201 protein-coding genes, 1 tRNA gene and 4 pseudogenes (1 of these 206 cut by a window edge) are annotated in these 227,993 nt (G+C 71.0%); 122 read left to right on the forward strand and 84 right to left on the reverse strand.

Features of this window, described 5'->3' with window-relative positions:
- Positions 1-213: 213 nt before the first annotated feature.
- The 3 genes from B5557_RS33085 to B5557_RS33095 are packed head-to-tail and all read right to left on the reverse strand — an operon-like array spanning position 214 to position 3,726.
- Positions 214-840 (reverse strand): TetR/AcrR family transcriptional regulator, encoded by a 627-nt coding sequence (locus tag B5557_RS33085; protein ID WP_079662899.1) that lies wholly within the window; start codon positions 838-840, stop codon positions 214-216.
- A 44-nt stretch (positions 841-884) separates the two neighbouring features.
- A complete protein-coding gene (locus B5557_RS33090) occupies positions 885-2,969 on the reverse strand; it encodes a YhgE/Pip family protein (protein ID WP_079662900.1) in 2,085 nt (694 codons plus the stop codon).
- Complete coding sequence (locus tag B5557_RS33095; protein ID WP_231976114.1) at positions 2,941-3,726, reverse strand: ATP-binding cassette domain-containing protein; 786 nt, start codon at positions 3,724-3,726, stop codon at positions 2,941-2,943. The genes B5557_RS33090 and B5557_RS33095 overlap by 29 nt, the downstream gene beginning before the upstream one ends.
- A 176-nt stretch (positions 3,727-3,902) precedes the next feature.
- Between B5557_RS33095 and B5557_RS33100 the strand changes: the two genes are divergently transcribed.
- From B5557_RS33100 to B5557_RS33110, 3 genes are all read left to right on the forward strand, one after another.
- A complete protein-coding gene (locus tag B5557_RS33100) occupies positions 3,903-4,514 on the forward strand; it encodes an SAV_6107 family HEPN domain-containing protein (RefSeq protein ID WP_079662902.1) in 612 nt (203 codons plus the stop codon).
- A 211-nt stretch (positions 4,515-4,725) separates the two neighbouring features.
- Positions 4,726-5,517: a methyltransferase gene (locus B5557_RS33105; protein ID WP_079662903.1), complete on the forward strand. Its 792-nt coding sequence runs from the start codon at positions 4,726-4,728 to the stop codon at positions 5,515-5,517.
- Positions 5,518-5,793: 276 nt separating this feature from the next.
- Entirely contained in the window at positions 5,794-6,198 is a 405-nt protein-coding gene (locus tag B5557_RS33110; RefSeq protein WP_079662904.1) for a DUF3040 domain-containing protein, read from the forward strand.
- 86 nt (positions 6,199-6,284) lie between these two features.
- On the opposite strand, the gene B5557_RS33115 is transcribed toward B5557_RS33110, so the two are convergent.
- From B5557_RS33115 to B5557_RS33130, 4 genes are all read right to left on the reverse strand, one after another.
- Positions 6,285-8,783, reverse strand: a complete 2,499-nt coding sequence (locus tag B5557_RS33115) for a transglutaminase TgpA family protein (RefSeq protein ID WP_079665139.1) — start codon at positions 8,781-8,783, stop codon at positions 6,285-6,287.
- On the reverse strand, positions 8,780-10,159 hold the full coding sequence (locus B5557_RS33120; RefSeq protein ID WP_079662905.1) for a DUF58 domain-containing protein: 1,380 nt from the start codon (positions 10,157-10,159) through the stop codon (positions 8,780-8,782). Before B5557_RS33120 ends, B5557_RS33115 begins: the two co-directional genes overlap by 4 nt.
- On the reverse strand, positions 10,159-11,193 hold the full coding sequence (locus B5557_RS33125; RefSeq protein WP_079662906.1) for an AAA family ATPase: 1,035 nt from the start codon (positions 11,191-11,193) through the stop codon (positions 10,159-10,161). Before B5557_RS33125 ends, B5557_RS33120 begins: the two co-directional genes overlap by 1 nt.
- 229 nt (positions 11,194-11,422) lie before the next feature.
- Positions 11,423-12,031, reverse strand: coding sequence for a beta-class carbonic anhydrase (locus B5557_RS33130; protein ID WP_079662907.1), 609 nt, complete (start codon positions 12,029-12,031; stop codon positions 11,423-11,425).
- Between the two features lie 213 nt (positions 12,032-12,244).
- Here B5557_RS33130 and rsmH point away from each other — a divergent pair, with 213 nt between their 5' ends.
- From rsmH to B5557_RS33210, 16 genes are all read left to right on the forward strand, one after another.
- Positions 12,245-13,201: a 16S rRNA (cytosine(1402)-N(4))-methyltransferase RsmH gene (rsmH, locus tag B5557_RS33135; RefSeq protein WP_079662908.1), complete on the forward strand. Its 957-nt coding sequence runs from the start codon at positions 12,245-12,247 to the stop codon at positions 13,199-13,201.
- Positions 13,202-13,245: 44 nt separating this feature from the next.
- Positions 13,246-13,779, forward strand: a complete 534-nt coding sequence (locus B5557_RS33140) for a septum formation initiator family protein (protein ID WP_079662909.1) — start codon at positions 13,246-13,248, stop codon at positions 13,777-13,779.
- A 5-nt stretch (positions 13,780-13,784) separates the two neighbouring features.
- Positions 13,785-15,752, forward strand: coding sequence for a peptidoglycan D,D-transpeptidase FtsI family protein (locus tag B5557_RS33145; protein ID WP_269460190.1), 1,968 nt, complete (start codon positions 13,785-13,787; stop codon positions 15,750-15,752).
- Between the two features lie 80 nt (positions 15,753-15,832).
- On the forward strand, positions 15,833-17,503 hold the full coding sequence (locus B5557_RS33150; RefSeq protein WP_443031294.1) for a UDP-N-acetylmuramoyl-L-alanyl-D-glutamate--2,6-diaminopimelate ligase: 1,671 nt from the start codon (positions 15,833-15,835) through the stop codon (positions 17,501-17,503).
- 4 nt (positions 17,504-17,507) lie between these two features.
- The gene (locus B5557_RS33155) at positions 17,508-18,923 is read left to right on the forward strand and encodes a UDP-N-acetylmuramoyl-tripeptide--D-alanyl-D-alanine ligase (protein WP_079662912.1); all 1,416 of its coding nucleotides are present in this window, start codon (positions 17,508-17,510) and stop codon (positions 18,921-18,923) included.
- Positions 18,920-19,993 (forward strand): phospho-N-acetylmuramoyl-pentapeptide-transferase, encoded by a 1,074-nt coding sequence (mraY, locus tag B5557_RS33160; RefSeq protein ID WP_079662913.1) that lies wholly within the window; start codon positions 18,920-18,922, stop codon positions 19,991-19,993. The genes B5557_RS33155 and mraY overlap by 4 nt, the downstream gene beginning before the upstream one ends.
- Positions 19,975-21,393, forward strand: a complete 1,419-nt coding sequence (gene murD / locus B5557_RS33165) for a UDP-N-acetylmuramoyl-L-alanine--D-glutamate ligase (protein ID WP_079662914.1) — start codon at positions 19,975-19,977, stop codon at positions 21,391-21,393. Before mraY ends, murD begins: the two co-directional genes overlap by 19 nt.
- Positions 21,394-21,501: 108 nt before the next feature.
- Positions 21,502-22,875 (forward strand): putative lipid II flippase FtsW, encoded by a 1,374-nt coding sequence (gene ftsW / locus B5557_RS33170; RefSeq protein ID WP_079662915.1) that lies wholly within the window; start codon positions 21,502-21,504, stop codon positions 22,873-22,875.
- 6 nt (positions 22,876-22,881) lie between these two features.
- The gene (gene murG / locus B5557_RS33175) at positions 22,882-23,979 is read left to right on the forward strand and encodes an undecaprenyldiphospho-muramoylpentapeptide beta-N-acetylglucosaminyltransferase (protein WP_079662916.1); all 1,098 of its coding nucleotides are present in this window, start codon (positions 22,882-22,884) and stop codon (positions 23,977-23,979) included.
- Positions 23,980-24,005: 26 nt separating this feature from the next.
- Entirely contained in the window at positions 24,006-24,800 is a 795-nt protein-coding gene (locus B5557_RS33180; RefSeq protein ID WP_079662917.1) for a cell division protein FtsQ/DivIB, read from the forward strand.
- 277 nt (positions 24,801-25,077) lie between these two features.
- The gene (gene ftsZ, locus B5557_RS33185; protein ID WP_079662918.1) at positions 25,078-26,274 is read left to right on the forward strand and encodes a cell division protein FtsZ; all 1,197 of its coding nucleotides are present in this window, start codon (positions 25,078-25,080) and stop codon (positions 26,272-26,274) included.
- On the forward strand, positions 26,271-26,999 hold the full coding sequence (gene pgeF, locus B5557_RS33190; protein WP_079662919.1) for a peptidoglycan editing factor PgeF: 729 nt from the start codon (positions 26,271-26,273) through the stop codon (positions 26,997-26,999). Before ftsZ ends, pgeF begins: the two co-directional genes overlap by 4 nt.
- Positions 27,000-27,005: 6 nt before the next feature.
- On the forward strand, positions 27,006-27,725 hold the full coding sequence (locus B5557_RS33195) for a YggS family pyridoxal phosphate-dependent enzyme (protein ID WP_079662920.1): 720 nt from the start codon (positions 27,006-27,008) through the stop codon (positions 27,723-27,725).
- Between the two features lie 128 nt (positions 27,726-27,853).
- Positions 27,854-28,495 carry a cell division protein SepF gene (locus tag B5557_RS33200; RefSeq protein WP_079662921.1) on the forward strand — a complete coding sequence of 214 codons (642 nt, stop codon included), beginning with the start codon at positions 27,854-27,856 and terminating at the stop codon, positions 28,493-28,495.
- 74 nt (positions 28,496-28,569) lie between these two features.
- The gene (locus B5557_RS33205) at positions 28,570-28,854 is read left to right on the forward strand and encodes a YggT family protein (protein ID WP_020129925.1); all 285 of its coding nucleotides are present in this window, start codon (positions 28,570-28,572) and stop codon (positions 28,852-28,854) included.
- Positions 28,855-28,906: 52 nt separating this feature from the next.
- Positions 28,907-30,169, forward strand: a complete 1,263-nt coding sequence (locus B5557_RS33210) for a DivIVA domain-containing protein (RefSeq protein ID WP_079662922.1) — start codon at positions 28,907-28,909, stop codon at positions 30,167-30,169.
- A 207-nt stretch (positions 30,170-30,376) separates the two neighbouring features.
- On the opposite strand, the gene ileS is transcribed toward B5557_RS33210, so the two are convergent.
- Positions 30,377-33,523, reverse strand: a complete 3,147-nt coding sequence (gene ileS / locus B5557_RS33215; RefSeq protein WP_079662923.1) for an isoleucine--tRNA ligase — start codon at positions 33,521-33,523, stop codon at positions 30,377-30,379.
- Between the two features lie 603 nt (positions 33,524-34,126).
- Here ileS and B5557_RS33225 point away from each other — a divergent pair.
- From B5557_RS33225 to B5557_RS33245, 5 genes are all read left to right on the forward strand, one after another.
- On the forward strand, positions 34,127-35,128 hold the full coding sequence (locus tag B5557_RS33225; protein WP_079662924.1) for a TraR/DksA family transcriptional regulator: 1,002 nt from the start codon (positions 34,127-34,129) through the stop codon (positions 35,126-35,128).
- 67 nt (positions 35,129-35,195) lie between these two features.
- Positions 35,196-35,792 (forward strand): signal peptidase II, encoded by a 597-nt coding sequence (gene lspA, locus B5557_RS33230; protein ID WP_079662925.1) that lies wholly within the window; start codon positions 35,196-35,198, stop codon positions 35,790-35,792.
- Between the two features lie 43 nt (positions 35,793-35,835).
- Positions 35,836-36,780: an RluA family pseudouridine synthase gene (locus B5557_RS33235; RefSeq protein WP_079662926.1), complete on the forward strand. Its 945-nt coding sequence runs from the start codon at positions 35,836-35,838 to the stop codon at positions 36,778-36,780.
- Entirely contained in the window at positions 36,777-37,250 is a 474-nt protein-coding gene (locus tag B5557_RS33240; RefSeq protein ID WP_079662927.1) for a GNAT family N-acetyltransferase, read from the forward strand. Before B5557_RS33235 ends, B5557_RS33240 begins: the two co-directional genes overlap by 4 nt.
- Positions 37,251-37,316: 66 nt before the next feature.
- Complete coding sequence (locus B5557_RS33245; RefSeq protein WP_079662928.1) at positions 37,317-38,903, forward strand: Na+/H+ antiporter; 1,587 nt, start codon at positions 37,317-37,319, stop codon at positions 38,901-38,903.
- 106 nt (positions 38,904-39,009) lie between these two features.
- Here B5557_RS33245 and B5557_RS33250 read toward each other — a convergent pair whose 3' ends face one another.
- On the reverse strand, positions 39,010-40,119 hold the full coding sequence (locus B5557_RS33250) for a mechanosensitive ion channel family protein (protein ID WP_079662929.1): 1,110 nt from the start codon (positions 40,117-40,119) through the stop codon (positions 39,010-39,012).
- A 98-nt stretch (positions 40,120-40,217) separates the two neighbouring features.
- Between B5557_RS33250 and B5557_RS33255 the strand changes: the two genes are divergently transcribed.
- Positions 40,218-40,787, forward strand: coding sequence for a dienelactone hydrolase family protein (locus tag B5557_RS33255; protein WP_079662930.1), 570 nt, complete (start codon positions 40,218-40,220; stop codon positions 40,785-40,787).
- 33 nt (positions 40,788-40,820) lie between these two features.
- Here B5557_RS33255 and B5557_RS33260 read toward each other — a convergent pair whose 3' ends face one another.
- The 4 genes from B5557_RS33260 to B5557_RS33275 all read right to left on the reverse strand — a co-directional run bounded on the left by B5557_RS33260 (position 40,821) and on the right by B5557_RS33275 (position 45,607).
- Positions 40,821-42,491 carry an alkaline phosphatase D family protein gene (locus tag B5557_RS33260; protein WP_079662931.1) on the reverse strand — a complete coding sequence of 557 codons (1,671 nt, stop codon included), beginning with the start codon at positions 42,489-42,491 and terminating at the stop codon, positions 40,821-40,823.
- 94 nt (positions 42,492-42,585) lie between these two features.
- Positions 42,586-43,395 (reverse strand): thioredoxin domain-containing protein, encoded by an 810-nt coding sequence (locus B5557_RS33265; RefSeq protein WP_079662932.1) that lies wholly within the window; start codon positions 43,393-43,395, stop codon positions 42,586-42,588.
- 112 nt (positions 43,396-43,507) lie between these two features.
- Complete coding sequence (locus B5557_RS33270; RefSeq protein ID WP_079662933.1) at positions 43,508-44,200, reverse strand: hypothetical protein; 693 nt, start codon at positions 44,198-44,200, stop codon at positions 43,508-43,510.
- Positions 44,201-44,281: 81 nt separating this feature from the next.
- Positions 44,282-45,607 carry a DUF2252 domain-containing protein gene (locus tag B5557_RS33275; RefSeq protein ID WP_079662934.1) on the reverse strand — a complete coding sequence of 442 codons (1,326 nt, stop codon included), beginning with the start codon at positions 45,605-45,607 and terminating at the stop codon, positions 44,282-44,284.
- 201 nt (positions 45,608-45,808) lie between these two features.
- Between B5557_RS33275 and dnaE the strand changes: the two genes are divergently transcribed.
- The gene (gene dnaE / locus B5557_RS33280) at positions 45,809-49,348 is read left to right on the forward strand and encodes a DNA polymerase III subunit alpha (protein WP_079662935.1); all 3,540 of its coding nucleotides are present in this window, start codon (positions 45,809-45,811) and stop codon (positions 49,346-49,348) included.
- Between the two features lie 114 nt (positions 49,349-49,462).
- Here dnaE and B5557_RS44345 read toward each other — a convergent pair whose 3' ends face one another.
- A complete protein-coding gene (locus B5557_RS44345; protein ID WP_099937555.1) occupies positions 49,463-49,627 on the reverse strand; it encodes a hypothetical protein in 165 nt (54 codons plus the stop codon).
- A gap of 223 nt (positions 49,628-49,850) precedes the next feature.
- Between B5557_RS44345 and B5557_RS33285 the strand changes: the two genes are divergently transcribed.
- The 4 genes from B5557_RS33285 (at position 49,851) to B5557_RS33300 (ending at position 53,842) form a co-directional block, all read left to right on the forward strand.
- Entirely contained in the window at positions 49,851-51,071 is a 1,221-nt protein-coding gene (locus B5557_RS33285; RefSeq protein ID WP_079662936.1) for an NYN domain-containing protein, read from the forward strand.
- 108 nt (positions 51,072-51,179) lie between these two features.
- The gene (locus tag B5557_RS33290; protein WP_079662937.1) at positions 51,180-52,154 is read left to right on the forward strand and encodes an ABC transporter ATP-binding protein; all 975 of its coding nucleotides are present in this window, start codon (positions 51,180-51,182) and stop codon (positions 52,152-52,154) included.
- A 94-nt stretch (positions 52,155-52,248) separates the two neighbouring features.
- Positions 52,249-53,073, forward strand: a complete 825-nt coding sequence (locus B5557_RS33295; protein ID WP_079662938.1) for an ABC transporter permease — start codon at positions 52,249-52,251, stop codon at positions 53,071-53,073.
- A gap of 34 nt (positions 53,074-53,107) precedes the next feature.
- Positions 53,108-53,842, forward strand: a complete 735-nt coding sequence (locus B5557_RS33300; RefSeq protein WP_443031296.1) for a DUF2567 domain-containing protein — start codon at positions 53,108-53,110, stop codon at positions 53,840-53,842.
- 110 nt (positions 53,843-53,952) lie between these two features.
- Here the strand turns inward: B5557_RS33300 and ybaK are convergent, their stop codons facing one another.
- The 4 genes from ybaK to B5557_RS33320 form a co-directional block, all read right to left on the reverse strand.
- Positions 53,953-54,456, reverse strand: a complete 504-nt coding sequence (gene ybaK, locus B5557_RS33305; RefSeq protein ID WP_079662940.1) for a Cys-tRNA(Pro) deacylase — start codon at positions 54,454-54,456, stop codon at positions 53,953-53,955.
- Positions 54,457-54,486: 30 nt separating this feature from the next.
- The gene (locus B5557_RS33310) at positions 54,487-55,227 is read right to left on the reverse strand and encodes an LON peptidase substrate-binding domain-containing protein (protein ID WP_079662941.1); all 741 of its coding nucleotides are present in this window, start codon (positions 55,225-55,227) and stop codon (positions 54,487-54,489) included.
- A gap of 11 nt (positions 55,228-55,238) precedes the next feature.
- Positions 55,239-56,282 carry a hypothetical protein gene (locus B5557_RS33315; protein WP_079662942.1) on the reverse strand — a complete coding sequence of 348 codons (1,044 nt, stop codon included), beginning with the start codon at positions 56,280-56,282 and terminating at the stop codon, positions 55,239-55,241.
- A 102-nt stretch (positions 56,283-56,384) separates the two neighbouring features.
- Positions 56,385-57,974: an oxidoreductase gene (locus B5557_RS33320; RefSeq protein ID WP_079665140.1), complete on the reverse strand. Its 1,590-nt coding sequence runs from the start codon at positions 57,972-57,974 to the stop codon at positions 56,385-56,387.
- Positions 57,975-58,152: 178 nt separating this feature from the next.
- On the opposite strand from B5557_RS33320, the gene hisD reads away from it, so the two are divergent.
- The 10 genes from hisD to B5557_RS33365 all read left to right on the forward strand — a co-directional run bounded on the left by hisD (position 58,153) and on the right by B5557_RS33365 (position 65,903).
- Positions 58,153-59,478: a histidinol dehydrogenase gene (hisD, locus tag B5557_RS33325; protein ID WP_079662943.1), complete on the forward strand. Its 1,326-nt coding sequence runs from the start codon at positions 58,153-58,155 to the stop codon at positions 59,476-59,478.
- On the forward strand, positions 59,475-60,584 hold the full coding sequence (locus B5557_RS33330; RefSeq protein ID WP_079662944.1) for a histidinol-phosphate transaminase: 1,110 nt from the start codon (positions 59,475-59,477) through the stop codon (positions 60,582-60,584). Before hisD ends, B5557_RS33330 begins: the two co-directional genes overlap by 4 nt.
- Entirely contained in the window at positions 60,581-61,174 is a 594-nt protein-coding gene (hisB, locus tag B5557_RS33335) for an imidazoleglycerol-phosphate dehydratase HisB (protein WP_079662945.1), read from the forward strand. Before B5557_RS33330 ends, hisB begins: the two co-directional genes overlap by 4 nt.
- 4 nt (positions 61,175-61,178) lie before the next feature.
- Positions 61,179-61,343, forward strand: coding sequence for a hypothetical protein (locus tag B5557_RS44350; RefSeq protein ID WP_173877759.1), 165 nt, complete (start codon positions 61,179-61,181; stop codon positions 61,341-61,343).
- Positions 61,340-61,999 carry an imidazole glycerol phosphate synthase subunit HisH gene (gene hisH / locus B5557_RS33340; RefSeq protein ID WP_443031297.1) on the forward strand — a complete coding sequence of 220 codons (660 nt, stop codon included), beginning with the start codon at positions 61,340-61,342 and terminating at the stop codon, positions 61,997-61,999. The genes B5557_RS44350 and hisH overlap by 4 nt, the downstream gene beginning before the upstream one ends.
- A complete protein-coding gene (gene priA, locus B5557_RS33345; protein WP_079662947.1) occupies positions 61,996-62,721 on the forward strand; it encodes a bifunctional 1-(5-phosphoribosyl)-5-((5-phosphoribosylamino)methylideneamino)imidazole-4-carboxamide isomerase/phosphoribosylanthranilate isomerase PriA in 726 nt (241 codons plus the stop codon). The genes hisH and priA overlap by 4 nt, the downstream gene beginning before the upstream one ends.
- Positions 62,718-63,113 carry a RidA family protein gene (locus B5557_RS33350; protein ID WP_079662948.1) on the forward strand — a complete coding sequence of 132 codons (396 nt, stop codon included), beginning with the start codon at positions 62,718-62,720 and terminating at the stop codon, positions 63,111-63,113. The genes priA and B5557_RS33350 overlap by 4 nt, the downstream gene beginning before the upstream one ends.
- Entirely contained in the window at positions 63,110-63,865 is a 756-nt protein-coding gene (gene hisF, locus B5557_RS33355; protein ID WP_079662949.1) for an imidazole glycerol phosphate synthase subunit HisF, read from the forward strand. The genes B5557_RS33350 and hisF overlap by 4 nt, the downstream gene beginning before the upstream one ends.
- 132 nt (positions 63,866-63,997) lie before the next feature.
- On the forward strand, positions 63,998-64,588 hold the full coding sequence (locus B5557_RS33360; RefSeq protein WP_079662950.1) for an ArsR/SmtB family transcription factor: 591 nt from the start codon (positions 63,998-64,000) through the stop codon (positions 64,586-64,588).
- A 13-nt stretch (positions 64,589-64,601) separates the two neighbouring features.
- Entirely contained in the window at positions 64,602-65,903 is a 1,302-nt protein-coding gene (locus tag B5557_RS33365) for an MFS transporter (RefSeq protein ID WP_231976116.1), read from the forward strand.
- Between the two features lie 48 nt (positions 65,904-65,951).
- On the opposite strand, the gene B5557_RS43975 is transcribed toward B5557_RS33365, so the two are convergent.
- Both B5557_RS43975 and B5557_RS33370 read right to left on the reverse strand, forming a co-directional pair.
- Entirely contained in the window at positions 65,952-66,098 is a 147-nt protein-coding gene (locus tag B5557_RS43975; protein WP_159424466.1) for a hypothetical protein, read from the reverse strand.
- A gap of 14 nt (positions 66,099-66,112) precedes the next feature.
- Complete coding sequence (locus B5557_RS33370; RefSeq protein ID WP_079662952.1) at positions 66,113-66,748, reverse strand: TIGR03085 family metal-binding protein; 636 nt, start codon at positions 66,746-66,748, stop codon at positions 66,113-66,115.
- A gap of 116 nt (positions 66,749-66,864) precedes the next feature.
- Here B5557_RS33370 and hisI point away from each other — a divergent pair, with 116 nt between their 5' ends.
- From hisI to lgt, 11 genes are all read left to right on the forward strand, one after another.
- Positions 66,865-67,257 carry a phosphoribosyl-AMP cyclohydrolase gene (gene hisI, locus B5557_RS33375; protein WP_079662953.1) on the forward strand — a complete coding sequence of 131 codons (393 nt, stop codon included), beginning with the start codon at positions 66,865-66,867 and terminating at the stop codon, positions 67,255-67,257.
- A gap of 11 nt (positions 67,258-67,268) precedes the next feature.
- Positions 67,269-68,759, forward strand: a complete 1,491-nt coding sequence (locus B5557_RS33380; protein WP_079662954.1) for an anthranilate synthase component I — start codon at positions 67,269-67,271, stop codon at positions 68,757-68,759.
- Between the two features lie 137 nt (positions 68,760-68,896).
- Positions 68,897-69,547: a TIGR02234 family membrane protein gene (locus B5557_RS33385; RefSeq protein ID WP_079662955.1), complete on the forward strand. Its 651-nt coding sequence runs from the start codon at positions 68,897-68,899 to the stop codon at positions 69,545-69,547.
- 154 nt (positions 69,548-69,701) lie between these two features.
- Positions 69,702-69,953 carry an HGxxPAAW family protein gene (locus B5557_RS33390; protein ID WP_079662956.1) on the forward strand — a complete coding sequence of 84 codons (252 nt, stop codon included), beginning with the start codon at positions 69,702-69,704 and terminating at the stop codon, positions 69,951-69,953.
- Positions 69,954-70,033: 80 nt separating this feature from the next.
- Positions 70,034-70,468 carry a DUF2752 domain-containing protein gene (locus B5557_RS33395; protein WP_079662957.1) on the forward strand — a complete coding sequence of 145 codons (435 nt, stop codon included), beginning with the start codon at positions 70,034-70,036 and terminating at the stop codon, positions 70,466-70,468.
- A gap of 132 nt (positions 70,469-70,600) precedes the next feature.
- Positions 70,601-71,410, forward strand: a complete 810-nt coding sequence (trpC, locus tag B5557_RS33400; protein WP_079662958.1) for an indole-3-glycerol phosphate synthase TrpC — start codon at positions 70,601-70,603, stop codon at positions 71,408-71,410.
- 22 nt (positions 71,411-71,432) lie between these two features.
- A complete protein-coding gene (gene trpM / locus B5557_RS46385; RefSeq protein WP_079662959.1) occupies positions 71,433-71,675 on the forward strand; it encodes a tryptophan biosynthesis modulator TrpM in 243 nt (80 codons plus the stop codon).
- 68 nt (positions 71,676-71,743) lie between these two features.
- The gene (trpB, locus tag B5557_RS33410) at positions 71,744-73,033 is read left to right on the forward strand and encodes a tryptophan synthase subunit beta (protein WP_079662960.1); all 1,290 of its coding nucleotides are present in this window, start codon (positions 71,744-71,746) and stop codon (positions 73,031-73,033) included.
- Between the two features lie 11 nt (positions 73,034-73,044).
- Complete coding sequence (gene trpA / locus B5557_RS33415; protein ID WP_079662961.1) at positions 73,045-73,866, forward strand: tryptophan synthase subunit alpha; 822 nt, start codon at positions 73,045-73,047, stop codon at positions 73,864-73,866.
- A 77-nt stretch (positions 73,867-73,943) separates the two neighbouring features.
- The gene (locus tag B5557_RS33420) at positions 73,944-74,720 is read left to right on the forward strand and encodes a thioredoxin domain-containing protein (RefSeq protein WP_079662962.1); all 777 of its coding nucleotides are present in this window, start codon (positions 73,944-73,946) and stop codon (positions 74,718-74,720) included.
- 94 nt (positions 74,721-74,814) lie between these two features.
- The gene (gene lgt / locus B5557_RS33425; RefSeq protein ID WP_079662963.1) at positions 74,815-75,939 is read left to right on the forward strand and encodes a prolipoprotein diacylglyceryl transferase; all 1,125 of its coding nucleotides are present in this window, start codon (positions 74,815-74,817) and stop codon (positions 75,937-75,939) included.
- A gap of 78 nt (positions 75,940-76,017) precedes the next feature.
- Here lgt and B5557_RS33430 read toward each other — a convergent pair whose 3' ends face one another.
- From B5557_RS33430 to B5557_RS33460, 7 genes and pseudogenes are all read right to left on the reverse strand, one after another.
- Positions 76,018-76,863 carry an HpcH/HpaI aldolase/citrate lyase family protein gene (locus tag B5557_RS33430; RefSeq protein WP_079662964.1) on the reverse strand — a complete coding sequence of 282 codons (846 nt, stop codon included), beginning with the start codon at positions 76,861-76,863 and terminating at the stop codon, positions 76,018-76,020.
- The gene (locus B5557_RS33435; protein WP_079662965.1) at positions 76,860-78,056 is read right to left on the reverse strand and encodes a CaiB/BaiF CoA transferase family protein; all 1,197 of its coding nucleotides are present in this window, start codon (positions 78,054-78,056) and stop codon (positions 76,860-76,862) included. Before B5557_RS33435 ends, B5557_RS33430 begins: the two co-directional genes overlap by 4 nt.
- Positions 78,053-78,664: pseudogene (locus B5557_RS33440) on the reverse strand (PfkB family carbohydrate kinase); the annotation flags it as partial. The pseudogene B5557_RS33440 and the gene B5557_RS33435, both read right to left, overlap by 4 nt.
- A gap of 5 nt (positions 78,665-78,669) precedes the next feature.
- Positions 78,670-80,049 (reverse strand): ADP-ribosylglycohydrolase family protein, encoded by a 1,380-nt coding sequence (locus B5557_RS33445; RefSeq protein WP_079662966.1) that lies wholly within the window; start codon positions 80,047-80,049, stop codon positions 78,670-78,672.
- Complete coding sequence (locus B5557_RS33450) at positions 80,037-81,248, reverse strand: ADP-ribosylglycohydrolase family protein (protein WP_079662967.1); 1,212 nt, start codon at positions 81,246-81,248, stop codon at positions 80,037-80,039. The genes B5557_RS33445 and B5557_RS33450 overlap by 13 nt, the downstream gene beginning before the upstream one ends.
- Before the next feature lie 8 nt (positions 81,249-81,256).
- A complete protein-coding gene (locus tag B5557_RS33455; RefSeq protein ID WP_443031298.1) occupies positions 81,257-82,642 on the reverse strand; it encodes an ADP-ribosylglycohydrolase family protein in 1,386 nt (461 codons plus the stop codon).
- Positions 82,558-83,601 (reverse strand): ADP-ribosylglycohydrolase family protein, encoded by a 1,044-nt coding sequence (locus B5557_RS33460; RefSeq protein WP_107472662.1) that lies wholly within the window; start codon positions 83,599-83,601, stop codon positions 82,558-82,560. The genes B5557_RS33455 and B5557_RS33460 overlap by 85 nt, the downstream gene beginning before the upstream one ends.
- 270 nt (positions 83,602-83,871) lie before the next feature.
- On the opposite strand from B5557_RS33460, the gene B5557_RS33465 reads away from it, so the two are divergent.
- The 3 genes from B5557_RS33465 to B5557_RS33475 all read left to right on the forward strand — a co-directional run bounded on the left by B5557_RS33465 (position 83,872) and on the right by B5557_RS33475 (position 91,039).
- On the forward strand, positions 83,872-84,603 hold the full coding sequence (locus tag B5557_RS33465; RefSeq protein ID WP_079662969.1) for a VIT1/CCC1 transporter family protein: 732 nt from the start codon (positions 83,872-83,874) through the stop codon (positions 84,601-84,603).
- Between the two features lie 384 nt (positions 84,604-84,987).
- Positions 84,988-89,586 carry a glutamate synthase large subunit gene (gene gltB / locus B5557_RS33470; RefSeq protein WP_079662970.1) on the forward strand — a complete coding sequence of 1,533 codons (4,599 nt, stop codon included), beginning with the start codon at positions 84,988-84,990 and terminating at the stop codon, positions 89,584-89,586.
- Positions 89,579-91,039, forward strand: a complete 1,461-nt coding sequence (locus B5557_RS33475) for a glutamate synthase subunit beta (RefSeq protein WP_079662971.1) — start codon at positions 89,579-89,581, stop codon at positions 91,037-91,039. Before gltB ends, B5557_RS33475 begins: the two co-directional genes overlap by 8 nt.
- Before the next feature lie 109 nt (positions 91,040-91,148).
- On the opposite strand, the gene B5557_RS33480 is transcribed toward B5557_RS33475, so the two are convergent.
- A complete protein-coding gene (locus B5557_RS33480; protein WP_079662972.1) occupies positions 91,149-91,961 on the reverse strand; it encodes a chitosanase in 813 nt (270 codons plus the stop codon).
- A gap of 105 nt (positions 91,962-92,066) precedes the next feature.
- Here B5557_RS33480 and B5557_RS33485 point away from each other — a divergent pair, with 105 nt between their 5' ends.
- Positions 92,067-92,789 (forward strand): vWA domain-containing protein, encoded by a 723-nt coding sequence (locus tag B5557_RS33485; RefSeq protein ID WP_079662973.1) that lies wholly within the window; start codon positions 92,067-92,069, stop codon positions 92,787-92,789.
- An 85-nt stretch (positions 92,790-92,874) separates the two neighbouring features.
- Positions 92,875-94,539, forward strand: a complete 1,665-nt coding sequence (gene qcrB, locus B5557_RS33490; protein ID WP_079662974.1) for a cytochrome bc1 complex cytochrome b subunit — start codon at positions 92,875-92,877, stop codon at positions 94,537-94,539.
- Positions 94,540-94,572: 33 nt separating this feature from the next.
- On the opposite strand, the gene B5557_RS33495 is transcribed toward qcrB, so the two are convergent.
- A complete protein-coding gene (locus B5557_RS33495; RefSeq protein WP_079662975.1) occupies positions 94,573-95,145 on the reverse strand; it encodes a TetR/AcrR family transcriptional regulator in 573 nt (190 codons plus the stop codon).
- A gap of 117 nt (positions 95,146-95,262) precedes the next feature.
- Here B5557_RS33495 and B5557_RS33500 point away from each other — a divergent pair, with 117 nt between their 5' ends.
- Positions 95,263-95,754: an FBP domain-containing protein gene (locus B5557_RS33500; RefSeq protein WP_079662976.1), complete on the forward strand. Its 492-nt coding sequence runs from the start codon at positions 95,263-95,265 to the stop codon at positions 95,752-95,754.
- Between the two features lie 2 nt (positions 95,755-95,756).
- Here B5557_RS33500 and B5557_RS33505 read toward each other — a convergent pair whose 3' ends face one another.
- Entirely contained in the window at positions 95,757-96,710 is a 954-nt protein-coding gene (locus B5557_RS33505; protein WP_079662977.1) for an acyl-CoA dehydrogenase family protein, read from the reverse strand.
- Positions 96,710-97,849 (reverse strand): acyl-CoA dehydrogenase family protein, encoded by a 1,140-nt coding sequence (locus B5557_RS33510; protein WP_079662978.1) that lies wholly within the window; start codon positions 97,847-97,849, stop codon positions 96,710-96,712. Before B5557_RS33510 ends, B5557_RS33505 begins: the two co-directional genes overlap by 1 nt.
- 46 nt (positions 97,850-97,895) lie before the next feature.
- Here B5557_RS33510 and B5557_RS33515 point away from each other — a divergent pair, with 46 nt between their 5' ends.
- From B5557_RS33515 to B5557_RS33525, 3 genes are read left to right on the forward strand one after another with little or no spacing between them, the layout of a single operon-like run.
- Positions 97,896-98,681, forward strand: a complete 786-nt coding sequence (locus B5557_RS33515; protein ID WP_079662979.1) for an SDR family oxidoreductase — start codon at positions 97,896-97,898, stop codon at positions 98,679-98,681.
- A gap of 15 nt (positions 98,682-98,696) precedes the next feature.
- Positions 98,697-99,311, forward strand: a complete 615-nt coding sequence (locus tag B5557_RS33520; RefSeq protein WP_079662980.1) for a TetR/AcrR family transcriptional regulator — start codon at positions 98,697-98,699, stop codon at positions 99,309-99,311.
- Positions 99,312-99,352: 41 nt separating this feature from the next.
- A complete protein-coding gene (locus B5557_RS33525; RefSeq protein WP_079662981.1) occupies positions 99,353-100,510 on the forward strand; it encodes an acetyl-CoA C-acetyltransferase in 1,158 nt (385 codons plus the stop codon).
- A 63-nt stretch (positions 100,511-100,573) separates the two neighbouring features.
- On the opposite strand, the gene B5557_RS33530 is transcribed toward B5557_RS33525, so the two are convergent.
- The 4 genes from B5557_RS33530 to B5557_RS33545 are packed head-to-tail and all read right to left on the reverse strand — an operon-like array spanning position 100,574 to position 103,969.
- Positions 100,574-101,623 (reverse strand): NAD(P)H-dependent flavin oxidoreductase, encoded by a 1,050-nt coding sequence (locus B5557_RS33530; RefSeq protein ID WP_079662982.1) that lies wholly within the window; start codon positions 101,621-101,623, stop codon positions 100,574-100,576.
- Complete coding sequence (locus tag B5557_RS33535) at positions 101,623-102,336, reverse strand: CoA-transferase subunit beta (RefSeq protein WP_079662983.1); 714 nt, start codon at positions 102,334-102,336, stop codon at positions 101,623-101,625. Before B5557_RS33535 ends, B5557_RS33530 begins: the two co-directional genes overlap by 1 nt.
- On the reverse strand, positions 102,333-103,169 hold the full coding sequence (locus B5557_RS33540; protein ID WP_079662984.1) for a CoA transferase subunit A: 837 nt from the start codon (positions 103,167-103,169) through the stop codon (positions 102,333-102,335). Before B5557_RS33540 ends, B5557_RS33535 begins: the two co-directional genes overlap by 4 nt.
- The gene (locus tag B5557_RS33545; protein WP_079662985.1) at positions 103,166-103,969 is read right to left on the reverse strand and encodes an enoyl-CoA hydratase family protein; all 804 of its coding nucleotides are present in this window, start codon (positions 103,967-103,969) and stop codon (positions 103,166-103,168) included. Before B5557_RS33545 ends, B5557_RS33540 begins: the two co-directional genes overlap by 4 nt.
- Before the next feature lie 55 nt (positions 103,970-104,024).
- Between B5557_RS33545 and B5557_RS33550 the strand changes: the two genes are divergently transcribed.
- Together B5557_RS33550 and B5557_RS33555 are read left to right on the forward strand one after the other, a co-directional pair.
- Positions 104,025-104,765 (forward strand): SDR family oxidoreductase, encoded by a 741-nt coding sequence (locus tag B5557_RS33550; RefSeq protein WP_079662986.1) that lies wholly within the window; start codon positions 104,025-104,027, stop codon positions 104,763-104,765.
- Position 104,766: 1 nt separating this feature from the next.
- The gene (locus B5557_RS33555; protein ID WP_079662987.1) at positions 104,767-105,672 is read left to right on the forward strand and encodes an SDR family oxidoreductase; all 906 of its coding nucleotides are present in this window, start codon (positions 104,767-104,769) and stop codon (positions 105,670-105,672) included.
- Between the two features lie 12 nt (positions 105,673-105,684).
- Here B5557_RS33555 and B5557_RS33560 read toward each other — a convergent pair whose 3' ends face one another.
- Positions 105,685-106,578 carry a hypothetical protein gene (locus B5557_RS33560; protein WP_079662988.1) on the reverse strand — a complete coding sequence of 298 codons (894 nt, stop codon included), beginning with the start codon at positions 106,576-106,578 and terminating at the stop codon, positions 105,685-105,687.
- Positions 106,579-106,658: 80 nt separating this feature from the next.
- On the opposite strand from B5557_RS33560, the gene B5557_RS33565 reads away from it, so the two are divergent.
- The 5 genes from B5557_RS33565 to B5557_RS33585 all read left to right on the forward strand — a co-directional run bounded on the left by B5557_RS33565 (position 106,659) and on the right by B5557_RS33585 (position 113,582).
- Positions 106,659-107,018 carry a chorismate mutase gene (locus B5557_RS33565; RefSeq protein WP_079662989.1) on the forward strand — a complete coding sequence of 120 codons (360 nt, stop codon included), beginning with the start codon at positions 106,659-106,661 and terminating at the stop codon, positions 107,016-107,018.
- A gap of 197 nt (positions 107,019-107,215) precedes the next feature.
- Entirely contained in the window at positions 107,216-109,696 is a 2,481-nt protein-coding gene (pepN, locus tag B5557_RS33570) for an aminopeptidase N (RefSeq protein WP_079662990.1), read from the forward strand.
- A gap of 208 nt (positions 109,697-109,904) precedes the next feature.
- Positions 109,905-111,284 (forward strand): pyridoxal phosphate-dependent decarboxylase family protein, encoded by a 1,380-nt coding sequence (locus B5557_RS33575; RefSeq protein WP_079662991.1) that lies wholly within the window; start codon positions 109,905-109,907, stop codon positions 111,282-111,284.
- Positions 111,281-112,744, forward strand: a complete 1,464-nt coding sequence (locus B5557_RS33580) for a lysine N(6)-hydroxylase/L-ornithine N(5)-oxygenase family protein (RefSeq protein WP_079662992.1) — start codon at positions 111,281-111,283, stop codon at positions 112,742-112,744. The genes B5557_RS33575 and B5557_RS33580 overlap by 4 nt, the downstream gene beginning before the upstream one ends.
- A 58-nt stretch (positions 112,745-112,802) precedes the next feature.
- On the forward strand, positions 112,803-113,582 hold the full coding sequence (locus B5557_RS33585) for an inositol monophosphatase family protein (RefSeq protein ID WP_079662993.1): 780 nt from the start codon (positions 112,803-112,805) through the stop codon (positions 113,580-113,582).
- Here the strand turns inward: B5557_RS33585 and B5557_RS33590 are convergent.
- Positions 113,579-115,393, reverse strand: coding sequence for a bifunctional metallophosphatase/5'-nucleotidase (locus B5557_RS33590; protein WP_079662994.1), 1,815 nt, complete (start codon positions 115,391-115,393; stop codon positions 113,579-113,581). The two genes, B5557_RS33585 and B5557_RS33590, sit on opposite strands and share 4 nt — an antisense overlap.
- A gap of 149 nt (positions 115,394-115,542) precedes the next feature.
- Here B5557_RS33590 and B5557_RS33595 point away from each other — a divergent pair, with 149 nt between their 5' ends.
- The gene (locus tag B5557_RS33595; protein ID WP_079662995.1) at positions 115,543-116,247 is read left to right on the forward strand and encodes an SIMPL domain-containing protein; all 705 of its coding nucleotides are present in this window, start codon (positions 115,543-115,545) and stop codon (positions 116,245-116,247) included.
- A gap of 147 nt (positions 116,248-116,394) precedes the next feature.
- The gene (pyk, locus tag B5557_RS33600; protein ID WP_079662996.1) at positions 116,395-117,831 is read left to right on the forward strand and encodes a pyruvate kinase; all 1,437 of its coding nucleotides are present in this window, start codon (positions 116,395-116,397) and stop codon (positions 117,829-117,831) included.
- A 3-nt stretch (positions 117,832-117,834) separates the two neighbouring features.
- On the opposite strand, the gene B5557_RS33605 is transcribed toward pyk, so the two are convergent.
- Positions 117,835-118,581: a helix-turn-helix domain-containing protein gene (locus B5557_RS33605; protein WP_079662997.1), complete on the reverse strand. Its 747-nt coding sequence runs from the start codon at positions 118,579-118,581 to the stop codon at positions 117,835-117,837.
- Between the two features lie 106 nt (positions 118,582-118,687).
- A tRNA-Leu gene (locus B5557_RS33610) sits at positions 118,688-118,762 on the reverse strand.
- A 99-nt stretch (positions 118,763-118,861) separates the two neighbouring features.
- On the opposite strand from B5557_RS33610, the gene B5557_RS33615 reads away from it, so the two are divergent.
- The gene (locus tag B5557_RS33615; RefSeq protein ID WP_079662998.1) at positions 118,862-119,518 is read left to right on the forward strand and encodes an ANTAR domain-containing response regulator; all 657 of its coding nucleotides are present in this window, start codon (positions 118,862-118,864) and stop codon (positions 119,516-119,518) included.
- Between the two features lie 77 nt (positions 119,519-119,595).
- On the opposite strand, the gene B5557_RS33620 is transcribed toward B5557_RS33615, so the two are convergent.
- The 9 genes from B5557_RS33620 to B5557_RS33660 all read right to left on the reverse strand — a co-directional run bounded on the left by B5557_RS33620 (position 119,596) and on the right by B5557_RS33660 (position 129,379).
- Positions 119,596-120,312 carry an ABC transporter ATP-binding protein gene (locus B5557_RS33620; protein WP_079662999.1) on the reverse strand — a complete coding sequence of 239 codons (717 nt, stop codon included), beginning with the start codon at positions 120,310-120,312 and terminating at the stop codon, positions 119,596-119,598.
- A complete protein-coding gene (locus B5557_RS33625) occupies positions 120,309-121,214 on the reverse strand; it encodes an ABC transporter ATP-binding protein (RefSeq protein WP_079663000.1) in 906 nt (301 codons plus the stop codon). Before B5557_RS33625 ends, B5557_RS33620 begins: the two co-directional genes overlap by 4 nt.
- A gap of 5 nt (positions 121,215-121,219) precedes the next feature.
- Entirely contained in the window at positions 121,220-123,046 is a 1,827-nt protein-coding gene (locus tag B5557_RS33630) for a branched-chain amino acid ABC transporter permease (protein ID WP_079663001.1), read from the reverse strand.
- 5 nt (positions 123,047-123,051) lie between these two features.
- Complete coding sequence (locus B5557_RS33635; RefSeq protein WP_079663002.1) at positions 123,052-123,984, reverse strand: branched-chain amino acid ABC transporter permease; 933 nt, start codon at positions 123,982-123,984, stop codon at positions 123,052-123,054.
- Between the two features lie 111 nt (positions 123,985-124,095).
- The gene (locus tag B5557_RS33640) at positions 124,096-125,322 is read right to left on the reverse strand and encodes a branched-chain amino acid ABC transporter substrate-binding protein (protein WP_079663003.1); all 1,227 of its coding nucleotides are present in this window, start codon (positions 125,320-125,322) and stop codon (positions 124,096-124,098) included.
- Between the two features lie 287 nt (positions 125,323-125,609).
- Complete coding sequence (locus B5557_RS33645) at positions 125,610-126,215, reverse strand: Tat pathway signal sequence domain protein (protein WP_079663004.1); 606 nt, start codon at positions 126,213-126,215, stop codon at positions 125,610-125,612.
- A complete protein-coding gene (locus B5557_RS33650) occupies positions 126,212-126,415 on the reverse strand; it encodes a hypothetical protein (protein ID WP_159424467.1) in 204 nt (67 codons plus the stop codon). The genes B5557_RS33645 and B5557_RS33650 overlap by 4 nt, the downstream gene beginning before the upstream one ends.
- A gap of 131 nt (positions 126,416-126,546) precedes the next feature.
- The gene (locus B5557_RS33655; protein WP_079663006.1) at positions 126,547-127,035 is read right to left on the reverse strand and encodes a hotdog fold thioesterase; all 489 of its coding nucleotides are present in this window, start codon (positions 127,033-127,035) and stop codon (positions 126,547-126,549) included.
- A 49-nt stretch (positions 127,036-127,084) separates the two neighbouring features.
- Positions 127,085-129,379: an FdhF/YdeP family oxidoreductase gene (locus tag B5557_RS33660; RefSeq protein ID WP_079663007.1), complete on the reverse strand. Its 2,295-nt coding sequence runs from the start codon at positions 129,377-129,379 to the stop codon at positions 127,085-127,087.
- Between the two features lie 150 nt (positions 129,380-129,529).
- On the opposite strand from B5557_RS33660, the gene polA reads away from it, so the two are divergent.
- Both polA and B5557_RS33670 read left to right on the forward strand, forming a co-directional pair.
- On the forward strand, positions 129,530-132,256 hold the full coding sequence (gene polA / locus B5557_RS33665; protein ID WP_079663008.1) for a DNA polymerase I: 2,727 nt from the start codon (positions 129,530-129,532) through the stop codon (positions 132,254-132,256).
- Between the two features lie 299 nt (positions 132,257-132,555).
- Entirely contained in the window at positions 132,556-133,035 is a 480-nt protein-coding gene (locus B5557_RS33670) for a hypothetical protein (protein WP_079663009.1), read from the forward strand.
- Here B5557_RS33670 and B5557_RS33675 read toward each other — a convergent pair.
- Positions 133,001-133,891: a DUF4184 family protein gene (locus B5557_RS33675; RefSeq protein ID WP_079663010.1), complete on the reverse strand. Its 891-nt coding sequence runs from the start codon at positions 133,889-133,891 to the stop codon at positions 133,001-133,003. The genes B5557_RS33670 and B5557_RS33675 overlap by 35 nt on opposite strands.
- Before the next feature lie 365 nt (positions 133,892-134,256).
- Between B5557_RS33675 and B5557_RS33680 the strand changes: the two genes are divergently transcribed.
- From B5557_RS33680 to B5557_RS33685, 3 genes are all read left to right on the forward strand, one after another.
- Positions 134,257-135,999 (forward strand): lytic murein transglycosylase, encoded by a 1,743-nt coding sequence (locus B5557_RS33680; protein WP_079663011.1) that lies wholly within the window; start codon positions 134,257-134,259, stop codon positions 135,997-135,999.
- Between the two features lie 148 nt (positions 136,000-136,147).
- Positions 136,148-136,282, forward strand: a complete 135-nt coding sequence (locus B5557_RS43270) for an SPW_0924 family protein (RefSeq protein ID WP_107472664.1) — start codon at positions 136,148-136,150, stop codon at positions 136,280-136,282.
- Positions 136,283-136,303: 21 nt separating this feature from the next.
- A complete protein-coding gene (locus B5557_RS33685) occupies positions 136,304-137,296 on the forward strand; it encodes a DUF3068 domain-containing protein (protein ID WP_079663012.1) in 993 nt (330 codons plus the stop codon).
- On the opposite strand, the gene hrpB is transcribed toward B5557_RS33685, so the two are convergent.
- Entirely contained in the window at positions 137,286-139,823 is a 2,538-nt protein-coding gene (gene hrpB / locus B5557_RS33690; RefSeq protein WP_079665141.1) for an ATP-dependent helicase HrpB, read from the reverse strand. The genes B5557_RS33685 and hrpB overlap by 11 nt on opposite strands.
- A 160-nt stretch (positions 139,824-139,983) precedes the next feature.
- A complete protein-coding gene (locus B5557_RS33695) occupies positions 139,984-140,868 on the reverse strand; it encodes a class I SAM-dependent methyltransferase (protein ID WP_173877761.1) in 885 nt (294 codons plus the stop codon).
- Between the two features lie 319 nt (positions 140,869-141,187).
- Between B5557_RS33695 and rpsA the strand changes: the two genes are divergently transcribed.
- The 4 genes from rpsA to B5557_RS33715 all read left to right on the forward strand — a co-directional run bounded on the left by rpsA (position 141,188) and on the right by B5557_RS33715 (position 144,940).
- Positions 141,188-142,687 carry a 30S ribosomal protein S1 gene (gene rpsA, locus B5557_RS33700; protein ID WP_079663013.1) on the forward strand — a complete coding sequence of 500 codons (1,500 nt, stop codon included), beginning with the start codon at positions 141,188-141,190 and terminating at the stop codon, positions 142,685-142,687.
- A 197-nt stretch (positions 142,688-142,884) separates the two neighbouring features.
- Positions 142,885-143,823 carry a PAC2 family protein gene (locus tag B5557_RS33705; RefSeq protein WP_079663014.1) on the forward strand — a complete coding sequence of 313 codons (939 nt, stop codon included), beginning with the start codon at positions 142,885-142,887 and terminating at the stop codon, positions 143,821-143,823.
- A gap of 65 nt (positions 143,824-143,888) precedes the next feature.
- Positions 143,889-144,509: a dephospho-CoA kinase gene (gene coaE / locus B5557_RS33710; protein ID WP_079663015.1), complete on the forward strand. Its 621-nt coding sequence runs from the start codon at positions 143,889-143,891 to the stop codon at positions 144,507-144,509.
- 50 nt (positions 144,510-144,559) lie between these two features.
- Entirely contained in the window at positions 144,560-144,940 is a 381-nt protein-coding gene (locus tag B5557_RS33715; protein ID WP_079663016.1) for a tetratricopeptide repeat protein, read from the forward strand.
- Between the two features lie 130 nt (positions 144,941-145,070).
- Here B5557_RS33715 and B5557_RS33720 read toward each other — a convergent pair whose 3' ends face one another.
- On the reverse strand, positions 145,071-145,337 hold the full coding sequence (locus B5557_RS33720) for a DUF6343 family protein (protein WP_079665143.1): 267 nt from the start codon (positions 145,335-145,337) through the stop codon (positions 145,071-145,073).
- A gap of 208 nt (positions 145,338-145,545) precedes the next feature.
- Here B5557_RS33720 and B5557_RS33725 point away from each other — a divergent pair, with 208 nt between their 5' ends.
- The 3 genes from B5557_RS33725 to pip all read left to right on the forward strand — a co-directional run bounded on the left by B5557_RS33725 (position 145,546) and on the right by pip (position 148,038).
- On the forward strand, positions 145,546-146,229 hold the full coding sequence (locus B5557_RS33725; protein WP_079663017.1) for a class I SAM-dependent methyltransferase: 684 nt from the start codon (positions 145,546-145,548) through the stop codon (positions 146,227-146,229).
- A 75-nt stretch (positions 146,230-146,304) separates the two neighbouring features.
- Complete coding sequence (locus B5557_RS33730; RefSeq protein WP_079663018.1) at positions 146,305-147,054, forward strand: uracil-DNA glycosylase; 750 nt, start codon at positions 146,305-146,307, stop codon at positions 147,052-147,054.
- A 27-nt stretch (positions 147,055-147,081) separates the two neighbouring features.
- On the forward strand, positions 147,082-148,038 hold the full coding sequence (gene pip, locus B5557_RS33735; protein ID WP_079663019.1) for a prolyl aminopeptidase: 957 nt from the start codon (positions 147,082-147,084) through the stop codon (positions 148,036-148,038).
- A gap of 11 nt (positions 148,039-148,049) precedes the next feature.
- Here the strand turns inward: pip and B5557_RS33740 are convergent, their stop codons facing one another.
- A complete protein-coding gene (locus B5557_RS33740; protein WP_079663020.1) occupies positions 148,050-149,507 on the reverse strand; it encodes a LamG domain-containing protein in 1,458 nt (485 codons plus the stop codon).
- 66 nt (positions 149,508-149,573) lie between these two features.
- Entirely contained in the window at positions 149,574-150,320 is a 747-nt protein-coding gene (locus B5557_RS33745) for a GntR family transcriptional regulator (RefSeq protein ID WP_231976117.1), read from the reverse strand.
- A gap of 153 nt (positions 150,321-150,473) precedes the next feature.
- Between B5557_RS33745 and B5557_RS33750 the strand changes: the two genes are divergently transcribed.
- Together B5557_RS33750 and B5557_RS33755 are read left to right on the forward strand one after the other, a co-directional pair.
- Positions 150,474-151,955, forward strand: a complete 1,482-nt coding sequence (locus tag B5557_RS33750) for an NCS1 family nucleobase:cation symporter-1 (RefSeq protein ID WP_079663021.1) — start codon at positions 150,474-150,476, stop codon at positions 151,953-151,955.
- Positions 151,956-151,969: 14 nt separating this feature from the next.
- The gene (locus B5557_RS33755; protein ID WP_079665144.1) at positions 151,970-152,683 is read left to right on the forward strand and encodes an aspartate/glutamate racemase family protein; all 714 of its coding nucleotides are present in this window, start codon (positions 151,970-151,972) and stop codon (positions 152,681-152,683) included.
- A gap of 394 nt (positions 152,684-153,077) precedes the next feature.
- Here the strand turns inward: B5557_RS33755 and B5557_RS33760 are convergent, their stop codons facing one another.
- Entirely contained in the window at positions 153,078-153,311 is a 234-nt protein-coding gene (locus tag B5557_RS33760; protein ID WP_180291682.1) for a hypothetical protein, read from the reverse strand.
- 234 nt (positions 153,312-153,545) lie between these two features.
- Here B5557_RS33760 and B5557_RS33765 point away from each other — a divergent pair, with 234 nt between their 5' ends.
- The 4 genes from B5557_RS33765 (at position 153,546) to B5557_RS44355 (ending at position 157,866) form a co-directional block, all read left to right on the forward strand.
- A complete protein-coding gene (locus B5557_RS33765) occupies positions 153,546-153,923 on the forward strand; it encodes a hypothetical protein (protein ID WP_079663022.1) in 378 nt (125 codons plus the stop codon).
- A 334-nt stretch (positions 153,924-154,257) separates the two neighbouring features.
- A complete protein-coding gene (locus tag B5557_RS33770; RefSeq protein WP_079663023.1) occupies positions 154,258-155,352 on the forward strand; it encodes a beta family protein in 1,095 nt (364 codons plus the stop codon).
- Between the two features lie 198 nt (positions 155,353-155,550).
- On the forward strand, positions 155,551-157,449 hold the full coding sequence (locus tag B5557_RS33775; protein ID WP_079663024.1) for an FUSC family protein: 1,899 nt from the start codon (positions 155,551-155,553) through the stop codon (positions 157,447-157,449).
- Positions 157,450-157,689: 240 nt separating this feature from the next.
- Complete coding sequence (locus tag B5557_RS44355) at positions 157,690-157,866, forward strand: hypothetical protein (protein WP_099937587.1); 177 nt, start codon at positions 157,690-157,692, stop codon at positions 157,864-157,866.
- A gap of 4 nt (positions 157,867-157,870) precedes the next feature.
- On the opposite strand, the gene B5557_RS33780 is transcribed toward B5557_RS44355, so the two are convergent.
- The 3 genes and pseudogenes from B5557_RS33780 to B5557_RS45455 all read right to left on the reverse strand — a co-directional run.
- Positions 157,871-159,910 (reverse strand): ABC transporter ATP-binding protein, encoded by a 2,040-nt coding sequence (locus tag B5557_RS33780; protein WP_443031300.1) that lies wholly within the window; start codon positions 159,908-159,910, stop codon positions 157,871-157,873.
- A gap of 142 nt (positions 159,911-160,052) precedes the next feature.
- Positions 160,053-160,493, reverse strand: a complete 441-nt coding sequence (locus B5557_RS33785; protein WP_079663025.1) for a hypothetical protein — start codon at positions 160,491-160,493, stop codon at positions 160,053-160,055.
- Positions 160,494-160,875: 382 nt separating this feature from the next.
- Positions 160,876-161,608 (reverse strand): annotated as a pseudogene (locus B5557_RS45455) (ATP-binding protein); the annotation flags it as partial.
- Between the two features lie 250 nt (positions 161,609-161,858).
- On the opposite strand from B5557_RS45455, the gene B5557_RS33795 reads away from it, so the two are divergent.
- Entirely contained in the window at positions 161,859-162,719 is an 861-nt protein-coding gene (locus tag B5557_RS33795; RefSeq protein WP_079663026.1) for a helix-turn-helix domain-containing protein, read from the forward strand.
- Positions 162,720-162,995: a DUF397 domain-containing protein gene (locus tag B5557_RS33800; protein WP_079663027.1), complete on the forward strand. Its 276-nt coding sequence runs from the start codon at positions 162,720-162,722 to the stop codon at positions 162,993-162,995.
- Between the two features lie 254 nt (positions 162,996-163,249).
- Here the strand turns inward: B5557_RS33800 and pdxR are convergent, their stop codons facing one another.
- Positions 163,250-164,698: a MocR-like pyridoxine biosynthesis transcription factor PdxR gene (pdxR, locus tag B5557_RS33805; RefSeq protein WP_079663028.1), complete on the reverse strand. Its 1,449-nt coding sequence runs from the start codon at positions 164,696-164,698 to the stop codon at positions 163,250-163,252.
- Between the two features lie 95 nt (positions 164,699-164,793).
- Between pdxR and B5557_RS33810 the strand changes: the two genes are divergently transcribed.
- Positions 164,794-165,285, forward strand: coding sequence for a carboxymuconolactone decarboxylase family protein (locus B5557_RS33810; protein WP_079665147.1), 492 nt, complete (start codon positions 164,794-164,796; stop codon positions 165,283-165,285).
- Positions 165,286-165,396: 111 nt separating this feature from the next.
- Here the strand turns inward: B5557_RS33810 and B5557_RS33815 are convergent, their stop codons facing one another.
- From B5557_RS33815 to B5557_RS33825, 3 genes are all read right to left on the reverse strand, one after another.
- Complete coding sequence (locus B5557_RS33815; protein WP_079665148.1) at positions 165,397-166,884, reverse strand: glutamate synthase subunit beta; 1,488 nt, start codon at positions 166,882-166,884, stop codon at positions 165,397-165,399.
- 164 nt (positions 166,885-167,048) lie between these two features.
- Positions 167,049-167,528, reverse strand: coding sequence for an anthrone oxygenase family protein (locus B5557_RS33820; RefSeq protein ID WP_079663029.1), 480 nt, complete (start codon positions 167,526-167,528; stop codon positions 167,049-167,051).
- A gap of 56 nt (positions 167,529-167,584) precedes the next feature.
- Positions 167,585-168,385, reverse strand: coding sequence for a DUF2293 domain-containing protein (locus B5557_RS33825; RefSeq protein WP_197697267.1), 801 nt, complete (start codon positions 168,383-168,385; stop codon positions 167,585-167,587).
- A 145-nt stretch (positions 168,386-168,530) separates the two neighbouring features.
- Here B5557_RS33825 and B5557_RS33830 point away from each other — a divergent pair, with 145 nt between their 5' ends.
- The 3 genes from B5557_RS33830 to B5557_RS33840 all read left to right on the forward strand — a co-directional run bounded on the left by B5557_RS33830 (position 168,531) and on the right by B5557_RS33840 (position 170,231).
- Positions 168,531-169,172 carry a uridine kinase gene (locus B5557_RS33830; RefSeq protein WP_173877762.1) on the forward strand — a complete coding sequence of 214 codons (642 nt, stop codon included), beginning with the start codon at positions 168,531-168,533 and terminating at the stop codon, positions 169,170-169,172.
- Between the two features lie 55 nt (positions 169,173-169,227).
- On the forward strand, positions 169,228-169,692 hold the full coding sequence (locus B5557_RS33835; RefSeq protein ID WP_079663030.1) for a PPOX class F420-dependent oxidoreductase: 465 nt from the start codon (positions 169,228-169,230) through the stop codon (positions 169,690-169,692).
- Positions 169,693-169,796: 104 nt separating this feature from the next.
- Positions 169,797-170,231 (forward strand): CBS domain-containing protein, encoded by a 435-nt coding sequence (locus tag B5557_RS33840; RefSeq protein ID WP_079663031.1) that lies wholly within the window; start codon positions 169,797-169,799, stop codon positions 170,229-170,231.
- Between the two features lie 37 nt (positions 170,232-170,268).
- On the opposite strand, the gene B5557_RS33845 is transcribed toward B5557_RS33840, so the two are convergent.
- A complete protein-coding gene (locus tag B5557_RS33845) occupies positions 170,269-171,396 on the reverse strand; it encodes a magnesium and cobalt transport protein CorA (RefSeq protein ID WP_079663032.1) in 1,128 nt (375 codons plus the stop codon).
- A gap of 256 nt (positions 171,397-171,652) precedes the next feature.
- Between B5557_RS33845 and B5557_RS33850 the strand changes: the two genes are divergently transcribed.
- Positions 171,653-172,447, forward strand: a complete 795-nt coding sequence (locus B5557_RS33850) for a methyltransferase (RefSeq protein ID WP_079663033.1) — start codon at positions 171,653-171,655, stop codon at positions 172,445-172,447.
- A gap of 601 nt (positions 172,448-173,048) precedes the next feature.
- Here B5557_RS33850 and B5557_RS33855 read toward each other — a convergent pair.
- Together B5557_RS33855 and B5557_RS33860 are read right to left on the reverse strand one after the other, a co-directional pair.
- The gene (locus B5557_RS33855) at positions 173,049-174,143 is read right to left on the reverse strand and encodes a carbohydrate kinase family protein (protein WP_079663034.1); all 1,095 of its coding nucleotides are present in this window, start codon (positions 174,141-174,143) and stop codon (positions 173,049-173,051) included.
- Positions 174,140-175,048 carry a pseudouridine-5'-phosphate glycosidase gene (locus B5557_RS33860; RefSeq protein WP_079663035.1) on the reverse strand — a complete coding sequence of 303 codons (909 nt, stop codon included), beginning with the start codon at positions 175,046-175,048 and terminating at the stop codon, positions 174,140-174,142. Before B5557_RS33860 ends, B5557_RS33855 begins: the two co-directional genes overlap by 4 nt.
- 104 nt (positions 175,049-175,152) lie before the next feature.
- Between B5557_RS33860 and B5557_RS33865 the strand changes: the two genes are divergently transcribed.
- A complete protein-coding gene (locus B5557_RS33865; RefSeq protein ID WP_173877763.1) occupies positions 175,153-175,581 on the forward strand; it encodes a VOC family protein in 429 nt (142 codons plus the stop codon).
- A gap of 16 nt (positions 175,582-175,597) precedes the next feature.
- Here the strand turns inward: B5557_RS33865 and B5557_RS33870 are convergent, their stop codons facing one another.
- Positions 175,598-176,872, reverse strand: coding sequence for an MFS transporter (locus B5557_RS33870; RefSeq protein ID WP_079663037.1), 1,275 nt, complete (start codon positions 176,870-176,872; stop codon positions 175,598-175,600).
- Between the two features lie 143 nt (positions 176,873-177,015).
- The gene (locus B5557_RS33875; protein WP_079663038.1) at positions 177,016-177,570 is read right to left on the reverse strand and encodes a methylated-DNA--[protein]-cysteine S-methyltransferase; all 555 of its coding nucleotides are present in this window, start codon (positions 177,568-177,570) and stop codon (positions 177,016-177,018) included.
- Positions 177,571-178,034: 464 nt separating this feature from the next.
- On the opposite strand from B5557_RS33875, the gene B5557_RS33880 reads away from it, so the two are divergent.
- The 7 genes from B5557_RS33880 (at position 178,035) to B5557_RS33910 (ending at position 186,805) form a co-directional block, all read left to right on the forward strand.
- The gene (locus B5557_RS33880) at positions 178,035-178,901 is read left to right on the forward strand and encodes an MHYT domain-containing protein (RefSeq protein ID WP_079663039.1); all 867 of its coding nucleotides are present in this window, start codon (positions 178,035-178,037) and stop codon (positions 178,899-178,901) included.
- An 84-nt stretch (positions 178,902-178,985) separates the two neighbouring features.
- Entirely contained in the window at positions 178,986-181,130 is a 2,145-nt protein-coding gene (gene uvrB / locus B5557_RS33885; RefSeq protein ID WP_079663040.1) for an excinuclease ABC subunit UvrB, read from the forward strand.
- Positions 181,131-181,291: 161 nt separating this feature from the next.
- Positions 181,292-181,870 (forward strand): TerD family protein, encoded by a 579-nt coding sequence (locus B5557_RS33890; protein WP_079663041.1) that lies wholly within the window; start codon positions 181,292-181,294, stop codon positions 181,868-181,870.
- 58 nt (positions 181,871-181,928) lie between these two features.
- On the forward strand, positions 181,929-183,965 hold the full coding sequence (locus B5557_RS33895; protein WP_079663042.1) for a TerD family protein: 2,037 nt from the start codon (positions 181,929-181,931) through the stop codon (positions 183,963-183,965).
- A 223-nt stretch (positions 183,966-184,188) separates the two neighbouring features.
- Entirely contained in the window at positions 184,189-185,190 is a 1,002-nt protein-coding gene (locus B5557_RS33900) for a TerC/Alx family metal homeostasis membrane protein (RefSeq protein ID WP_099937591.1), read from the forward strand.
- A 126-nt stretch (positions 185,191-185,316) separates the two neighbouring features.
- Complete coding sequence (locus B5557_RS33905) at positions 185,317-185,631, forward strand: hypothetical protein (RefSeq protein ID WP_079663043.1); 315 nt, start codon at positions 185,317-185,319, stop codon at positions 185,629-185,631.
- A gap of 73 nt (positions 185,632-185,704) precedes the next feature.
- Positions 185,705-186,805 (forward strand): calcium:proton antiporter, encoded by a 1,101-nt coding sequence (locus B5557_RS33910; protein WP_079663044.1) that lies wholly within the window; start codon positions 185,705-185,707, stop codon positions 186,803-186,805.
- Here the strand turns inward: B5557_RS33910 and B5557_RS33915 are convergent.
- The gene (locus B5557_RS33915; protein ID WP_231976118.1) at positions 186,795-188,099 is read right to left on the reverse strand and encodes an MFS transporter; all 1,305 of its coding nucleotides are present in this window, start codon (positions 188,097-188,099) and stop codon (positions 186,795-186,797) included. The two genes, B5557_RS33910 and B5557_RS33915, sit on opposite strands and share 11 nt — an antisense overlap.
- Positions 188,100-188,161: 62 nt before the next feature.
- Positions 188,162-189,208, reverse strand: a complete 1,047-nt coding sequence (locus tag B5557_RS33920) for a S66 family peptidase (protein ID WP_099938239.1) — start codon at positions 189,206-189,208, stop codon at positions 188,162-188,164.
- Between the two features lie 98 nt (positions 189,209-189,306).
- Between B5557_RS33920 and aroQ the strand changes: the two genes are divergently transcribed.
- Positions 189,307-189,780, forward strand: coding sequence for a type II 3-dehydroquinate dehydratase (gene aroQ, locus B5557_RS33925; protein WP_079663046.1), 474 nt, complete (start codon positions 189,307-189,309; stop codon positions 189,778-189,780).
- Between the two features lie 25 nt (positions 189,781-189,805).
- Here aroQ and B5557_RS33930 read toward each other — a convergent pair whose 3' ends face one another.
- The 4 genes and pseudogenes from B5557_RS33930 to B5557_RS33945 all read right to left on the reverse strand — a co-directional run.
- The gene (locus tag B5557_RS33930) at positions 189,806-190,534 is read right to left on the reverse strand and encodes an amino acid ABC transporter ATP-binding protein (protein ID WP_079665152.1); all 729 of its coding nucleotides are present in this window, start codon (positions 190,532-190,534) and stop codon (positions 189,806-189,808) included.
- A 65-nt stretch (positions 190,535-190,599) separates the two neighbouring features.
- Positions 190,600-191,523, reverse strand: a complete 924-nt coding sequence (locus B5557_RS33935; RefSeq protein ID WP_079663047.1) for an amino acid ABC transporter permease — start codon at positions 191,521-191,523, stop codon at positions 190,600-190,602.
- A complete protein-coding gene (locus B5557_RS33940) occupies positions 191,520-192,404 on the reverse strand; it encodes an ABC transporter substrate-binding protein (RefSeq protein WP_079663048.1) in 885 nt (294 codons plus the stop codon). Before B5557_RS33940 ends, B5557_RS33935 begins: the two co-directional genes overlap by 4 nt.
- A gap of 296 nt (positions 192,405-192,700) precedes the next feature.
- Positions 192,701-192,889 (reverse strand): annotated as a pseudogene (locus B5557_RS33945) (MBL fold metallo-hydrolase); the annotation flags it as partial.
- Here B5557_RS33945 and B5557_RS44125 point away from each other — a divergent pair.
- The gene (locus tag B5557_RS44125) at positions 192,867-193,163 is read left to right on the forward strand and encodes a hypothetical protein (RefSeq protein ID WP_162499666.1); all 297 of its coding nucleotides are present in this window, start codon (positions 192,867-192,869) and stop codon (positions 193,161-193,163) included. The pseudogene B5557_RS33945 and the gene B5557_RS44125 overlap by 23 nt on opposite strands.
- A 211-nt stretch (positions 193,164-193,374) precedes the next feature.
- On the opposite strand, the gene B5557_RS33950 is transcribed toward B5557_RS44125, so the two are convergent.
- From B5557_RS33950 to B5557_RS33960, 3 genes are all read right to left on the reverse strand, one after another.
- Positions 193,375-193,674, reverse strand: coding sequence for a DUF6342 family protein (locus tag B5557_RS33950; protein WP_079663050.1), 300 nt, complete (start codon positions 193,672-193,674; stop codon positions 193,375-193,377).
- Between the two features lie 439 nt (positions 193,675-194,113).
- On the reverse strand, positions 194,114-194,767 hold the full coding sequence (locus B5557_RS33955) for an MBL fold metallo-hydrolase (RefSeq protein ID WP_079663051.1): 654 nt from the start codon (positions 194,765-194,767) through the stop codon (positions 194,114-194,116).
- 9 nt (positions 194,768-194,776) lie between these two features.
- Complete coding sequence (locus B5557_RS33960) at positions 194,777-195,463, reverse strand: maleylpyruvate isomerase family mycothiol-dependent enzyme (protein WP_079663052.1); 687 nt, start codon at positions 195,461-195,463, stop codon at positions 194,777-194,779.
- 223 nt (positions 195,464-195,686) lie between these two features.
- Here B5557_RS33960 and uvrA point away from each other — a divergent pair, with 223 nt between their 5' ends.
- Complete coding sequence (gene uvrA / locus B5557_RS33965) at positions 195,687-198,722, forward strand: excinuclease ABC subunit UvrA (protein ID WP_079665153.1); 3,036 nt, start codon at positions 195,687-195,689, stop codon at positions 198,720-198,722.
- 117 nt (positions 198,723-198,839) lie between these two features.
- Here the strand turns inward: uvrA and B5557_RS33970 are convergent, their stop codons facing one another.
- Both B5557_RS33970 and B5557_RS33975 read right to left on the reverse strand, forming a co-directional pair.
- Complete coding sequence (locus B5557_RS33970) at positions 198,840-199,751, reverse strand: carbohydrate kinase family protein (protein ID WP_079663053.1); 912 nt, start codon at positions 199,749-199,751, stop codon at positions 198,840-198,842.
- 381 nt (positions 199,752-200,132) lie between these two features.
- Positions 200,133-201,104, reverse strand: a complete 972-nt coding sequence (locus tag B5557_RS33975; protein ID WP_079663054.1) for a hypothetical protein — start codon at positions 201,102-201,104, stop codon at positions 200,133-200,135.
- A gap of 310 nt (positions 201,105-201,414) precedes the next feature.
- Here B5557_RS33975 and uvrC point away from each other — a divergent pair, with 310 nt between their 5' ends.
- From uvrC to B5557_RS34040, 13 genes and pseudogenes are all read left to right on the forward strand, one after another.
- Complete coding sequence (uvrC, locus tag B5557_RS33980; protein WP_079663055.1) at positions 201,415-203,469, forward strand: excinuclease ABC subunit UvrC; 2,055 nt, start codon at positions 201,415-201,417, stop codon at positions 203,467-203,469.
- Positions 203,466-204,464 carry an RNase adapter RapZ gene (gene rapZ, locus B5557_RS33985; RefSeq protein ID WP_079663056.1) on the forward strand — a complete coding sequence of 333 codons (999 nt, stop codon included), beginning with the start codon at positions 203,466-203,468 and terminating at the stop codon, positions 204,462-204,464. Before uvrC ends, rapZ begins: the two co-directional genes overlap by 4 nt.
- The gene (locus B5557_RS33990) at positions 204,461-205,528 is read left to right on the forward strand and encodes a gluconeogenesis factor YvcK family protein (RefSeq protein ID WP_079663057.1); all 1,068 of its coding nucleotides are present in this window, start codon (positions 204,461-204,463) and stop codon (positions 205,526-205,528) included. Before rapZ ends, B5557_RS33990 begins: the two co-directional genes overlap by 4 nt.
- Positions 205,519-206,508, forward strand: coding sequence for a DNA-binding protein WhiA (whiA, locus tag B5557_RS33995; RefSeq protein WP_079663058.1), 990 nt, complete (start codon positions 205,519-205,521; stop codon positions 206,506-206,508). The genes B5557_RS33990 and whiA overlap by 10 nt, the downstream gene beginning before the upstream one ends.
- Positions 206,509-206,674: 166 nt before the next feature.
- A complete protein-coding gene (locus B5557_RS34000; protein WP_079663059.1) occupies positions 206,675-209,629 on the forward strand; it encodes a M14 family metallopeptidase in 2,955 nt (984 codons plus the stop codon).
- Positions 209,630-209,858: 229 nt separating this feature from the next.
- Complete coding sequence (gene gap / locus B5557_RS34005) at positions 209,859-210,869, forward strand: type I glyceraldehyde-3-phosphate dehydrogenase (RefSeq protein WP_079663060.1); 1,011 nt, start codon at positions 209,859-209,861, stop codon at positions 210,867-210,869.
- Positions 210,870-210,979: 110 nt separating this feature from the next.
- Positions 210,980-212,191, forward strand: coding sequence for a phosphoglycerate kinase (locus B5557_RS34010; RefSeq protein ID WP_079663061.1), 1,212 nt, complete (start codon positions 210,980-210,982; stop codon positions 212,189-212,191).
- A 6-nt stretch (positions 212,192-212,197) separates the two neighbouring features.
- The gene (tpiA, locus tag B5557_RS34015; protein WP_079663062.1) at positions 212,198-212,974 is read left to right on the forward strand and encodes a triose-phosphate isomerase; all 777 of its coding nucleotides are present in this window, start codon (positions 212,198-212,200) and stop codon (positions 212,972-212,974) included.
- Positions 212,975-213,117: 143 nt separating this feature from the next.
- On the forward strand, positions 213,118-213,348 hold the full coding sequence (secG, locus tag B5557_RS34020; protein ID WP_099937594.1) for a preprotein translocase subunit SecG: 231 nt from the start codon (positions 213,118-213,120) through the stop codon (positions 213,346-213,348).
- A gap of 211 nt (positions 213,349-213,559) precedes the next feature.
- Positions 213,560-213,895 carry an RNA polymerase-binding protein RbpA gene (locus B5557_RS34025; RefSeq protein ID WP_078615979.1) on the forward strand — a complete coding sequence of 112 codons (336 nt, stop codon included), beginning with the start codon at positions 213,560-213,562 and terminating at the stop codon, positions 213,893-213,895.
- A 218-nt stretch (positions 213,896-214,113) separates the two neighbouring features.
- Positions 214,114-215,321: pseudogene (locus B5557_RS34030) on the forward strand (MFS transporter).
- 73 nt (positions 215,322-215,394) lie between these two features.
- On the forward strand, positions 215,395-217,047 hold the full coding sequence (pgi, locus tag B5557_RS34035) for a glucose-6-phosphate isomerase (RefSeq protein ID WP_079663064.1): 1,653 nt from the start codon (positions 215,395-215,397) through the stop codon (positions 217,045-217,047).
- A 120-nt stretch (positions 217,048-217,167) separates the two neighbouring features.
- Positions 217,168-218,046, forward strand: coding sequence for a hypothetical protein (locus B5557_RS34040; protein ID WP_099937595.1), 879 nt, complete (start codon positions 217,168-217,170; stop codon positions 218,044-218,046).
- 30 nt (positions 218,047-218,076) lie between these two features.
- Here B5557_RS34040 and pgl read toward each other — a convergent pair whose 3' ends face one another.
- The 5 genes from pgl to tkt are packed head-to-tail and all read right to left on the reverse strand — an operon-like array spanning position 218,077 to position 224,837.
- The gene (pgl, locus tag B5557_RS34045) at positions 218,077-218,859 is read right to left on the reverse strand and encodes a 6-phosphogluconolactonase (RefSeq protein WP_079663066.1); all 783 of its coding nucleotides are present in this window, start codon (positions 218,857-218,859) and stop codon (positions 218,077-218,079) included.
- A complete protein-coding gene (gene opcA / locus B5557_RS34050) occupies positions 218,856-220,058 on the reverse strand; it encodes a glucose-6-phosphate dehydrogenase assembly protein OpcA (protein WP_079663067.1) in 1,203 nt (400 codons plus the stop codon). Before opcA ends, pgl begins: the two co-directional genes overlap by 4 nt.
- On the reverse strand, positions 220,055-221,593 hold the full coding sequence (zwf, locus tag B5557_RS34055; protein WP_079663068.1) for a glucose-6-phosphate dehydrogenase: 1,539 nt from the start codon (positions 221,591-221,593) through the stop codon (positions 220,055-220,057). Before zwf ends, opcA begins: the two co-directional genes overlap by 4 nt.
- Before the next feature lie 4 nt (positions 221,594-221,597).
- Positions 221,598-222,716 (reverse strand): transaldolase, encoded by a 1,119-nt coding sequence (gene tal, locus B5557_RS34060; RefSeq protein ID WP_079663069.1) that lies wholly within the window; start codon positions 222,714-222,716, stop codon positions 221,598-221,600.
- Positions 222,717-222,749: 33 nt separating this feature from the next.
- Positions 222,750-224,837, reverse strand: coding sequence for a transketolase (gene tkt / locus B5557_RS34065; RefSeq protein ID WP_079663070.1), 2,088 nt, complete (start codon positions 224,835-224,837; stop codon positions 222,750-222,752).
- Positions 224,838-225,192: 355 nt separating this feature from the next.
- Between tkt and B5557_RS34075 the strand changes: the two genes are divergently transcribed.
- The 3 genes from B5557_RS34075 to B5557_RS34085 all read left to right on the forward strand — a co-directional run bounded on the left by B5557_RS34075 (position 225,193) and on the right by B5557_RS34085 (position 227,721).
- Positions 225,193-226,146 carry a heme o synthase gene (locus B5557_RS34075; RefSeq protein ID WP_079663072.1) on the forward strand — a complete coding sequence of 318 codons (954 nt, stop codon included), beginning with the start codon at positions 225,193-225,195 and terminating at the stop codon, positions 226,144-226,146.
- A 55-nt stretch (positions 226,147-226,201) separates the two neighbouring features.
- The gene (locus B5557_RS34080; protein WP_079663073.1) at positions 226,202-226,534 is read left to right on the forward strand and encodes a hypothetical protein; all 333 of its coding nucleotides are present in this window, start codon (positions 226,202-226,204) and stop codon (positions 226,532-226,534) included.
- An 80-nt stretch (positions 226,535-226,614) separates the two neighbouring features.
- The gene (locus tag B5557_RS34085; protein WP_079663074.1) at positions 226,615-227,721 is read left to right on the forward strand and encodes an amidohydrolase family protein; all 1,107 of its coding nucleotides are present in this window, start codon (positions 226,615-226,617) and stop codon (positions 227,719-227,721) included.
- 29 nt (positions 227,722-227,750) lie between these two features.
- Here the strand turns inward: B5557_RS34085 and B5557_RS34090 are convergent, their stop codons facing one another.
- A protein-coding gene (locus B5557_RS34090; RefSeq protein ID WP_079663075.1) for a COX15/CtaA family protein crosses the window boundary here: on the reverse strand, positions 227,751-227,993 show its end. 771 nt of this gene lie beyond the right edge of the window; only the last 243 of its 1,014 coding nucleotides appear in the window; its start codon lies beyond the right edge, outside the window; its stop codon occupies positions 227,751-227,753.

The following is a 227,993-nucleotide window of genomic DNA, read 5'->3' on the forward strand; positions in this document are numbered from 1 at the left end:
CGGAGCGGCCCTCGATCCGCTCCTTCCGCCGGCCAGTTCGGCGGGAGCGAGGCACGGGGGGCACCCCGGGGGAAGACCGAACGGGGGTTCAACGGGGGAGGCACGGGGGGATCGGGGGAAACGGGGGAGCACGAGGAAGCGCCGGTTCGAGGCGGCCCACGGGGGACGTGGCCACCACGGACCGGCGTTTTCGTGTGCCCGCGCGCGGCCCCGTCAGCGGTGGCCGCTGACCCGCCCCTGCAACAGCCGCGACAGCGCCGAGTGGACGTCGTCCAGGGACCGCTCCGGCTGGAAGGCCTGCCAGTCGAGGGCGGCCACCAGCACCATGCCGACCAGCGCGGCCGCCGTCAGCTGCACGTCGATCTCGTCGCTGAACTCGCCGTTCTCGACGCCCTCGCGCAGCACCCCCTCCACGACGGCCACCGCCTCCCGCCGGACCACCATGAGCGTGGACTGCCAGGCCCGGTTGGTGCGCCACAGCTCGGCCACATAGAGCTGTGTGAACGACGGGTAGCGGTCGATGAAGACGAGGCCCGCGCGGACCATCGCGTCCAGCGCGTCGACCTTGCTGCCGCCCTCCCGTGCCGTCCGCTCGGCGGCCTCCCGCAGCGAGGCGGTGAGGAGACCGACGCCGTGCCTCAGCAGCTCCTCGAAGAGGACCGACTTGCTCGCGAAGTTGTAGTAGACCGTGCCCTTCGCCACGCCGGCCCGTTCGGCGATCTCGTCCACCGTGGTCGCGGAGAAGCCCTGCTCGGCGATGAGGGTGACGGCCGCCTCGTAGAGCTTCTGCCGGGTGGTCTCGCGGCGGGTGCGGCCGCCCGGGGTGGTGCTGCTTTCCATGGTCCTGATTGTCACAGGAACGCGGCCTCCCGGACGCCGGATCCTCACAGGGTCAGCTCCGGGCGCAGCCGGTCCATCGTCCAGACCTGGCGGCGGCGCGCCGACAGGGCGGTCAGCGCCAGCGCGCCCGCGGTGAAGGCGACGAGCACCACGCACGCGTGCCACACCGGTTCCAGGCCGCCGCCCGTGATGAGCCTCCTGAGGGCCTCGACGACGTAGCTCATCGGCAGGAAGGGGTGGATCGCGTTGAAGAAGCCGGGGCTGGTCTGCACGGGATACGTGCCGCCCGCCGACGTCAACTGCAGCATCAGCAGCGCGAGTACGAGAATGCGGCCCGCCGCTCCGAAGTGCGCGTTGAGCCACTGCACGAGGGCCGCGAAGCACGCCGTCACGAGGAACAGGAAGCCCACCGTGCCGGCCGCCCGTGCCGTCTCCAGGCCGATCGCCCAGTGCAGCACGGCCATCAGCGCCGTCGTCTGCAGTACCCCGACCGCGACCACCGGCAGCCAGCCCGCCAGCGCGATCCGCCACGCCGGGGCGCCCGCGGCGAGGGCGCGCCGGTTCATCGGCGCGATCAGCATGTACGCCACCATGGCGCCCACCCACAGCGACAGCGGGATGAAGTACGGGGCGAAGCCGGTGCCGTAGTTCGGGGCCTTGTGCAGATTCTGGGAGGCGAGCCGCACGGGGTCGGCCATGACGGCGGTGCGCGCGTCGCGCTGTCGTCGGTCGTAGTCGGGGATCTGCGCGACGCCGTCGTGCAGGCCGTCGGCGAGCTTCCCGGAGCCGTCGGAGAGCTTGAACATGCCGCCGTTGAGGTCCTGGGCGCCCGTCTCCAGCTTGCCGACGCCCGCGTCCAGGTCGACGGACCCCGTCTTGGCCGTGCCGAGGCCGGTGTTCAGTTTCTTGGCGCCCTTGGCGACCTTCGCGGCGCCGGTGTTCAGCGCGTTGACCTTGGACACGGCGTCGGCGAGGTCCTCGGACAGGTGCGGGGCGCTGTCGGCGAGCGCCTGGGCCTGCGTCCGCAGGGTGGTGAGGTTCGTGCGGAGCGTCTTCAGGTCGCCGTCCTGGTCGGCGATCAGCGTGTTGAGGTCGTCGGCGACCTTCGCCACGTCGGCGGCGGCGTCCTTGGCCTTCGCCAGGTCGGTGCAGGCAGGGTCGGGCAGCAACGGCGTCTCGCAGCGGGCCTTGTGGACGGCGGCGAGCGTGTCCGAGGCCGTGTGGGCGCCCTCGGCGGCGGTCGGCGCCGCCTTCACCAGGGTCTCCAGGTTGTCGCCGATCACCTTGGCGGAGTCGGCGACCAGTCGCGCGGTGTCCCCGATGGTCTTCTCGTTGTCCTTCAGGTAGGGCCCCACCGCGTCGGCGACCCCGTTGACCTTGTCGGCGAGCGTCTGGGTGCCGTCCGCGACCTTCTGCGAGCCGTCCTGGAGGTTGTCGGCGCCCGTGTCGAGCTTCTTCAGGCCCTTCGCCAGCTTGCCGCTGCCGTCCTTGGCGTCGCTCAGCCCGTCGGCGAGGTCCTTGGAGCCCGCCTCGGCCTTCCCGATGCCGCCCTTGAGGTCGTCGGCACCGTCGGCGGCCTTCGCGGTCGCGCCGTGGATGTCGGAGAACGACACGAAGATCTTGTCCAGGAAGGACCGCGACGCCTTCGTGGAAGCGGCCGTGCGCACCTCGCTGAAGACCGTCCGCGAGATCTGCCCGACGATGTAGTTGTTCGCGTCGTTCGTGCGCACCTGAAGGGCGCTCGTCTCGGGGGAGGCGCCCGCGCTGGAGGCGATCCGCCGGCTGAAGTCGGCCGGCATGGTCAGCGACAGGTAGTACCGGCCGTCCTCCACGCCCGCGCGTGCCTCGGCGGCACTGACCTCGTGCCAGTCGAAGACCTCGCTGTCACGCAGGCCCTTGGTGAGGTCGTCCCCGGCGCTGATCCGCTTCCCGTCGGCGCTCGCCCCCGTGTCGTCGTTCACGAGCGCCGCGGGGATCCGGTCGAGCCTGCCGTACGGGTCCCAGAAGGACCACAGGTACAGCGCGCCGTACAGCAGGGGCAGCAGCAGGAGCGCCACGAGCGCGGCCCGGGGGAGTCGGCCCCGGCCGAAGCGCCGGAGCTCAAGCGCGGCCAGTCTCGGCGAGCGCATCCGTGTTCTCCTCTTCTTGCTCGGGTTCCTGTTCGGCAGCGGTGGCGGTCTCCTGGTCGGCGGGGACGGCGTCCGCGCGCGTGGCGACCGGGACGGTGCCCTCGGGAGCCTCGCCGCACACCGCGAGGACCGTCGTGCCCGCCTCGGCGAGGGATCTGAGCAGTGCCCAGGCCTCCTCCCGCTCGGCGCTCGTCAGCTTCAGGTCGACGTCGTCGACGCCGAGCAGGCCGGGACGCCCGATGAGCGCCAGCGCCACGGACAGTCGCAGGGCTTCGAGGCGCTCCAGGTCCCGGACGGCGGTCCGCGTTCCCTTGGGCAGGGCCTCGGGGTCGAGCCCGGCGGCGGCGAGCGCGTTCTCGATCCGCAGCCGCGTCCTCGTCGCCCGCTCCGCGCGCGGGCGCAGCAACTCCCGTACGGAGCCGCCGAACCGCCGTTCCAGCAGCGCCCGTTCGTGCAGGTGCTCCCCGACGGTCAGGGCTGGTTCGAGGTCGGTCACACCGGCGACGTGCGCCAGCCCGGCGACGTGCCGCACGGCCGCCAGTTGCCTCGGCAGCCGGGCCCCGCCCACGGCCGCCGTTCCCTCGGTGGCCTTCATCCGTCCGGTGAGGGCGAGCAGCAGGCTCGTCCGGCCGGAGCCGGACGGTCCCTCGATCGCGATCAGCGAGCCCGGCTCCGCGTCGACGCCGATGCCGCGGAACGCCCACCCGCGGGGGCCCCGGAGCCCGAAGCCGTCGGCTGTGACACCGACTCCATTCACTGGTCCCCCTGAGAACCCGAATTTGAACTGACTGGTCAGTGCAAAAACTAGCCCGAACCTTCGATCGAAGCAAAAGCCCAGGTCAGAACGGATTGTCAGTGGCATACCGCACGATGAGTACATACGGGACCCCCGTATGAGGACCCGTGCCGTCAACTGACGACAGGAGGCTCGTCATGGCCCACCACCACGCAGCCGCCGCACACCGGCGCCGCGCCACCGGCCCTGCCCCCTCACTGACCGGCCCCGCGAGCGATGTGCACCCCGTGCTGCGCCGCACCACGGCCCCGCCCGCCGCCCTCGACCTCCTCGCCCAGGCCCGCGCCGGGCTGGACGAGGCGGCCCTCCTCGAAACCCCCAACGAGCGCTACGCCACGGCCCACCTCGCGGCCCTGCGCACCGCGGCGGCCGTGCTCGCCGCCCGGGGCCGCCCCGAACCCTCCCCGCGCCGCCGGGCCCGCATCCGCAGCGCCTGGGAAGTGCTCCCCGAGATAGCGCCCGAACTCACCGAGTGGAGCGCGCTGTTCGCCTCCGGGGCCCGGCGCCGCGCCCGGGCCGAGGCGGGCATCCAGGGCGCGGCGAGCCGCCGGGACGCCGACGACCTGATCCGTGACGTGGCGATGTTTCTCCGCCTCGTCGAACGCATGCTGGTGCTCCAGCCGATCCTGCCCCAACCCCGCCAGGAGGGGCACCGGGAGGGGCGCGGGGAAGGGCGAGGGGAGGGGCGCCGGGAAGAGGACGGCCCGGGCGGCTCCGGCGCGGAGCGAGACCTGCCGGACGCGGGCTGAGGCGCCCGCCGGACACGGGCCGGCGCGGCCCGCCGCCGTGCCGCGCCACCAGGGCCGGGCAGGGCGCCGAAGCCGATACGGAGGCAATAAGGTGGAAGGCGCCTGAAGTCTTCCCACGGCCCGCCCGAACCCCGGGCCGGACCGGTTGCGGGGAGGCAGCCCGTTCGCTCCGCCGCGCAAGAGGCGGTGCCGCGCCGAGGAGTCAACTGCCGTGTCGGACCCGATGCGCCCGCCCGCCTCCCACCCCCGACCCCGCGCCTCCCTCCGTACCGCCGTGGTCTGGGAGGTCCTTCAGGACGCCCTCGAACGCCGGGTCAAGGCGACCGGCCGCGAGTCACTGGACGTCCTCGACACCGGCGGCGGCAGCGGCAACTTCGCCGTGCCCGCCGCCCTGTTGGGGCACCGCGTCACCGTCGTCGACCCCAGCCCCAACGCGCTGTTCGCCCTGGAGCGCCGCACCGCCGAGGCCGGCGTCGCCGACCGCGTGACGGGCGTCCAGGGCGACGCACACGGACTCTTCGACGTGGTCGACCGCGGCGGCTACGACGCCGTCCTGTGCCACGGCGTCCTGGAGTACGTCGACGACCCCGCCGAGGGCGTCCGCAACGTCGTGGCCGCCCTGCGCTCCGAGGGCGTCCTCAGCCTCCTCGCCGCCGGACTCGGCGGCGCCGTGCTCGCGCGGGCTCTCGCCGGCCACTTCAAAGAGGCCCGCCAGGCCCTTACCGACCCCGACGGCCGCTGGGGCGCGGGCGACCCCGTGCCGCGCCGCTTCACCGCCGAGCAGTTGACCGAACTGGTCGAGGCCGCGGGCCTTCGGGTCGGTGCCGTCCACGGCGTGCGGGTCTTCGCCGACCTCGTCCCCGGTGTGCTCGTGGACACCGAGCCGGGAGCCCTCGAAGCCCTGCTGAAGCTGGAGGAGGCGGCCGCCGAACTCCCCGCGTTCCACTCCGTGGCCACCCAACTCCATGTGCTCGGGGAGACGCGGGGGACCGAAGGGGCCTGAGCGCCTCCCGGGGCGCACCCCTGATCAGGGCCTTGGCTGGGCATGGAGTACGCCACAGGCCCCCCGTTCCGGCGCTCTGCGCCGTATGATCGAGGGAGACCGCCCGGCATGACGGGTCGGCCGCCGGGGAATGGAAACCTCAGTGAGCCGGGACGTCCATGACGGGCTCCGGTTGGCCAATTGGCGTAGAGGGGCGGGTTTCACGGGGGCGATTCCCTGCCTATCCTGAAGGGACCCCCCGGGTCGCCCCGGCGACTGCACGATGAGGAGGACTCCGTGCCGCTCTCGGAGCACGAGCAGCGCATGCTCGAGCAGATGGAGCGAGCGCTGTACGCCGAAGATCCCAAGTTCGCGTCGGCGCTCGAGGGAAGCGGGCTGCGTACGTACACCCGGCGGCGGGTCTACCAGGCGGTCGCTGGCTTCCTCGTGGGAATCGCGCTCCTCATGGCCGGTATGGTCGCGAAGCAGGTCTGGCTGAGCGTGGTGGGCTTTCTCGTCATGCTGGGCTGTGCGGTGCTCGCCGTGACCGGCTGGCGCAAGGCGCCCAAGCCGGGCGAACAGCCCGCGGCCAGTGCCTCGGGCACCCAGCACACCCGCGGTCAGGTTCGGCAGAAGCGCTCGATGATGGACCGGATCGAGCAGCGCTGGCAGCGCCGCCGTGACGAGCAGGGCGGCCACTGACACCGCCCGTACACGAACAACGTTGAGGGGGCGACCACCCGGCCGGGTGGTCGCCCCCTCAACGTTGTTCGCAGCCGCTCAGCCGCTCAGCCGCTCTGCTGGCCGGAAGGCCTGCGCACCAGAGCCGTCAGACGGGCCGCCCAGGACGCCTTGAGGGTCGTCCAGCGGTCGCTCAGGTCCCAGAGCGCGCGGATCGCCGATCGGGGCGCCACCACGGCACGCACGCGCGTGGTCCAGTCGGCCTTCTCCCGCAGGGCGCCCCGGACCTTGCGGACCTCGTCGGCCAGCCCGGCCTCGGCCCTCGGCTCCGGGGCATACAGCACCTGCTCCACGGCGCCCGCGACCCGGTGCACCGCACGGCCCGCCGTGTCGTCGAGCTCGCCGGTCCGGACGATCCGCGCCGCCGCGCGCCGTGGCGTCAGCGCCTCGTCCGGCTCGATGCCGAAGTCCCACGCCGTGTCGGTGAGCTCCCGCCACACCGCCAGGACGTGGCCGGCAGCCGCCTCACCGGCTTCCTGCGCCGGCACGTCCAGCAGCACCGCCGGACCGGCGTCGTCCGCCTGCCGGCCCTCGCCGTCCCTGCGGCGGCCCGGGGGAGCCCCCGACGCCGCGGACGCGGAGTGCTGGGCCGATGCCAGCCGCACCGAACGCCGTCTCAGCCGCCACAGCATCGGCAGCAGCGGCAGAGCGAGCGCCGCGGCCCCCAGCAGCGTCCAGCCGGCGATCTCGTACCACGGGGTACCGCCGTCGTCCTGTCCCGCCTGGTTCACCGGCAGCGCGGCGGCGCAGCCCTCGAGCTTCTTGTCCTCGGCCGAGCAACTGGTGCTCGCCGAGGGCTGGGCCGACGGCGCCGCGTTCGCCGAACGCGAGGCCTGCGGCAGGTCGGGGACCGTCGTGCCCGAGGTGTCCGGCAGCGTGTACGCGGGCGTCGTGCCCCGGGTCGGGGTCGGCTCGAAGCGGGTCCAGCCCACGCCCTCGAAATACAGCTCCGGCCAGGCGTGCGCGTCCTTCAGGCTCACCGCCACCGAGCCGTCCGCCTGCGGGGACCCCGGCGCGAAGCCCACCGCGACCCGCGCCGGTATGCCCAGCGTGCGGGCCATCGCGGCCATCGCGAAGGAGAAGTGCACGCAGAAGCCCTGCTTGTCCCGCAGGAAGCGGGCGATCGCGCCCGGGCCGCTGCCGACCTCGACCTGGGTGTCGTACTCGAAGCCGCCCGTCACCGCGAAGTAGTCCTGGAGCTTGACCGCCTTCTCGTAGTCGCTCGTCGCTCCCTTGGTGATCTCAGAGGCCTGCTCCGCCACCACCTTCGGCAGGGAGTCGGGGACCTTGGTGTAGTCCTTCCGAATCGAGCTGGGCGCCTTGGGAGCCGAGGCCAACTGCTCCGCCGTCGGCTGCACGTCGAGGCTCGTCACCTGGTACGTCTTGCCGCTGGTGTTCTGGCCGTGGTCGCCGACCAGGGTCATCCCGACCGGCTCGTACCGCCAGTTGCCCTTGATCAGCACGCTGCTGGGCGGGTACGGCATCGGCAGCCAGTCCTGCGCATAGCCGGAGGCGGCCACGATCCGGGTCGTGAACTCCGCGCGCTTGACCTGGGGGCCCAGGCCGACAGGCGTGGGGAACTCGTCCGGCACAGCGACGATGTGGCGCTTCGCCGGCTTCCACGTGGTGCCGTCGAAGTCGTCCAGGGACACGATCCGCAGGTACAGGTCCGAGAGGTTGCCGGTGTCGGTGCTCAGGGTCAGGACCGTGCGGTCCTCGTCCATGTTCAGGCTGTCGCGCAGCGACACCAGCGGGTTCACCGCGGAGATCGTGCCCCCGCTGCCGTTGCCCGCGCCGACGCCCGTGCCCGCCCCGTCGAGCAGACCGCCCTGGATCGCCGGCAGCGGCAACAGCGGCACCACCAGGGCGACACCCAGCGCGGCCATGCCGATGCGCCGGCCGGTGCGCACCGGGGCCACCGGCCCGGGCTGCGCACCCGCGGCGCGCGGAACCCCGCCGAAGACCCTCCCCCACTGCGAGAGCCGCTCCCGGCCCTCGGCGAGCAGCAGCATCAGATAGCCGGCGGCGGCGACCAGGAACCACAGCCAGTCGGCCGCCCCGGCGGACAGCCCCGCGGCGACCGAGTACAGCGCCAGCAGCGGCAGCCCCGCCGGCGCCGCGTTGCGGAACGTCACCGCGAGGGTGTCCACCGCCAGGCCGATGATCAGCACCCCGCCGATCACCATCAGCCGGATGCCGTCGGACAACGGGGCCGGGATCGCGTACCGCCCCACGTCGTCGGCGCCCGCCTGGAGCAGGTCGCCGAAGTACCGGAAGGTCTCCGGGACGGGGATCAGACCGGCGAGGGCGTGCTCCCGGGCGAAGACCAGCGTCAGCAGCACCAGCGTGACCAGGGCCTGGGCGGCCACGGTCAGCGGGCGGGCCAACGGCACCCGCCGGGTCACCGCGCCCACCCCGGACTGGATCGCCAGCAGGAACGCCGCCTTCAGGAGCCACGTCGCCGGCTCCACCAGGGGCAGCAGGGCACACGAGGCCATCAGCGTCGCCGCCGCGGAGCACAGCGTCAGTCGAGCCCGCCCGCTCATGCGCTCGCCTCCCCGCCGCTCGCCGCGCCCGCCGTCATCACGCCCGCCCGGTCGCGGTCCGCCTGGCGCCACAGCTCGTTCAGCGAAGCACCCCGCGGCACGCTCAGGGCCGTCCAGCCCGCCTCGCGCAGCATCCGCAGCCGCTCCTCCTGCCTGTTCATCGGATCGGGCCCGCCGTTCGGTTCACGCACCCAGCTGTCGCCGTCCAGGAGGAAGGCGACCGCGCCTCCGCTGCGCTGGCGCATCTTCGCGGCCACCGCCGCCTCCTCCTCGTCGAGATCGCCGAGGAACGCCACCAGCAGCCCCTCGTTGCCGCCGCGCAGCACGTCGTACGCCCGGGACAGGCCCGTGCCGTCGGAGTGGTCGACCACCGCGAGGGTGTCCATCATCAGCCCGGCCGCGTCCGCCGACTCCTGGTTCGCCCCGGCGAACCCGTCGGCGCCCTCGCCGGGCACCGAGTTGCCCGTGTCCGTCAGCAGGCGTACCGAGAAGCCCCGCTCCAGCATGTGCACCAGCACGGACGCGGCGCCCGAGACCGCCCACTCGAAGGCCGAGTCCGGGCCCGCGCCCTGATAGGCCAGGCCCCGGGTGTCCAGGAGCACCGTGCAGCGCGAGCGCTGGGGCTGTTCCTCGCGGCGCACCATCAGCTCGCCGTAGCGCGCGGTGAGGCGCCAGTGCACGCGGCGCAGGTCGTCGCCGTAGCGGTAGCCGCGCGGGATCACGTCGTCCTCGCCGGCCAGCGCGAGCGAGCGCTGCCGCCCGTCGCCGTACCCCTTGGCCTCGCCGGTCAGCCGGACCGGCGACAGCGCCTCGACGCGCGGGATCACCGTCAGCGTGTCGTACGTCGAGAAGGAGCGGGTCAGTTCGCACATGCCGAACGGGTCGTTCAACCGCAGCTGGAGCGGGCCCAGCGGATAGCGGCCGCGCAGGTCGGAGCGGACCCGGTAGGACACCTCGCGGCGGCCGCCCGCCTCCACCCGGTCCAGGACGAAGCGGGGGCGCGGGCCGAGTACATACGGCACCCGGTCCTGGAGCATCAGCAGGCCGGTCGGCAGCCGCGAGACGTTGTCCATCCGCAGATGGACGCGGGCCTCGCTGCCGGCGGGCACGCGCGCGGGAGACAGCCGGCGGCTGCCGGCCACCCGGTAGCGGGTGCGGTAGACGACGGCCGCGCAGATCAGCGGCAGCGCGGCCAGCAGCATCCCGACCCGCAGCAGATCGGGCTGTCCCAGCACATAGGCGCAGATGGCAGCCGCGATGCCGGCGGCCAGGAAGGAGCGGCCGCGGGTGGTCAGCCCGGCCAGGGCCGTCCGCGCGCCGCTCTTCAAGCCCTCGCCGCGGCCGGTCGAGGGCTGTCCGGTCCCCCCGGTGGTCATCACAGCCTCCGCGGCTGCTGCTGGCCGTACGCCTGTGTGCCGTGGCCCAGCCCGTACCCGTGCTGCTGGGGGGTGGCCGGCACCGGGGTGCGCTGGATGATGTCCTCGACGACCTGCTCGGCCGTGCGGCGGTTCAGCTGGGCCTGCGCGGTGGGCAGCAGACGGTGGGCCAGGACGGCCACGGCGAGGTTCTGGACGTCGTCGGGCAGCGCGTAGTCCCGGCCGCTGAGGGCGGCGGTCGCCTTGGCGGCGCGCACCAGATGCAGCGTCGCGCGCGGGGAGGCGCCGAGTCTGAGGTCGGGATGGGTGCGCGTGGCTGTGACCAGGTCGACCGCGTAGCGGCGGACCGAGTCGGCGACGTGTACGCCGCGGACGGCGTCGATCAGCTTCACGATCTCGTGCGCGTGGGCGACCGGCTGGAGATCGTCCAGGGGGTTGACCCCGCCGTGCACGTCGAGCATCTGTAGCTCGGCCTCGGGGCTCGGGTAACCGATGGAGACGCGGGCCATGAAGCGGTCGCGCTGCGCCTCGGGCAGCGGGTAGGTGCCCTCCATCTCGACCGGGTTCTGCGTGGCCACCACCATGAACGGGCTGGGCAGCTCGTACGTCGTCCCGTCGATGGTGACCTGGCGCTCCTCCAATGACTCCAGGAGCGCCGACTGCGTCTTGGGCGAGGCGCGGTTGATCTCGTCGCCGATCACGATCTGCGAGAAGATCGCGCCCGGCTTGAACTCGAAGTCCCGGCGCTGCTGGTCCCAGATGGAGACACCGGTGATGTCCGAGGGCAGCAGGTCGGGCGTGAACTGGATACGGCGCACCGAGCAGTCGATGGACTTCGCCAGCGCCTTGGCGAGCATCGTCTTGCCGACGCCCGGCACGTCCTCGATCAGCAGATGCCCCTCGGCGAGGAGCACGGTCAGCGAAAGCCGTACGACCTCGGGCTTGCCCTCGATCACTCCCTCCACCGAACTGCGGACACGCTCCACAGTGGCGGTCAGATCTGTGAGGCTCGCTCGCTCGTCATAGGTCGTCACCCGGCCCTCCTCGGCCCAAAACTTTCTCCGGGCCGACGCTCTGTGCGGCAAACCGGCCCACCCCGAATCACGGACGCCGTTCGCAAAGTGCTCAGCGTGGCGTCACACCCGCATTCTTGCTGCCGTTACCGATTCGTGTCACTCGCCTGTGGACAACTGTCCGTGATATGTCGGTGTTATGGCTGTTTGGGTGTCCGAGGGGCGGAAATCAACAGCGAAATGACAGTGGTCACGAGGGGTCGATCTCGCGCAACAGGCCCGTCTTCACGTCGAACACGAAGCCCCGCACGTCGTCGGTGTGCATCAGGAACGGCGAGGTGCGCACCCGCTGCATCGACTGCCGGACGTCCTGGTCGACGTCCCGGAAGGCCTCCACGGCCCAGGCCGGACGCTGACCGACCTCCATCTCCAGCTCGGTACGGAACTCCTCGGTGATCGCCTCCAGACCGCAGCCGGTGTGATGGATCAGTACGACGCTGCGGGTACCCAACTTGCGCTGACTGATGGTGAGCGAGCGGATCACGTCGTCGGTGACCACGCCGCCCGCGTTGCGGATGGTGTGGCAGTCGCCGAGCTCCAGGCCCAGCGCGGCGTGCAGGTCGAGCCGGGCGTCCATGCAGGCCACGACGGCCACGTGCAGGACGGGACGGGCGTCCATGCCGGGATCGGTGAAGGCGGCGGCGTACCGCCCGTTCGCGTCGACGAGCCGGTCGGTCACGGTGCCGCCGCGTATGGCGCTTTCGGACTCTGCGGGTACGGATGCGGAAGTCGTCATAACCATGACGTTACTGGTCACACGCCGTGCGGGCCTGCTGTGAGAAGGGAAAAAGAGCGTCATCACGCATGTTTTGTGAGGTAGGCCACCCCCGCTCGGCGACGCGCAGGCCGGTTGATTGACCGCGAGACACCGTGGACTAAAGTGGCGCGAAGCGGGAGGCGGCCATCTCTTTGGCGATCTCAACGCTGGATTCCAACCCGCGCCGGCAGGCCTTCCCCTCACCGGAGGGCGGGGACCGGTGGTGCGTACCCCCGCCGGATCTGAGAGGGCCCCTTGAGCCAGAGTCGACATGTCCCGGTGATGCTCCAGCGGTGCCTGGACCTGTTGGCTCCCGCCCTGCAGCGGCCGGGAGCGGTGGTCGTCGACTGCACGCTCGGTCTGGGCGGCCACAGCGAGGCCCTGCTGACGCAGTTCCCCGAGGCCCGGCTCGTCGCCCTCGACCGCGACAAGGAGGCCCTGCGCCTGTCCGGTGAGCGCCTCGCCCCCTTCGGTGAGCGCGCCACCCTCGTGCACGCCGTCTACGACGAACTCCCCGACGTCCTGGACCGGCTCGGCCTCGCGCGCGTGCAGGGCGTCCTGTTCGACCTCGGCGTCTCCTCGATGCAGCTCGACGAGGCCGACCGCGGCTTCGCCTACGCCCAGGACGCCCCCCTCGACATGCGCATGGACCAGACGACCGGCATCAGCGCCGCCGAGGTCCTCAACACCTACCCGCCCGGCGAACTCGTCCGGATCCTGCGGGCGTACGGCGAGGAGAAGCAGGCCAAGCGGATCGTCTCCGCGATCGTGCGCGAGCGCGACAAGGAGCCGTTCACCAACAGCGCGCGCCTCGTGGAGCTGATCCGGGGCGCGCTGCCGCAGGCCGCCAAGCGCACCGGCGGCAACCCCGCCAAGCGCACCTTCCAGGCGCTGCGCATCGAGGTCAACGGCGAACTCTCCGTCCTGGAGCGGGCGATCCCGGCCGCCGTGCAGGCACTCGACGTGGGCGGCCGGATCGCCGTCCTGTCGTACCACTCGCTCGAAGACCGGCTGGTCAAGCAGGTGTTCGCGGCCGGCGCCGCCAACACCGCGCCCCCCGGGCTGCCCGTCGTGCCCGAGCGCTACCAGCCCCGGCTCAAGCTGCTCACCCGTGGTGCCGAACTTCCCACCGAGGAAGAGGTCGCCGAGAACCGGCGCGCCGCCCCGGCGCGACTGCGCGGGGCCGAGCGAATCAGGGAGTCCATCGAATGACGGGCGTGAGCCGAGGGTCCGCAATTCCACCCGGGGGTGGGCGTGTGAACAGGAAACCCGAACTGAAGGGGAGGGCCGCCCGGCTCGCGCGGCTCTTCCCGGCCGGCCCGCAGCAGGCGGCCCGCACTCCGTTCGTCCTCCTCGTCGTGCTCCTCCTCGGCGGCGGCCTCATCGGACTGCTCGTGATGAACTCCGCGCTCAGCGAGGGCTCGTTCAAGAAGGACGACCTCCAGAAGGACACCAAGAGCCTCACCGACGAGGAGCAGGCGCTCCAGCGGGACATCGACTCCTACTCCGCCCCGGACGCCCTCCAGCGCCGCGCACGCGAACTCGGCATGATCCCCGGTGGGGACCCGGCCTTCCTGAACCCCGACGGCACCGTGAAGGGCGTCCCCTCGGCCGCCGCCCAGCAGTCCTCGCAGGACGCTCCGGCCGTCGTACGGCCGCCGGAGGCCATCACGCTCTCCCAGACGATCGCGTCGCCGTCCCCCACGACCCCCACCACCTCCGCGCCGAGCGATCCTCCGGCCCAGAGCACCGCCCCGACCTCAGCCGCCCCCGAGACCCCCGGCAGGTGACGGAAGTGTCCGACAGGGAACCGCCACGCCGGCGCGTGCCCGGCCCCGCCCGGCCCGCCCGCCCCGCCTCCGCCCAGCGGCGCCCGGGCCCCGGCGCCCGCCCGGCCCGCCGTCCGACCGCCCCCGGCCCCCGCCCCGCGCCCGCGCGCGTGCTCCGGCTCGGCAGCCCCCGCCCCCGGCTGCGCATGGTGGGCCTCGCGCTCGCCCTGGTCCTGCTCGCCTTCATCGTCCGCCTGCTCCAGGTGCAGGCCGTCGACGCGAGCACCTACACCGCCAAGGCCGAGCAGAACCGGTACATCGGCCGGGTGCTGCCCGCCGAGCGCGGCGAGATCACCGACCGCAGCGGCATCTCCTTCGCGACCAGCGAGGACGCCTACGACATCACGGCCGACCCCACGATGTTCAACCGCAAGCAGCTGAAGGTCGGCGACGGCCCCGAGCAGGCGGCCGCGCTCCTCGCGCCGATCCTCGGCCAGGAGCAGTCCGCGCTCGTGCGCAAGCTGCGGCCCAAGGACCCGACCGCGCGGTACACGATGCTCGCCGGCCGGCAGACCCCGCAGGTCTGGAAGCAGATCAAGGATCTGAAGTCGGCGCTCGCCACGAAGGCGGAGACGGACAGCTCCACGGTCAACGTCCTCGCGGGCGTCCTCGCCGTCCCCAGCACCAAGCGCGTGTACCCCAACGGCGAGCTCGCCGCCGGGATACTGGGCTGGGTCAACGCCGACGGCAAGGGCGGCGGCGGCATCGAACAGCAGCTGAACGCGACTTTGGCCGGCCAGGACGGCAAGATCCGCTACGCCCAGTCCGGTGGGCGGCAGGTGCCCACCGCGGGCTCCACCGAGACCCCCGCGGTGCCCGGCTCCGACGTCGAGCTGACGATCGACCGGGACATCCAGTGGGCCGCGCAGAACGCCATCACCGAGCAGGTGAAGGAGTCCGCGGCGGACCGCGGCTACGTCATCGTCCAGGACACCCGCACCGGCCAGATCCTCGCCATGGCCAACTCGCCCGGCTTCGACCCCAATGACCTTGCCCAGGCCCACGCCACGGACCTGGGCAACGCCGCCGTCCAGGACGCCTACGAGCCCGGCTCCACCGCCAAGGTCATGTCGATGGCCGCCGTCCTGGAGGAGAACGCGGCGACGCCGTTGACGCACGTCACCGTGCCCAACCGGCTGCACCGCGGCGACCGGCTCTTCCAGGACGACATCGACCACCCCACCTGGTACCTCACCCTCAACGGCGTGCTCGCCAAGTCCAGCAACATCGGCACCATCCTGGCCACCGGCCAACTCGGCAGGACGCAGGCCGAGGCCAACCGCGTCCTCTACTCCTACCTGCGCAAGTTCGGCATCGGCGGCCCCACCGGGCTCGGCTTCCCCGGCGAGACCAAGGGGATTCTCGCCGCGCCCGCCGCGTGGTCGACCTCGCAGCAGTACACGATTCCCTTCGGCCAGGGCATGTCCGTGAGCGCGCTCCAGGCGGCCTCCGTGTACTCGACGATCGCCAACGGCGGCGTCCGCGTCGAACCCACCCTGGTGCGCGGCACCAAGGGGCCGGACGGCCGTTTCATCCCCGCCGAGGCACCCGCCACGTCCCGTGTCGTCAGCCAGAAGACGGCGAAGACCCTCGCCCAGATGCTGGAGTCGGTCGTGGACGACGAACAGGGCACCGGCGCCAAGGCGCGCATCCCCGGCTACCGCGTCGCGGGCAAGACCGGCACCGCCAACCGCGTGGATCCGGCCACCGGCACCTACAAGGGCTACACGTCGTCGTTCGCCGGGTTCGCGCCGGCCGACAGCCCCCGGGTCACCGTGTACTGCGCCATCCAGAACGCCACCAAGGGCAGTTACTTCGGCGGCCAGATCTGCGGTCCCGTCTTCAAGCAGGTCATGGAGTTCGCCCTGAAGACCCTGCAGATCCCCCCGACCGGCGCGAAGGCCGCGAACCTCCCGGTCTCCTTCACGCCCTGACCGCCCGCACCTTTTGTCCCCCGTCCGCCTCCGACCCCCGCCCGCCACTGTTCAGCGCCGAACAAGCCAGGAACCGATCCGTGACCATGATCACTCCCGACCCCGGGAATCACGCACCGCCCGCGGCGCCCCGTGCGCCCTCGCTTCGCCCGCAGGGCGGTGCGCCCGGTACGCTCACCGCCGTGCCACACGCTGATCAGTCCCAAACCACCCAGAAGGGCGCTTCCGTGACGAATCCGGGACCGCCCCGGCCGGCCCAGGTCTCCGCCACACCCCTCGCGGAACTCGCCGATCAGCTGGATGTCGAGCAGCCGGAGAGTGCCGCCGCCGAGGTCACGGGCATCACCCACGACTCGCGCGCGGTCCGCCCCGGTGACGTGTACGCCGCCCTCCCGGGCGCCCGTCTGCACGGTGCCGACTTCGTCATGCAGGCCGCGGGCCTCGGCGCGGTCGCCGTCCTGACCGACCCCACCGGCGCCGAGCGCGCCGCCGCGACCGGCCTGCCGGTCCTGGTGGTCGACGACCCGCGCGGGCGGATGGGCGAACTGGCGGCCACCATCTACGGCCACCCCGGCCGCGACCTGCTGCAGATCGGCATCACCGGCACCTCGGGCAAGACCACCACCGCCTACCTCGTCGAGGGCGGCCTGAAGTCCGTCAGATCCACCGGGCTCATCGGCACCGTCGAGATGCGCATCGGCGACGAGCGCATCAAGTCCGAGCGCACCACCCCCGAAGCCACCGACCTCCAGGCCCTGTTCGCCGTCATGCGCGAGCGTGGTGTCGAAGCGGTCGCCATGGAGGTCTCCAGCCACGCGCTGGTCCTCGGCCGGGTCGACGGCTGCGTCTTCGACATCGCCGTCTTCAACAACCTCAGCCCGGAGCACATGGAGTTCCACTCCGGCATGGAGGACTACTTCCAGGCCAAGGCACAGCTGTTCACCCGGAAACGCAGCAAACGCGGCGTGGTCAACTTCGACGACGAGTACGGCCGCCGGCTGGTCCAGGAGGCCGAGGTCCCCGTCGTCACCTTCTCCGCCGAGGGCCACCCCGACGCCGACTGGCGCGCCGTGGACGTCGAGATCGGCCCGATGGACTCGACGTTCACCGTCGTCGGCCCCGAGGGGGTGCGGATCGCGGCCAGGTCGCCGCTGCCGGGCTCCTTCAACGTGGCGAACACGCTCGCCGCGATCGTCTCCCTCGCGGCGGCCGGCCTCGACCCGCAGACCGCCGCCGACGGCGTCGCCGCCGTGCCGGGCGTGCCGGGCCGCCTGGAGCGCGTGGATGCCGGGCAGGACTACCTCGCGGTCGTCGACTACGCCCACAAGACGGACGCCGTCGAGTCGGTCCTGAAGGCGCTGCGCAAGGTCACCAAGGGCCGGCTGCACGTCGTCCTCGGCTGCGGCGGCGACCGGGACCGCAGCAAGCGCGCCCCGATGGGCGCCGCCGTCGCACGGCTCGCCGACACCGCCGTGCTGACCTCCGACAACCCCCGCTCCGAGGACCCCCTCGCGATCCTCGCGACCATGCTCGAGGGCGCGGCGTCCGTGCCCGCGCACGAGCGCGGCGAGGTGCTGCTGTTCGAGGACCGGGCCGCCGCGATCGCCGCCGTCGTCGCCCGCGCGCACGCCGGGGACACCGTGCTGGTCGCGGGCAAGGGCCATGAGCAGGGCCAGGACATCGCCGGCGTCGTCCGTCCGTTCGACGACCGCCAGGTGCTTCGCGAAGCTATCCAGCAGACCCAGGGATGAACTTGTGATCGCCCTCTCCCTCGCCGAGATCGCAGCAGTCGTCGGCGGGCAGACGCACGACATACCGGATCCGTCCGCGCAGGTCACCGGACCGGTCGTCCGGGACTCCCGCGAGGTGGAGCCCGGCAGCCTCTTCGTCGCCTTCGTCGGCGAACACGTGGACGGCCACGACTACGCGGCCGCGGTCGTCGAGGCGGGAGCGGCGGCCGTACTGGCCTCGCGGCCCGTCGGCGTCCCCGCGATCGTCGTGGACGACGTCCAGGCGGCGCTCGGCGCCCTCGCCCGGCACGTCGTGCACAAGCTCGGCACGACGCTCGTCGCGCTCACCGGCTCGGCCGGCAAGACCAGCACCAAGGACCTCATCGCCCAGGTCCTGCGGCGCAAGGCGCCGACCGTCTTCACACCGGGCTCGCTCAACAACGAGATCGGGCTCCCGCTGACCGCCCTGTCCGCCACCGAGGAGACGAAGTTCCTCGTGCTGGAGATGGGCGCCCGCGGCATCGGGCACATCCGCTATCTCGCCGATCTGACGCCCCCGAAGGTCGGCCTCGTCCTCAACGTCGGCACCGCCCACATCGGCGAGTTCGGCGGCCGCGAACAGATCGCACAGGCAAAGGGCGAGCTCGTCGAGAGCCTCCCGCCGGCGAGCGAGGGCGGCACGGCGATCCTCAACGCCGACGACCCGTTGGTCCGGGCCATGGCCTCCCGTACGCAGGCGAAGGTGGTCCTTTTCGGAGAGTCCGGCGAAGCGGACGTACGCGCCGAGAACGTACGACTCACGGACAGCGGACAGCCCGTCTTCAGCCTTCGCACACCCTCCGGGTGCAGCGATGTGACCATGCGCCTGTACGGTGAGCACCACGTGTCGAACGCGCTCGCCGCGGCCGCCGTCGCCCATGAGCTGGGCATGTCCGTGGAAGAGATCGCCACCGCACTCTCCGAGGCGGGCTCCCTCTCCCGCTGGCGGATGGAGGTCGCCGAGCGCCCGGACGGCGTGACGATCGTCAACGACGCCTACAACGCGAACCCCGAGTCCATGCGAGCCGCTCTGCGCGCGCTGGCGGCCATGGGCAGGGGGCGGCGGACCTGGGCGGTGCTCGGCAAGATGGCCGAGCTCGGGGACGAGGCGCTCGCCGAGCACGACGCGGTCGGACGGCTCGCCGTCCGGCTCAATGTCGGCAAGCTCGTCGCGGTCGGGGGCAGGGAAGCCTCCTGGCTGCAACTGGGCGCATATAACGAGGGTTCGTGGGGTGAGGAGTCGGTGCACGTGTCCGACGCACAGGCGGCGGTCGACCTGTTGCGCAGCGAGTTGCGCCCGGGGGACGTCGTGCTCGTGAAGGCGTCCCGTTCGGTCGGCCTCGAGAGCGTCGCGCAGGCGCTGCTCGCGACCGGCGCCGAGGGTGAGGTCGCCGCCCGATGATGAATCAGATCCTGTTCGCGGGTGTGATCGGCCTCTTCCTGACGCTGGTCGGCACGCCACTGCTGATCAAGCTGCTGGCGCGCAAGGGCTACGGCCAGTACATCCGCGACGACGGCCCGCGCGAGCATGCCAGCAAGCGCGGTACGCCGACCATGGGCGGTATCGCCTTCATCCTCGCGACGGTCGCCGCGTACTTCCTGTCCAAGGTGATCACGGGCAAGCCGCCGACCTACTCGGGTCTGCTGGTGCTGGGCCTGATGTGCGGCATGGGCCTGGTCGGCTTCCTCGACGACTACATCAAGATCGTCAAGCGACGTTCGCTGGGTCTGCGGGCCAAGGCGAAGATGGCCGGCCAGCTGATCGTCGGCATCGCCTTCGCGGTGCTGTCGCTGCAGTTCTCCGACAACCGGGGCAACACGCCCGCCTCCACCAAGCTGTCGTTCATCACGGACTTCGGCTGGACGATCGGCCCGGTGCTGTTCGTCGTCTGGGCGCTGTTCATGATCCTGGCGATGTCCAACGGCGTGAACCTGACGGACGGTCTGGACGGCCTCGCCACCGGCGCCTCCGTCCTCGTCTTCGGCGCGTACACGTTCATCGGCGTCTGGCAGTTCCAGGAGTCCTGCGCCAACGGCGAGACGCTGACCAACCCCAGCGCCTGTTACGAGGTGCGCGACCCGCTGGACCTCGCGGTCATCGCCTCCGCGCTGATGGGCGCCTGCCTCGGCTTCCTGTGGTGGAACACGTCGCCGGCCAAGATCTTCATGGGCGACACCGGTTCGCTGGCGCTCGGCGGCGTCCTCGCGGGCCTCGCGATCTGCTCCCGCACCGAGCTGCTGATCGCCCTCCTCGGCGGCCTGTTCGTGCTGATCACCATGTCGGTGGTCATCCAGGTCGGCTCCTTCAAGCTCACCGGAAAGCGCGTCTTCCGGATGGCGCCACTCCAGCACCACTTCGAACTCAAGGGCTGGTCCGAGGTCCTGGTGGTGGTCCGCTTCTGGATCATCCAGGGCATCTGTGTGATCGTCGGACTGGGCCTCTTCTACGCGGGATGGGCAGCGGACAAGTGACCGACTGGCAGGGGAAGAACGTCACCGTCGCCGGGCTCGGCGTCTCCGGCATCCCGGCGGCCAAGGCGCTGCACGGGCTCGGCGCGAACGTCACGGTCGTCAACGACGGCGACGACGCACGCGCGCGTGAACAGGCCGCCGAGCTCCGGGCCCTGGGCGTCACCGTGCGCCTCGGCGACGGGGCGACCCTGCCCGAAGGCACCGAACTCGTCGTCACCGCACCCGGCTGGAAGCCCGACAAGCCCCTGTTCACGGCCGCACGCGAAGCCGGTGTGCCGGTCTGGGGCGACGTCGAACTGGCCTGGCGGCTCAGGGGACCCGACGCGGCCCCCTGGCTGTGCGTCACCGGCACCAACGGCAAGACGACCACCACCCAGATGCTGGCGTCGATCCTGAAGGCGGCCGGCCTGCGCACGGCGGCCGTCGGCAACATCGGAGTCTCCCTGCTGGACGCCGTCCTCGGCGAGGAGCGCCACGACGTCCTCGCCGTGGAACTGTCCAGCTACCAGCTGCACTGGGCGCCCTCGCTGCGCGCCCACTCCGCCGCCGTCCTCAACCTCGCCCCCGACCACCTCGACTGGCACGGCTCCATGGAGGCGTACGCCAAGGACAAGGGCCGTATCTACGAGGGCAATCGGGTCGCCTGCGTCTACAACGTCGCCGACAAGGCCACCGAGGACCTGGTGCGCGAGGCGGACGTCGAGGAGGGCTGCCGGGCCATCGGCTTCACCCTCGGCGCGCCCGCCCCGTCCCAACTCGGCGTGGTGGACGGCGTCCTGGTCGACCGCGCCTTCGTCGAGAACCGGCAGAAGAACGCCCAGGAGCTCGCCGAGGTCTCCGACGTCAACCCGCCCGCCCCGCACAACATCGCCAACGCCCTTGCCGCGGCGGCCCTCGCCCGCGCCTTCGGGGTGCCCCCCAAGGCAGTCCGGGACGGCCTGCGGGCCTTCACCCCCGACGCCCACCGCATCGCCCTCGTGGCGGACCTGGACGGCGTCGCCTACGTCGACGACTCCAAGGCCACCAACACGCACGCGGCACAAGCCTCGTTGGCCGCGTACGAGTCGATCGTCTGGATCGCGGGCGGTCTCGCCAAGGGCGCGACCTTCGACGAGCTGGTCGCGAGGTCGGCAAAGCGACTTCGCGGAGTCGTGCTCATCGGCGCCGATCGCGCCCTGATCCGTGAAGCCCTGGCGCGACACGCCCCGGAAGTACCCGTCGTCGACCTCGACCGGACCGACACTGGGGCGATGCTCGCGGCTGTCCAGGAGGCCCGGCGCCTCGCAGTCGAAGGCGACACGGTGCTGCTCGCCCCGGCCTGCGCCTCCATGGATATGTTCGTCAACTACAACCAGCGCGGTGACGCGTTCGCATCGGCGGTTGGCGAACTCGGAACCTGACCCGGCCGCCTGCCGGGCGACCTTGGGAGGGACGCGTGGGACCGTCACGGCCGACGTACGGCGCAGCGACCGGGTACAGCGCCCGCGCCGCGCACAGCGGAGCTGCGGATGCCCGGTAGCCGTACCGGGCGTCCGCCCGTCCAGCGGACCGTCCGCAGACCCGCCGTCTCCCGGCCGCGCCGCGACAACCCCCTGCGGCGGCTGTACACGCGTGCGCAAAGGGCCTGGGACCGGCCGCTGACCGCGTACTACCTGATCTTCGGCGGCAGCCTGCTGATCACCGTGCTGGGCCTGGTGATGGTCTACTCGGCCTCCCAGATCACCGCGCTGCAGATGTCGTTGCCGGGATCGTTCTTCTTCCGCAAACAGTTCCTGGCCGCCGCCATCGGGGCCGTGCTGCTGTTGGTCGCCTCCCGGATGCCGGTGAAGCTGCACCGGGCGCTGGCCTACCCGATCCTCGCCGGGGCCGTCTTCCTGATGGCCCTGGTACAGGTGCCGGGGATAGGGATGTCGGTCAACGGCAACCAGAACTGGATCTCGCTCGGCGGTTCCTTCCAGATCCAGCCCAGCGAGTTCGGCAAGCTCGCGCTGGTGCTCTGGGGCGCCGACCTGCTCGCCCGAAAACAGGACAAGAAGCTGCTCACGCAGTGGAAGCACATGCTGGTGCCCCTGGTGCCGGTCGCGTTCATGCTGCTCGGCCTGATCATGCTCGGCGGCGACATGGGCACGGCGATCATCCTCACGGCGATCCTGTTCGGCCTGTTGTGGCTGGCGGGGGCGCCCACCCGGCTCTTCGTCGGGGTGCTGTCGATCGCCGCCACCCTCGGCGTGATCCTCATCAGGACCAGCCCGAACCGCATGGCCCGACTGCAATGCATCGGCGCGACCGACCCCGGGCCGGGTGACGCCTGCTGGCAGGCCGTGCACGGGATCTACGCCCTGGCCTCGGGCGGGATCTTCGGCTCCGGGCTCGGCGCGAGTGTGGAGAAATGGGGGCAACTCCCCGAAGCGCACACCGACTTCATCTTCGCCGTCACCGGTGAGGAACTGGGCCTGGCGGGGACGCTGTCGGTGCTCGCCCTGTTCGCGGCTCTAGGCTATGCGGGTATCCGCGTGGCCGGACGCACGGAGGACCCCTTCGTGAGGTATGCCGCGGGAGGCGTGACCACCTGGATCACCGCTCAGGCGGTGATCAACATCGGTGCGGTGCTCGGCCTGCTGCCGATCGCCGGCGTCCCGCTCCCGCTGTTCTCCTACGGGGGTTCCGCCCTGCTGCCGACCATGTTCGCCATCGGGTTGCTGATCGCCTTCGCACGCGACGAGCCCGCTGCGCGGGCGTCGCTTGCGATGCGACAACCCCGTTTTGGTAGAAAACGGGGGGCGGGGGGCTCTGCCCGGTCCAAAAGGCCGGCCGGAGTCTCCCGGAGATGGAACACGATGCGACGGCGTGCCTCGGCGGCGCGCCCGTCCGGAGAGCGGTGAATTTCGGTGCATGTCGTACTCGCTGGTGGGGGGACCGCCGGCCACATCGAGCCCGCGCTCGCCCTCGCGGACGCCCTGCGCAGGCAGGACCCCTCGGTGGGGATCACGGCCCTGGGCACGGAGCGCGGCCTGGAGACCACGCTCGTTCCGCAGCGCGGCTACGAGCTCGCGCTGATCCCCGCCGTGCCGCTGCCGCGCAAGCCCACCCCCGAGCTGATCACCGTCCCGGGCCGGCTGCGCGGCACGATCAAGGCCGCCGAGCAGATCCTGGAGCGCACCCGGGCGGACGCCGTCGTCGGCTTCGGCGGTTACGTGGCCCTGCCCGGCTACCTCGCGGCCAAGCGCCTCGGGGTGCCGATCGTGGTGCACGAGGCCAACGCCCGCCCCGGCCTGGCCAACAAGATCGGCTCGCGCTACGCGGCCCGGGTCGCCGTCTCCACGCCCGACAGCAAGCTCCGGGACGCCCGCTACATCGGCATCCCGCTGCGCCGCTCCATCGCCACCCTGGACCGCGCCGCCATGCGTCCCGAGGCCCGGCACATGTTCGGCCTCGACCCCAACCTGCCCACGCTGCTGGTCTCCGGCGGCTCGCAGGGCGCCCGCCGCCTCAACGAGGTGGTCCAGCAGGTCGCGCCCTGGCTGCAGCAGGCCGGCATCCAGATCCTGCACGCGGTCGGCCCGAAGAACGAACTGCCGCACGTACAGCAGATGCCGGGAATGCCCCCCTACATCCCGGTACCGTACGTGGACCGGATGGACCTCGCGTACGCCGCCGCCGACATGATGCTCTGCCGCGCGGGCGCGATGACCGTCGCCGAACTCTCCGCCGTCGGGCTCCCGGCCGCCTACGTCCCGCTGCCCATCGGCAACGGCGAACAGCGGCTGAACGCCCAGCCGGTGGTCAAGGCGGGCGGCGGACTGCTGGTCGACGACGCGGAACTGACCCCCGAGTGGGTCCGGGAGACCGTCCTGCCCGTCCTCGCCGACCCGCACCGGCTGTACGAGATGTCCCGCGCGGCCAGTGAGTTCGGTCGCCGGGACGCCGACGACCTGCTCGTCGGCATGGTGTACGAGGCGATCGCGGCCTCTCGTGCACACCGATAGGCGCGGGTGACGAAAGGACAGGGAGCGTGGCCGGATCCGCCACCGCCGAGCGCGGGGCACGCCAGCAGGAGTCGTCCGGCCCGCCTCTCGTCCGGCGGTTGGGGCCACGCCGACTTCGTATGATCATCGTTCTCGCGCTGGTCGTCGTGCTCCTCGGCGCGGGCGCGGTCTGGGTGTTGTACGGCTCGCCGTGGCTGCGGGTGGAGCGCGTCACGGCCTCCGGTACGAGCGTGCTGACGCCGCAGCAGGTGCGCGAAGCCGCCGACGTGCCGGTCGGATCGCCGTTGATCTCCGTCGACACCGATGCGATCGAAGCCCGACTTCGTACGGAACTGCCCCGAATCGACTCGGTCGACGTGGTTCGTTCCTGGCCCCATGGAATCGGCCTGAAAGTGACCGAGCGTACGCCGGTCCTGCTGGTCCGAAAAGGGGCGAAGTTCGTGGAAGTGGACGACGAAGGCGTCCGTTTCGCCACGGTTTCCGCGGCCCCGAAAGGCGTTCCGCTTCTCGAAATGGCCGTTTCCTCCTCGCGTTCGGCCGCCGCGAGCCTGCGCCGCTTCGGCGAGGACCGACTGGTACGGGAGGCGGTGAAGGCGGCCGGCTCCCTTCCGGCCGCCGTCACGCGGGAGACCCGGCTGGTCAAGGTCCGTTCCTACGACGACATCTCGCTGGAGTTGGGCGGCGGCCGCACGGTCGCGTGGGGGAGTGCCGAGAAGGGCGCTGCGAAGGGCCGCGCACTCACCGCTCTCATGAAAGCCGCCCCGGCCGCACGGCACTTCGATGTCAGCGCTCCCACCGCCCCTGCGTCATCGGGGAGTTGACGCACATCCGCGCAGGCCAGCACCCTGGTTGGGCAGCGACACGGCTGATCACATAGGGTGAAAAGAAAAACGGGAGGTTCGGCGTGTTCGTTGAACGGGCGCCACTTGTCGACTTAGTGTCCTGTTCAGAAGACTTCAAGGAACAGACACACTGGTAACCCTAAACTTCAGCGTTAGGGTTCGGGTCGGCGAAACGGACCGTCCCATTCGGCATCAGTCGTCGGATCGCATCACCTGTGAGGCGACGACACGTAACTCGAGGCGAGAGGCCTTCGACGTGGCAGCACCGCAGAACTACCTCGCAGTCATCAAAGTCATCGGTGTCGGCGGCGGTGGTGTCAATGCCATCAACCGGATGATCGAGGTCGGTCTCAAGGGCGTCGAGTTCATCGCCATCAACACCGACGCGCAGGCGCTGTTGATGAGCGACGCCGACGTCAAACTCGACGTCGGCCGCGAACTGACCCGCGGACTCGGCGCCGGCGCCAACCCGGCCGTCGGCCGCAAGGCCGCCGAGGACCACCGCGAGGAGATCGAGGAGGTCCTCAAGGGGGCCGACATGGTCTTCGTGACGGCCGGTGAAGGCGGCGGCACCGGCACCGGCGGCGCGCCCGTCGTGGCCAACATCGCCCGCTCCCTGGGCGCCCTCACCATCGGCGTGGTCACCCGCCCGTTCACCTTCGAGGGCCGGCGCCGCGCCAACCAGGCCGAGGACGGCATCGCCGAACTCCGCGAAGAGGTCGACACCCTCATCGTCATCCCCAACGACCGGCTGCTGTCCATCTCGGACCGCCAGGTCTCGGTCCTGGACGCCTTCAAGTCGGCCGACCAGGTCCTGCTCTCCGGCGTCCAGGGCATCACCGACCTGATCACCACCCCCGGTCTGATCAACCTCGACTTCGCCGACGTCAAGTCGGTCATGTCCGAGGCGGGTTCCGCCCTCATGGGCATCGGCTCGGCCCGCGGCGACGACCGCGCGGTGGCCGCCGCCGAGATGGCGATCTCCTCGCCGCTCCTGGAGGCCTCCATCGACGGCGCCCGGGGCGTCCTGCTCTCCATCTCCGGCGGCTCCGACCTCGGCCTGTTCGAGATCAACGAGGCCGCCCAGCTGGTCAGCGAGGCCGCCCACCCCGAGGCCAACATCATCTTCGGCGCGGTCATCGACGACGCGTTGGGCGACGAGGTCCGGGTCACCGTCATCGCGGCCGGCTTCGACGGGGGCCAGCCCCCGGCCCGCCGGGAGACCGTCATGGGCTCCTCGTCGGCCTCTGCCCGCCGCGACGATCCCACTCCGGTACGGCAGCCCGAGAGCCGGCCGTCCTTCGGTTCGCTCGGCAGCGTGACGCCCAAGGAGGAGCCGGAGCCGGCGCCCGAGCCGGTGGCCGACCTCCCGGTCTCCCCGCCGGTGCCGCCGTCGCGGACCTACTCGGACAGCGCCGCCGAGGAACTGGACGTCCCGGACTTCCTGAAGTGATAGGACAGCGCGAGAGCGTGAGCGGCGCGCACTTCGCCTTCACCGACCGGTGGGGCGGGGTGAGCGCCGCTCCGTATGCGGAGCTCAACCTCGGCGGAGCGGTGGGCGACGACGCCGAGGCCGTACGCACCAATCGTGAACTGGCGGCCAAGTCGCTGGGCCTGGACCCCGGCCTGGTCGTCTGGATGAACCAGGTGCACGGCATCGACGTCGCCGAGGTCGACGGACCGTGGACCACCCCGCTCACCCCGCCGGTCGACGGCCTGGTGACCGCGACCCGCGGACTCGCCCTCGCCGTGCTGACGGCGGACTGTGTGCCCGTCCTGCTCGCCGACCCCGTCGCCGGGGTGGTCGCGGCCGCACACGCCGGGCGGCCCGGCATGGTCAAGGGGATCGTGCCCGCCGCGATCGACGCGATGGAGTCGCTCGGCGCCGACCCCGCCCGGATCGTCGCCCGCACCGGACCCGCCGTCTGCGGCCGGTGCTACGAGGTGCCGGAGACGATGCGCGCCGAGGTGGCCGCCGTGGAGCCGGCGGCGCACGCCGAGACGAGCTGGGGCACCCCCGCCGTCGACGTCACCGCCGGAGTGCATGCGCAGCTCGACCGGCTCGGAGTGCACGACCGGGAGCGGTCGCCGGTGTGCACCCGGGAGTCGGAGGACCACTTCTCGTACCGCCGCGAGAGCACCACGGGGCGACTCGCGGGATATGTCTGGCTGGACTGATCGGACATGACGGACCGTAAGGACGAACTCGCCGGAAATCTGGCGAAGGTGGAGGAACGCATCGCTGCCGCGTGCGCGGCCGCCGGGCGGAGGCGGGAGGAGGTGACCCTGATCGTGGTCACCAAGACCTACCCGGCGAGCGATGTGCGGATCCTGTCGGAACTCGGCGTGCGCCATGTCGCCGAGAACAAGGACCAGGACGCGGCGCCCAAGGCCGCCGACTGCTCGAACCTGCCCCTTCAGTGGCACTTCGTCGGCCAGTTGCAGACCAACAAGGTGCGATCCGTGGTCGGTTACGCGGATGTCGTGCAGTCCGTCGACCGCGCCAGGCTGGTGACGGCCCTGTCGAAGGAGGCCGTGCGCGCCGCGCGCGAGGTGGGCTGCCTGATCCAGGTGGCCCTCGACGCCGGGGACAGCGAGCGGGGTGAGCGGGGTGGTGTGGCCCCCGGCGGCGTCGAGGAGTTGGCCGCTCTGGTCGCCGGCTCCCCGGGGCTGCGGCTCGACGGACTGATGACCGTCGCACCCCTGACCGGGGAGTACGCGGGGCGCCAACGAGCGGCGTTCGGGCGGTTGATGGATTTGTCGACTGACCTGCGCCGAGCCCATCCGGCTGCGAACATGGTGTCGGCAGGGATGAGTGCGGACCTCGAGGAGGCCGTGGCGGCCGGAGCGACACATGTACGCGTAGGCACCGCGGTACTCGGAGTCCGCCCCAGGCTCGGGTAACGTCGCCAGGAAGTCGGACCACAGCAGAAAATATGGTCATTACCGCCGAAAGGCGGGTATAACGGCCACGTGGATCGCGGGACTTGGCAGTCGGAAGTCGATCCACCACAGAGCGGAGGACTCAGAGCATGGCCGGCGCGATGCGCAAGATGGCGGTCTACCTCGGCCTCGTGGAGGACGATGGGTACGACGGCCGGGGATTCGATCCCGACGACGACTTCGAACCCGAGCTCGATCCCGAGCCCGAGCGGGACCACCGGCGGCACGAGCCGGCCCACCAGTCCCATGGTGCACATCAGTCCCAAAGGGACGAAGAGGTGCGAATCGTGCAGCCGCCCGCACCCCGTGAGCCGGTGGCCCGGTCGGCTTCGCTCGCCGCGGAATCCGGGCGTCCGGCGCGGATCGCGCCCGTGGCATCCATCACACAAGAACGTCAGTCCCTGGAGAAGAACGCACCGGTGATCATGCCCAAGGTCGTGTCGGAACGAGAGCCGTACCGGATCACCACACTTCACCCCCGGACCTACAACGAGGCCCGTACCATCGGGGAACACTTCCGTGAGGGCACCCCGGTGATCATGAATCTGACTGAGATGGATGACACAGACGCGAAGCGACTTGTCGACTTTGCGGCTGGTTTGGTGTTTGGTCTTCACGGCAGCATCGAGCGGGTGACGCAGAAGGTGTTCCTGTTGTCGCCTGCTAACGTCGATGTCACGGCGGAGGACAAGGCCCGCATCGCAGAGGGCGGGTTCTTCAACCAGAGCTGAGACGCAAGACCGGAAAAGCAGTACAGAGCAGTACAGATCAGCAGCACGGAACAGGGGAGAGGGAAGCACCGAACATGAGCGTGGTCCTGGATGTCGTCTACATCGCGCTGATGGTCTTCCTCATCGTGCTCATCTTCCGGTTGGTCATGGACTACGTCTTTCAGTTCGCCCGCTCATGGCAGCCCGGCAAGGCGATGGTGGTCGTTCTGGAGGCCACCTACACTGTCACCGATCCACCGCTCAAGCTTCTGCGGCGGGTAATCCCGCCGTTGCGTCTCGGGGGCGTGGCGCTCGACCTGTCCTTCTTCGTACTGATGATCATCGTCTACATCCTGATCTCGATCGTGAGCCGGCTGTGAGCGATGTGAACTACCGTCTTGCCGATGCCGACGACTACGTTGAGGTGAAGAGATGCCGTTGACCCCCGAGGACGTGCGGAACAAGCAGTTCACGACCGTCCGCCTCCGAGAAGGCTATGACGAGGACGAGGTCGATGCCTTCCTCGACGAGGTCGAAGCCGAACTGACCCGCTTGCTCCGGGAGAACGAGGACCTGCGCGCCAAACTGGCCGCGGCGACGCGTGCTGCTGCCCAGAACCAGCAGAACATGCGCAAGCCTCCGGAGCAGGACCAGCAGCAGGGCGGCATGCAGCAGCAGGGTGGCATGCAGCAGGGCGGCATGCAGCAGCAGGGCATGCAGCAAGGCGGCATGCAGCAGGGCGGTATGCAGCAGCAGGGCATGCCCCAGCAGGGGATGCCTCCGCAGGGGATGCCGCAGCAGGGCATGCGAGGTCCCGGCGGCCCGGTGCCCGCCGGCATATCGGGCCCGCCGCAGCAGCAGATGGGTGGCCCCATGGGTGGCCCGCCCCAGCTGCCGAGCGGTGCCCCGCAGCTGCCCGCCGGTCCCGGCGGTGGTCAGGGTGGTCCCCAGGGTCCCGGTCCGATGGGTCAGGGTCCGATGGGCCAGGGCCCCATGGGTCAGGGTCCGATGGGCGGCCAGCCCCCCATGCAGCAGCAGATGGGTGGTCCGATGGGCGGCCCCATGGGCGGTCCTATGGGCGGCCCCGGTCAGGGCCCCGGTGGCGACAGTGCTGCCCGTGTCCTCTCGCTGGCTCAGCAGACCGCCGACCAGGCGATCGCCGAGGCCCGCTCCGAAGCCAACAAGATCGTCGGCGAGGCGCGTTCGCGTGCCGAGGGTCTCGAGCGTGACGCCCGTGCCAAGGCCGACGCCCTGGAGCGGGACGCGCAGGAGAAGCACCGCGTTGCCATGGGCTCCCTGGAGTCCGCCCGCGCGACGCTGGAGCGCAAGGTCGAGGACCTGCGTGGCTTCGAGCGCGAGTACCGCACGCGGCTGAAGTCCTACCTCGAGTCGCAGCTGCGTCAGCTGGAGACCCAGGCGGACGACTCGCTCGCCCCGCCGCGCACTCCGGCCACGGCCTCCCTGCCGCCGTCCCCGGCGCCCTCGATGGCTCCGGCCGGCGCGAGCGCCCCGTCCTACGGCGGCAACCCGGGCATGGGCGCGCCGAGCCCGGCCGCTCCGTCCTACGGCGGCCAGCAGCAGATGTCCCCGGCCATGACGCAGCCGATGGCGCCGGTGCGGCCGCAGGGCCCCTCCCCGATGGGCCAGGCTCCCTCGCCGATGCGCGGCTTCCTCATCGACGAGGACGACAACTGACGGCCAGTAGTACGCCTTAGGCGTCGGCAGCGTTCAAAGGGCGGGACCCCGGATTTTCGACTCCGGGGTCCCGCCCTTTTTACGCGTGTTGACGATGTTGACGAAGTCACCGGCGATGTGGACCGCAGATGTGGGCCTGAGATGCAGATGTGGGCCTGAGATGTCGAAGGGCCCGGTCCCCAGGGGACCGGGCCCTTCTCGTCGCCGTTATGCCTTGCGCAGGCGGAACGTCAGCGTCAGGCTCTCGTCGGTGAACGGGGTGCCGTAGGCATCGTCGGCCTCGCCCTGGGCGAAGTCCGTGGCGAGGACCTCGTCGGCGATCAGGGCCGAGTGACCGGCCAGCGCGTCGACGGTCGCCGGGTCCGTCGCGGTCCAGCGCAGCGCGATGCGGTCGGCGACGTCGAGGCCGCTGTTCTTGCGGGCCTCCTGGATCAGCCGGATCGCGTCACGGGCCAGGCCGGCCCGGCGCAGCTCCTCGGTGATCTCCAGGTCCAGGGCGACCGTGGCACCGGAGTCGGAGGCGACCGACCAGCCCTCGCGCGGGGTCTCCGTGATGATCACCTCGTCGGGGGCGAGGGCGACGGTCTCGCCGTCGACGTCCACGGACGCCGTGCCCTCGCGCAGGGCGAGGGACAGCGCGGCCGCGTCGGCGTTCGCGACGGCCTTGGCCACGTCCTGCACGCGCTTGCCGCCGAACCGCTTGCCCAGGGCCCGGAAGTTGGCCTTGGCGGTGGTGTCCACCAGGCTGCCGCCCACCTCCGACAGGGACGCCAGGGACTCGACGTTCAGCTCCTCCGTGATCTGCGTGTGCAGCTCGGGGGAGAGGGCGTCGAAGCCGGTGGCCGCGATGAGCGCCCGGGACAGCGGCTGGCGCGTCTTCACGCCCGATTCCGCGCGCGTGGCGCGGCCGAGCTCCACGAGCCGCCGTACCAGAACCATCTGCTTCGACAGCTCCGGGTCGATCGCCGTCAGGTCCGCCTCCGGCCAGGAGGCCAGGTGCACTGACTCCGGGGCGCCCGGGGTGACCGGCACGATCAGGTCCTGCCAGACCCGCTCGGTGATGAACGGCGTCAGCGGGGCCATCAGCTTGGTGACCGTCTCGACGACCTCGTGCAGAGTGCGCAGCGCGGCCTTGTCGCCCTGCCAGAAGCGGCGACGGGAGCGGCGCACGTACCAGTTGGACAGGTCGTCGACGAACGCCGAGAGCAGCTTGCCGGCGCGCTGGGTGTCGTAGCTCTCCAGAGCCTGCGTCACCTGGTCGGTGAGGGCGTGGAGTTCGGACAGCAGCCAGCGGTCCAGGACGGGCCGCTCCGCCGGGGCCGGGTCGGCCTCACTGGGCGCCCAGCCGGACGTGCGGGCGTACAGGGCCTGGAAGGCGACCGTGTTCCAGTAGGTGAGGAGCGTCTTGCGGACGACCTCCTGGATGGTGCCGTGGCCCACCCGGCGGGCCGCCCAGGGCGAGCCGCCGGCCGCCATGAACCAGCGGACCGCGTCGGCACCGTGCTGATCCATCAGCGGGATCGGCTCAAGGGTGTTGCCCAGGTGCTTGGACATCTTGCGGCCGTCCTCGGCGAGGATGTGGCCGAGGCAGACGACGTTCTCGTACGACGACTTGTCGAAGACCAGGGTGCCGACCGCCATCAGCGTGTAGAACCAGCCGCGGGTCTGGTCAATGGCCTCGGAGATGAACTGCGCCGGGTAGCGGGACTCGAACAGTTCCTTGTTCTTGTACGGGTAACCCCACTGCGCGAACGGCATGGAACCCGAGTCGTACCAGGCGTCGATGACCTCCGGCACGCGCGTGGCCGTGCGCCCGCAGCCGTCCTGGGGGCACGCGAAGGTGACCGCGTCGATGAACGGGCGGTGCGGGTCCAGCTGCGACTGGTCGGCGCCGGTCAGTTCGGTGAGCTCCGCGCGCGAGCCGATGACTGTGAGGTGGTCGTCCTCGCAGCGCCAGATCGGCAGCGGGGTGCCCCAGTAGCGGTTGCGGGAGAGCGCCCAGTCGATGTTGTTGTTCAGCCAGTCGCCGTACCGGCCGTGCTTGACCGTGTCCGGGAACCAGTTGGTCTTCTCGTTCTCCTGGAGGAGGCGGTCCTTGACGGCCGTGGTGCGGATGTACCAGGACGGCTGCGCGTAGTAGAGGAGCGCGGTGTGGCAGCGCCAGCAGTGCGGGTAGCTGTGCTCGTACGGGATGTGCCTGAAGAGGAGGCCGCGCTGCTGAAGGTCCTCGGTGAGCTGTTCGTCCGCCTTCTTGAAGAAGACGCCGCCGACCAGCGGTACGGACTCCTCGAAGGTGCCGTCCGGGCGGACCGGGTTCACCACGGGCAGGCCGTAGGAGCGGCAGACCTTGAGGTCGTCCTCACCGAAGGCGGGGGACTGGTGGACCAGACCCGTGCCGTCCTCGGTGGTGACGTACTCGGCGTTGACCACGTAGTGCGTTTCGACGTCGGCCGGGAACTCCACGAGCTCGAACGGACGTTGGTAGGACCAGCGCTCCATTTCGGCGCCGGTGAAGGTCTGGCCGGTGGTCTCCCAGCCTTCGCCGAGCGCCTTGGCGAGAAGCGGCTCGGCGACGACGAGCTTCTCCTCGCCGTCGGTCGCTACGACGTAGGTCACGTCGGGATGCGCGGCCACGGCCGTGTTGGAGACGAGTGTCCAGGGGGTCGTCGTCCACACCAGGAGGGCGGCTTCACCGGCGAGCGGACCGGAGGTGAGGGGGAAACGGACGTACACGGAGGGGTCGACGACCGTCTCGTAGCCCTGGGCCAGCTCGTGGTCGGAGAGGCCGGTGCCGCAGCGCGGGCACCAGGGGGCGACGCGGTAGTCCTGGACCAGCAGGCCCTTGCCGAAGATCTCCTTGAGCGACCACCAGACCGACTCGATGTACGCGGGGTCCATCGTGACGTAGGCGTCGTCGAGGTCGACCCAGTAACCCATGCGGGTCGTCAGCTCGGAGAAGGCGTCGGTGTGGCGGAGCACGGACTCGCGGCACTTGGCGTTGAAGTCGGCGATGCCGTAGGCCTCGATGTCCTTCTTGCCGCTGAAGCCGAGCTCCTTCTCGACCGCCAGCTCCACCGGGAGACCGTGGCAGTCCCAGCCGGCCTTGCGGGCCACGTGGTAGCCGCGCATGGTGCGGAAGCGGGGGAAGACGTCCTTGAAGACGCGTGCCTCGATGTGGTGGGCGCCGGGCATGCCGTTGGCGGTGGGCGGGCCCTCGTAGAACACCCACTCGGGGCGGCCCTCGGACTGCTCCAGGCTCTTGGCAAAGATCTTCTGCTCGCGCCAGAAGTCGAGCACCGCGTGCTCGAGGGCGGGCAGGTCGACCTGGGCGGGCACCTGGCGGTACTGCGTCATCGATCTTCCTCCGGCGGACGTACTGCCTTCCGTCGGAGGGACGAGAGCCTTCTTGTCTGTCTACGCCCTGTGCGGCGCGCTCCCGCGGTACCACCCTCCTTGGCCCTCCGGTGCGCTCTACGCGCCGGTGAGCCCCCTCATTGGGGTCGCGATGCCGGTTCTACCAACCCGGGGAGGGTCTTCTTCCGGCGGCTCCGGGGTGATCTTCACGTCGCGCTCGCCCCCGGGCTTCCACCGTCCCCGGGTCGCTCTGGGCTGCGTACGCCGCTACTCGTCCCCATCCACGCTTTTCGCTCCGCCCAGTGTACGGCTCCCCGACGACAGCGGCCGACCGGTTTACGGGGCCGTCGGGCGCGAGGCGCGGGCAGGTCCGGTATGCCCCGAATGGTGGCTGAATGTGGAGGTATGCGTGTTCGCATTCCGGGATGCCCGGCTCGGCGGATTACCCGGCGGGGAGCTGGGCACAACGCATGCAGGCTTGCCGTGTGGCGTGCGCGAGGTGGGCGAATCGGGCGGTGTGCCCCGTTGCCGCGGGCTCCAAGTCGATTTATCGTCCCAGCACGATTCGCGTGCAAGATCACAATATGTGAAGGGGCCGCGGCCATGGTGGCGAAGAAGACCGCCGTACAGCAGTCGGCGTCCGGCAGGTCCAGGGGTGCCTCCGGCGGCGCGGCCAAGGACGCCAAGGACGCCAAGGACGCCAAGGCTGTGAAGACGGTGCGGTCGTCCGCCGTCACGGGGACGAAGAAGGCGGCACCCGAGAAGACGACCGCGAAGAAGGCGGTGGTCAAGAAGTCGGTGGTCAAGAAGGCCGTGGCCAAGAAGGCGGCGGACCGAAGACCTGTGGAGAAGGCGGCGGAACCCGTCGGGAGGGCGAGGCCGGTCGGGAAGGCGGCCGCGAAGAAGGCTGCCGCCGAGAAGACGTCCGCGAAGAAGGCGACTGCGAAGAAGCCGGCCGCGAAGAAGGCCACCGCCGACAAGACGGCTGCCGACAAGACGGCCGCCCAGAAGACGGCCGCCAAGAAGATCGGTGGCGCCAAGGGCGTGGCCGCGGCGAGCGCGGGCAGGAAGAGCACGGCCAAGAAGGTGGGCGCGGCCTCGGCCGCGGAGCAGACGGGAGCCACGACAGTGGTTGCGAAGAAGACTCCGGGTACGGCCACGGCGGCGAAGACCGCCGTCCCCAAGGCACGCCTCGCCGCGGTGGAGCCGGGCGAGCTCGCGGTGCGCCCCGGCGAGGAGCCGTGGACGCTTCAGGAGGTCGAGGAGGCCCGCGCGGACCTCGAGTCCGAGCAGGCGCGGCTGCGGGCGGAGCTCGCCTCGTCCGAGACGGCCCTGGCGGGGCTGATGAGGGACTCGGGAGACGGCGCCGGCGACGACCAGGCGGACACCGGGACGAAGAACATCACCCGCGAGCACGAACTGGCGCTGGCCGCCAACGCGCGCGAGATGCTGATCCAGACCGAGCACGCCCTGGAACGGCTGGACGCCGGTACCTACGGGCTGTGCGAGAACTGCGGCAAACCCATCGGCAAGGCCCGGATGCAGGCCTTCCCGCGGGCCACGCTGTGCGTCGAGTGCAAGCAGAAGCAAGAGCGCCGGTACTGATCTCCTGACTGTCGGGGGGCGTGCCGTACCCTCGTCCTCAGTCAGGTACCTAAGTTGAGGGACTCACGTGGCAGAGGCGGAGCGCGTCATCGGTACGCCGGACACCCCAGAGGCGGGGTCCGAGCCGGAGCAGTCGTCCGGCCCGGGCGAGCAGGAGAGCACCGAGGCACGGCCCAGGGGCAAGCGCCGGATCGCCGTGCTCTTCGCCGTGGCCACGTTCGCGTACGTACTCGACCTGGTCAGCAAGATGATCGTGGTCGCCAAGCTGGAGCACCACGCGCCGATCGAGATCGTCGGGGACTGGCTGAAGTTCGAGGCCATCCGCAACGCGGGCGCGGCCTTCGGCTTCGGGGAGGCCTTCACCATCATCTTCACGGTGATCGCCGCGGCCGTGATCGTGGTGATCGCCCGGCTCGCCCGCAAGCTCTACAGCCTGCCCTGGGCGATCGCGCTGGGCCTGCTGCTGGGCGGCGCGCTGGGCAACCTCACCGACCGGATCTTCCGTGCGCCGGGAGTCTTCGAGGGCGCGGTCGTGGACTTCATCGCACCGAAGCACTTCGCGGTCTTCAACCTCGCCGACTCGGCGATCGTGTGCGGCGGCATCCTGATCGTGCTGCTGTCCTTCAAGGGGCTGGACCCGGACGGCACCGTCCACAAGGACTGAGCGCGCGTTCGGGGGTGTCCGACCCGTCCGGCATACTCGACGGGTGAGCACGATTCCCGAGATCCGTACCCTGCCCGTGCCGGACGGCCTGGAGGGCGAGCGCGTCGACGCCGCCATCTCCCGCATGTTCGGCTTCTCCCGCACCAAGGCCGCTGAGCTCGCCGCGGCGGGGAAGGTCTCGGTCGACGGCTCGGTGGTCGGCAAGTCCGAGCGGGTGAGCGGCGGGGCCTGGCTGGAGGTCGAGATGCCGCAGGCCCCCGCGCCCGTGCAGATCGTGGCCGAGCCGGTCGAGGGCATGGAGATCGTGCACGACGACGAGGACGTGGTGGTGATCGTCAAGCCGGTCGGCGTGGCCGCGCACCCGTCGCCGGGCTGGAGCGGGCCGACCGTCATCGGCGGGCTCGCCGCGGCCGGCTACCGCATCTCCACCTCCGGCGCCGCCGAGCGCCAGGGCATCGTGCACCGCCTGGACGTCGGCACGTCCGGTCTGATGGTGGTCGCCAAGTCGGAGCGGGCGTACACGTCACTGAAGCGCCAGTTCAAGGAGCGCACGGTCGACAAGCGCTACCACACACTCGTCCAGGGCCACCCGGACCCGACGAGCGGCACGATCGACGCGCCCATCGGCCGGCACCCCCAGCACGACTACAAGTGGGCGGTCACGGCCGAGGGCAAGCCCTCCGTCACGCACTACGACCTGATCGAGGCGTTCCGCGCGGCCTCCCTGCTGGACGTGAAGCTGGAGACGGGCCGTACACACCAGATCCGCGTCCACATGGCCGCCCACCGCCACCCCTGCGTCGGGGATCTCACATACGGCGCCGACCCGACGCTCGGCAAGCGGCTGGGGCTGACCCGGCAGTGGCTGCACGCCGTCCGGCTGGGCTTCGAGCACCCCGGGGACGGGGAGTGGGCGGAGTTCGCCAGCGACTACCCCGAGGATCTGCGGAAGGCTCTGGACCAGGTTCGCGAGGAGACCTACGGATGAGCGCCCCGCGCGCGTACACGGTGCGTGTCGCCGAGGACCCCGCCGACCGCGAGGCGTGTTTCGCGGTGCGCAAGGAGGTCTTCGTCGGCGAGCAGGGCGTGCCGGAGGACCTGGAGTACGACGCGCATGACGCCGGCGCCGTGCATGTGCTCGCGGTGGGGGAGGACGGCCTGCCGCTCGGGACCGGGCGGCTGCTGTACGGCGAGGCGGCCGCGGCCAGGACCGGCGGCGATCCGTCGGTGGGCTCGCTGGGGCGGCTCGCCGTGACGAGCGAGGCGCGCGGGCTGGGCGTGGGGGTGGCGCTGGTGCGGGCCATCGAGGAAGCGGCACGCGCGCGTGGGCTCACGGCCGTGGACCTGCACGCGCAGACGCACGCACTGGGCTTCTACGAGCGGCTGGGGTACGTGGCGTACGGGCCGGAGGACCTGGAGGCGGGGATCGCGCACAGGTCAATGCGGCGTTCGCTGTAGCCCCCGGTGGCCGTGCGACGCTTGAGGTCTGGATGCTCTTGATCGTCTAGACCCCGGAGCCTGACCGTGGATCAGTTGGCCCTGTTGTTCATCCTGTTGCTCGGGGCCGTGGTGAGCGTCCCGGTCGGCGACCGGCTGGGGCTGCCCGCGCCGGTGCTGATGACGTTGCTCGGGATCGTTCTCGCGGTGCTCGACTTCGTGCCCAACGTGAACATCCCGCCGGACCTCATCCTGCCCCTTCTGCTGCCGCCCCTGCTGTACGCGGCGGTACGGCGGACCTCCTGGCGGCAGTTCGCGGCGAACGTGCGGCCGATCATCCTGCTCGCCGTGGCGCTGGTGTTCGTCACGACGGTGTGCGTGGCGGCCGTGGCCCACGCGATCGTGCCGGGGCTGCCGGTCGCCGCGGCCGTCGCGCTCGGGGCGCTGGTCGCACCGCCCGACCCCGTCGCCGCCACCGCCGTGGCCGGACAGCTCGGGCTGCCCCGCCGGCTGGTGTCCATCCTGGAGGGCGAGGGGCTGTTCAACGATGTGACGGCCATCGTGCTGTACCACGTCGCGATCGCCGTGGCCGTGAGCGGGACGTTCTCACCGTGGCGGGCCGGGCTCGACCTGGTGCTGTCCGCCGTGGTGGCGGTGGCGGTGGGTGTCGCGCTCGGGTGGGGCGCGAACAGGCTGCTGGACGTGCTCGGCGACACGACCCTGCAGATCGGGCTGACGCTGCTGGTGCCGTACGCCTCGTACGTGCTGGCGGAGGAGTTCCACGGGTCCGGGGTGCTGGCCGTGCTGACCACCGCGATGTTCCTCGCGGAGTACGCCACCGACCCCGACGACGTGCTGACCCGGCTGGCCGGTCACACCTTCTGGGACATCATCGACACCCTCGTCACGGGCGTCGCGTTCGGCCTGATCGGCCTGGAGCTGCACAACGCGATCCGCACGGCGTCCGGGCGCTGGGAGGAGATGCTGGGCTGGGCGGGGGTGATCGTGGCCGTGGTCGTCGTCGTACGGCTGCTGTGGCTGATGCCGGCCACCTGGCTGACGAAGCGGCTGCACGCCCGGCGGGACCACGACGAGGACATTCCGATGAGCTGGCGGGAGACCGTCGTCATGTGGTGGTCCGGGATGCGCGGGGTGGCGTCGGTGGCGCTGGCGCTGGCCGTTCCGCTGAAGACCGAGGACGGGGGCGCCTTTCCCGACCGGGACGAGATCGTCTTCATCGCGTTCGGCGTGATCATGGCGACGCTGATCCTGCAGGGGCTGACCCTGCCGTGGCTGGTCAAGCGGCTCGATGTGCAGTCGGACGCCGACCACGAGAAGGAGTTCGAGAAGGAGCTCGCGGTGCGGGCCGCGAAGGCGGCGAAGCGGCGGCTGCGGGAGATCGAGGCCGAGGAGGATCTGTCGGAGGAGTTGTCCGAGCAGATGCTGCGGCGGGCCTTCGACATCGGGTTGCGGATCAGCCCGGACGTCGGGGAGGACGAGCGGCGGGAGGCGCACGAGCACCGGGTGCGGCGGCTGAAGCGGGTGCGGCGGATCCAGGGGGAGATGCTGAGCGCGGCGCGGCACGAGGTGGTGGCGGCGCGCAGCGAGCCGGGCGCGGATCCGGAGATCGTGGACCGGGTGCTGCGGCATCTGGACGTCCGCAGCCTGCGGTGATCCCGGTCCCCGGTCCCGGTCCTCGATCCGCGGTTCGCGAGCCCCGGTCCCCGAGCCGCGCCACCGGTCGACGGCGGCGCCCAGTGCGGCGACGGACCGGCTCGCCTCACCCGTGGCGGACAGCCCCGTCCGGGGAGGCGGCACCGTCCCGGGAGGGGGACTGGGCCGGGAGGCGTCCGCCCGGCGGTGGCGTCGCGTCGGCCGTGTTGACCCTGGGGAGCGCGTAGGGGTGCTCCCTGGCCAGCCAGCGGACCATCTGCTCGCGGACCGTGACCCGCACCGTCCAGATGTCGTCGGCGTCCTTCGCCGTGACCAGGGCCCGCACCTGCATCGTGTTCGGGGTGGTGTCGGTGACGTCCAGGCCGCAGGCGCGGCCGTCCCAGGCGGGACACTCGCGCAGGATGTCGCGCAGCTTCTCGCGCATCGAGTCGATCGGCGCCGTGTGGTCGACGTGGAAGTAGACGATGCCGGTCATCTGCGGGGTGCCGCGCGACCAGTTCTCGAACGGCTTCGAGGTGAAGTACGACACCGGCATGGTGATCCGGCGCTCGTCCCAGGTGCGGACGGTCAGGAAGGTCAGGGTGATCTCCTCCACCGTGCCCCACTCGCCGTCCACCACCACGGTGTCGCCGATGCGCACCATGTCGCCGAAGGCGATCTGCAGCCCGGCGAACATGTTGCTCAGCGTCGACTGCGCGGCCACACCGGCGACGATGCCGAGGATGCCGGCCGAGGCCAGCAGCGAGGCGCCCGCGGCGCGCATGGCGGGGAACGTCAGCAGCATCGCGGCCACGGCCACCACGCCGACGACGGCCGCCACCACCCGCATGATCAGCGACACCTGGGTCCGCACCCGTCGCACCCGTGCGGGATCGCGGTGCATGCGTGCATAGCGCGAGTACGACGTCTCCACGATCGCCGCCGCGATCCGGATCACCAGCCACGCCGCCGAGCCGATCAGCACCAGGGTGAGGGCCTGGCCGATGCCGGTCCGATGGTCCTGAAGCATCTGCGCGGCGTCGTAGGACCCTCTCAGCATCGCCGCGCACAGCACGAGCTGGTACGGGATGCGGCCACGGCGCAGCAGACCCCACATCGGGGTCTCGGGGTGGCGCAGGTCGGCCTTGGACAGCAGACGGTCGGTGGCCCAGCCGATGAGGACTGTCAGTACGACCGAACCGCCGACCACGATCACGGGGCGGAGCAGGTTCTCCATGCCTTCGAACGTAACCGGACGGGCGGGACCTTGAACATGCGACTTGTGTGAAGAGGCGCACGCACGGCGTTGTCAGTGCAGGCTGGCACCATGGGCGCATGAACATCATGCTCTTTCACTCGACCTATGGCCTTCGGCCCGCGGTGCGCGCGGCGGCGGACCGGCTGCGTGCCGCCGGGCACGAGGTGTGGACGCCGGACCTCTTCGAGGGGCGCACGTTCGACACGGTCGAGGAGGGCATGGCCCACAACGAGGAGATCGGCAAGGACGAGCTGTTGAAGAGAGCCGTCCTGGCCGCCGCGCCCTATTCGGAGCGCGGGCTCGTGTACGCGGGGTTCTCGCTGGGCGCGTCGATCGCGCAGACCCTCGCCCTCGGCGACGACAAGGCGCGGGGCCTGCTGCTCCTGCACGGCACCTCGGACCTCGCGCCGAACGTCTCGGTGGACGACCTGCCGGTGCAGCTGCATGTCGCGGAGCCGGACCAGTTCGAGACGGACGACTGGCTGAGCGCCTGGTATCTGCAGATGGGCAGAGCAGGCGCCGATGTGGAGATCTACCGGTACGCGGGCGCCGGGCATCTGTACACCGACCCCGACCTGCCCGACTACGACGAGGAGGCCGCCGAGGCCACCTGGCGGGTGGCGCTCGGCTTCCTCGACTCGCTGTAGCGGCCCGCCGCACCGGGGCGGCGGGCCACACCCCTACACCGGCTCGTAAGTGCGCTCGACCTTCTGTGTGCCGGTGCGTGTGCGGTACGAACGGGCCCAGGCCGAGGTCGCGTCTGCTTTCGTGCGGTCGGACAGGACGTAGTAGTCCATCTGCGCGCGCTCGGCGGTGATGTCCAGGACGCCGTAGCCGTGCCGGTCGGTGTCCACGAAGTGGACGTGCCGGTTGGCGGCCCGGATGATCGGCGAGGCCAGCGCCGTGAGGGTGCCCTCGGGGACCTTGACGATGTCGTCGAGGTTGTCGGAGGTCACCGAGGTGACCACGAACTCCGTGGCGGCCGACGCCGACAGGGGGTAGGTGCCCGCGTCCACCGGCACGTCGTTGGCCCACGCCATGTGGATGTCACCGGTCAGGAAGACGGTGTTGCCGATGGCGTTCGAGCGTAGATGGGCGAGGAGTTCGCGGCGGTCGTCGGTGTAGCCGTCCCACTGGTCGGTGTTGAGGGCCAGGCCCTCCTGCGGCAGCCCGAGCAGCTTGGCGAGCGGCTTGAGCAGGTCGGCGGAGAGCGAGCCGATGGCAAACGGCGAGATCATCACCGAGTTGCCGACCAGCCGCCAGGTGGTGTCGGACGCCTTCAACCCGGCCTTCAGCCAGTCGAGCTGGGCGCGGCCGGTGATCGTGCGGTCCGGGTCGTCGACGGTGCCGTTGCCGACCTTGACCTGCTGCGAGCGGAACGACCGCAGGTCCAGCAGGGACAGGTCGGCGAGCTTGCCGAAACGCAGCCGCCGGTAGGTGGTGCCGGCGAGGGCCGGGCGGACCGGCATCCACTCGAAGTAGGCCTGCTTTGCGGCCGCCTGACGGGCCGCCCAGGCGCCCTCGGCGCCCTCGGTGTGGTTCTCCGCGCCGCCCGACCAGGCGTCGTTGGCGAACTCGTGGTCGTCCCAGATCGCGACGACCGGCGCCTTGGCGTGCAGGGCCTGAAGGTCCGGGTCCGTCTTGTACGTGCCGTGCCGGGTGCGGTAGTCGGCGAGCGTGAGGATCTCGTGCGTGGGCGCCGTCTGCCGGACGACGGCGCCGCGGGCGCCGTACTGGCCGGTGCCGTACTCGTAGATGTAGTCGCCGAGGTGCAGCCAGGCGTCCAGGTCGCCGCGGGCCGCGAGGTGGCGGTACGAGGAGAAGTAGCCGGCCTCCCAGTTGGCGCAGGAGACCACGCCGAAGCGCAGGCCGGGCACGGCCGCGTCCGCCGCCGGCGCGGTGCGGGTGCGCGCCACCGGGGAGTCGGCGCCGCCGGCCGAGAAGCGGAAGTAGTAGTCGGTCGCGGGCGCGAGGCCCCGGATGTCGGCCTTGACGGTGTGGTCGGTCGCGGCCGAGGCGGTGGTGGAGCCCTTGGCCACGATGTTCGTCAGCGCCTTGTCCTTGGCGACGACCCAGCTCACCTCGGTGTCGGGGCCGAGCCCGGAGCCGGGTATCGCCTCGGCGGTGGGCGTCACGCGGGTCCACAGCAGCACGCCGTCGGGCAGCGGGTCGCCGGAGGCGAGGCCGTGCAGGAAGGCCGGAGTGTCCGCGGCGGCGTGGGCCGGGAGTGCGGCGGCGAGCGGGCCAGCCAGAACAGCGGTCGCCGCCGCGGCCTTGACGACCGTACGGCGGCGGGGCGAAAGGGAGTTGGGGCCCTGGGGCGCCTCGGGTGATCTGTATCGACTGGTCACGACCGATCAGGTTACTGATCGGTATGTGCCGGGAGCGGGCGAACTCGAAAAAGTTCGCCCGCTCTTCACGCGGCGGCCGGGTTCCCCGTCGGCGTCAGCCCTTGAGGGCCTCACCCACCACCCTGTCGAAGTCGGCCACCGTCAGCAGCGGGGTGCCGTTGTTGAGTTTCTTGCCGTCCATGACGAAGCCCGGCGTGCCGTCCACGCCCTCCTTGTTCGTGTTGAAGGTCTTCGACATGGCCATCGCCCAGGCGTCGTAGGTGCCCTTCTTGACCGCGTCCTGGAACTTGGTGTTGTTCTTCAGCGCGGTGACGGTGTTCGCGACCTTGATGAGGTAGGCGTCGTCCTTGAACTCGTCGCTCGACTCGTCCGGGTGCCACTTCGCCGAGTACAGCGCCGTCTTGTACTCGAGGAACGCCTCGGGGCTGACGTTCAGCGCGGCGCCCAGGGCGCTCAGCGCGTTCTTGGAGCCCTCGCCGTTGTCCTTGTTGTCGATGAACGTGGCGCCGACGTACTGGAACTTGAACTTGCCGTCGTCGATGTCCTTCTTCACCGTCGCGCCGACGGTCTGCTCGAACTGCGCGCACACGGGGCAGCGCGGGTCCTCGTAGATCTTGAGGGTCTTCTTCGCGGTGCTCTTGCCGATGACCACGGTGGTGCCGTCGGTGCCCGTCGTGTTGGCGGGGGCGACCACCTTGGCGTCCTTCGCCTCGTCCCAGTAGCTGGGCTTGTTGGCCTGGACGACGGCGTAGCCTATGCCGCCGGCCGCGGCCAGGACGCCGACGGCCGAGCAGGCGACGATGATCTGCCGCCTGACCTTGGCGCGCTTGGCCTCGCGCTCGCGCTCGATGCGCAGCCGCTCGCGGGCCGCCGTCTTCGCCGCCGCGCTGTTCCGCTTGCTCATGGTGTTCTCCAAAGGGGACGCGCACAGGCAGTGCGCGGAAGTGTGGGTGGGGACTGCTGGTGGGGAGCTCAGGTGCTCAGGTGCGCGGCCCTGGTCGGACGGAGGGTCCGCCTCAGAGCGCGGCGGCCGAGCACGGCGGTCCACGCCGTCCCAGGGAGTGCACGAGGATCCGCTCGCGGACGGTGGTCGCACGGCGCGTGGGTCGCGGCAGGCGGCGGGCCGCCGGGGCGCGTCGTACGGTCACCGCGGCCACGGCCAGCAGCAGCGGGCGGAAGGTGGCCGCGGTCGCCGCCCGCAGCAGCTGCGCCAGCGCGCGCTCGCCCCGGCGCAGCCAGGCGGCCGCGATCAGGCCGACGGTGACGTGCGCGGCGAGCAGCAGCCACGCGGTCGCCGGGTCGGCGTGGGCGAGAAGAGCGCCGAGCTTGTCGGTGTCGGTGCCGGTGACCTGGGCCAGCGGGCTGCCGACGGGCGTGCCGTTGCCGCACAGCACGTCCCAGCCGACCGAGGCCAGCGGGCCGGCGACCGGGCCGCCGGCCCGGCCGTAGCAGACGTGCTGGCCGGTGGTGAAGACGGTGTCGGCCGCCAGCTCCAGCGGGATCAGCAGGGCGGCGATCCGCCCGAAGCCGCACTCGCGGCCCGCGAGGGCGTACGCGAGCACGAACACGACGGCCGTGACGGCGGCCACCGTGTTGAGCGGCAGCGGAGCCCGCGACAGCAGCACGTGCGACGCGGTGCTGAGCGTCACGACGAGTGCCGTGAACAGCGCCGCGCGTACGGCTCTGAGGCGGGTCCCGGATATGTCCATAGCGGAGGAAGTGTGTCACGCGCTCCGGTAAGAGACCCCTAAAGGATGCCTGTGAGAACGCGGACTGTTAGAGAGCTGTTGTCAGAGGCCGGGAATCCGGCCGTTGCGGAACAGGTCGACGAAGATCTGGTGGTCGGCACGCGCGCGTGCCCCGTAGGCGTGCGCGAAGTCTTTCAGCAGGGGCGCGAAGCCCTCCTCGTCGGCCGCGATCGCCGCGTCGATGGCCCGCTCCGTGGAGAACGGCACCAGGGACTCGCCGGAGGTGTCGTCCGCCGCCGCGTGCATCGTGGCCGTGGCGCGGCCCAGGTCGGCGACGACGCCCGCGATCTCCTCCGGGTCGTCGATGTCGCCCCAGTCCAGGTCGACCGCGTACGGCGACACCTCGGCGACCAGCTGCCCCGCGCCGTCCAGCTCGGTCCAGCCCAGCCAGGGGTCCGCGTGCGCCTGCAGGGCGCGCTGGGAGATCACCGTGCGGTGCCCCTCGTGCTGGAAGTAGCCGCGGATCGCAGGGTCGGTGATGTGCCGGGAGACGGCCGGGGTCTGGGCCTGCTTGACGTAGATCACGACATCGTTCTCCAGGGCGTCGCTGTGGCCCTCAAGGAGGATGTTGTACGACGGCAGACCGGCCGAGCCGATGCCGATGCCGCGGCGGCCGACGACGTCCTTCACCCGGTAGGAGTCCGGGCGGGCCAGCGACGTCTCCGGCAGTGTCTCCAGATAGCCGTCGAAGGCCGCGAGGACCTTGTAGCGGGTCGCCGCGTCCAGCTCGATGGAGCCGCCGCCCGGCGCGAAACGGCGCTCGAAGTCACGGATCTCCGTCATGGAGTCCAGTAGTCCGAAGCGGGTCAGCGAGCGGGCGTCGCGCAGCGCGTCGAGCAGCGGGCCCTGGGCGGTGTCCAGGGTGAACGGCGGCACCTCGTCGCTCTTGGCGCCGGTGGCCAGGGCGTGGATGCGCTCGCGGTACGCGCCCGCGTACACCTCCACCAGCTCGCTGATCTGCTCGTCGCCGAGCGCCTTGGCGTAGCCGATGAGGGCGAGGGAGGCGGACAGGCGCTTGAGGTCCCAGGTGAAGGGGCCGACGTACGCTTCGTCGAAGTCGTTGACGTTGAAGATCAGCCGGCCGTTGGCGTCCATGTACGTGCCGAAGTTCTCCGCGTGCAGGTCGCCGTGGATCCACACGCGCGAGGTGCGCTCGTCCAGGAACGGGCCGCCCCGCTTCTCCGCGTCGAGGTCGTGGTAGAAGAGGCCCGCCGTGCCCCGGTAGAACGCGAACGCCGAGGCCGCCATCTTCCGGAACTTCACGCGGAACGCGGCCGGATCGGCGGCCAGGAGCTCGCCGAACGCGGTGTCGAAGACGGCGAGGATCTCCTCGCCGCGGTGCTCGTCGCCTGGCTGCGAAACCGACATCGCTGGGTGCCTCCTGGTACAGGTGGAGCGTGACGTGTGGGACGGATGTGCCGTCTTCCCCGGACGGCCGTCCGCCATCTTGCAACGCTCGAAGGTACTCGGGAGTGCCCGACGATTGTCAGTGCCGAGGCATAGACTTCGACGCTGTCCCCCAGACTGTCCGCCAGCCCGTCGCCGAGTGTTTTCCATGGAGGCCACGCCGTGTCAAAGCCGCCGTTCACGCACCTGCACGTCCACACCCAGTACTCGCTGCTGGACGGTGCCGCGCGGCTGAAGGACATGTTCAACGCGTGCAACGAGATGGGCATGACCCATATCGCCATGTCCGACCACGGCAACCTGCACGGGGCGTACGACTTCTTCCATTCCGCGAAGAAGGCCGGAGTCACCCCGATCATCGGGATCGAGGCGTATGTCGCCCCCGAGTCGCGGCGCAACAAGCGCAAGATCCAGTGGGGCCAGCCGCACCAGAAGCGCGACGACGTCTCCGGTTCGGGCGGTTACACCCACAAGACGATCTGGGCGGCGAACGCGACGGGCCTGCACAACCTCTTCCGGCTCTCCTCGGACGCGTACGCCGAGGGCTGGCTGCAGAAGTGGCCCCGGATGGACAAGGAGACCATCGCCCAGTGGTCCGAGGGGCTCATCGCCTCCACCGGCTGCCCCTCGGGCGAGCTCCAGACCCGGCTGCGCCTCGGCCAGTACGACGAGGCGCTGAAGGCGGCCTCCGACTACCAGGACATCTTCGGAAAGGACCGCTACTTCCTGGAGCTGATGGACCACGGCATCGAGATCGAGCGCCGGGTCCGCGACGGCCTCCTCGACATCGGCAAGAAGCTCGGCATCCCGCCGCTGGTGACGAACGACTCGCACTACACGTACGCGCACGAGGCGACCGCGCACGACGCGCTGCTGTGCATCCAGACCGGCAAGAACCTCTCCGACCCCGACCGCTTCAAGTTCGACGGCACCGGCTACTACCTGAAGTCCACGGACGAGATGTACGCCATCGACTCCTCGGACGCCTGGCAGGAGGGCTGCGCCAACACCCTCCTGGTCGCCGAGCAGATCGACACCACCGGCATGTTCGAGGCGAAGAACCTCATGCCGAAGTTCGACATCCCCGAGGGCTTCACCGAAGTCAGCTGGTTCAAGGAGGAGGTCCGCCGGGGCATGGACCGCCGCTTCCCCGGCGGTGTCCCCGAGGACCGGCAGAAGCAGGTCGAGTACGAGATGGACGTCATCATCCAGATGGGGTTCCCGGGCTACTTCCTCGTCGTCGCCGACTTCATCATGTGGGCCAAGAAGAACGGCATCGCGGTCGGCCCCGGCCGAGGCTCCGCGGCCGGTTCGATCGTCGCGTACGCCATGGGCATCACCGACCTCGACCCGATCCCGCACGGTCTGATCTTCGAGCGGTTCCTCAACCCCGAGCGCGTCTCCATGCCGGATGTCGACATCGACTTCGACGAGCGCAGGCGCGTCGAGGTGATCCGGTACGTCACCGAGAAGTACGGCGCCGACAAGGTCGCCATGATCGGCACCTACGGCAAGATCAAGGCCAAGAACGCGATCAAGGACTCCGCGCGCGTGCTGGGCTACCCGTACGCCATGGGCGACCGGCTCACCAAGGCGATGCCCGCCGACGTCCTCGGCAAGGGCATCGACCTCAACGGCATCACCGACCCCTCGCACCCCCGCTACAGCGAGGCGGGCGAGATCCGCGCGATGTACGAGAACGAGCCGGACGTCAAGAAGGTCATCGACACCGCCAAGGGCGTCGAGGGCCTGGTCCGGCAGATGGGCGTGCACGCCGCCGGCGTGATCATGTCCAGTGAGCCCATCGTCGACCACGCCCCGATCTGGGTGCGGCACACGGACGGCGTGACCATCACACAGTGGGACTACCCGCAGTGCGAGTCGCTCGGCCTGCTGAAGATGGACTTCCTCGGCCTGCGCAACCTGACGATCATGGACGACGCCGTCAAGATGGTGAAGTCCAACAAGGGCATCGACCTGGACCTGCTGGCCCTGCCGCTCGACGATCCGAAGACCTTCGAACTGCTCCAGCGCGGCGAGACCCTCGGCGTCTTCCAGTTCGACGGCGGACCCATGCGCTCGCTGCTGCGCCTGATGAAGCCCGACAACTTCGAAGACATCTCCGCCGTCTCCGCGCTCTACCGTCCGGGCCCGATGGGCATGGACTCGCACACCAACTACGCGCTCCGCAAGAACAAGCTCCAGGAGATCACCCCGATCCACAAGGAGCTGGAGGAGCCCCTGGAAGAGGTCCTGGCCGTCACCTACGGCCTGATCGTCTACCAGGAGCAGGTGCAGAAGGCCGCCCAGATCATCGCCGGGTACTCGCTCGGCGAGGCCGACATCCTGCGCCGCGTGATGGGCAAGAAGAAGCCCGACGAGCTGGCGAAGAACTTCACCATCTTCCAGGCCGGCGCCAAGAAGAACGGCTACAGCGACGAGGCCATCCAGGCCCTGTGGGACGTGCTGGTCCCGTTCGCCGGCTACGCCTTCAACAAGGCGCACTCCGCCGCGTACGGCCTGGTCTCGTACTGGACCGCCTATCTGAAGGCGAACCACCCCGCCGAGTACATGGCCGGACTGCTCACGTCGGTGAAGGACGACAAGGACAAGTCGGCCGTCTATCTCAACGAGTGCCGGCGCATGGGCATCAAGGTGCTCCCGCCGAACGTCAACGAGTCGGTGCACAACTTCGCCGCCCAGGGCGACGACGTGATCCTCTTCGGCCTCGAAGCCGTGCGCAACGTCGGCACCAACGTGGTGGAGTCGATCATCAGGAGCCGCAAGGCCAAGGGGAAGTACGCCTCCTTCCCCGACTACCTCGACAAGGTCGAGGCGGTCGCCTGCAACAAGCGCACCACGGAGTCGCTGATCAAGGCGGGCGCGTTCGACACCCTCGGGCACACCCGCAAGGGCCTCACCGCGCAGTTCGAGCCGATGATCGACAACGTGGTGGCGGTCAAGCGCAAGGAGGCCGAGGGCCAGTTCGACCTCTTCGGCGGCATGGGCGAGGAGGAGACGAGCGAGCCCGGCTTCGGACTCGACGTCGAGTTCACCACCGACGAGTGGGACAAGACGTATCTGCTCGCCCAGGAGCGGGAGATGCTCGGTCTGTACGTCTCCGACCACCCGCTGTTCGGCCTGGAGCACGTGCTGTCCGACAAGGCCGACGCGGGCATCGCCCAGCTCACCGGAGGTGAGCACGCGGACGGCGCGGTGGTGACCATCGGCGGCATCATCTCGGGCCTGCAGCGCAAGATGACCAAGCAGGGCAACGCCTGGGCGATCGCCACCGTCGAGGACCTCGCGGGCTCCATCGAGTGCATGTTCTTCCCGGCGACCTACCAGCTCGTCTCGACCCAACTCGTCGAGGACGCCGTCGTCTTCGTCAAGGGCCGCCTCGACAAGCGCGAGGACGTGCCGCGGCTCGTCGCCATGGAGCTCCAGGTGCCGGACCTGTCGAACGCGGGCACCAACGCGCCCGTGATCCTCACCATCCCGGCGACCCGGGTCACCCCGCCGATGATCAACCGCCTCGGTGAGATCCTCACCCACCACAAGGGCGACAGCGAGGTCCGGATCAAGCTCCAGGGCCCGACGAAGACGACCGTCCTGCGCCTGGACCGGCACCGGGTCAAGCCCGACCCCGCGCTGTTCGGCGATCTGAAGGTGCTGCTCGGCCCGTCCTGCCTGGCCGGCTGACGGACAATGCGGCCGACGGACTGATCGGCTGACGCGACTCAGGCGCGAGGGGCGCATCCGGTTTCGGATGCGCCCCTCGGTGTGCTTGGGCTGCAACAGCCCGCCCTGCGGACGTCAGTTGTGGCCGAAGCGCTTCTGCCGGCCCTTGCGGGCGACATCGGCAGGCGTCACCTGCGAGATGCGCTGCTCGGCCTGGTCCTGCATCGAGGACTGCTGGGCCTGCTGCTGACCACGCTCGGACTGCGGCTGTTTACGATCCTGCTTCTTGTTCTTGGCCATGGTGATCTGCCTCCTGGGGGGATCTGAGGGCCAGAGACGGGACCAGATTCACATAGGCTGACTTACGACGCATTTCGGATAATTACCGTCTGTAACAGGGGTTGTCGGAGCGCACATACCTGAAACGCCACGCCGAAGATCGAGTTCGGGCCGTTAACCCCCGTCAGGTCGGGCAGACTCGAAGGAAGCCCAAAGCAAACCTCCCGTAAAGAGGGTGAGTCGTGTGGACCGCTGCATCGTCCTGGTGGACGCCGGGTATCTGCTGGGGGCCGCCGCCAGTCTCCTTGCCGGAGAGCCCTCGCGGTCCCGGATCACCGTGGATCACGCCGCCCTCGTCCAGGGCCTGCGCGAACAGGCCGAGTCCGAGACCGAGCGGCCACTCCTGCGCATCTACTGGTTCGACGGCGCCCCGGACCGCGTCCCCCAGCCCGAGCACCGCAGGCTGCGCGTGATGCCCAGGGTGACGGTCCGGCTGGGCGCGCTGACCCGCAGCGACGGCCGCTGGGCCCAGAAGGGCGTCGACGCGGCCATGCACGCCGAGCTGACCGAACTGGCCCGCAACCGCGCCTGCTCCGACGTCGTCCTCGTCACCGGCGACGGCGACCTGCTGCCCGGCATGATGGCCGCCAAGGAGCACGGCGTCGCCGTCCACCTGTGGGCCGTCCAGGCCGCCGACGGCGACTACAACCAGTCCGAGGACCTCGTCGCCGAGGCCGACGAACGGCGCGTCCTGGACCGTACGTGGATCACCAAGGCCGTCCGCGCCAAGGAGACCGGCGGGATCTGCGCCCCGCCGCCCGCGCCCCGGCCCGAGATCGCCGCGATCCTCTCCGCGCCGCTGCCCGACTCCGGCCTCGCCCCCGCGGCCGAGCGCACCGTCGAGGAGGCCGAGCACCCTTCCGGGGCCGGCGCCTCCCAGAACGGCGCGCAGGAGCGCGTCCCCGCCCCCAAGGGCGTCCCGACCCCCAAGGACCTGGCGGCCCTGCGCGCACCGGGCGAGCGGGCCGCCCAGCACCCCACCACCGCGACCCTGCGCTGGTCCTCCGACAAGGGCTGGGTCGACCGCCCCGGCGTCGCCGCCGAGCCCTCCGAGGTCGCCTCGATGCCGACGCTCGCGCAGCTCACCACCGCGGAGCAGCGGTGGGCCGACCGCGAGGAGGACATCACCACCGTCGGCGGGGACCCCTACGAGGTGGGGCAGGTCTTCGCGCGCCGGTGGATGGAACGCCTCGGCGACCAGGGCCATCTGCAGAAGCTGTCGGGCATGTACCCGCGGATCCCGCACCGTATCGACGGCGAGCTGCTGCGGTACGCGGCCCGCTTCGGACTGCTCGCGCACAAGGACGACCAGATCGACGAACACGACCGGTACGCCATCCGGGCGGGCTTCTGGCGCGAGATCGACGTACGGACGGCGGCCGAGCACGCCCCGGCGGGGGACTGAACCGGGCACTCGGGCCGCCCCCGACGGCGGGCGGAGGTCCCCGACCCCGTAGTCTCGTGCCTTGTGAGTACGCGCGCGGCACCGGTGACTCGGCACAAGGACGAGGTCGTGTGTGCCGTGCGCGGGCTGACCAAGACGTATCCGGCGGTCCGGGGCCGGCGCGGCACCCCCGCGACCCCCGAGGTCCGGGCCACCGACGACGTACGGCTGGACATCCGGCGCGGCGAGATCTTCGGGCTGCTCGGGCCGAACGGGGCCGGCAAGTCCACCCTCGTCCGGCAGTTGACCGGGCTCATGCGGCCGGACACGGGCAGCGTGGAGATCCTCGGCCACGACATCGTGCGCCACCCCGAGCGGGCCGCGCGGATCCTCGCCTACCTCGGGCAGGAGTCCACCGCCCTCGACGAACTCACCGTCTCCCTCGCCGCCGAGACCACCGGACGGCTGCGCGGCCTCGACGTGCGCGCCGCCCGCCGGGAGCGGGACGCCGTCCTCGACGAGCTGGGCCTCACGCCGATCGCCGGCCGGCCACTGCGCAAGCTGTCCGGCGGGCAGCGGCGGCTGGCCTGCTTCGCGGCCGTGCTGGTGGGGGAGCGGCCGCTGCTGGTGCTGGACGAGCCGACCACCGGGATGGACCCGGTCGCGCGCCGGGCCGTGTGGGCCGCCGTGGACCGGCGGCGGGCCGAACACGGGGCGACCGTGCTGCTCGTCACCCACAACGTCATCGAGGCGGAGACCGTCCTCGACCGGGTCGCCGTCCTCGACCAGGGCCGGGTCATCGCTTGTGACACCCCCGCCGGGCTCAAGGAGCAGGTCGCAGGGGAGGTGCGGGTCGAGCTGGTGTGGCGGGAGCGGGCACCGCTGGACGTGCCCGAGGTCGCCGCGCTGCGCGAGCGGGCCGTGGAGTCCGGGCGCCGCTGGACGCTGCGGCTCGCCCCCGACGAGGCCCGTGCGATCGTCGCCACCGTCACCGGCGGGGCCGCGTTCGCCGCGCTCGACGACTTCACCCTGGCCACCCCGAGCCTGGAGGACGTCTACCTGGCGCTGGGCGGGGCGGCACGGCAGGGGCTGGTGCGGGCATGAGCGCGAGGACCGTGAGCGCGAGAGCCGTGAGTGCGAGAGCCCTCGTCTCCGTATGGGACGGTATGAGAACCGTAGGGAAGAGGAGCAACGTCACGTGAGTGTCGTACCCGCCGAGGTTCTGCCGGGGAGCGCCGGGGCCGTCACGGAGCCGGCCCACCGTGCCGTCGCCGAGCTTGCGCCGCGCGCGCGGCTGTGGCCGTCGCTCGTGGCCGTGTACCGGGCGCAGCTGTCCCGGGCGCGGGTGGCGCGCATTCCGCTGCTGTTCGTGGCGACCTTCCAGTCGGTCGGCATCCTGATCATGATGCGGGGCGTGGTGGACGGCGGGCGCGAGGCGGAGGCCGTCGTCGCGGGGTCGGCCGTGCTGGTCGTCGCCTTCGTCGCGCTGAACCTGCTCGCGCAGTACTTCGGACAGCTGCGGGCGAGCGGCGGGCTGGATCACTACGCGACTCTTCCGGTGCCGCCGGCGGCCGTGGTGCTGGGCGCGGCCGGGGCGTACGCCTCGTTCACCGTGCCGGGGACGCTGGTGACGGCCGTGTTCGGGTGCGTGCTGTTCGGGCTGCCGCTGACGCATCTGTGGGTGCTCGCGGCCGTGATCCCGCTGGCGGGCGCCGCACTGTCCGGGCTCGGGGCGGCCTTCGGGCTGCTCGCGCCGAGGCCGGAGCTGGCCACGGTGCTGGGGCAGCTCGGCATGTCGGCCGCGCTGCTGCTGGGTGTGCTGCCGCCGGACCGGATGCCGGAGGCGGTGCGCTTCGCCCGCGACCTGCTGCCGTCGACGTACGGCGTCGAGGCCTTCGCGCGGACGTTCGGGGCGGATCCCGACTGGGCGTTCGTCCTCGGCGACCTCGCCGTGTGCGCGGGCGTGGGCGTCGTGTCGCTCGCCGTCGCCACCTGGGCGTACCGTCGGGCCGCCGTCCGGTGACGCGCCGCACGGGCGGGCCTGGCACGATGGCAGGGTGACCGCACCGCTGACTCCGCCTCCGCCGCCGCACGAGCCGTCCCCGCACGTACCGTCCTCGCCTGAGCCGTCCCCGCGCCGGCCGTCTCCGCACGAGGCGTGGCCGCCGTCGCCCGGAGGGTACGCCGGGATGGCCGCCGCGCCCCACGAGGTGTCGTACGGACAGGACGGGCCCGGGATGAAGACCGAACTGCGGGAAGCCGCCGTGATCACGGTGGGGGTCGCGCTCACCGGGGCGCTGCTCGGGCTGCTGTGGGTGTGGCTGGCGCCGAAGGTGCCGCTCGTGGGGGACGTGGTCCAGGGCAACTGGGTCGTCTACTTCAAGGACACCGAGGGGGAGCAGGCGATCGGGGTGGACGGAACGTTCACGCTGCTGGCTCTGGCGTTCGGTGCGGTGAGCGCTGTGGCGGTGTTCGCCTGGCGGCGGCGTGGGGGAGTGCCGCTCGTCGTCGCCCTGGCGCTCGGGGGGTTGCTCGGGTCGCTGCTGGCGTGGCGGGTGGGGGTGTGGCTCGGGCCCGACTCCGATGTGCTGGCGCATGCGCGGGCCGCGGGCAAGGGGGTGACGTTCTCGGCGCCGCTGAAGCTCGGGGCGAAGGGGGCGTTGCTGGCCTGGTCGTTGGCCGGGTTGCTGGTGCATCTGGGACTTACGGCGCTGTTCGGGCCTCGGGATCCCGATCCATATCAGGCGCAGGGGGCTCCGCCTGCGGACGGGTACGGGGCGCCTGTGGCTTAGGGCGGGATTTCGCCCCCGCCGCCCTACCCGGTCCCATCCCCGGGGGTTGCGCCCCCGGACCCCCGCTGTCGGCCCTGAACGGGCCTCGTCCTCAAGCGCCGCACGGGCTGTTATGCGCGGGCGATTGGGGACAGTACCGCCTCCGTCAGGTGGGCCAGATCCTGGGGGGACAGCTCCACCTCCAAGCCCCTGCGGCCCGCCGAGACGCAGATCGTGGGGTGGGTCGTGGCCGAGTCGTCCAGGACCGTGGGGAGTCTCTTGCGCTGGCCCAGGGGGGAGATGCCGCCTCGGACGTAGCCCGTGGTGCGTTCCGCCAGGGTCGGGTCGGCCATGGCCGCCCGTTTGCCGCCGACCGCCGCCGCCAGGGCCTTCAGGTCCAGGGAGCCGGCCACCGGGACCACCGCCACCGTGAGGGCGCCGTCGACGTCCGCGACCAGGGTCTTGAAGACCCGGTCGGGGGACACGCCCATCGCCTCGGCCGCTTCCTCGCCGTAGGACGGGTGGCTCGGGTCGTGGTCGTAGGCGTGGACGGTGAAGTCCACCCCCGCCGCCGTCAGGGCCACCGTCGCGGGTGTGCCGCCGGGCTGCTGTTGCTTCTTCGGCTTCTTCGCCATGCTCGGGCCTTCAGTTGCCTTGAGGTGTCTTCAGTTGAGGCTGGTCGGGCCTCGCGTCAGGTCCGACGCGGGCAGTGAGGGCAGGCTGCGGATGATCGCCGTCTCCGCGCGCAGCAGCTTCAGCTCGTCCCGCAGCCGGGAGGCCGTGTCGGGGGCCTGGAGGAGGCGCTGCTTGGCCGGGGTGTCCAGCATCATCGCGGCCGCCACCAGGTACGACACGACCGACGGGTCGTCGGGGAGGTCCGCGCCGGTGGCCAGGGAGCGTTCGCGGGCGCCCGCCAGACGCTTCTGGTACTGGCGGAAGGCCCGCAGCACGCCTTCCGCGAGGGCACCCGCCTCGTCCCCCGGGTCCTCCGGCAGCTCCTGGAGCTCGGCCGTCAGGAACGGGCCCGAGGCGTCCACCGAGAGCAGCTTCACGCGGGTCGTGCCCGTCGCCAGCACCTCGAACGTGCCGTCGGCCCGCTCGCGGATCGTCGCCGCGTCGGCCACGCAGCCGACGCCGTGCAGGGCCTTGACCGGATCGTCCCCGAAGCCGGCCGCGGGGCCGCGCTCGGGCAGCGCGGTCTGGTCGGGCAGCCCCGGCCCGCTGGGCGCCACCTCGTGGCCATCGCGGATGGCGACGACGGCGAACCGGCGCGATTCGTCCTCGGGGGTCTTCAACAGATCGCGCATCATGGCGCGATAGCGCTCCTCGAAGACGTTGAGCGGGAGCACGAGTCCCGGGAACAACACCGAGTTCAGGGGGAAGAGCGGCAGGCGGACGGTGGTCACGACGCAGAAGCCTAGTGGTCCAGCGCGCGGGCTCGTCCGCCGTGCCCGTTCCCCGGACGCCACGGGGTCTGCCCCGACGGTCCCGAGCGCACTTCCTCGCGTACGGCCAGGAAGTGCCCGAGGGGGTCGTCCGACAGCCGGCCCCAGGGGAAGGAGGTGGCGTACGGGCCGATCAGGCGCAGCTGTGCGAGGGCGTCGTCGCGGCGGCCCAGCCGGACCAGGACGTACGTCAGGACGTTGCGGATCTCGGCCGGCCACGGGTCGGCGGCGGGGAACCGCGCGGAGAGCGCGAGGGCGCGGTCGGCCGCCGCGTCCAGCCGCTCGCGCGGCACCTCGGGGCCACAGCCGTCGGTGAGGTACGCGAAGGCGGCCCGCGCGGGCAGCGCCTGGACGAGGGAGCCGGCCGGGGCGTCCTGCGCGGCCCGGTCGGCGAAGTCGAAGCACTCCCGGTGGGAGCCGTGCCACGACTCGGCCAGATAGCGTTTGGCGGCCACATGGCAGCCGTAGTGGTGCGGGGCGCGGCGGACCGCGGCCGCCCACAGCTCGCCGAAGTACTTGTGCCCGGCCCGCGCCCCGCGCGCGTGGTCCAGGGCGATCCGCCACGGCACCGGGTCGCGGACGTCGCTCTGCGCGGCCGCCGTGATCAGCGGACTCACCTCGCGCAGCAGTTCGGCCCGGGCCGGTGACTGCCAGGCGCGCGCCACCGCGAGCTGGGCGGCGACGAGGAGGACGTCGGGGTCGCGCGGGGCGGCGGCGCCCCACTCCTCGAACCACTCCGGACGCGAGCGCGCGAAGGACGCCAGCCGGGTCACGTACCGGTCGCGGTACTCCCACTCGGCCCGTTCCCGGGTGTGGGCCAGCAGCTCGGCGGCGGGCGCGTAGGCGCCCAGGCCGGCGGCGACCAGCGCGGGCCCGAGCCGGTCGTCGGGCACGTCGAGGAGCACCTCGTCGTCGGCGGGGAGCCCGGCGGCGCTGTGGGGGGCGGCGTTCCGCGCCGTCCGGGAGAACCGGGAGGCGCGGATGAACGGGGGCAGCAGAGCCATGGTGCCGACCATTGAAAAGCCGCTGGTTCAGATTGCGCCAGAGGGTTCGGGCAACCTGTGGAAAGTTGTACGGCCCCGGGTCAAGGGACGGTAAAGGTGGAAGGGGCGGGGCGCTCAGCCCCGGCGCAGCAGTCGCGTCGCCCCCGCCGCCACCGTCGTCGCCAGGATCCAGCCGAGCAGGATCAGCGCCGCCGACAGCCACTGCCAGCCGCCGCGCAGCTGCCACTGCCCTGCCTGCCCCAGATCGATGACGGGCAGCAGCAGGTCGAGGGCGAGGAGCGCCGGGTTCCAGGGCGGGTGTCCGGTGCGGTCGACGGGCGGATGCGGGGCGTGTGCGAAGGCCAGGGAGCTCGCCGCCCACAGCACCGCCATCCACACCGCCGCCCGGCCCGGCCGGTACCCGTAGGCGACCGTCCAGTCCTGGACGTATCCCAGCACCTTCGCGGCCGGCGGAAGCGTCTCCCGGCGGCGGCGCTGCTTGGCCAGCAGCACCTCGCGGGCGTCCTCGTCCTCCCCGCCGGCCCGCAGCACGGCCGCCAGCCGCTCGTACGGCTCCGGGGCGTACTCGGCGGTCGCCGCGGCCACCCAGCGCAGCCGCTCGGCCAGCGGGAACGGGCCCTGCGGCACCAGGTTCTCGTACGCGAAGCCGCCCATGTGCAGGTTGCCCGGCCCCGGCCAGGCGCTCGCCCGGTCCACCAGGTTGATCACCCGGGCGCCCGACAGCACCACCTTGCCGCGTCTCGGCCGCTCCCCGAGGAAGCGCAGCTCGGGCGTCTGCACCCGGCGCAGCGACAGCTCCTGGTCCTCTGTGAAGGTGAACCGGGCCCGCTCCAGGTCCACGGCGTCCCCGAACCGTCCGTCGTCCAGCCGCACCCCGCCCCGGCACTCGAAGCGCTGGATGCGCGTCCCGCGCGCGGGCGTCGTGCCGCTCAGCGCCTGGCCGCCGACGCCGGCCGGGGTCAGGTACAGCGAGCGTTCCACGGTCAGCTGGGGCGCGTTCAGCGCGAGCCGCGTGTAGGGGTTGGTCAGCCGCGCCCCGCGCAGGCTCAGCGACACGCCGATCTGGGCGCTGCGCAGACTCAGCTCGCCGTGCGACTCCAGCAGCTCCGCCTGGAGGTCCTGGCCGACCGTCATGCCGTCGGCGGCGATCGAGCGGCCGGAGCGGTCGCGGTAGACGATCGCCTGGTTGAGCAGCAGGTCCGTGCCGATGTGCGCGTCGGTGAGCCGGACGCCGTTGTGGAAGCGGCAGCGGGGCAGGTGCAGATCGCCCTCGGTGTGCACCCGGGCCGCCTCCAGGCGCGGCACCTGGCAGTCCACCAGCCGCAGGGTCGTGAACCGCGCCTCCGGCAGCAGCACCTCCCGCTCGAACCGGCAGCGCCGCATCTCCACATACGGCACCACCGTGCCGCCCGCGAGGTCCAGGGTGCCGCTGATCTGCACGCCGACCAGCTTCAGCGAGGAGACCCGGCCGGCCAGCGCGGGCGGACCGGCCAGCAGCAGCCAGGCGACGATACGGGCCCGCACGGTGCGCGCCTCGCCCCAGGGATGCCCGCCGTGCGGGTCGTCGACGACCGTGTCCCCGCTGCTCAGGTCGTACGCGCTGCCGTTGCGGAAGGCCTGCCACATGCCGGCCTCGGCGGCGGTCAGGTCGTCCGGCAGGTCTCCGGCGGCATCCCCGGTGCGGATGCCCGCCCCCTCGGTCACACGGTTCACCCCACTTCGTTTCCGTCGTTACTCACAGGTTTCGCACAGCTGTTCATGCCCGTTGAGTGACCCCCCGAACGCTCCCGGTGAAGGTGATCTTCCGATTTCCGGCCAGGTTCTGTATCAGCCATTGATACGCGCGGACGACGCCCGATCCCGGTCTGAGAGAATTGACCGCGTGATCTCCCGAATCGATCTGCGCGGCGACGCCCTCCCCGAGGGACCCGCCCTGCGCGACCTGCTGCCCCGAGCCGACTTCGACGTCTCGGCCGCCCTGGAGAAGGTGCGTCCGATCTGCGAGGCCGTGCATCATCGGGGCGACGCGGCGCTGATCGACTTCGCCGAGAAGTTCGACGGGGTGCGGCTGGCATCCGTACGGGTCCCGGCGCAGGCCCTCGCCGACGCGCTGGAGCGGCTCGACCCGGCCGTGCGCGCGGCCCTGGAGGAGTCCATCCGCCGCGCCCGTCTCGTCCACCGCGCGCAGCGCCGTACGACGCACACGACCCAGGTCGTGCCCGGCGGCTCGGTGACCGAAAGGTGGGTGCCGGTCGACCGGGTCGGGCTGTACGCGCCCGGCGGCCGGTCGGTGTACCCGTCGTCGGTCGTGATGAACGTCGTGCCCGCGCAGGAGGCCGGCGTCGAGTCCATCGCGCTCGCCTCCCCCGCCCAGGCCGAGTTCGACGGCCTGCCGCACCCGACGATCCTCGCCGCGTGCGCGCTGCTCGGCATCGACGAGGTGTACGCGGCCGGCGGCGCCACCGCCGTCGCGATGTTCGCGTACGGCACCGAGTCGTGCCCGCCCGCCGACATGGTCACCGGCCCCGGCAACATCTGGGTCGCCGCCGCCAAGCGCTACTTCACCGGCAGGATCGGCATCGACGCCGAGGCCGGCCCGACCGAGATCGCCGTCCTGGCCGACGACAGCGCCGACCCCGTGCATGTCGCCGCCGACCTGATCAGCCAGGCCGAGCACGACCCGCTGGCGGCAGCGGTGCTGGTCACCGACTCCGTCGCGCTGGCGGACGCGGTCGAGAAGGAGCTGCAGCCGCAGGTCGCGGCCACCAAGCACGTCGAGGACCGGATCGTCCCGGCGCTCAAGGGCAGGCAGTCGGCGATCGTGCTGGTCGACGGGATCGACGAGGGCCTGCGCGTCGTCAACGCGTACGGCGCCGAGCACCTGGAGATCCAGACCGTCGACGCCGCCGCCCTGGCCGACCGGGTCAGGAACGCGGGCGCGATCTTCATCGGCCCCTGGGCGCCGGTGTCCCTGGGCGACTACGCCGCGGGGTCCAACCACGTCCTCCCCACAGGCGGCTGCGCCTGCCACTCCTCCGGCCTGTCCGTGCAGTCCTTCCTGAGGGGCATCCACATCGTCGACTACACGCGCGACGCGCTGGCCGGGGTCGCGCATCACGTGGTGACGCTGGCGGAGGCCGAGGACCTGCCCGCGCACGGCGCGGCGGTCAAGGCGAGGTTCGGTTGGAAGGTGCCTGAGAGCAAGTGAGCTTCGGAATCGACGATCTTCCCGTACGGGACGAGCTGCGCGGCAAGTCCCCCTACGGCGCGCCCCAGTTGGACGTCCCCGTACGGCTGAACACCAATGAGAACCCCTACCCGCTGCCCGCGCCGCTGGTCGAGCGGATCGCCGAGCGGGTGCGCGAGGCGGCCCGCGACCTCAACCGCTACCCGGACCGCGACGCCGTGGAGCTGCGCACCCGGCTCGCGAAGTACCTGACGGACACCGCCGGGTACGAGGTGGGCCTGGCGAACGTGTGGGCGGCGAACGGCTCCAACGAGGTCATCCAGCAGCTGCTGCAGACCTTCGGCGGACCGGGTCGTACGGCGATCGGCTTCGAGCCGTCGTACTCGATGCACGGGCTCATCGCGCGCGGTACCGGGACCGGATGGATCTCGGGCCCGCGGGGCGAGGACTTCACGATCGACCTCGGGGCGGCCGAGAAGGCCATCGCCGAGCACCGGCCCGACGTCGTCTTCATCACCACCCCCAACAACCCCACCGGCACCGCGGTCCCGGCTGCGACGGTCCTCGCGCTGTACGAGGCGGCGCAGGCCGCGAAGCCGTCGATGGTCGTCGCCGACGAGGCGTACATCGAGTTCAGCCACGGCGACTCGCTGCTGCCGCTGCTCGAGGGCCGGCCGAATCTCGTCGTCTCACGGACGATGTCGAAGGCCTTCGGCGCCGCCGGCCTGCGCCTCGGCTACCTCGCCGCGCACCCCGCGGTCGTGGACGCCGTCCAGCTCGTCCGGCTGCCGTACCACCTGTCGGCCGTCACGCAGGCGACCGCGCTGGCCGCTCTGGAGCACACCGACACGCTGCTGAAGTACGTCGAGCAGCTGAAGTCGGAGCGGGACCGGCTGGTGAGCGAGCTGCTCGCGATCGGGTACGAGGTCACGCCGTCCGACGCCAACTTCGTGCAGTTCGGGCGGTTCGCCGACGCCCACGCCGTCTGGCAGCGGATCCTCGACCGGGGCGTCCTGGTCCGCGACAACGGCGTGCCCGGCTGGCTGCGGGTCACCGCCGGAACCCCCGAAGAGAACGACGCGTTCCTCGACGCGGTCCGTGAAGTCAAGAAGGAGCAGAGCTCATGAGCCGCGTAGGACGCGTGGAGCGCACCACCAAGGAGACCTCGGTCCTCGTCGAGATCAACCTCGACGGCACCGGCAAGGTCGATGTGTCGACCGGTGTCGGTTTCTACGACCACATGCTCGACCAGCTCGGCCGGCACGGCCTGTTCGACCTGACCGTGAAGACCGACGGCGACCTGCACATCGACTCCCACCACACCATCGAGGACACCGCCCTCGCGCTCGGCGCCGCCTTCAAGCAGGCCCTCGGCGACAAGGTGGGCATCTACCGCTTCGGCAACTGCACGGTCCCGCTGGACGAGTCGCTCGCCCAGGTGACCGTCGACCTGTCCGGCCGCCCCTACCTCGTGCACACCGAGCCCGAGAACATGGCGCCGATGATCGGCGAGTACGACACCACGATGACCCGGCACATCCTGGAGTCCTTCGTCGCCCAGGCGCAGATCGCGCTGCACGTGCACGTGCCCTACGGGCGCAACGCGCACCACATCGTGGAGTGCCAGTTCAAGGCGCTGGCCCGGGCCCTGCGCTACGCCTCCGAGCGCGACCCGCGCGCGGCCGGCATCCTCCCCTCCACGAAGGGCGCGCTGTAGAGCCATGACCGGACTGTCGACCCTCCTGATCGTCGTCGGCCTCTTCCTGGCCGGCGGCATCTACTCCTTCATCAAGCAGCAGATGCCGAAGAGCCTGATCGTGCTGCTCTCGATCGGCGCCACGATGTGTCTCGTGGCGGGTGTGGTGCGGCTGGAGGTGTGGAATTGAGCACCGCCGCAAAGGCCGGAGCCGCCAAGAAGGTCGTGGTCTTCGACTACGGCTTCGGCAACGTGCGCTCCGCCGAGCGTGCCCTCGCGCGCGCCGGCGCCGACGTGGAGATCACGCGCGACTACGACACGGCCATGAACGCCGACGGGCTGCTGGTGCCGGGCGTAGGCGCCTTCGCCGCCTGCATGAAGGGCCTGAAGGAGGCCCGCGGCGACTGGATCATCGACCGGCGACTGTCCGGCGGCCGCCCGGTCCTGGGCATCTGCGTCGGCATGCAGATCCTCTTCGCGCGCGGCATCGAGCACGGCGTCCAGACCGACGGCCTGGACGAATGGCCCGGCGCGGTCGAGCCGCTCCAGGCCGAGATCGTGCCCCACATGGGCTGGAACACCGTCGACGCCCCGGCCGACTCCGAGCTGTTCGCCGGCCTGGACGCGGACGCGCGCTTCTACTTCGTGCACTCCTACGCCGTCCACGACTGGTCCCTGGACGTGCACAACCCGCTGCTGCGGGCTCCGAAGGTGACCTGGTCGACGCACGGGAAGCCGTTCGTGGCCGCCGTGGAGAACGGCGCCCTGTGGGCCACGCAGTTCCACCCCGAGAAGTCCGGCGACGCCGGAGCCCAGCTCCTCACCAACTGGATCGGAACCCTGTGAGCAAGCTCGAACTCCTCCCCGCCGTCGACGTCCGCGACGGCCAGGCCGTCCGCCTCGTGCACGGCGAGTCGGGGACGGAAACTTCTTACGGTTCGCCCCTGGAGGCCGCTCTGGCCTGGCAGCGCTCGGGCGCCGAGTGGCTGCACCTGGTCGACCTGGACGCCGCGTTCGGCACCGGCGACAACCGCGCGCTGATCGCCGAGGTCGCGGGGGCCATGGACATCAAGGTGGAGCTGTCCGGCGGCATCCGCGACAACGACACCCTCGCCGCCGCCCTCGCCACCGGCTGCACGCGCGTGAACCTGGGCACGGCCGCCCTGGAGACGCCCGAGTGGGTCGCCGAGGTCATCGCCCAGCACGGCGACAAGATCGCCGTCGGCCTCGACGTCCGCGGCACGACCTTGCGCGGGCGTGGCTGGACCCGTGACGGCGGCGACCTCTACGAGACGCTGGAGCGCCTCGACAAGGAGGGCTGCGCGCGGTACGTCGTCACCGACATCGCCAAGGACGGCACGCTCGAGGGCCCGAACCTGGAGCTGCTGAGGAACGTCTGCGCGGCCACCGACCGGCCGGTCGTGGCGTCGGGCGGCGTGTCCTCCCTCGACGACCTGCGGGCCCTCGCCGAGCTGGTGCCCCTCGGCGTCGAGGGCTCCATCGTCGGCAAGGCCCTCTACGCCAAGGCGTTCACGCTGGAAGAGGCCCTGGAGGCGGTGGCCCGGTGAGCGACGTACGACGCGTCACGACGGGCGCGCCCTGGGAGGAGGTCTTCGGCTACTCCCGCGCGGTGGAGCTGCCGAACGGCCTGGTGCTGGTCTCCGGATGCACGTCGATAGTGGACGGGGAGATCGCGGGGGGCGGCCCCTACGAGCAGACGGTCAACGCCTTCAACGTCGCGTTCGCGGCGCTGGAGCAGCTGGGTCTCGGACGCGACGACGTCGTGCGGACACGCATGTACATCACCCACGCGCGGGACGTGGACGACGTCGGACGCGCCCACAAGGAGCTGTTCGACTCCGTCCGGCCCGCCGCCTCCATGATCATCGTCTCCGGTTTCGTGGACCCGTCCCTGGTCGTCGAGGTCGAGGTGGAGGCGTTCCGGGGAGTGCCGTCATGACCCTGGCGATCCGAGTCATCCCCTGCCTGGACGTGGACAACGGCCGGGTCGTCAAGGGCGTCAACTTCCAGAACCTGCGCGACGCGGGCGACCCCGTCGAGATGGCCAAGGTGTACGACGCCGAGGGCGCCGACGAGCTGACGTTCCTGGACATCACCGCCTCCTCCGGCAACCGCGAGACCACCTACGACGTGGTGCGGCGCACCGCCGAGCAGGTGTTCATCCCGCTCACCGTCGGCGGCGGGGTGCGCACCCCCGAGGACGTCGACAAACTGCTGCGCGCGGGTGCCGACAAGGTGGGTGTGAACACGGCCGCGATCGCCCGCCCCGAGCTGATCAAGGAGATCGCCGAGCGGTTCGGCAGCCAGGTGCTGGTGCTGTCGGTGGACGCCCGGCGGACCCCTGCGGGGAGCTTCGAGGTGACCACCCACGGCGGTCGCAAGCGCACCGGCATCGACGCGATCGAGTGGGCGCACCGGGCGGCCGAGCTGGGCGCGGGGGAGATCCTGCTCAACTCGATGGACGCCGACGGCACCAAGGACGGCTACGACCTGGAGATGATCGCGGCCGTGCGCAGGCACGTGACGGTCCCGGTGATCGCCTCCGGCGGCGCGGGTCGGCTCGCCGACTTCCCGCCGGCGGTCGAGGCGGGCGCGGACGCGGTGCTGGCCGCGTCGGTGTTCCACTTCGGCGACCTGCGCATCGGGCAGGTGAAGGACACGCTGCGGGAGGCGGGACACCCCGTGCGGTGACGCCTTCGGGCGCGTGATGACGTGAGGTAAGCCCCGGCCACCTGGTGGTCGGGGCTTACTCGCACCCGGACGAGAAAGAGAAGTTGCGCAAAATAAATTGCGCAACTTTTCTTTCCTGTCTAGGGTGGTGGCATGACAGGCAAGGAGAGAGACCGCCGGATCACGGACCTGGGCACCCTCAAGGCCCTCGCCCACCCCCTGCGGATGAAGCTGTACCGGGGCCTGACGGTCGCCCGGGTCGCCACCGCCTCCCAGCTCGCCGAACAGGTCGACGAGGCCGTCTCCCTCGTCAGCTACCACCTGCGCAAGCTCGCCGAGCACGGCCTGATCGAGGAGGCCGAGCCGCAGAGCGGGGACGGCCGGGAGCGCTGGTGGCAGCCCGCCTCCGACGGGGTGAGCATCCGAGACGAGGACTTCCGCGACGCCCCCGAGAAGGCCGCCGCCCACACGGCGGCCAGCAGGTTCTTCGCCGCACAGCGCATGGACATGTACCGGCGCTGGCTCGACGAGCGGGCCCACTGGAGCCCCGAGTGGAACCGGACGGCCGAGTCCACCGAGGCGACCCTGCGCCTCACGGCGGACGAACTCGCCGAGCTCACCCAGCAGATGCTCGCCCTCCTCCACACGTACGACGAGCGCGGCCGGGCCGCCGAGACCGCAGGCGACACCGAGGGCCGCGAGAACGTCGCGGTGCACACGTATGCGTTCCCCTTCCGGATCTGAGAGAGGCCCGCCCGTGACCGCCACCGCACACGAGACCGCGCTGCGGACCGCTCAGCCGGCCGCACCCGAGCCGCCCGCCCATCGCGACCCCAACGTGCTTCGCTGGCTCGCCGCCTACACCGCCTCGATGGTCGGCGACAGCGTCTACTACATCGCCCTGTCCTGGGCCGCCGTACAGGCCGGTACGCCCTCACAGGCCGGGCTGGTGATGACGGCGAGCGCACTGCCGAGGGCGCTGTTGATGCTGGGCGGGGGAGTGATCGCCGACCGGCTGGGTCCGCGCCGGGTCGTCATCGGCAGCGACGCCGTGCGCTGCGCGGCCGTCCTCGCGGTGGCCGCGCTGCTGTACGCGACCTCTCCCGGCCTGTGGCCGCTGGCCCTGCTGGCGCTGGTCTTCGGCGCCGTCGACGCCGTGTTCGTGCCGGCCGTGGGCGCCCTGCCCGCGCGCGTGACACGTCGTGACCAACTCGCGCGCGTGCAGGGCATGCGCGGACTGGCGATCCGGTTCGCGAGCGTCGTCGGCGCCCCGCTCGGCGGCTTCGGCGTGGCGGCGGGCGGCGCCACGGCCGCGTTCGCGATCGCCGGGCTGCTCATCGCGGTGTCGGTGCCGCTGCTGCTCTGCGTGCGGACGCGCGACCTACCGCCGGACGACACCGCGGCCGACGCGACAGCCGACACCACCGCCGACGCCGGCGCGCCGAACGCGACCGCCTGGGCCGACCTCGTGGCCGGTCTGGGATACATCCGCCGCCACCGCGTTCTCGCCCCGCTGATGGCGGCCATCGCCCTCGGCGACCTCGGCTTCGTCGGACCCCTCAACGTGGGCCTGACCCTGCTGGCCGACGAACGCGGGTGGGGCGCCTCCGGCATGGGCTGGGTGCTCTGCGGGTTCGGCGTCGGCGCGGGCGCCGCCTCGCTGCTGCTGACCCTGCGCGGGCGGCTCCCGCACGCCGGACAGGTCGCCGGCTGGTCGATCCTCGCCGGTTCGCTGGCCATCGGCTCCCTCGCCTACGCGCCGACGGTCGCCGCAGCCGTCGGCACGGCCCTGCTGATCGGGCTGCTCGCCGGCCTCAGCGGCGCCATGTGCGGCGCCCTGCTCCAGACCCAGGCCGAGCCCGCCTACCTGGGCCGCGTCACCGCCGTCTCCAGCCTCGTCAGCCTCGGCCTCACCCCGCTCAGCATGCCGCTGTCGGCCGCCGCCATCGGCGCCTGGGGCACCGGGCCCGTGTTCGTCGTCAGCTCCGCGGTCTGCGGGCTCGGCGGGATCGTGGCCCTGTGCGTCCCCGGCCTGCGCCACGCCGAACTCCCCCGCTGACGTCACCCGCAGCCCCCGGCCCCGCCCTCGGCCTCATCCCTTCGTCCCTCACCCTTTCGGCCGAGACAACCGCACCAGGTTGCCCACGGTGTCGTCCAGGACGGCCGTCACGAAAGGCCCCTGCTCCTGCGGCCCCTGCGCGTGGGCCTTCGCGACGTCGTCGACGTACACGCTGGTCATCGCGACCTTGATCATGACCGGTGCGCCCCTCAGATCCCGAGCTGCTTGCCGCCGTGCAGCTTCTCGAGCGCGTCCTTCTCGCCCACCAGCTCCACCTTGGCGGCGCTCTGCCGGCCGTACAGGAACAGCAGCAGCTCGGACGGCTCCCCGGTCGCCGTCACCACCGGCGTGCCACGGTTGGCGACCGCTGTACGGCCGTCCGCGCGGCGCAGGACCAGGCCCGTGGGGGTGGAGCGGCCCATCAGCCGGGCGGTGCGCTCCAGCCGGGACCACAGGGCGTCCTGGAAGACCGGATCGAGCTCGCGCGGCGTCCAGTCCGGCTGGGCGCGGCGGACGTCCTCGGTGTGGACGTAGAACTCGATCGTGTTCGACGCCTCGTCGATCTGCTTGAGCTGGAAGGGCGAGAAGCGCGGCGGACCGGTCCGGATCAGCTGGATGAGCTCCTCGTACGGCTTGGCAGCGAACTCCTCCATCACCTTGTCCAGCCGGGACGCGAGCTGTGGGATCAGGATGCCGCCGGCGGCGTCCGGGCGGCGCTCGCGCACCACCACGTGCGCGGCCAGATCCCGGGTCTGCCAGCCCTCGCAGAGGGTCGGCGCCTCGGGACCCGCGGTCTCCAAGAGGTCGGCGAGGAGAAGCCGTTCACGCTTGGCGAAAGTCGACATGCAGTCAGCCTACGACCGTGCGGAAGGTCCGCCCACCCGTCTCCCGCTTCGCTCCGCCCTTCCCAGTCGGTGGACACCGTCCCGTCACTGTCAGTGGCGCGCGGCAGAATGGCAGCATGACCAGCACGCCCCCGCCCAGCAGCCTGGACCCCGAGATCGCCGCGCGCCTCAGGCGCAGCGCCGACGGGCTCGTCCCCGCCATCGCCCAGCAGTACGACACCGGTGAGGTGCTCATGCTCGGCTGGATGGACGACGAGGCGCTGCACCGCACCCTCACCACCGGCCGCTGCACGTACTGGTCGCGCAGCCGCCAGGAGTACTGGGTCAAGGGCGACACCTCCGGCCACTTCCAGTGGGTCAAGTCCGTCGCCCTCGACTGCGACGCCGACACCGTGCTGGTCAAGGTCGACCAGGTCGGCGCCGCCTGTCACACCGGCGCGCGCACCTGCTTCGACGCCGACGTGCTCCTCAAGGACGCCGATTCCGGCGTAACCGCCTCGGATCAGTAAGGTCAGCCGCCATGGACCTCGAGACGTTCCGCAAGCTGGCCGGCGACCGCCGTGTCATCCCGGTCACCCGCAAGCTCCTCGCCGACGGCGACACCCCGGTCGCGCTCTACCGCAAGCTCGCGGCCGAGCGCACCGGCACCTTCCTGCTGGAGTCCGCGGAGAACGGCCGCTCCTGGTCCCGGTACTCCTTCGTGGGCGTCCGCAGCTCCGCCACCCTCACCGCGCTCGACGGCCAGGCCCACTGGCTCGGCACCCCGCCCGTCGGGGTCCCCACGGACGGCGACCCGCTGGCCGCCCTGCGCGCCACCATCGAGGCGCTGCACACCCCGCACCAGGAGGGCATGCCGCCCTTCACCGGCGGTATGGTCGGCTACCTCGGCTACGACATCGTGCGCCGCCTGGAGAAGATCGGCCCCGGCGAGCGGGACGACCTGAAACTGCCCGAGCTGACCATGCTCCTGACCAGCGACCTCGCCGTCATGGACCACTGGGAGGGCTCTGTCCTGCTGATCGCCAACGCGATCAACCACAACGACCTCGACACGGGCGTCGACGAGGCCCACGCGGACGCGGTCGCCCGCCTGGACGCCATGGAGGCCGACCTCTCCCGCCCGGTCGCCCAGCCCCCGGCCGTCCTCCCGCCCTCCGAACTGCCCGAGTACACCGCGCTGTGGGGCGGCCCCGACTTCCAGACGGCCGTCGAGGACGTCAAGGAGCGCATCCGCGCGGGCGAGGCCTTCCAGGTCGTCCCCTCCCAGCGCTTCGAAACGCCGTGCACGGCAAGCGCGTTGGACGTGTACCGCGTGCTGCGGGCCACCAACCCCTCCCCGTACATGTACCTCTTCCGCTTCGACGGCTTCGACGTCGTGGGCTCCAGCCCCGAGGCGCTCGTCAAGGTCGCGGACGGACAGGCGATGGTCCACCCCATCGCCGGCACCCGGCACCGCGGGGCCACCCCGCAGGAGGACCAGGCCCTCGCCGACGAACTGCTCGCGGACCCCAAGGAACGCGCCGAGCACCTCATGCTCGTCGACCTCGGCCGCAACGACCTGGGCCGGGTCTGCGAGCCGGGCTCGGTCGAGGTCGTCGACTTCATGTCCGTCGAGCGGTACTCGCATGTGATGCACATCGTCTCCACGGTCACCGGCAGGGTCGCCACCGGCCGCACCGCCTTCGACGTGCTCACCGCCTGCTTCCCCGCCGGCACCCTCTCCGGCGCCCCCAAGCCGCGCGCCATGCAGATCATCGACGAGCTGGAACCCTCCCGACGCGGCCTGTACGGCGGCTGCGTCGGCTACCTGGACTTCGCGGGCGACTCCGACACCGCCATCGCCATCCGCACCGCCCTGCTGCGCGACGGCACGGCCTACGTCCAGGCCGGCGCCGGCATCGTCGCCGACTCCGACCCGGTCGCCGAGGACCAGGAGTGCCGCAACAAGGCCGCGGCGGTCCTGCGCGCCGTCCACACCGCCAACCGCCTCGGGCGGCCCGCGCACGAGTAGGGCTCTTTCCGGGCGACTCCGGGACGACTCCGGGACGACTTCGCGACGACTCCGGGACGACTTCGGACGGATTCCCGCACAGTAGGACGCGTCTCACGTGCGCCCCGGGTGACGGTTCGCCCGGGGTTCAGGCGATAGTGGGGTACGTGACTGCTGTTCCTCACCCCCGTTCCGCATCCGACGCCGCCGCCCGGTCCGGCCGCCGCAGCCTCGCCCTCGCCCTGCTGTGCGGTGCGCTGGGCGCGGCCGTGGCCCTGCTGTCGACCCGGCAGCGCTGGTCGCACGGCACGGCGACGGTGGCCGGCGGCGCCTTCCCCCTGACCGCCAAGGGCAGCGACGTCACGGGCGTGCCCGCGGCGCTCGCCATAGTGGGCCTCGCCGCGCTCGTCGCCGTCTTCGCCGTCCGCAGGGCCGGCCGCTTCGCGGTCTCCGCCCTGCTCGCGCTCTCCGGAGCCGGCATCATGACCGCCGCCCTGCTCGGCGCCTCCGACGGCTCCGCACTCGACGAGCAGGCCGCGAAGGCGTCCGGCGACACCTCTGCCACCGTCGCCTCGTTCACCCACACCGCCTGGCCCTACGCGGCGGCCGCGGGCGGCGCCCTGATCCTCCTGGCCGGCCTGCTCGCCCTGCGCTACGGCCGCCTGTGGCCCGCCATGTCCGGCCGCTACGAACGCGACGGCGCCCCGCGCCCCCGGCGCGCGCAGGCGCCCGTCGACCCCGACCGGCCCGAGGACATGTGGAAGGCCCTGGACCGAGGCGAGGACCCCACCGGCATGGGCCCGGCCTGAACCGGCCCGACCAGGTCGCCGTCCCCGGTTCCCGATGTGGTGAATCAGACGCGACCGGATACCACCCCCGCGTCCGGCACGCGCCTGCGTACGGGACAATGGACGACGAGCGTCCGGCTCGGACGGACACAGAGACAGCAATGAGGAGCAAGTCATGGCGGGCAGCAGCCACGGACACACCCCGGCCGCCTGGACCGGCGTCATCATCGCCATCATCGGTTTCACCGTCGCGGGCGCGTTCATGGTGATGGCCGAGCCGCTCGGGTTCTGGGCCGGCATGGCGATCGTGGCCCTCTCCGGGGTGGTCGGCATGGCGATGCGCGCCGCGGGCCTGGGCCAGTCGAAGGACGTGCACCCGGTGCACCAGGTCGCGGCGACCCGCGAGCCGGCGAGCGTCGAGGGCTGAGGTCCCGTACGACTTCGTGAGGGGCGGCCGGTGCGGAACCGGCCGCCCCTCACGCGCGCGCGGCGCCCCGCCGGGGCACAATGCGAGGCGTGAACGCCGACAGCCAGAGGGTGACCTCGACGACCGCCGCACGACTCGCCGTGCCCGCCGGGATCCTCGCGGCCGTCGTCGCCGCCTTCGCCTACGTCGCGACCGTCGACCCCAACGAACCCGGCCACTACCCGGCCTGCCCGCTGCTGCGCTACACCGGCCTGTACTGCCCCGGCTGCGGCGGCCTGCGCAGCGCGCACGCCTTCGCGCACGGGGACTTCCAGGCCGCCCTCCAGGACAACGCGCCGGCCGTCGCCGCCTATCTGGGCTTCGCGGTGCTGTGGACCGTCTGGGTGACCCGCGCGGCCCGCGGACGCCCCCTGCGCGTCGACCTCACCCCGGTCCGGCTCTGGGCGCTGGGCGCGACGCTGCTGATCTTCACGGTTGTCCGGAACCTGCCTTTCGGCGGCTGGCTGCATCCTTGATCAACCGGAGATCAACCGGCGAACGTCCAGGTACTGGGACCGCCGTCAACCGGATGTGAGGCCTTCGCCTTCCTCCGGATACCATCACAGTGACCATCGTTTTCCACCGCTTGCCGGAAGGAGGCCGCTCGCGTGAGTGTCCTCGACGAGATCATCGACGGAGTCCGTGCCGACCTCGCGGAGCGGCAGGCGCGCGTCAGCCTCGACGAGCTCAAGGAGCGCGCGGCGAAGGCCCCGGCCGCCAAGGACGGCGTCGCCGCCCTGCGCGGCGACGGCGTCAAGGTCATCTGCGAGGTGAAGCGCTCCAGCCCGTCCAAGGGCGCGCTGGCCGCCATCGCCGACCCGGCCGGCCTGGCCGCCGACTACGAGGCGGGCGGTGCGGCCGTCATCTCCGTCCTCACCGAACAGCGCCGTTTCGGCGGCTCGTTGGCCGACCTCGAAGCGGTACGCGCGCGCGTGGACATCCCCGTGCTGCGCAAGGACTTCATCGTCACCTCGTACCAGCTGTGGGAGGCCCGCGCGTACGGCGCCGACCTCGCGCTGCTGATCGTGGCCGCCCTGGAGCAGTCCGCCCTGGAGTCGCTCATCGAGCGCGCCGTCTCCATCGGCCTCACCCCGCTCGTCGAGGTCCACGACGAGGACGAGGTGGAGCGCGCCGTCGACGCGGGCGCCAAGGTGATCGGCGTCAACGCGCGCAACCTGAAGACCCTCGAGGTGGACCGCGGCACCTTCGACCGCGTCGCCCCCGAGATCCCGGCCCACATCGTCAAGGTCGCCGAGTCCGGCGTCCGGGGCCCGCACGACCTCATCGCGTACGCCAACGCCGGCGCCGACGCGGTCCTGGTCGGCGAGTCCCTGGTGACGGGCCGCGACCCCAAGACGGCGGTCGCCGACCTGGTGGCAGCGGGCGAACACCCGGCACTGCGCCACGGCCGCGGCTGACGGCTGGGTAGAGTTGCCTCCGATGACTCCGACGACCCCCGCGACGACCGCGGACCGGTACGCCCGCCTCGCGCGCGGCTGCCGCCCGCGTGGCTGTCGCGCGCCCGCTCGCAGGGTGCACGGCCGCAGGGTGCGGTACGTCATCGGAGACGAGCCGGGCCAAGTGAACGGTATGCGATGGCAGCGGCGGACCTACAAGGGGCGCGGGGCTCTGTTCGATCTGCGGCTACCGCCGCGCGTGCGCGACCAGCCACAGACGGCCTGAGGCCGTACAACAACCCCTGCCCCCCACGGCGATTAGTTCTTTCCACAAACTCACCGTGAGGTTTCCGCATGCCCAGCGAGTTCTTCATTCCCGACCCCGAGGGTCAAGTCCCCAGCGCCGAAGGCTACTTCGGCGCGTTCGGCGGCAAGTTCATCCCGGAGGCCCTCGTCGCCGCCGTGGACGAGGTGGCCGTCGAGTACGACAAGGCCAAGCACGACCCCGCGTTCGCCCGCGAGCTCGACGACCTGCTCGTCAACTACACGGGTCGCCCCTCCGCGCTCACCGAGGTCCCCCGTTTCGCCGCGGAAGCGGGCGGCGCCCGGATGTTCCTCAAGCGCGAGGACCTCAACCACACCGGCTCCCACAAGATCAACAACGTGCTCGGCCAGGCGCTGCTCACCAAGCGCATGGGCAAGACACGCGTGATCGCCGAGACCGGAGCGGGCCAGCACGGCGTGGCCACGGCCACCGCCTGCGCCCTGTTCGGCCTCGAGTGCACGATCTACATGGGCGAGATCGACACCCAGCGCCAGGCCCTCAACGTGGCCCGGATGCGCATGCTGGGCGCCGAGGTCGTGGCCGTGAAGTCCGGCAGCCGCACGCTGAAGGACGCCATCAACGAGGCGTTCAGAGACTGGGTCGCCAACGTCGACCACACCCACTATCTGTTCGGCACGGTCGCAGGACCGCACCCCTTCCCGGCGATGGTCCGCGACTTCCACCGCGTCATCGGCGTCGAGGCCCGCCGCCAGCTCCTGGAGCGCGCCGGACGACTGCCCGACGCGGCCGTCGCCTGCGTCGGCGGCGGCTCCAACGCCATCGGCCTCTTCCACGCCTTCATCCCGGACGCCTCCGTCCGCCTCATCGGCTGCGAGCCGGCCGGCCACGGCCTCGAGACCGGCGAGCACGCGGCGACCCTGACCGCGGGCGAGCCCGGCATCCTGCACGGCTCCCGCTCCTACGTCCTCCAGGACGACGAGGGGCAGATCACCGAGCCGTACTCCATCTCGGCGGGCCTGGACTATCCGGGCATCGGCCCCGAGCACTCCTACCTCAAGGACAGTGGGCGCGGCGAGTACCGCGCGGTCACCGACGACGCGGCCATGCAGGCGCTGCGTCTGCTGTCACGCACCGAGGGCATCATCCCGGCCATCGAGAGCGCGCACGCGCTGGCCGGCGCCCTGGAGGTCGGCAGGGAACTCGGCAAGGACGGGCTGATCATCGTCAACCTGTCCGGCCGCGGCGACAAGGACATGGACACGGCAGCCCGCTACTTCGGGCTGTACGACAACGGCGTGGACGCCGAGGTCGCCGCCGACGCGGCCGCCACCGCGGAGATCGAGGGGGACGCCAAGTGAGCGGGGCCGCATTGAACAGTACGAAGGGCCGGCTGCTGTCCGACACCCTCGCCGGCACCAAGGCCGAGGGCCGCGCCGCGCTCATCGCCTACCTCCCGGCCGGGTTCCCGACCGTGGACGGCGGCATCGAGGCGATCAAGGCCGTCCTCGACGGCGGCGCGGACGTCATCGAGGTCGGTCTGCCGCACAGCGACCCCGTCCTCGACGGACCGGTCATCCAGACCGCCGACGACATCGCCCTGCGGGGCGGGGTGCGGATCGCGGACGTCATGCGCACGGTCCGCGAGGTCTTCGCGGCGACCGGGAAGCCGGTCCTCGTCATGACGTACTGGAACCCGATCGACCGCTACGGCGTCGAGCGGTTCACCGCCGAGCTGGCCGAGGCGGGCGGCGCGGGCTGCATCCTGCCCGACCTGCCCGTGCAGGAGTCGGCGCTGTGGAGGGAGCACGCCGACAAGCACGGTCTCGCGACGGTCTTCGTCGTGGCGCCGAGCAGCAAGGACGCGCGGCTCGCCCAGATCACCGAGGCGGGCAGCGGCTTCGTCTACGCGGCCTCGCTGATGGGCGTCACCGGCACCCGGGAGTCGGTGGGCGCGCAGGCCCAGGACCTGGTCGAGCGGACCCGGGCCACCGGCACCGGGCTGCCCGTCTGCGTCGGCCTCGGCGTGTCCGACGCCGCGCAGGCCGCCGAGGTGGCCGGCTTCGCCGACGGCGTGATCGTCGGCTCGGCCTTCGTCAAGCGGATGCTGGACGCGCCGGACGACGCGGCCGGCGTCGAGGCCGTCCGCGCGCTCGCGGGCGAGCTGGCGAAGGGCGTGCGCCGACAGGTGTGACAAGAGGTTCGCTCACCCGAACGGGTGGACCTGGGGTCGGGGAGGCGCAATGCGCCTCCCCGGTTCGTTCTGGGGGTGTGAGCGAGAAGAACCGTGACGGAAAGCGCAACGCCCGGGAACGGCTGGCGGCGGAGCGCGAGAAGCAGAAGGCCGCCGAGCGGCGGCGGCGCACACTGATCGTCGGCGCGAGCGTGGTCTGTGTGCTGGGTCTGGCGGCGGTGATCGGCGTCGTCGCCGCGAACTCCGGCAAGGACAACAGCAGTGACAAGGCGGGCCCGGTCGTGGCGCCTTCGGGGGCCCAGGGCCAGGACGCGCTGGCGATCCCGGTCGGCAAGGACGGCGCCAGGTCCACGCTCACCGTGTGGGAGGACTTCCGCTGCCCGGCCTGCAAGGCCTTCGAGGCGGCGTACCGCCCGACGATCCACGAGCTGACGCAGGCCGGAAAACTCAAGGTCGAGTACCACCTGGCCACTCTCATCGACGGCAACCTGGGCGGCAGCGGCTCCCGCAACGCGGCGAACGCGGCGGCCTGCGCCCAGGACGCCGGAAAGTTCCCCCTTTACCACGATGTGCTGTACGAGAACCAGCCGGAGGAAACGAACGACGCCTATGCCAAGAACGCCAAGGTCATCGAGCTCGCGGGCAAGGTCGACGGCCTGGACACGCCGGCGTATCGCACCTGTGTCGAGGACGGCACGCACAGCAGCTGGGTCGTGAAGTCCAACCAGGCCTTCCAGAGCGGTCACTTCGGCGGCACTCCGACCGTCCTGTTCAACGGGAAGAACATCTACGCGGACCAGTCGATGACACCGGCGAAGCTGAAGCAGATGGTGGAGGAGGCCGACAAAGGGTGACAAGGGGTAAGGCCCTTTCACACCTGCCCGTTATGGAGCCGTTGCCGGGCTGCCTGCCGTCGGCCCGGTCCGGCACGGTAGCGTCGACCTCGCCATGGAAATTGCCTACATTCCCAGCCCGTCGCACGGGGTGCTGTACCTCGGCCCCATTCCGCTGCGCGGCTACGCGTTCTGCATCATCATCGGCGTCTTCGTCGCGGTCTGGCTCGGCAACAGGCGCTGGGTCGCCCGGGGCGGGCGGGCCGGCACGGTGGCCGACATCGCCGTCTGGGCGGTGCCCTTCGGGCTGGTCGGAGGCCGGCTCTACCACGTGATCACGGACTACGAGCTGTACTTCAGCGAGGGCCGTGACTGGGTGGACGCCTTCAAGGTCTGGGAGGGCGGCCTCGGCATCTGGGGCGCGATCGCGCTCGGAGCGGTCGGCGCGTGGATCGGCTGTCGCCGCCGGGGCATCGCCCTGCCCGTGTACGCCGACGCCATCGCGCCCGGTATCGCCCTCGCGCAGGCGATCGGCCGCTGGGGCAACTGGTTCAACCAGGAGCTGTACGGCAAGGAGACCGACCTCCCCTGGGCGCTGCACATCACGTCCTCGGCGGACGGCCGGGTTCCCGGGTACTACCACCCGACGTTCCTGTACGAATCACTGTGGTGCATCGGCGTCGCCCTTCTTGTCATCTGGGCCGACCGCCGCTTCAAGCTGGGCCATGGCCGGGCCTTCGCGCTGTACGTCGCCGCGTACTGCGTGGGCCGGGCGTGGATCGAGTACATGCGCGTCGACGACGCTCACCACATCCTGGGCCTGCGGCTGAACGACTGGACCGCGCTGGTCGTGTTCGTGCTCGCGGTGACGTACATCGTGATCTCGGCGAAGAAGCGGCCGGGCCGTGAAGCGGTCGTCGAGCCGGGTGTCTCCGAGGGCGCCGCCGGCGGTGAGGCCGGTGACGCCGGTGAGGTCTCCGAGGACGAGGACAAGTCCGGGGACGCGGACAAGGGCGAGGCCAAGGCCAAGGCGGAGGGCAAGGCGGAGGGCAAGGAAGAGTCCGAGGCCCAGGTCGACGAAAGCGCCGAGGCCAAGGTCGAGGAAAAGGCCCCCGTGAAGGACAAGGCCAATGCCGGAGCGAAGGGCGCGGCGAAGGCCGAGGCGGAGCCTGCCGAGGTGAAGACCGAAGTGAAGACCGAGGTCAAGGACGAGGCCGAGTCGGCCGGCAAGAAGAGCTGACGGCTGACCGTACGACACGACGAGGGCGCCCGGGTTTGCCGGGCGCCCTCGTCGTGTGTGGTGGCGGCGGGCGAGGGTTCAGCCCTTGCGTGGTGCCAGTGACAGGGTGCGCTGTGCCGTCGCCACCACCGCCGCGTCGATGAACCGGCCGTCCGGAAGGGCCTGGGCGCCCTGCTCCCGGGCCGCGGCCTTGACGATCGTCTCGGCCTCTTCCAGTTCCCGCTCCGTGGGCAGATAGGCCCGTTCGATGATCGGGAGCTGGCGGGGGTGGATGGCGGCGCGGCCCAGGAAGCCGAGGGTGCGGCCGTGGGCGCAGGTGGTGGCCAGGCCCTCCAGGTCGCGGATGTCGGGGTGCACCGACTGGGGCGGGGACGCCAGGCCCGCGGCCCGGGCGGCGACGACGACACGGGAGCGGCACCAGTCGAGGCCCGCGTCGTCGCGCAGGCCCAGGTCGGCGCGCAGGTCCGCCTCGCCGAGGGCGATGCCGCGCAGGGAGGGGTGGGAGCGGGCGATGGCGTAGGCGTGTTCGATGCCGAGGGCTGTTTCCAGGAGGGCGTGGAGGGGGGTGGCTCCACGGTCGGCCCGGGGCACGGTCTCGGCGACCCGGGTGATCTGGTGCGGGGACGTCACCTTCGGCAGGCGCAGGCCGGCGACCCCGGGGAGGGCGGCCACGCTGCGGAGGTCCGCCGCGGCGAAGGGGCTGTCCAGGGCGTTCACCCGGACATGGACCGGAACCGGCTGAGGCTCGGACAGGCGTTCGGCGGTGGCCGTGCGGGCGTACTCCTTGCGGTCCGGGGCGACCGCGTCCTCCAGGTCGATGATGACGACGTCGGCGCCGCAGGCGAGCGCCTTGGTGACGGTCTGTGGGCGGTCGCCGGGGGCATACAGCCAGGTCAGCGGGGGTGTAGTCGGGGAGGTCGTCATAGTGCGCCCTCTTGTCGGAGGGCTCTCAGCTCGGTTGGGGTCAGGCCGAGCTCGGTCAGCACCGTCTCCGTGTCGGCGCCGTGCGGGCGGCCGGTCCAGCGGATCGCGCCGGGGGTCGAGGAGAGCCGGAACAGGACGTTCTGCATGCGGATCCGGCCCAGCTCCGGGTCGTCGACCGCGGTGATCGTGTCGAGGGCCTGGTACTGGGGGTCGGTCATCACGTCCCGTACGTCCTGGATCGGGGCGATGGCCGCCTCCGCCTTCTCGAACGCGGCGAGGACGTCGGTGCGGGTGCGGGCGGCGATCCAGGCGCCGACCGCCTCGTCGAGGACGTCGGCGTGGGCGGCCCGGTCGGCGCCCGTCGCGAACCAGGGCTCGTCGATCAGGTCGGGCCGGCCGACCAGGCGCAGCACCCGTTCCGCGACCGACTGGGCGGACGTCGAGACGGCGACCCAGTCGCCGTCGGCGGTGCGGTAGGTGTTGCGCGGCGCGTTGTTGGCGGACCGGTTGCCGGTGCGGGCTTGGACGTAGCCCAGCTGGTCGTACCAGAGGGGCTGGGGGCCGAGGACGGTGAGGATGGGCTCGATGATCGCCATGTCGACGACCTGGCCCTCGCCGGTGCGCTCGCGGGCGGCGAGGGCCGTCATGACGGCGTAGGCGGTGGCCAGGCCCGCGATGGAGTCGGCCAGGCCGAAGGGCGGCAGGGTCGGGGAGGCGTCCGGTTCGCCCGTGATCGCGGCGAAGCCGCTCATCGCCTCGGCGAGGGTGCCGAAGCCGGGGCGATGCGCGTAGGGGCCGAACTGGCCGAAGGCGGTCACCCGGGTGAGGACCAGTCGGGGGTTGGCCGCCGACAGGTCCTCCCAGCCGAGGTCCCACTTCTCCAGGGTGCCGGGACGGAAGTTCTCGATGATCACGTCGGCGGTGGCGGCGAGGCGCAGGAGGGTGGCGCGCCCGCCGGGCCGGGAGAGGTTCAGGGTGATCGTGCGCTTGTTGCGGCCCAGGAGCTTCCACCACAGGCCCACGCCGTCCTTGGACGGGCCGTGGCCCCGGGAGGGGTCCGGCTGGGCGGGGTGCTCGACCTTGATGACCTCCGCGCCGAAGTCGCCGAGCATGGTCGCGGCGAGCGGGCCGGCGAAGAGGGTGGCGAGATCGAGGACGCGAAGCCCGTGCAGGGGAGAGGTCGTCCCGGTCATGAGGCGTACTGCTTGTCGATCTCGGAGCGGTACGGCATCGACGCGGAAGCGCCTGGCCGCTGGACCGAGGGGTCGGCCGCGGCGGCGGCCCAGGCCAGGGCCTCCCGTACGGGGCGTTCCTCGCCGAGGTCCCCCACTCTCGGCTTCGCTCGAGCGGGGGGACCCCCATCGGCGAGGGCGCCGACGAACGTGTCGCCCGCGCCGGTGGAGTCGACGGCGGCGACGTGCGGGGCGGGCTCGGTGAGGGGTTCGGCGCCGCGGGCCGCGTAGCGGCTGCCGGCCGAGCCCAGGGTGACGACCACCTCCGGGACGCTGTCCGGCAGGGCGGTGGCCGCCTCCCGCGGGTCGGTGCGGCCGGTGAGGGCGGTGGCCTCGTGCTCGTTGGGGACCAACAGGTCGGTGGCGGCGAGGAGTTCGGGCGGAAGGGGCTGGGCGGGGGCCGGGGTGAGGATCGTCCGGACGCCGTGCGCGCGGGCTGCCCGGGCGCCCGCGACGACCGCCGCCGGCGGGACTTCGAGCTGGAGCAGGAGGGCGTCGGCGGAGGAGATGAGCACTTCGTCGCCGGGGACGAGGTGGTCGACGGTGCCGTTGGCGCCGGGGACGACGATGTCGGTCATGGGCGGGAAGCCTCCCGGTGGGTGAGGGACCAGGTCAGGTGGGCCAGGGTGTCGAAGCCGATGCCGCCCAGGTCGGCGACGGAGGTGGCCAGGCGGTTCTTGAGGGGGGCCGTCCAGCGGTCGGGGAGGGCGGCCGGGTCGCCGGCGAGGAGGGCGGCGACGCTGCCGGCCGTCGCGCCGTTGGAATCGGTGTCCAGGCCGCCGGACACGGCGCGGCAGACGGAGGCGCTGAAGTCGCCGTCGGCGTGGGTGAGGGCGGCGGCGATCAGGGCGGTGTTGGGGATCGCGTGGACCCAGTGGTGCGTCTTGTGGGCGGCGTGGAGTTCGTCCACGACGGTGTCGAAGTCGCGGTGTTCCTGCGCCAGTTGGGTCGCGTGGGTGACGGCCTGGGCGAGGCGCGAGCGGGGTGGGACGACGGTCAGGCCGGTGCGCAGGCAGGCGTGGACGTCGTGGTCGCCGGTCGCGGCCGTGGCGATGACGGCCGCCGTGAACATCGCCGCGTAGACGCCGTTGGCGGTGTGGGTGAGGGTGGCGTCGCGGTGGGCCTGTTCGGCTGCGCCGGCCGGGTCGCCGGGGTTGGTCCAGCCGTGGACGTCGGCGCGGATGAGGGCGCCGATCCACTCGCGGAAGGGGTTGCGGTGGCGGGCGGTGTGCGGGGGTTCGATGCCGGTCAGGAGGTTGCGCAGGGCGACGCGTTCGGCGGTGAAGGCGCGGCCGGCGGGGAGTTCGTCCAGCCAGAGCCGCGCCACGTCCGTGGTCGTGAAGTCGCTGCCGTGGCGCTGGAGCAGGAGGAGGTTGAGGAGGGGGTAGTTGAGGTCGTCGTCCTCGGGCATCCCGTCGATGTTCTCGGCGAGGGAGGTGGGGGCCGAGCGGCGGTTCCAGGGGTGGGCCTCCAGCAGGTCCCGGGGGACTCCGCGGGCCGTGAAGTAGCCGCTGAGGGGCCAGTTGCCGGTGGAGCGGGCGAGGGCGCGGATGGCGTCCAGGGGGAGCTTCTCGACGGGTTTGCCGAGGAGGCAGCCGACGGCCCGGCCCAGCCAGGCCGCTTCCAGCCCGGCCCGGGTGGGGGCAGCGAGGCGCGCACCGGCCGGCCGGACCGGCCACCGGGGGCACCGGGCCCTGATCTTCTCCAGATCCGTCGGCTCGTCGTCCGCCAACCGGCTGGGCAGGTCCGCGAGTTCGTCCAGGAGGTCTTCCGCGAGCAGCCGCAGATAGCGGGAGGCACGCCCGGGGGAGGCGCCCGCCCGGGGCGGGGCCTCGCAGCCTCCCGCCGCCTTCCAGCGGGCGGCGATCGCCGACGGTTCCCGGCCGTCCTGGGCGGCCTGGCGCAGTTCGTGGCCGACGAGGTCCTCCGGCTGGATCCAGGTCAGTCGGAGCATCGCGGTCCTCCGAGGGCGGCGAACGCCTGCGCGTGGGCGCGGTGACGGCGCATGTCGCGGTCGAAGATCTCCCGGGCGACCTCGGTGAGCGCCGCCGCCGGCTGCCGGAGGTCGAGGCGGCTGGCCTCGGCGACCTGCTTCGACCACTCGTCCGGGACCGGCGAGCCCAGGGCGCCCGCCACCGCTCCCGCCATCGTCGCGATGGAGTCGCAGTCGCGGCCGTAGTTCACCGAGCCCAGCACCGCCTGCCGGTAGTCGCCGCCCGCCACCAGCAACATGCCCAGGGCGACGGGGAGTTCCTCGATCGCGTGCAGACGGGACGGACGGCGGGCGCCCAGCGAGGGCCGACGGTAGTCGGGGCCCACGGTGTCGTACGGCGTCACCGCCTGCCGCAGCGGGGCCAGCGCGGACTCGAAGTCGGTGTGCCGGGCCGCCTCTTCGCAGACCTTCTCGATCGCCGCACGCGTGCCGTCCCTCGCCAGCGACAGACAGGCCGCGACCACCGAGTCCGGGGTCGCGTCCGGGGCGCAGGCCGCCGCCACCGCCGCCGCGAAGACCCCCGCCGCCTCCCGCCCGTACGACGACTGGTGGGCGCCCGCGATGTCCAGCGCCTCGGTGTACGCGCCCGCCGGGTCGGCCGCGTTGACCAGGCCCACCGGGGCCATGTACATCGCCGCACCGCAGTTGACGATGTTGCCGACGCCGGCCTCACGGGGGTCGGCATGGCCGTAGTGCAGCCGCGTGACGAGCCATTTCTCCGCCAGGAAGAGACGGTGCAGGGGGAGGGCCTCGGTTTCCAGTTCCGGGATCCAGCGGGGGTTCGTCATCAGGTCCGGAACCAGGTGGTCGGCGATCGCGTAGGCGTCCAGGTGGTCGCGGACCGTGGCGTAGACCCTGATCAGCGCGTGCGTCATCAAGGTGTCGTCGGTGACGTGGCCGTCGCCCTTGTGGTACGGGGCGATCGGGCGGGCGGTGCGCCAGTCGTCGCCGTTCCAGGGGCCGACGACGCCGTGGACGCGGCCGCCGTGGCGCTGAAGGATCTGGTCGGGGGAGTAGCCCTCGACGGGCCCGCCGAGGGCGTCGCCGACGGCGGCTCCCACGAGGGCGCCGGTGATGCGTTCTTCCAGGGTCGCGCCGTTGCTGTCAGGTGCGTGGGCGCCTTCTTGCGCTGTGGTGCTTTCTCGCGCTTTGGGCTTCATGCCCCGAATCATCCTCCTGGTGGGGCCGGTTGTGTGGCTTCCAGGAGTTCGGCGAGTTCCACCAGGTCGGTGCCGGTGAGACGGGGGAGTACGCAGCCGGAGAGGGTGCGGCAGCTGTCGCGCCACGCGGCCGGGATCGCGGGGCCGCCGCCCAACGCGCCTGTCAGCGCGCCCGCGAGGGCCGGAGCCGAGTCTGCGACCCGGGAGAGACAGGCCGCCGCCGGCACCGCTTCGGCGATACGGCCGCCGGACGCAGTCACCAGCGCCAAAGCCACCGGGACCGTCTCCGCCGCCGCGATGCCGTAGCTGTAGACGTGGTCGACGATCTGGTGTTCCAGGAGGGGGATGAGAGCGAAGGCGCTGACGGCGTCGTGGGCCAGCTTGAGCGCGTGGCGGGCGTTGCGGCCGATCTCGGTGTGGTCGGGGAGTTCGGCGAGGGCCGCGGTGACGCAGGCGGCGGGGTCCGCGCCGACGAGGGCCAGCGCCAGGGCCGCCGCCATCGCGCGGGCGCCGTGCACGCCGTCGCCGTCCTGGGTGTAGCGGGCGTCGAACTCGGCGAGGTCGGCGGCGAGTCGGGGGTTGCCGGGGTGGGCCACCGCGAGGACGCAGGCGCGTACGCAGGCCGCGTCGTCGAAGTAGTGGGGGTTGTCGTGGCCGGTGGCGGGCGGTCGCAGTCCGGCGGCGAGGTTGCCGAGGCCGGCGCGGACGGAGATGCGGGCGCGCAGCGGGAGGACGGCGGACTCGACCTCGGGCGCGCGGTCGGCCGCCGCGGCGACCTCGCTGGCGATCGCGTTCCAGGTGAGGTCGATGGCGGCGCGCATCCGGCGTTCCCGGCTGAGGTCGCCGAGGGCGGTGTCGTCGCCCGCCCGCAGGACCGCCTCGGCGGCGAACGCCGCCCACTCGGCGTCGTCGGAGGGGCCGAGGCGGAGGGGTTCGGGGGGTTGGTTGAGGGCGATGGGGACGGGGAGGGTGGTGGTGGCGTTGTGTTCGGCGAAGGTGTCGAGTTCTCGGGTGAGGCGGCGTGTCCACTCGGGCATGCGGGCGGCTCGGTGGCGGGCCGCGGGCCAGCCTGCGGCGTCGCCCGCGGCCAGGCCGAGCAGGAGGCCTTCGACTCGGTGAGGGCGGGTTCGGTTCGACACGGCCTCGGCTGTGCCTTCGGCCCTGTTGCTCCCACCCGCACCAGCCGTGGAACGTTCGTCGTCGGGTGCCGGTGGCCCCTCGGGGGCCTGCTCGCCGTCGGCGGCTGCGGGGGTGTTCGGGAGTGTCGTCGTCGCCGAGGCCGTTCCCTCGTCCCATGGGGCCGGTGGTTTCACCGTCGTGCCTCCGTCGTGTCGGTCGTCGGCAGGGTGATCAGGCTTGGGACGAGGTCCTCGGCGATCATGCCCTCGCCCCATTTGCCGCCCTCTTCGGGTACCAGCAGCTCCGCCACGTCCAGGACGTGGTGGCCGGCCATGGAGGGCAGGCAACTGCCCCGGGCCGGGCCGATGGCGGCCGCCCACTGCGCGGGGATCGCCGAGGCGCCCCGGCTCGCGCCGGCCAGCGCCCCGGCGACCGCCGCCGTCGTGTCGGCGTCGCGGCCCATGTTCACGGCGGCGAGGACGGCCTCGCGGAAGTCGCCGTCGGCCGCCGCGTAGGCGCCGAAGGCGAGGGCGACGGCTTCGGGGGCCAGGTCGGTCCAGGGGTAGCCGCCGATGACGACGGCGGAGCGGACCGCCCGTTCGCCGCGGTGGGCCACCGTCACCGCCCGGCGCAGGGAACGGGCCGTCCAGGAGTCCTCGGGGATCACCGCCAGCGCCGAGGCCACGACGGCGATCGCCGGCGCTCCGGCCATCGCCGCCGCCACGCCCGCCGCGACCGCCTGGCCGCCGTAGATGCCCTCGCCGTCGTGGCTGACCGCGCCGTCGATCGCGACCAGACGGGCCGCTTCGGCCGGGCGGCCCGCGGCGAAGACGCCGAAGGGGGCCGCGCGCATCGCCAGACCGTCGCTCCACGCGTGCCGGTGCTGTGCCGAGATGGGCGCCGCGAGGCCTCGGCGGAGGTTCTCCAGGGTGCCGCGTTCGCTGAAGCCGGCGCCGCGGAAGGGGCCCTCGTCGCGGTCGGCGATCCACTGGTGCCAGGCCGCCTCCACGTGGACCGGGGTGAGTGCGGAGCCGTGGCGGGCGAGGAGCAGGCCGGAGAAGATCGCGTACTCCGTGTCGTCCGTGCCGGCCGGCCTCTCGCTGACGTAGCCCGTGATGCGGCCCCAGCGGGCGCGGATCTCGGAGGGCTTCATGTTCTCGGCGGGTGCGCCGAGGGCGTCTCCCACGGCGAGGCCGAGCAGGGCGCCGCGGGCCCGTTCACGGATCGATGCCATGCACGGCCTCTCCTTCGGGGGCCCGCACGAGCGCGGAACCCTTTGCGGATGTGTCCCACCATCGGCGGTTGACCTGAGCCTGAAAGCTCCTCATGTCACCCGGTCGACATATGGGCGGCCTATCGATCGAATGAGCGACCGAGGGTAAAGGCGCAGGTTAGGGCATCCTCGCCTTGCTGGCGGGCGGGAATGAGCGCGCGTATCTTTGGCGTTGTCAGATATTGGAACTTGTCTAAAGTTAGCTTTGCCTTAGCTATCTGGGGGATCTTCATGGCCATCATCGAGACCGAAGCCACACTGCACGAGGCGCACCGCGACAACCACACGCACCGGGACGTCAACGGTGGCTGGCTGCGGCCCGCCGTGTTCGGGGCGATGGACGGCCTGGTCTCCAACCTCGCGCTGATGACCGGTGTCGCCGGCGGGTCCGTCGGCCAGCAGACCATCGTCATCACCGGGCTTGCCGGTCTCGCCGCGGGCGCCTTCTCGATGGCCGCCGGCGAGTACACCTCCGTCGCCTCGCAGCGCGAGCTCGTCGAGGCCGAGCTCGACGTGGAGCGCGGGGAGCTGAGAAAGCACCCGCAGGACGAGGAGGCCGAGCTCGCCGCGCTGTACGAGTCCCGGGGCGTCGAGCCCGAGCTGGCCCGGCAGGTCGCGCAGCAGCTCTCGCGCGATCCCGAGCAGGCCCTGGAGATACACGCCCGTGAGGAGTTGGGCATCGATCCCTCGGATCTGCCCTCGCCGCTGGTCGCCGCCGTGTCGAGCTTCGGGGCGTTCGCCCTCGGCGCGCTGCTGCCCGTCCTGCCGTATCTGCTGGGGGCCGCCTCGCTGTGGCCGGCCGTGCTGCTGGCGCTGTTCGGGCTGTTCGGCTGCGGCGCCGTGGTGGCCCGGGTGACCGCGCGGACCTGGTGGTTCAGCGGACTGCGGCAGCTCGCGCTCGGAGGCGCGGCAGCCGGTGTGACGTACGCCCTGGGCACTTTGTTCGGAACGGCCGTAGGATAGACCGGCTGCTACATATGCGATGGGCCGTATAAGTAGTCGTTACTGACTGGTTTCGGATGCTTAACCAGCGGGCATGAGCCGTAAGCGCTGTGGGCAATGACGCCTGCGGCGCACTTGCGGGGTGAACGACGCCGCTCCCCCCGCCCTTCGGGCCGACGGACACCGATCTGATCGATCTCGTCCCGTCCGGTCCCCATATAACTTTCAGCCACGTGCGCGAGACCCTTTTCGCGAGCTCGTGGCGTCCGCATGTTGGAACGGAGTATCCGGTTCCCGAGAACCGCTCCATCATGTAACCTGCACGAAATTTTGCGCTCACGCAGAGGGCCAACGTCGTCCCTTCGCACGCCAGATATGCCACTTGAGACGACGACGGGAGAGCCGATGCGTACGCCGCGCCAGCCGTCCCAGCATTCCGCGAATGGCCAGAACTGGTCCTTCATGGATGCTCGCCCTGCTGCGCAGGGTATGTACGACCCCCGCAACGAGCACGACGCCTGTGGCGTCGGCTTCGTGGCCACCCTCACCGGTGAGGCGAGCCACACGCTGGTCGAGCAGGCGCTCACCGTTCTGCGCAACCTCGAACACCGCGGCGCCACCGGCTCCGAGCCGGACTCCGGCGATGGCGCGGGCATCCTCACCCAGGTCCCCGACGCCTTCTTCCGCGAGGTGGCCGGTTTCGAGCTGCCCGAGGCCGGCGGCTACGCCGTCGGTATCGCCTTCCTCCCCGAGGACGGCCTGCAGGACGCCGTCTCGCAGATCGAGACGATCGCCGACGACGAGGGCCTCACCGTCCTCGGCTGGCGCGAGGTCCCGGTCGCCCCCGAACTCCTCGGCGCCACCGCCCGCTCCACGATGCCCGCCTTCCGCCAGGTCTTCGTGACCGACGGCGCCTCCCAGGGCATCGACCTCGACCGCAAGGCGTTCGTGCTGCGCAAGCGCGCCGAGCGCGAGGCCGGCGTGTACTTCACCTCGCTGTCCGCGCGGACCATCGTCTACAAGGGCATGCTGACCACCGGCCAGCTCGAACCCTTCTTCCCGGACCTGTCCGACCGCCGCTTCGCCTCGGCCGTGTCGCTCGTCCACTCGCGCTTCTCCACGAACACCTTCCCGTCGTGGCCGCTCGCGCACCCGTACCGCTTCGTCGCGCACAACGGTGAGATCAACACCGTCAAGGGCAACCGCAACTGGATGACCGCGCGGGAGTCGCAGCTCGTCTCGGACGTCTTCGGCTCCGACGAGAAGGCCATCGAGCGGATCTTCCCGGTGTGCACGCCGGACGCCTCCGACTCGGCGTCCTTCGACGAGGTGCTCGAACTGCTCCACCTCGGCGGCCGCTCGCTGCCCCACTCCGTGCTGATGATGATCCCGGAGGCGTGGGAGAACCACGACTCCATGGACCCGGCCCGGCGCGCCTTCTACCAGTTCCACTCCACGATGATGGAGCCCTGGGACGGCCCGGCCTGCGTCACCTTCACCGACGGCACCCAGGTCGGCGCGGTCCTCGACCGCAACGGCCTGCGCCCTGGCCGCTACTGGGTCACCGACGACGGCCTCGTCGTCCTCGGCTCCGAGGTCGGCGTCCTCGACATCGACCCCGCCAAGGTCGTCCGCAAGGGTCGCCTGCAGCCCGGCCGCATGTTCCTCGTCGACACCGCCGAGCACCGCATCATCGAGGACGACGAGATCAAGGCCCAGCTCGCCGCCGAGAACCCCTACGCCGAGTGGCTGGAAGCCGGCGAGATCGAGCTCGGCGACCTGCCCGAGCGCGAGCACATCGTGCACACCCACGCCTCGGTCACCCGCCGCCAGCAGACCTTCGGCTACACCGAGGAAGAGCTGCGCGTCCTGCTCGCGCCGATGGCGAAGGCCGCCGCCGAGCCGATCGGCTCGATGGGCACCGACTCGCCGATCGCCGCGCTCTCCGCCCGCCCGCGACTGCTGTTCGACTACTTCACGCAGCTGTTCGCGCAGGTCACCAACCCGCCGCTGGACGCCATCCGCGAGGAGCTCGTCACCTCGCTGCGCTCCTCCCTGGGCCCCGAGGGCAACCTGCTCGAGCCCACGGCCGCATCGTGTCGTTCGGTCACCCTGCCCTTCCCGGTGATCGACAACGACGAGCTGGCCAAGCTCATCCACATCAACGCCGACGGCGACATGCCCGGCTTCAAGGCCGCGACGCTCTCCGGCCTGTACCGGGTGCACGGCGGCGGCGACGCCCTCGCCGCGCGCATCGACGAGATCTGCGCCGAGGCCGACGCCGCCATAGACAACGGCGCCCGCCTCATCGTCCTGTCGGACCGCCACTCCGACGCCGAGCACGCGCCGATCCCGTCGCTGCTGCTCACCGCGGCCGTCCACCACCACCTCATCCGCACCAAGCAGCGCACCCAGGTGGGCCTGCTGGTCGAGGCCGGCGACGTCCGCGAGGTCCACCACGTCGCCCTGCTCATCGGGTTCGGCGCCGCCGCCGTCAACCCGTACCTGGCCATGGAGTCGGTCGAGGACCTGCTGCGCGCGGGCACCTTCCTCGCCGGCATGGAGCCCGAGCAGGCGATCCGCAACCTGATCTACGCCCTCGGCAAGGGCGTTCTGAAGGTCATGTCCAAGATGGGCATCTCGACCGTCGCCTCCTACCGGGGCGCCCAGGTCTTCGAGGCCGTCGGCCTGGACGACGCGTTCGTCGCCACGTACTTCAGCGGCACCGCCACCAAGATCGGCGGCGTCGGCATCGACGTCGTCGCCAAGGAGGTCGCCGCCCGCCACGCCAAGGCCTACCCGGCGTCCGGCATCGCGCCCGCCCACCGCGCCCTGGAGATAGGCGGCGAGTACCAGTGGCGCCGCGAGGGCGAGCCGCACCTGTTCGACCCGGAGACGGTCTTCCGCCTCCAGCACTCCACGCGCACGGCCCGCTACGACATCTTCAAGAAGTACACGGACCGCGTGAACGAGCAGTCCGAGCGCCTGATGACGCTGCGCGGACTCTTCGGCTTCAAGTCCGGCCGCGCGCCGATCTCCATCGACGAGGTCGAGCCGGTCTCCGAGATCGTCAAGCGGTTCTCCACCGGCGCCATGTCGTACGGCTCCATCTCCCTGGAGGCGCACGAGACCCTCGCCATCGCCATGAACCAGCTGGGCGGCAAGTCCAACACCGGTGAGGGCGGCGAGGACGCGGACCGCCTGTACGACCCGGCGCGCCGTTCCGCCATCAAGCAGGTCGCCTCCGGCCGCTTCGGCGTGACGAGCGAGTACCTGGTCAACGCGGACGACATCCAGATCAAGATGGCCCAGGGCGCCAAGCCCGGCGAGGGCGGCCAGCTGCCCGGCCACAAGGTGTACCCGTGGGTCGCCAAGACCCGTCACTCCACCCCGGGCGTCGGTCTGATCTCCCCGCCGCCGCACCACGACATCTACTCCATCGAGGACCTCGCCCAGCTGATCCACGACCTGAAGAACGCGAACCCGCAGGCGCGGATTCACGTGAAGCTGGTCTCCGAGGTCGGCGTCGGCACGGTCGCCGCAGGTGTGTCGAAGGCCCACGCGGACGTCGTCCTGATCTCCGGCCACGACGGCGGCACGGGCGCCTCGCCGCTGACCTCGCTGAAGCACGCGGGCGGTCCCTGGGAACTCGGCCTCGCCGAGACCCAGCAGACGCTGCTGCTCAACGGCCTGCGCGACCGCATCGTCGTACAGACCGACGGCCAGCTGAAGACCGGCCGTGACGTGATCATCGCCGCGCTGCTCGGCGCCGAGGAGTTCGGTTTCGCGACCGCGCCGCTCGTCGTCTCCGGCTGCGTCATGATGCGCGTCTGCCACCTCGACACCTGCCCGGTCGGCATCGCCACCCAGAACCCGGTGCTGCGCGACCGCTTCGCCGGCAAGGCCGAATACGTCGTGAACTTCTTCAAGTTCATCGCCGAAGAGGTCCGCGAGCTCCTCGCCGAGCTGGGCTTCCGCTCGATCGAGGAGGCCGTCGGCCACGCCGAGGTCCTCGACGTCGAGCGCGCCGTCGACCACTGGAAGGCGCAGGGCCTGAACCTGGCCCCGCTGTTCCACGTGCCCGCCCTGCCCGAGGGCGCGGCGCTGCACCAGGTCATCGAGCAGGACCACGGCCTGGAGAAGGCGCTCGACAACGAGCTGATCAAGCTCGCCGCCGACGCCCTGGCCGCGGACTCGGCGACCGACGCCCAGCCGGTGCGCGCCCAGGTCTCCATCCGCAACATCAACCGCACGGTCGGCACCATGCTCGGCCACGAGGTCACGAAGAAGTTCGGCGGTGCGGGCCTGCCCGAGGACACCATCGACATCACCTTCACCGGCTCCGCGGGCCAGTCCTTCGGCGCCTTCCTCCCGCGCGGTGTCACGCTGCGCCTGGAGGGCGACGCCAACGACTACGTCGGCAAGGGCCTCTCCGGCGGCCGCGTCATCGTCCGCCCGGACCGGGGCGCCGACCACCTCGCCGAGTACTCGACGATCGCGGGCAACACCATCGCCTACGGCGCGACCGGCGGCGAACTGTTCCTGCGCGGCCGCACCGGTGAGCGGTTCTGCGTCCGCAACTCCGGCGCGACGGTCGTCTCCGAGGGCGTGGGCGACCACGGCTGCGAGTACATGACCGGCGGTCGCGCGGTGGTCCTCGGCGAGACGGGCCGCAACTTCGCGGCCGGTATGTCCGGCGGCATCGCCTACGTGATCGACCTCAACCGCGACAACGTCAACGTCGGCAACCTGGACGCCGTCGAGGCGCTTGACGACGGCGACAAGCAGTGGCTGCACGACGTGGTGCGCCGCCACGCCGAGGAGACCGGCTCGACGGTCGCCGAGAAGCTGCTCGCCGACTGGGACGTGTCCGCGGAACGCTTCAGCAAGATCATCCCCAGCACGTACAAGGCAGTGCTCGCCGCCAGGGACGCCGCCGAGCGAGCGGGACTCTCCGAGTCCGAGATCACCGAGAAGATGATGGAGGCGGCGACCAATGGCTGACCCGAAGGGCTTTTTGAACCACGGCCGTGAGGTCGCCAAGTCCCGTCCCGTCGACGTGCGTCTGAAGGACTGGAACGAGGTCTACGTCCCCGGTTCGCTGCTGCCGATCATCGGCAAGCAGGCCAGCCGGTGCATGGACTGCGGCATCCCGTTCTGCCACAACGGCTGTCCGCTGGGGAACCTGATCCCCGAGTGGAACGACTTCGCCTACCGCGAGGACTGGACGGCGGCCTCCGAGCGCCTGCACGCCACGAACAACTTCCCGGAGTTCACGGGCCGTCTGTGCCCCGCCCCGTGCGAGTCGGCGTGTGTGCTGGGCATCAACCAGCCGGCCGTCACCATCAAGAACGTCGAGGTCTCGATCATCGACAAGGCGTGGGAGACCGGTGACGTCGCCCCGCAGGCCCCGGAGCGGCTGTCCGGCAAGACCGTCGCGGTCATCGGCTCGGGCCCGGCGGGCCTGGCCGCCGCCCAGCAGCTGACCCGGGCCGGCCACACCGTCGCCGTCTACGAGCGCGCGGACCGCATCGGTGGTCTCCTGCGGTACGGCATCCCCGAGTTCAAGATGGAGAAGCGGCACATCAACCGCCGCATCGAGCAGATGCGCGCGGAGGGCACCCGCTTCCGCACCGGCATCGAGATCGGCCGCGACCTCAAGGCGACCGACCTGAAGAAGCGCTACGACGCGATCGTCATCGCCGCCGGCGCGACGACCGCCCGTGACCTGCCGGTGCCGGGGCGCGAGCTCAAGGGCGTCTACCAGGCCATGGAGTACCTGCCGCTGTCCAACAAGGTCCAGGAGGGCGACTACGTGGTCTCGCCCGTCTCGGCCGAGGGCAAGCACGTCGTGGTCATCGGCGGCGGCGACACCGGCGCGGACTGCGTGGGCACCGCCCACCGCCAGGGCGCGGCCTCCGTCACGCAGCTGGAGATCATGCCCCGCCCGGGCGAGGAGCGCAGCGCCGGCCAGCCGTGGCCGACCTTCCCGATGCTGTACAAGGTCACCTCGGCGCACGAGGAGGGCGGTGAGCGGGTCTACTCCGTCTCCACCACCCACTTCGAGGGCGACGAGGACGGCAACGTCCAGTGGCTGCACCTCACCGAGGTCGAGTTCGTCGACGGCAGGCTGACCCCGAAGCCGGGCACGGAGCGCAAGATCCCCGCCCAGCTGGTCACCCTCGCCATGGGCTTCACCGGCACCGACCGCGAGAACGGCCTGGTCGAGCAGTTCGGCCTGGAGCTCGACGAGCGCGGCAACATCGCCCGCGACGCCGACTTCCAGACCAATGTCCCCGGCGTGTACGTCGCCGGTGACGCGGGCCGCGGCCAGTCCCTCATCGTGTGGGCGATCGCGGAGGGGCGCTCGGCCGCCCGCGGCGTCGACCGGTTCCTGACCGGCGCGAGCGAACTGCCGGCCCCGATCCGCCCGACGGACCGCTCGCTGATGGTCTGACGGCCCGAGGCCTCCCATACGTCCCGTACAAAGGCGTACGGAACACAGACGGCGCCTGCCCAACAGTCCCCGACCGGACGACCGGGCAGGCGCCGCCGCATGTCCCGAGTCAGGGCACCCGGTAGGTCTCCCCGTACACCTGCCACCGCAGTGGCGGACGCAGATCCAGGTTGCCCTCGTGGAGGAAGCGGCGCTGGGTCGTGTCGACGCGCGAGGTGTCGATGCCGGGGTGCCGGGTCAGCATGGCGCGGCGGCGGGCGTCGAGGAAGGCGTTGAGGTAGACGGCCTCGTCGCCGCCCTGCGCGGGGGTGCGGGCCTGCTGCATCGCACGGGCGCGGATGCCGTCGAAGCTGGTCGGGCCCGTGCCGGGGCCGTGGAAGACCAGCGCGTCGTAGTAGATGAACTGGCCCAGCGCGCCCAGGCCGTCCGCCCGGCCGCGGTGCACCGCCGGGTCGAAGTAGACACGGTCGCGCTCGGCGTCCTGGGCCGCGCGGAAGGCGGGCACCGTCGACTCCGCCCGCCAGGCCGCCGGGAACCCCGGGTCCAGACCGGCGTGCGAGGCGGTGCCGTCGACCCGGCGCAGCGCCGGGAGGTAGCGGGCGAGGGCGTTGCCCGGATGCGCCCGGGTGTAGTCCTCGACGAGGGTGAGCAGGTCGTGGGTGCCGGTGCAGAAGCCGATCAGGCCCGCCGTGTAGCCCTGGCCGTCGCCGATGTCCTCGACATAGCCGTATGCGGCGCGCCAGTTGAGGGTGCCGTTCTCGGCGGTGGCCACGATCTGCTGGGCGAGTTCCTTCTGCGCCGGGGCGGCGAGGCCCGGCGGGGTGACCAGGACACCGGGCGTCGGCTGGGCGGGCTGTGCGGGAGCGAGGAGGTACACCGTCGACGCTACGGCGGCGCAGACCAGGGCGGCGGCACGTTTCATGCCGCACACTTTAAGGCCGGAATGTCGCGTTCCTTGTCATTCCATACTCATGCATGGCCGAATGAACAAAAGGGCGAACCAGGTGGGTGTGGGAGGCTGTGCGCCATGGTCGCGATCAGTCTCACCAAGGTGCAGGAGACGGCCCCCGCGCTGGTCGATCTGTACAAGAGCGCCGGGGTTTCCCTCGTCAAGCACGGCCTCGACGGGCAGCGGGCCGCCGTCTACCTCGTCGTCGACTACTCGGGGTCGATGAAGCCGTACTACCAGGACGGCAGCGTGCAGGCGCTCGCCGACCGGGTGTTGGGGCTGTCCGCGCACCTCGACGACGACGGCCGGGTGCCGGTGGTCTTCTTCTCCACCGACGTCGACGCCGTCACCGACATCGCCCTCGCCGACCACCGGGGGCGGGTGGACCGCATCGTGGCCGGGCTCGGACACATGGGCAGGACCAGCTACCACCTCGCCATGGACGCCGTCATCGACCACTATTTCGACAGCGGCTCGACGTACCCGGCGCTCGTCGTCTTCCAGACCGACGGCGGCCCCATCAACAAGCTCGCCGCGGAACGCTATCTGTGCAAGGCGTCGAAGCTGCCGCTGTTCTGGCAGTTCGTCGGCTTCGGCGACCGGGGCAGCAAGCAGTTCGACTTCCTGCGCAAGCTCGACGAGCTGCCCGTGCCGGGGAAGCGGGCGGTCGACAACGCCGGGTTCTTCCACGCCGGTTCGGATCCGGCGAAGGTGACGGACGCGGAACTGTACGACCGGCTCGTGGGCGAATTCCCGAAGTGGCTGGTGGCCGCCCGGGCAGCGGGGATCGTACGACCGTAGCCGCTCACCGGCTCCTGTCCGCACCGTTGGCTCGGCGGGCCCTTCGTGCCACTCTGATGTTGGTCCGACGGGGAGGCGGCGACGTATGAGTGACGGCCTGCGAACGGTGAACGAGGCTGCGGACAGCGGGAGTCCGAGGCCGAGGGGGGAGCCCGGCAAGGGCGAGAGGCTCGCCGACTGGGCCGACGGACGGCTGGGACTGTACGCGCTGGCGAAGGCCAACCTGCGCAAGGTGTTCCCCGACCACTGGTCCTTCATGCTGGGCGAGATCTGCCTCTACAGCTTTCTGATCCTCCTCCTCACCGGCGTCTACCTCACCCTGTTCTTCGAGCCGAGCAGCGCCGAGGTCGTCTACCACGGCTCGTACGTCCCGCTCAACGGCGTCACGATGACCAAGGCGTACGAGTCGACGCTCCACATCAGCTTCGACGTGCGCGGCGGGCTGCTGATCCGGCAGATCCACCACTGGGCGGCGCTGGTCTTCGTCACCGGCATGCTCGTGCACATGATGCGGGTGTTCTTCACCGGCGCGTTCCGCAAGCCGCGCGAGGTCAACTGGCTGTTCGGCTGGCTGCTGCTGTTCCTCGGCATCCTCACCGGCCTGACCGGCTACTCGCTCCCCGACGACCTGCTCTCCGGCACCGGCGTCCGGTTCGCCGACGGCGCGATCCTGTCCATCCCGATCGTCGGGACGTACATCTCGTTCTTCCTGTTCGGCGGGGAGTTTCCGGGCCACGACATCATCTCCCGGTTCTTCCCGATCCATGTCCTGCTGCTGCCCGGGATCATGCTGGGGCTCGTCGTCGCCCATCTCATCCTGGTGTTCTTCCACAAGCACACCCAGTACCCGGGGCCGGGCCGCGACCAGCGGAGCGTGGTCGGCATGCCGTTCATGCCGGTCTACATGGCGAAGGCGGGCGGGTTCTTCTTCCTGGTCTTCGGCGTGCTGGCGGTGATGGGCGGGATCGCCAGCGTCAACCCCGTGTGGGCGTTCGGACCGTACCGGCCGGACCTGGTGACGACCGGCGCCCAGCCCGACTGGTATCTCGGCTTCTCCGAGGGGCTGATCCGGGTGATGCCGGGATGGGAGATCAACGCCTGGGGCCACACCCTGGAGCTGGGCGTCCTCATCCCGTTCTCGCTGTTCCCGTTGATCCTGCTCGCCATCGGCCTCTACCCGTTCGTCGAGGCGTGGATCACCGGCGACAAGCGGGAACACCACATCCTCGACCGGCCGCGCAACGCGCCCGTGCGCACCGGCCTCGGCGTGGCCTGGCTGACCCTGTACGTGGTGCTGCTGATCGGAGGCGGCAACGACATCGTGGCCACGCATCTGCATCTGTCCATCAACTCGATCACCTGGTTCGTGCGGGTGTCCGTGTTCGTCGGGCCCGTCGTCGCCTTCATGGTGACCAAGCGGATCTGCCTCGGGCTGCAGCGCCAGGACCGGGACAAGGTGCTGCACGGCCGTGAGACCGGCCGCATCAAGCGTCTCCCGCACGGCGAGTACATGGAGGTCCACGAGCCCCTGGACCGGGCCCGGCTGTTCACCCTCACCCAGCACGAGCAGGCCCCGCCGTACGAGATCGGGCCGCTCGTCGACCACAACGGCGTGCGGCGGCCGGTCACGGTGTCCCAGCGGGTGCGGGCGCGGCTGGCGCGGGCCATGTTCGGTGCCGACAGCCACATCCCGAAGCCGACGCCGCAGGAGTACCGCGAACTGACCGACGGGGACGGGCACGGGCACTGAGTCGGCCGTACCCGTCGACCGGCCCCTGCTCGGTCATTCCTTGGGCGGCCAGGTGCGCAGCAGGGCGTCGAGGGCGTCGAGGATCCGGGTCCAGGTCTCCTGGGTGTCGGGGGCGCTGTGGCTGAAGCCGCCGCCGAGTTCCAGGCTGACGTAGCCGTGGAAGACGCTGCCCAGCAGGCGCACGGCGTGCGTCTGGTCGGGCTCGGTGAGGTCGTAGCCGCGCAGGATCGCCCGGGTCATGCGGGCGTGACGCCCGCCCGCGCTCGCGGCCGCCGCCTGCGGGTCGAGTCGCAGTTGGGCCGCGGCGTAGCGGCCGGGGTGCTCACGGGCGTAGTCCCGGTAGACGTCGGCCAGGGCCGTCAGGGCGTCCTTGCCGGCCCGGCCGGCCAGCGCTAGTTCGCCCCGGTCGGCGAGTTCCTCCAGGGCGAGCAGGGCGATCCGGGTCCTGAGGTCGTCGGAGTTCTTCATGTGCGAGTACAGGCTCGCGACCTTCACGTCGAAGCGCCGCGCGAGCGCCGAGACGGTCACCTGGTCGAAGCCGACCTCGTCGGCCAGCTCCGCTCCCGCCCGGACCAGGCGTTCCGTGCTCAGCCCTACGCGCCCCATGGCCGTCCTCCCGTTTCGATCACCGAGGCCACCCTGCCATGTCCTGAGGTGCCGCGCCGATCTGCCGACATCATTTAAGTGTTTGCCTAGGAGGCCTAGGCAAATTAGCCTGGGTCTATGAAGCCGTTGACCGAGCAAGAGATCCGTGCCGCGTTCGTGAACTGCACCAAGGGGGAGGCCAAGCGCCTTTCCGTGCCGCGCGACCTGGCCGAGCGGCCGTGGGACGACCTGGACTACCTCGGCTGGCGGGATCCCCAGGCCCCCGACCGGGCCTATCTCGCCGTCGAGCTGGACGGCCGGCTGAAGGCCCTGGCGCTGCGTTCCTCCGCCTCCGGCTCCTGGCAGACCCGACGCAGCATGTGCACGCTGTGCCTGACCACCCACTCCGGGGGCGTCTCGCTGATGGTCGCGCCGAAGGCGGGCCGGGCCGGTCAGCAGGGCAACTCGGTGGGTGCCTACATCTGCAGCGACCTCGCCTGCTCGCTGTATGTGCGCGGCAAGCGAGACGCGGGGGTGGGGGCGCGACTGCACGAGACGATCACGCTGGAGGAGAAGATCGAGCGCACCGTCGCGAACCTCGCCGGGTTCATCGCCAAGGTGACCGGCTGAGGCTAGGCGCGGCCGTTCAGTATCTCCGCCCGGCAGTCCTGCGGGGCGCCCCATGCCGTGCGCAGGGCGCGGGCCTTGGTGAGCCAGAGCGACAGGTCATACTCCGCCGTGTAGCCGATCGCGCCGTGCAGCTGGAGTGCCGCGCGCGCGGTCGTGTACGCCGCCTCGCAGGCGCTCGCCTTCGCGGCGGCGACATCCGCCGGCGCCATTGTGACGGCGGCGCCCAGGACCAGGGGCCGGGCGAACTCCAGCGCGATCTTCGCGTCCGCCAGCCGGTGCTTGACCGCCTGGAACGAGCCTATGGGCGCCCCGAACTGCACGCGCTGCCCCACATGGGCCACGGTCCGCTCCAGCAGCGCGAGGCCCACGCCCAGGGCCTGCGCCGCGGTGGCGAGGCGGGCCCAGCGCAGGGCGCGCCGCACGGGCGGGTCCGCGGCCAGGAGCTCACCGCCTGGCAGCAGGCGGGTCAGACGGCGGGCGGGGTCGAGCGACGGACGGACCGTGCCGTCGTGCCCGGGTGCGAGCCGGAGGCCGTCGGCGCCCAGGGCCAGATGCACGGCCGCCGCGTCACCGTCCAGCGCATACGCCCCCTCGTGCCCCACCGTCGCCATCGACTCGCCCGCGGCCAGCGCCGGGAGGAACCGCTCGGCGGGGCCCGGATCGGGCAGCAGGGCCGCCGCGGCCACCGTCTCCACCAGCGGACCCGGCACCGCGTGCCGCCCCAACTCCACGAAGGCGACGGCCAGTTCGACCGGCCGGAGCCCCAGCCCCTGGTGCGCCTCCGGGATCGCCAGGGCGAAGACGCCGGCCTCGGCGATCCGCGCCCACAGGGCCCGCCCGCTCGCCTGCTCGCCCCGGCTCCAGTCCCGTACGACCGAGGGCGTCGCGGCGGCCGTCAGCATGGCGTGGAGCGAGTCGGCGAACGCCCGCTGTTCGGTGTCCAGGAGGAAACGCATCAGCGGCGGCCCTTCGGCAGGCCGAGCAGACGCTCGGCGATGATGTCGCGCTGGATCTCGTTCGTGCCGGCGTAGACGGGTCCGGCGAGGGCGAACACATAGGCCTCGGTCCAGGCGGAGTCCGCCGACTCGCCCTCCTCGCCCAGCAGGTCGAGGGCCGTCTCCTGCAGCGCGATGTCGTACTCGGACCAGAAGACCTTGTTCAGGCTGGACTCCGGGCCGATCGACTCGCCGTCCAGGAAGCGGGACGCGGCCGCGTAGGCGAAGAGCTGGTAGGCGCGGGCGCCGGCCAGCGCGTCGGCGACCCGTTCCTGGGCCCAGGCGGGACGGCCCCTGTCCAGCCAGAGACGGTGGAGGCGGTCCGCGGCGGCGAGGAAGCGGCCGGGGGAGCGGAGCGTCAGCCCCCGCTCGTTGCCCGCCGTGGACATGGCCACCCGCCAGCCCTCGCCGGGCGCTCCGATCACGTCCTCGTCCGGCACGAACACCTCGTCCAGGAACAGCTCGGCGAACGCCGGCTTTCCGTCGAGGCGGCCGATCGGACGGACCGTGACGCCGGGCGCACGCAGGTCGAACATCACGTACGTCAGGCCCTGGTGGGGACGGGGGGCCGCCGGGTCGCTGCGGAACAGGCCGAACGCGCGGTCGGCGAAGGCCGCCCGCGACGACCACGTCTTCAGGCCGCTCAACCGCCAGCCGCCGTCCGCGCGGACCGCCCGGGAGCGCAGCGAGGCCAGGTCCGAGCCCGCCTCCGGCTCCGACCACGCCTGCGCCCAGACCACCTCGCCGGTCGCCATCGGCGGCAGCACGCGCGCGCGTTGTTCCTCCGTGCCGTGGTCGAAGAGGGTCGGCGCGAGCAGACTGACGCCGTTCTGGCCGACCCGGCCCGGCGCGCCCGCCGCGTAGTACTCCTCCTCGAAGACCAGCCAGCGGATCAGCCCGGCGTCCCGCCCGCCGTAGCGTGCGGGCCAGTTCACCGCCGACCAGCGGTCCGCGGCCAGTTCGGCCTCCCACGCGCGGTGCGCCGCGAAGCCCTCCCCGGTCTCCAGCGAGGGGAGCGGAGCGGACGGCACATGCGCGTGCAGCCAGTCGCGGGCCTCGGCGCGGAACGCTTCCTCGGCGGGCGTGAGGTCGAGATCCATGCGACACTCCTTCCCTAACAAGTGTTTGGTAGGTTAGCGTGGGCCTATGACAGGCGTCGAGAGCCCGGCGTACGAACCCGGGCACGGGCTGCTCAGCGGGCGCACCGCCGTCATCACGGCCGCCGCGGGCGCCGGGATCGGCGGGGCCACCGCGCGCCGCTTCCTGGAGGAGGGCGCGCGCGTGCTGATCAGCGACGCGCACGCGCGCCGGCTCAAGGAGCACGAGGCCCGGCTGGCCGGGGAGTTCGAGGGAGCGGTGGCGGCTCTCCCCTGTGACGTCACCGACGAAAGCCAGGTACAGGCCCTCTTCGACACCGCCGTACGGCTGCACGGCCGCCTCGACATCGTCGTGAACAACGCCGGTCTGGGCGGCACTTCGGACCTCGTCGACATGAGCGACGAACAGTGGTCCCGGGTGCTCGACGTGACGCTGAACGGCACGTTCCGCTGCACGCGGGCGGCCTTGCGGCTGATGCGCGGGACCGGCGGGGGCGTCATCGTCAACAACGCCTCCGTCATCGGCTGGCGCGCCCAGGCCGGACAGGCGCACTACGCCGCCGCGAAGGCCGGCGTGATGGCACTGACCCGGTGCTCGGCGATCGAGGCGGCCCCGTACGGCATCCGCGTCAACGCCGTGGCGCCCAGCCTCGCCATGCACCCGCACCTGGTGAAGGCGACCTCGCCCGACCTGTTGGAGGAACTGACGCGACGCGAGGCCTTCGGGCGGTACGCCGAGCCCTGGGAGGTGGCCAACGTGATCGTGTTCCTCGCGTCGGGCTACTCCTCGTACATGACGGGCGAGGTCGTCCCCGTCAGCAGCCAGCACGCCTAGGACGACAATGGACCCGTGCCTCCTACGAAGAAGAAGCCCCAGGTGACCGCCGCGCCCGCGCGCCGCGCCGAACTCCTCGACACCGCCGCCGAGGTCTTCGCCGAGCAGGGCTACAACGCCACCACCGTGCGCAAGATCGCGGATCACGCGGGCATGCTCGCGGGCAGCCTCTACTACCACTTCGACTCCAAGGAGTCGATGCTGGAGGAGATCCTGCGCACCTTCCTCGACGAGCTGTGGGGCGGCTACGACGCCGTGCTCGCCGCCCGCCTCGGCCCCCGCCAGACCCTGGAAGCCCTGGTCACCGAGTCGTTCCGGGAGATCGACCGGCACCGCGCCGCCGTCGCGATCTACCAGAAGGAGAGCAGACAGCTCGTGGCGCAGGAACGGTTCGCGTTCCTCGCCGACTCACAGAGCCGGTTCGAGAAGGCGTGGCTGTCCACGCTGGAGCGCGGGGTCGCCGAGCAGGCCTTCCGTGCCGACCTCGACGTCCGGCTCGCCTACCGGTTCGTCCGCGACACGGTGTGGGTCGCCGCGTCCTGGTACCGGCCCGGCGGGCAGCACAGCCCCGAGGAGATCGCCCGGCAGTACCTGTCGATGGTGCTGGACGGGATCGCCGTACGTGAATAGCCGATTCAACCGCCCTTTCCGGTTCCAGCGAGGGAGTCGCCATGGCCGAGGCCTACATCGTCGAAGCGGTCCGCACGCCCGTCGGGCGGCGCGGGGGAGGACTCGCCGGCGTGCATCCGGCGGACCTCGGCGCCCATGTGCTCAAGGAACTGGTCGCCCGCGCGGGCATCGACCCGGCGGCCGTGGAGGACGTGGTCTTCGGCTGCCTGGACGCGGTCGGGCCGCAGGCCGGGGACATCGCGCGGACCTGCTGGCTGGCCGCCGGGCTGCCCGAGGAGGTGCCGGGCGTGACCGTGGACCGGCAGTGCGGCTCCTCACAGCAGGCCGTGCACTTCGCCGCGCAGGGCGTGCTGTCCGGGACGCAGGACCTGGTGGTCGCGGGCGGCGTGCAGAACATGTCGCAGATCCCGATCGCCTACGCCACCCGGCAGGCCGCCGAGCCCCTCGGCTTCACCCAGGGCCCCTTCGCGGGCAGCGAGGGCTGGCGCGCGCGGTACGGGAACCGGCCCGTCAACCAGTTCGCCGGCGCCGAGATGATCGCCGCCAAGTGGGGCATCAGCCGGCAGGACCAGGAGGAGTTCGCGCTGCGCTCGCACCGGCGGGCGGTGCGCGCGCTCGACGAGGGCCGGTTCGCGCGGGAGACCGTGGCCTACGGGGACGTCCTCGCCGACGAGGGACCGCGCCGGGACACCTCCCTGGAGAAGATGGCCGCCCTGAAGCCCGTCATCGACGGCGGCACCGTCACCGCCGCCTGCTCCTCCCAGGTCTCCGACGGCGCGGCGGCCCTGCTGCTGGCCTCGGAGCAGGCGGTACGGGAGCACGGGCTGACGCCCCGCGCGCGTGTGCATCACCTCTCCGCGCGCGGCGAGGACCCCATCCGCATGCTGACGGCTCCGATCCCGGCCACCGCACACGCCCTGAAGAAGACCGGCCTGTCGATCCACGACATCGACCTCGTCGAGATCAACGAGGCGTTCGCGCCAGTCGTCCTGGCCTGGCTGAAGGAGACCGGCGCGGACCCGGAGAAGGTCAACGTCAACGGCGGCGCGATCGCCCTCGGCCACCCCCTCGGCGCGACCGGCGCGAAGCTGATGACGACCCTGCTGCACGAACTGGAGCGCACAGGCGGCCGCTTCGGTCTCCAGACCATGTGCGAGGGCGGGGGCCAGGCGAACGTGACGGTCATCGAGAGGCTCTGACGGTCACCGAGAGGTTCTGACAGTCACCGAGAGGTTCTGACGGTCACGGAGAGGCTCTCACGGTCATCGTGGGGGCGTGAGCCGCTCCCGGACCTGTTCCGCCTCCTTCATGATCCGTTCCACCAGCTCCGCGCACGACGGCAGGTCGTCGATCACCCCGGCGACCTGCCCCGACGCCATCACCCCCAGGTCCGTACGGCCCTCCACCATCGCGGATCTGAGCAGCATCGGGGTGTTCGCCGCGAGCAGCACCTGGCTCCACGTCAGGTCCCTGCCGTGCCGCATCGCCAGCCCGTCGTGGACCAGCTGACGCCAGGTCAGCCCTGACAGCCTCCGGAAGCCGGCCGCCCGCCGGACCGCGTGCACCAGGGCTCTCGCGCGCAAGGAGTGCTCCAGCGAGGCCACCAGGTCCGTGCGCAGCATGCGATGCGGCAGGCCGTCGACCGCCCGTGTCACCGTCACGTCCCTGACGGTCGCCGCCAGATAGCGGGCCTTCACCGCGTCCGGCACCGTCGAGTCCGACGTCAGCAGGAACCGCGTCCCCATCGCCACGCCCGCCGCCCCGTACGCCAGCGCCGCCACCAGCCCCCGCCCGTCGAAGAAGCCGCCCGCCGCCACGACCGGGATGTCCACCGCGTCCACCACCTGCGGCAGCAGCACCGTCGTCGCCACGTCGCCGGTGTGTCCGCCGCCCTCGCCGCCCTGCACGACCACCGCGTCCGCCCCCCACGCGGCGACCTTCTCGGCGTGCCGGCGGGCGCCGACCGAGGGGATCACGACGACCCCCGCCTCCTTGAGCTCGGCGATCAGCTCGGGGGAGGGGGCCAGCGCGAAGGACGCGACCCGCACCCCCTCGTCGACGATGATCCGCACCCGGTCGCCGGCGTCCGCCGCGTCCGCGCGCAGATTGACCCCGAACGGGGCGTCGGTGCGGGATCTGACCTCCTGTACGGCCTCCCGCAGCCCGTCGACCGTCATCGTCGCCGAGCCCAGGACGCCCAGCGCCCCCGCGTTCGCCGTAGCCGACACCAGGCGCGGTCCCGCCACCCACCCCATCCCGGTCTGCACGATCGGGTGGCGGACCCCGACCAGCCGGGTGAGCGCCGTCTCCATCAGGCGGCGACCTCCCGCGCGCGGGCGGCCCCCGGATCGAGCACCTCACGGATCAACCGCAGCTCCTGTGCCGTCGGTTCACGGGTGTACGGCACCTCGTCCGGGACCACCAGGTCGAAGCCCGTCGCCTCCCGGACCTGCCCGACGCTCACCCCGGGATGCAGCGAGGCCAGCCGCATGCGGTGGTCGGGGGTGGCGAAGTCGAAGACACCGAGGTCGGAGACGACCCGCGGAATGCGGTGATGGCGCGCGCCGGCCGCACGGTCGTAGCCGACCCCGCACACCATGTCGACCCGCTCGACGAAGACTCGCCGGGAGTGCCTCGGGATCCAGTAACTCGTCGGGTTGTTGAGGGTGTTGACCGGCGCGCCCCGCACCCCCAGCAGCTGCCGCTTCGGCTTCGCCCAGTCGCCGATGCAGGAGATGTTCTGGTTGCCGTAGCGGTCGAGCTGGCTCGCGCCCATCATCACGTGCCGCCGCCCCCCGGTGACGAGGGCCAGATGCTGCCGGTACGGCAGCCAGCCCTCGACGCTGCCGTCGGGGCGGACGATCATCGCCTCGCCGTCGGTGAGGAGCAGGTCCGGCGCGAACGTGAGCCGGGCCAGCCGGGCGCCCACGGACGGGATCAGGCCCATCGGGGCGGCCAGGATCTCGCCCGCGCCGCGCCAGGCCTCGGCACAGGCGATCACGCAGTACTCGGCACGCGTGGTCATGCGTCCTCCCCGGCCGTCGACTGGTACGCCTGTTCGTCCCCGGCCAGATGGCGGGCCGCGAACTCCGGCCAGGGCGTGCTCGCGTACCGCTTCTGGAACGCCTCGTCGCGGCCGTAGTCGGGCGCGCAGGACGTGAAGTGCGCCCCGTTCGGCGCCTCCACGACCCCCGTCACCGTGTGCCGCTTGATCAGCAGCGACTGCGGCGGCCCCTGCTTCGTCAGCTCGGCCGTGTCGACGATCCGCTCGCACGACACATAGGCCGCGTCCGCCGCCTCGCAGAACAGGTCGTCGAAGTACGGGTCCGGGCCCAGGTACTGCCCGTTGCCCAGCCGGTCGGCCCGGTTGACGTGCACCAGGGCCGCGTCCAGCCGCAGGGCGGGCATGGCCACGAACGTCTCCCGGTCCTCGTACGGCGACGTCACCGTCCGCAGGCCCGGGTTGACCCGCATCACGTCCGAACCGAGGCCCGCCCGCACCGGCAGGAACGGCAGTCGGTGCGCGGCCGCGCGCAGACCCCACATGAACATCGCCTCGTCGACCTCCGTCAGTTCGAAGGCCCCACGCTCGCGCGCCGCGCGGTAGTGAGGTTCGAGGGGGATCGAGTCGAGGGTGACGAACGCGGCCACCAGCTTGCGGATCCGCCCGGCCGCGGCGAGCATCCCGACGTCCGGACCGCCGTACGAGACGATCGTGAGGTCGCTGATCTGCGACCGCAGCAGCGCCCTGACCAGGGCCATCGGCTTGCGGCGCGAGCCCCAGCCGCCGATGCCGAGGGTCATGCCGCTGTGCAGCCGGGACACGACCTCCTCGGCGGTCATCGTCTTGTCACTCACCCGAGCCCCCCTCCTGCCTGTCCTTGCCCGTCCTTGCGTTCCTTGCCTGCCTTGGCTTCGTCGGCTTCCTTGCCGAACGTGTCGCGGACGCGGTCGGCCACCCCGCCGACGCTCGCCTCGTAGGTGAAGCCCTGCTCGAAGCGGTAGCTGCGGCGCACATCGACCGGGTCGATGCCGTTGAGAGCGGCCTTGGCCAGGCGCAGCAGCTCACCGTCCTTCGCGGCGATCTCGCCGGCCAACACCAGGGCGGCCGCGCGCAGTTCCGCGCGCGGCACCACCCGCCACACCGAGCCGTGCGCGTGCAGCTCGGCCGCCGTGACCGTGCGCGCGGTGTAGTACAGGGCGCGCAGGAGGTGCTGGGGGACCAGCCGGGCCAGGTGGGTGGCCGCGCCCAGGGCGCCCCGGTCCAGCTCGGGCAGCCCGAACACGGCGTCCTCGCTCGCCACGACCACGTCCGCGTTGCCCACGAGTCCGACGCCGCCGCCCAGGCAGTGGCCGTGCACGGCCGCGACCACGGGCACCTCGCACTCGTACACCGCGGCGAACGCCTCGTAGCAGCCGCGGTTGGCGCCGATCAGCGCGCTCGGGCCGTGTGCCTGGATCTCCTTGATGTCGACGCCCGCGTTGAAGCCGCGGCCCTCGGCCGCCAGCACCACACACCGCGTCCCCGGATCACGGCCCGCCGCGCGCACCGCGTCGGCCAGCGCGAACCAGCCGCTCACCGGCAGCGCGTTGACGGGCGGAACGTCAACGGTGACAAGAGAAATCCCCTTTTCGGGGGACGAGGTGGAGACACCCATGGAAGCATCAGCTACCTTTCCACCAAACGTTTGTTAGGTTGAAAGGTAGCAGCGAATGGAGCTGGACGGGAAGGTCGCCGTCGTCACCGGTGGCACCCGCGGAGTGGGCGCCGGGATCGCGCGCTCCCTCACGCGTGCGGGCGCCGAGGTCGTGGTCTGCGCCCGCCGGCCGCCCGAAGTCCCGGTCGAGAAAACCGAGTTCGTGCCGTTGGACGTGCGCGACGCCGACGACGTACGGCACTTCTTCGCCGGACTGCCCCGACTCGACGTCCTCGTCAACAACGCCGGCGGCGCCCCCTACCGCCCCCTCGCGCAGGCCGACGCCGAACGGCACGCGCGCGTGATCGAACTCAACCTCCTCGCCCCCCTGACCGTGTCCCTCGCCGCGTACGACCACCTCAAGCGCGCCCAGGGCTCGGTCGTGATGATCGGCAGCGTCAGCGGCAGCCGCCCCTCGCCCGGCTCGGCCGCCTACGGCGCGGCCAAGGCGGGGCTGGAGAACCTCGCACGGTCCATGGCCGTGGAGTGGGCCCCGCAGGTGCGCGTGAACACCCTGGTCGTCGGCATGGTCCACACCGAGCTGACCCACCTCCACTACGGCGGCGCGGACGGCGTCGACGCCGTCGCCCGCACGGTGCCGCTCGGCCGGCTGGCCACACCGTCCGACGTCGGAGCCGCAGCCGTCTTCCTCGCCTCCGACGCGGCCGCCTACATCAGCGGAGCGAGCCTGCTCGTGCACGGGGGAGGGGAGCGGCCCGCTTTCCTCGACGCCGCAACTGCCAACAAGGAGACGTGAGATGAGCGGAATCTGCGACGGGCGGGTCGTCGTCGTCACCGGCGCGGGACGCGGCCTCGGGCGCGCGCACGCGCTCGCCTTCGCGGCGCAGGGCGCGCGCCTGGTCGTCAACGACCTGGGAGTCGGGCTGGACGGCACCCCGGGCGCCGACAGCCCGGCCGCCCGCGTGGCCGAGGAGATCCGTACGGCCGGCGGCGAGGCCGTCGCGCACGGAGGGGACATCGCCACCCCCGAGGGCGCCGCGTCCCTCGTCGCGACCGCCCTGCAGACGTACGGCCGCCTCGACACCCTCGTCAACAACGCCGGCTTCCTGCGCGACCGGATGCTGGTCAATCTGGACGAGGACGACTGGGACGCGGTCGTCCGTGTCCACCTCAAGGGCCACTTCCTCACCCTGAAACACGCCGCCGCGCACTGGCGCGCCGAGGCCAAGGCGGGCCGCGCACCGGCCGCCCGGATCGTCAACACCAGCAGCGGCGCCGGGCTGCTGGGCTCGGTCGGGCAGGGCAACTACAGCGCCGCGAAGGCCGGGATCGTCGCGCTCACGCTGGTCGCGGCCGCCGAACTCGCCCGCTACGGCGTCCAGGCCAACGCCATCGCACCCGCCGCCCGCACCCGGATGACGGAACGGACCTTCGCCGAGACCATGACCGCCCCGGAAACCGGTTTCGACGCCATGGCCCCCGACAACGTCTCCCCCCTCGTCGTCTGGCTCGGCTCCGCCGCGAGCGAGGGCGTCACCGGCCGCGTCTTCGAGGCGGAGGCCGGCCGGATCACCGTCATGGACGGCTGGCGCGCCGGCCCCACCGCCGACAAGGGCGCACGCTGGGACCCGGCGGAGGCGGGGACGGCCGTACGCAAACTGCTGACGGAGGCGGAGCCACCCGGGGCCGTGTACGGAGCGTAGGTGTACGCACCGCTAAGTGTCGCACTCCAGCACCGTGCGGCACAGTCCGCACCGCGCCCGGACCCGCCCCCGCACCGGCACCCGGATCCGCTGATGGCAGGTCGGACACGGGAACGTCACCCGCAGCGGCCCCGGCGGATCCGGAGCGAAGGCGTACGCGGTGTCCGGGGCCCCCGCGGACCGGTGGTCCTGGGCGTGCCGGCGATCGCGGGCGTAGCGGCGCCGGCCCGCCCAGCCCGCCGCCGTCAGCGGAGGCTGCCGCGCGTCATGAAGCGCCCGCTCCATGCCCCGCCCGTACGCCGTGTACGCCTGCGCGCTGGTGAACCACACCGACGGATCCTCACCGAACACCAGCGACCGCTTCGCCAGCACGTACCCGAACTCCTCCGGCGTCAGATACCCCAGCTTCTGCGAGGACGCCCCGTCCTCCCGGTACGCGTCCAGCAGCAGCCAGCCCGCCCCCAGATACGTCGTCGCCGTGTCGGTGAGGATCTCGTTGTCCCGCATCCCCGGGAACGACAGACCCACCCGATGCAGATAGACGTGCATGATCTCGTGCGCCAGCGCCGCGCCGATGTCCCGCCGATGCCCGCGGAACCGGTCGTTCAGCTCCACGAAGTACTCGGGACCCGCCGTGAGCTCGACATTCGCCGCATGCTCCATCTCCCGGAAAGCGACGATCATCCGGGCGTCCGGCAACCGGAAGTGCCGCACCAGCTCACGGGCCACCCGCTGCGCCCCCAGATGCAGATCGTCGGTGTCGCAGAACGCCACGTCCACCGGAGGCACACTGGTCGCGAACTGGTGGATGGTGTCGTACGACAACCGCCGGTACAGCGCCGTGACAGCCGTCCGTACCGTCTCCAGATGCGGATAACCGTGCTCGACCGGTCCGCCGTCCGCCACGCCCGCACCCCCAAGAGGCCGTGCACCCCAGTACACCCGGTTCCACTGTACGAGGACACGGCGCACTAGGGTGATCGCCCATGACCACCAGCAACACCCCCGGCCCCGCAGCCGACGACGTCGACCCCGCCGTCCGCGAGGAGCTCGCCCGGCTCCGCGACAGCATCGACAACATCGACGCCGCCGTCGTCCACATGCTCGCCGAACGCTTCAAGGCCACCCAGCAGGTCGGCCACCTCAAGGCCCGCCACCAGCTGCCGCCCGCCGACCAGGCCCGCGAGGCCCGCCAGATCACCCGGCTGCGCACCCTCGCCGAGAGCGCCAAGCTCGACCCCGCGTTCGCCGAGAAGTTCCTCAACTTCATCATCGCCGAGGTGATCCGCCACCACGAGCGCATCGCCGAGGACACCGTCAACGGCTCCACCGCCTCCTCGAGCTGAACCCACGGGGCGTGCGGACGCCGTCCGTGAAGGCGACCACACGCACCGTGAGTACGCCCGGTACGCCCCGTGAGCACCCACCGCCGGCACGCCGGGGCCCTCGTACGACGCGACAGCGCCCCGGCGCGAGAAGGGACATAGGGCGCGTACCGATCCGCCCCTGTGCCCGGCCTGCGGTATCAGGCAGCATGTCGTGCATGTCCGTACTGACGCGCGACGAAGCGCTAAGCCGTGCCAAGCTCCTCGACGTCCACCGCTACACCATCGAGCTCGACCTGACGACCGGCGACGACACCTTCGAGTCCGTCACCGTCATCGGGTTCGCCGCGCGCGCCCACGGGGACACCTTCGTCGAGGTCAGGCCTGCCACACTGCACTCCGTCACCCTCGACGGAGAGCCCCTCGACCCGGAAACCCTGGACGACAACCGGCTCCCCCTGAACAACCTCACCGCCGGCGACCACGAACTGCGCATCCGGGCCGACATGCGCTACTCCCGCACCGGCGAGGGCATGCACCGCTTCACCGACCCCACCGACGGCGAGACCTACCTCTACACCCAGCTCTTCATGGACGACGTCCAGCGCGTCTTCGCCGCCTTCGACCAGCCCGACCTCAAGGCCGTCTTCGACCTGTCGGTGAAGGCCCCCGAGAACTGGACCGTCCTCGCCAACGGCATCACCGAACACCTCGGCGAAGGCCGCTGGCAATCCGCCCCCACCCCGCTGATCTCCACCTACCTCGTCGCCGTCGCCGCCGGACCCTGGCACTCCGTGCGCACCGAACACCGCGGCCTGCCCTTCGGCATCCACTGCCGCCGCTCCCTCGCCCCCCACCTCGAAGCCGACGCCGACGAACTCCTCGACATCACACGCGCGTGCTTCGACCGCTACCACGAGAAGTTCGAGGAGCCCTACCCCTTCGACTCCTACGACCAGGCGTTCGTCCCCGAGTTCAACGCCGGCGCCATGGAGAACCCCGGCCTCGTCACCTTCCGCGACGAGTTCGTCTACCGCTCCGCCGTCACCGACACCGAACGCCAGACCCGCGCCATGGTCATCGCCCACGAGATGGCCCACATGTGGTTCGGCGACCTCGTCACCCTCACCTGGTGGGACGACATCTGGCTCAACGAGTCCTTCGCCGAGTACATGGGCTACCAGACCCTCACCGAAGCCACCCGCTTCACGGACACCTGGACCGACTTCGGCGTCGTCCGCAAGGCCTGGGGCTACGACGCCGACCAGCGCCCCTCCACCCACCCCGTCGCCCCCGAGAACGTCGACGACAACGCCTCCGCCCTCCTCAACTTCGACGGCATCTCCTACGCCAAGGGCGCCTCCGCCCTGCGCCAACTGGTGACCTGGCTCGGCGAGAAGGACTTCCTGGCCGGCATCAACACCCACTTCGCCCGCCACAAGTTCGCCAACGCCACCCTCGCCGACTTCATCGACTCCCTCGCCGCCCACACCGACCGCGACGTCCACGCCTGGGCCGACGCCTGGCTGCGCACCACCGGCGTCGACACCCTCACCCCCACCCTCAGCGGCTCCAACGGCGACCACACCCTCACCGTCGTCCACAAGGGCAGCCGCCCCCACCGCATCGCCGTCGGCCTCTACGACCTCGACCTCGGCGACGACGGCCCGCTCACCCTGCGCGAACGCCTCGACGTCGACATCCCGCAGAGCACACCCCAGCCCATCGGCAAACGCCCCGCCCTGCTCCTCCTCAACGACGGCGACCTCACCTACACCAAGATCCGCTTCGACCCCGCCTCCTTCGACACCCTCCGCACCCGCCTCGCCGGCCTGCCCGACCCGCTCACCCGCGCCGTCGTCTGGAACGCCCTGCGCGACGCCGTCCGCGACGGCGAACTCGCCCCCAGCGCCTACCTCGACGCCGCCCGCGCCCACCTCCCGCAGGAAACCGACCTCGCCCTCGTCCAAGGCGTCCTCGCCTTCGCCTCCGCACAGGTCGCCGACCGCTACCTCACCCCCCAAGAACGCCCCACCGCCCTCGCCACCCTGTCCGCCCTCTGCCGCGACCTCATCCGCCGCACCGAGGACGGCGACCACCCCGGCCTGCGCCTCATCGCCGTACGCCACTTCATCGACGTCGCCGCCCACCCCGACACCATCGCCGCCTGGCTCGCCGACGGCACCGTCCCCGGCGGACCCGAACTCGACCCCGACCTGCGCTGGCGCGTCCTCGCCCGACTCGCCGTCCTCGGCGCCACCGACGAGAGCGCCATCGCCGCCGAACTCGACCGCGACCCCTCCGCCACCGGCCAGGAAGGCGCCGCCCGCTGCCGCGCCGCCCTCCCCGACGCCGACGCCAAGGCCACCGCCTGGGCCGCCATGTTCGAGGGCGACGACCTGTCCAACTACCTCTTCACCGCCACCGCCCAAGGCTTCTGGCAGCCCGAACAGAGCGACCTCCTCAGCGAGTACGTGCCACGCTTCTACCCGGACGCCGTCGCCGTCGCCGCCCGCCGCGGCCCCGCCGTCGCCGACGCCGCGGGCCGCTGGGCCTTCCCCGCCCACGCCGTCGACGCCGACACCCTGAGCCTCGGCGAGGCCTGCCTCACCGACGCCGACCCCATCCCGGCCCTGCGCCGCAAACTCACCGACCAACTCGACGACCTCGCCCGCGCATTGCGCGTACGACAGGCGTAGCACCCGACGCCCGAACGAAGCCGATCAGGCCGAACGAAGCCGATCAGGCCGATCAGGCCGATCAGGCCGAAAGAGGGTACGGAGGCCCGCAAGCCCCCGTACCCTCTTTCGGGTTCCGATTCCCGGGCTTTTCGGGCGTGCCGCCGCCATCCCCGACAAACTGGAACTCCCCCCTGCGGACATCCACCCCGCGCCCCGGAGGAGTCCCGTGAGCATGCCGCCCCTCGCCTCAGGCCCCCAAGGCCCCGACGCCCTGCGCCCCTTGCTCGCAGCCGTCCTCGACGCCCTCGACACCGGCCACCGCACACGCGGCGGACCACTGCCCGCAGGCGGACCCCACGCCGTCGCCGCACGGATGCGGGACGCGGTGGGAGACGTCCTCCCCGAACACGGCGACCCCGGCGCCCTGCCCGCCCTCGTCCACGCCCTCGCCGAAGGCGCCGCCGACCCCGCCGACCCCCTCTGCGCCGCCCACCTGCACTGCCCACCCCTCGCCGTCGCAACGGCAGCAGACCTCGCGGTCTGCGCCCTCAACCCGTCCCTGGACTCCTGGGACCAGGCACCGGCAGCCTCTGAGCTGGAGACCCTGGTGACCCGGCAACTCTCCAAAGAGGTCTACACGGACGCCCCACCCGCCCCCACCCCCGACGCCCTGATGACAACCGGCGGCACCGAATCCAACCAACTGGCCCTCCTCCTCGCCCGCGAGATCCTCGGCCCCACCGTCCGCCTCGTCTGCGGAGCCAACGCCCACCACTCCCTCACCCGCGCCGCCTGGCTCCTCGGCCTGCCCGCACCCGTCGTCGCCCCCACCCCCACCGGCACCCTCGACCCCGCCGCCCTCGACGCCGCCCTCACCACCCTCCCCGGCCCCCACCTCGTCACCGCCACCGCCGGCACCACCGACGCCGGACTCATCGACCCCCTCCCCGACATCGCCGCCGTCTGCCACACCCACCGCGCCCGCCTGCACATCGACGCCGCCTACGGCGCAGGCCTCCTCTTCAGCGACCGCCACCGGCACCAGCTCACCGGCCTGAGCGCCGCCGACACCGTCACCCTCGACCTGCACAAACTCGGCTGGCAACCCATCGCCGCCGGACTCCTCGCCGTCCGCGACCACCGCGACCTCACCGCCCTGCACCACCACGCCGACTACCTCAACGCCGACGACGACACCCAAGCCGGCCTCCCCGACCTCCTCGGCCGCTCCCTGCGCACCAGCCGCCGCCCCGACACCCTCAAGATCGCCGTCACCCTCAAAACCCTCGGCCGCACCGGCCTCGGCGCCCTCGTCGACCAGGTCTGCGCCCACGCCCACCACCTCGCCGACCTCATCACCGCACACCCCCGCCTCGAACTCCACGCCCCACCCACCATCAGCACCGTCCTCTTCCGCCCCACCGGCGCCACCGACAACACCGTCGCCGAAATACGCCGCCGCCTCCTCACCGACGGCCACGCCGTCCTCGGCCGCGCCCACCTCGACGGACGCCTCTGGCTCAAGACCACCCTCCTCAACCCCCACACCCGCCCCGACGACCTCGCAGCCCTCCTGAAACTGGTAGAAGGAAACACCCCCACATGAGCACGCCACCCCCCACCACGCCCCCACACCCCGCCACCGACACCCCCCGCGACCTCGTCGGCATCGGCATCGGCCCCTGCAACCTCTCCCTCGCCGCCCTCGCCCAGCCCCTCACCCAACTCGACACCGTCTTCTACGAACAACGCCCCCGCTTCGACTGGCACCCCGGCCTCCTCATCGACGGCGCCCGCATCCAGGTCCCCTTCCTGGCCGACCTCGTCACCCTCGCCGACCCCACCAGCCCCTGGAGCTTCCTCAACTACCTCAAAGCCCACCACCGCCTCTACCCCTTCTACTTCGCCGAGCGCTTCCACACCCACCGCGCCGAATACGACACCTACTGCCGCTGGGTCGCCGACAACCTCCCCGGCCTCCACTTCCGCCACCACGCCGACGCCGTCCGCTGGAACCCCGAACGCGACGTCTTCGAAGTCGACTTCACCCAACTCGACACCGACGGCGAAGCCGAAGCCCTCGGCCGCACCCACACCAAGAACATCGTCATCGGCATCGGCACCGAACCCCACATCCCCGACGCCCTACGCCCCCTCGTCGACACCCCCGGCGTCCCCGTCATCCACGCCACCGACTACCTCACCCACCGCGACACCCTCCTGACCGCCGGCCACATCACCGTCGTCGGCTCCGGACAGTCCGGCGCCGAGATCTTCCTCGACCTCCTGCGCCACCGCCCCACCGGCCGCGAACAACTCCACTGGATCGGCCGCACCGACGCGTTCGCCCCCATGGAGTACTCCAAACTCGGCCTCGAACACTTCACCCCCGACTACACCCGCTACTTCCACGCCCTCCCCGAAAAAACCCGCGACCGCGTCGTCGGCACCCAATGGCAACTCCACAAAGGCATCGAAGCCGACACCCTCGCCGCGATCCACGACGAGCTCTACCGCCGCACCCTCCACAACGCCTGGCCCGACGCCGTCCTCACCCCCGGCGTCCGCGTCCGCACCGCCGGCCGCATCGCCACCACCAAAATCGAACTCCACCTCGAACACATCCAGCAGAACACCCGCACCCGCCTCACCACCGACGCCGTCGTCCTCGCCACCGGCCACCGCGAACGCCCCCTCGACCACCTCCTCGCCGGACTCGACCCCTACATCCGCCGCGACAACAGCGAACGCCCCCGCATCGACGAACACTTCCGCCTCATCCTCGACCCCTCCGTCACCGCCACCGGCTGCAACGTCTACGTCCAGAACGCCGAACGCCACACCCACGGCGTAGGGGCCCCCGACCTCGGCCTCGCCGCCTGGCGCAGCGCCACCATCCTCAACACCCTCACCGCGAAAGACACCTACCCCCTCCCCACCCGCACCGCCTTCACCACCTTCGGCCTCGAACCCTCCGTACCCCGCCAGGCACACCACACCACCACCACCACCACCATCACCACCACCGGCACCCGACGTGGCACCTTCGTACCCCTCAAAGACTGACCCGTACCATGACCCCGAACGCCCGGCACGACACAACAACGGCGGCGGTGGACAACACATGGACCGCGAACTGACCATCGCAACCGAACTCGCCGCCTGGGCCTCGGAACGCATCCGCCGCCCACGCACACCCGACGACGCAAGCGACATACGCCAAAAAGCCGGCCCGGCCGACATCGTCACCGCCACCGACGAAGCCATCGAAACCCACGTCCGCACCGTCCTGCGCCGCGAGTTCCCCGCCTACGGCATCGAAGGCGAGGAACACGGCGTCCACAAAGGCACCCCCGGCGCCCCGCACTGGCTCATCGACCCCGTCGACGGCACCACCAACTACGCCCACGGCCTCGGCTGGTGCTCCTTCTCCCTCGGCCTCGCCACCCCACACAGCGAACCCCTCCTCGGCGTCGTCGCCGACCCCTGGCGACAGGAGATCTTCACCGCCACCCGCGGCGGCGGCGCCCACCTCAACGGCCACCCCATCCACGCCGCCAACCACACCACCCTCACCGGCCACGTCTTCCTCACCGAATGGGCCGCCCACGCCCACTGGCCTGGCATGGACGACCTCCTACGAGAACTCGCCGCCCGCCACTGCACCGTACGCATCATGGGCTCCACCGCACTCTCCCTCGCCCAGGTAGCCGCCGGCCGCGCCACCGCAGCCGCCATCGGCGAATTCCACCCCGTCGACGGCCTCCCACCCCTGCTCATCGCAACAGAGGCGGGAGCCGTGGCAACCCCCCGACTCCCGCCCTACAACACCCCGCTGCTGCTCACCGCACCAAGGGCCGCCGACGAAGCGACAACCCTCTGGCAGCAAACCGTCCTGGCCTAGAACACCGGCTTACCGTCCCGCGTCAGCTTCCAGTCGACCGACGCGAAGTCCTTCGGATCCAGCACACCCTTCGCCGTCACCCACTCCGAGATCCGCGTACGGATCTCCGTCGACTCCGACCACAACTCCTGCGCCGACGCCACATGCGGGAACGCCCCACCACCATTGGCCCGATAGTTGTTCACCGCCAGCACGAACTGCTGCGCATCGTCCAACGCCACACCGTTGTACGTCAGGTTCCTGATCCGCGAACCCACCGCCTGCGCGATGTCGATCTCGTACCCCAGACCCGACACATAGTCGTAGTTGTAGTCCGGACGCCCCGCCGCGTTCGTCAGCTTCTCCGTGTCCACCACCGCATCCGCCGCCGTCTGCACGAAATACTGCGCCGAGTACTCCAGGTACGCACGCACCTGCGCACCCGTCAGCAACTTCGCCACCAGCGTGTTGTCATACACGTACAGGCTCGACAGATCCCGGATCGTCACCTTCCCGGCCGGAATCTCCGACGTCCGCGAGAACGGCGAAGCCTGCGCGATCACCGGCAACGACGCATACGACGTACCGGCCAACGCCGCCTTGACGACATCCTCCTGCACCTTCGTGATCAGATCGATGATCGGAGCGTCCTTGTACCGCGCCTCGACCGTCGTCAACGTCTCCGTCGCCGTACCCACCACCTGGTTGACATACGCCACGACCTTCGCGTGTTCGTCACCCAGCAACTTCGTGATCTTCGGGTCGTCCGCCACCGAGTTCGAGTTCAACACCTTCGACGAAACCGACTCGACTTCCCACCTCCCCCTCTGGAACACCAACCCGACGTCGAACACCGACAACCGCTCCGCATAAGCCAACGGCTCCGACAACACGACCGTCTTCCCGGTCTTCGCGTTCGTGACCTTCAGCTCCGGAATCTCCACATGCGCATGCCCCACCAGAACCGCGTCGATGTCCGGCACCTGCTGCGCCACCAACGCCGCCGAATTCTCCACATACGGCAACTGGTCACCGTACGACGACGTGCCCGACGAGCCCGAATGCGCCGACACGATGACCACATCCGCACCCAGCGACTTCAGCTTCGGCACCCACTTCGCCGCCTGCTCCTCCAGCCCCGGAAACGCCAGCTTGCCCTGCACATAAGCCTTGTCCCAGATCGCGATACCCGGGTTCGTCAGACCCAGTACCGCCACCTTCACCGGCGGCGCACCCTTCACACAGAACGTCTTGATGACGTACGGAGGGAACGCCGGCCTCAGCGTCTTCGCGTCCACCGCGTTCGCGCCCAGCAGCGGAAAACGCAACTGCGACTCGAACTTCCGCAGCGTCTCGATGCCGTAGTTGAACTCGTGGTTGCCCAGCGCCGCCGCGTCATACCCGATCGCGTTCATCGCCTGCGCCATCGGATGCACCGGACCACCCTTGGCGGTGATCGGATCCACCTTCGCGTAGTAGTACGTCAGCGGCGTGCCCTGAATCGTGTCGCCGGCGTCCAGCAGCAGGACGTTCTCGCGCCCCTTCTCCGCACGGATCCGGTTCACCAGCGTCGAGATACGTGCCAGCCCCTGCGCGTTGCCCGCGGCGTCCTTGTACTCCGCGTCCTTGAAGTAGTCCCAGTTGAAGACATGACCGTGCAGGTCCGTCGTCCCCAGCACCGTCAGCGCATACCGCTTCGGCTGCCTGACCGGCCTCGCCGGCGCCTTCGCCTCCGCGGCCTGCGCCGACGGAGCCGCAGCCGCACTCGCGACCGCCACCCCCGCCCCGGTCACGGCGGACTTCTTCAGGAACTTCCGACGGTTCAACGGCATGTCTCGTACTCCTCGGGGAATGGTCAACAACGCGCGTAGATTCTGACCCGCCCACGACCGACCGCAACAGGTCCAGGAGGTTGCGATCTGATGACCAGAGAGGTCAACTCCGGCCCCCCAACAGGGAAAGCCATGACAACCTGGGACGTATGACCTCCCCGCAGATTCCCCCGTACGGCACCCCCGACGCCCCCCTCCTCGTGGTCCGCGGCGAGGCCGAACTCGAAGTCGACCCCGAGATCGCCCGCATCGGCGTCACCGTCACCGCCCGCAACCGCGACCGCCGCACCACCCTCGACGACCTCACCCACCGCAACGCCACAGTCCTGGACCTCGTCAAGTCGTACGGCGACGCGGTCGAGAACCTGGCGACAGGTGCGGTGTCCATTGCTCCGGAGCTCGGCCAACGCGGCCGAGGGGAGCGAATCCGCACCTACCACGGCAGCGTCCACCTCACCGCCGAACTCTCCGACTTCACCGCCCTCGGCGAACTCACCACACGACTGGCCGACCTGGATCTGACCCGGGTCGACGGCCCCTGGTGGGCACTGCGCACCGACTCACCGGTCTACCGCCGAGCCCGACAGCAGGCCGTACGGGAGGCGGTGCAACGAGCGAAGGAATACGCCGAGGCCCTGGGCACGACAGTGGCCGCCGTGCTGGAACTGGCCGACACGGGAGCGACAGGCGGGGGCCGCCCACGGTCCGCCTTCGACCGCCGCGCCGTCCGCTTCTCCATGGCCGCCGCAGACGCGGAAGCGGCAGCCCCCGAACCCCTCGACCTCGAACCCCAGCGCATGCAGGTCCGCGCCGAGGTGAGCGCACAGTTCACGATGAATCCACCCAGCCTCTGAATTCCCCGCATACACCCATTCGGCGAAATGCTCATCAGAGCGGAAGTCCGCACAGTTTATTAGCTGTCAACAACCCTTCACGCAAAGGTTGTTGCCCAGCCATGTGCCACCAATTCCCTACCCGACGGTAAGACATAAGCTCGAAACATGCGCCGAGCAAAAATCGTCTGCACACTGGGCCCCGCCACCGACTCGTACGACCAGCTCAAAGCCCTGGTCGACGCCGGAATGGACGTCGCCCGCTTCAACCTCAGCCACGGCACCCACGCCGAACACGAGGAGCGCTACCACCGCGTACGCAAGGCCTCCGACGAAAGCGGCCACAGCGTCGGCATCCTCGCCGACCTTCAAGGCCCGAAGATCCGCCTCGGCCACTTCGCAGAAGGCCCCGTACTCCTTGAACGAGACGACACCTTCACCATCACCGTCGAAGAAGGCGTAGCGGGCGACGGCAAGCACTGCGGGACCACGCACGCCGGCCTCGCAGAGGACGTGACGCCCGGAGAACGCATCCTCGTCGACGACGGCAAGGTCTGCCTGGAGGTCACCGACGTCGACGGCCCGCACGTCCACACCCGCGTCGTGGAAGGCGGCGTCATCTCCGACCACAAGGGCCTCAACCTGCCCGGAGTGGCCGTCTCGGTCCCCGCCCTGTCGAAGAAGGACGAGGAAGACCTGCGCTGGGCCCTCCGGACGGGGTTCGACGTCATCGCGCTGTCGTTCGTGAGGAGCGGACGGGACATCCTCGACGTCCACCGGATCATGGACGAGGAAGGTCGCCGACTGCCCGTCATCGCCAAGGTGGAGAAGCCCCAGGCCGTCGAGAACATCGACGAGATCGTGGCGGCCTTCGACGGGATCATGGTCGCGCGCGGCGACCTCGGCGTCGAGATGCCGCTCGAACAGGTCCCCATCGTCCAAAAGCGCGCGATCAAGCTGGCCAAGCGCAACGCCAAGCCGGTGATCGTCGCAACGCAGATGCTCGACTCCATGATCGAGAACTCCCGCCCGACACGCGCCGAGGCGAGCGACGTCGCCAACGCGGTCATCGACGGCACAGACGCGGTGATGCTCTCCGGCGAGACGAGCGTGGGCAAACACGCGGTACAGACCGTCCGCACCATGGCCAAGATCGTCGAAGCGGCGGAAGAGGACATCCTCGCCAAGGGCCTGCCCCCGCTGACGGAGTCGAACAAGCCCCGCACCCAGGGCGGCGCGGTCGCCCGCGCGGCGGCCGAGATCGGCGACTTCCTCGGCGCGAAGTTCCTGGTCGCCTTCACCCAGAGCGGCGACACGGTACGCCGCCTGTCCCGCTACCGCTCCCCGATCCCGCTCCTCGCCTTCACCCCGGAACCGGCGACACGCTCCCAGCTGAACCTGACGTGGGGCGTCGAGACGTTCCTCGGCCCGCTCGCTGACTCGACGGACGCGATGGTCGACCAGGTGGACGAGCTGCTGCTGAAGTACGGCCGCTGCGAGAAGGGCGACGTGGTGGTGATCACGGCAGGTTCGCCTCCGGGAGTCTCGGGCGCGACGAACCTGGTGCGGGTGCACCACATCGGGGAGGACGACAGTCCCAAGTAGCAGCTAGTACTTGGGGCCTACGTGGGCGTCCATGAGGGCTACGGAGGCTTTCTTGGCGATGGAGACGTTCCTGGGGTTTGACAGTTTCCATTCGACGCCCACGTGGTCCAGCGTGTCGGTGAAGAGACGGATGATGTCGCCCGACAAGTTGGTGAAGAAGTAGCGCGGGTATTCGTAGCGCTTGCGTACACCACCGATGGTCTTCTCGGTCCAGTTGGTGATGCGACAGCCATCGGAGTGGATGAGACCCCGGATGAACTCCCAGGGATGTTCGTGGACGATGGCCTGCTGCCAGGGTTCCAGGACGATCTGCCGCTCATGTTTCTTGCCGGGGCCATGCTGGGGGAACAGGTAGGGCCAATGTGGGTAGTAGCCGACTACGGATACGCAGCCCGGTGCCTGGACACGGTTCGCGGTGTGCGCGGGACTGATTGCACGGATGGCGGCCTCGCAGGCGTCAATGAGGCCTGGCCAAGCATCTGCACACGCGATGCGGAGGTAGTGGCCAGTGCCGCGCGGATGGGCGCTGATGCATCCGTCACCCAGATAGAGGCCGAGTAGGTACGAGTACGTGACTCGGTCGCTCGGCGGGTCAGGAAGCGGGGGCGCCATTCGAAGCAGCGGTTCAAGCCGGGTCTGCCAGGAGCGAATTGCGGCACGTGAGATGCCTGTCTCACGGCTCACGGAGTTCAGGCTGCGGCCCTGTGAAACCAGCGCGAGTGCTCGCTTGCGTGTGCTGACGTCGTACATGTGGCCACTCTGTGAGAGTGATCGCGGCGACACGCAGCAAAAAGCGGATGTTCATGAGAACGGGAACATCCGCTTCCTGATTGAAACCTTGAATTCGAAGGAAAAGTGCCCCAGGTGGGATTCGAACCCACACTGTCCGCTGTTTGAGAGCGGCCTCTCTGACCAGTTGGAGTACTGGGGCCTTAGAAAGGAAGGATAAGTGCAACCCCTCGCGCACCCACCTTACCGCAGCTAGGTAGGCTCTTGTCAGCAGTACCCCTGCCCTGAACGAGGAGCCCCCGTGACCGCCCCCGAGTCGCCCCAGCCCGTAGACGCGCCCGACGACGACAAGTCGCACGTGCCTCCGCTGACGACCCGTGTCGTCATCGCCGAGGACGAGGCCCTGATCCGGCTCGACCTCAAAGAGATGCTCGAAGAAGAGGGCTACAGCGTCGTCGGCGAGGCCGGTGACGGTGAGCAGGCCATCGAGCTCGCCCGCGAGCACAAGCCGGACCTCGTGATCCTCGACGTGAAGATGCCCAAGCTGGACGGCATCTCGGCGGCCGAGAAGATCGCCGAAGAGCGCATCGCGCCCGTCCTCATGCTCACCGCCTTCTCGCAGCGCGACCTCGTGGAGCGTGCCCGTGACGCCGGTGCGATGGCGTACCTGGTGAAGCCGTTCAGCAAGAGCGACGTCGTGCCGGCGATCGAGATGGCCGTGTCGCGTTTCACGGAGCTGCGTGAGCTGGAGAACGAGGTCGCGGACCTCACGCTGCGCCTGGAGACCCGCAAGCTGGTCGACCGCGCGAAGTCGATCCTGCAGACGGAGTACGGGCTGACGGAGCCGGCGGCGTTCCGGTGGATCCAGAAGACGTCGATGGACCGGCGGATGTCGATGCAGCAGGTCGCCGAGGCGGTCATCCAGGACGCCGACGAGAAGAAGAGGTCCAAGGGATAGCAGCCCGCACGGACACGACGAGGCCCGCGCCCGGAGAAGGGGCGCGGGCCTCGTCGCCGTGGGAGGACCGGAGGGACTCAGTCCTCGCCGAGGTACGCCTTGCGGACGGACTCGTCGTGCAGGAGGTCTTGGCCGGTGCCGGAGAGCACGATCTTGCCGATCTCCATGACGTGGCCGTGGTCGGCGAGCGAGAGGGCGGCCTGGGCGTTCTGCTCGATGAGCAGGATCGTCATGCCCTGGGACTTGAGCTCGGCGATGGTGGCCATGATCTTCTGCATCATGATGGGGGACAAACCCATGGAGGGTTCGTCCAGCATGAGCAGTTTCGGCTGGGACATGAGTGCGCGTCCCATGGCCAGCATCTGCTGTTCGCCGCCGGAGAGGGTGCCTGCGGCCTGCTTGCGGCGCTCTCCCAGGATGGGGAAGAGGTCGTAGGCGCGCTGGATGTCCTTTTCGATGCCCGGCTTGTCGCTGCGGAGGAAGGCTCCCAGCCGCAGGTTGTCCTCGATCGTCATGCGGGGGAAGATGTGCCGCCCCTCGGGGGAGTGGGCGAGCCCGAGGGAGACGATGTCGTGGGCGGGGATCTTCTTCAGCGATTTGCCGTTGAATTTGATCTGGCCGCCGACGGGCTTGAGGAGGCCGGACAGGGTGCGCAGTGTCGTTGTCTTGCCGGCGCCGTTGGTGCCGATGAGGGTGACGACCTCGCCGGCTTCGACCTTGAACGAGATGCCTTTGACGGCTTCGATCTTGCCGTAGGCGACGCGGAGGTCTTCGACTTCGAGCAGTGCGGTCATCGGTCGTTCTCCTTGCCGGGCGCGGCGTCCGTCGGGTTGTCGGCGCTCTCGGCGTTTGCTTCGGCGGCTTCGACTTCGGCGAGTTCTTCTTCGCCGGGGGCGTTTTCGAAGGGTTCGCCGAGGTAGGCGGCGACGACTCGTTCGTCGCCCTGGACGGTCGCGCTGTCGCCTTCGACGAGTTTTTCGCCTTGGACGAGTACGGCGACGCGGTCGCAGAGGTTGAAGATGAAGCGCATGTCGTGCTCGATGACGAGGACGGCGATGCCCTTGTCGCGGATGGCGAAGACGAGTTCCTCTGTCGCGCGGGTCTCCTGGGGGTTCATGCCGGCTGTCGGTTCGTCCAGGAGGAGCAGGCCGGGCTCGCTGGCGAGGGCGCGGGCAATCTCGAGCTTGCGTTGTTCGCCGTAGGGGAGGTTGCGTGCGAGGTGGTCGGCTTTCTTGTCGAGGCCGACGAACTCCAGCAGTTCCATGGCGCGTTCGCGGGAGGCGGCTTCTGCCTTGTGGAAGGCGGGGAGGCGCAGGACGGCCGACCAGAAGCCTTCCTTGGTTCGGGTGTGGCGGCCGACGAGCACGTTTTCCAGGACGGTCATGTTGGCGAAGAGGCGGATGTTCTGGAAGGTGCGGGCGATGCCGGCGGCGGTGACTTTGAAGGATTTGGGGGGCAGGACGTTGCCCTTGAAGCGGACTTCGCCTTCGGTGGGGATGTAGAGGCCGGTGAGGCAGTTGAAGAAGGTGGTTTTGCCTGCGCCGTTGGGGCCGATGAGGCCGACGATCTCGCCGCTGTTGACGGTGAGGTCGACGTTTCGGACGGCGGTGAGGCCGCCGAAGCGCATGGTGACGCCGCGGGCGTCGAGGACCGTTTCGCCGGCGGGGGCGGGCTTGGTGGTGGTGTCGGTGGTCATGGTGGTCAGGCCCCTGCCTTGGTGAGGACGGTGGGTGCTTCCGCCTCCTCGTGGAACTCGAGCTGGCGGCGCCGGTTGGGGATGAGTCCCTCGGGGCGGAAGCGCATCAGCAGGATGAGTGCGAGGCCGAAGGCGAAGAGCTGGTAGTCGCCGAGGAACTGGAGTTTGTTGGGGATGAGGAAGAGCAGTGAGGCGCCGATGAGGGGTCCGCCGATGGTGCCCATGCCGCCGAGGACGACGGCGGCGAGGAGGAAGGCGGAGTTGGGGGGGATGGGTCCGGCGAAGAGGTACTGCTCGGGGGTGACGGTGTAGGTGACGTGGGCCTGGACGGTGCCTGCGAGTCCTGCGAGGGAGGCGCCGACGGCGAAGGCGATGAGTTTGACGCGGAAGCCGTTGATGCCCATGGCGAGGGCTGCGGTCTCGTCTTCGCGGATGGCGACCCAGGCGCGGCCGATGCGGGAGTCGCCGCTGCGGCGGAAGACGAGGACGACGACGGCGGTGATGATCAGCATCAGGAAGAAGTAGTTGGCGAAGCGGCCGATGCTGTAGCCGGCGATGTCGTGGACGGCGCCGAAGTCGAATCCGAGGACGTCGAGGTTCGGGATGGAGGAGATGCCGTTGGAGCCGTTGGTGATGTCGGGGCCGGAGGTGCCGTCGAGGTTGTTGGCGGTGATGCGGAAGATCTCGCCGAAGCCGAGGGTGACGATGGCGAGGTAGTCGCCGCGTAGGCGGAGGGTGGGGGCGCCGATGAGGACGCCGAAGACGAGGGAGGCGCCGGCGCCGACGAGTGCGGCTGCCCAGAAGGGGAAGTGCACGTCGAAGGGGGAGCTGGGGGAGCCGGAGACCATGGCTGCGGCGTAGGCGCCGACGCCGAGGAAGGCGACGTAGCCGAGGTCGAGGAGGCCGGCGAGGCCGACGACGATGTTCAGGCCGAGGGCGACGGTGGCGAAGATGAGGATGTAGACGCCGAGGGTCGCGTATTGGTCGTCGGTCTGGGTGAAGGGGAAGAGGGCGGCGGTGATGAAGGCGCCGCAGATGGTGATGCTCTGGTGGCGGGCGGTGATCTGGCTGGCTTGGGCGACGAGGCCGGACTTGTTGAGTGCGGCGAAGCCGAAGCCGGTGGTGATGAGGAAGCCGATGAAGAGTTCGTCGTACTCGGTGCCGATGCCGTAGGTGAAGACGGTGAGGGCGAGGGCGAGGACGGCGACGATGATGAGGATTTCGGCGTAGGCGGGGAGTTTGCCGACGGGGCGGGCGGTGCCGGAGCCGAAGGCGGTCTTGACGGTGGCCCATTGGTGGGCGGCTTTGTGCTTGGTGTGTTCCCACGACGTGTCGTCGGGGTCGATGGGGTCGGGCTGGGGGTGTTCGAAGGGCAGGGCGAGGGCGCCGAGGAGCGCGGTGAGGCTGGCTATGGCGACGATGTAGCCGCCGGCTTCGAGGTTGACGATGCCGCCCAGGTCGACGCTGATCGCGATGACCGTGAACCAGCTGGTGGCGAAGGTGGCGAGGGCGGCGAACTTGAGGGCGCCGTCGGCGCCGGCGGGGACGAGCCAGCCGAGGCCCTTGATGCCGTAGGAGGCGAGGGCGAAGAGGGTGGTGAGGGCGCCGCTGATGAGGACGAGGACTTGGAGGCCGCCGGGATAGCCGTAGACGGTGAGGTCGCCGGGGAAGGCGGCGGTCCAGGTCCAGGCGAGGAAGGTGGAGATGATGGTGAGGATGCCGCCGCCGGTGGCGAGGGCGCGGCCGATGTTCTCGGGGACGCCGATGAGGCCGGCTCGGGTGGCGATGGTCGTGCCGAGTGCGTCGTCGGCTGTGGTGGTCTGTGTGGTCATCGGTGTCACGCCCTGTCAGCGACGCGCTCGCCGAGCAGGCCCTGGGGCCGCAGGAGGAGCACGAGGATGAGGAGTACGAAGGCCCAGACGTCGGCCCAGGACTGGCTGCCGAACTTGTCCATGCCGGGGATGTCGGCGATGTAGGCGGTGGCGATGGTCTCGGCGATGCCGAGGACGACGCCGCCGATCATGGCCCCGTAGATGTTGCCGATGCCACCGAGGACCGCTGCGGTGAAGGCCTTGAGGCCGAGGATGAAGCCCATGGTGAAGCTGATCTCGCCGTACTTCAGGCCGTAGGCGACGGCGCCGACGGCGGCGAAGGTGGCGCCGAGGGCGAAGGCGATCACGATGATGCGGTCGGTGTTGACGCCCATGAGCTTGGCGGTGTCGGGGTCCTGGGCGGTGGCCTGCATGCCGCGTCCGGTGCGGGTCTTCATGACGAAGTAGCCGAGGATGGCCATGCTGATGGGGGCGGCGATGAGCAGGAAGATGTCACCGGTTTGGATGGTGACGTCGCCGATCGTGAAGGGGCCGCCGTCGATCTGGGGGAAGACGCGGGCGGACTTGGCCTCGGGGTACCAGGCCCAGACGGCTTGCTGGAGGGCGAGGGAGAGGCCGATGGCGGTGATGAGCGGGGCGAGGCGTGGTGCGCTGCGGAGGGGGCGGTAGGCGAAGCGTTCCGCTCCGACGGCGATGGTGACGGAGACCATGACGGCTCCGACGAGCATCAGGGGGAGGGCGATCGCCATGGATGTGCCGTCGGGCAGGATGTAGGCATAGACCGTGAGAGCGCCGAACGCTCCGGTCATGAAGATCTCGCCGTGGGCGAAGTTGATGAGCTGGACGATGCCATAGACCATTGTGTAGCCGATGGCGACCAGGCCGTACATGGATCCCAGTAGCAGGCCGTTGACCAGCTGCTGCGGCAGTTCGTTCACCGCATGTCCTCCGAGACGGTTCGGATGTTTCGACGGGGGGCCGGATGTGAGTCCGCGCGGGGCGCCTGTGGAACAGCGCCCCGCGCGGCTCAGCTGTGGTGCGGGTGTGGGTCAGCCGGTGAGGGTGCCGGACTTGACGGCCTTCCAGGCACCGTTCTCGACGGCGTAGACGGTGAGCTGCTTGTTGGTGGCGTCGCCGTATTCGTCGAAGGAGACCTTGCCGGTCACGCCGTCGAAGGAGACGTTCTGGACGGCGGCGGTGACCTTGGCGCGGGCGTCGTCGGGGAGCTTGCCGCCGTTGTCGCTGACGACCTTCTTGACGGCCTCGATGATGGCCCAGGCGGAGTCGTAGGAGTAGCCGCCGTATGCGGAGTACTCGTCCTTGTAGCCGGCGGCCTTGTAGTCGGCGATGAACTGCTTGGCGGAGGGGAGTTCCTCGACGGGGGCGCCGACGGAGGTGGCGAGGTCGCCGGTGCCGCTGGGGCCGGCGAGCGGGATGTAGGCCGCGTCGTTGATGCCGTCGCCGCCGACCAGCGGGATCTTGGCGCCGGCGGCCTTGATCTGCTTGCTGAGCGGGCCGGCCTGCGGGTACTCGCCGCCGTAGTAGACGACCTCGGCGCCGGAGTTCTTCACCTTGGTGGCGACCGCGGAGAAGTCCTTGCTGTCGGGGTTGATGTGCTCGGTGCCGACGACGGTGCCGCCGAGCTTCTTGAACTCGTCGGTGAAGGTGCCGGCGAGGCCTGCGCCGTAGGTCTTCTTGTCGTCGATGACGAAGACCTTCTTCTTCTTGGCGTCGTTGAAGACGTACTGGGCGGCGAACGGGCCCTGGACGGCGTCCGTGGTCGCGGTGCGGAAGTACGACTTGTAGGTGCGGACCTTCTTGGTCTGCCAGTCGGCGCCCTGGGTGAGGGAGACACCGGTGTTGGCGGGGGAGATCTCGACGAGCTTGGCGTCGTCGAAGACCTTCTGCATGGACTCGGCGACGGAGGAGTTCAGCGGGCCGACCACGCCGATGACGGACTTGTCGGCGACGAGGGCGGTGGCGTTCTGCTGGCCCTGGGAGGGCTGCTTCTGGTCGTCCTTGGAGACGAGTTTGAAGGTGATGCCGTCGACGTACTTCTGCTTGTTGGCGTTCTTGACCGCCAGGTCGGCGGAGTTCTTGATGCCGAGGCCCATGGCGGACAGGTCGCCGGTCAGCGGGGCGTCGACGCCGATGGTGACGGTGGTGCCGCCGCTGTCGGAGCCCTTGTCGTCGCTGTCGCGCGAGCCGCAGGCGGTGAGGGTGAGTGCTCCCGCGGACAGCGCGGCGGTGATGGCGATGAGCGAACGTTGACGCACGTTCCAGTCCTTTCCCTGGGCGGCTCTCCCCCCTGGAAGAGGCCGAGTCGAGCGTCGGTCCGAAGGGGTATTCCGGCCGCGCGGTGACTGGGCGTGACTCTAAGCGGGTGGAGGTTATGGGGAGGAGGGTCTGACCAAGGCTGTGACGCTCTTGTTATGACACGAGGTTATGCAGAGCGGTACTTGGCGGGTGGAACAGCGGAATTCAGGCCGATTCGCCCTGTCCGCATGTTGAGAACGCGCAGGATGAACCCGGATGGGTTCAGGCGTCTCAGGCGTTTTGGTAATTACACGGAACTGTTGCTGCAGGCGACCTTCAGGGCCTTGGAGAGGTCCTGGGCATAGCGTGCCCCCAGGATGAAACTGTGGACTCGTATTGCGCGCGCATTACGTAGAGTTACGTCCAGGAAAGGGAGTCCGGCGTTCTCCGGCACTTTTCCGCATTCCGTCACATGCATGGTGATGACGATCTTGCGGGTGGAACCCGCTTTTGTCCGGAAAGGCACTGTCGGGGCCGAGGTCAGGGCGAGTCCGGCGTACGGCTGGCTCAGCCGGGTCACGGTGACCGGCGGCCCGGCGTCCACGGTGAGCAGTACCTCGAAGGCGAAGGTGTGCGGTCGGGTGCCGGGCGGTACGGCGATCGCGCCGAGATAGCTGACGTCGACCACCTGGGACGGGAACGGCGGTGCGGGCGTGGGCGGTTGGGCATCGTGGGGCCGGGTCGCGTACAGATAGCCGCCGCCCGCGAGGAGCAGCAGGGCGGCGAGGACGGCGCGCACGGCCGGTCGATGGGCGGCGTAGCGGCGAGCGAGCGGACGGCGGGCGGGTGCGGGGATGTCCCAGGCGCCGGTGCCGGTGCCCTCGCCGGGCTCCACGGGGCCGACGCCGCTCACGGCCGGGGTTCCTTGCCCGCACCGCCCGCGTGGTAGTGGTCGGTGCGGGCGGCCAGGGCCTCGAAGCCGTCGCCGCGTTCGACGAACCCCGCTCTGTGCACCGGAGCGGCACGGTCACCGCCCACTCCGCCGGCCTGCACGGCGCCGACGGCCTCGGCGGGGCCCTCGCAGGCACCGCCCGGCGTCTCGCGGGTCTTCATCCCGTGCCGGCCGCCCACCCCGCGGCCGGTCGCCCGTGGGGGCCCTTCCGCGGTGACGCCCCGACGTCGGGCGGCCGGGGCGGCAGGGAGTAACGGGCACGCGGGCGTGGCCTGTTGGGGCACCGCGGCCGTCAGTTCGCCGCGCGGATGTGCGCCGCGTCGCCGGCCGTCACGTCCCGCAGCAGACAGGTCAGCCGCGCGGTGCACACCCGCCGCCCCTGCTCGTCACTGATCACGATCTCGTACGTCGCCGTGGAGCGCCCGCGGTGCACGGGCGTGGCCACGCCGGTGACCAGGCCGGAGCGCGCGCCTCGGTGGTGGGTGCAGTTCAGGTCGACCCCGACGGCTATCTTCGAGGCGCCGGCGTGCAGCATGGAGCCGACCGAGCCGAGGGTCTCGGCGAGGACCGCGGAGGCGCCGCCGTGCAGCAGTCCGTAGGGCTGGGTGTTGCCCTCGACGGGCATGGTGCCGACGACCCGGTCCGCGGACGCTTCGACGATCTGCACGCCCATGCGGGTGCCGAGGTGCCCGGCGGAGAACAGGGCCGGCAGGTCGACGCCGAGCGCCGCGTACTCGTCGATGACCTCTTGCGGGAAGTTCACGTGCTGCTGCTCGCCCATGGGGCCGGCTCCGTTCGTCGATCACAGTCCAGCGTCACTGAGCAAACGCTCAGTCGGTGGACGATTGTTCCAGACGGACGACGACGGACTTGCTGGCCGGGGTGTTGCTGGTGTCCGCGGTGGCGTCCAACGGGACCAGGACGTTGGTCTCCGGGTAGTACGCGGCCGCACACCCCCGAGTCGTCGGGTAGAGCACGACGCGGAAGCCGGGGGCCCGCCGCTCCACACCGTCCTTCCACTCGCTCACCAGGTCCACGTACGACCCCTCGGCGAGCCCGAACGCCCGCGCGTCCTCGGCGTTGACAAGGACGACCCGGCGGCCGTTCCTGATGCCCCGGTAGCGGTCGTCCAGGCCGTAGATCGTGGTGTTGTACTGGTCGTGCGAGCGCAGCGTCTGCAGCAGCAGGCGGCCCTCGGGCAGCTTCGGGTACTCGACCGGCGCGGCGGTGAAGTTGGCCTTCCCGGTGGCGGTCGGGAAGCGGCGCTCGTCGCGTGGGGCGTGCGGGAGCGTGAAGCCGCCCGGGCGGGCCACGCGCGCGTTGAAGTCCTCGAAGCCGGGGATCACGCGCGCGATGCGGTCACGGATCGTGGCGTAGTCCTTCTCGAACTCCTCCCACGGCACCTTGCTGTCCTCGCCCAGCACCCGCCGGGCCAGGCGGCACACGATGGCCGGCTCCGACAGCAGCTGGGCGCTCGCCGGCGCCAGGCGCCCCCGCGAGGCGTGCACCATGCCCATGGAGTCCTCGACGGTCACGAACTGCTCGGCGCTCTTCCCGTCCGGGCCGACCTGCACATCACGCTCGGTACGGCCCAGAGTCGGCAGGATCAGGGCACGCGCGCCCGTGACGACGTGCGAGCGGTTCAGCTTCGTCGACACGTGCACCGTCAGGCGGGCGCGCCGCATGGCCGCCTCGGTGACGTCGGTGTCGGGGGAGGCCGACACGAAGTTGCCGCCCATGGCGAAGAACAGCTTCGCCTCGCCGTCGCGCAGCGCGCGGATCGCGCGGACGACGTCGAAGCCGTGCTCACGCGGGGGCGCGAAGCCGAACTCCTTCTCCAGAGCGTCCAGGAAGGCCGGCGCGGGCCGCTCGAAGATGCCCATGGTGCGGTCGCCCTGCACGTTGGAGTGACCGCGCACCGGGCACACCCCCGCGCCCGGCCGGCCGATGTTGCCGCGCAGCAACAGGAAGTTGACGACCTCGCGGATGGTCGGCACGGAGTGCTTGTGCTGGGTGAGGCCCATCGCCCAGCAGACGATGGTGCGCTTCGAGGCGAGCACCATGCGCAGCGTCTCCTCGATCTGTGCGCGCGTGAGGCCCGTCGCGGTGAGCGTCTCGTCCCAGTCGGCGGCACGGGCGGCCTCGGCGAACTCCTCGAAGCCGTGCGTGTGTTCGCCGATGAACGCCTCGTCGAGCGCACCGTCCGTCTCCAGGACGAGCTTGTTGAGGAGACGGAAGAGGGCCTGGTCGCCGCCGATGCGGATCTGCAGGAACAGATCGGTGAGCGCGGCGCCCTTGACCATGCCCTGCGGGGTCTGCGGGTTCTTGAACCGCCCCAGACCCGCCTCCGGCAGCGGGTTCACGCTGATGATCTTCGCCCCGCCCGCCTTGGCCTTCTCCAGTGCGGACAGCATCCGCGGATGGTTCGTGCCCGGGTTCTGCCCGGCGACGATGATCAGGTCGGCCCTGTAGAGGTCCTCCAGCAGGACGCTGCCCTTGCCGATGCCGATGGTCTCCGACAGGGCCGAGCCGGACGACTCGTGGCACATGTTGGAGCAGTCCGGCAGGTTGTTCGTGCCCAGCTCGCGCGCGAAGAGCTGGTACAGGAACGCCGCCTCGTTGCTGGTGCGGCCCGAGGTGTAGAAGACGGCCTCGTCGGGAGAGGCGAGGGCCGCCGCCTCCTCGGCGATGATGTCGAAGGCACGCTCCCAGGAGACCGGCTCGTAACGCTCGCCGCCCTCGGGCAGGTACATGGGGTGCGTGAGCCGCCCCTGCTGGCCCAGCCAGTAACCGCTGCGGCCGGCGAGGTCGGCGACGGGGTGCGCGGCGAAGAACTCGGGGGTGACCCGGCGCAGCGTCGCCTCCTCGGCGACCGCCTTCGCACCGTTCTCGCAGAACTCCGCGGCGTGCCGGTGCTCCGGCTCCGGCCAGGCGCACCCCGGGCAGTCGAAGCCGTCCTTCTGGTTCACGCGCAGCAAGGTCAGCGCGGTGCGCTTCACACCCATCTGCTGCTGCGCGATGCGCAGGGAGTGGCCGACGGCCGGCAGGCCCGCCGCCGCGTGCTTCGGCTCGGAGACCTGCGGCGCGTCCTGGACCGGATCGACCTTGGGCGGCTTCGTTGCCATCGCACGCTCTCCTTCGCTCACCTGTGTCGCACACCTGTGTCGCACACCTCCACGATCCTCGCACGACGCGGTGACAGCGTTCACGTGCGGGAGGCCCCCTCGGCGACGGCCCGGGGCCGAGTGTCAGTGGGGCGTGGCAGGATCGGGGGCGTGGCAGAGACAGCAGCGAAGAAGACCGACACCCCCTCCGGCGAGAGCCGCCCGCGCCTGATGCTCATGGACGGGCACTCGCTGGCCTACCGCGCGTTCTTCGCGCTGCCCGCGGAGAACTTCACCACCGCGACCGGCCAGCCGACGAACGCGATCTACGGCTTCGCGTCGATGCTGGCCAACACCCTGCGTGACGAGGAGCCCACGCACTTCGCGGTCGCCTTCGACGTCTCCCGCAAGACCTGGCGCTCCGAGGAGTTCACCGAGTACAAGGCGAACCGCTCCAAGACGCCCGACGAGTTCAAGGGGCAGGTCGAGCTGATCGGCGAGCTCCTCGACGCGATGCACGTCTCACGCTTCGCGATCGACGGCTTCGAGGCCGACGACGTGATCGCCACGCTCGCCACCCAGGCCGAGGCCGCCGGCTTCGAGGTCCTCATCGTCACGGGCGACCGGGACTCCTTCCAACTGGTGTCCGAGCACACCACGGTGCTGTATCCGACGAAGGGCGTCTCCGAGCTGACCCGCTTCACCCCGGAGAAGGTCGTCGAGAAGTACGGGTTGACGCCCGCCCAGTACCCCGACTTCGCGGCCCTGCGCGGCGACCCGTCCGACAACCTCCCCGGCATCCCCGGCGTCGGCGAGAAGACCGCCGCGAAGTGGATCAACCAGTTCGGGTCGTTCGCCGAACTCGTCGAACGCGTCGAGGAGGTCAAGGGCAAGGCCGGGCAGAACCTGCGCGACCACCTGGAGGCCGTCAAGCTCAACCGCCGCCTCACCGAGATGGTCCGCACCGTCGAACTGCCCAAGACGGTCGGCGACCTGGAGCGCACCCCGTACGACCGCACGGCCGTCGCGATGATCCTGGACACCCTGGAGATCAGGAACCCCTCGCTGCGCGAGCGGCTCCTCGCCGTCGACCCGGGCAGCGCGGAGGCCGAGGCGGCCCCGGTGGTGACCGGCGGCGTGGAACTGGACGGCACGGTCCTGGCCACCGGCGAGCTCGCGGGCTGGCTCGCCGCGCACGGCGCCCAGACCCTCGGCGTCGCCACCGTCGACACCTGGGCCCTGGGCGCCGGCTCGGTCGCCGAGGTCGCCCTCGCCGCGGCCGGCGGAGCGGCGGCCTGGTTCGACCCGGCGGAGCTCGACGAGAGCGACGAGAACGCGTGGGCGGCCTGGCTCGCCGCCGCGGACCGCCCCAAGGTCCTGCACAACGCCAAGGGCGCCATGCGCGTCTTCGCCGAGCACGGCTGGTCCGTCACCGGCATCTCCATGGACACGGCGCTCGCCGCCTACCTGGTCAAGCCGGGCCGCCGCTCCTTCGACCTGGACGCGCTGTCCCTGGAGTACCTGGGCCGTGAACTGGCCCCGGCCGCCGCGGCCGACGGCCAGCTCGCCTTCGGCGCGGACGACGGCGCCGAGGCCGAGGCCCTCATGGTGCAGGCCCGCACGGTCGTCGACCTCGGTGAGGCCTTCCGCGGCCGTCTGGAAGAGGTCGGCGCGGCCGACCTGCTGGGCGGCATGGAGCTGCCCACCTCCGCCCTCCTGGCCCGCATGGAGCGGCACGGCATCGCCGCCGACCGCGCCCACCTCGAGGCCATGGAGCAGATGTTCGCGGGCGCCGTCCAGCAGGCGGTGAAGGAAGCGCACGCGGCGGCCGGACACGAGTTCAACCTGGGCTCGCCCAAGCAACTCCAGGAGGTCCTCTTCGGCGAGCTGGGCCTGCCGAAGACGAAGAAGACCAAGACCGGCTACACCACCGACGCCGACGCCCTGGCCTGGCTCGCCGGTCAGACCGACAACGAGCTGCCGGTCATCATGCTCCGCCACCGCGAGCAGGCGAAACTCCGCGTCACCGTCGAGGGCCTGATCAAGACGATCGCCGCCGACGGCCGCATCCACACCACGTTCAACCAGACGGTCGCCGCGACCGGCCGCCTGTCGTCCACGGACCCGAACCTGCAGAACATCCCCGTCCGCACGGACGAGGGCCGGGCGATCCGCCGCGGCTTCGTCGTCGGCGAGGGCTTCGAGTCGCTGATGACGGCCGACTACAGCCAGATCGAACTGCGCGTGATGGCCCACCTCTCCGAGGACGAGGGCCTCATCGAGGCGTTCACCTCCGGCGAGGACCTGCACACCACGGCCGCCTCCCAGGTGTTCGCCGTCGAGCCGGACGCGGTCGACGCGGAGATGCGCCGCAAGATCAAGGCCATGTCCTACGGCCTGGCCTACGGCCTGTCCGCGTTCGGCCTGTCCCAGCAGCTGAACATCGACGCCGGCGAGGCCCGAGCCCTGATGGACGCCTACTTCGAGCGCTTCGGCGGCGTCCGGGACTACCTGCGCCGCGCCGTCGACGAGGCACGGGCCACCGGCTACACGGCGACACTGTTCGGCCGCCGCCGCTACCTGCCCGACCTCAACAGCGACAACCGTCAGCGCCGCGAGGCCGCCGAACGGATGGCCCTCAACGCGCCGATCCAGGGCACGGCGGCCGACATCGTCAAGATCGCCATGCTGAAGGTGGACGCCGCCCTTCAGGCGGCAGACCTCAAGTCCCGCATGCTGCTTCAGGTCCACGACGAAATCGTCCTGGAGATCGCCCCCGGCGAGCGCGCGGCGGCTGAGGAACTGGTCCGCCGCGAGATGGCCGCCGCCGTCCACCTCAACGTCCCCCTGGGCGTCTCGGTCGGCGCGGGCACGGACTGGGAGTCGGCGGCGCACTAGCCTCCGGCGGTCCGACAAGGGGGGTTCGTCACCGCCGACGGGGCGATGACGAACCCTCCGTTCATGCACGTCGCAGGTGGGTGCGGGCGGTGTTCCGTCGGTGTTGGGATGCGCGGCCCCTCCCAGGCCTGCCCTGGTCCACTCCGGCCCACCCCGCCCCCCACCCTGGTCCGCCCCGGTCCGGATCCAGCCGTCGGTATGCCTCCCGGGCAGTGGCCGGCCTGCCGCCCGGAGGGCCTGTCACCCGCGTGGCCCCCGAGAACAGGCCTCTGCCCGCCCCGGCCCGCCAGGATGCGGCCATGGGTATACGCCTGCTTCACCGCCGCAAGGCCCACGCACGCGTGCACGCCACGGCAACCGCGGACGCGCAGCTCGGCCCCGGCACGGCCGCCTGGACACGACCGCGCCCCGCCCTCGCGCCCGGCGCCGCCACTCCCCGCGTTCCCAGGACGCCCGCCACGGCCCTCCGCACAGCCGCCGCCCGCCTCCGCCGCCGCGTCGCCCGCGTCGTCCCCGAAAGGGTGCTGCGGCTCGTGCCCAGCGGCGAGCGACGAGCCCCCGCGGCCGGCCGCCGAAGGGCGCCGCATGCGCGTCTGGACCGCGACACCTGGCGGCTGTGCGCCGAGGCGGTGTGCGGCTGCCTGGCCCTCGCCCTCAGCGCCCTCTGTCGGTTGCGCAGACCCCGGACGGCCCGCCGTATCCCCGTCGTCCCCGTCCCCGTCCTCGCCGCGACCGCGACACCCCTCATCGAACGCCCGGACGGTTCCGCTCCCCGCTGACCCCCGCCGACTCCGTGCGCCCGGCCAGGACATCCCGGGCGGCCGGACCGACCGGACGGGCCGGACGCCACAGCCGCACCCCGACGGCGTACAGCAGCACCCCGAGCGCCAGCCCCGCGCCCGCCCCGAAGCACACCGTCGGGATGAGCTCCCACGGCTTCGCCTCCCGCGGCCCCCAGTACTGCCACCACCGCGTCGCCCGCCGCACCGCCGCGACCAGCGCACAGCCGCCGATCACGGCAGCGGCCCACCACCGGTCCCGCACCGACAACACCGCCACCCCGACCGGCTCACCGGCGGGCGCCCGGCGCAGCGCGTACGTCAGGAACACGGCGATCACGACCGCGGCCACGGCCGACCCCCCGTACTGCAGGTACCAGTACAGCGGCGATCCGGCGAACGTCTCCCCGAGGACGGGGAACAGCCGCATGCCCCAGCGGTCGAGGTGCGTGAACGCGTCCCACACCACGTGCGTCAGCGCGCCGAGCACCGCCGAGACGTACCACCACAGGACGACGGACGGCCCCACGCGCGCGCGTGGCGCCCCGCAGCGGGTCAGGGCCGCCGTCCGGCCCTGCCGGTCGCGCGGCAGCAGCGCCACCAGCGGTTCACGCACCAGCAGCCACAACCCCACCAACGCCCACGCGACGAGCACGTCGACCGTGAACACACCGGCGAAGGAGTGCGTGACGTCACCGAACTCCATGGCCCCGGACAGGACACTCGCCGCGTAATAGGTCATGTCGGGAGCGAAGGAGCCCGCCACCAGGACCGCCGGCACCAGCCGTCCACGGCCGGCGCCGTCGGCGCGCACGACGGGCAGCACGGCCGCCGCATGACTCAGGGTGAACGGCAACGGAGCTCCCGGGGGCGGACCTTGGCGGGCCGGCCGGCCCCGCGATCGACGACGTCCAGTATGCGGGGCACGGTTCCCGACCGAACGGCACATGGCCGCCCGGTGAAAACGACGCCCGAACGGGTGCCGGTGCAAAAGAAGTTGTCGTAGGGTCGCCTGGGTCGCCGCGCCCGGAAGGCGCGTCGAACAAGAGAACAGAGCAGGGCAAACCGGCCACGAGTGCAACCCTCGGGGCGGGTTGACCGTCACACCAATGGCACCGGTGACACCAGCGACAACGGGGCCGGTGACCACAACGGCACCAGCCGTCACGGCAGGACAGACGTAGAGACGGGCGTTCGGCGTCCACGGGAGGGTTTCACTTCATGTCGGCGCATATCGGCACGAGACTGCGCAAGGGAGCGGTCAACACGACCGTGGCCGCACTGGCGGTCGCGGCTCTGGCCGCGTCCCAGGCACCGGACGTCACGGCCGACGGGCACGGCAGACAGACCGCCGCCGACGCCCCGTCCGCCGACCCGAGCACGGCCGCCGGCACGGGTGACAGCGCCACCGGCAACTCGCCGTACTACACGGACCTGCCGCCGCTGAACAGCCCCAGCCCCGCCCCGACCGTGACCTCGCCAACCATCCCGGCCGCCACCGGCAGCACCGAGGCGGGCATACCCGCGACCGTCCTGGACGCCTACAAGAAGGCCGAGACGGAACTGGCGCAGTCCAAGCCGGGCTGCAACCTGCCCTGGCAGCTCCTCGCCGCCATCGGCAAGGTCGAGTCGGGCCAGGCCCGCGGCGGCAACGTCACCGCCGACGGCACGACCGTCACACCGATCCTCGGCCCGGTCCTCAACGGCGTCGGCTTCGCCAACATCAGCGACACCGACAACGGCGCCTACGACGGCGACAGCACCTACGACCGCGCCGTCGGCCCCATGCAGTTCATCCCCTCCACCTGGGAGTGGGCGGGCCGCGACGGCAACGGCGACGGCAAGAAGGACCCCAACAACATCTACGACGCCGCGCTCGCCGCCGGCCACTACCTGTGCCGCTACGACTGGGACATGTCCACCACGTCCGGGATGCGCAGCGCGATCCTCAGCTACAACAACTCGACGGACTACCTCAACACCGTCCTGTCGTGGCTGGAGTACTACCGCAAGGGCACGCACGAGGTTCCCAACGGCACCGGCACCCTGCCGAGCGGCCGCAGCGACAACGGCCCGGGCACCACCCCCACCCCGTCGACGCCCGGCACACCGACGAAGCCCGGCAAGCCGTCCACCCCGGGCAAGCCCAGCAAGCCCAGCAAGCCCAGCAAGCCCTCCAAGCCCAGCACCCCGACGCCGACGCCCACGCCGACCGACACGGTCGACCACATCGAGAACGCGGGCACGGCGAGCCTCACCGCCATGGCGGGCCACACCTACACCGACCGGATCAGCACGCGCGCGGAGACGGCCACCGGCAAGGCCGTCGCCAAGGTCAGGGTCCGCTTCACCATCGTCGGCGACACCGACGCCACCTTCACCGGCGGCGAGGACGTCGCCACCATCGCCACCGACAGCAAGGGCATCGCCCTCGCCCCCGCCCTCAAGGCGGGCGAGAAGACCGGCGACTTCACCGTCCGCGCCACGGTCCTCGGCCGCGCCCTCTCCGCCCTCGACTACAAGGCCACCGTCACCGCCCGCGCCGCCGACGCCCTCGCCCGCACCAGTCAGACGGCGCTGACCTGCACCGCCGGCGGCGAGTTCGCCGACCAGGTCGAGGTGAAGGCCACCTACAAGGGCGCCGCCGCGGACAAGGTCGCGGCCACCGCCACCCTGATCAAGTCGGCCGGCGACCCGACCACGAACGACAAGGGCCCCTACTTCAAGGACGCCGCCGGCAACCCCGTGCGTACCTGGGACCTGCAGACGGACGCAGGCGGCCTGCTGCAGCTGCCCAAGCTGTACGCGGACGACAACGCCGGCACGTACCTGCTGCGCATCACCACCACCGGCGGAGCGACCCTCACGGTCGAACTGACCGTCACGGCCGCGCCGTCCGCGACCCCGACCCCGACCCCGAGCCCCACGCCCAGCGGGTCGGAGTCGACGACGCCCACCCCGTAACACCCTCTCCGCGGCACCTCCCGCGACAACGGCGGCGCCCCTTCCTTGCGAAGGGGCGCCGCCGTCGTGTGCGACGCACGTGTTCTCTTCTCGCCCGCCCGTTGCTACGGTGCCGCACCTGACGACCTGTCAGCTCCGGGAGGTCCGTATGCGTGCCCTGATCGCCGCCGCGACCGGCCTCGCCGTCGCGCTCGCCCTGGTCCTCACCCTCACCGCACTGGGCACACCGACCGGCAAGACCTCCCCGAAACCCCTGCTGACGACGGTGCCCGCACACCCCTGACCGCCCCGGAGGGAGGCCGAGATGCGCCGCAAGGCCAGCCTGATCCTGCTCACCCTCGCCGTGTTCTGCGCGGCACTGTCCCCACTGCTGCGCTGGTACGCCTTCCCACGCCTGGCCAAGATCCCCGCGAACGAATACCAGACCATGGTCGTGGAGGCGAAGAACGCCACCCTCCTCGACTACGGCACCATGACCGCCCGCACCGTCCCCAAGGTCACCATCGTGCAGACCCTCAAGGGCGACGTGGAGGCCTCCGAGAAGATCGAGAAGACCGCCGGCCGCGACGTCGTCGTCTGGGACGGCCTCTCCTACGTCCAGGGCCCCGACGGCAAAATGGTCTCCAAGGTCCCCGAGCGCTACATCTTCGACGCCCACACCCAGGAACCCGTCCACGCCACCGGCGAGAGCGTCGACGGCGACCCCGTCCGCCGCCAGGGCATCGAGTTCAAATGGCCCTTCCAGACGCAGAAACGCGACTACGAGTACTTCGACGCACAGACCCGCACCAGCGCCCCCATCCACTACAAGGGCACCCGGACCTTCCGTGGCCTGAAGGTCTACTACTTCGAACAAACCGTCCCCTGGACCAAGGTCGCCCTGCCCAGGACGATGCCCGTCGCCGGCATCACCCCCGAGACCGTCGCCAAGACCGGCACCACCCGCTGGTACACCACCGTCCGCAAGTTCTGGGTCGAACCGGTCACCGGAGCACCCGTCTACGCCGAGGAGAACCACCAGGAGGAACTGCGCGGCGGCTCCCTCCTCGGCGGCCGCGCCAAGGTCACGGCGTTCGCCGGCGACGTGAAGATGCGCGAGGACTTCGTCGAGCACACGCTGTCCGTCGTCAAGTCCAACCGCACCCTGGTCCTGCTGCTCACGTCCTACCTGCCCTGGACCTTCCTCCTGCTCGGCGTCCTGCTGCTGTCCCTCTCCCTCTACCTGGAGGCCCGCTCCCGCCGCCCCGCACGGCCGACCCCCGCCGAACCCGCCCAGCCGCAGCCGGTCACCGCCTGAGCCGCGCGCTGGTGTACCGGGTCGGCTCGGCGCCGGCCGGATCCTCCGGCCACGGATGCTTCGGATACCGGCCGCGCAACTCCGCCCGCACCCCCTGGTAGCCGTCCCTCCAGAACGAGGCCAGGTCGGCGGTGACCGCGGCCGGGCGCCCCGCGGGCGACAGCAGATGCACCACCAACGGCACCCCCGACACCCGCGGCGACTCCTGAAGCCCGAACATCTCCTGCAGCTTCACCGCGAGCACCGGCCGCTCCGGGTCGGCATAGTCGATCCGGATCCTGGACCCACTGGGCACGGTGATCCGCTCCGGCGCCAGCTCGTCCAGCCGGCCCGCCTCACCGGAGGCCCAGGGCAACAGCCGACTCAGCGCCGCTCCGGCGTCGATCCGCCCCAGATCGCCCCGCCGCCGGGCCCGCCCCAGCTCGGGCTCCAGCCATTCGTCCACGCGCGCGTACAGCGACGCGTCCGAGACGTCGGGCCACGGCTCCCCGAGCCGCAGCCGCAAAAACGCCAGCCGCTGCCGCAGCACATGCGCATCGGGCGACCACCGCAGCAACCCCAAACCCTCCCGCTCCAGCCCCTCGAGCAGCGCACTACGGACGAGCCCGGCGTCGGCGTCCCGCAGCGGCCGCGCCGCCAGCTCCACCGCCCCCAGCCGCTCCACCCGCCGCGCCACGACGTCCCCGCCGGCCCAGTGCACCTCGTCGCGCTCGTCGAGCAGCACCCCGGCAGCGAGCCGGGCGACCTCCTCGTCCACCGCCGCCGCGAGCTGCACACGCGCGTGCCCCTTCCCCACGGGCCGGTCGGCGACGGCGACAGCGAGCCAGGCCGCACCTCGCAGTCCCGTCCCCTCAGCGACCTCGGCCCGCGTCCCGGACACCATCAGGTAGGAACCACCGTCGAGCCTGGCGGCCCGCTCGGGGAAGGCAAGAGCGACGACGAGACCCTCGACGCCCCCGTCCCCCGCACGACGGTCACCGGCGGACGGCAGAGAAATTCCGGCGGACGGCCCGGAAACGCCGGCGACGACCGACCGCAGCCGCCGCACCTCGGCCCGCCACCGCCCGGAGTAGGCGTCACCCCCGCGCCGTGCGGCCCGCAGAGCGGCCGCCAGATCATCCCCGTACTCCCGAGGAGCCTCCTCGCTGAGCAGCGCGACCACCTCCGCGGCCCGCTCCACTCCCACCGACGCGGCCCCGTCCAGCAAAGCCCGCCCCAGCCGGGGGTGCAGCCCCAACCGCGCCAACCGCACCCCCCGCCCGGTGGCCCGACCGGCGGAGTCCACCGCGCCGATCGCCGTCAGCAGCGACCTCGCCGCCGCCATCGCCCCGCCCGGCGGCGGATCCAGCAACGCCAGCCCCGACGCGTCCGGATCGCCCCAGCAGGCCGCCTGAAGCGCGAACGCGGCCAGATCGGCCACCTTGATCTCCGGGGCCGGGAACGGCGACAGCCGGACGTCCTCCGCCTCCGCCCAGCACCGGTACACCGCACCCGGCGCCTCCCGACCGGCCCGCCCCGCCCGCTGCCGCCCCGCCGCCTGCGACGCCCGCACGGTCGTCAGCGCGCTCAACCCGCGCGCGTGATCCACCCGCGGCTCCCGCGCCAGCCCCGAGTCGACGACCACCCGCACCCCGGGAACCGTCAGCGAGGACTCCGCCACCGACGTCGCCAGCACCACCCTGCGCCGCGCCGCCGGCGCCAGCACCGCGTCCTGCACCGCCGCCGTTGCCCGCCCGTGCACCTGGAGCACATCCACCCCGCCCAGCTCCCCGAGCTGCCCCGCGACTCGTACGATCTCCCCGACACCCGGCAGGAAACACAACACATCCCCCGACCGCTCCGCCAACGCCCGCCGCACCACCGACGCCACATGAGCCAGCAGCGCCGGATCCACCCGCATCCCGTGCGGCGGCCGCACCGGCCGCGCCGGCGGCGCCCAGACCACCTCCACGTCGTACGACGTCCCGTGGGCCTCCACCACCGGCGCCCCGCCCAACAGCCGCGCCCACCCCGCCGTGTCCGTCGTCGCCGACGCCGCCACCAGCCGCAGCTCGGGCCGCAGCGTCTCACGCACATCCCACAGGAAGGCGGCCGAGGTGTCCGCGTCGAGATGCCGCTCATGACACTCGTCCAGCACCACCACGTCGACGCCCGTCAACTCCTGGTCGCGCTGAAGACGCTGCAACAGCACACCGGTCGTGACGACCTCCACGCGCGCGCGTGGCCCCACGACCCGCTCCCCGCGCACGGTGTACCCGACGCTCTCCCCGACCCCCTCGCCCAGCAGCCACGCCATCCGCCGGGCCGCCGCCCGCGCCGCGATCCGCCGCGGCTCGGCCACCACCACGCGCCGCACAGGACCCCCACCCCCACCCAGCAGCCCGGCCAGCGCGAGCGGCACCAGCGTCGTCTTGCCGGTACCGGGCGGCGCGGCCAGCACCGCGGCGCCGTGCCCGTCCAGAGCGTCGTTCAGGGCGGGCAGCGCGGCCCGCACGGGCAGCGCATCGAGAGCGTCGTCACGGTGGATCACGCCCCTAGTGTCGTACGCCACCGAAAACACCACGCACGCGAAACACCACGCACGCGCGCGTGCGTGGGAGGCAGGGGGCAAGGGGCGGGAGAACGCCACGTGACGCACCCATGGCGGCTGTCCCGGGACAGGCCCCGGGGCAGGCCCTGGTCCCGTGCTAGTCCCGCTCGCAGACGAAGATCGCCGTCCCCGGGATCAGGTTCCCGCGCAGCGGGGACCAGCCGCCCCACTCCGACGAGTTCCAGGCCGGCCACTCCGGCTCGACCAGGTCCACCAGCCGGAACCCCCCCGCCACGACGTCACGGACCCGGTCGCCGAGCGTCCGGTGGTGCTCCACGTACACCGCGCGGCCCTCGTCGTCCTGCTCGACGTACGGAGTGCGGTCGAAGTACGAGGACGACACCGACAGGCCCTCGGGACCCGGCTCGTCCGGGAACGCCCAGCGGATGGGATGGGTCACCGAGAACACGAAACGGCCGCCCGGCCGCAGCACCCGCCGCACCTCCCTCAGGACCAGCACCGGATCGGCCACGAAGGGCAGCGCCCCGTACGCCGAGCAGGCCACGTCGAACGAGCCGTCCGCGAAGGGCAGCGCGCCCGCGTCGGCGCACACCAGCGGAAACGCGCCACCGATGCGCAGCGCGTGCTGGAGCTGGCGGTGGGAGATGTCCAGGGCCACCGGATGCGCGCCCTGCGCGGCCAGCCAGCGCGCGCACTGGGCCGCGCCGGCGCCGATCTCCAGGACGGCCTTCCCCTTCAGCTCCTCCGGCGGGCCGAGCAGCTCGGCCTCCACCTCGTCCAGGCCCTCGGGACCCCACACGAAGCGGTCGTCGCCGAGGAAGGTGCCGTGTTCGATCTGGTATTCGTCCGCGTTGCGGTCCCACCAGCCCCGGTTGGCCCGGGAACTCTCGGCGACGTCGGCATCACGTCGGGTGGCTTCCGGCTCGAAGGCCGCCGTCTCGGACGATGCGGGCTCTTGGATGATCGGCTCCCTCGTCGTACTCTTCCGTGCAACCCGCCCGACGGTGCCACCTGGTGTCACCGAAGGGGCTTCCTGCGGCCTGCGTGGCCTCGGGAGAAAGGTTGTGTGCCGGGTATGCGGCGATCCGCCCCGGGTGTGCGCCTTCGCGCATTGACCCTGCCCGGCTGCCCCCGTATGCTACAAGTTGCGCTGCGGGCCTGCGCACCTCAGACGTAGCAGGCTGCGCTCGCATCTGTTGTATGTCCCCTCGGTTCTCGAGGTGCCATCACCAGTTTCTGGTGGGGCGCCTCCTAAGCTGTCCGGCTTCTTCAGAGCGATCACGGGCTCCCGGCGTAGCAGTACCTACGACTTTCTGTCCGTAACCGGAGCCCTTTCCCACATGACGAGCAGCACCGAGACCACCGCCACCACCCCGCAGGTTGCGGTCAACGACATCGGTAACGAGGAAGCCTTCCTCGCCGCGATCGACGAAACGATCAAGTACTTCAACGACGGCGACATCGTCGACGGCGTCATCGTGAAGGTCGACCGGGACGAGGTCCTGCTCGACATCGGTTACAAGACCGAAGGCGTTATCCCGAGCCGTGAGCTCTCCATCAAGCACGACGTCGACCCCAACGAGGTCGTCGCCGTGGGCGATGAGATCGAGGCCCTCGTCCTCCAGAAGGAGGACAAGGAAGGCCGCCTCATCCTGTCCAAGAAGCGCGCTCAGTACGAGCGTGCCTGGGGCACGATCGAGAAGATCAAGGAAGAGGACGGCATCGTCACCGGTACCGTCATCGAGGTCGTCAAGGGTGGCCTCATCCTCGACATCGGCCTCCGTGGCTTCCTCCCGGCCTCCCTCGTCGAGATGCGCCGCGTCCGCGACCTCCAGCCCTACGTGGGCAAGGAGCTCGAGGCGAAGATCATCGAGCTGGACAAGAACCGCAACAACGTGGTCCTGTCCCGCCGCGCCTGGCTGGAGCAGACCCAGTCCGAGGTCCGCCAGACGTTCCTCACGACCCTCCAGAAGGGGCAGGTCCGCTCCGGTGTGGTCTCCTCGATCGTCAACTTCGGTGCCTTCGTGGACCTGGGTGGCGTCGACGGTCTGGTCCACGTCTCCGAGCTGTCCTGGAAGCACATCGACCACCCCTCCGAGGTCGTCGAGGTCGGCCAGGAGGTCACGGTCGAGGTCCTCGACGTCGACATGGACCGCGAGCGCGTCTCCCTGTCGCTGAAGGCGACCCAGGAAGACCCGTGGCAGCAGTTCGCCCGCACCCACCAGATCGGCCAGGTCGTGCCCGGCAAGGTCACGAAGCTGGTTCCGTTCGGTGCGTTCGTCCGCGTGGACGAGGGCATCGAGGGTCTGGTCCACATCTCCGAGCTGGCCGAGCGCCACGTGGAGATCCCGGAGCAGGTCGTCCAGGTCAACGACGAGATCTTCGTCAAGGTCATCGACATCGACCTCGAGCGCCGTCGCATCAGCCTCTCGCTGAAGCAGGCCAACGAGTCCTTCGGTGCCGACCCGGCCTCGGTCGAGTTCGACCCGACCCTGTACGGCATGGCCGCGTCCTACGACGACCAGGGCAACTACATCTACCCCGAGGGCTTCGACCCCGAGACCAACGACTGGCTCGAGGGCTACGAGACCCAGCGGGAGGCGTGGGAGCACCAGTACGCCGAGGCGCAGCAGCGCTTCGAGCAGCACCAGGCGCAGGTCATCAAGTCCCGCGAGGCGGACGAGAAGGCCGCTGCCGAGGGCGGCGACACCGCGGGTGCGGCTCCGGCCGCGACCGGCGGCGGCTCCTACTCCTCCGAGGGCGCCGACACCTCCGGCGCGCTGGCCTCGGACGAGGCGCTTGCCGCGCTGCGGGAGAAGCTGGCCGGTGGGCAGAGCTGACGCCCACCGAGCAGTAGTAGCTCTGCTTCGCAGTAGCTCATAGCTCATCCTGACTGAGGGCCCGCACCTTTCGAGGTGCGGGCCCTCAGCGTTGCCGTGCAGCACTGCGCAAGAGCCGGCTGATCAAGAACCTCCAGCGGGAATGCCCACGCCGCCACGGGCGTTGTGCAGTAGGAACACGAGGAGGAGCGGTCCAAGTGCTTGATCCGCAGGGTTTGTACGCATGGGAGCCGAAAGGCCTGGCAGTCGTCGACATGGCGCTGGCACAGGAGTCGGCCGGACTTGTCATGCTCTACCACTTCGACGGATACATCGACGCGGGCGAGACCGGCGACCAGATCGTCGACCGGCTGCTCGACTCGCTGCCCCACCAACTCGTCGCCCGCTTCGACCACGACCGGCTCGTGGACTACCGCGCCCGCCGCCCGCTGCTGACCTTCAAGCGCGACCGGTGGACCGAGTACGAGGAGCCGGCCATCGAAGTGCGACTCGTGCAGGACACCACCGGAGCACCCTTCCTGCTGCTGTCCGGCCCCGAACCGGACGTGGAGTGGGAACGCTTCGCCGTCGCCGTCAAACAGATCGTGGAGCGCCTCGGCGTCCGCCTCTCGGTGAACTTCCACGGCATCCCCATGGGCGTCCCGCACACGCGCCCCGTGGGCCTCACCCCCCACGGCAACCGCACGGACCTCATGCCCGGCCACCGCAGCCCCTTCGACGAGGCACAGGTCCCCGGCAGCGCCGAAGCGCTCATCGAGTACCGCCTCATGGAAGCCGGCCACGACATCCTGGGCGTCGCTGCGCACGTCCCCCACTACATCGCCCGCTCGACCTACCCGGACGCCGCCCTGACCGTCCTGGAGGCCGTCACGGCCGCGACCGGCCTGGTCCTGCCCGGCATCGCGCACGCCCTGCGCACCGACGCCCACCGCACCCAGACCGAGATCGAGCGCCAGATCCAGGAAGGTGACGACGAGCTCACCTCCCTCGTCCAAGGCCTGGAACACCAGTACGACGCCGCTGCCGGCGCCGAAACCCGCGGCAACATGCTCGCCGAGCCCGTCGACATCCCCTCCGCCGACGAGATCGGCCTCGAGTTCGAACGATTCCTCGCAGAACGCGAAGGCGAGGGCTGACCACCCCCACAGCCCACAAGGGCCTGCCGGGTGCAATGTCACCGGCAGGCCCTAAGCTTCCGCTCATGCTGAAGGTGGGCCTGACCGGCGGGATCGGCGCCGGCAAGAGCGAAGTGTCCCGGCTGCTCGTCGAATGCGGAGCCGTGCTCATCGACGCGGACCGCATCGCGCGCGAAGTCGTCGCACCCCACACCCCCGGCCTCGCGGCGGTCGTCGACGCCTTCGGCGAGGCCATCCTCGCCCCGGACGGCAGCCTCGACCGCCCCCGGCTCGGCTCGATCGTCTTCGCCGACCCCGAGAAACTCGCACGCCTCAACGCGATCGTGCACCCCCTCGTCGGCGCCCGCTCCCGAGAACTGGAGGCGACCGCCCCCGAAGACGCCGTCGTCGTCCACGACGTCCCCCTCCTCACCGAGAACGGTCTCGCCCCCCTGTACGACATCGTGGTCGTCGTCGACGCCGACCCCGACACCCAACTCGACCGGCTCGTCCGGCTGCGCGGCATGACCGAGGACGACGCCCGCGCACGCATGGCCGCCCAGGCGACACGCGACAAACGCCGGGAGATCGCGGACATCGTGATCGACAACGACGTACCGCTCCCGGAACTGCGACGGCGCGTGCAGGACGTATGGGCCGACCTCGTGCGCCGAGCGCACCCGCCACACGAGACCGCCCCGGAATAGCGGTCCGTGCTCCGCGCGTTGAACCCTCCGAGCAAGGGAAGGATTTTTCCGTGCCCGATACCGCAGGTTCGACCGGACGTACTCCGGAGACGCACGTCATCGACTTCCGTGCCGCGGAGCAACTCCTCGCCGCACGGGACCCGCGGGGCGCGGTGAAGCTTCTCGACCAAGTCATCGCCGCGCACCCCGAGAACACCGCCGCCCGGCTGCTACGCGCGCGTGCCTTCTTCGCCGCCGCGCAACTACGCCCCGCCGAGCTGGAGTTCACCGTCGTCCTGGAGCGCGAGCCGGACAACGCGTTCGCGCACTTCGCGCTCGCCCGCACCTACGAGCGGCAGGGCCGCGGCGACCAGGCCAAGCGCCACTTCCGGCTCGCCGCAGCACTCGACCCCAACCCGCAGTACCTGAAGGCAGCCCGCTTCGAGACCTGAGGACGACCCCGACGGGACGAACCAGACGGGGACGACCCCGACGGGACGACCCCGACGGGGACGACCCCGACGGGACCACGGCGCTCGTCAGCGCCAGCCCGTCAGCGGGAGCCCGTCAACGGCGAGCCCGTCAGGGGTGACGGTGCTCGGGCGGCCGGTACGGCGGAATGTCCCGCCCCGGCTGATAGTGCGGGCCCTGCCGGATGTGCCGGACGATCATCGTCAGATCCACCGTGATCACCAGCCACAGCACCCCACACGCCGCCGCCCACCCCGGGCGCCCCGCCAGGGTGAACGCGGCCGTCCCGAAGATCGCCCAGGCCAGCCCCCACAGAGACAGCCACAGCCGCATCCTCAGTGCACTGCGCGCCGTCGTCGGCTCACTGCCCGTACGCATCCCGATCACCGCTCCTCCTTGCAACGTACTCTTCGGCACCGACGTTCTCCAGAGGAGCCCCGACGCCGCCGAGAGGCGCTTGGCGGAAGAGCCGGTCAAGCCGCCCCGAAAGTTGCCCGAACAGACACCTCTCCCTCGAACGAGTGAACCGACCAGGATGCGGAACGCTCAGCCACAGCCAGCCCGTTGGACGGGCATGCGACGACACATGCGACAGGGATACGAAGGAACAGGCCCCGGCGCGATCACGCCGGACGGCTGCGCGGTCGAGTTCTACTCGCGCCTCCCCGTGAAGGACGAACCGGACATCATCTCCGCGGCGGTCCCCCCGGGCGCGCACCTCCTGGAGCTGGGCAGCGGAGTCGGGCGAGTGACCCACGCCCTCCTGGAGCGGGGCTTCACCGTCACAGCGGTGGACGAGTCCGCCGAAATGCTGGAGCGCGTCCGCGGCGCGCGCACCATATGCAGCCCGATCGAAGACCTCGACCTGGGCGAGACATTCGACGTCGTGATGCTCGCGTCGTTCCTCGTGCACAACGGAGACGTCGACGTGCGCACAAGGATGCTGCGCGCCTGCGCACGCCACATCGCCAAGGGCGGATGCCTGCTGATCCAACGAGAAGGAGAGGACTACCACACCAACCTGCCGCGTGAACGCGTCGACCCGAGCGGCTTCACCGTACGGATCTCCTCGGTCGGCCCCCTCGAGAACGGCGTCCGCTCCGTGCGCGCGGAGTACGAGTTCCCCGACGCGGTATGGACACAGACCTTCCGGACCCGCGCACTCACCAAGGACCAGTTCGAGCAGGCCTTGGCGGAGGCAGGCCTGAGAGTGGACCGATACCTGACGGACGACCGGATCTGGGTGAGGGCGGTGCCAGTGGAGGAGTAGGCGAGGAAAGGGGCGGGAGGGGGGAGGGGAAGGCCCCTCCCCAGGATTTGTCCCGTGCAGTCGTACCGTGGGGACATGGCCGCCCCCGACGCTCCCGCCGCCCTCGCCGAGCTGGACCGGCGGGTCGTGGGCTGTGGGGCGTGTCCTCGGTTGGTGGAGTGGCGTGAGGAGGTGGCTCGTACCAAGCGGGCGGCCTTCGCCGACTGGACGTACTGGGGGCGGCCCGTGCCCGGGTTCGGGCCGCCCGATGCCCGGCTGCTGATCGTCGGGCTCGCTCCGGCCGCGCACGGCGGGAACCGTACGGGCCGTATGTTCACCGGTGACCGTTCCGGGGACGTGCTCTACCAGGCGCTGTACGACGTGGGACTCGCCTCGCAGCCCACCTCCGTCTCCGTCGGCGACGGACTGGAGCTGTACGGCGTGCGCGTCACCTCGCCCGTGCACTGCGCGCCGCCCGCCAACAAGCCCACCCCCGGGGAGCGGGACACCTGCCGGCCCTGGCTGGTGCAGGAGCTGCGGCTGCTGCGGCCGACACTGCGTGTGGTCGTCGTGCTCGGCGCGTTCGGCTGGCAGGCCGCGCTGCCCGCGTTCGCGGAGGCGGGCTGGACGGTGCCCCGGCCTCGACCTGCCTTCGCGCACGGGACCCGGGTGCCGCTCGCCGACCCGGACGACGGCCCCGGCCTCGACCTTTTCGGCTGCTTCCATGTCAGCCAGCGCAACACCTTCACCGGCCGGCTCACCCCCGGCATGCTGCGGGACGTGCTGCACTCGGCCGCACGGGCGGCGGGGCTGGCCGGGACGGCGGGCGATATCGGGGCGACGTAGGCCCGCGTCGGATCGTACGGTGCCTCGATGGGCCTGTATCCGGAGATCGAACCGTACGACCACGGCATGCTCGACGTCGGGGACGGCAACCGCGTGTACTGGGAGACCTGTGGGAACCCGCGGGGCAAGCCCGCCCTGGTGTTGCACGGGGGGCCGGGTTCCGGGAGCGCGCCGTACTTCCGGCGGCTCTTCGACCCCGCCGCGTACCGGATCGTGCTGCTGGACCAGCGCGGGTGCGGGCGGTCCACCCCGCATGCGAGTGCGTACGACACCGACATGAGCGTCAACACGACGGCTCACCTCCTCGCCGATCTGGAGTCGCTGCGGCGATGGTTGGGGATCGGGCGGTGGCTGGTGTGGGGTGTGTCGTGGGGGTCGGTGCTGGGGCTGCGGTATGCGCAGACGCATCCCGGGGTGGTGAGCGAGCTGGTGCTGACAGGGGTCGCGACGGGGTCCGATGCCGAGGTGGACCTGTTGACCAGGGGGTTGGGGAAGGTGTTCCCGGAGGCGTTCGAGGGGTTCCTGGCTGGGCTGCCGGAGGGCGAGGCACGGGCCGGTAACCTGGCGGCCGCATACAACCGGCTGCTGGAATCGCCCGATCCCGAGGTGCGGGAGCGGGCGGCGGGGGCGTGGACGGACTGGGAGACGGCGACGATTCCGGCGCCGCCGCGGTCCGTCGAGCGGTTCGAGGACCCGGTGTTCCGGCTGGGCTTCGCCCGTACCGTCACCCACTACTGGGGCAACGGTCACTTCCTGGACGGAGAGGGCGCCGTGCTGGCGGACGCTCATCTCCTCAAGGGCGTCCCGGGCACCCTCGTGCAGGGCAGCCTCGACTTCGGCAACCTTCTCGGCACCGTGTGGCGGCTCCATCACGCCTGGCCGGGCTGCGAGTTGGTGGTCGTGGACGAGGCGGGGCACGACGTGGGGGCGCCGGGCGTGGCGGAGGCGCTGGTCGAGGCCACCGACAGGTACGCCCGGCGCTGACGCCGCTCGGGTCAGACGATGCGGGCCGCGGCGAGCGGCCGTGACGAGACGGGGTGGGCACCGTCCCGGTCGGTGTTGACGCCCCACCGGTAGCGGGAGAACTCCCCGGTGGCGTTGGAGGCATAGAACATCATGTGGCCGATGCCGACGCCCTGGAACTGTTCTTCCTTCACGAGGCTGACCATGCGGGTGTCGGGGTACTTGGGGTAGTTGGTCAGCGCGTACACGCCGTGCGGTTCGGCCGTGCAGTCGACCACTTCGACGGCGTACTGGGTCTCTCCGGTGAAGTCCCCGACTCCGCTGAAGACGCCCTTGACCTCGCGGACCATGACGATGTGGCCGGTGCTGCCCTCGACGTCGCCGCTGTAGTCCACGGCGATGAGGTCGCCGGGCCGAAGGTCCGTGACCTTGCGGATCTGCTGGAAACGGGGGCCGGCGGTGCCGCTGGCGAAGGCCTGGCGGTAGTCGGCGGCTTCGGGGATGCGGTCCTGGAAGTACTGGGTGAAGTAGGCGTCGGTGGCCCATCCGTAGGTGTGGTTCAGCACGCGGGTGACGAAGGACGAGCAGCGGGCCAGCGCGATCCAGCTGGACAGGTCGTCGGGGGTGCCCCAGGTGAGGCTGGACGGGGAGCCGATGAAGTAGACGTTGTTGAGTCGGGCCGTGCGGCCGCTGATCAGGGAGACTTCGTCGGCGTCGAGGGCGCGGCCGTAGGCGCGGACGTCGTCGACGGCGCCCTTGAACTGGTTGACGTATGCGCCGCTCCAGCGGGCCCGGCCTATGTTGAAGCCCTGGGGCGCCGCCCATGACAGGGTGGCGTCGGCGGTGCCTTCGAGTACGCCGTTCACATAGAGGTGGACGCGGGCGCCGTCCCACACTCCGGTCAGGTGGGTCCACTTGCCGAGCACGGGGGCGGTGGTGCCGAGGGCGGAGATCTTGACGCTCTGGTCCTCGGCGCGCACCTTGAACGCCCAGGCACCGGCCGCGTCGTCGTACTGGAGCAGGAAGCGGCTGCAGCCGGTGCCGTCCTGGCTGACCGCCGTGTACATCTTCGTCAGGACGGCGTCGTTCGCGAGGCGTACCCAGGCGGAGACCGTGAACGCGGTCGTGGTGTCGAGTACGGAGGCGGTCGCGGCGTAGGCCTCGTTCAGGGTGAGTTCGCCGCCTGCCCGCAGGGTCGTCCAGCTCGCGCCCGGGCCGAGGGTGACGGGGTGGTCGCGGCCGGAGAGGTCGGCGCCGGATCCGTCGAGGGGCCAGTGACCGCTCAGGCCGGTGGGCAGGTGGCCGGCCGCCAGGAGACGCTGGTACTGGACCATGCGCTCGGCCTCGGCGAGATGCGGTACGCCGACCGGTGTGAACGGGGTGTCCAGTGGGGCGGCGGCGGCCGCGCTCCCGGCGCCGCCGATCACGCCGGTCACCGCGCCCGCCCCCACGAGTGCGGCCCCGCTCAACAGCCCACGTCTGCTGACCATGTTGGTGTTCTCCGTCCCGTTTCTGCGAATCTCCTGTCGGACACCTGTCCGAAGAGTCGGCAGAGTCTAGGCGGAAGACCGGGTGGAAGATTGAGCGGACGGTTGTGCGGACGGTTGTGCGGACGGCTCTTGGGACGGCTCTGAGGGCGTGGTGTCGGCCGATGTCCCGAAGAGGTGTCGCACGGTGGAGCGGTAGTTGGCCTGCACGTGGTTCAGGGCGTGGGTGCGGGCGCGCTCGGGGTCGCCGGAGGCGATGGCGTCGTAGAGCTCCTGGTGTTCGGTGAGGAGTTGGGGCCATTCCTCGTTGCGTCGGGTGAGCCATTGCAGGCGGCCGCCGACCGGTTCCATGACGGAGATCAGCAGGGTGTTGCCGGCCATGGCGAGGAGGCGGTCGTGGAAGCGGGTGTTGATGTCGGTGATCGCTTCGGCGTCCCCGGTCTCGGTGGCGTGTGCCGCGCTCGCCAGCAGTTCCCGCAGGTCGGCGAGGTCCTCCGGGGTGGCGCGGGCGGCGGCCAGTCCGGCCGCGTACACCTCCAACGCCTCGCGCAGTTCGAAGAGTTCCTTCACGTCGGTGGGGCTCAGTCGCCGTACGACCGTGCGGCGGGGGGTTTCGAACAGGACGAAGCCCTCGGCGACCAGTGCCCGGATGGCCTCCCGGACGGGAACCCTGGAGACACCGAACCGGTCGGCCAGCTCCCGTTCGACGAGCCGGTCGCCGGGGCGCAGTCGACCGGCGATGATCTCCTGCCGCAGGGTTACCAGGACGCGCTCGCGCACCGCTCCGATCGGTTCGACCGGTTCGATCTTCGTCATGGGCCCATCTTCTCCGATGCGAGGGGGCTTTTACGGAGCCGTAACAGGAAGGACATCGGTCAGAACGCTTGACGGCGGGACCATGTCGCCAGTTTGGTATACCAAACGTTCGGCCCAGCAGTCCTCCTCTGTCCCCTTGCCCATGGAGGCACCGTGTCCCTCGCCGACAGCGCCGAAGCCACCGGCGCACCAGCGTTCGTCCCTGACCCCCGGCTCACCAACGAAGACCTCGCGCCCGCCGAGCAGCGGAACTGGAAGGTCTTCGACCTCTTCGCCATGTGGATGTCGGACGTCCACAACCTCGGCAACTACACCTTCGCCGCCGGCCTGCTGGTCCTCGGCATGAACGTGTGGCAGATTTTCACATCCCTCCTCGTCGGCTTCGTGCTCATCTACATCGGCATGAACTGGATGGGGAAGATCGGCCAGCGCCACGGTGTGCCCTTCCCGGTGGTCAGCCGCATCAGCTTCGGCGTCTGGGGCGCCAACATCCCGGCCCTCATCCGCGCCGTGATCGCCATCATGTGGTACGGCATCCAGACCTACCTCGCCTCCGTCGCCGTCAACGTGATGCTGCTGGCGGCCTGGCCGGGCCTGGAGTCCTGGACGCACAGCTCCTTCCTGGGCCTCGACGCGCTCGGCTGGGTGTCCTTCCTGTCCCTCTGGCTGATCCAGGCGCTGATCATCAGCCAGGGCATGGAGTCGGTGCGCAAGTTCCAGGACTTCTGCGGTCCGGCGATCTGGCTGGTGATGATCGCGCTGGCGATCTGGGTCCTTTCCAAGGCCGGCTGGACCATCTCGCTCACCTCCACCCCGCACCCCGTCTCCGTGGGCGAGCAGTGGCGGCAGTGGTTCGGCGCGATCGGACTGATCCTCGCCACGTACGGCACGCTGATGTTGAACTTCTGCGACTTCTCCCGCTTCGCACCCGACTACAAGACGGTCCGCCGCGGCAACTTCTGGGGGCTGCCGCTCAACTCGACGGCGTTCGTGGTCGTCTCCGTGATCGTCACCGCCGGCTCGCTGGAGGTGTTCGGCGAGGCCATCACCGATCCGGCGGAGCTGGTCGCCAAGGTCGGCAACACCTGGGTGCTGGTCCTGGGCGCGCTCACCTTCGCCATCGCCACCATGGGCGTCAACATCGTCGCCAACTTCGTCTCGCCGGCGTACGACCTCGCCAACGTCTGGCCGCAGAAGATCAGCTTCAAGGTCGGCGGCATGATCAGCACGGTCGCCGCACTGGTCGTCACCCCCTGGAACCTCTTCTCCAACCCGACCGTCGTCAACTACTTCCTCGGCGGCCTCGGCGCGTTCCTCGGCCCCCTGTTCGGCGTGATCATGGTCGACTACTACTGGGTCAAGCGCGGCCGCGTCGACGTCAACGAACTGTTCGACGCCACCCCCGGATCCCGCTACTACTACCGCAAGGGCGTCAACCCCAAGGCGCTGTGGGCGTTCCTGCCCTCCGCGGCGGTCGCGGCGGTGCTCGCGCTGGTGAAGACGTTCAGCGACGTGGCCCCGTACTCCTGGTTCATCGGGACGGCCCTCGGGGCCGGCCTGTACCTGCTGCTGTGCCGCAGCGAGCGGACGGCAGGGTCCTTGGCGACCGCTACCGACAAGCCCGTGGAGGTCTGAGAAGCGTGCGGAACGTGCGGATCGTCGTCACCAACTGCAACACCACGCAGGAGATGACCGAGGAGATCGTACGAGGTGCCCGGGCCGCGGCAGGTCCGGGCACCACCGTGATCGGCCTGACCCCCGACTGGGGACCCGAGTCGGCGGAGGGCTGGCTCGACAGCTATCTCTCGGCCGCGGCCGTCATGGATCGCCTGCGCACCTACGACGGCCCGCCCTACGACGCCGTCGTCATGGCTGGCTTCGGTGAGCACGGCCGCGAGGGCGTACGGGAGCTGGTCGACGTGCCCGTCGTCGACATCACCGAGGCCGCGGCCCATCTGGCCTGTCTGCTGGGCCGCCGCTACGGCGTCGTCACCACCCTGGAACGGTCCTGCGGCCAGATCGAGGACAGCCTGGAACTGGCGGGGGTGGGCCGTAACTGCGCCGCTGTCGTCGGCACCGGTCTCGGCGTTCTCGACCTGGGCGACGCCGACCGCACGGAGGCGGCCTTCCTCGCGGCCGCCGAGCGGGCCCGTCAAGCCGGCGCCGAAGTGCTGGTGCTCGGCTGCGCCGGCATGACGGGGCTGCAGCAGGCGGTGGGAGACAAACTCGGCCTTCCGGTCGTCGACGGCGTCGGGGCGGCGGTGAAGTTGGCTGAGGCACTGGTGGGACTGGGCCTGACGACCAGCCGCGCGGGGAGCTTCGCAAAGCCGGTACCGAAACGACGCGTGTGGCGCGCCGAGTAGCGAAGGACCGTGAAGCGGCGGATACGGGGAGGACGGGCGAGCGGCGAAGCGCCCGCGGGGGCAGCGGGGCAGCGGGGCAGCAGGGGCTGCGGAGCCGCAGGTCGGTGGGGCCGTAGACGCAGGGGCTGTGAAGCCGCAGGTCGGTAGGGCCGGGGAGTCGTATGGTCGCAGCACCGCAGCACCGCAGCACCGCAGCACCGCAGCACCGCAGCACCGCAGCACCGCAGCACCGCAGCACCGCAGCACCGCAGCACCGCAGCACCGCAGCACCGCACCGCAGGGCCGTAGCCCGCAGGGTCGCCAGGGGCCGCGCGGTTGTCGGGCCGGGCGCGCGATCGTCGGGCCGAGCGGGCGGGGACGCACGGGAGTGGCCCCGGGGCGGTGACGGGGCGGTTCACGGGGACTCCTTGGGGCCGGGTGCCCGTGGGGCGCGGCCCTTTCGGAACTCCTCGTCACGCTCGGCCGCCTCGACCCGCTCGACGCGGTAGAGGCGCACCTGCGGTGCGGCCCGCGCGCGCGGATCGACGCTGAGCCGGTCCGGCGGCCCCAGCAGCCGGTGCACCAGCGCGCCCGTCCATCCCCGCATCCGCAGGCCGGCCAGCGACACGTACCGCCGTCCGTCTTCCACACACCTCTCCACAGACCCGCTCCCCCCGTCGCACTTCCGTCGTGACGCACTGTGACGACACCTCCCATTGAAGCGCGCCCCACTGACAATCGCCTCGCGACGGATAACCGTTGGACAACCCCGCCCCTCCCTCGCCAGGCTTCCTCCCGTGCGGAGCAAGCGTCTCGGCCGTTTCACGGCGGCGGACTTCTTATGGGCCACGCCGGAAGTCCCGGCGGGCCCCGGAGGTCTGCCATGTCCCGAACCGTCCATCACGTCCGCCCCCGACACCGCGTCAACCCTGCTCACTGGCCGGCCGAGAGCCTGAACCTGGACACCGGCCACCGTCTCGTCGCACTCCGCTACAGCGCGCAGGAACTGACTCGTGCGCGGCGCGAGCGGCGTCGCCCGCTCCCCGTCCAACTGGCACACACGTTCTGCGCCTACACCTATCCCCGGTCCCTGAACGCGCAGGTCGACGGCCCGTACGAGTCCCGTGCGCGCGCCGCTCTGGCCGTGTTCCGCTCGACCGCCCGCAACCGCCTCCGGGCGGCCTCGCCCGGCGCTCTCCTCTCCGTGGCCGAGGAACTGGACCACCCGCCGACCCGTCACCGCCACCAAGACCTGTGGTAACTGGGCCCCAGGGCCTGTCCGGCGGATCATGCCGCAGACGTGGGGGATGGCACGCCCTCCCCCACTCTCGGCTTCGCTCGAGCGGGAGGTGCCCCAACCGGCGTTGTCGTCGGTTGCCGCCGCTCCGCCTCGACGCCCTCCTCCGCCTTGCAGGTGGACGCACCATTCCCCGCTCACCCGCGTCGATCAGGCGCCGCTGCTTTCCTGCGACTTGATCCGCCGGACAAGCCCTCGTTCGTTTCTGGCCGGAAATGCGCTCTTTCGTTACCAAGAATGCCCAATCACCCTGTGACCAGGGGCGACAGGCGATTCGGCGGGGCGAGGGGGAGCCGCGATGGTCGAGCCGATCTATGTACCGGTCCTGCCGACGCGGCGGGACGCCTGGACTGCCTACGAGGCGCTCGATGCCCTCATACGGAGACGAATCGCGCCGCTGTGGACACTCGTCCCGCACTCAGGACCGGAGCGGACGCGAGGCGTGCCGGCCGCCCTGGAAGCTGCCGGTGACCAGGCCGCGTTGGGACGCTGGCTCACCCCACGGGTGGACCGGCTCATCACGGCCATGGACGGAGGGCCCGGCTGGGTCGATGCCGCCCACGTCGAGGGCCGGGTCGAAGGGGCGGCCGTCGGCCTGTGGCGGCTGGCGACCAGGAGCCGTCTGCGCCTGGTCACCGGCCCGGAACGGGACCCCACGCTGCAGCGCTACACCGCCGACCTCGCCTTCCTCAGCGGCCGCGGGCTCGGCATACGGCTGCTCGTCGACGAGCCGCCCGACGAGCCCTGTTCGACGAGACTGCTGGAGCTCCTCGACCGGCTCTGCCTGCCCGTGTCGCAGACCGACCTCATCCTGGACATGGGCGCGGCCACGGAGGGGGACGAGACGGCGAAGAACGCCATCGCCGCCCTCGACCTGCTGGGAACCCTCCGGCGCTGGCGCACGGTCGTTCTCACCTCCGGCGCCTTCCCCCGCACCCCCGACCAGCCGGCCACGGCCGTCCGGTACGAGGTGCGGCGCCACGACCGGCAGCTCCACCATGCGGTGCGCGTGGCTCGCCCAGGGTTTCCCACAAGGGTGATGTACGGCGACTACTCCGTGGAGCACGCCTTCAGCGCCAACGCACCCTCAGGCGACGACCAGTACGGCCCGCCCTGGGGTCTGCTGCGCTACACCACTCCGGACAGCTTCCTCATCGCCCGTGCGCCCCTCAGGGGCCGCGAACGCGTCGACCGGGTGCGTGCGGCGGCGCGCTGGATCACCGAGTCCGGGTGGTTTCGAGGGGTCGACCACAGCGCGGGGGAACGCTGGCTGCACGCGTGCGCCGGGGGAGAGGGCTCCGGGGGCTCGGGCAACGCGGAGACATGGATCAAGGCGGGGCACATCCAGCATCTGAACTTCGCCGTGCACCAGCTGATGAGCACCTGGGCATGACACCTCCTCCGCCGGCGTTGCGTTCATAAAGAAAGCGGGATTCGGGTCAGCCGTCACCTCGCCGAAACGCAACCGTCCCAACCTCTCCAAGACCGCCCTCTACCGTGGACACCACAGCTCACAGCACGCAGCTGACCCGACCGCCCCGGCCACCGTCGCCCGAAGGCACACCCCCGCCCTCGTCACGACAGGAGCTTCGTGTCCCCGCGCTCGTCCGCATCCCTTCGCTCCCGCGCATACCCCGCTCTCCCGCCCTGGCTCGCCCACGCCCTGCGCGCCCAGCGCGGGCCCGTGCCCTGGAGCGCGGTCACGCGGGGAGCGCTGGCCGCGGGGCCCCTTCTGCTGGTCGCCGTTCTCGCCGGGCGGACATCCCTCGGGGTCGTCGCCGCCATTGCCGCCATGCTCGCCGGGATCAACGACCGGCCCGGCAGCCGACGGGCCTCCGTCCGGCGGCTCGGGGTGCCCGCGCTCGCGGGAGCGGCAGGGCTGCTCGTCGGGACGTACGTCGGGGGTCACGTCGGGGCCGTCGTACTGACGGTCGTCCTCACCGGCCTCGGCCTCGTCGCCGGCGGGATGAGCGCCATCGGGCCCGTCGCCTCCGGGGCGGGCACGCAGTTGCTGGTGGCCGCGGCGATCGGGGCCGGGATGCCGGTGCCGGAGCCAGGACGGCTGCTCGCCCTCGCCTTCCTCGCCGGGGCCGGCTGGCTGCTCGCCCTGCGGCTCGTGCTGCCCACGCCGGGGGCCATGACCGGGGACTTCCGGTTCGACGGGGAACGGGACGCGGTGGCCCGTGTCTACGACGCCGTCGCGGAACTCCTCGACGCCGTCGGCACCGAGCACGCCACCGACCGCCGCGCCGCGCTCACCGCCGCCCTCGACCACGCCCAGGACGCCCTCGCCGGACCCCGGCTGCGGCGCTACGCGAGCTCCGCGGCCGAGCGGCGGCTGCACGCCCAGTACGCCGCCGCGTTGCCCCTGGCCGAAGCCGCGACCGCGCTCGCCTGGAGCGGGGAGCCCGTCGCCGAGCGGGCCTCGGCCGGGCCCCGCCGGCTCGCCGCCGCCGTACGGGAGAACTCGCACACGGGGCCGCTGCCCGCGCCCTCCCGGTCCGCGCCCGCGCTGCGCGCCCTCGACGACGCCCTGCTGCACGCGGCCGACGCGTTCGACCAGGGGAACGGCGGCGACCTGCACACCCGTCGGCGCGGCGCCCGCGACCTGCTGCGCACCGCGTGCGGTCCGGGCGGGCGCGAGTACGGGCTGCGGGTCGGCCTGTCCTTCGGGGCCAGCGCCGCCATCGCGCAAGGACTGCACCACTCCCACTGGTACGGGCAGCACACGCACTGGTACTGGCTGCCCGCCACCGCCGTCTTCCTGGTCAAGCCCGACCTCGGACCCCTGGTGTCCCGGGTGTTGTGCCGGGCCGCGGGAACCGTGCTCGGGGCGCTGCTCTTCGCCGGGTTCGCCGCGGTGCTGCCCCGCCCGGAGGGGCTCGTCGCGCTGGTCGCTCTCTGCGGTGCGCTGATACCCGTGTCCACCCGGCACTTCGCGGCCCAGACGGCCGTCGTCACCGTGCTCGTACTGTCCCTGGTGATGGTCGGCGGGGAGCCCCAGGCCTCCGTCAGCCGGATCGCGGAAACGCTCCTGGCCTGCGCGATCGTCCTGATCGTCGGCCATCTGCCGATGCCGGGGGAGCGGGGCGGCCAGGTACGGGCCCGGCTCGCCACGGCGGCCGGCGCCGCACACGCCTACCTCACCCACGTCCTCGACGGCTCCGACGTCGGCTCCGACGACCGTGCCGCCCGCTGGACCCTGCGCCGCGAGGCCTACCGCACCCTCGCCGAGGCCCGCACCGCCATCGCCCTCGCCGCGCACGAACTGCCCGCCCTCGCCCGGCACACCGAGGGAACGGACGAGGTCGCCGCCCTCCTCGAACGCCTCGTCGACACCACCACCGCCTGCGCCGTCCACCTCGACGACACCGGACGACTCACCCTCCGCCACCGCGAACGACTCGCCGAGCTCCTCGCCGAACTCGCCGCACGAACGCAGCGGGTGGGCCTGCCGACGCCCCCGCCGGTCCTGCCGATGGCCGTATAACCCCCGAGCCTGCCCGCCCCTCGCCCTCGCCCTCGCCCTCGCCCTCGCCGTCCGAGCCCTGCGCGCGACCTCGCAGCCACGTACAGTGTCCGGTGCGTTCGGAAAGTTACCGAGTCCTCACGGTCCGTGCCGGACCCGTGTCAACTACGTCTCAGTACCGCAACTGAGCGAGGCGTTCGCGGTCCGATGAGCGTTAACTCCTACAAGTCACGACGCTTTGACGCTTATCGGAGGTGCGAGATGGTGAACGGGCGAACCGTGCTCGAACGCTTTCCCGCGGGAGGGCCGCGCGGGTCGTGGCCTGCGGAAGAGTTCGCGCACGCCCGACGCATGGAGGGGCTGCCCGCCGAGGTCGTCATGGACCTCGCCACGGACACCTTCCTGGTGGTCGTCCGGAGCGGCGACGCCGCGCGGTGACCCGTCAGCCCGCCTGCGACGGGGCGGGCACGGGCACCGGCACCCCCGTCGTGAACTGCTCGGCCTGCAGCGCGTACAGCTCGGCGTAGACGCCCCCGCCCGCCAGCAACTCGTCCGGGGTCCCCGACTCCACCAGCTTGCCCTGGTCCAGGACGTGCACCAGGTCCGCATGCCGGACCGACGCCAGCCGATGGGTGATCAGGACGACCGTCTGGCCGCTGCCGGCCAGCGCGCGGATCTTCTCGAACACCTCCAGCTCGGCCCGGGCGTCCAGCGCCGCCGTCGGCTCGTCCACGATCAGGATGCGCCCGCGCCGGTAGGCCGCCCGCGCGATGCCGAGACGCTGCCACTGACCGCCGGACAGCTCATGCCCGCCGCTGAAGTGCCGGGCCAGCAGGGTGTCCAGACCCCGCGGCAGATCCTCGACCACCTCCTGCGCGCCCGCCTCGGCGACCGACGCGGCCAGCCGCTCCTCGGTGAGCGGCGCGGCACTGCGGCCGATGGCCACGTTGACCCGCGCCGTGAACGGCCACCGCTTGAAATCCTGCGCCACCATCGCGACCCGCTCGGCCAACTGGTGGCGGTCCGCGTCCGCCGCGTCCACGCCGTCCCACAGGATCCGCCCCCGGTCCGGCTTGTACAGCCCGGCGAGCAGCTTCACCAGGGTCGTCTTGCCGGAGCCGTTCTCGCCGACGAGCGCGATGATCCGGCCGAGGGGGAGCGTCAGGGTCACGTCGTCGAGGGCGGGGCGCGCCGACTCACCCGGGTAGCCGAACGTGACGTTCTCGAAGCGGATTTCGCGCGGCTCCTCCGGCAGGGCCGCGCCGCCCTCCGGGATCGCCTGTTCGGCCGCTTCGACGTACAGGCGTTGCAGGTCGCCCACGAACAGGGCCTCCTCGTGCAACTGGTTGACCTCCACGACGAGGGTGTTCAGGCTCGCTGAGCCGCTGCGGATCGCGATCACCGCGGTGCCCGCGACCGCCAGGGCCATCGTCCCCGTGAGCAGCAGCGCACCGAGGGTGGCGTAGGTCGCCACGGTCGCGAGCCCCGTCCAGGCGGCCGCGATCAGGCCGGTGCGGGCGGCGAGCCGGGCCAGCCGGGCCTGTTCGGCCTCCGCGGTCTCCGACATCGAACGGAAGTGCCGCAGCAGGAACGGGCCCACGCCGTGCACACGGATCTCGGGCGCCGCCGCCGGCTCGGTGAGCAGACTCGCGATGAGATGACCCGCGCGCGCGTGCTGCACCCAGGTGTGGAACGACTCGTAGCGTCGCCGGGCGTTCGTGAGCGCGCTCCAGGCGCTGGGCAACGTCATCGTGACCAGCAGCGGCAGCAGCAGCGGATGCAGCACCGTGAGCACGCCGGCCGCCGCGGCCAGCGAGATCAGCGCGTTCACCACACGCGTGCCGTATGTGATCATCCGGCAGGCGGACCGGGCGCCGTACTGCGCGGTGTCCAGCAGCTTGTGGAAGGCGTGGTCCTCGATCGCGGCCAGCTCCACCCCGGCCGCCCGCTCCAGGTACAACTCGGTCGCCACCCGTTCCACCTTGGGCTCCAGCCGCCCGGTGGCATACGTCGACGCGGCCCGCAGCAGCGCCCCGAAGAGGAGTACGACGGCCATCGCGACCAGAGCGGGAGCGGCGCCGCGCAGCCGGTCCTCGATCGAGCCGCCGGTGACCAGCCGGCCCAGCACGGAGTTCACCGCGAGCAGGCTCACCGCTTGCGTCACTCCCCGTCCCGCCTCCGCGGCCAGCACGATCCGGGCGGCCCGCGGGTCGGCCTGGCGGGCCAGCCGGAGACTGGTGGAGAGCAGGGAGGGCAGCCGGATGATCATGGCGCGGAAGTTCAGCTCCAGGAAGGCGTCCCGGTGCTGGTTCCACCCCATGTCGTAGCGGAGCGGGCCGCCGAACAGCAGCCGCTCGGACTCGGACACCTCACGCTCGTCGCACCCCTGCGACTTCCGAGCCTCCTCCGCCTTCTCCGCCTTCTCCGCCTTCTTCGCCTCCTCCGCCGTGTCTTCCTTCTCCGCCTTCCGCGCCTGTCCCACCGTCGGCCTCCCCAAGTGGTCGTGGACGACGGCCACTATCGCGGGACGAGCCGCGTGAGGGCAGGGCGCGGGACGGGGAACCCGGGACGCGCGGGCGTGCGCCGGGGACGGCGCGCCGGACTGCCCCACGGGCAGTCAGGGACTATGCGCTGATCGGCCGCGACCAGATGGGCGTCGTGCCCGTGAGGCGGCACAGGGCCAGGTAGAGAGGGATCGGCGGGGTGTACGGAAGTGTGCCGTCCGGTCGGTGGATGAGGTCGGGGCGGCGCGGGCAGTCCGGGAGGATCGCGCCCGTGGCGTAGCGCGCGGGGGCGGGCCACTCCAGGGCGTAGTCGGAGTCGGAGGGGACCAGCCACCACCAGTGCGCGTCGTCGGCGTAGACACAGCCCATGCGCGGCAGACGCGGCATGAGCAGCGGGCCGAGATGGGCGGGCACGGAGACCGCGTCACAGCCCAGGGGGGCCGTCATGCCCTCCGGCACGGCCAGCCGGTGCACGGCGTCGGGAGCGCCGGCGGGTCCGCGCTGCAGGCGTACGAGCGTGTCGAGGGTCAGCACCGGAGCCCGACCGGGCACGGTGCTCATGTCCGTCCCTGCTCGCGGACGGGCTGCTCGCGGGCGGGCTGGAGGGGGAGCTGAAGCGGGAGTTGGAGGAGCAGCGGGAGGGCGTCGGCGGCGTGGCCGGATGCCCGAGTCCACCCGTCGTGGCCGTCACGGCCGTCGTGCTCACGAGCGTCGTGCCCAGCGGGACCGGCGTGTCCTGCGTGCTCGGCGGTGCGGTGCCATTGCGGCATCACGCGGGGGGCCGGACCGTCGGACGCGGTAGGCACGGCGGATGCCGTTGGTGCGGCGGACGCGGTCGGCGCAGCGGGTGTGGCCGGCAGTGCGGGTATGACCGGCCCGGTGGGCGCGGGGTGTGGTCGACTTGCGGCCGGGAGGGTCGCTTCCCGGTGGTGCTGCTCCGCGGGCTCGTCCTCGTCACCCGGGCCGTCGGCCGGTCCCGGCTTCGGGCGGGCGCCCCAGCCGAGGTCGTTACGGGGCCCGGCCGGGTCGGTGTGCGGCTCGCCCGGGATGTCGTCGAACTCGTCCAGGATGTCGAGGAGTTCGCCGAGGCCGGCGGGGTGCGGCTCGGCGGGACCGAGACGCAGACTGTCGCGGGGTTCGGCGGGATCGCCGGACACGCCGGCCCGGCGGGGCAGGTCGGCCCAGACCAGCAGGCCGGGGCCGTGCTCCTGCGCGCCCCAGGCGTGACACAGGGCCTCGACGAGCAGCAGCCCCCTCCCGTGCTCCTCCTCGGGACGCTGCGGGGAGGGGTGGGGCTCGCCCGGCGCGCATCCCTCGTCCCGCACGGCTATGCGGACCAGGTCGGCGCCGTCGTGCAGCTCGCAGACGACGATGTCGCTCGCGGTGTGCACGATCGCGTTGGTGACCAGCTCGGATATGACCAGGGCGGCGGAGTCGCAGGTGTCCTCGCACACCGACCAGCCGGTCAGCCGGGCCCTTGCCAGGCGTCTGGCCTGGGCGGGGGAACCCGGATGGGCGGCCAGTTCGAATCGGAACCGGCGCTCGGCAGCGGCCTGGTCAGGGCCTGCTCCCGCGCTGGCACCGAGACCCTGGGGGTGGCCTGCGGCGGCGTCTGTTCCTAAGGGCGCGGACGGAATCACGCTTGCCACTATCGCCCCGCCGTGAACACTTGGCAAGTGTCACTCTGAAAAATGCAGAGTGCTGTGTGACGCGGTGAAGGGCCGTGGCACACTGCTCGCGACAGCACGGCGAACGGCGCCAATGGGGATCAACGGAGACTCGTACGCATCCGTACAGAACTTCGAGTGGGTCTTCGAGTGGCGCCGTAGGGCTGCCGTAGGGCTGTCGGGATTCTTTTCGTGACCGGTCGGGTCGGGGCCCGCGTGAGCCCCGCGTGGGCCGGTCGGCTCTTTGTGGAGGTGGGGCGTGAGCGAACCGCGGTCCGCGCCGACGGTCGGACAGGTCGTCCTCGGCCGACGCCTGCTGGACCTGCGGGAACGCGCCGGGCTCAAGCGCGAGGAAGCCGCCCGCATCCTGCGCGTCGCGCCCGCCACCGTCCGCCGTATGGAGATGGCCGAGGTCGGCCTCAAGATCCCGTACCTCCAACTGCTCCTGAAGGCCTACGGCGTCACCGACGACGAAGCCGAGGGCTTCGTCCAACTGGCCGAGGAGGCCAACAAACCGGGCTGGTGGCAGCGGTTCCACGACGTCCTGCCGGGCTGGTTCTCGATGCACGTCAGCCTGGAGGGCGCCGCCGCCCTCATCCGCCAGTACGAACCCCACTTCGTCCCCGGCCTGCTCCAGACCGAGGACTACGCGCGTGGTGTCCTCCTGTCCGGCGCCATCGGCCAGACCCGACCGGAGGACATCGAGCGCCTCGTCGACCTGCGCATACAACGCCAGGATCTGCTCACTCGGCAGGACGCGCCCCGGCTGTGGGTGGTGATGGACGAGACCGCGTTGCGCCGCCCGGCCGGCGGCCCGGAGGTGATGCGCGCGCAGATCGACAAACTGCTCGAAGCCACGAAGCTGCCCAACGTAACGCTGCAGGTCGCCCCGTTCGCCAGCGGGCCGCACCCAGGCACGTACGGGCCCTTCGTGCTGTTCCGATTCGCCATGCCGGAGCTTCCGGACATGGTCTACAGCGAGTACCTGACCGGCGCCGTCTATCTCGACGCCCGCACCGAGGTGGCGACCCACCTCGAGGTCATGGACCGCATGGCGGCGCAGGCCGCTACAGCACATCGCACGAAGGAGATCCTCCGGGATCTCCGCAAGGAGTTGTGAATGGATCGCATCAAGACCCAGTCCAGGCCGCGGGTCCGCGCTCAGCGGATCTACAACGGCATGCCCGCCAGGGAACTGGGCAGCGAGGGCTGGCACAAGCCGTGGAGTGGCGGCAACGGAGGCAACTGCCTGGAGGCGATGAAGCTCGCCGACGGCCGGATCGCCGTCCGGCAGTCCACCGACCCCGACGGACCGGCGCTGATCTACACCTCCGACGAGATGACGGCCTTCATCGAGGGGGCCAAGGCGGGGGAGGCGGACTTCCTGCTGTCCTGACCGACCCGCCTGCTGCCTTTTCTGCTCTTGCCCTCCTTCAACCGCCCCCTTCAACCGCCCCCTTCGACTTCCTTGTTCTGGTACTGACTTGATGACTATGACTATTCGTGCCACATGCTTACGAAGCGCCTCATGACCGGGAGGACGACACCGCCGACGCCATCGTCCAGCATCCCGGGGTACGGGGCGGTGGGCCGCAAGCGCTGAAACCCGCCCAAGGGGGCACAGCCGAGGCACAGCCAGGGCCGGCAGGGTCAGGCGGGCCCAGGCTGTGCGTTCGGCGGCGGCAGCACGCGGCACAGCGCGTCCAACGCCGCCCCGTAGGCATGCTCCGGCGGAGTCGCGTATCCGACGACGAGCCCGTCCGACGGCGCCATGTCCGTCGCCGGATGCCGGAACGCGGCCAGGCCGTCCAGGGCCACACCCTGCCAGGCGGCCGCCTTCACCGTGGACCGCTCGGTGCCCGGCGGCAGCCGCAGCACCGCGTGGAGCCCGGCCGCGACCCCGGTGACCTCGACATGCGGCGCCTGCGCGGCGAGCGCCCCGACCAGCAGGTCCCGACGCCCGCGATAGCGCTGCCGCATCCGCCGTACGTGACGGTCGTACGCCCCGGACACGATCAGATCGGCCAGGCCCAGCTGATCCGGGACGCTCGCCCAGGCCTCCCGGTCGCCCTTGGCGGCCAGAACGTCGGCGACGTACCGCTCCGGCAGCACCATCCACCCGAGACGCAACGCCGGCGACAGGCTCTTGCTGACCGAGCCGACGTAGATCACCCGCTCCGGGTCGAGCCCCTGGACCGCGCCCACGGGCTTGCGGTCGTAGCGGAACTCCCCGTCGTAGTCGTCCTCGACGAGCACCCCGCCACACGCGCGTGCCCAGTCGAGCACCGCGGTCCGGCGGCTCGCGTGCAGCGGACCGCCCGTCGGGAACTGGTGTGCGGGCGTGAGGAGGACGGCCCGCTCGCGCCCCAGAAGGTCGACACGCGCCCCGTCCGCGTCCAGAGGCAGCGGAGTCGTCCGCACGCCCGCCGCGGCCAGCAGCCCCCGGTGGAAGTCCAGCCCGTACGCCTCCACGGCCAGCGGGCCGCGTAGCACCCCACTGCCGGTGCCGAACGGGCCGAACAGCAGGCGCAGCGCATGGGCGAAGCCCGAGCAGATCACGATGCGCTCCGGCTCGGTGCGCACGCCACGCGCGCGTGCCAGGTACTCCGTCAGGGCCTCGCGCAGTTCCCGGCGACCGGCGGGATCGCCGGGCCCGAACACCTCGTTGGGCGCCTGCTGAAGGGCCCGCCGATAGGAGGCGAGCCAGGCCGCGCGCGGGAACGACGACGCGTCCGGCGTGCCCTGCCGCAGGTCGTGCCGCGGGCCACGCGCGCGTGCGGGCGTCTCGACCGGCACCCGCTCGGCGCGCCGCAGGGGCTCGGCCCGCTCGGCGACCCGGGTGCCTGACCCCTGTCGGGCGGTCAACCAGCCCTCGGCGACGAGTTCCGCATACGCGTCGGCCACCGTGTTGCGGGCGACGCCGAGGTCGGCGGCGAGCGAACGGTACGGCGGCAGCCGGGTTCCCGGAGCGAGCCGCCCGCTACGCACGGCCTCGCGCAGCGCCCCGATGACAGCCGCCCGCCGCCCACCCGGCCCGGCCAGCTCCAGGTGCAGGTCGGCCCCGATCCGCTCCGCCGAATTGACCCACGAATCTGCCATGGAAATGCACCCTACAGCGGGTCTTTCCGACCCATAGGTTGAAGGACATGACGACGAACACGACCACGAAGACGAACACGCCGACGAGTACGACCATGAACACGGCGACGAACAGCGCGACTCACACGCCGGCGAACTCGACTCGCCTCGACTTCGGGAAGAGCGCCCCCAAGGCGTTCCGCGCCCTCATCGGCTTCGACGCCGCAGCCCGCGAGGGCCTCGACCCCGCCCTGGTCGAACTGATCCAGATCCGCTCCTCGCACCTCAACCACTGCGCGTACTGCCTCCACATGCACACGAACGACGCCCGCAAGGCCGGCGAGAGCGAGGACCGCCTGCACATGGTCGCGGTCTGGCGCGAGGCCCGTCACTTCTTCACGGAGAAGGAACAGGCGGCCCTGGCTCTGACGGAAGCGGTCACACTGGTGCCCGACGGCGGCGTCCCCGACGACGTCTACACCGAGGCCGCCGCCCGCTTCGACGAGCGGGAGCTCGCCCAGGTACTCGCCCTCATCTGCACGATCAACACCTGGAACCGGGTGGCCCTGGCGACGGCCAAAGTGGCGGGGACGGACGAACGCCGCTGAACGGCACTCCCCGCGGCGCGCTCCCTCGATGCGGCGGCCACTCGAGCGAAGCCGAGAGTGGGGGAGGGTGTGCCATTCCCCGCGTCTGCGGCATGATCCGCCGGACAGGCCCTATACGTTCATCGGCCGGTCGTACGGCCCGATGGGCGTCGGCAGCCGGGAGCTCCCCGTCAGATGGCGGTCGACGGCCGCCGCCACCGCCCGCCCCTCCGCGATGGCCCACACGATCAGCGACTGGCCGCGCGCCGCGTCCCCCGCGGCGAACACGCCGGGGACGTTCGTCGCGAAGCCGCCGTCCCGCGCGATCGTGCCGCGCGGCTCCAGCATCAGCCCCAGCTGCTCGACGAGCCCGTCCTCCCGGTCGGGCCCGGAGAAGCCGAGGGCGAGCAGCACGAGGTCGGCGGGGAGCGCCCGAGCGGTGCCCTCCACCGGCCTGCGCCGCGCATCGACCTCGACGAGGTGCAGCGACCGCACATGCCCGCTCTCGTCGCCGGTGAAACGGAGCGTGGACGCCGCGAACAGTCGCGCGTCCGCGTCCGCCGCCGGCGCGGACTCCAGGTCACGCGCCTCCTCGTGCGCCGCCGAGAGCCGATAGATCTTCGGATACGTCGGCCAGGGGTCGACATCCTCGTCACGATCCGCGCCGGGCTGCGCGTAGATGTCCAACTGGGTCACGGACGCGGCGCCCTCGCGCACCGCCGTGCCCAGACAGTCGGCCCCCGTGTCGCCCCCGCCGACGATGACGACGTCCTTTCCGGCGGCGGACATCGGGGACGCCTCCAGATCGCCCTCGCACACCCGGTTGGCCAGCGGCAGGTACTCCATCGCCTGCTGGATGCCGGTCAACTCCCGCCCTGGGACGTGCAGTTCCCGCCACTCGGTCGCCCCGGTGGCGATCACCACGGCGTCGTAGCGCGCCCGCAGGTCGGCCGCCATGACATCGCGCCCGATCGTCGTCGACGTACGGAACTTGGTGCCCTCCGCCCGCATCTGCTCGATCCGCCGCTCGAGGTGATGCTTCTCCATCTTGAACGCGGGGATGCCGTACCGCATGAGCCCGCCGATCCGGTCATCCTTCTCGTAGACGGCGACCGTGTGCCCGGCCCGGGTCAACTGCTGGGCCGCGGCCAGCCCGGTGGGCCCGGAACCGATCACCGCCACCGTCTTCCCCGACAGCCGGTCCGGCGGCCTCGGCGGTGTGAAACCGTCCGCCCAGGCCCGGTCGGCGATGGCGGCCTCGACGTTCTTGATGGTGACGGCCGGCTGGTTGATGGCGAGGACGCACCCGGCTTCGCACGGCGCCGGACACAACCGGCCCGTGAACTCGGGGAAGTTGTTCGTCGCGTGCAGCCGGTCGCTCGCCGCCCGCCAGTCCTCCCGCGACACCAGATCGTTCCACTCGGGAATCAGATTGCCGAGCGGACAGGCCTCGTGGCAGAACGGTATGCCGCAGTCCATACAGCGGTCGGCCTGCTTGCTGATCAGGGGCAGCAACGCCCCGGGGACGTACACCTCGTCCCAGTCCCGGACCCGCTCCTCGACCGGCCGGCGCGGCCAGTCCTGGCGGGGTGTGGTCATGAATCCCTTGGGATCGGCCATGGGCGTCTTCCTCGCGTACGCGTACAGCAGGCCGAGCGTCATCGGGCGGCACTCTTTCGGCCACGATACGTCCCGTCGGGCACCCGCGCAGAGTGGCGGACAGCGCTTTCTCCGATGTTCTTCCGTGTTTCTGCGCGTTCTCCCGCGTTCCTTCTTGATCTTCCTCAGACCAGGGCCAGGACATACACGACCGCCGACGCCGCCGACGCGACGGCACGCACGTGGTTCCACCTCGTCCACTCGCGCACATAGGTCGGCCAGTACCTGACGGCCTCCGGTGTGCCCGGTTCCAGCTTCATCAGCGCCTCGTTGCGGGGCACGTTCGCCATCACGGTCACCCCGAACACACCGCACAAGTACAGCCCGCTGCCCAGCAGCAGATGAACCGTTCCGTCGTCCGGCAACAGCACGAACGTCACCACGGCGATCACCGCGCACAGCGCCGCGGAGCCGAGGAACAGCACCATGAACGCCGGCGTCAGCGCCGAGGCGTTGATCGCGTTCATCGCGGCGACGCCCTGCGCGGGCGGCAGCGCGGCGAGCCCCCGCATCACCAGCACCGAGAACGCACAGAAAACCCCGGCCATCAGCCCCGTCACCAGAGCGCCCAGCATCGCGAGCACCAGATACGGCCCATCGATCATGACAACGTCAACTCCCACCCGTCGAGCGGAGATCTTGCCCCGTCCGGTTCGTCACCTCAAGTGAAACCTTGTTCATGATCGTGACCATGGACGAAACGGCCGGTGACGCGGCTTACTGGGTGTGGCCTAGGGGGGCGGGCCCCCTCCCCCCTCCCCTCCCCGCCCTCCCCACCCGCCCCGCCCCACTCCCGCAGTCGCCCCTCCACCTCGCCCGTGATCCGCCGGCGGGCCTCGTGTCGGGGCATGCCGCTCATCAGGAGCCGGTCGTACGGCGTGTCCAGATGCCGTACGGACGCCACGACCGCGGAGACGACCGCGCCCTCGGACAACGCCCGCCCGGCGGCGCTGCGCCCCACCCGGCCACTGCCCCGCAGCGAGGCGTGTGCCGCGATCCCCCGCGCCCGCTCTGCCGGGCAGCCCGGAAACAGCCGCAGGATCTCCGCCGCGAACGTCTCCGCGAACTGCTCGTCCTGCGCCGCCCGCCGCCGCGCGTCCCGCACCCGGCGCCGCCGCCGGGCCTCGGCGTCCGCCAGGCATCGTTCCTCGGCCCGCGCGAGCGCCGCCTCCTCGACGAGGACGCCCTGCCGCTCGTACCGTCCCTTGCGCCGGTTGAACCGGACGACCACCGCTGAGAGCCCGCTCTCCTCCCGCGACCTGCGCGTCAGCGCCGTGTCCCCGCGCGGCAGGAACACCAGATGCCCCAGATCGGCACAGTCGAGGCAGCGCTGCGCGGTGTCCTCCAGGACCAGCATCGGCTGCGGCCCGCGACGACACCCGGCGCAGTGCTTCCGACGTAGCGGCTGGATGACGAGAAGCCCGGTACGGGGTGCGGGAGTTGTGAGGGATGCGCTTGCCATGGGGGCTTCATTCCCCCTGGTGGGCGCGGTGGCACCTGGTCAACGAGGCATGTGCTCGTTACGACGGGAACCCTCCCCTCGTCGAGCTGCCCGCAGCCCGTGGGCCCCGCGGGGCCGAGGCGTCCAGGTTGGTGGCTGGCGCATCATGGGCCGTGTGCGACTCGAAGCGATCACCTGGGAACGGCTCGGCGACCTCCTTGCCGAGCGGCTGCTCGATCTGAAGCCGGACGACGGCAGTCCATGGCGGCGCGTCGCCTTCGACGGCGCGCCGGCGGCCCGCCCCGGAGATCTCGCCGAGCGCGTCGCCGAGGCCCTGCGCACCCGCGGACGTCCTTCCCGTGTCGTGGACACGCACGGCTTCCTGCGCCCCGCGTCTCTCCGTCTGGAGTACGGCCATCACGACGTGGAGGCCTATTACGACGGCTGGTTCGACACCAGCGCTCTGTGGCGCGAGGTGTTCAATCCTCTCGAACCCGACGGCGACGGACGGATCCTGCCCGATCTCCGGGACCCTGTCACGGACCGCGCGACCCGCAGTTCCTACGTCCAACTCCCGCCCGCTGGCTTCCTGTTGCTGCATGGTCCTCTCCTGCTGCGCCACTGGTTCCCCTTCGACCTGTCCGTGCACGTCCTCCTCTCCCCGGCGGCCCTGCGTCGCCGTACCGCCGAAGCCGACCAATGGACGCTGCCCGCCTTCGAGCGCTATGCGCAGGAGACCGATCCGGCCGCCACGGCGGATGTCCTCGTCCGTGCGGACGATCCTCGTCATCCGGCGTGGGGTGGCTGAATCGCGGATCGACGAACCGCTTTTAAATGCACGTGCATGTAAGTAGTCTGACGTCATGACGATCTCCGCAAGCACTGCCGCACCCTCCGCCGCTCATTCCGCCGCCGCCTCCGTCCCCACCGTCTCTTCGGTCTCGTTCAGTGACTCTGTTCGTGCTCTCCTCGACGGCAGGAACTTCGCCGCCGTGGCCACCCTCGGCCCGGACGGCGCCCCGCAGAACTCGGTGGTCTGGATCAAACGCGAGGGCGACACCGTCCTCTTCTCCTCCACCGACGGGCGCCAGAAGGTGCGCAACCTCCGTCGTGACGCCCGTATCAGCATCTCGGTCTTCGACCTCGCGAATCCGTACACCTCGGTCGAGATCCGTGGCACCGCCGAGATCCTCCCGGACCCCGACAAGCGGCTCCCGCACGAGCTCTCGCACAAGTACCTCGGCGTCGACCCGCCTGCCGAGAAGGACGACGAGGTACGCCTGATCATCCGCGTCGTCCCGCAGCGAGTCCTTGGCTTCTCGGCCTGAGGAGTTCCAGGTGCGGGCCCATGGCGGCGCGGCGAGAATATGGGGTGCCGGGACTAGCGGTGCCGCCCGCGCCGCGCCGGCCGTCCGGCACCGGGAGGTACCTCATGACCACCGCCGGAGACATCATGCACCGCGGCGCCCAGTGGATCCCCGCCGACGAGACCCTCGACCGCGCCGCCCAGTTGATGCGCGAACTGAACGTGGGGGCGCTGCCCATCAGCGACGAGAACGAGCGACTCTGCGGCATCCTCACCGACCGGGACATCGTCGTCGGCTGCGTGGCCATGGGACACGACCCCGCACAGGTCACCGCAGGGGAGATGGCCCAGGGCACACCGCGCTGGATCGACGCGGGAGCCGACGTCGGCGAGGTGCTCCAGGAGATGAAGGGCCACCAGATCCGCCGGTTGCCCGTCATCGAGAACAAGCGCCTCGTGGGCATGATCAGCGAGGCTGACCTCACCCGGCACCTCACCGAGGACCAACTCGCCGCCTGGGCGGAGAGCGTCTACGCCAGGACCGGACCTGCCCGGCACTGACCACTGCGCCCGCCGTCGCCCCGACGGAACCGGCCGCTCAGAGCCAGCCGTTGCGCCGGAAGCCGCGGTACAGGACCCAGCAGGCGACGGATATCACGCTCATGACCAGCGGATAGCCGAACCTCCAGCGCAGTTCCGGCATGTTGTCGAAGTTCATGCCGTACACCCCGCAGACCATCGTCGGCACGGCGATCACCGCGGCCCAGGCCGTGATCTTCCGCATGTCCTCGTTCTGTGCCACCGTGACCTGTGCCAGATGCGCCTGCAGGATCGAGTTGAGCAGCTCGTCGAAGGCGGCGATCTGCTCCGTGGCCCGCAGCAGGTGGTCGGAGACGTCCCGGAAGTAGGCCTGTATCTCCGGATCGATCACCCGGACCGGCCGGTCCGCGAGGTCCAGCAGCGGACGGCCCAGCGGCACCACCGCCCGCTTCAGCTCCAGGAGTTCACGCTTGAGCTGATAGATGCGCCCCGGGTCGGTCCGCGCGCCGTCCTCCGCGAACACGTCCGTCTCGACCTGGTCTATGTCGGCCTGCACCGCGTCGATGACGTTCAGGTAGTCGTCGACGACGTGGTCGGCGATCGCGTGCAACACCGCCGAAGGCCCCTTGCCGAGCTGCCTCGGATCGGCCTCCAGCTCCTCGCGCAGCGGGCCGAGCGAACCATGCCGTCCGTGCCGCACCGTGATCACGAAGTCCGGGCCGACGAACACCATGATCTCGCCGGTGTTGACCACCTCGCTGGTCGCCGTGAGCTCCTCGTGCTCGACGTAGCAGACCGTCTTGAACACGGCGAACAGCGTCTCGCCGTACCGCTCGACCTTCGGCCGCTGATGTGCCTCGACCGCGTCCTCGACCGCCAGCGGATGCAGGTCGAAGAGCTCGGCGATGCCCGCGAACTCCTCGTTCGTCGGCTCGTGCAGGCCCAGCCACACGAAACCGTGACCGCTCTTGCGCACCCGCTCCACGGTGTCGACCAGATCACCGCCGCGCGGGGCCCGCACGCCGTCCCGGTACGTCACGCAGTTCACCACCGACGAACCCAGCGGGGATCGCGCGGGGTGACTCAGGTCGACCCGCGGGCGCCGCCGGGCCAACCGCGCCACCCTGCGCAGACCGCCGACCCTTCCGAGGCCGGTGACCTTCCGCAGATTCCCTGCCATGGTCATCTGGGACTCCTTGCGTGGATCTCCTCGCGCCGCATTCCTGCGCCCTGGCGAGCCAGTCTGCCAGGCCCGCGTATGCCGTGGGTAAGCCTGTGGAAACGACAGGTTCCGCTTTGTTCCCGCCTGTGGACAACGGGACTTCCCACTGCTCACGAGAGCGACGGCCGTCCTTTCCCGTCACGGGTTCCCGACTTCCGCGCTCCTGATCCCGGCCGCGTCGACCACCTCCGGCACGCCGGACAACTGGGATGATCGCCGCATGACGCGATCCGACGGGTACCTCCTCGACAACCGGCAGCCCGAGGCGGGGGAACGCTTCGACGCCTTCGCCGCCCTCTTCGACGCCACGACGTTCCGCCACCTCGAAGGACTGGGGATCGGACCCGGCTGGCGGTGCTGGGAGGCCGGCGCCGGCGGCTCCTCCGTGGTGTCCTGGCTGGCGAAGAAGGTCGGCCCGACGGGCAAGGTCCTCGCGACCGACATCGACACCTCCCGGCTGGCGTCGGTCGCCCGCCCGCCGGTCGAGGTACGCGTCCACGACCTCGGCGCCGAGGAGCCGCCGATGGAGGGCTTCGACCTGGTGCACGCCAGGCTCGTCCTGGTCCATGTGCCGGACCGGGACCGGGCGATGCGCTCGATGGTCAAGGCCCTGCGCCCCGGCGGACGGCTCCTGATCGAGGACGCCGACCCTGCCCTGCAACCCCTGCTCTGCCCCGACGAGCACGGCCCCGAACAGCAGCTCGCGAACCGTCTGCGACACGGCTTCCGCCAGCTCCTCGCCGGCCGGGGCGCCGACCTCTCCTACGGTCGCAAGCTCCCGCGTCTGCTCCGCGAGGCCGGGTTGCGCCGGGTCGAGGCCGACGCCTACTTCCCCGTCACCTCCCCCGCCTGTGCCGCGCTGGAGTCCGCGACGGTCCGACAGATCCGCGACGAGCTCGTTCGGGCGGGCCTCGCGACCGACGAGGACATCGACCGGCACCTGGCGAACGTCGCCGCCGGCGGCATGGACCTGGCCACCGCACCGATGATCTCCGCATGGGGCCGAAAGGCCTAGCAACCCACCCGCCGAACCCCGAGACGCCGAACTCCGGCCCGTCCCCTCGCCGAACTCCGGCCCGTCCCTTCGCCGAACTCCGGCCCGTCCCTTCGCCGAACTCCGGCCCGCCCGCCGAACGCACTCCGGCCCCCGCCGAACGTCATCCCGGCCTTCAGACGAACTCCGGCCCGGCCCCCGGCGAACCTTGTCCTGGCACCCTCTCGCGGCGAACTCCGTGCCGCCGTCCCGCCGAACCCCGGCCCTGGGACTTTTCCCGGGCCCAGCCCTCGCCGAATTCCGGTGCGGCCTCCGGCGAACCTTGCCCGGGTACCCTCCCCAGCACCCCCGGCGAACTCCGGTTCCGGCGTCCCGCCGGACCTCGGTCCCGGCGTCCCTTCGGGGCTGCCCTGCCCGGAACCCCCCTTGAACCCCGCCCGGTCCCCTTACCCACCCCCCGTCGGACCTGGGCCCCGTCCCCGCCGGGAATCGCGTCCGTACCCCGAGCCGGGCCGGGGCCCTACCCCGTGCCGGGGCCCTACCCCGTGCCGGGGCCCGTGCTGGGTTTCTGCCGCGCGGCCCGTCGCGTCTGATGGGTCGGGACTTGCGCGTTCAGGTGGTCTCAGCCGGTGTGGGCCGGGGCAGTCGGCGACGTCGTTCCGCGGTGCGGGGCGGGTGGTCTGCCGCCCACATGTTGCACCGCCCGGGCCCCCGCTCGGCAGCCCTCTGCCGCCGCGGCCCCGGTGTCGGCGCCGGCCAACAGCGCGGCGAGGAACGCTCCCGTGAAGGCGTCGCCGGCGCCCGTGGTGTCGCGGGGGGTCGCCGGAGCGGCGGGTACGCGGGCGAACACGGCGCCGTTCCTGGCCACCAGCGCACCGTCCGCCCCCTGCTTGGACACCACCAGCGGGACCTGACGGCTCAGCTCTGCCGCCGCGGCCGCCGCATCGGCCAGCCCGGTGAGCAGACGGGCCTCGTCACGGCTGGGCAGCAGCACGTCCACACCCTCGACGAGGGACAGGAAACGGTCGGCGCCCAGATCCACCAGGAAGCCCGCCGACGCCGGATCGAGGCTCACCGGCACCCCCCGCGCGCGTGCCGACGCCAACGCCGTACGCACCAGGGCGCGCCCGGACTCCGAGAACAGCAGGTATCCCGACAGGTGCAGTCGGCCGACGCCGTCCAGAAGGGCTTCCGACCAGTCGTCGGGGTCGAGCCGCAGGGCCGCGCCGCTGTCGGTGAGGAACGTCCGCTCGCCCGCGGCGTCCGTGTCGACCAGGCAGATCACCGTCCCCGTGGCCGCCTGCGGATCGACGACGAGCCGGGGTCGTACCCCGCAGGCGGTCAGTTCCCGTTCGTGCCAGGCCGCAGACTCCGCTCCCACCCGGCCGAGGAGCCGTACGTCCGCACACCCCCAGTGCGCCGCCCAGCACGCCACGTTGGCACCCGCGCCGCCGGGCAGGGTCCGGATCAGGGACGCCGTGTCGGTCCCCGAGGCCAGCGGTCCCCGATGCCGGGCGACGACGTCCGTCACGACGTCCCCGACGACCAGCAGCGCCTCACGCCCCGGATCCGCAGGCGCGGCGGAGCCGGACGGCGGGTCCGCACCGGGCCCTGGCACCCGTCCCCGCCCACCGCCAACGCCACTGCCACCGCCACTGCCACCGCGATCGCCACCGTGGCCGCGATTGTGCTCCGCGCCGTCCGGTTGTCCGGTCATGCCTCTGCCCACGCCGCCGCGATCCGCGCCGCCAGCCGCACATTGCCGCGCACCGCCGCCAGATTGGCGCTCAGAGACGCCCCGTCGGTGTGCCGGACCAGGTAGTCGAGCAGGAACGGAGTGACACCCTGGCCGGTGACGCCGGCCTCCTCGCACGCGTGCAGCGCGTCGGCGAGCACGCGCGTGTGCAGCTCGGGATCCAGCTGCTCCTCCTCGGGAACCGGATTGGCGACGATCAGCGCCGACTGCGGTGCTCCGAGCGCGTCCTGAGCCCGCATCACCTCGGCCACCTGCTGCGGGGTCTCCAGCGTCCAGTCCACGGGTTGACCCGAGTCCGACAGATAGAACCCCGGGAAGCGGTCGGTGCCGTACCCGGCGACGGCGACGCCCAGCGTCTCCAGCCGCTGCAGGGTCGCCGGCACATCCAGGATCGACTTCACCCCTGCGCACACGACCGTGATCCGTGTACTCGCCAGCAGCCCCAGGTCCGCCGACTCGTCCTGGGTGACCGTCCACTCCCGGTGCACCCCGCCGAGCCCGCCCGTCGCGAACACCCGTACGCCCGCCAGCGTCGCCAGGAGCGCCGTCGCCGACACCGTGGTCGCCCCGCTCGCCCCGGAGGCCACCGCGAGCGGCAGGTCGCGATGGCCCAGCTTGCGGAACCCGTCCTCGTTGGCGACCCGCTCCAGCTGCTCCTTGTCCAGGCCCACATGGGGCCGTCCGTCCAACACGGCGATCGTCGCCGGGACGCCGCCCTGCGCGCGTACGACCGCCTCCAGCTCCAGCGCCACCTGCAGGTTGCGCGGGCGGGGCAGCCCGTGCGAGATGATCGTGGACTCCAGGGCCACCACGGGTCGACGCGCGTCGACCGCGTCCCGCACCTCTTCCGACACCACCAGCACCACGCGCCCGCCTCCTGTCCGTCCGTCGACTCTCCCCTCATCTCTGGCGGGCGGCACGTCGGGTCAAACCCTTGCGGCCTGTGGGGGAGGACACCAGCCTGGGAAGCATGACGGACAACACGACACGTCTGGACCACGTCGTCCTGTGGGTGCGCGACCCCATCGCCGCCGCCGGCTTCTACGAGAAGACCGTCGGCCTGGAGCCGGTCCGGCTCCCCGAGTTCGCCGCCGGCAAGGAACCGTTTCCCTCCGTACGCGTCAACGAGGAGGCTCTCCTCGACCTCATGCCCGTGTCCATGGCGGAGCGCATGAAAATGCTCCCCGGCGCCGCCGACAGCGCGGGGTGCCCGGTGAACCACGTCTGCCTCGCCCTGCCCCGGGGCCACTTCGACGCCCTCCGCGCCCGCCTGGAGGAGCGCGCCGTTCCCGTCTCGGACGTCTCGCACGGCTCCTTCGGCGCCCGCGGCGAGGCCACGCGCAGCTTCTACTTCCGCGACCCGGACGGCAACGTCATCGAGGCACGGCACTACGACTGAGGTGGACCCGGCGGAGCTACTTCCGGCTCCGGGTGAACAACAGCAGGGCGGTCAGCGGGAGCAGCAGACCGGCCGCGGCGGCGTTGAGCCACGCGTAGCTCGCCTGCGCGACCACGAGCCCGGCGATCGCTCCGCCGATCCCCGCCGAGGTGTTCATGGTGAGGTCGGAGAACCCCTGGGCGGCGGCCCGCGCGGAAGACGGCACCGCGTCCGTGAGCAGCGCGGAACCGGACACGAGCCCGGCCGACCAGCCCACACCGAGGACGAAGAGACCGACGGCGGTCTGGCCGTGGCTGTCGCCGGCCGTCCCCGCCAGGAACACGGCGAGGGCGATCAGTCCGGCCGCGAGCCCTGTCACCGAGAGGCGCCCCACCCGGTCCGCCAGTCGCCCCATCAACGGCGCGAACGCGTACATGCCCGCGATGTGCCCGCTCATGACCAGCCCGATCAGATCGATGCCCGCCCCGTGGCGGGTGAGGTCGACGGGGGTCATCGACATGACGGAGACCATCGCCGTGTGCGACACGGCCACCGTCACGAGCGCGAGCCGGGCGCGCGGCGAGGCGGCGACGGCCGCCAGACCGGCCCGCAGGGAACGAGCTGCGGGGGAGCGCTCCTCCTCCGGCGCGAGCGCGCGGGCCGTCAGCAGCGGGTCGGGGCGCAGCAGCACGGCCACCACGGCCGCCGCCAGGACGAAGATTCCGGCCGCCCACAGGAAGGGGCCCGCCGCCGCGGGTATCCCGAGCCCGGCAACGCTCCGGCCGGCGGGCGCGGCGATGTTCGGGCCGACGACCGCACCGACAGTGGTCGCCCACACCACGGTCGAGATGGCGCGGGCGCGCCGATGCGGCTCGGCCAGGTCGGCGGCGGCGAACCGGGCCTGAAGGTTGGCCGAGGAGGCCGCGCCGAACGCGGCCATGCCGCACAGCAGCAGCGGGAAACTTCCGATCCGTGCTGCCGCCACGACGACGCCGGCGCCCAGGGCGCCCACCAGATAGGCCAGCACCAGCCCCGGCCGACGCCCGCGCGCGGTCATCAGGGCGGCCATCGGTATCGACAGCACGGCGGTGCCGGCGACGGTCGCGGTGGGCGCGAGCCCGGACAGCGCCTCGCGGCCACTGACCTGCCGGGCCAGTACGGCGGCCAGCGCGATGCCGGTGGCGACGCCGAGCCCGCCGAGGATCTGGCTCGTGACCAGCACCGCCGTCGTACGACGGCGCAGGGCGGGCAGCAGATCGGCGTCGACGGGCGCAGCGGCGGCGCGCTCGACGGCCGTCACGGTGCGCGCCATATCGCCGCATGGCCGTGGTGATCGGTGAGAAGTGTGGTCACCGGCGCAGTCTCCCCCCTGCCGTCCGCCCCGCCCAGATCTCGGAATGCCTCGGACCGCCTCGGCCCCACCTCGGGACCGCTCGACCCGTTTCGGTACGCCCCTCAGAACAGCGGTTCTGGCAGGACCCCTTCCAGAGCGAGCAGTTTCCGTTTGGTCTCCAGACCGCCGCCGAACCCGCCGATGCCGCCGTCGCTCTCCACGACCCGGTGGCAGGGCACCACGACCGGCAGAGGGTTGGACCCCATCGCCACCCCCACCGCCTGCGCGGCCCTCGGCTGTCCCACCCGCTTGGCCAGATCGCCGTAGCCCACGACCGCGCCGTACGGGACGCCGGAGGCGAGTTCGCGCAGCACCTGCCGGTTGAAGCCCGAGATCAGGGACCAGTCCAAGGGCAGCTCGAAGTCGCGCCGGTCACCCGCGAAGTAGGCCTCGACCTGTCGTATCGCCTCGGCCAGCAGCGGGGAGTCGGGCGCCTCGACGGGTTCCGTGCCCAGTCGGCCCGCCAGCCGGTCGAGGGCCTTGTCGCGCACCGCGTCGGTGGCGTGGAACACGACGTTGAGCAGACCCTCGCGGGTCGCGGCCAGCAACAGCGGACCGATGTCGGTGCCGACGACGGTCCACACGACCTGCTGCTCGTACTGCCCATGGCTGTCCATGCGCCCACGGTAAGGCCTGCCACTGACAACGCCCCGGGACCGCCGGACGGGCACCCGTCCACGTCAGTACCAGTACAGTGCCCGCCGCTCCACCCGGTCGACGTACGCCTTCGGCGTCACAGCAGGAGGGCGGCGGTGCTCAGGTCCACGGCGGTGGTCGTGGCGGCACCTACGCGCGCCTGCATGCGTGCTCCTCGCATCGGGAGATCACATACAGCTCAACTCCTGACAGCGGACGGTAAAAGGCGAGGGAGCGTCAGGGGTGCAGGATGACCACAGAATGAAAGGAGACGCTTGGGGCCGCTCACTGGTGCCGCACATGTGGGGCAAGGGCGTGTTTCTTTGCCGGAAAATCGTTCGACCATTCCGGTGGCAGTCATACTCTCTCTCAGCCTTGACCGCGCTCAGCGGTCCTGAGAGGGGCGTTCGGGGAAATCCACCAACAGGGCGAAGGGCAACCGCGCATGCAAGGCTCGGTCGACGGTTTCAGCTACGGACTCGTCACACCGCTGGTGGCCTTCCTCATGGCCTGCCTCGGTGGTGCTCTCGGTCTGCGCTGCACCACCAGAGCCCTGCTCGTCGCCCACTCCTGGCGCCCCGGCTGGCTCGCCCTCGGCTCGGCGGCGATCGGCTCGGGCATCTGGACCATGCACTTCATCGCGATGATCGGCTTCACGGTCGAAGGCGCCCCGATCCACTACGACAAACCGATGACCTACGCCAGCCTGGGCGTCGCCGTCCTCATGGTGGGCGTCGGGATCTTCATCGTCGGTTACAGGGGTGCGACCGGAACCGCGCTGTTCACGGGGGGCACCATCACCGGCCTGGGCATCGCGTCGATGCACTACCTGGGCATGGCCGGGATGCGCTTCAACGGCACCTTCGAGTACAACACGCTCACCGTGGCGGCCTCCGTCGCCATAGCCATGGCCGCCGCCACCGCCGCCCTGTGGGCCGCGGGGCAGGTCAGGGGGTTCCTGTGGAGCGTGGGCGCCAGCCTCGTCATGGGCTTGGCCGTCACCGGCATGCATTACACCGGCATGGCCGCCCTGAGTGTCCATCTGCACACCACCGAGGCCCCGGCCGCGGGAGACTCGGCCGCCGCCCTCCTCGCGCCGATGCTGATCGGGCCCCTGGCCTTCCTCTGTCTCGCGGGCATTGTCGTGATGTTCGACCCGCTGATGGTCATGGGCAAGCCCGACTGGACCCCCGCCGAGCACAAACCCGGCGTCCCGGCGCATCGGTCGGCCTCGTACTCGTCGCGCCGCCCCCAGCTCCGCGGCCGCCGGAAGGTGGCGCACCCCGAGTCCCGGACCCCGCAGAACCGCTGAGGCCCGCCGCGCGGCCTCGCCGCTCGCCCCCGCGAAGTCCCTGATCGGACCCCGTTGTCAGTGGGGGGTCGTACGGTGGATGACATGCGGCCCGTTTCCCACATCGAACGCACGGTGGCGCCTTTCGAGGTCGTCAGCCCCTACCAGCCAAGCGGCGACCAGCCGACGGCCATCGCCGAGCTGGCCAAGCGCATCGAGGCAGGTGAGAAGGACGTCGTCCTGCTCGGCGCGACCGGCACCGGAAAGTCCGCGACCACCGCGTGGATGATCGAGAAGCTCCAGCGGCCCACCCTGGTGATGGCGCCGAACAAGACCCTGGCCGCCCAGCTGGCGAACGAGTTCCGCGAACTGCTGCCGAACAACGCGGTCGAATACTTCGTCTCGTACTACGACTACTACCAGCCCGAGGCGTACGTCCCGCAGTCGGACACCTACATCGAGAAGGACTCCTCGATCAACGAGGAGGTCGAGCGGCTGCGCCACTCCGCGACCAACTCGCTGCTCACCCGTCGTGACGTCGTCGTGGTCGCCTCGGTCTCCTGCATCTACGGCCTCGGCACCCCGCAGGAGTACGTGGACCGGATGGTCCCTCTCCGGGTCGGCGACGAACTCGACCGGGACGAGCTGCTGCGCCGCTTCGTCGACATCCAGTACACGCGCAACGACCTGGCCTTCACCCGCGGCACCTTCCGGGTGCGCGGCGACACCATCGAGATCTTCCCGGTCTACGAGGAGCTCGCCGTCCGCATCGAGATGTTCGGCGACGAGATCGAGGCCCTGTCCACGCTGCACCCGCTCACCGGCGAGATCATCAGCGACGACCAGCAGCTGTACGTCTTCCCGGCCTCCCACTACGTCGCGGGACCCGAGCGCCTGGAGCGGGCGGCCAACGACATCGAGAAGGAGCTCGGCGAGCGCCTGGCCGAGCTGGAGAAGCAGGGCAAGCTCCTGGAGGCCCAGCGGCTGCGGATGCGCACCACGTACGACCTGGAGATGCTCCGCCAGATCGGCTCCTGCTCCGGCGTGGAGAACTACTCGATGCACTTCGACGGCCGCTCGCCCGGCTCCCCGCCGAACACCCTGCTCGACTACTTCCCGGACGACTTCCTGCTCGTCATCGACGAGTCCCATGTCACCGTCCCGCAGATCGGCGCCATGTACGAGGGCGACGCCTCCCGTAAGCGCACCCTCGTCGACCACGGCTTCCGGCTGCCCTCGGCGCTCGACAACCGTCCCCTGAAGTGGGAGGAGTTCCAGGAGCGCATCGGGCAGACGGTCTATCTGTCGGCGACGCCCGGCAAGTACGAGCTCTCGCGCGGGGACGGCGTCGTGGAGCAGATCATCCGCCCCACCGGCCTCATCGACCCGGAGGTCGTCGTCAAGCCCACCGAGGGTCAGATCGACGACCTGGTGCACGAGATCCGCGGCCGAGTCGAGAAGGACGAACGCGTCCTGGTCACCACGCTCACCAAGAAGATGGCCGAGGACCTCACCGACTACTTCCTGGAACTCGGCATCCAGGTGCGCTACCTGCACAGCGACGTCGACACGCTGCGCCGTATCGAGCTGCTGCGCGAGCTGCGCGCCGGCGAGTTCGACGTGCTGGTCGGCATCAACCTGCTGCGTGAGGGCCTCGACCTGCCCGAGGTGTCCCTGGTGGCGATCCTCGACGCCGACAAGGAGGGCTTCCTGCGCTCCGGCACCTCGCTGATCCAGACCATCGGCCGAGCGGCGCGCAACGTCTCCGGTCAGGTCCATATGTACGCCGACAAGATCACCCCGGGCATGGAGCGGGCCATCGAGGAGACCAACCGCCGCCGGGAGAAGCAGGTCGCCTACAACACGGCGCACGGCATCGACCCGCAGCCGCTCCGCAAGAAGATCAACGACATCGTCGCCCAGATCTCCCGCGAGGAGGTCGACACCGAGCAGCTGCTCGGCTCGGGTTATCGCGCGAAGAAGGACGGCCGGGGCACCAAGGCTCCGGTGCCGTCCCTCGGCGACAAGGCGGCCAGGGGCGCGAAGGCCAAGGCGGCCAAGGGCAAGGCGAAGGAGACGGTGCCGACCGACCGTCCCGCCGCCGAACTCGCCGGGCAGATCGAGGAGATGACGGAACGGATGCGGGCCGCTGCCGCGGACCTGCAGTTCGAGGTCGCCGCCCGGATCCGCGACGAGGTCTCCGAGATGAAGAAGGAACTGCGCCAGATGAGGGAGGCGGGTCTGGCCTGACGGACCCGTGCGGTCGCTGTGCCCGGGCCACGCACGCGCTGTGTTGCAAGACCGACACAAAGTGCGGGCCTGGGTACGGCAGTGTCAGTGCCTTTGCGTAGGGTTTCCGTCAACCGCGGGGTCCGCGGCAACAGGGGACAGTCCGAGAGGGGAATCAGCGCGTGACCGTCAACATGACCAAGGGTCAGGCCATCAGTCTGCAGAAGAACGACGGGGGCAGCCTGACTGCGGTGCGCATGGGTCTCGGCTGGCAGGCGGCCCCGCGGCGCGGCCTGTTCGGCTCCCGGACCAGGGAGATCGACCTCGACGCCTCCGCGGTTCTGTTCGCTGACAAGCAGCCGGTCGACGTCGTCTTCTTCCGTCACCTGGTGAGTGACGACGGCTCCGTCCGTCACACCGGTGACAACCTCGTCGGCGGTGTCGGCCAGGGCGGCGACGACGAGGCGATCCTGGTCGACCTCGCGCGCGTGCCGGTCCACATCGACCAGATCATCTTCACCGTCAACTCCTTCACCGGGCAGACGTTCCAGGAAGTGCAGAACGCCTTCTGCCGTCTGGTCGACGAGACCAACGGCCAGGAACTCGCGCGCTACACGCTCGCCGGCGGCGGCGCCTACACCGCCCAGATCATGGCGAAGGTGCACCGCGTGGGCGGTGGCTGGAACATGACGGCCCTGGGCACGCCGGCCAACGGCCGCACCTTCCAGGACCTGATGCCCGCGATCCTGCCGGCGCTGTAGGAAGCCCGGGCGAGCGGCACACCACAACATCACACGCGACGCAGGGGGACGACAGGCGATGACGGCCGAGCTGGTGCGGGGGCAGAACCACCCGCTCTCCCAGGTCCGGCTCGAGATCCGGGTCTCGGCCGGCCGGCCGGTCGTGGCGGCTGCCACGCTCGGCGACGAGAACGGCAGGGTTCACGGCGTCGAATGGGTGGCCCACCCGGGCGTACCCACGCTGCCCGGCCTGGAGGTCTCCCGGCAGGCGGCCGCCGACCACCGCCTCGCGGTGGACCTGGACGCCATGCCGGCGGCCGTGCACCGCGTCGCCGTCCTGCTCGCGTTGCCGACCGGCGTCGGCGGGCCGGTCAGCTTCGGCTCCGTCGCGGCCCCCTTCGTCGCGGTCACCGGCCTCGACGGCACGGAGGTCGCCACCTTCACCCTCACCGGCCTGGACGCGGAGTCGGCGGTCGTCGCGCTGGAGCTGTACCGGAGGCAGGGCGCCTGGAAGGTGCGCGCCGTCGGCCAGGGCTACGCGGGCGGCCTCGCCGAACTCCTCACCGACCAGGGCCTGCCACAGGCGCAGCGGCTCGCGGCCGGTATCAACGACGCCGTCGCCCAGGGCCTGGCCCGCTCGGTGTCGGCCCCGCCGCGGACGGCCGACGGCGACCGCTCCCGGCAGGCCGCCGCCTCCGCGCTCGGCCCCGACCAGAGCGGCTCGCCGTACGGCGCTCAGGACACCCAGGGCGCCCAGAGCACCCAGGGCGCCACCGGCCCGTACGGTCCGGCCCAGGACCCGCAGGGTCCCTCGGGCCCGGGCCACCCGGCGGGGACCCCGCCGATGGACCCCGCGGCCACCCAGCCGACGCCGTCGGTGGCGCCGGCCGGCGGCGGTCCGATCGACTACAGCCACCCGCGCCGGCAGAACGCGGCGCCGCCCCCGCCTCCGCCCACCGCGCCCCCGGCCCAGCCGGGACAGGCCGCCCGGCCCGTCGCGGGTGACGCGACCGGCTGGTCCATGGAGGAGCGGCTCTACAACCAGGTCTGGGGCATGTTCGAGGACCTGGCCCGCACGATGGCCGCCTACCGCAGCGCCGTCGACTTCGCCGACGCACGAATGGAGAAGGAGCTCGACCAGGTCCTGTCCGACCCGCGCAGCAGGATCGGCGGCCAGGGCGACGCCGCCCGCGAGGCGGCGCAGGCCAGGTACGCCCAGCTCGTCGGCCAGGCCCGGGAGGCCCTGGAGCGGGATCTCGTCCAGCTCGGCGCCGAGGCAGACGTCGTCGAACCGGCGCTGCCCGCCGCGTACGCGCGCTGGGACAACCCCGTCTGGCAGGCCTACCGGGTGCCCATGGAGATGCCCATGGCACTGCGCCTGGGCGACCTCCAGCTGCCCGAGAGTGACCCGCTGCGCATTCCCATGCTGGTGCGGCTCCCGCTGGAGCGCGGCCTGTGGATCGACAGCGGGGCGTCGGCCTTGTCCGACGGGGGGTTCGCCGACTCCCACGAACTGCGGCGCCTCGCCATGGAGTCGGCCGTGGCGCACACCGCCCGGCTGCTGGCGGCGCACCCGGCGGGCGAGTTCAGCGTGCACGTGATCGACCCGGCCGGTTCGGGCGCCCGGGAACTGGCGCCGCTGGTGCACAGCGGGGTGCTCGCGGAGCCGCCCGCGGCGGGCGCGGCAGGCGTCGCGGCGGTCCTGGGCCGGCTCACCGAGCGTGTCGACCTGGTGCAGATGGCGGTGCGCGCCGGTGCGGCCGACTCGCTTCCGCCCGGGTTCGACACCGCCCAGCAGCTCCTGGTCGTCAACGACTTCCCGCACGGCTTCGACGACCGCGCCGTGAACCAGCTGCGCTACCTCGCGGACGAGGGGCCCGCCGTCGGCGTCCATCTGATGATGGTCGCCGACCGGGAGGACGCCGACGGTTACGGTCCGTTGCTGGACCCGCTGTGGCGTGGGCTGCTGCGGCTGACGCCCGTGCCCGACGACCACCTCGCCGATCCCTGGGTGGGGCATGCCTGGACGTATGAACCGGCTCTCGTGCCGCCCGGCAGCCAGGTGCTCCAGCAGGTTCTCGGCCAGGTGGCGGCGGCTCGTACCAAGTACTCGTAAAGAGCTCCCACCTGGGGACTTGGCATTTCTTTTGCCAATCGCTTTACCTTTTCTTGGTGGTTAAGGTACTGTTTTCCCTACGGAGGGGAGTACTCCCTGCTGCGGCGTACCCGTCAATACGGATCAGGCCTGATCCCGGGGCGTCGGCCCGTCCTCGGGTGGAAGAGACCTCCGGCAGCGCGACGACGCTGATCACCTGCCGTTACGTACTGCCGGAGGCGCAGTGGATGTTTCCCTGACCCTGTGGGTCCTGACCATCGTGGGCCTGGCGGCCCTCATCGCGGTCGACTTCTTCATCGGCCGCAAACCGCACGACGTGTCGATCAAGGAAGCGGGGATCTGGACAGTCGTCTGGATCGCCCTGGCCGGGCTCTTCGGGCTCGGACTGCTGGTCTTCGGCGGCGGCGAGCCCGCCGGCGAGTTCTTCGCGGGCTTCATCACCGAGAAGTCGCTGAGCGTCGACAACCTCTTCGTCTTCGTCCTGATCATGGCGAAGTTCGCGGTCCCCTCGCAGTACCAGCAGCGGGTCCTGCTCGTCGGCGTCCTCATAGCCCTGGTACTGCGGGCGATCTTCATCGCCGCGGGCGCGGCCATCCTCGCCAGCTTCGCGTGGGTGTTCTACATCTTCGGCGCCTTCCTCATCTGGACCGCCTGGAAGCTCATCCAGGAGGCCCGCACCGACGAGGAGGACGAGGAGTTCGAGGAGAACAAGCTGCTCAAGGCCGCCGAGCGCCGCTTCGGCGTCGCCGACCGCTACCACGGCACGAAGCTGTGGATCGAGCAGAACGGCAAGCGGGTCATGACCCCGATGCTGGTCGTGATGCTCGCCATCGGTACCACCGACGTGCTCTTCGCGCTCGACTCCATCCCGGCGATCTTCGGCCTGACGCAGGACCCGTACATCGTGTTCACTGCCAACGCGTTCGCGCTGATGGGTCTTCGGCAGCTGTACTTCCTCATCGGCGGCCTGCTGAAGAAGCTGGTCCACCTCAGCTACGGCCTGTCGGTCATCCTCGGCTTCATCGGCGTGAAGCTGGTGCTGCACGCGCTGCACGAGTCCGGGGTCCACGTCCCGGAGATCAGCATCCCGGTCTCGCTCGGCGTCATCTGCTCCGTCCTGATCATCACCACGATCACCAGCCTGCGCGCCTCGAAGAAGCAGGCGGCGGCCGAGGCGGCGCAGACGGCGAGCGAAGGCGCTCCGAAGGACAGCATCGGCGCCTGACCACGCACGACGTAGGAACAACCACCCCCGGGAGCGGTGCGCGGCGAATTGCCGACCACCGCTCCCGGTGCTTCCTTGGGAACTGGGCGTTTCCAACGGGGGACGCCCGATCCGGGTGGAGGCACCATGAGCGCACCGCAGCGGTTCGTCCAGATCATCGACTTCGAGACCGACCGCATCGACGAGATGCGGGCACTGGCCGAGGAAGGGGACCAACGCCTCACGGGTCGGCCCGACGGCCCGGCCCGCCGCCTCGTCCTCAAGGACAGGAACCGGCCCAACCGCTACCTCGCGGTGATCGAGTTCGACTCCTACGAGGAGGCCATGCGCAACAGCGAAGACCCGGCCACGGGCAAGTTCGCGGAGCAGATGGCCGCGCTGTGCACCCGGCCCCCGTCCTTCACCGACTGCGACGTCCAGGACACCACCGAGCTCGGGTAACGGCCGCCGCACGGATCGCAGGGGCCGTACGGGCCGGAATGCGAAGCCCGTACGGCTCTGCCACGATCGCTGCATGATCGCTCGGCTCAGGTCGGTCACGACCCGGTGGACGTCCCTCGTGCCGGCGCTGGCGGTCGTCCTGCTCGCCCTGACCTGGGGGCGCGACCTGCCCGGCGCAATCGTCGCAGTCGTGACGCTGGTTCTCGCCGGTGCCGTACTGGCCGCCGTGCACCACGCGGAGGTCGTCGCCCACCGGGTCGGCGAACCCTTCGGCTCCCTCGTCCTCGCGGTCGCCGTGACGATCATCGAGGTCGCCCTGATCGTCACGCTGATGGTGGACGGCGGCGACAAGAGCGCGACGCTGGCCAGGGACACCGTCTTCGCGGCCGTGATGATCACCTGCAACGGCATCGTCGGCCTGTGCCTCCTGGTCGCCTCCCTGCGCCACGGCACGGCGATCTTCAACCCGGAGGGCACGGGCGCCGCCCTGGCGACCGTGGCGACCCTGGCCACGCTCAGCCTCGTCCTGCCGACGTTCACCACCAGCAGACCGGGCCCGGAGTTCTCCGGCGTCCAGCTCACCTTCGCCGCACTGTCCTCGCTGATCCTCTACGGCCTGTTCGTGGCGACGCAGACCGTCCGGCACCGCGACTACTTCCTGCCGGTCACCCGGCAGGGAGACGTGATCACCGCGGACGACCACGCCGGTGCCCCGACCTCCAGGGCCGCCCTGATCAGCCTCGGCCTCCTTGGCCTCGCCCTGATCGGCGTGGTGGGCCTCGCCAAAGGCGTCTCGCCCACCATCGAGTCCGGAGTGGAAGCCGCCGGCCTCCACCACGCAGTCGTCGGTGTGATCATCGCCCTGCTCGTGCTGCTCCCCGAGACCATCGCGGCCCTGCGCTCCGCCCGCCGCGACCGCGTGCAGACCAGCCTCAATCTCGCGCTCGGCTCCGCGATGGCCAGCATCGGCCTCACCGTGCCCGCGGTCGCCCTGGCCTCGGTCTGGCTCTCCGGCCCGCTCGTCCTCGGCCTCGGCTCCACCCACATGGTGCTGCTCGCGCTGACCGTCGTGGTCAGCTCGCTGACGGTGGTCCCGGGGCGGGCCACGCCGCTGCAGGGCGGTGTCCACCTCGTGCTGTTCGCGGCGTACCTGGAGCTGGCGATCAATCCGTGACCGGCGCGGCGACGGCCGCCGGCACCGGCCGCGTCTCCGGCAGCAGGGCGAAACAGCCCAGGCTGAGCAGGGCGATCCCCGTCAGATACGCGCCCACACCCCACGGGACACGCCCCGAGTGCTCCGCGAGCGCCGTCGCCATGATCGGGGTGAGCGCGCCCCCGAGGACCCCGCCGAGGTTGTAGCCGACCGCCGCACCGGTGCAGCGCACACGCGGCGCGTACAGCTCCGGCAGATACGCCGCGATCACCGCGAACATCGTCACGAACGCGACCAGCGCCCCCAGGAAACCGAGGAACATCGGCAACGGCTCGCCGGTCGCGAGGAGCGCGACCATCGGGAACATCCACAGCGCGGCCGCAGCGCATCCGGCGAGGCACAACGGCCGTCGGCCGAGTCGGTCACCGAGCATCGCCATCACCGGCGTCAGCGCGCCCTTCACCACCACGGCGGCCATGATGCAGGTCAGCATGACGGTACGGCTCACCCCGAGCCGCTCCGTCGCGTACGCCAGCGACCAGGTCGTCACGGCGTAGAAGATCGCGTACCCGGCGGCGAGCGCGCCGGCGGTCAGCAGCACGAGCCGCCAGTGGTCGCGCACGACCTCGGCGAGCGGCACGCGCGCGTGGTCGTCGAGCTCCAGGAACCGCGGGCTCTCGGGCAGCGACGACCTGAGCCACAGCCCGAGCACGGCCAACGCGCCGGCCGCCCAGAACGGCACCCGCCACCCCCACTGCGCGAACTGCGCCTCGGACAGCGTCGCCGACAGGGCCAGGACCACCCCGTTGGCGAGTACGAAACCCACCGCGGGCCCGACCTGAGGGAAGCTCGACCACAGCGCGCGCCGCTCGGCGGGCGCGTGCTCCACGGCCAGCAGCACCGCGCCGCCCCACTCCCCGCCGAGCCCCAGCCCCTGCAGGAAGCGCAGCACGAGCAGCAGCAGGGGAGCGGCCACCCCGACCGTGTCGTACGTCGGCACACAGCCCACCGCGACCGTCGAGGCGCCGGTCAGCAGCAGGGAGACGACGAGGACCGGCCGGCGTCCGTGCCGGTCGCCGACATGCCCGAACAGCACCGATCCCAGTGGCCGGGCCACGAACCCCACGCCGAACGTCGCGAACGCGGCCAGCGTCCCCGCCAGCGGCGAGAACGTGGGGAAGAACAGCGGTCCCAGGACCAGCGCGGCCGCGGTCCCGTAGACGAAGAAGTCGTAGAACTCGATGGCCGTCCCGGCGAGCGAGGCGGCCGCGAGCCGCGGCATGGAAGGCGTCTTCACGGTGCGTACGTCGTGCATGCCGCGTCAACTACCCACGGTGACCGTCGGTTACGGGGGCGTACGGGAGTGGTCGGCTCTGGTCAGTACGTGACGGTGATGCGCCGGGCGGGTCCGTCGACGCGTACGAGGCCGCCGTAGGGGATGACGAGCTGGGGGTCGGTGTGGCCGAAGTCCACGTCGAAGACGATCATGGTGTCGGGAGCGTAGGCCCGCATCGCGCGCAGGACGGCCTCGCGCTGCTCGGCTGCGTAACGAGCGGCCTCCTGTGGGCTGTTGGGCTGCTGGAAGGACCAGGTCTTCGCCCGGCCCATCAGCAGCGCGGAGAAGCGCCGCAGCAGCCCGCGCTCGCCCATGTTCCGCAGGGTGTAGAAGACCTCCGTGGCGCTCGGCATGTCCTCGGAGGTCTCCAGGAGCAGCACCCCGCCGTCGTACTCGGAGAGGTCGCGTGCGATCTCCCGGTCGGCCATCAGCAGCCAGCCGACGATCTCCAGACAGCCGCCCCAACTGCGGCCCTCCACCACCCGGTCGGTGTTCTCCCAGGTCCATCCGTCGCCGGGCCGGGTCGCAGGCTCCGCGTCGAAGGTGGCCGGGTCGGCCCAGTCGCCGTTGACGTCGTTCCAGCGCTCGGCGGCCGCGAGTTCGTACTCGCCCGAGGTGAACAGCGCGGCCCGCAGGGAGTCGGCGGTCTGCAGGTGCATGGCACCGGGGCGGCCCAGCTCGCACATCACGGTCGCGCCGTGGTAGCCGACGATTCCGGTGTTGCGCAGGAAGGCGAGCAGGTTGGTGTTGTCGCTCATCCCGAAGAACGGCTTCGGGTTCGCGCGGATCAACTCCCGGTCGAGGAGCGGCAGCACGGTGATCTGGTCGTCGCCGCCGATCGACGCCATGACCGCCTTGATGTCCGGATCGGCGAACGCGGCGTGGATGTCGTCGGCACGCTCCTGCGGTGTCGAGCCCATGGTGCGGGTGGCGGGGTACTCGACCGGTTCGAGCTCGTAGTCCTTGCGCAGCCGCTCCAGGCCCAGTTCGAAGGGGCGCGGGAAGAGGCCGGGCAGGCCGGCGCCGGGTGAGACGACGGCTATGCGGTCGCCGGGGGAGGGCTTGGGCGGATACGAGATCATGGCCAGGAGAATAGGAGCCGTGGCCCGGTCCACGCATCGTGATAAACCGGGGCCCGAGCAGCGGTCACCTACGGCCGCCCCACCGCCGAACGACCGGAGGAACCGTGCCCCGCACCCTGGCCAACGCCCCGATCATGATCCTGAACGGCCCCAACCTGAACCTCCTGGGCCAGCGGCAGCCGGAGATCTACGGGTCGGACACACTCGCCGACGTCGAGGCGATGTGCGCGAAGGCGGCGGCCGCGCACGGCGGCACGATCGACTTCCGTCAGTCCAACCACGAGGGCGAGCTGATCGACTGGATCCACGAGGCGCGGCTCGACCACTGCGGCATCGTGATCAACCCGGGCGCCTACTCGCACACGTCGGTCGCGATTCTGGACGCACTCAACACCTGCGACGGTCTGCCCGTGCTGGAGGTCCACATCTCCAACATCCACCGGCGCGAGGCCTTCCGGCACCACTCGTACGTCTCGCTGCGGGCCGACGGCGTCATCGCGGGGTGCGGTGTGCAGGGGTATGTGTTCGGGGTGGAGCGGGTGGCAGCGCTGGTGGGGGCGGCGCGGGCGGAGGCGTAAGCCCCGACGCCCTGGCGCACGGTCCTTACAGGCGCCCCGCCTCCACGATCCGCCGCAGGAAGCGCTGTGTGCGCTCCTGCCGCGGGTCGCCGAAGATCTGCTCGGCCGTACCCCGCTCCAGCACGACGCCTCCGTCCAGAAAACAGACCTGGTCGGCGACCTCGCTGGCGAAGCCCATCTCGTGCGTGGCCAGCACCATGGTCATGCCGTCGCCCTTCAGGTCGCGGACGACGTTGAGGACCTCGCCGACCAGCTCCGGGTCGAGGGCCGCGGTGATCTCGTCGAGCAGCAGCAGCCGGGGACGCACGGCCAGGGCACGCACGATCGCCACACGCTGCTGCTGACCGCCGCTGAGCCGGTCGGGGTACTCGCCCGCCTTCCCGGCCAGCCCGAGCCGCTCCAGGAGCCCCCTGGCGTGTTCCTCGGCCTGCGCGCGGGCGACGCCGTGCACGCGGCGCGGAGCGAGCGTGATGTTCTCCAGCACCGTCATGTGCGGGAACAGGTTGTACGCCTGGAAGACCACGCCGATCCGGCGCCGCACCGCGTCCTGGTCGACGCGCGGATCGGTGATCTCCTCGCCGTCCAGCCAGATCGCGCCGTCGTCGATGTCCTCCAGCAGGTTGGCGCAGCGCAGCAGCGTGGACTTGCCGGAGCCGGAGGCGCCGATCAGGGCCGTCACCGTGTGCGGGGCGACCTCCAGGTCGACGTCCCGCAGGACGACGGAGCCGCCGAAGGTCTTGCGGACGGACTCCATCCGCAGCACCGGAGTCCGCGGTGCCGGGGTGCGCGGCACCGGGGTGCGCGGCGTCGGAGCGTCGCTCATGTCGTTCCTCCCTGGGCCCGCTGACGGTCCATCCGGGCCGTCACCCAGTCCGTGAAGCGGGTCATCGGGATGGTCAGGGCCACGAAGACCAGTCCCGCGACGATGTACGGCGTGTAGTTCAGGCTGCGGCCCACGATGATGTCCGCCGCGCGTACGGCGTCGATCGCGCCGCCGATCGACACCAGGCCGGTGTCCTTCTGCAGCGACACCAGGTCGTTCAGCAGCGGCGGCACCTGGCGGCGCACGGCCTGGGGGAGCACCACGTGGCGCAGCGTCTGCCGGTTGTTCAGGCCCAGCGAACGGGCCGCGGCACGCTGCGAGGGGTGCACGGACTCGATGCCGGCGCGGAACACCTCGGCGACGTACGCCGAGTACGTCAGGGTCAGCGCCGTACCGCCGAGCCACACCGGGTCGACGGTCACACCCTGCAGGCGCAGCGCGGGGACGCCCAGCACCACGATCATCAGGTTGATGATCAGCGGCAGTCCGCGGAAGAAGTCCGTGTACGCCGCCGCCAGCACCCGCAGCGGGAAGAACACCGGGCCGCGCAGGGTGCGGGCCACGGCGATGAGCATGCCGAGCACTAGGACGGCGGCGCCGCAGATCAGCAGCAGCCGGACGTTCAGCCACAGCCCTTCGAGGACCTTGGGCAGCGCCTCGCGCGCGTACTGCCCGTTGAAGAAGGTCTCCTTGGTGCGCGGCCAGCCGGGTGCGCCGACGACGACCAGGTAGAGGACGACGGCCGTGAGCAGGGTCGACAGCGCGGCGATCGCCGTGGCGCGGCGGGCACGCGCGCGCTGGTAGCGCTCGCGCTCCAGCCGCCGCTGCGAGGGGACGTACGGGTCGCCGGCCCCGCCCCCGGACATGTCGCCCTTGTCGTCCGAGCCTTCCTGGCCGGACTCCTCCTTCGTGACCGTCACTTGAGCACCGGGGCGTCGACGGCGTCGGAGAGCCACTGCTGTTCGAGCTTCGCCAGGGTGCCGTCCTTGCGGAGGGTGTCCACGGCGGCGGTGACGCAGGAGGTGAGCGCGCTGCCCTTGTCGAGTACGAGGCCGAACTGCTCGGGCGCGGCGCCCTGGTTCTCGAACTGGCCGACGATCTCGGCGTCCGTCACCTCGGCGGCGGTGATGTAGAACGCGGTGGGCAGGTCGACCACGATGGCGTCGACCTGGCCGTTCTTCAGCGCGGACTTGGCCTGGTCGTTCTTGGCGTAGACGGCGGCCTGCTGCGTCGGCTTCACCACGTCGTCGATGTAGTCCAGGCTGGTCGTACCGACCTGCGCGCCCAGCTTGAGGCCCTTGAGACCCGCGAGGGTTGTCGCCCTGGCGGCCTTCGAGCCCTTCAGGGCGATGACGGCCTGGCGTACGTCGTAGTAGCCGGAGGAGAAGTCCACGGCCTTCTTGCGCTCGTCGCTGATCGACACCTGGTTGACGTCGAAGTCGAAGGTCTTCTCGCCCGGCGCGAAAGCCTTGTTGAACGGCACGCTCTGCCAGACCACGGCGCTCTTGTCGTAGCCGAGCCGCTGCGCGACGGCGTAGGCCACCGCCGACTCGAAGCCCTTGCCGTTGGACGGCTTGTCGTCCTTGAACCACGGCTCGTACGCGGGCGAGTCGGTGGCGATGGTCAGCTTGCCGGAGGTCTCGGTGGCGAGCTTGCCCTTGGCGCAGGTGTTCGCGCTCGAACCGGACGGCGTGGAAGCCGCCTTCTCCTCCGGCTGTGGAGCGCAGCCGACAGCGGTCGCGAGGAGGGCTACGGTGGCGCCGGCTACGGCGCGGCGCAGAACACGTGGGGCGAGATGCATGGCGGGAGAGTGGCAGCGAAATCCCTGTTTGTCCAGGTCACGCCATCAATTGTCCGCATGGTGGGAACGGGTGTTGCGTTCTTGTGAACAGGGTCGCGCAGTGCGCCTGGGCCGCCGGCCGAGGGCGGGGATAGTGGACCGGCGGCCCATCCGCGCCGGAGCCGTCATCCCGCGCGGGGCTGCCACCAGTTGACCGTGCAACCACGTGTGCGGGGAGCGCGCGCGAGGTACCGGCGTGTGCACACGATTCACACGGGGCGCGCGTCCGGAAACGCGCGCCCCCTGCAAGGGAAGACTCACCACCCGCGCGCGTGCCACTCCGGAAGGTGTGGCCGCTCCGCGCCCAGGGTGGTGTCGTCGCCGTGGCCCGGATAGACCCAGGTCTCGTCCGGCAGCACGGCGAAGATCTTCGTCTCGACGTCGTGGATCAGGCTCGCGAACGCCTTCGGATCCTTGCGGGTGTTGCCCACGCCGCCGGGGAACAAGCGCTTCCGCGTCAACCTCCACCCGAGGCAGAACGGGCTGGACCACGACGGCTGGCTGAGCTGGGCGCGCCCTGTCCGGACCTATCGGTCCACGGGCGTCGGCCTCGTTGCCTCGTGCGGGCCAGTGCCCGTCGTCGCCCCGCTGGCACTGGCTCCTTGCGGCGTACCGGTGGAGGTCGGCACCAGCAAGCCGAGCGTCACGTACCTGCACCTGGAGCGATGCGGAGGCGTAGCGCGCGGGGCGTACGGGGATGACGTCCTGGCCCTCTCGTGAACGTCGAGCATCCGCTGTTCCGCCGCGCGCTAACCGCTGAGCGGAAGTGACCGCCGGGCCCTCTGCTGTGCCGGGCGCGACTGATCTCTTGCCCCGAAAGGGCCCGCGCGACCGGTCTCGGGTCGTGCGGGCCCTTGTGCTGTGCGGGTGGGAGACGGACAGGCTCACGCAGTGACGCGGCCTCGTCGCCCGCCGCAGGGGGAGGACTGCCCTAGTAAGCGAGGTCCTTCTGCTCGGTGATCAGGCGGCCGGCGATGTGCAGGTTTCCATCGGAGTCGAGCACCGCGATGATCTTCTTCGTCGAGCCGTGATGGGTCGTGAAGTAGATCTTGTCCGCCTCCTGCGAGGTGGAGTTGTTCGTGTTCACGGACAGCTCGATGCTCACCGGGGAGCTGATGAGCACGTCCTTCTTGGGCGAGTTCGGGTAGACCTGGTTCTGCCGCAGCCTGATGCGGCCGTGGGTGTCCCCCTCGTTCCAGTCCGTCGCCAATCCGAGATCGATGTCAGCCATGCGACTTCCCCCTCCAGATCCGGTGAATGGGCCTTCGGTTCGGGCCGTTGCGGAGCGCCGGAACCACGGTTGAACCTATGCGGATAGCACATGCGCCGTCACTGGGAGTTCTGTGTATGACTGGATTTCTTCCCAAACGGTCTTGAATCAGCGTTCAGGTCACTAGAGGGCAGAAATGCCCGAAAATCGCGGTGACAGCTGAGGACCCGCCGACCTGTCCGGTTGTGCGGGTCCTTCGCTGTGTCGGGGGCTGCGGCCGGCCCTCGGGGAGTCGCCGATCGAGAGCGGCGGTGGGAAGGGCGGGACGGCTTTGCCGCGCGGCCCCCATGCCGGACGTTACGAGGCGTGGATCGGGCAGGCGCGGGGTTACCGGCTGCGCCGACGTTCTCGAGGATGCCGACGCGCATGGGTGCGGTCGGCGGTGCAGGACGTGTCGTGGCTACCAGCCTCGCGCGCGCCACTCCGCGAGGTGGGGCCGCTCCGTGCCGATGGTGGTGTCGTTGCCGTGGCCGGGATAGATCCAGGTCTCGTCCGGAAGGACGTCGAACAGCTTGGTCTCCAGGCCGTTCATCAGGGAGTTGAACTCTGCGGCCTGTGTTGTCCGGCCAGGGCCCCCCGGGAAGAGGCAGTCGCCGGTGAACACATGGGGATGGCCGTGCGGGTCGTCGTAGACCAGGGCGATCGAGCCGGGCGTGTGACCGACCAGATGGCGCGCGGTGAGCTCCACGTTCCCCACCCGGATGACGTCGCCGTCGTCCAGCAGGACGTCGGTCGGCACCGGGATGCCGTCGGCGTCCTCCCGGCCGGCGTGGGTACGCGCGTGCGTGGCCGCGACGACCTCGGCGAGCGCCTGCCAGTGGTCGCCGTGCTGATGCGTGGTGACGACGGACGCGATGCCGTCGTCACCGATCGTGCCGAGCAGGGCGTGGGCGTCGTTGGCCGCGTCGATCAGCAACTGCTCGTCCGTGGCCCGGCAGCGCAGCAGATAGGCGTTGTTGTTCATCGGGCCGACCGCGATCTTGGTGATCATCAGGTCCTTGAGCTCGTGCACGTCCGCCGGGCCGCCGACCGTCACCTCTCCGCTGTACATCATGGCGGCAGCCTATAGCGGGGGAAGGGCCGGCAGGGGCCCGCCGTCCACGGTCAGCGCGGATCCGTCGCGGCGCCCGGCCAGCCAGCCCAGGAGGTCCGCGGGGGAGCCGCTGACGGTCACCTCCCTTTCGTCGGCCTCGCGGCCCGTGCGCCACACGAGCGTGCCGTCCGTCAGACGCGTCGGCGGGACGTCGGGATGTCCGGTGAACCGCTCCGCGAGGAACTCGGTCTCCCGCGCGGTGAACTCCTCCGGCAGGTCCTCCAGCTCGTAGCCGACGCCGAGGTCCACATGGTGCAGCTCGACCTCCGCCCACCGCCGGAAGGGCACCGAGGCCGCGGAGTCGACGACCCCGTTGCGAAGCTCCACGGTGCGCGACCAGTCCGCGGGCGCGGCGCCCGTCGCCCGGAACCGGGCCGCGCTCTCGCGTACGTCCGTGAGCTGGACGTCCAGGGGGCGCGGGGCGTCCCGCTCGATGTCGGCGTCGCGGACGTGCGCGTCGGCGTACATCGGGCGGCCCTCGAGGGCGTTCACGAGGGCGTCCGCGTTGCGGGCGAGGTGGGCGAGGACATGGCCGCGGCTCCAGCCGGGCAGGCGTGACGACTCGGTCACCGACGCGTTGTCCAGTTTCGCGACTGCGGTGAGCAGCCGCTCGGTCGCGTCACGTACAGACTCCAGGTCATGAGCGTGATCAATCATGATGCTGACCCTAGCCCCGCCACCCCTTCGGGTGAAGGTGGCGGACCGCGGCCCAAAATCGAATGCACGTGCTATATGGTCGGTGGCGGCGTCGGGCATGCTGGAAGACCGGGGATTGTTGTGAACCGGTGAACCCCGACCGGCGTTGTCAGTGGCTCCCCCTAGTCTGAAAAGGACGGGGGCCCCGCCCCTGTCACTTCTCTCAAGAAAGGTGCGGACCGGCGTGGCCGACCGTCTCATCGTCCGTGGCGCGCGCGAGCACAACCTCAAGAATGTCTCGCTCGACCTGCCACGCGACTCGCTCATCGTCTTCACGGGCCTGTCGGGGTCGGGCAAGTCCTCGCTGGCCTTCGACACCATCTTCGCCGAGGGCCAGCGGCGCTACGTCGAGTCCCTCTCCTCGTACGCCCGCCAGTTCCTCGGCCAGATGGACAAGCCGGACGTCGACTTCATCGAGGGCCTCTCCCCGGCCGTCTCCATCGACCAGAAGTCGACCTCGCGCAACCCGCGCTCCACGGTCGGCACCATCACCGAGGTCTACGACTACCTGCGTCTGCTCTTCGCGCGCATCGGCAAGCCGCACTGCCCCGAGTGCAGCCGCCCGATCACGCGCCAGTCGCCGCAGGCCATCGTCGACAAGGTGCTGGAGCTGCCGGAGGGCAGCCGCTTCCAGGTGCTGTCGCCGCTGGTGCGCGAGCGCAAGGGCGAGTTCGTCGACCTGTTCGCGGATCTCCAGACCAAGGGCTACTCCCGCGCGCGGGTCGACGGCACGACCATCCAGCTCTCCGAACCGCCCACGCTGAAGAAGCAGGAGAAGCACACCATCGAGGTGGTCATCGACCGTCTCACGGTGAAGGACACGGCCAAGCGCCGCCTCACCGACTCGGTGGAGACCGCGCTCGGCCTCTCCGGCGGGATGGTCGTGCTCGACTTCGTCGACCTCCCCGAGGGCGACCCCGAGCGCGAGCGCATGTACTCGGAGCACCTGTACTGCCCGTACGACGACCTGTCCTTCGAGGAGCTGGAGCCCCGCTCCTTCTCCTTCAACTCGCCCTTCGGCGCCTGTCCCGAGTGCACCGGCATCGGCACGCGCATGGAGGTCGACGCCGAGCTGATCGTCCCGGACGAGGACAAGTCCCTCGACGAGGGCGCCATCCACCCCTGGTCGCACGGCCACACCAAGGACTACTTCGGCCGCCTGATCGGCGCCCTCGCGGACGCGCTGGGCTTCCGTACGGACATCCCCTTCGCAGGCCTGCCGCAGCGCGCCAAGAAGGCCCTGCTGTACGGCCACAAGACGCAGATCGAGGTCCGTTACCGCAACAGGTACGGCCGCGAGCGGGTGTACACCACGCCCTTCGAGGGCGCCGTCCCGTTCGTGAAGCGCCGGCACGGCGAGGCCGAGAGCGACGCCAGCCGTGAGCGCTTCGAGGGCTACATGCGCGAGGTGCCCTGCCCCACCTGCGAGGGCACGCGCCTCAAGCCGCTGGTCCTCGCGGTCACGGTCATGGACAAGTCCATCGCCGAGGTCTCCGGGATGTCCATCAGCGACTGCGCGGACTTCCTGGGGGAGCTGAAGCTCAACGCCCGCGACAAGAAGATCGCCGAGCGCGTCCTGAAGGAGGTCAACGAGCGGCTGCGGTTCCTCGTCGACGTCGGCCTGGACTACCTCTCCCTCAACCGCGCGGCCGGCACGCTCTCCGGCGGCGAGGCCCAGCGCATCCGCCTGGCCACCCAGATCGGCTCCGGCCTCGTCGGCGTCCTCTACGTCCTCGACGAGCCGTCCATCGGTCTGCACCAGCGCGACAACCACCGGCTGATCGAGACCCTCGTCCGACTGCGCGACATGGGCAACACGCTCATCGTCGTCGAGCACGACGAGGACACCATCAAGGTCGCCGACTGGATCGTCGACATCGGCCCCGGGGCCGGCGAGCACGGCGGCAAGGTCGTGCACAGCGGCTCCCTGAAGGAGCTGCTCGCCAACGCCGAGTCGCAGACCGGGCAGTACCTGTCCGGCAAGAAGGCGATCCCGGTGCCCGACATCCGGCGTCCGCAGGACCCCTCCCGCCGGCTCACCGTGCACGGCGCCCGCGAGAACAACCTTCAGGACATCGACGTGTCCTTCCCGCTGGGCGTGTTCACCGCGGTCACCGGCGTCTCCGGTTCCGGCAAGTCCACGCTGGTCAACGACATCCTGTACACGCACCTGGCCCGCGAGCTGAACGGCGCGAGGAACGTTCCCGGGCGGCACACGCGTGTGGACGGCGACGACCTCGTCGACAAGGTCGTGCACGTCGACCAGTCGCCCATCGGCCGCACCCCGCGCTCCAACCCGGCCACGTACACGGGCGTCTTCGACCACGTCCGCAAGCTGTTCGCGGAGACGACCGAGGCGAAGGTCCGCGGCTATCTGCCCGGCCGCTTCTCCTTCAACGTCAAGGGCGGTCGCTGCGAGAACTGCGCGGGCGACGGCACGATCAAGATCGAGATGAACTTCCTCCCGGACGTCTACGTCCCGTGCGAGGTCTGCCACGGCGCCCGCTACAACCGGGAGACGCTGGAGGTCCACTACAAGGGCAAGTCCATCGCGGACGTCCTGAACATGCCGATCGAGGAGGCGACGGACTTCTTCGAGGCGGTCCCCGCGATCGCCCGCCACCTCAACACCCTGAAGGACGTCGGCCTCGGCTACGTCCGGCTCGGCCAGTCCGCGACGACGCTGTCCGGCGGTGAGGCCCAGCGTGTGAAGCTCGCCAGCGAGCTCCAGCGCCGTTCCACCGGCCGCACGGTCTACGTCCTGGACGAGCCGACGACGGGTCTGCACTTCGAGGACATCAGCAAGCTGCTGAAGGTCCTCGCCGGCCTCGTCGACAAGGGCAACACGGTCATCGTCATCGAGCACAACCTCGACGTGATCAAGACCGCCGACTGGGTGGTCGACATGGGTCCCGAGGGCGGCGCCGGCGGCGGTCTGGTGGTCGCCGAGGGCACGCCCGAGGAGGTCGCCGGGGTGCCGACCAGCCACACCGGCAAGTTCCTGCGGGAGGTCCTCGGCGCCGACCGGATCAGCGACGCCGCCCAGGTGAGGGCCCCGCGCAGGACGGCGGCGAAGAAGACGGTCGCGGCCCGGACCACGGCGCGCAAGACGGCGACCGCCAAGACGTCGACGGCGAACGACACGGCGACCAAGAAGGCCGCCGGGGCGACGACGAAGGCGACCGCCGCGAAGAAGACGACACGGGCCCGCAAGGCCTGACGGACCGCGCGAGCAACACGGCGCCCCGCGGGAACTCCCCGCGGGGCGCCGCCCGTTGCCCCTCTACCGGGCCGACGCCACCTTCCAGCGCCGCCGCCCCCGCAGTGCCAACGGCCTCTAGAACTCGCCCAGTTCGGAGGCGTACGGTGGTTCCGCTCCGGCCCGGGAGCAGGTGATCGCCGCCGCGCGTGCGGCGAACCGCAGCAACTGCCCCCAACCGTCGGCGCCCAGCCCCTCGAGGGCGGCCGGGGACAGGGCGTCCCGCGCCGAAAGGCCGTGCAGCAGGGCCGCGTTCACCGTGTCCCCCGCACCGATAGTGTCCACCACGTCCACCTCCTCACCCGATACCGCGTACACGGCGCCGCTCCGGGTGAAGGCGGTCAGTCCGTCCCCGCCCTGGGTGATCACGACGGCCGAAGGACCGGCGGACAACCACTCGCGCGGGGTGCCGCCCAGCCACTCGGCGTCCTCCTCGGAGAGCTTGAGCAGGGACACCGACGGCAGCCAGCTCTTGAAGCGGGCCCGGTAGGCGTCGGCGTCGGGGATCAGCCCGGGGCGGATGTTCGGGTCGAGCACGGTGAACAGGCCCTGTGCCGCGGCGGCCCGCAGCAGCTCCTCGTACGCGCTCGCGCCCGGCTCCAGGACGAGCGAGCAGGTGCCGAAGGACACCGCACGCGTCCCCGCGGGCAGCGTGGCCGGCATCGAGAACAGCCGGTCGGCGGTGCCGTCGACGTAGAAGGAGTAGGCGGCCGAACCGTTCCCGTCGATCGTGGCGACGGCGAGCGTGGTCGGCTCCGCGCCGCGTTGCACCGACGACAGGTCCACGCCGGATTCCCGCAGTCTGCCCAGCAGCGCCTCGCCGAAGGCGTCCCGCGAGGTGCGGGAGCAGAAGGCCGTGGGGGAGCCGAGACGGCCCAGCGCGACGGCCGTGTTGTAGGGGCCGCCGCCGAGCGCCGGCTGCAGCCCCGCGAGGGCACCCGTGCCCTGCGGTACCAGGTCGATCAGGGCCTCACCGGCGACGACGATCACAGGACGGTTCCTTTCGGGTTCTCTGGCTGCGCATGCGAGGGACGCCGGTGCGGGCGAGCCGCACGAGTCCGCGCCGGCCGGTCGCCGGACAACGGCACGGCACGGTGTCCTCGGGCCTGGACAGGCCGCGCTCGCGCAGGGTGCGCGGGGTGCCCAGCGGGCCGGCGGTCATCGCGTGCCGTTCAGCGCGTACGAGACGGCCCCCAAGCGGACACCCGCGTGCCGCGCGACGTCGGCCATGGTCGGCATCGCGCCCTTCCCGCCCCTCGGACCTCGCGGCCTCTCACTGACCTTCCGGCCGGGAAGCTATCCCATTCGAAGGCGCGCGTAAACGCGGCCCGACACCTGCGGGAACGCCTGAACGGGCAGCGAAACGGCCGTTCAATCCCAGTCCCAGCCGATGCCCACCATGCCCGACCGTACCCGCGGCTCGACGAGGTGCACCGAGCGGTGCCGGCCGCTGAACGGCAGTTCCTGGCGGCCGCTGCGCGGCGCCGCCGCCGAGTGCTGGGTGAACCGGTGGCAGCGCACCGGGAGGGCGTGCTCGTCGAAGCGGATCTGCAGGGCGTACTGGCCGCCCGCCGAGCCGAAGCCGCGGACGTACTCGCGGGACGCGCCGGCGGTGCCGTCCTCGACGCCGTAGCGGAAGAGGAAGGTGTCGCCGGCCCGTAGGCGGGTGTCGAAGAGGAGTTCGGCCACGAGCACGCCGGTGTCGTGGTGGCGGCGGACGCGGCCGGCCCGGCAGTTCTCCAGGGCGTGCACCGTCATCCGCTCCGGGGTGCATCCGGGGTCGCCGTGGTGGACGGCCACGAAGCGGTCGACGCCGTCACGGTGGGCGCGCACGATGTGCTGCGACTCGCGCCCCAGGAGCTCGCGTCGCGCCCCGATGCGGACCCGTTCGTGATGGCCCAGGGTGTGCAGCCCGCCGTCGACGGGGCACTCCAGTTCGCCGAGCAGCCGTTCGAGGATGCCGGAGGCCTCCAGGAGCGAACGGTAGGTGCGGCCCGCGGACTGTCCGGCCCCTGCGGTGCCGCCCCCGCCGTCGGGCTCCGCGAGCAGCCGGATCAGGGACTCCTCCGGCAGGTGCAGGATCTCCTCCAGCGCGCGGACGGCCCGCAGCGACTCGGGGCGCTGCGGCCGCCGGGCGCCCTGCTGCCAGTAGCTCAGGCTCGTCACGCCCACCTTGACCCCGTAACGCGACAGATGGTGCTGGACGCGCTGCAGCGGCAGTCCACGGGCGGCTATCGCGGCGCGCAGCGCCACATGGAAGGGGCCGCCCCGCAGGGCCGTCTGGAGTTCCGCCGTGGCGGCGGTGTCGACGGCGGCGTCCGCGTGCTGTGTGGCGTGCGGCATGCAGGGGCCTTTCTGTGAATGCTCACGACGGCTGGTCGGACCGTGCGCGTGGGGGGTCGGGGCCTTGGCTGCGTCGCCGGAACTCCTTCACATCCGTAGGGCGGCCTTCAGGGCCCCGAGTTCCCCCGCATTGAAGCGTGTTGACCAAGTCCCGACAACACCTGTTGCCCGAGTGGCACGTGCATGTGGCCGAGTCGGTGCCCCAGGGGCCGCGCCTCCTGAGCCCCGCTCGTCCACAGCACCGTCGGACACCCCGATCGTTGTCCACAGCCCCACCGGAGTGTCACCCCGCGCCAGTAGGGTGTGAGACATGGCCGACCCCTCCAGCTACCGCCCCAAGCCGGGACAGATCCCGGACTCTCCGGGGGTGTACCGATTCCGCGACGAGCACCGCCGGGTGATCTACGTCGGAAAGGCGAAGAGCCTGCGCCAGCGCCTTGCGAACTACTTCCAGGACCTGGCGGGCCTGCACCCGCGCACCCGCACGATGGTCACCACGGCCGCGTCGGTGGAGTGGACGGTGGTGTCCACGGAGGTCGAGGCGCTGCAGCTGGAGTACTCCTGGATCAAGGAGTACGACCCCCGGTTCAACGTCAAGTACCGCGACGACAAGAGCTACCCGTACCTCGCGGTCACGATGAACGAGGAGTACCCGCGCGTGCAGGTGATGCGCGGCCACAAGAAGAAGGGCGTCAGGTACTTCGGGCCGTACGCGCACGCGTGGGCGATCCGGGACACCGTCGACCTGCTGCTGCGCGTCTTCCCCGTGCGCACCTGCTCCGCCGGCGTGTTCAAGAACGCCGCCCGCACCGGCCGCCCCTGTCTGCTCGGCTACATCGGCAAGTGCTCCGCGCCCTGCGTGGGCCGGATCTCCCCCGACGACCACTGGGAACTCGCCGACGAGTTCTGCGACTTCATGACCGGCCGCACCGGCACCTACCTCCGCCGCCTGGAGAAGCAGATGATGGAGGCGGCCGAGGAGATGGAGTACGAGCGGGCCGCCCGCCTGCGCGACGACATCGAGGCGCTGAAGAAGGCCATGGAGAAGAACGCGGTCGTGCTCGCGGACGCGACCGACGCCGACCTGATCGCGGTCGCCGAGGACGAGCTGGAGGCGGCCGTCCAGATCTTCCACGTCCGCGGCGGACGCGTGCGCGGCCAGCGCGGCTGGGTCACCGACAAGGTCGAGGACGTCACGACCGGCGCCCTCGTCGAGCACGCCCTCCAGCAGTTGTACGGCGAGGAGACGGGCGACTCCGTCCCCAAGGAGGTCCTGGTCCCCGCCCTGCCCGACCCGGTCGAACCCGTGCAGGAGTGGCTCACTGGGCGGCGCGGGTCCAACGTGTCGCTGCGCATCCCGCAGCGGGGCGACAAGAAGGCCCTGATGGAGACCGTCGAACGCAACGCACAGCAGGCGCTCGTCCTGCACAAGACGAAGCGGGCCTCCGACCTGACCACGCGCTCGCGCGCCCTGGAGGAGATCGCCGAGGCCCTCGACCTGGACAGCGCCCCGCTGCGCATCGAGTGCTACGACATCTCCCACCTCCAGGGGGACGACGTCGTGGCCTCCATGGTCGTCTTCGAGGACGGTCTGCAGCGCAAGAGCGAGTACCGCCGCTTCCAGATCAAGGGCTTCGAGGGCCAGGACGACGTCCGCTCCATGCACGAGGTGATCACCCGCCGCTTCCGGCGCTACCTCGCGGAGAAGGAGCGGACGGGCGAGTGGGTCGACGAGGAGCCGGACGGCGATCTCGGCCAGGGCCTGAAGGACGAGGAGGGCCGCCCCAAGCGCTTCGCCTACCCGCCCCAGCTCGTCGTCGTCGACGGCGGACAGCCGCAGGTCGCGGCTGCCAAGCGGGCGCTGGACGAGCTCGGTATCGACGACATCGCCGTCTGCGGCCTCGCCAAGCGGCTGGAGGAGGTCTGGCTGCCGGACGACGACGACCCGGTCGTCCTGCCCCGCAGCAGCGAGGGCCTCTACCTGCTCCAGCGCGTCCGTGACGAGGCCCACCGCTTCGCGATCACCTACCAGCGAACCAAGCGGGCCAAACGCTTCCGCGCCGGTCCGCTGGACGAGGTGCCGGGGCTCGGCGAGGCGCGCAAGCAGGCGCTGATCAAGCACTTCGGGTCGGTGAAGAAGCTGCGCGCCGCGACGATCGAGCAGATCTGCGAGGTCCCCGGCATAGGCCGCAAGACGGCCGAGACCATCGCCGTGGCCCTCGCGCAGGCGGCACCGCCCGCCCCCGCCGTGAACACGGCGACCGGAGAGATCATTGATGATGAGGAACCCGACACCACGACGGGTTCCCCCGGAGACCCCGTGACGGCGGGCGCCCCGGAAGAACGACGGGGGCAGGAGACATGACCGAGCACGAGACACACCCCACAGACCGGCGAGAACAGACCCCAGCGGGCCCCGACAGCCCCCAGCAAGAAGCACGCCAGGAAGACGGAGCACAGGTGAGTACGGACGTCACCCCACCCGGGATCCCCGAGGCGGCCATCCCCGAGCTGGTGATCATCTCCGGCATGTCCGGGGCCGGCCGCTCGACGGCAGCCAAGTGTCTGGAGGACCTCGGCTGGTTCGTGGTCGACAACCTCCCGCCCGCCCTGATCCCCACCATGGTGGAGCTGGGCGCCCGCTCCCAGGGCAACGTGGCGCGGATCGCGGTCGTCGTCGACGTCCGAGGCCGGCGCTTCTTCGACAACCTCCGCGAGTCCCTCTCCGACCTGGCGTCGAGGAACGTCACACGGCGGATCGTCTTCCTGGAGTCCTCCGACGACGCCCTGGTGCGCCGCTTCGAGTCCGTGCGCCGCCCGCACCCCCTGCAGGGCGACGGCCGCATCGTCGACGGCATCGACGCCGAACGCGAGCTGCTGCGCGAGCTGCGTGGCGACGCCGACCTGGTGATCGACACCTCCAGCCTCAACGTGCACGAGCTGCGCGCCAAGATGGACGCCCAGTTCGCGGGCGAGGAGGAGCCCGAACTGCGGGCTACCGTCATGTCCTTCGGTTTCAAGTACGGCCTGCCGGTCGACGCCGACCTGGTCGTGGACATGCGGTTCTTGCCCAACCCGCACTGGGTGCCGGAGCTGCGCCCCTACACCGGCCTCAACGAGGAGGTCTCCACGTACGTCCTCAACCAGCCCGGCGCGAAGGAATTCCTCGACCGCTACGCCGAACTCCTCCAGCTGGTTGCCGCGGGCTACCGTCGGGAGGGCAAGCGTTATGTGACCATCGCGGTCGGTTGCACGGGCGGTAAGCACCGCTCGGTGGCCATGTCGGAGAAGCTCGCCGCGCGCCTCGCGGCCGAGGGCGTGGAGACGGTGGTCGTGCACCGGGACATGGGACGGGAATGACAGGACGTACTCCGCGGCTCGGCCGGCTGCGCAGGGTCGCCCCCGAGGGGCGCGCGGGCCGGCCGGTCGAGGCCCGCGGCGGCAAACCCCGCCGCCGCGGCACCCAGCCCAAGGTCGTCGCCCTCGGCGGCGGCATGGGCCTGTCCGCCTCGCTCACCGCACTGCGCCGGATCACCGGCGACCTCACCGGCGTCGTCACGGTGGCCGACGACGGCGGCTCCAGCGGACGTCTGCGCGACGAGCTGGGCGTGCTGCCGCCCGGCGACCTGCGCAAGGCGCTGGCCGCCCTGTGCGGCGACGACGACTGGGGCCAGACCTGGGCCCGGGTCATCCAGCACCGCTTCCAGTCGCAGGGCGAGATCAACGGCCACGCGGTCGGCAATCTGCTGATCGTCGCCCTGTGGGAACAGCTCGGCGATCACGTCCAGGCGCTGGACCTGGTCGGCAAGCTGCTCGGCGCGCAGGGGCGGGTGCTGCCCATGTCCGCCGTGCCGCTGGAGCTCCAGGCGCTGGTCAAGGGGCACGACCCGGACCGGCCGGACGACATCGACACCGTCCGGGGACAGGCGACCGTGGCGCTGACGCGCGGCGAGGTGCAGTCCGTGCACCTGGTGCCGAACGACCCGCCGGCCGTCCCCGAGGCCGTCGCCGCCGTCCTGGACGCGGACTGGGTGGTGCTCGGGCCCGGCTCCTGGTTCTCCTCGGTCATGCCGCACCTGCTGGTGCCCGAGCTGCTGGACGCTCTCATGGAGACGAAGGCGCGCCGGGTGCTCTCCTTGAACCTCGCCCCGCAACCGGGAGAAACCGACGGCTTCTCCCCGCAGCGTCATTTGGAGGTTTTGGGACGACACGCCCCTAAACTCGCCCTGGACGTGGTGCTGGCCGACGAGGCAGCCGCGCCCGACCGCGACTCGCTGACCGACGCCGCCAAACGCTTCGGGGCCGCGGTCGAGCTGGCGCCGGTGGCCCGGCCCGACGGAACCCCGAGGCATGACCCGGAGCTGTTGGCCGCCGCGTACGACCGTATTTTTCGGATGCATGGAAGGATCGGCCCATGGCGATGACGGCAGCGGTGAAGGACGAGATCTCCCGGCTCCCCGTCACCCGGACCTGCTGCAGAAAGGCGGAGGTCTCCGCCATTCTGCGGTTCGCCGGCGGCCTCCACCTGGTGAGCGGGCGCATCGTGATCGAGGCGGAGCTGGACACCGCGATGGCGGCTCGGCGGCTCAAGCGGGACATCCTGGAGATCTTCGGCCACAGCTCGGAGCTGATCGTGATGGCTCCGGGCGGTCTGCGCCGCGGCTCGCGCTATGTCGTGCGCGTGGTAGCGGGCGGCGACCAGCTGGCCCGGCAGACGGGGCTCGTCGACGGCCGCGGCCGTCCGATCCGGGGTCTGCCCCCGCAGGTGGTCTCCGGCGCGACCTGTGACGCGGAGGCGGCCTGGCGCGGGGCCTTCCTGGCCCACGGCTCGCTCACCGAGCCCGGCCGCTCCTCCTCCCTGGAGGTGACCTGCCCGGGCCCGGAGGCCGCGCTCGCGCTGGTCGGCGCCGCCCGCCGGCTCTCCATCGCGGCGAAGGCCCGCGAGGTGCGCGGGGTCGACCGGGTCGTCGTCCGCGACGGCGACGCGATCGGGGCGCTGCTCACCCGGCTCGGCGCACACGAGTCGGTGCTGGCCTGGGAGGAGCGCCGGATGCGCCGCGAGGTGCGGGCCACGGCGAACCGGCTCGCCAACTTCGACGACGCCAACCTGCGCCGTTCCGCCCGCGCCGCCGTTGCCGCCGGGGCCCGCGTCCAGCGCGCCCTGGAGATCCTCGGGGACGAGGTGCCCGAGCATCTCGCGGCGGCCGGCCGGCTGCGCATGGACCACAAGCAGGCCTCCCTGGAGGAGCTGGGCGCGCTCGCCGACCCGCCGCTGACGAAGGACGCGGTCGCCGGCCGGATCCGCCGGCTGCTGGCGATGGCCGACAAGCGCGCCTCCGACCTCGGCATCCCGGGAACGGACGCCAACCTCAGCGAGGAGCTCGCCGACAACCTGGTCGGCTGAGAACTCGTCAGAACGCCGGTGGTGTCCTCGTGCTGTCATCCGATGGGGTGACAGCACGAGGACACCACCGGCAGGTGCCTGGCCTTGAGGCGCCCTTGACTGGATCATGATCTGTCATGAGCCTGGCAGAGTTCGCTGCTGTGGCGAACTCACGCTAGGGGGGTTCATGAGACGTAGAGCGAGATCGATCCTCGCTGTCGGCGCCCTGCTGCTCGGCGGAGCGGCGCTCGCACCCATCGCCCAGGCGCAGACCGCGAACTCGCCGAAACCCGACCCGGACGAGGTCAAGGTCTTCCGGGCCGAGGTCACCAAGAAGCAGGTACCCCTGCTGCTGGCGGCCGGCCAGGACGGCCACGAACTCGGCGAGCAGGCGCCCGCGAAGGGCACCGCCACGGTCGAGGTCTACCTCACCGACAAGCAGGCGAAGAAGCTTCGGAAGCAGGGTGTCGAGCTCACCGAGCACACACTTTCGGCCAAGGCGGAAAACCGCGTCGAGGCCGCAGCCGAGGGCGTGTTCCGCCCGTACAGCGGCAGCGGCGGCCTGAAGGAGGAGATCCTCCGCACCGGACAGGAGAATCCCGGCCTCACCAAGGTCGTCTCCATCGGCAAGACCGTCAACGGCCAGGACATCCTCGCTCTCAAACTGACCAAGGGCGCGAAGAAGTCCAAGGACGGCTCCAAGCCGTCGGTCCTGTATATGTCCAACCAGCACGCGCGCGAGTGGATCACCCCGGAGATGACCCGCCGGCTGATGCACTACTACCTGGACAACTACAAGACCGACAAGCGCGTCAGGAAGATCGTCGACTCCAGCGAACTGTGGTTCGTGATCTCGGCCAACCCCGACGGCTACGACTACACCTTCAAGGACTCCGACACCCGGCTGTGGCGCAAGAACCTGCGGGACGTCAACGGCGACGGTGTGATCTCCACCGGTGACGGCGTCGACCTCAACCGCAACTTCGCCTACAAGTGGGGCTACGACGACGAGGGTTCGTCCCCCAACCCCACCAGCGAGACCTACCGCGGCCCGAGCCCCGCCTCCGAGCCCGAGACCAAGGCGCTCGACGCCTTCGAGAAGCGGATCGGGTTCACGTACGGCATCAACTACCACTCCGCCGCCGAACTGCTCCTCTACGGCGTCGGCTGGCAGGTCGCCACCGACACCCCGGACGACGTCGCCTACAAGGCGCTCGCCGGCACCCCCGACAACAGCGCGGTGCCGGGCTACCACCCGCAGGTCTCCTCGGAGCTGTACACGACGAACGGCGAGGCGGACGGCCACGCGTCGAACGTCAACGGCCTCGCCATGTTCACCCCGGAGATGTCGACCTGCCAGACCGCGTCGAACATCGACCCGAACGACCAGTGGAACGCCTCCGACTGTCAGTCGGGGTTCAACTTCCCGGACGACGAGAAGCTGATCCAGGGCGAGTTCGCCAAGAACGTCCCGTTCGCGCTCTCCGTCGCAGAGTCCGCCGCCCAGCCCGACCAGCCGAAGTCCTCGGTCGGTCTGAAGGCCGCCGACTTCACCCCGGCGCCGTTCACCACGTCGTACGCGCGCGGCGCCGACCAGGAGGTCTCCGTCGTCGTACGCAAGGCGATCCGGGACAAGGAGGTCAAGTACCGCGTCAACGGCGGCCGTACGCACGAGCGGGCGCTCAAGGCATGGAAGGGCGGCGAGACCTACGGCGGGGACGACAACCTCTTCTTCGACGAGTACCGGGCCAAGGTGCGAGGCGGAGGACCGGGCGACAAGGTCGAGGTGTGGTTCACCGGTGCGACCAAGGCCGGCAAGAAGGTCTCCAGCTCGCACTTCACGTACACGATCGCCGCACGCCCCCAGGCCGACACGCTCGTCGTCGCCGAGGAGGGCGCGGCCGCCACACAGGCGCAGACCTACGTCGACGCGCTGAAGGCCAACGGCCGCAAGGCGGTCGTCTGGGACGTCGCCGCCCAGGGCGCGCCCGACGCGCTCGGCGTGCTGAGCCACTTCGACACGGTCGTCCACTACACGGGCGCGAGCGTCCCCGGCAACCCGACCCAGCTCGAGCTGCGCGCCTTCCTCAACGAGGGCGGCAAGCTGATCGAGGCGGGCGAACTGGCCGGCGGCACCGTCGACCTCGGCGACGGCACCCCGTCCAACGACTTCAGCCAGTACTACCTCGGCGCCTACTCCCGTACCTCGACCCCCGGCGCCACCGGCTTCACCGGCTCCGGAAAGCTCGGCGGCCTCAGCGGGGCCCTCGGCGCCGCGCCCGGCAACCCGCTCGACAAGGCGGGCACCTACGGGGTCACCTCGGACGAGCTGCCGGCCGCCTCCTACCCGCAGTTCAAGAGCGCGGGCGCGGGCCGGTTCGCCGGGACGGTCAACCCGTACGGGCCGTACACGGGCTCGTACATGGCCGCCGCAGTGCACACCGACGACGCCTACAAGCGCCTCACCCGCACCATCGACCTCAGCGGTGTCGGCGCGGCGAGCAGGCCCACCCTGCGTACCCAGCTCCTGTGGGACACCGAGCCCGGCTACGACAACGCGATCGTCGAGATCCACACGGTCGGCGCCGACGACTGGACCACGCTCCCCGAGGCGGGCGGCGCCACCACCGCCGCCGTCCCCGCGGACTGCGGCGCCGGCTTCTACATCACCGGGCACCCGTGGCTGCGGCACTACCTCACCCTCGGCTCGGGCGCCTGCACCGCGACCGGCACCACCGGTTCCTGGAACGCCCTCACCGGCGCCTCCAGCGGCTGGCAGCAGGTGAACTTCGACCTGAGCGCCTACGCGGGCAAGAACGTCGAGGTGTCGATCTCCTACGTCACCGACCCCGGCACCGGCGGCCACGGCGTCCTCGCGGACGACGCCTCGCTGGTCGTCGGGGGCGCCGTCACCCAGGCGGAGGGCTTCGAGACGTCACTCGGCGCCTGGCGAGTCGCCGGTCCGCCCGCGGGCAGCCCGGCCGTCCTGAAGGACTGGACGCGCACCGGCGCCCTGTTCCAGACGTACGGAGCGGTCACCACCGACGACACCGTGCTGCTGGGCTTCGGCCTGGAACACGTCACCTCGGCGGCCGACCGCAAGGCGCTCATCGGAAAGGCGCTCGACTCACTTGAGAGCTGACACGCCGAAGTCAACCCCGCATCATCGTTCGTAACCGAATCGAGTGATGGGGCCTTCCGGCCCGGGCGGTCCGTACCCCTACTGGCGGGTACGGGCCGCCCTGCCGTGTATGGGCGGACTCGATGTCACTGCGGCGGCCTCGGAGAGGTAGGGTCGGGGGTGGTCGGGGACATCCCAAATACAGCTCGCCGGCACCGCATGGCCGGCGTACCAACGAGGAGATCGGTTCGTGACGATCCGCGTAGGCATCAACGGCTTTGGCCGCATCGGTCGTAACTACTTCCGCGCGCTGCTGGAGCAGGGTGCTGACATCGAGATCGTGGCTGTCAACGACCTGGGTGACACCGCGACAACCGCACACCTCCTGAAGTACGACACCATCCTGGGCCGCCTCAAGGCCGAGGTGTCGCACACGGCCGACACGATCACGGTCGACGGCCACACCATCAAGGTGCTCTCCGAGCGCAACCCCGCCGACATCCCGTGGGGCGAGCTCGGCGTCGACATCGTCATCGAGTCGACCGGCATCTTCACCAAGAAGGCCGACGCCGAGAAGCACATCGCGGGCGGCGCCAAGAAGGTCCTCATCTCGGCTCCGGCCAAGGACGAGGACATCACCATCGTGATGGGCGTCAACCAGGACAAGTACGACGCGGCCAACCACCACGTCATCTCCAACGCCTCCTGCACCACCAACTGTGTGGCGCCGATGGCCAAGGTCCTCGACGAGAACTTCGGCATCGTCAAGGGCCTGATGACGACGGTCCACGCGTACACCAATGACCAGCGCATCCTGGACTTCCCGCACTCGGACCTGCGCCGCGCCCGCGCCGCCGCCGAGAACATCATCCCGACCACCACGGGCGCCGCGAAGGCCACCGCGCTGGTCCTCCCGCAGCTCAAGGGCAAGCTCGACGGCATCGCGATGCGCGTCCCGGTCCCCACCGGCTCGGCGACCGACCTGGTCGTGACGCTGCAGCGCGAGGTCACCAAGGACGAGGTCAACGCCGCGTTCAAGAAGGCCGCCGACGACGGCGACCTCAAGGGCTACCTGTCCTACACCGAGGACCCGATCGTCTCCTCGGACATCGTCGGCGACCCGGCCTCCTGCACCTTCGACTCCTCCCTGACCATGGTCCAGGAGGGCAACTCGGTGAAGATCCTCGGCTGGTACGACAACGAGTGGGGCTACTCCAACCGCCTCGTCGACCTGACGGTCTTCGTCGGCGGCCAGCTCTGATCGACAGATCAGGCACCTCGATGTGAGTGCAGGGCTCGGGCGGCGCAGGGACGCGCCGCCCGAGCCCTGCGTCACGTACCGACAGCCCTCTCACGCCAGGAGCCCCCGTAATGAAGACGATCGACGAACTTCTCGCCGAAGGCGTCGCAGGCAAGCGGGTCTTCGTCCGCGCCGACCTCAATGTGCCGCTCGACGGCACGACCATCACCGACGACGGCCGGATCCGCGCCGTGCTGCCCACCGTCAAGGCCCTCGCGGAGGCGGGCGCCAAGGTCGTCGTCGCCTCGCACCTGGGCCGGCCCAAGGGCGCGCCGGACCCGGCCTTCTCCCTCGCTCCCGCCGCCGCCCGGCTGGGCGAGCTCCTCGGCTCCGCCGTGGCCTTCGCGACCGACACGGTCGGCGAGTCCGCGCAGTCGACGGTCGCCGGCCTGGGCGACGGCCAGGTCGCCGTCGTCGAGAACCTGCGGTTCAACGCCGGCGAGACCGCCAAGGACGACGCCGAGCGCGGCGCCTTCGCCGACCGGCTCGCCGCCCTGGCGGACGTCTACGTCGGCGACGGCTTCGGCGCGGTGCACCGCAAGCACGCGTCCGTCTACGACCTCCCGGCACGGCTGCCGCACGCCGCCGGCTTCCTGATCGCCACCGAGGTCGGCGTCCTGAAGAAGCTCACCGAGGACGTCAAGCGGCCCTACGTCGTCGCGCTCGGCGGCGCCAAGGTCTCCGACAAGCTCGCCGTCATCGACCAGCTGCTCGGCAAGGCCGACCGCATCCTCATCGGCGGCGGCATGGCCTACACCTTCCTCAAGGCCCAGGGCCACGAGGTCGGCATCTCCCTCCTCCAGGAGGACCAGGTCCCCGCGGTGCAGGAGTACATCGAGCGCGCGCAGAAGACCGGCGTCGAGCTGGTCCTGCCGGTCGACGTCCTCGTCGCCCCCGAGTTCCCGGACCTGAAGACGAAGGCCCCCGCGAACCCCACCACCGTCGCCGCGGACGCGATCCCCGCCGACCAGGAGGGTCTGGACATCGGTCCCGAGACCCGCAAGCTGTACGCCTCGAAGCTCGCCGACGCCGCCACCGTCTTCTGGAACGGGCCCATGGGCGTCTTCGAGCACCCCGACTACGCCGAGGGCACCAAGGCGGTCGCCCAGGCCCTCATCGACTCCCCGGCGTTCACGGTCGTCGGCGGCGGCGACTCCGCCGCGGCCGTCCGCCTCCTGGGCTTCGACGAGAACGCATTCGGCCACATCTCGACCGGCGGCGGCGCCTCCCTCGAATACCTCGAGGGCAAGACGCTCCCCGGCCTCGCCGCACTGGAGGACTGACCCCGCATGACCACTCGCACGCCGCTGATGGCGGGCAACTGGAAGATGAACCTCAACCACCTCGAGGCCATCGCCCACGTCCAGAAGCTCGCCTTCGCCCTCGCCGACAAGGACTACGACGCCGTCGAGGTCGCCGTCCTGCCGCCCTTCACCGACCTGCGCTCCGTGCAGACCCTGGTGGACGGCGACAAACTCAAGATCAAGTACGGTGCCCAGGACATCTCGGCGCACGACTCCGGCGCCTACACCGGCGAGATCTCCGGCCCCATGCTCGCCAAGCTGAAGTGCACGTTCGTGGCCATCGGCCACTCCGAGCGCCGCCAGTACCACAACGAGACCGACGAGCTCGTGAACGCCAAGGTCAAGGCCGCCTACAAGCACGGCCTCACCCCGATCCTGTGCGTGGGCGAGGAGCTGGAGGTCCGCGAGGCCGGCAACCACGTCTCGCACACCCTCGCCCAGGTCGAGGGCGGTCTGAAGGACCTCCCGGCCGAGCAGGCCGAGTCCGTCGTGATCGCCTACGAGCCCGTGTGGGCCATCGGCACCGGCAAGGTCTGCGGCGCCGAGGACGCGCAGGAGGTCTGCGCCGCCATCCGCGCCAAGATCGCCGAGCTCTACACCCAGGAGTTGGCCGACCGGGTCCGCATCCAGTACGGCGGCTCCGTGAAGTCCGGCAACGTCGCCGAGATCATGGCGCAGGCCGACATCGACGGCGCGCTGATCGGCGGCGCCTCGCTGGACGTCGACGAGTTCGTCAAGATCGTGCGCTTCCGCGACCAGTGATCCCACGGTGATCCGACGGTGATCCGAGCTGTGAGTATGCGGTAGCGGCGATCCGTCGTACTCTTGCGGGGGCATGGCGAATGACGCTGTGCCCCCGCTGTTCATCCGAGTCGTTATCCGAATCCGAGGAAGTTGGTCCAGCCGTGGTTTTGGGGTTCTCGATCGCCCTGATCGTCTTCAGCCTGCTGCTGATGCTGCTGGTGCTGATGCACAAGGGGAAGGGCGGCGGCCTCTCCGACATGTTCGGTGGCGGCATGCAGTCCTCCGTCGGCGGCTCCTCGGTCGCCGAGCGCAACCTCGACCGCATCACCGTCGTCATCGGTTTCCTGTGGTTCGCCTGCATCATCGTCCTCGGCATCGTGATGAAGAGCTGATCAGTCTCTCGCAGGTACGCACATTCCGGTACGTAAGGCCCCATGTTCGGTACGCGCAGCTGAGCGCGGCCTATCATGGGGCTTGCGTCTAGGTGTGGGAGCTGTAACTCCAATCACTGGACGCGCGTTGGGCCTTACGTAGACTGAGGCGCTCGCAGCGAAGCGAAACGCCGACTCGCTTTGCGGCACCATCACGCAGGGAGTTACGACCGTGGCAAGTGGCAACGCGATCCGAGGAAGCCGGGTCGGGGCGGGGCCGATGGGCGAGGCCGAGCGGGGCGAGTCCGCGCCGCGTCTGCGCATCTCCTTCTGGTGCTCCAACGGACACGAGACGGTGCCCAGCTTCGCCAGCGACGCGCAGGTTCCCGAGACCTGGGACTGCCCGCGCTGCGGCTTTCCCGCCGGACAGGACCGGGACAACCCCCCGGACCCACCCCGCACCGAGCCCTACAAGACGCACCTCGCCTACGTGCGGGAGCGGCGCAGCGACGCGGACGGCGAAGCGATCCTCGCCGAGGCGCTCGCCAAACTGCGGGGCGAGATCTAGAAGTTGACGAGACCGGCCGGGTGCCCACAGGCGCCTGGCCGGAGTTGTTTCGCGGGCCCGACGGGGTCCGCGTGCGGACCGATTGTCAGTGGTGCCCTCTACGGTTTTCGTAGCGGTTCTCGTGTGTGCGGTGAACCGGCGAACCATGAGGGGGACGTGTGGCGACGGTCGGTGTGGTGGGCGGTCGCGCGCCCGCGTGGCGTGGGGGGTTCGGGCGGCTGTGGAGCGCTGCCGTGATTTCGCGCTTCGGGGACGCGCTGCGGACGACCGCGCTGCCCTGCTCGCCGTGCAGCTCACGGACGAGCCGCTGGTCATCGCCTCCGTGACCGCCTGCGCCTACCTCCCCTGGCTGCTGTTCGGGCTGCTCGGCGGGGCCGTCGCCGACCGGGTGGACCAGCGGCGCGCGATGTGGGCCGTGGACACCGTGCGCGGCCTGCTCGTCGCCGCCTTCGCCCTCGCCGTGGGACTCGGCCACGCCTCCATCCCTCTGCTGCTCGCCCTCGCCTTCCTGCTGACCACCCTTCAGACGCTCTTCGACAACGCCTCCACGGCCCTGCTGCCCTCCCTGGTGGACCCCGAGGCCCTCGGAGCGGCCAACGCCCGCCTGATGACCGGCCAGCAGCTCGCGGGCGGCCTGCCGGCGGGCCCGTTCGTGCCGCTGCTGCTCGGCGTGGGCGCCTGTATGCCGTTCGCTGCCGACGCGGGCACGTATCTGCTGGCCGCCGCCCTGGTGGCCTCCCTGCGGATACGGCCGGCCGAGCGGGAGCCACGCCCCGCCGGCAGCACCCTGCGCGCGGAGATCGGCGAAGGCCTGCGCCACCTGTGGGGCGACCGCGTCCTGCGGCCGATCTGCCTGGCCACCCTGCTGTGCAACATCGGCATGGGCGCACTGATCGCCACCCTGGTCCTGCATGTGACGCGCTGGCTGCACGCCGGCGACACCGGATTCGCCGCCGCGATGACGGTCTACGCGCTCGGCAGCCTCGTCGGCGGTCTCCTCGCCCAGCGCCTCGCGCGCCGCGTCGGCAGGGCCCGCGCCCTGCTGCTCGGCGGAACCGTCCAGACGGCCTCGCTGCTGCTCATGGGCACTGTGCGGCACCTCGGCGCCCTGCTCGCGGGCATGCTGTTGCTCGGCCTCATGAACATGGTGTGGAACGTCAACCAGGTCACGCTGATGCAGCAGCGCAGCCCGGCGCCCATGCTGGGCCGCATCGCCTCAGCCTTCCGCACGGCCTCCACCTCCGGCGCCCCCGTGGGCGCCCTGCTCGGCGGAGCGGCGGCCCGGGCCTTCGGCCTCAACGCGCCCGCACTGCTGGCGGCCCTGCTCTTCGCACTCGCCGTCGCCGCGTTGATACCGGCGGGCAAGGCGGACGTACCTGTTGTTGCCCCGCGAGGCGGTGGCACGTCCGCTCACGTCACCTCCTGATCAACTAGGTTGGGAGCGGCGGGGCAAGCCGTGCGAGGCAGCACGGACAGGTGAGGAAGGGCTGAAGTCCGACATGAACGCAGACGGCCGTACGAGGCTCAACCAGACGCCCGAGTGGACCGCTCTGGCCAAACACCGCGAGGAACTCGGCGAGGTGCGGCTGCGGGAGCTGTTCGCCGCCGACCCCGAGCGCGGCGCCGGATACACCGTGCAGGTCGGGGACCTGCACATCGACTACTCCAAGCACCTCGTCACCGACGAGACGCTGCGGCTGTTGCGTGAGCTGGCCGCCGCCGGCGACGTGTTCGGCCTCAGGGACGCCATGTTCCGCGGCGAGAAGATCAACACCACCGAGGACCGCGCAGTGCTGCACACCGCGCTGCGCGCCCCGCGCGACGCGGTGATCGAGGTCGACGGGGAGAACGTCGTCCCGGCGGTGCACGCCGTCCTGGACAAGATGGCCGACTTCGCCGGACGCGTCCGCTCCGGGGCCTGGACCGGCCATACCGGCCGGCGCATCAAGAACGTGATCAACATCGGCATCGGCGGCTCCGACCTGGGGCCGGCCATGGCCTACGAGGTGCTGCGCAGCTACACCGACCGCGACCTCACGGTCCGCTTCGTTTCGAACGTGGACGGCGCCGACCTGCACGAGGCCACCCGCGACCTGGACCCGGCCGAGACGCTGTTCATCATCGCGTCCAAGACGTTCACCACCATCGAGACGATCACCAACGCGACCTCGGCCCGCACCTGGCTGCTGGACGCGCTCGGTGGGGGAGAGTCGGCCGTCGCCAAGCACTTCGTCGCGCTGTCGACGAACGCCGAGAAGGTCGCCGGCTTCGGCATCGACACGGCCAACATGTTCGAGTTCTGGGACTGGGTCGGCGGCCGCTACTCCTTCGACTCGGCGATCGGCCTGTCGCTGATGATCGCCATCGGGCCCGACCACTTCCGCGAGATGCTCGACGGCTTCCACCTCGTCGACGAGCACTTCCGCACCGCGCCCGCCGAGTCCAACGTGCCGCTGCTGCTCGGCCTGCTGGGCATCTGGTACGGCAACTTCCACGACGCCCAGTCGCACGCGGTACTGCCCTACAGCCACTACCTGTCCAAGTTCGCCGCCTACCTCCAGCAGTTGGACATGGAGTCCAACGGCAAGTACGTCGGGCGTGACGGCAAGGAGGTGGACTGGCAGACCGGCCCGATCGTCTGGGGCACGCCGGGCACCAACGGGCAGCACGCCTACTACCAGTTGATCCACCAGGGCACGAAGCTCATCCCGGCCGACTTCATCGGCTTCGCCGAGCCGGTCGCCGAGCTGAGCGACGGACTCAAGGCCCAGCACGACCTGCTGATGGCGAACTTCTTCGCGCAGACGCAGGCGCTGGCCTTCGGCAAGACGCCCGAGGAGGTGCGCGCGGAGGGCGTCCCCGAGGAGCTGGTGGCCCACAAGACGTTCAAGGGCGACCACCCCACGACCACGATCCTCGCCCGTGGGCTGACCCCCTCGGTCCTCGGTCAGCTCGTCGCGCTGTACGAGCACAAGGTGTTCGTGCAGGGCGCGGTGTGGAACATCGACTCCTTCGACCAGTGGGGCGTGGAGCTCGGCAAGGTCCTCGCCAAGCGCGTCGAGCCGGCGTTGACGGAAGGCGCGGACGTACCGGGTCTCGACGGGTCGACGACCGCGCTCGTCGCCAAGTACCGGGAACTGCGCGGCCGTTAGGCGAGGTGGGAAGGGACGGGAAGCGGGCGGCGGGAGCCGGTCCGCTTCCCGTAGGATCCGCGAGGATCACGCAGTGACGACTCGGGGGAGTGGAAGTTGGCCGGCACGCGCGGGAACTGGATGAGCGACAGACTGTCGATGCGGTCGGTCCTGCAGCCGAAACAGGTGGCGCAGGCGCTGTACCACCCGGCGTGGATCCCGCCGTCGGTCGATCCGTCCGTGGACCGGCTCAAGAAGGCACGCATCATCGCCGGAGCCGTCGCCGCTTTCGGCGTGTACACCTTCGTACAGCGCAAGTTCGCCTTCGAGGAAGTGCTGGAGAACATGCTGACGGCGTCCGTCGTCGTGCTCCTCATCACGCCGCTGACGGTCGGCGTGATGCTCTTCGTGTGGCGACGCACCGGGACGATCCGCCAGATGCGGGTGCCGCTCGTCAACTCGCTCAAGCTGCTGCTGTTCTTCATCGGCTCGGTCGTCGGGTTGGTGTTCCTGTGGCAGGGGACGATGGCGCTCGGCGGCTTCTGGCTGGTGCCGCTCGGCTTCACGGCGCTCTGGCTGACCGGCATGGTGATCTACGGAGCGGTGCAGGTCTCCGGGAACTTCTTCGGCACGGCCGCCGTGCACCGGTCCCTGCCGCCGCTGCTCGCCACGGTGACGACCTGGCTGATGGCGGTCCCCGACCTCGTCACGGGCGATCTGCACGGGCTGAGCCTCACCATGGGCATCGTTTTCATCCTGGGCGCGCCGCTGACCGTGACGGGCATCGCGCTGCTGGAGACCAGTCGGCTCAAGCGCCGCTACGGCATCCGGCTCTCCGCCCACCCGGCCACCCTGCCCCCGACGCAGGCCGCGGCGCCGCCCCGGTTCCCGCCGCAGGGAAACCCGTACGGCCACCCCTACGGCCATCCCTACGGGGCGCCGTACGCCCCGCCGCCGCAGAACCCGTACGGCGGCGGCCCCTACCAGCCCTACAACGGACAGAACCCGTACGGCCGTTGACCGTACGGGTTCCATGGAGAGCTGTCCGGGTCAGGGAGACGCCGGCGGGTACAGCGACCTCGGGAGCCGGGAGGCCGCCGCGGTGTCCAGGAGCCACAGGGTGCGGGCGCGGCCCTGGGCACCGGCCGCCGGTGCCTGGATCTCGCCCGCGCCGGACAGGGCGATCGCCGCTGCCTGCGCCTTGTCCTCGCCGGCCGCGAGCAGCCACACCTCACGGGCCGCCCGGATCGCCGGGAGGGTGAGGGTGACCCGGGTCGGCGGCGGTTTGGGCGCACCGCGCACCCCGACCACCGTGCGCTCGGTCTCCCGCACGGCCGGCAGCTCCGGGAAGAGCGAGGCCACATGGGTGTCCGGGCCGACGCCCAGCATCAGGACGTCGAAGGTGGGCACGGCGCCGTGGTTCTCGGGGCCGGCCGCGCGGGCCAGCTCCTGGGCGTAGGCGTCCGCGGCCGCCTCGACGTCGGCGCCGTAGGGACCGTCGGACGCGGGCATGGCGTGCACGCGCTCGGGGTCGACGGGGACGGAGTCCAGCAGGGCCTCACGGGCCTGCGTGACGTTGCGCTCCGGGTCGCCCTCGGGGAGGAAGCGTTCGTCGCCCCACCACAGGTCGAGCCGGGCCCAGTCGACGGCGTCGCGGGCGGGCGCGGCGGCCAGCGCGGCGAGCAGGCCATTGCCGTTGCGGCCGCCCGTGAGGACCACGGACGCGTGACCCCGGGAGGCCTGCGCGTCCACGATCTTCGTGATGAGGCGGGCCGCGGCGGCCTGCGCCATCAGCTCCTTGTCGTGGTGCACGACCAGCTGGGGGGTGCTCACGGCGAGTCCGCTTTCCTGACCGGGGGCATCTGCGCCGGAGTGGGCCGCTCGCCCTCGCCCTGGTTCTGGCCCTGGTTCTGGCCCTGGTTCTGGCCCTGTGCCTCACCCTTGCCTTCGCCCTGGCCCGCCGGGGCGAGGGACGGCCGATCCGGCGCGGACGAGCGGCCCGCGGCGGCCACGGCCGTCGCGGCCGCCGGGTCCGGCACCGCACGGACCGGGAGGGACGGCACGGGCTGCGAGGCTGCCGCCTCGACCCGCTCCGCCGCCGACTGGATCCCGCCCAGCCGGTCCACGCCGAACCGCAGCGCGGACGCGTACGTGTCGTCCGGGTCGAGCCTGCGCAGCTCCTCCGCGAGCAGCTCGGACGTCTCACGGCGCTTGAGCGCCACCGCGCGGTCCGGCTGGCCCGGCAGCGCCAGCGTGGCCATCGCGCCGTCCGAGCGGTGCAGCGTGATGGGGCCGCCGGTCGTCTCCATCCGTACCTGGGTCAGCCCGGGACCTGCGGAGATCGCGCGCCGGACGTGTACATGGAGGCGGTCGGCGAGCCACATGGCGAGCAGTTCGACGCTCGGGTTGGACTCCTCGCCCGCCACCTCGGCGGACACGATCTCGGCGCTGACCTGGTCGAGGGCGGCGGCCAGCATCGAGCGCCACGGGGTGATCCGGGCCCACGCCAGGTCGGTGTCGCCCGGCTCGTAGCTGTCGGCGCGGGCCCGCAGCTCGCCCACGGGCTTCTCCGCCGCGTAGCTGTCGGTGACCCGGCGCTGGCCCAGGGCGCCCAGCGGGTCGCCCGCCGGATCGCGCGGGGCGTCCACCGACCACCAGACCACCACCGGCGCGTCCGGCAGCAGCAGCGGCAGGACGACCGACTGGGCGTGGTCGGCGACCTCGCCGTACAGCCGCAGAACGACCGTCTCACCGGTGCCCGCGTCCGCACCCACCCGTACCTCGGCGTCGAGGCGGGACTTGGTGCGGCCCCGGGGGGAGCGCGAGACCCGCTTGATGACCACGAGCGTGCGCGAGGGGTGCTCGTGCGACGCGTCGTTCGCGGCCTTCAGGGCGTCGTAGGCGTTCTCCTCGTCCGTCACGACGACGAGGGTGAGCACCATGCCGACGGCGGGCGTGCCGATGGCGCGGCGGCCCTGCACCAACGCCTTGTTGATCTTGCTGGCCGTGGTGTCCGTGAGGTCTATCTTCATGGCCGGCGCCAGCTCCGTCCGTCTCGCTCGAGCATCTCGTCGGCCTCGACGGGCCCCCACGTGCCCGACGGGTACTGCGCGGGCCTGCCGTTCCTGTCCCAGTACTGCTCGATCGGGTCGAGGATCTTCCAGGACAGCTCCACCTCTTCCGTGCGGGGGAAGAGGTTGGAGTCGCCCAGCAGCACGTCGAGGATGAGCCGCTCGTACGCCTCGGGGCTGGACTCCGTGAAGGACTCGCCGTAGGCGAAGTCCATCGACACGTCCCGGATCTCCATGGAGGTGCCGGGGACCTTGGAGCCGAAGCGGACGGTGATGCCCTCGTCGGGCTGGACGCGGATGACGATCGCGTTCGCGCCGAGCTCCTCGGTGGCCGTGGAGTCGAACGGGGAGTGCGGGGCCCGCTGGAAGACCACCGCGATCTCGGTGACCCGGCGGCCGAGGCGCTTGCCCGTGCGCAGGTAGAAGGGGACGCCCGCCCAGCGGCGGTTGTCGACCTCCACCTTGATGGCGGCGTAGGTGTCGGTCTTCGACTTGGGGTCGATGCCGTCCTCTTCGAGGTAGCCGACGGCCTTCTCGCCGCCCTGCCAGCCGGCCGCGTACTGGCCGCGCACGGTGTCGCGGCCCAGGTCCTTCGGCAGCCGTACGGCCCCGAGCACCTTGGTCTTCTCGGCGGCCAGCGCGTCCGCGTCGAAGGAGGAGGGCTCCTCCATCGCGGTCAGCGCCATCAGCTGGAGCAGGTGGTTCTGGATGACGTCACGGGCGGCGCCGATGCCGTCGTAGTAGCCGGCCCGGCCGCCGATGCCGATGTCCTCGGCCATCGTGATCTGCACATGGTCCACGAAGGACCGGTTCCAGATCGGCTCGAACATCGTGTTCGCGAAACGCAGCGCCAGGATGTTCTGGACGGTCTCCTTGCCCAGGTAGTGGTCGATGCGGAAGACCTGGTCCGGGGCGAAGACCTCGTGGACGACCTGGTTGAGCTCCACGGCCGAGGCGAGGTCGTGGCCGAAGGGCTTCTCGATGACCGCGCGCCGCCAGGAGCCGCCCTTCTGGTCCGCCAGCCCGTGCTTCTTCAGCTGCTGGATGACCACGGGGAAGGACCGCGGCGGCACGGACAGGTAGAAGGCGAAGTTGCCGCCCGTGCCCTGCGCCTTGTCGAGCTCCTCGATCGTCGAGCGCAGCCGCTCGAACGCGTCGTCGTCGTCGAAGGTGCCCTGAACGAAGCGCATGCCCTGGACGAGCTGCTGCCAGACCTCCTCGCGGAAGGGCGTGCGGGCGTGCTCCTTGACGGCGTCGTGGACCTCCTGCGCGAAGTCCTCGTGCGCCCACTCGCGGCGGGCGAACCCGACCAGGGAGAAGCCCGGCGGCAGCAGACCCCGGTTGGCGAGGTCGTACACGGCGGGCATGAGCTTCTTCCGGGACAAATCGCCCGTGACGCCGAAGATGACCAGGCCCGACGGCCCCGCGATACGCGGGAGCCGTCGGTCTGCGGGATCACGGAGCGGATTCGCTCCGGAACCGGAATGAGGCGACAAGATTTCAGCCCTCCGAGGGGGCGAGGCGTTCCAGCTCCGCCTCGGTCGACTTGAGCAGGTCGTTCCAGGACGCCTCGAACTTCTCGACGCCCTCGTCCTCCAGCAGCTGCACCACGTCGGCGTAGGAGATCCCGAGCTTCTCGACGGCGTCGAGCTCGGCGCGGGCCTGCTCATAGGTGCCGGCGACCGCGTTGCCGGTGATCTGCCCGTGGTCCTCGGTGGCGAACAGGGTCGCCTCCGGCATGGTGTTGACCGTGTTCGGCGCGACCAGGTCGTCGACGTACAGGGTGTCCTTGTACGCGGGGTCCTTCACGCCGGTGGAGGCCCACAGCGGACGCTGCTTGTTCGCGCCCGCCTTCTCCAGCGCGCTCCAGCGCTCGCCAGCGAAGACCTCCTCGTACGCCTGGTAGGCCAAGCGGGCGTTGGCGACGCCGGCCTTGCCGCGGGCGGCCTTGGCCTCGTCGGTGCCGAGCGCGTCGAGCCGCTTGTCGATCTCGGTGTCCACGCGGGACACGAAGAAGGACGCCACGGAGTGGATCAGGGACAGGTCCAGGCCCTTGGCCTGCGCCTTCTCCAGGCCCGCCAGGTAGGCGTCCATGACCTCGCGGTAGCGCTCGAGGGAGAAGATCAGCGTGACGTTGACGCTGATGCCGTTGCCGATGACCTCGGTGATCGCCGGCAGGCCCGCCCGGGTGGCCGGGATCTTGATCAGCGTGTTGGGCCGGTCCACCAGCCAGGCCAGCTGCTTGGCCTCGGCGACCGTCGGCTTGGTGTGGTGCGCCAGGCGCGGGTCGACCTCGATGGACACCCGGCCGTCCTGGCCGCCGGTGGCGTCGAAGACCGGGCGCAGGATGTCGGCGGCGTCGCGGACGTCCGCCGTCGTGATCATGCGGATGGCCTCTTCGACGGTGACCTTGCGGGCGGCGAGGTCGGAGAGCTGCTGCTCGTAACCGTCGCCGCTGCTGATCGCCTTCTGGAAGATCGACGGGTTGGTGGTGACGCCCACGACGTGCTGCTGGTCGATCAGTTCCGCGAGGTTGCCGGACGTGATCCGCTTGCGCGACAGGTCGTCCAGCCAGATCGCGACGCCCTCCTCGGAGAGGCGCTTGAGTGCGTCTGTCATGGAATTACATCTCCTACGTGTCGTATGTGAGCGTCAGCGCTGGGCGGCGGTGAGGGATTCCCGGGCCTGCGCGGCCACGTTCTGCGCAGTGAAGCCGTACTCCTGGAAGAGGACCTTGCCGTCGGCGGAAGCACCGAAGTGCTCCAGGGAAACGATGCGACCGGCGTCCCCGACGTACTTGTGCCAGGTGAGACCGATGCCCGCCTCGACCGAGACCCGGGCCTTGACGGACGGGGGCAGGACGCTGTCCCGGTACCCCTGGTCCTGCTCCTCGAACCACTCCACGCAGGGCATGGACACGACGCGGGTGGGCACGCCGTCGGCCTCCAGCTGCTCGCGTGCCTCGACGGCCACGTGCACCTCGGAACCGGTCGCGAGGAGGATCACCTCGGGCGTCCCCGTGGAGGCCTCGAACAGGACGTAACCGCCCTTGGCCGCGTCCTCGTTGGCCTCGTACGTCGGCACACCCTGGCGGGTGAGGGCCAGACCGTGCGGGGCGCCCTTGCCGAAGACCTTCGTCCAGCGCCTGAGGATCTCGCGCCAGGCGATCGTGGTCTCGTTGGCGTCGGCCGGGCGGACGACGTTCAGGCCCGGGATGGCGCGCAGCGAGGCGAGGTGCTCGACCGGCTGGTGGGTGGGGCCGTCCTCGCCGAGGCCGATGGAGTCGTGCGTCCACACGTACGTCACCGGCAGGTGCATGAGCGCGGACAGGCGTACGGCGTTGCGCATGTAGTCGGAGAACACCAGGAACGTGCCGCCGTAGATGCGGGTGTTGCCGTGCAGCGCGATGCCGTTCATCTCCGCGGCCATGGAGTGCTCGCGGATGCCGAAGTGGATCGTGCGGCCGTACGGGTCCGCCTCCGGCAGCGGGTTGTCCGCCGGGAGGAACGACGACGTCTTGTCGATCGTCGTGTTGTTGGAGCCGGCGAGGTCGGCGGAACCGCCCCACAGCTCGGGGATGACCGCGCCGAGGGCCTGCAGCACCTTGCCCGAGGCGGCACGCGTGGCGACGCCCTTGCCGGGCTCGAAGACCGGGAGCTTCTCCTCCCAGCCGGTGGGCAGCTCGCCCGCGGCGACACGGTCGAACTCGGCGGCGCGCTCGGGGTTGTTGTCCCGCCACTGCTGGAAGGACTTCTCCCACACCGCGCGGGCCGCCTGGCCGCGCTCCAGGGCGCCCCGGGTGTGGCCGATGACCTCGTCGGCGACCTCGAAGCTCTGCTCCGGGTCGAAGCCCAGAACGCGCTTGGTGGCCGCGACCTCGTCGTCGCCGAGCGCCGAGCCGTGCGCCGCCTCGGTGTTCTGCGCGTTCGGCGCGGGCCAGGCGATGATCGAGCGCATCGCAATGAAGGACGGCTTGTCCGTCACCTGCTTCGCGGCCTCGATCGCGTCGTAGAGGGCGTGCGGGTCGAGGTCGCCGTCCGGCTTCGGGGCGACGCGCTGCACATGCCAGCCGTACGCCTCGTACCGCTTGGCGGTGTCCTCGGACACGGCCGTCTCGGTGTCGCCCTCGATCGAGATGTGGTTGTCGTCCCACAGCAGGATCAGGTTGCCGAGCTTTTGGTGACCGGCCAGCGAGGACGCCTCGGCGGAGATGCCCTCCTGGAGGCAGCCGTCACCGGCGATCGCGTAGACGAAGTGGTCGAACGGCGACTCGCCGACCGGGGCGTCGGGGTCGAACAGACCGCGCTCGTAGCGGGCGGCCATCGCCATGCCGACGGCGTTGGCGACACCCTGGCCCAGCGGGCCGGTCGTCGTCTCCACGCCCGTGGTGTGCCCGTACTCCGGGTGACCCGGCGTCTTCGAGCCCCACGTGCGGAACGACTTCAGGTCATCCAGCTCCAGGCCGAAGCCGGCCAGGTACAGCTGGGTGTAGAGGGTCAGGGACGAGTGGCCCGCGGACAGCACGAACCGGTCGCGGCCCACCCAGTCGGCGTCCGCCGGGTCGTGCCGCATCACCTTCTGGAAGAGGGTGTACGCGGCAGGTGCCAGGCTCATGGCCGTACCCGGATGGCCGTTGCCGACCTTCTGTACGGCATCGGCGGCCAGGACGCGGGCGGTGTCCACGGCCCGCTGGTCCAACTCGGTCCACTCGAGGTCTGTGGTGGTCGGCTTGGTGCTCACCCTGGGTCAGGGCTCCTCTCCACATGTCACGCATGTCGAATGCCGGTGCACGCGGCGCCCACCGGCCGTTGTCGAGCCTACCCCCGACAGAACGTGCATTTTTTCGAGTCATTCCAGACTGCCGGGACTCTTCGGGATCCGCCTCCCGACCGGTGTGTTTCCTGTTCGGCAAGTGAATACGGAGCCGCTCGTACGAGTGCTCAACAGAGTGGTCCCCGGCTCTTCCGCCGCCGCCGTCCAACACGACCCCACCCCCGCGAATAACGGGGTATGGGCAACGTCTACAGTGGCGTGGTACGCGCGAGCCTTTACCCCGTATTCACACGGGCGGGCTCGCTGGGAGTCTCTGTCAGGGGTGTGCGTGACGGCCGTTGAATCCCGTCCACTGGGGATTATCGGGACGAGCCAGAGCCCGAACCGGCGGCCGCTCGGGGCCCGGGTCAAGGCGTTCGTGGCGCTGACCAAGCCGCGGATCATCGAGCTGCTGCTGATCACCACCGTCCCGGTGATGTTCCTGGCGCAGCAGGGCGTCCCGGACCTCGGCCTGGTGCTGCTGACCTGCCTGGGCGGCTACCTCTCCGCGGGCGGCGCCAACGCGCTGAACATGTACATCGACCGCGACATCGACGCGCTGATGGACCGCACCTCGCAGCGCCCGCTGGTCACCGGGATGGTCAGCCCGCGTGAATGTCTCGCCTTCGGCATCACCCTCGCGGTGGTCTCGACGCTCCTGTTCGGTCTGACCGTCAACTGGCTGTCGGCCTGGCTCGCCCTCGGCGCCCTCCTCTTCTACGTCGTCGTCTACACGATGATCCTCAAGCGGCGTACCTCGCAGAACATCGTGTGGGGCGGCATCGCGGGCTGTATGCCGGTGCTGATCGGCTGGTCGGCCGTCACCGACTCCGTGTCCTGGGCGCCGGTCATCCTCTTCCTGGTCATGTTCTTCTGGACGCCGCCGCACTACTGGCCGCTGTCCATGAAGGTGAAGGACGACTACGCGCGCGTGGGTGTGCCGATGCTGCCGGTCGTCGCCTCCAACAAGGTCGTCGCCAAGCAGATCGTCCTCTACAGCTGGGTGATGGTCGTCGTCTCGCTGCTGCTGACCCCGCTGGGCTACACCGGCTGGTTCTACACCTCGGTCGCGCTGGTGGCCGGCGGCTGGTGGCTGTGGGAGGCGCACGCGCTGCAGAACCGCGCGAAGGCCGAGGCGACGGGCGGGAAGCTGAAGGAGATGCGGCTGTTCCACTGGTCCATCACCTATGTGTCGCTGCTGTTCGTGGCGGTCGCGGTGGACCCCTTCCTGAGGTAAGCGTCACGCCCTGCGGCCGTCGCCGTTCGATCTACCCGTCGGTAGCATCCTGCCCATGGCAGACACGCAGCAGGTTGACGCGAAGGCCGAGCGCAGCACCGCCCGCCTCAGCAAGCAGATCAACGCTTTCTCCAAGGAGCACGGCGGCGCCGAGGCGCAGGTCGCGTACATCGGCGAGCGCGGCGCCCGCATCGTCCTCGTCGGCGAGGACGGCGGCTGGGGCGACCTCGTGGCCCCCTCGGTGGAGATCGCCCGGCAGGCCGTCGAGAAGGCCGGGCTCACACTCCACGAGACCTTCGACGGCGAGTTCGCGGCCAAGGTGAAGACCGGACCGTACGAGTGGAGCCGTATGGCGGGGATCCAGGTCGGCGGACCGAAGAACAGCTGAAGGACCCCTTCGGCACTACCTGACACCCGGTTCACCCGTTAGGACCTCAGGAGCACGAGGTCCAGTCCAGGGGAGTCCGGATGATCGAAACGCCGTCCTTGGTGGACCAGTACTGCCACGGCGTCCTGAGAACGGAGCTGGGTCTCGGCACCTTCGAGGCCCAGCTGGCGCGTACCGAGGGCCCGCCCGCCCCGGGTACGACGCTCTTCGACACCCAGACCGGGTTCGCGGTACGCCGTTGGTGCCCCCCGCTGCTCGGCCTGGAACCGCACGCCCCGCCCGCCCGGTATCTGGCCAGGCGTCGTGAACTCGGCGTACTGGAAGCGGGCCGCCGGCTGCTGCGCGGCAGCGGCATCACCACCTACCTGGTCGACACGGGCCTGCCCGGCGACCTCACCGGACCGGGCGAGCTGGCCCGCGCGGGAGCGGCCGAGGCCCGCGAGATCGTGCGTCTGGAACTCCTCGCCGAACAGGTCGCGGACACCTCGGGCACCGTCGAGTCGTTCCTCGCCAACCTCGCCGAGGCGGTTCACGCGGCCGCCGCGAACGCCGTGGCCTTCACCTCCGTCGCGGGCGTCCGGCACGGTCTCGCGCTGGCGCCCGAGCCGCCCGGGCCGGGGGAGGTGCGGGGCGCGGCGGGCCACTGGCTGGCCGCCCGGCGGGTCGGCGGCGAGCTGAGCGACCCGGTGCTGCTACGGCATCTGCTGTGGATCGCCGTCGCCTCGGGACTGCCGCTGCAACTGCACGCGGGACTCGGGGCGCCGGGGGCGCGCATCGACCGCACCGACCCCGTGCTGCTCACCGACTTCGTCCGCGCGACGGCCGGTCTGGGCACCGACCTCGTCCTGCTGCACGGCTACCCCTACCACCGCCACGCCGCCCATCTCGCCGGCGTCTTCCCGCATGTGTACGCCGACTCCGGCGCGGCCCTGGTACGGACCGGCGCCCGCGCCGCGACGATCCTCGCGGAGATCCTGGAACTGGCCCCCTTCGGCAAGATCCTGTTCTCCAGCGGCGCGCAGGGGCTGCCCGAGCTGCACGTGGTCGGGGCGCGGCTGTTCCGCGAGGCACTGGCACGGGTGCTGGGCACCTGGGTCGCGGAGGGGGCGTGGTCGCTGACGGACGCGCAGCGGGTGGCGCAACTGATCGCGGCGGGCAACGCGCGCAGGGTGTACGGCCTGGCCTGAGGCGTACCGACCCCGCGCCGGCGCCCGCGTCAGCGGGAGGTCGCCTCGACGCGGCCGGCGGGCCGGGGCAGCTGGAGGTCCACGCCGTCGACGGGGCGTTCGCGCAGCGCCAGCAGCACCCTCAGCACCGCGATCCACACCAGGCAGGAGCCGAACATGTGCACCCCGACGAGGGCCTCGGGGAGATCCGTGAAGTACTGGACGTAGCCGATGACGCCCTGGGCGAGGAGCACCAGGAACAGATCCCGGACGCGGTCCGGCGGACCCTTGGG

The organism is Streptomyces sp. 3214.6 (assembly GCF_900129855.1).
In the GTDB taxonomy this organism is placed as follows: domain Bacteria; phylum Actinomycetota; class Actinomycetes; order Streptomycetales; family Streptomycetaceae; genus Streptomyces; species Streptomyces soliscabiei.

What these genes read in the sequence shown, in the direction of transcription:
- B5557_RS33115 (WP_079665139.1), bottom strand. Translation starts at nt 8,783, where the DNA reads ATGAGCGGGCGGGCTCGACTGACGCTGTGCTCCGCGGCGGCGACGCTG.
- B5557_RS33845 (WP_079663032.1), bottom strand. Translation starts at nt 171,396, where the DNA reads ATGACCATGGCAGGGAATCTGCGGAAGGTCACCGGCCTCGGAAGGGTC.
- B5557_RS44355 (WP_099937587.1), top strand. Translation starts at nt 157,690, where the DNA reads ATGGTGAACGGGCGAACCGTGCTCGAACGCTTTCCCGCGGGAGGGCCG.
- hisF (WP_079662949.1), top strand. Translation starts at nt 63,110, where the DNA reads ATGACCCTGGCGATCCGAGTCATCCCCTGCCTGGACGTGGACAACGGC.
- opcA (WP_079663067.1), bottom strand. Translation starts at nt 220,058, where the DNA reads ATGAAGATAGACCTCACGGACACCACGGCCAGCAAGATCAACAAGGCG.
- B5557_RS33770 (WP_079663023.1), top strand. Translation starts at nt 154,258, where the DNA reads ATGGTCGAGCCGATCTATGTACCGGTCCTGCCGACGCGGCGGGACGCC.
- B5557_RS33525 (WP_079662981.1), top strand. Translation starts at nt 99,353, where the DNA reads ATGGCCGAGGCCTACATCGTCGAAGCGGTCCGCACGCCCGTCGGGCGG.
- B5557_RS33550 (WP_079662986.1), top strand. Translation starts at nt 104,025, where the DNA reads ATGGAGCTGGACGGGAAGGTCGCCGTCGTCACCGGTGGCACCCGCGGA.
- B5557_RS33205 (WP_020129925.1), top strand. Translation starts at nt 28,570, where the DNA reads ATGAGCGTGGTCCTGGATGTCGTCTACATCGCGCTGATGGTCTTCCTC.
- B5557_RS33625 (WP_079663000.1), bottom strand. Translation starts at nt 121,214, where the DNA reads ATGACCACCGACACCACCACCAAGCCCGCCCCCGCCGGCGAAACGGTC.
- B5557_RS33680 (WP_079663011.1), top strand. Translation starts at nt 134,257, where the DNA reads ATGTCGGCGCATATCGGCACGAGACTGCGCAAGGGAGCGGTCAACACG.
- B5557_RS33565 (WP_079662989.1), top strand. Translation starts at nt 106,659, where the DNA reads ATGACCACCAGCAACACCCCCGGCCCCGCAGCCGACGACGTCGACCCC.
- B5557_RS33895 (WP_079663042.1), top strand. Translation starts at nt 181,929, where the DNA reads ATGACGGCCGAGCTGGTGCGGGGGCAGAACCACCCGCTCTCCCAGGTC.
- B5557_RS33315 (WP_079662942.1), bottom strand. Translation starts at nt 56,282, where the DNA reads ATGGTCGGCACCATGGCTCTGCTGCCCCCGTTCATCCGCGCCTCCCGG.
- uvrC (WP_079663055.1), top strand. Translation starts at nt 201,415, where the DNA reads ATGGCCGACCCCTCCAGCTACCGCCCCAAGCCGGGACAGATCCCGGAC.
- B5557_RS33395 (WP_079662957.1), top strand. Translation starts at nt 70,034, where the DNA reads ATGCGAGGCGTGAACGCCGACAGCCAGAGGGTGACCTCGACGACCGCC.
- B5557_RS33620 (WP_079662999.1), bottom strand. Translation starts at nt 120,312, where the DNA reads ATGACCGCACTGCTCGAAGTCGAAGACCTCCGCGTCGCCTACGGCAAG.
- B5557_RS33595 (WP_079662995.1), top strand. Translation starts at nt 115,543, where the DNA reads ATGACCTCCCCGCAGATTCCCCCGTACGGCACCCCCGACGCCCCCCTC.
- B5557_RS33495 (WP_079662975.1), bottom strand. Translation starts at nt 95,145, where the DNA reads ATGGGGCGCGTAGGGCTGAGCACGGAACGCCTGGTCCGGGCGGGAGCG.
- hisB (WP_079662945.1), top strand. Translation starts at nt 60,581, where the DNA reads ATGAGCCGCGTAGGACGCGTGGAGCGCACCACCAAGGAGACCTCGGTC.
- B5557_RS33940 (WP_079663048.1), bottom strand. Translation starts at nt 192,404, where the DNA reads ATGCATCTCGCCCCACGTGTTCTGCGCCGCGCCGTAGCCGGCGCCACC.
- B5557_RS34085 (WP_079663074.1), top strand. Translation starts at nt 226,615, where the DNA reads ATGATCGAAACGCCGTCCTTGGTGGACCAGTACTGCCACGGCGTCCTG.
- murD (WP_079662914.1), top strand. Translation starts at nt 19,975, where the DNA reads ATGGGCAGCGGACAAGTGACCGACTGGCAGGGGAAGAACGTCACCGTC.
- tpiA (WP_079663062.1), top strand. Translation starts at nt 212,198, where the DNA reads ATGACCACTCGCACGCCGCTGATGGCGGGCAACTGGAAGATGAACCTC.
- trpB (WP_079662960.1), top strand. Translation starts at nt 71,744, where the DNA reads ATGCCCAGCGAGTTCTTCATTCCCGACCCCGAGGGTCAAGTCCCCAGC.
- B5557_RS33370 (WP_079662952.1), bottom strand. Translation starts at nt 66,748, where the DNA reads ATGTCGACTTTCGCCAAGCGTGAACGGCTTCTCCTCGCCGACCTCTTG.
- pip (WP_079663019.1), top strand. Translation starts at nt 147,082, where the DNA reads ATGGGCCTGTATCCGGAGATCGAACCGTACGACCACGGCATGCTCGAC.
- B5557_RS33255 (WP_079662930.1), top strand. Translation starts at nt 40,218, where the DNA reads ATGAACATCATGCTCTTTCACTCGACCTATGGCCTTCGGCCCGCGGTG.
- B5557_RS33100 (WP_079662902.1), top strand. Translation starts at nt 3,903, where the DNA reads ATGGCCCACCACCACGCAGCCGCCGCACACCGGCGCCGCGCCACCGGC.
- B5557_RS33455 (WP_443031298.1), bottom strand. Translation starts at nt 82,642, where the DNA reads ATGGGGCGAGGGCATGATCGCCGAGGACCTCGTCCCAAGCCTGATCAC.
- B5557_RS33870 (WP_079663037.1), bottom strand. Translation starts at nt 176,872, where the DNA reads ATGGCGCGCACCGTGACGGCCGTCGAGCGCGCCGCCGCTGCGCCCGTC.
- B5557_RS33865 (WP_173877763.1), top strand. Translation starts at nt 175,153, where the DNA reads ATGACGGACAACACGACACGTCTGGACCACGTCGTCCTGTGGGTGCGC.
- B5557_RS34000 (WP_079663059.1), top strand. Translation starts at nt 206,675, where the DNA reads ATGAGACGTAGAGCGAGATCGATCCTCGCTGTCGGCGCCCTGCTGCTC.
- B5557_RS33225 (WP_079662924.1), top strand. Translation starts at nt 34,127, where the DNA reads ATGGTGGCGAAGAAGACCGCCGTACAGCAGTCGGCGTCCGGCAGGTCC.
- B5557_RS33670 (WP_079663009.1), top strand. Translation starts at nt 132,556, where the DNA reads ATGGGTATACGCCTGCTTCACCGCCGCAAGGCCCACGCACGCGTGCAC.
- B5557_RS33810 (WP_079665147.1), top strand. Translation starts at nt 164,794, where the DNA reads ATGAACACGGCGACGAACAGCGCGACTCACACGCCGGCGAACTCGACT.
- B5557_RS33530 (WP_079662982.1), bottom strand. Translation starts at nt 101,623, where the DNA reads ATGGAGACGGCGCTCACCCGGCTGGTCGGGGTCCGCCACCCGATCGTG.
- B5557_RS33655 (WP_079663006.1), bottom strand. Translation starts at nt 127,035, where the DNA reads ATGGGCGAGCAGCAGCACGTGAACTTCCCGCAAGAGGTCATCGACGAG.
- B5557_RS34080 (WP_079663073.1), top strand. Translation starts at nt 226,202, where the DNA reads ATGGCAGACACGCAGCAGGTTGACGCGAAGGCCGAGCGCAGCACCGCC.
- B5557_RS33555 (WP_079662987.1), top strand. Translation starts at nt 104,767, where the DNA reads ATGAGCGGAATCTGCGACGGGCGGGTCGTCGTCGTCACCGGCGCGGGA.
- B5557_RS33250 (WP_079662929.1), bottom strand. Translation starts at nt 40,119, where the DNA reads ATGGAGAACCTGCTCCGCCCCGTGATCGTGGTCGGCGGTTCGGTCGTA.
- B5557_RS33685 (WP_079663012.1), top strand. Translation starts at nt 136,304, where the DNA reads ATGCGCCGCAAGGCCAGCCTGATCCTGCTCACCCTCGCCGTGTTCTGC.
- B5557_RS33500 (WP_079662976.1), top strand. Translation starts at nt 95,263, where the DNA reads ATGAAGCCGTTGACCGAGCAAGAGATCCGTGCCGCGTTCGTGAACTGC.
- B5557_RS33510 (WP_079662978.1), bottom strand. Translation starts at nt 97,849, where the DNA reads ATGGATCTCGACCTCACGCCCGCCGAGGAAGCGTTCCGCGCCGAGGCC.
- B5557_RS33725 (WP_079663017.1), top strand. Translation starts at nt 145,546, where the DNA reads ATGCGACAGGGATACGAAGGAACAGGCCCCGGCGCGATCACGCCGGAC.
- B5557_RS33210 (WP_079662922.1), top strand. Translation starts at nt 28,907, where the DNA reads ATGCCGTTGACCCCCGAGGACGTGCGGAACAAGCAGTTCACGACCGTC.
- B5557_RS33730 (WP_079663018.1), top strand. Translation starts at nt 146,305, where the DNA reads ATGGCCGCCCCCGACGCTCCCGCCGCCCTCGCCGAGCTGGACCGGCGG.
- B5557_RS33800 (WP_079663027.1), top strand. Translation starts at nt 162,720, where the DNA reads ATGGATCGCATCAAGACCCAGTCCAGGCCGCGGGTCCGCGCTCAGCGG.
- B5557_RS33275 (WP_079662934.1), bottom strand. Translation starts at nt 45,607, where the DNA reads ATGTCGGTTTCGCAGCCAGGCGACGAGCACCGCGGCGAGGAGATCCTC.
- B5557_RS33975 (WP_079663054.1), bottom strand. Translation starts at nt 201,104, where the DNA reads ATGCCGCACGCCACACAGCACGCGGACGCCGCCGTCGACACCGCCGCC.
- B5557_RS33650 (WP_159424467.1), bottom strand. Translation starts at nt 126,415, where the DNA reads ATGAAGACCCGCGAGACGCCGGGCGGTGCCTGCGAGGGCCCCGCCGAG.
- whiA (WP_079663058.1), top strand. Translation starts at nt 205,519, where the DNA reads ATGGCGATGACGGCAGCGGTGAAGGACGAGATCTCCCGGCTCCCCGTC.
- B5557_RS33240 (WP_079662927.1), top strand. Translation starts at nt 36,777, where the DNA reads ATGAGCGCCCCGCGCGCGTACACGGTGCGTGTCGCCGAGGACCCCGCC.
- B5557_RS33445 (WP_079662966.1), bottom strand. Translation starts at nt 80,049, where the DNA reads ATGCTCCGACTGACCTGGATCCAGCCGGAGGACCTCGTCGGCCACGAA.
- pyk (WP_079662996.1), top strand. Translation starts at nt 116,395, where the DNA reads ATGCGCCGAGCAAAAATCGTCTGCACACTGGGCCCCGCCACCGACTCG.
- B5557_RS33960 (WP_079663052.1), bottom strand. Translation starts at nt 195,463, where the DNA reads ATGATTGATCACGCTCATGACCTGGAGTCTGTACGTGACGCGACCGAG.
- B5557_RS33435 (WP_079662965.1), bottom strand. Translation starts at nt 78,056, where the DNA reads ATGACCGGGACGACCTCTCCCCTGCACGGGCTTCGCGTCCTCGATCTC.
- B5557_RS33745 (WP_231976117.1), bottom strand. Translation starts at nt 150,320, where the DNA reads ATGACGAAGATCGAACCGGTCGAACCGATCGGAGCGGTGCGCGAGCGC.
- B5557_RS33825 (WP_197697267.1), bottom strand. Translation starts at nt 168,385, where the DNA reads ATGGCAAGCGCATCCCTCACAACTCCCGCACCCCGTACCGGGCTTCTC.
- B5557_RS43270 (WP_107472664.1), top strand. Translation starts at nt 136,148, where the DNA reads ATGCGTGCCCTGATCGCCGCCGCGACCGGCCTCGCCGTCGCGCTCGCC.
- B5557_RS33840 (WP_079663031.1), top strand. Translation starts at nt 169,797, where the DNA reads ATGACCACCGCCGGAGACATCATGCACCGCGGCGCCCAGTGGATCCCC.
- B5557_RS33450 (WP_079662967.1), bottom strand. Translation starts at nt 81,248, where the DNA reads ATGAAGCCCAAAGCGCGAGAAAGCACCACAGCGCAAGAAGGCGCCCAC.
- B5557_RS33380 (WP_079662954.1), top strand. Translation starts at nt 67,269, where the DNA reads ATGGACCTCGAGACGTTCCGCAAGCTGGCCGGCGACCGCCGTGTCATC.
- B5557_RS33480 (WP_079662972.1), bottom strand. Translation starts at nt 91,961, where the DNA reads ATGAAACGTGCCGCCGCCCTGGTCTGCGCCGCCGTAGCGTCGACGGTG.
- B5557_RS33910 (WP_079663044.1), top strand. Translation starts at nt 185,705, where the DNA reads ATGATCGCTCGGCTCAGGTCGGTCACGACCCGGTGGACGTCCCTCGTG.
- rpsA (WP_079663013.1), top strand. Translation starts at nt 141,188, where the DNA reads ATGACGAGCAGCACCGAGACCACCGCCACCACCCCGCAGGTTGCGGTC.
- B5557_RS33090 (WP_079662900.1), bottom strand. Translation starts at nt 2,969, where the DNA reads ATGCGCTCGCCGAGACTGGCCGCGCTTGAGCTCCGGCGCTTCGGCCGG.
- B5557_RS33465 (WP_079662969.1), top strand. Translation starts at nt 83,872, where the DNA reads ATGGCCATCATCGAGACCGAAGCCACACTGCACGAGGCGCACCGCGAC.
- B5557_RS33535 (WP_079662983.1), bottom strand. Translation starts at nt 102,336, where the DNA reads ATGACCACGCGTGCCGAGTACTGCGTGATCGCCTGTGCCGAGGCCTGG.
- pdxR (WP_079663028.1), bottom strand. Translation starts at nt 164,698, where the DNA reads ATGGCAGATTCGTGGGTCAATTCGGCGGAGCGGATCGGGGCCGACCTG.
- pepN (WP_079662990.1), top strand. Translation starts at nt 107,216, where the DNA reads ATGTCCGTACTGACGCGCGACGAAGCGCTAAGCCGTGCCAAGCTCCTC.
- B5557_RS33855 (WP_079663034.1), bottom strand. Translation starts at nt 174,143, where the DNA reads ATGACCGGACAACCGGACGGCGCGGAGCACAATCGCGGCCACGGTGGC.
- B5557_RS33835 (WP_079663030.1), top strand. Translation starts at nt 169,228, where the DNA reads ATGACGATCTCCGCAAGCACTGCCGCACCCTCCGCCGCTCATTCCGCC.
- B5557_RS33930 (WP_079665152.1), bottom strand. Translation starts at nt 190,534, where the DNA reads ATGGAGTCCGTCCGCAAGACCTTCGGCGGCTCCGTCGTCCTGCGGGAC.
- trpM (WP_079662959.1), top strand. Translation starts at nt 71,433, where the DNA reads ATGACTCCGACGACCCCCGCGACGACCGCGGACCGGTACGCCCGCCTC.
- B5557_RS33585 (WP_079662993.1), top strand. Translation starts at nt 112,803, where the DNA reads ATGGACCGCGAACTGACCATCGCAACCGAACTCGCCGCCTGGGCCTCG.
- B5557_RS33880 (WP_079663039.1), top strand. Translation starts at nt 178,035, where the DNA reads ATGCAAGGCTCGGTCGACGGTTTCAGCTACGGACTCGTCACACCGCTG.
- B5557_RS33785 (WP_079663025.1), bottom strand. Translation starts at nt 160,493, where the DNA reads ATGAGCACCGTGCCCGGTCGGGCTCCGGTGCTGACCCTCGACACGCTC.
- B5557_RS33505 (WP_079662977.1), bottom strand. Translation starts at nt 96,710, where the DNA reads ATGCGTTTCCTCCTGGACACCGAACAGCGGGCGTTCGCCGACTCGCTC.
- B5557_RS33950 (WP_079663050.1), bottom strand. Translation starts at nt 193,674, where the DNA reads ATGGCTGACATCGATCTCGGATTGGCGACGGACTGGAACGAGGGGGAC.
- B5557_RS33200 (WP_079662921.1), top strand. Translation starts at nt 27,854, where the DNA reads ATGGCCGGCGCGATGCGCAAGATGGCGGTCTACCTCGGCCTCGTGGAG.
- B5557_RS33270 (WP_079662933.1), bottom strand. Translation starts at nt 44,200, where the DNA reads ATGGACATATCCGGGACCCGCCTCAGAGCCGTACGCGCGGCGCTGTTC.
- B5557_RS33545 (WP_079662985.1), bottom strand. Translation starts at nt 103,969, where the DNA reads ATGGGTGTCTCCACCTCGTCCCCCGAAAAGGGGATTTCTCTTGTCACC.
- B5557_RS43975 (WP_159424466.1), bottom strand. Translation starts at nt 66,098, where the DNA reads ATGATCAAGGTCGCGATGACCAGCGTGTACGTCGACGACGTCGCGAAG.
- B5557_RS33720 (WP_079665143.1), bottom strand. Translation starts at nt 145,337, where the DNA reads ATGCGTACGGGCAGTGAGCCGACGACGGCGCGCAGTGCACTGAGGATG.
- pgi (WP_079663064.1), top strand. Translation starts at nt 215,395, where the DNA reads ATGAACGCAGACGGCCGTACGAGGCTCAACCAGACGCCCGAGTGGACC.
- B5557_RS33460 (WP_107472662.1), bottom strand. Translation starts at nt 83,601, where the DNA reads ATGGCATCGATCCGTGAACGGGCCCGCGGCGCCCTGCTCGGCCTCGCC.
- rapZ (WP_079663056.1), top strand. Translation starts at nt 203,466, where the DNA reads ATGACCGAGCACGAGACACACCCCACAGACCGGCGAGAACAGACCCCA.
- B5557_RS33990 (WP_079663057.1), top strand. Translation starts at nt 204,461, where the DNA reads ATGACAGGACGTACTCCGCGGCTCGGCCGGCTGCGCAGGGTCGCCCCC.
- B5557_RS33390 (WP_079662956.1), top strand. Translation starts at nt 69,702, where the DNA reads ATGGCGGGCAGCAGCCACGGACACACCCCGGCCGCCTGGACCGGCGTC.
- B5557_RS34040 (WP_099937595.1), top strand. Translation starts at nt 217,168, where the DNA reads ATGAGCGACAGACTGTCGATGCGGTCGGTCCTGCAGCCGAAACAGGTG.
- B5557_RS34010 (WP_079663061.1), top strand. Translation starts at nt 210,980, where the DNA reads ATGAAGACGATCGACGAACTTCTCGCCGAAGGCGTCGCAGGCAAGCGG.
- qcrB (WP_079662974.1), top strand. Translation starts at nt 92,875, where the DNA reads ATGAGTGACGGCCTGCGAACGGTGAACGAGGCTGCGGACAGCGGGAGT.
- coaE (WP_079663015.1), top strand. Translation starts at nt 143,889, where the DNA reads ATGCTGAAGGTGGGCCTGACCGGCGGGATCGGCGCCGGCAAGAGCGAA.
- B5557_RS33085 (WP_079662899.1), bottom strand. Translation starts at nt 840, where the DNA reads ATGGAAAGCAGCACCACCCCGGGCGGCCGCACCCGCCGCGAGACCACC.
- B5557_RS33915 (WP_231976118.1), bottom strand. Translation starts at nt 188,099, where the DNA reads ATGCACGACGTACGCACCGTGAAGACGCCTTCCATGCCGCGGCTCGCG.
- ybaK (WP_079662940.1), bottom strand. Translation starts at nt 54,456, where the DNA reads ATGGCGAAGAAGCCGAAGAAGCAACAGCAGCCCGGCGGCACACCCGCG.
- B5557_RS33905 (WP_079663043.1), top strand. Translation starts at nt 185,317, where the DNA reads ATGAGCGCACCGCAGCGGTTCGTCCAGATCATCGACTTCGAGACCGAC.
- B5557_RS33830 (WP_173877762.1), top strand. Translation starts at nt 168,531, where the DNA reads ATGGGCCGTGTGCGACTCGAAGCGATCACCTGGGAACGGCTCGGCGAC.
- B5557_RS33815 (WP_079665148.1), bottom strand. Translation starts at nt 166,884, where the DNA reads ATGGCCGATCCCAAGGGATTCATGACCACACCCCGCCAGGACTGGCCG.
- B5557_RS44350 (WP_173877759.1), top strand. Translation starts at nt 61,179, where the DNA reads ATGACCGGACTGTCGACCCTCCTGATCGTCGTCGGCCTCTTCCTGGCC.
- B5557_RS33605 (WP_079662997.1), bottom strand. Translation starts at nt 118,581, where the DNA reads ATGTACGACGTCAGCACACGCAAGCGAGCACTCGCGCTGGTTTCACAG.
- uvrB (WP_079663040.1), top strand. Translation starts at nt 178,986, where the DNA reads ATGCGGCCCGTTTCCCACATCGAACGCACGGTGGCGCCTTTCGAGGTC.
- B5557_RS33515 (WP_079662979.1), top strand. Translation starts at nt 97,896, where the DNA reads ATGACAGGCGTCGAGAGCCCGGCGTACGAACCCGGGCACGGGCTGCTC.
- B5557_RS33265 (WP_079662932.1), bottom strand. Translation starts at nt 43,395, where the DNA reads ATGAGCAAGCGGAACAGCGCGGCGGCGAAGACGGCGGCCCGCGAGCGG.
- B5557_RS33580 (WP_079662992.1), top strand. Translation starts at nt 111,281, where the DNA reads ATGAGCACGCCACCCCCCACCACGCCCCCACACCCCGCCACCGACACC.
- lgt (WP_079662963.1), top strand. Translation starts at nt 74,815, where the DNA reads ATGGAAATTGCCTACATTCCCAGCCCGTCGCACGGGGTGCTGTACCTC.
- tal (WP_079663069.1), bottom strand. Translation starts at nt 222,716, where the DNA reads ATGACAGACGCACTCAAGCGCCTCTCCGAGGAGGGCGTCGCGATCTGG.
- B5557_RS33475 (WP_079662971.1), top strand. Translation starts at nt 89,579, where the DNA reads ATGGCTGACCCGAAGGGCTTTTTGAACCACGGCCGTGAGGTCGCCAAG.
- B5557_RS33120 (WP_079662905.1), bottom strand. Translation starts at nt 10,159, where the DNA reads ATGACCACCGGGGGGACCGGACAGCCCTCGACCGGCCGCGGCGAGGGC.
- B5557_RS33740 (WP_079663020.1), bottom strand. Translation starts at nt 149,507, where the DNA reads ATGGTCAGCAGACGTGGGCTGTTGAGCGGGGCCGCACTCGTGGGGGCG.
- B5557_RS33130 (WP_079662907.1), bottom strand. Translation starts at nt 12,031, where the DNA reads ATGACGCTCTTTTTCCCTTCTCACAGCAGGCCCGCACGGCGTGTGACC.
- B5557_RS33955 (WP_079663051.1), bottom strand. Translation starts at nt 194,767, where the DNA reads ATGATGTACAGCGGAGAGGTGACGGTCGGCGGCCCGGCGGACGTGCAC.
- mraY (WP_079662913.1), top strand. Translation starts at nt 18,920, where the DNA reads ATGATGAATCAGATCCTGTTCGCGGGTGTGATCGGCCTCTTCCTGACG.
- B5557_RS33360 (WP_079662950.1), top strand. Translation starts at nt 63,998, where the DNA reads ATGACAGGCAAGGAGAGAGACCGCCGGATCACGGACCTGGGCACCCTC.
- B5557_RS33430 (WP_079662964.1), bottom strand. Translation starts at nt 76,863, where the DNA reads ATGACGACCTCCCCGACTACACCCCCGCTGACCTGGCTGTATGCCCCC.
- B5557_RS33195 (WP_079662920.1), top strand. Translation starts at nt 27,006, where the DNA reads ATGACGGACCGTAAGGACGAACTCGCCGGAAATCTGGCGAAGGTGGAG.
- gltB (WP_079662970.1), top strand. Translation starts at nt 84,988, where the DNA reads ATGCGTACGCCGCGCCAGCCGTCCCAGCATTCCGCGAATGGCCAGAAC.
- ftsW (WP_079662915.1), top strand. Translation starts at nt 21,502, where the DNA reads ATGCCCGGTAGCCGTACCGGGCGTCCGCCCGTCCAGCGGACCGTCCGC.
- B5557_RS33660 (WP_079663007.1), bottom strand. Translation starts at nt 129,379, where the DNA reads ATGGCAACGAAGCCGCCCAAGGTCGATCCGGTCCAGGACGCGCCGCAG.
- B5557_RS33590 (WP_079662994.1), bottom strand. Translation starts at nt 115,393, where the DNA reads ATGCCGTTGAACCGTCGGAAGTTCCTGAAGAAGTCCGCCGTGACCGGG.
- B5557_RS33820 (WP_079663029.1), bottom strand. Translation starts at nt 167,528, where the DNA reads ATGATCGATGGGCCGTATCTGGTGCTCGCGATGCTGGGCGCTCTGGTG.
- B5557_RS33875 (WP_079663038.1), bottom strand. Translation starts at nt 177,570, where the DNA reads ATGGACAGCCATGGGCAGTACGAGCAGCAGGTCGTGTGGACCGTCGTC.
- B5557_RS33630 (WP_079663001.1), bottom strand. Translation starts at nt 123,046, where the DNA reads ATGACCACACAGACCACCACAGCCGACGACGCACTCGGCACGACCATC.
- hisI (WP_079662953.1), top strand. Translation starts at nt 66,865, where the DNA reads ATGACCAGCACGCCCCCGCCCAGCAGCCTGGACCCCGAGATCGCCGCG.
- B5557_RS33765 (WP_079663022.1), top strand. Translation starts at nt 153,546, where the DNA reads ATGTCCCGAACCGTCCATCACGTCCGCCCCCGACACCGCGTCAACCCT.
- B5557_RS33850 (WP_079663033.1), top strand. Translation starts at nt 171,653, where the DNA reads ATGACGCGATCCGACGGGTACCTCCTCGACAACCGGCAGCCCGAGGCG.
- ileS (WP_079662923.1), bottom strand. Translation starts at nt 33,523, where the DNA reads ATGACGCAGTACCGCCAGGTGCCCGCCCAGGTCGACCTGCCCGCCCTC.
- B5557_RS33485 (WP_079662973.1), top strand. Translation starts at nt 92,067, where the DNA reads ATGGTCGCGATCAGTCTCACCAAGGTGCAGGAGACGGCCCCCGCGCTG.
- B5557_RS44345 (WP_099937555.1), bottom strand. Translation starts at nt 49,627, where the DNA reads ATGGCCAAGAACAAGAAGCAGGATCGTAAACAGCCGCAGTCCGAGCGT.